This window comes from Streptomyces sp. NPDC014995, assembly GCF_043080745.1.
GTDB lineage: Bacteria > Actinomycetota > Actinomycetes > Streptomycetales > Streptomycetaceae > Streptomyces.
The window spans coordinates 172,434-346,351 of sequence record NZ_JBIBVX010000010.1 but is presented as its reverse complement, the minus strand read 5'-3'; the positions used below and the strand labels follow the sequence as shown (position 1 = coordinate 346,351).

General features: G+C 70.5%; 146 protein-coding genes and 6 pseudogenes (1 of these 152 only partly in view). 68 read left to right on the top strand and 84 right to left on the bottom strand.

Annotation, left to right across the window (positions count from 1 at the left end):
* Positions 1-173 precede the first annotated feature (173 nt).
* The gene (locus ACF1A1_RS22010; protein ID WP_392002004.1) at positions 174-341 is read left to right on the top strand and encodes a hypothetical protein; all 168 of its coding nucleotides are present in this window, start codon (positions 174-176) and stop codon (positions 339-341) included.
* A gap of 358 nt (positions 342-699) precedes the next feature.
* Here the strand turns inward: ACF1A1_RS22010 and ACF1A1_RS22005 are convergent, their stop codons facing one another.
* The 3 genes from ACF1A1_RS22005 to ACF1A1_RS21995 form a co-directional block, all read right to left on the bottom strand.
* Positions 700-1,350: an FMN-dependent NADH-azoreductase gene (locus ACF1A1_RS22005; protein WP_392002003.1), complete on the bottom strand. Its 651-nt coding sequence runs from the start codon at positions 1,348-1,350 to the stop codon at positions 700-702.
* 93 nt (positions 1,351-1,443) lie between these two features.
* Positions 1,444-2,754, bottom strand: a complete 1,311-nt coding sequence (locus ACF1A1_RS22000; RefSeq protein WP_392002001.1) for an FAD-binding oxidoreductase — start codon at positions 2,752-2,754, stop codon at positions 1,444-1,446.
* Positions 2,751-3,656: an LLM class flavin-dependent oxidoreductase gene (locus ACF1A1_RS21995; protein ID WP_392001999.1), complete on the bottom strand. Its 906-nt coding sequence runs from the start codon at positions 3,654-3,656 to the stop codon at positions 2,751-2,753. Before ACF1A1_RS21995 ends, ACF1A1_RS22000 begins: the two co-directional genes overlap by 4 nt.
* Positions 3,657-3,720: 64 nt before the next feature.
* On the opposite strand from ACF1A1_RS21995, the gene ACF1A1_RS21990 reads away from it, so the two are divergent.
* From ACF1A1_RS21990 to ACF1A1_RS21975, 4 genes are all read left to right on the top strand, one after another.
* Positions 3,721-4,071 (top strand): winged helix-turn-helix transcriptional regulator, encoded by a 351-nt coding sequence (locus ACF1A1_RS21990; protein WP_392001998.1) that lies wholly within the window; start codon positions 3,721-3,723, stop codon positions 4,069-4,071.
* Positions 4,072-4,224: 153 nt separating this feature from the next.
* Positions 4,225-6,123, top strand: a complete 1,899-nt coding sequence (locus ACF1A1_RS21985; protein WP_392001997.1) for an SMI1/KNR4 family protein — start codon at positions 4,225-4,227, stop codon at positions 6,121-6,123.
* A 351-nt stretch (positions 6,124-6,474) separates the two neighbouring features.
* On the top strand, positions 6,475-7,047 hold the full coding sequence (locus tag ACF1A1_RS21980; RefSeq protein WP_392001996.1) for a PadR family transcriptional regulator: 573 nt from the start codon (positions 6,475-6,477) through the stop codon (positions 7,045-7,047).
* Positions 7,048-7,057: 10 nt separating this feature from the next.
* The gene (locus ACF1A1_RS21975; RefSeq protein WP_392001994.1) at positions 7,058-7,783 is read left to right on the top strand and encodes a class I SAM-dependent methyltransferase; all 726 of its coding nucleotides are present in this window, start codon (positions 7,058-7,060) and stop codon (positions 7,781-7,783) included.
* Between the two features lie 9 nt (positions 7,784-7,792).
* On the opposite strand, the gene ACF1A1_RS21970 is transcribed toward ACF1A1_RS21975, so the two are convergent.
* The 8 genes from ACF1A1_RS21970 to ACF1A1_RS21935 all read right to left on the bottom strand — a co-directional run bounded on the left by ACF1A1_RS21970 (position 7,793) and on the right by ACF1A1_RS21935 (position 14,594).
* Positions 7,793-8,626 (bottom strand): alpha/beta hydrolase, encoded by an 834-nt coding sequence (locus tag ACF1A1_RS21970; RefSeq protein ID WP_392001992.1) that lies wholly within the window; start codon positions 8,624-8,626, stop codon positions 7,793-7,795.
* Between the two features lie 38 nt (positions 8,627-8,664).
* Positions 8,665-9,447 (bottom strand): GntR family transcriptional regulator, encoded by a 783-nt coding sequence (locus tag ACF1A1_RS21965; protein ID WP_392001991.1) that lies wholly within the window; start codon positions 9,445-9,447, stop codon positions 8,665-8,667.
* A 149-nt stretch (positions 9,448-9,596) separates the two neighbouring features.
* Complete coding sequence (locus ACF1A1_RS21960; protein WP_392001990.1) at positions 9,597-10,763, bottom strand: serine hydrolase domain-containing protein; 1,167 nt, start codon at positions 10,761-10,763, stop codon at positions 9,597-9,599.
* Positions 10,764-10,862: 99 nt separating this feature from the next.
* Positions 10,863-11,831, bottom strand: a complete 969-nt coding sequence (locus ACF1A1_RS21955) for an acetylxylan esterase (protein WP_392001988.1) — start codon at positions 11,829-11,831, stop codon at positions 10,863-10,865.
* Between the two features lie 112 nt (positions 11,832-11,943).
* On the bottom strand, positions 11,944-12,528 hold the full coding sequence (locus tag ACF1A1_RS21950) for a hypothetical protein (protein ID WP_392001986.1): 585 nt from the start codon (positions 12,526-12,528) through the stop codon (positions 11,944-11,946).
* Between the two features lie 94 nt (positions 12,529-12,622).
* Positions 12,623-13,378, bottom strand: coding sequence for a ferredoxin reductase (locus ACF1A1_RS21945; protein WP_392001985.1), 756 nt, complete (start codon positions 13,376-13,378; stop codon positions 12,623-12,625).
* Entirely contained in the window at positions 13,371-13,976 is a 606-nt protein-coding gene (locus ACF1A1_RS21940; protein WP_392001983.1) for a sulfite oxidase-like oxidoreductase, read from the bottom strand. Before ACF1A1_RS21940 ends, ACF1A1_RS21945 begins: the two co-directional genes overlap by 8 nt.
* 174 nt (positions 13,977-14,150) lie before the next feature.
* Positions 14,151-14,594: a MarR family winged helix-turn-helix transcriptional regulator gene (locus ACF1A1_RS21935; protein ID WP_392001982.1), complete on the bottom strand. Its 444-nt coding sequence runs from the start codon at positions 14,592-14,594 to the stop codon at positions 14,151-14,153.
* 250 nt (positions 14,595-14,844) lie between these two features.
* Between ACF1A1_RS21935 and ACF1A1_RS21930 the strand changes: the two genes are divergently transcribed.
* Positions 14,845-15,738 (top strand): putative protein N(5)-glutamine methyltransferase, encoded by an 894-nt coding sequence (locus ACF1A1_RS21930; RefSeq protein ID WP_392001980.1) that lies wholly within the window; start codon positions 14,845-14,847, stop codon positions 15,736-15,738.
* Positions 15,739-15,741: 3 nt separating this feature from the next.
* Here the strand turns inward: ACF1A1_RS21930 and ACF1A1_RS21925 are convergent, their stop codons facing one another.
* Positions 15,742-16,029, bottom strand: a complete 288-nt coding sequence (locus ACF1A1_RS21925; protein WP_392001979.1) for a hypothetical protein — start codon at positions 16,027-16,029, stop codon at positions 15,742-15,744.
* Between the two features lie 23 nt (positions 16,030-16,052).
* The gene (locus ACF1A1_RS21920) at positions 16,053-18,113 is read right to left on the bottom strand and encodes a SpoIIE family protein phosphatase (protein ID WP_392001978.1); all 2,061 of its coding nucleotides are present in this window, start codon (positions 18,111-18,113) and stop codon (positions 16,053-16,055) included.
* A gap of 243 nt (positions 18,114-18,356) precedes the next feature.
* On the opposite strand from ACF1A1_RS21920, the gene ACF1A1_RS21915 reads away from it, so the two are divergent.
* The 4 genes from ACF1A1_RS21915 to ACF1A1_RS21900 all read left to right on the top strand — a co-directional run bounded on the left by ACF1A1_RS21915 (position 18,357) and on the right by ACF1A1_RS21900 (position 22,576).
* The gene (locus tag ACF1A1_RS21915) at positions 18,357-19,250 is read left to right on the top strand and encodes a hypothetical protein (RefSeq protein ID WP_392001977.1); all 894 of its coding nucleotides are present in this window, start codon (positions 18,357-18,359) and stop codon (positions 19,248-19,250) included.
* A gap of 124 nt (positions 19,251-19,374) precedes the next feature.
* Positions 19,375-19,743, top strand: a complete 369-nt coding sequence (locus ACF1A1_RS21910; protein WP_392001975.1) for a hypothetical protein — start codon at positions 19,375-19,377, stop codon at positions 19,741-19,743.
* A gap of 195 nt (positions 19,744-19,938) precedes the next feature.
* Positions 19,939-21,954, top strand: coding sequence for an FAD-dependent oxidoreductase (locus ACF1A1_RS21905; protein WP_392001973.1), 2,016 nt, complete (start codon positions 19,939-19,941; stop codon positions 21,952-21,954).
* 31 nt (positions 21,955-21,985) lie between these two features.
* Complete coding sequence (locus ACF1A1_RS21900) at positions 21,986-22,576, top strand: PadR family transcriptional regulator (RefSeq protein ID WP_392001972.1); 591 nt, start codon at positions 21,986-21,988, stop codon at positions 22,574-22,576.
* Between the two features lie 91 nt (positions 22,577-22,667).
* Here ACF1A1_RS21900 and ACF1A1_RS21895 read toward each other — a convergent pair whose 3' ends face one another.
* The 13 genes from ACF1A1_RS21895 to ACF1A1_RS21835 form a co-directional block, all read right to left on the bottom strand.
* Positions 22,668-23,204 carry a hypothetical protein gene (locus ACF1A1_RS21895; protein ID WP_392001970.1) on the bottom strand — a complete coding sequence of 179 codons (537 nt, stop codon included), beginning with the start codon at positions 23,202-23,204 and terminating at the stop codon, positions 22,668-22,670.
* 154 nt (positions 23,205-23,358) lie between these two features.
* Positions 23,359-24,285 carry a fibronectin type III domain-containing protein gene (locus ACF1A1_RS21890; protein WP_392002024.1) on the bottom strand — a complete coding sequence of 309 codons (927 nt, stop codon included), beginning with the start codon at positions 24,283-24,285 and terminating at the stop codon, positions 23,359-23,361.
* A 502-nt stretch (positions 24,286-24,787) separates the two neighbouring features.
* Positions 24,788-25,198, bottom strand: a complete 411-nt coding sequence (locus tag ACF1A1_RS21885; RefSeq protein WP_392001969.1) for a PTS-dependent dihydroxyacetone kinase phosphotransferase subunit DhaM — start codon at positions 25,196-25,198, stop codon at positions 24,788-24,790.
* Positions 25,191-25,790, bottom strand: coding sequence for a dihydroxyacetone kinase subunit DhaL (gene dhaL / locus ACF1A1_RS21880; RefSeq protein WP_392001967.1), 600 nt, complete (start codon positions 25,788-25,790; stop codon positions 25,191-25,193). The genes ACF1A1_RS21885 and dhaL overlap by 8 nt, the downstream gene beginning before the upstream one ends.
* Positions 25,791-25,844: 54 nt before the next feature.
* The gene (dhaK, locus tag ACF1A1_RS21875; RefSeq protein WP_392001966.1) at positions 25,845-26,837 is read right to left on the bottom strand and encodes a dihydroxyacetone kinase subunit DhaK; all 993 of its coding nucleotides are present in this window, start codon (positions 26,835-26,837) and stop codon (positions 25,845-25,847) included.
* Between the two features lie 382 nt (positions 26,838-27,219).
* Positions 27,220-28,938 (bottom strand): VanW family protein, encoded by a 1,719-nt coding sequence (locus tag ACF1A1_RS21870; RefSeq protein WP_392001965.1) that lies wholly within the window; start codon positions 28,936-28,938, stop codon positions 27,220-27,222.
* 296 nt (positions 28,939-29,234) lie between these two features.
* Positions 29,235-30,281: an NAD(P)/FAD-dependent oxidoreductase gene (locus ACF1A1_RS21865; protein ID WP_392001964.1), complete on the bottom strand. Its 1,047-nt coding sequence runs from the start codon at positions 30,279-30,281 to the stop codon at positions 29,235-29,237.
* 50 nt (positions 30,282-30,331) lie between these two features.
* Positions 30,332-32,299: a DUF2264 domain-containing protein gene (locus ACF1A1_RS21860; protein ID WP_392001962.1), complete on the bottom strand. Its 1,968-nt coding sequence runs from the start codon at positions 32,297-32,299 to the stop codon at positions 30,332-30,334.
* 22 nt (positions 32,300-32,321) lie between these two features.
* The gene (locus tag ACF1A1_RS21855; RefSeq protein ID WP_392001960.1) at positions 32,322-33,374 is read right to left on the bottom strand and encodes a LacI family DNA-binding transcriptional regulator; all 1,053 of its coding nucleotides are present in this window, start codon (positions 33,372-33,374) and stop codon (positions 32,322-32,324) included.
* A gap of 49 nt (positions 33,375-33,423) precedes the next feature.
* Positions 33,424-35,073 (bottom strand): sugar ABC transporter substrate-binding protein, encoded by a 1,650-nt coding sequence (locus tag ACF1A1_RS21850; RefSeq protein ID WP_392001958.1) that lies wholly within the window; start codon positions 35,071-35,073, stop codon positions 33,424-33,426.
* A 39-nt stretch (positions 35,074-35,112) separates the two neighbouring features.
* The gene (locus ACF1A1_RS21845; protein ID WP_392001957.1) at positions 35,113-36,000 is read right to left on the bottom strand and encodes a carbohydrate ABC transporter permease; all 888 of its coding nucleotides are present in this window, start codon (positions 35,998-36,000) and stop codon (positions 35,113-35,115) included.
* Positions 35,997-36,851, bottom strand: a complete 855-nt coding sequence (locus ACF1A1_RS21840; RefSeq protein ID WP_392002022.1) for an ABC transporter permease — start codon at positions 36,849-36,851, stop codon at positions 35,997-35,999. Before ACF1A1_RS21840 ends, ACF1A1_RS21845 begins: the two co-directional genes overlap by 4 nt.
* A 398-nt stretch (positions 36,852-37,249) precedes the next feature.
* Positions 37,250-40,168 (bottom strand): glycosyl hydrolase 115 family protein, encoded by a 2,919-nt coding sequence (locus ACF1A1_RS21835; protein WP_392002020.1) that lies wholly within the window; start codon positions 40,166-40,168, stop codon positions 37,250-37,252.
* A 216-nt stretch (positions 40,169-40,384) separates the two neighbouring features.
* On the opposite strand from ACF1A1_RS21835, the gene ACF1A1_RS21830 reads away from it, so the two are divergent.
* From ACF1A1_RS21830 to ACF1A1_RS21820, 3 genes are all read left to right on the top strand, one after another.
* Positions 40,385-40,840 carry an RpiB/LacA/LacB family sugar-phosphate isomerase gene (locus ACF1A1_RS21830; RefSeq protein WP_392001955.1) on the top strand — a complete coding sequence of 152 codons (456 nt, stop codon included), beginning with the start codon at positions 40,385-40,387 and terminating at the stop codon, positions 40,838-40,840.
* A gap of 143 nt (positions 40,841-40,983) precedes the next feature.
* Positions 40,984-43,368 (top strand): phosphoketolase, encoded by a 2,385-nt coding sequence (locus ACF1A1_RS21825; RefSeq protein ID WP_392001954.1) that lies wholly within the window; start codon positions 40,984-40,986, stop codon positions 43,366-43,368.
* Between the two features lie 351 nt (positions 43,369-43,719).
* Positions 43,720-44,730, top strand: coding sequence for a RimK family alpha-L-glutamate ligase (locus tag ACF1A1_RS21820; RefSeq protein ID WP_392001953.1), 1,011 nt, complete (start codon positions 43,720-43,722; stop codon positions 44,728-44,730).
* 70 nt (positions 44,731-44,800) lie between these two features.
* On the opposite strand, the pseudogene ACF1A1_RS21815 reads toward ACF1A1_RS21820, so the two are convergent.
* Positions 44,801-46,734 (bottom strand): annotated as a pseudogene (locus tag ACF1A1_RS21815) (PAS domain S-box protein).
* 291 nt (positions 46,735-47,025) lie between these two features.
* Between ACF1A1_RS21815 and ACF1A1_RS21810 the strand changes: the two are divergent.
* Positions 47,026-47,886 (top strand): fructosamine kinase family protein, encoded by an 861-nt coding sequence (locus tag ACF1A1_RS21810; RefSeq protein WP_392002019.1) that lies wholly within the window; start codon positions 47,026-47,028, stop codon positions 47,884-47,886.
* A gap of 364 nt (positions 47,887-48,250) precedes the next feature.
* On the opposite strand, the gene ACF1A1_RS21805 is transcribed toward ACF1A1_RS21810, so the two are convergent.
* Both ACF1A1_RS21805 and ACF1A1_RS21800 read right to left on the bottom strand, forming a co-directional pair.
* On the bottom strand, positions 48,251-48,601 hold the full coding sequence (locus tag ACF1A1_RS21805) for a hypothetical protein (RefSeq protein WP_392001951.1): 351 nt from the start codon (positions 48,599-48,601) through the stop codon (positions 48,251-48,253).
* A 64-nt stretch (positions 48,602-48,665) separates the two neighbouring features.
* Positions 48,666-49,031, bottom strand: coding sequence for a DUF6479 family protein (locus ACF1A1_RS21800; protein ID WP_392001949.1), 366 nt, complete (start codon positions 49,029-49,031; stop codon positions 48,666-48,668).
* A 208-nt stretch (positions 49,032-49,239) separates the two neighbouring features.
* Between ACF1A1_RS21800 and ACF1A1_RS21795 the strand changes: the two genes are divergently transcribed.
* The gene (locus ACF1A1_RS21795) at positions 49,240-49,614 is read left to right on the top strand and encodes a ferredoxin (RefSeq protein ID WP_392001948.1); all 375 of its coding nucleotides are present in this window, start codon (positions 49,240-49,242) and stop codon (positions 49,612-49,614) included.
* A 433-nt stretch (positions 49,615-50,047) separates the two neighbouring features.
* Positions 50,048-51,226: an acyl-CoA dehydrogenase family protein gene (locus ACF1A1_RS21790; RefSeq protein WP_392001946.1), complete on the top strand. Its 1,179-nt coding sequence runs from the start codon at positions 50,048-50,050 to the stop codon at positions 51,224-51,226.
* Between the two features lie 213 nt (positions 51,227-51,439).
* Here the strand turns inward: ACF1A1_RS21790 and ACF1A1_RS21785 are convergent.
* From ACF1A1_RS21785 to ACF1A1_RS21770, 4 genes and pseudogenes are all read right to left on the bottom strand, one after another.
* Positions 51,440-51,734 (bottom strand): annotated as a pseudogene (locus ACF1A1_RS21785) (ISAs1 family transposase); the annotation flags it as partial.
* Between the two features lie 115 nt (positions 51,735-51,849).
* Positions 51,850-52,620 carry a hypothetical protein gene (locus ACF1A1_RS21780; RefSeq protein ID WP_392001945.1) on the bottom strand — a complete coding sequence of 257 codons (771 nt, stop codon included), beginning with the start codon at positions 52,618-52,620 and terminating at the stop codon, positions 51,850-51,852.
* Between the two features lie 423 nt (positions 52,621-53,043).
* Complete coding sequence (locus tag ACF1A1_RS21775) at positions 53,044-53,715, bottom strand: DUF6308 family protein (protein WP_392001944.1); 672 nt, start codon at positions 53,713-53,715, stop codon at positions 53,044-53,046.
* Positions 53,712-54,935, bottom strand: a complete 1,224-nt coding sequence (locus tag ACF1A1_RS21770) for a VWA domain-containing protein (protein WP_392001943.1) — start codon at positions 54,933-54,935, stop codon at positions 53,712-53,714. Before ACF1A1_RS21770 ends, ACF1A1_RS21775 begins: the two co-directional genes overlap by 4 nt.
* Positions 54,936-55,224: 289 nt before the next feature.
* Here ACF1A1_RS21770 and ACF1A1_RS21765 point away from each other — a divergent pair, with 289 nt between their 5' ends.
* The gene (locus ACF1A1_RS21765; protein ID WP_392001942.1) at positions 55,225-56,949 is read left to right on the top strand and encodes a TerD family protein; all 1,725 of its coding nucleotides are present in this window, start codon (positions 55,225-55,227) and stop codon (positions 56,947-56,949) included.
* Between the two features lie 168 nt (positions 56,950-57,117).
* Here the strand turns inward: ACF1A1_RS21765 and ACF1A1_RS21760 are convergent, their stop codons facing one another.
* Positions 57,118-59,508 (bottom strand): TniQ family protein, encoded by a 2,391-nt coding sequence (locus tag ACF1A1_RS21760; protein ID WP_392001941.1) that lies wholly within the window; start codon positions 59,506-59,508, stop codon positions 57,118-57,120.
* A gap of 355 nt (positions 59,509-59,863) precedes the next feature.
* On the opposite strand from ACF1A1_RS21760, the gene ACF1A1_RS21755 reads away from it, so the two are divergent.
* The 4 genes from ACF1A1_RS21755 to ACF1A1_RS21740 are packed head-to-tail and all read left to right on the top strand — an operon-like array spanning position 59,864 to position 66,346.
* A complete protein-coding gene (locus tag ACF1A1_RS21755; protein WP_392001939.1) occupies positions 59,864-60,748 on the top strand; it encodes a TnsA-like heteromeric transposase endonuclease subunit in 885 nt (294 codons plus the stop codon).
* A gap of 17 nt (positions 60,749-60,765) precedes the next feature.
* On the top strand, positions 60,766-63,123 hold the full coding sequence (locus tag ACF1A1_RS21750; RefSeq protein WP_392002018.1) for a transposase: 2,358 nt from the start codon (positions 60,766-60,768) through the stop codon (positions 63,121-63,123).
* Entirely contained in the window at positions 63,120-64,370 is a 1,251-nt protein-coding gene (locus ACF1A1_RS21745; protein ID WP_392001938.1) for an AAA family ATPase, read from the top strand. Before ACF1A1_RS21750 ends, ACF1A1_RS21745 begins: the two co-directional genes overlap by 4 nt.
* On the top strand, positions 64,367-66,346 hold the full coding sequence (locus tag ACF1A1_RS21740) for a TniQ family protein (protein WP_392001937.1): 1,980 nt from the start codon (positions 64,367-64,369) through the stop codon (positions 66,344-66,346). The genes ACF1A1_RS21745 and ACF1A1_RS21740 overlap by 4 nt, the downstream gene beginning before the upstream one ends.
* A 12-nt stretch (positions 66,347-66,358) precedes the next feature.
* Here ACF1A1_RS21740 and ACF1A1_RS21735 read toward each other — a convergent pair whose 3' ends face one another.
* The 4 genes from ACF1A1_RS21735 to ACF1A1_RS21720 form a co-directional block, all read right to left on the bottom strand.
* Positions 66,359-67,831, bottom strand: a complete 1,473-nt coding sequence (locus ACF1A1_RS21735; RefSeq protein ID WP_361298766.1) for a UvrD-helicase domain-containing protein — start codon at positions 67,829-67,831, stop codon at positions 66,359-66,361.
* Between the two features lie 81 nt (positions 67,832-67,912).
* Positions 67,913-68,821: a DUF6083 domain-containing protein gene (locus ACF1A1_RS21730; RefSeq protein WP_392001936.1), complete on the bottom strand. Its 909-nt coding sequence runs from the start codon at positions 68,819-68,821 to the stop codon at positions 67,913-67,915.
* A 149-nt stretch (positions 68,822-68,970) separates the two neighbouring features.
* Positions 68,971-69,243 carry a helix-turn-helix transcriptional regulator gene (locus ACF1A1_RS21725; protein ID WP_392001935.1) on the bottom strand — a complete coding sequence of 91 codons (273 nt, stop codon included), beginning with the start codon at positions 69,241-69,243 and terminating at the stop codon, positions 68,971-68,973.
* A 1,704-nt stretch (positions 69,244-70,947) separates the two neighbouring features.
* Complete coding sequence (locus tag ACF1A1_RS21720) at positions 70,948-72,105, bottom strand: acetate/propionate family kinase (protein WP_392001933.1); 1,158 nt, start codon at positions 72,103-72,105, stop codon at positions 70,948-70,950.
* Positions 72,106-72,554: 449 nt separating this feature from the next.
* On the opposite strand from ACF1A1_RS21720, the gene ACF1A1_RS21715 reads away from it, so the two are divergent.
* Positions 72,555-73,091, top strand: a complete 537-nt coding sequence (locus ACF1A1_RS21715; RefSeq protein WP_392001931.1) for a phosphate-starvation-inducible PsiE family protein — start codon at positions 72,555-72,557, stop codon at positions 73,089-73,091.
* Here the strand turns inward: ACF1A1_RS21715 and ACF1A1_RS21710 are convergent.
* Both ACF1A1_RS21710 and ACF1A1_RS21705 read right to left on the bottom strand, forming a co-directional pair.
* Positions 73,065-75,239, bottom strand: coding sequence for an FUSC family protein (locus tag ACF1A1_RS21710; RefSeq protein WP_392001930.1), 2,175 nt, complete (start codon positions 75,237-75,239; stop codon positions 73,065-73,067). The genes ACF1A1_RS21715 and ACF1A1_RS21710 overlap by 27 nt on opposite strands.
* 244 nt (positions 75,240-75,483) lie before the next feature.
* Positions 75,484-76,617: a hypothetical protein gene (locus ACF1A1_RS21705; RefSeq protein ID WP_392001928.1), complete on the bottom strand. Its 1,134-nt coding sequence runs from the start codon at positions 76,615-76,617 to the stop codon at positions 75,484-75,486.
* Positions 76,618-77,157: 540 nt separating this feature from the next.
* On the opposite strand from ACF1A1_RS21705, the gene ACF1A1_RS21700 reads away from it, so the two are divergent.
* Positions 77,158-77,607: a DUF1931 family protein gene (locus tag ACF1A1_RS21700; RefSeq protein ID WP_392001927.1), complete on the top strand. Its 450-nt coding sequence runs from the start codon at positions 77,158-77,160 to the stop codon at positions 77,605-77,607.
* A gap of 148 nt (positions 77,608-77,755) precedes the next feature.
* Entirely contained in the window at positions 77,756-78,949 is a 1,194-nt protein-coding gene (locus tag ACF1A1_RS21695) for a PP2C family protein-serine/threonine phosphatase (RefSeq protein ID WP_392001926.1), read from the top strand.
* A gap of 64 nt (positions 78,950-79,013) precedes the next feature.
* Here ACF1A1_RS21695 and ACF1A1_RS21690 read toward each other — a convergent pair whose 3' ends face one another.
* The 13 genes from ACF1A1_RS21690 to ACF1A1_RS21630 all read right to left on the bottom strand — a co-directional run bounded on the left by ACF1A1_RS21690 (position 79,014) and on the right by ACF1A1_RS21630 (position 92,432).
* Positions 79,014-79,442 carry a DUF2267 domain-containing protein gene (locus ACF1A1_RS21690; RefSeq protein WP_356917601.1) on the bottom strand — a complete coding sequence of 143 codons (429 nt, stop codon included), beginning with the start codon at positions 79,440-79,442 and terminating at the stop codon, positions 79,014-79,016.
* 34 nt (positions 79,443-79,476) lie between these two features.
* A complete protein-coding gene (locus tag ACF1A1_RS21685; protein ID WP_392001925.1) occupies positions 79,477-79,869 on the bottom strand; it encodes a DUF2267 domain-containing protein in 393 nt (130 codons plus the stop codon).
* A 40-nt stretch (positions 79,870-79,909) separates the two neighbouring features.
* The gene (locus ACF1A1_RS21680; protein ID WP_392001923.1) at positions 79,910-81,838 is read right to left on the bottom strand and encodes an MFS transporter; all 1,929 of its coding nucleotides are present in this window, start codon (positions 81,836-81,838) and stop codon (positions 79,910-79,912) included.
* A 474-nt stretch (positions 81,839-82,312) separates the two neighbouring features.
* Positions 82,313-82,810, bottom strand: coding sequence for an Hsp20/alpha crystallin family protein (locus ACF1A1_RS21675; RefSeq protein ID WP_392001921.1), 498 nt, complete (start codon positions 82,808-82,810; stop codon positions 82,313-82,315).
* 47 nt (positions 82,811-82,857) lie between these two features.
* A complete protein-coding gene (locus tag ACF1A1_RS21670; protein ID WP_392001920.1) occupies positions 82,858-84,639 on the bottom strand; it encodes an FAD-dependent oxidoreductase in 1,782 nt (593 codons plus the stop codon).
* A complete protein-coding gene (locus ACF1A1_RS21665) occupies positions 84,639-84,902 on the bottom strand; it encodes a UBP-type zinc finger domain-containing protein (RefSeq protein WP_359636245.1) in 264 nt (87 codons plus the stop codon). The genes ACF1A1_RS21670 and ACF1A1_RS21665 overlap by 1 nt, the downstream gene beginning before the upstream one ends.
* Positions 84,903-84,908: 6 nt before the next feature.
* Positions 84,909-85,367, bottom strand: coding sequence for a thioredoxin (trxA, locus tag ACF1A1_RS21660; RefSeq protein ID WP_392001919.1), 459 nt, complete (start codon positions 85,365-85,367; stop codon positions 84,909-84,911).
* Positions 85,364-88,003, bottom strand: coding sequence for an ATP-dependent chaperone ClpB (gene clpB, locus ACF1A1_RS21655; RefSeq protein WP_392001918.1), 2,640 nt, complete (start codon positions 88,001-88,003; stop codon positions 85,364-85,366). The genes trxA and clpB overlap by 4 nt, the downstream gene beginning before the upstream one ends.
* Positions 87,994-88,401 carry a chaperone modulator CbpM gene (locus ACF1A1_RS21650; RefSeq protein WP_392001916.1) on the bottom strand — a complete coding sequence of 136 codons (408 nt, stop codon included), beginning with the start codon at positions 88,399-88,401 and terminating at the stop codon, positions 87,994-87,996. The genes clpB and ACF1A1_RS21650 overlap by 10 nt, the downstream gene beginning before the upstream one ends.
* Positions 88,401-89,348, bottom strand: a complete 948-nt coding sequence (locus tag ACF1A1_RS21645; protein ID WP_392001915.1) for a DnaJ C-terminal domain-containing protein — start codon at positions 89,346-89,348, stop codon at positions 88,401-88,403. Before ACF1A1_RS21645 ends, ACF1A1_RS21650 begins: the two co-directional genes overlap by 1 nt.
* A gap of 6 nt (positions 89,349-89,354) precedes the next feature.
* Positions 89,355-89,972: a nucleotide exchange factor GrpE gene (gene grpE / locus ACF1A1_RS21640; RefSeq protein ID WP_392001914.1), complete on the bottom strand. Its 618-nt coding sequence runs from the start codon at positions 89,970-89,972 to the stop codon at positions 89,355-89,357.
* Positions 89,973-89,981: 9 nt separating this feature from the next.
* A complete protein-coding gene (gene dnaK, locus ACF1A1_RS21635) occupies positions 89,982-91,892 on the bottom strand; it encodes a molecular chaperone DnaK (RefSeq protein WP_392001912.1) in 1,911 nt (636 codons plus the stop codon).
* Positions 91,893-91,943: 51 nt separating this feature from the next.
* A complete protein-coding gene (locus ACF1A1_RS21630) occupies positions 91,944-92,432 on the bottom strand; it encodes a general stress protein (RefSeq protein ID WP_298552286.1) in 489 nt (162 codons plus the stop codon).
* Positions 92,433-92,655: 223 nt separating this feature from the next.
* On the opposite strand from ACF1A1_RS21630, the gene ACF1A1_RS21625 reads away from it, so the two are divergent.
* On the top strand, positions 92,656-94,428 hold the full coding sequence (locus ACF1A1_RS21625; protein ID WP_392001910.1) for a PucR family transcriptional regulator: 1,773 nt from the start codon (positions 92,656-92,658) through the stop codon (positions 94,426-94,428).
* Positions 94,429-94,842: 414 nt separating this feature from the next.
* Here the strand turns inward: ACF1A1_RS21625 and ACF1A1_RS21620 are convergent, their stop codons facing one another.
* Both ACF1A1_RS21620 and ACF1A1_RS21615 read right to left on the bottom strand, forming a co-directional pair.
* On the bottom strand, positions 94,843-95,397 hold the full coding sequence (locus tag ACF1A1_RS21620) for an ImmA/IrrE family metallo-endopeptidase (protein WP_392001909.1): 555 nt from the start codon (positions 95,395-95,397) through the stop codon (positions 94,843-94,845).
* A gap of 11 nt (positions 95,398-95,408) precedes the next feature.
* On the bottom strand, positions 95,409-95,780 hold the full coding sequence (locus tag ACF1A1_RS21615) for a helix-turn-helix domain-containing protein (protein ID WP_359636231.1): 372 nt from the start codon (positions 95,778-95,780) through the stop codon (positions 95,409-95,411).
* 375 nt (positions 95,781-96,155) lie between these two features.
* Between ACF1A1_RS21615 and ACF1A1_RS21610 the strand changes: the two genes are divergently transcribed.
* Both ACF1A1_RS21610 and ACF1A1_RS21605 read left to right on the top strand, forming a co-directional pair.
* The gene (locus tag ACF1A1_RS21610; RefSeq protein WP_392001907.1) at positions 96,156-97,181 is read left to right on the top strand and encodes a hypothetical protein; all 1,026 of its coding nucleotides are present in this window, start codon (positions 96,156-96,158) and stop codon (positions 97,179-97,181) included.
* Between the two features lie 471 nt (positions 97,182-97,652).
* Positions 97,653-98,159, top strand: coding sequence for a hypothetical protein (locus tag ACF1A1_RS21605; protein ID WP_361298708.1), 507 nt, complete (start codon positions 97,653-97,655; stop codon positions 98,157-98,159).
* A gap of 176 nt (positions 98,160-98,335) precedes the next feature.
* Here ACF1A1_RS21605 and ACF1A1_RS21600 read toward each other — a convergent pair whose 3' ends face one another.
* The 3 genes from ACF1A1_RS21600 to ACF1A1_RS21590 all read right to left on the bottom strand — a co-directional run bounded on the left by ACF1A1_RS21600 (position 98,336) and on the right by ACF1A1_RS21590 (position 100,540).
* On the bottom strand, positions 98,336-98,491 hold the full coding sequence (locus tag ACF1A1_RS21600; protein WP_392001906.1) for a hypothetical protein: 156 nt from the start codon (positions 98,489-98,491) through the stop codon (positions 98,336-98,338).
* 423 nt (positions 98,492-98,914) lie between these two features.
* On the bottom strand, positions 98,915-99,763 hold the full coding sequence (locus ACF1A1_RS21595) for an alpha/beta fold hydrolase (protein WP_392001905.1): 849 nt from the start codon (positions 99,761-99,763) through the stop codon (positions 98,915-98,917).
* Positions 99,764-99,814: 51 nt separating this feature from the next.
* Positions 99,815-100,540 (bottom strand): alpha/beta fold hydrolase, encoded by a 726-nt coding sequence (locus ACF1A1_RS21590; RefSeq protein ID WP_392001903.1) that lies wholly within the window; start codon positions 100,538-100,540, stop codon positions 99,815-99,817.
* Between the two features lie 277 nt (positions 100,541-100,817).
* Between ACF1A1_RS21590 and ACF1A1_RS21585 the strand changes: the two genes are divergently transcribed.
* A complete protein-coding gene (locus ACF1A1_RS21585) occupies positions 100,818-101,654 on the top strand; it encodes an alpha/beta fold hydrolase (RefSeq protein ID WP_392001902.1) in 837 nt (278 codons plus the stop codon).
* An 80-nt stretch (positions 101,655-101,734) separates the two neighbouring features.
* Here ACF1A1_RS21585 and ACF1A1_RS21580 read toward each other — a convergent pair whose 3' ends face one another.
* The 4 genes and pseudogenes from ACF1A1_RS21580 to ACF1A1_RS21565 all read right to left on the bottom strand — a co-directional run bounded on the left by ACF1A1_RS21580 (position 101,735) and on the right by ACF1A1_RS21565 (position 107,781).
* Positions 101,735-103,372, bottom strand: a complete 1,638-nt coding sequence (locus ACF1A1_RS21580; protein ID WP_392001901.1) for an ATP-binding cassette domain-containing protein — start codon at positions 103,370-103,372, stop codon at positions 101,735-101,737.
* Positions 103,369-105,126, bottom strand: a complete 1,758-nt coding sequence (locus ACF1A1_RS21575) for an ABC transporter ATP-binding protein/permease (RefSeq protein ID WP_392001899.1) — start codon at positions 105,124-105,126, stop codon at positions 103,369-103,371. Before ACF1A1_RS21575 ends, ACF1A1_RS21580 begins: the two co-directional genes overlap by 4 nt.
* Positions 105,123-106,421, bottom strand: coding sequence for a cytochrome d ubiquinol oxidase subunit II (locus tag ACF1A1_RS21570; protein WP_392001898.1), 1,299 nt, complete (start codon positions 106,419-106,421; stop codon positions 105,123-105,125). The genes ACF1A1_RS21575 and ACF1A1_RS21570 overlap by 4 nt, the downstream gene beginning before the upstream one ends.
* A pseudogene (locus tag ACF1A1_RS21565) lies at positions 106,414-107,781 on the bottom strand (cytochrome ubiquinol oxidase subunit I). Before ACF1A1_RS21565 ends, ACF1A1_RS21570 begins: the two are co-directional and overlap by 8 nt.
* Positions 107,782-108,180: 399 nt before the next feature.
* Between ACF1A1_RS21565 and ACF1A1_RS21560 the strand changes: the two are divergent.
* Entirely contained in the window at positions 108,181-109,278 is a 1,098-nt protein-coding gene (locus ACF1A1_RS21560; RefSeq protein WP_392001897.1) for an LLM class flavin-dependent oxidoreductase, read from the top strand.
* Positions 109,275-109,889, top strand: coding sequence for an FMN reductase (locus ACF1A1_RS21555; protein WP_392001896.1), 615 nt, complete (start codon positions 109,275-109,277; stop codon positions 109,887-109,889). The genes ACF1A1_RS21560 and ACF1A1_RS21555 overlap by 4 nt, the downstream gene beginning before the upstream one ends.
* A 134-nt stretch (positions 109,890-110,023) precedes the next feature.
* On the opposite strand, the gene ACF1A1_RS21550 is transcribed toward ACF1A1_RS21555, so the two are convergent.
* Positions 110,024-112,777, bottom strand: a complete 2,754-nt coding sequence (locus ACF1A1_RS21550) for a helix-turn-helix transcriptional regulator (RefSeq protein WP_392001895.1) — start codon at positions 112,775-112,777, stop codon at positions 110,024-110,026.
* A 197-nt stretch (positions 112,778-112,974) separates the two neighbouring features.
* On the opposite strand from ACF1A1_RS21550, the gene ACF1A1_RS21545 reads away from it, so the two are divergent.
* Complete coding sequence (locus tag ACF1A1_RS21545) at positions 112,975-113,967, top strand: helix-turn-helix domain-containing protein (RefSeq protein WP_392001893.1); 993 nt, start codon at positions 112,975-112,977, stop codon at positions 113,965-113,967.
* Positions 113,968-114,125: 158 nt separating this feature from the next.
* Complete coding sequence (locus tag ACF1A1_RS21540; protein WP_392001892.1) at positions 114,126-114,569, top strand: SsgA family sporulation/cell division regulator; 444 nt, start codon at positions 114,126-114,128, stop codon at positions 114,567-114,569.
* Between the two features lie 376 nt (positions 114,570-114,945).
* On the opposite strand, the gene ACF1A1_RS21535 is transcribed toward ACF1A1_RS21540, so the two are convergent.
* The 3 genes from ACF1A1_RS21535 to ACF1A1_RS21525 all read right to left on the bottom strand — a co-directional run bounded on the left by ACF1A1_RS21535 (position 114,946) and on the right by ACF1A1_RS21525 (position 117,783).
* Positions 114,946-115,818, bottom strand: coding sequence for a LysR family transcriptional regulator (locus ACF1A1_RS21535; protein WP_392001890.1), 873 nt, complete (start codon positions 115,816-115,818; stop codon positions 114,946-114,948).
* A gap of 252 nt (positions 115,819-116,070) precedes the next feature.
* A complete protein-coding gene (locus ACF1A1_RS21530) occupies positions 116,071-117,237 on the bottom strand; it encodes an MFS transporter (RefSeq protein WP_392002017.1) in 1,167 nt (388 codons plus the stop codon).
* Between the two features lie 270 nt (positions 117,238-117,507).
* Positions 117,508-117,783: a hypothetical protein gene (locus ACF1A1_RS21525; protein WP_392001888.1), complete on the bottom strand. Its 276-nt coding sequence runs from the start codon at positions 117,781-117,783 to the stop codon at positions 117,508-117,510.
* A 505-nt stretch (positions 117,784-118,288) separates the two neighbouring features.
* Between ACF1A1_RS21525 and ACF1A1_RS21520 the strand changes: the two genes are divergently transcribed.
* The 6 genes from ACF1A1_RS21520 (at position 118,289) to ACF1A1_RS21495 (ending at position 126,581) form a co-directional block, all read left to right on the top strand.
* The gene (locus ACF1A1_RS21520) at positions 118,289-119,332 is read left to right on the top strand and encodes a helix-turn-helix domain-containing protein (RefSeq protein WP_392001886.1); all 1,044 of its coding nucleotides are present in this window, start codon (positions 118,289-118,291) and stop codon (positions 119,330-119,332) included.
* A 270-nt stretch (positions 119,333-119,602) separates the two neighbouring features.
* The gene (locus tag ACF1A1_RS21515) at positions 119,603-122,350 is read left to right on the top strand and encodes an AAA family ATPase (protein ID WP_392001884.1); all 2,748 of its coding nucleotides are present in this window, start codon (positions 119,603-119,605) and stop codon (positions 122,348-122,350) included.
* Between the two features lie 112 nt (positions 122,351-122,462).
* A complete protein-coding gene (locus ACF1A1_RS21510; RefSeq protein WP_392002016.1) occupies positions 122,463-123,197 on the top strand; it encodes an alpha/beta hydrolase in 735 nt (244 codons plus the stop codon).
* 427 nt (positions 123,198-123,624) lie between these two features.
* Positions 123,625-124,755, top strand: coding sequence for an ABC transporter substrate-binding protein (locus tag ACF1A1_RS21505; RefSeq protein WP_392001882.1), 1,131 nt, complete (start codon positions 123,625-123,627; stop codon positions 124,753-124,755).
* A gap of 145 nt (positions 124,756-124,900) precedes the next feature.
* Positions 124,901-125,755 (top strand): carbohydrate ABC transporter permease, encoded by an 855-nt coding sequence (locus tag ACF1A1_RS21500; RefSeq protein WP_392002014.1) that lies wholly within the window; start codon positions 124,901-124,903, stop codon positions 125,753-125,755.
* 73 nt (positions 125,756-125,828) lie between these two features.
* Positions 125,829-126,581, top strand: coding sequence for a carbohydrate ABC transporter permease (locus tag ACF1A1_RS21495; RefSeq protein ID WP_392002013.1), 753 nt, complete (start codon positions 125,829-125,831; stop codon positions 126,579-126,581).
* Positions 126,582-126,678: 97 nt separating this feature from the next.
* Here the strand turns inward: ACF1A1_RS21495 and ACF1A1_RS21490 are convergent, their stop codons facing one another.
* On the bottom strand, positions 126,679-127,254 hold the full coding sequence (locus tag ACF1A1_RS21490; protein ID WP_392001881.1) for a Dps family protein: 576 nt from the start codon (positions 127,252-127,254) through the stop codon (positions 126,679-126,681).
* A gap of 204 nt (positions 127,255-127,458) precedes the next feature.
* Between ACF1A1_RS21490 and ACF1A1_RS21485 the strand changes: the two are divergent.
* The 4 genes and pseudogenes from ACF1A1_RS21485 to ACF1A1_RS21470 form a co-directional block, all read left to right on the top strand.
* A pseudogene (locus ACF1A1_RS21485) lies at positions 127,459-127,942 on the top strand (pirin family protein); the annotation flags it as partial.
* Positions 127,943-127,981: 39 nt separating this feature from the next.
* Positions 127,982-128,320, top strand: a complete 339-nt coding sequence (locus tag ACF1A1_RS21480; protein WP_392001880.1) for a GNAT family N-acetyltransferase — start codon at positions 127,982-127,984, stop codon at positions 128,318-128,320.
* A 161-nt stretch (positions 128,321-128,481) separates the two neighbouring features.
* A complete protein-coding gene (locus ACF1A1_RS21475) occupies positions 128,482-130,224 on the top strand; it encodes a pyruvate dehydrogenase (protein ID WP_392001879.1) in 1,743 nt (580 codons plus the stop codon).
* Positions 130,225-130,593: 369 nt separating this feature from the next.
* On the top strand, positions 130,594-131,028 hold the full coding sequence (locus tag ACF1A1_RS21470) for a hypothetical protein (protein WP_392001877.1): 435 nt from the start codon (positions 130,594-130,596) through the stop codon (positions 131,026-131,028).
* Here the strand turns inward: ACF1A1_RS21470 and ACF1A1_RS21465 are convergent.
* The 6 genes from ACF1A1_RS21465 to ACF1A1_RS21440 all read right to left on the bottom strand — a co-directional run bounded on the left by ACF1A1_RS21465 (position 131,010) and on the right by ACF1A1_RS21440 (position 137,799).
* A protein-coding gene (locus tag ACF1A1_RS21465) for an IS5 family transposase (RefSeq protein ID WP_392001876.1) occupies positions 131,010-131,913 on the bottom strand; the annotation gives its coding sequence in 2 pieces (ribosomal slippage) (positions 131,010-131,492 and positions 131,494-131,913; 903 coding nt in all). The genes ACF1A1_RS21470 and ACF1A1_RS21465 overlap by 19 nt on opposite strands.
* Positions 131,914-131,966: 53 nt before the next feature.
* A complete protein-coding gene (locus tag ACF1A1_RS21460) occupies positions 131,967-133,649 on the bottom strand; it encodes an MFS transporter (protein WP_392001874.1) in 1,683 nt (560 codons plus the stop codon).
* Positions 133,650-133,824: 175 nt separating this feature from the next.
* Entirely contained in the window at positions 133,825-134,559 is a 735-nt protein-coding gene (locus ACF1A1_RS21455; RefSeq protein WP_392001873.1) for a YoaK family protein, read from the bottom strand.
* Positions 134,540-135,064 carry a DoxX family protein gene (locus ACF1A1_RS21450; RefSeq protein ID WP_392001872.1) on the bottom strand — a complete coding sequence of 175 codons (525 nt, stop codon included), beginning with the start codon at positions 135,062-135,064 and terminating at the stop codon, positions 134,540-134,542. The genes ACF1A1_RS21455 and ACF1A1_RS21450 overlap by 20 nt, the downstream gene beginning before the upstream one ends.
* Positions 135,065-135,118: 54 nt before the next feature.
* Positions 135,119-135,781, bottom strand: coding sequence for a hydrolase (locus tag ACF1A1_RS21445; protein WP_392001870.1), 663 nt, complete (start codon positions 135,779-135,781; stop codon positions 135,119-135,121).
* Positions 135,782-135,909: 128 nt separating this feature from the next.
* Positions 135,910-137,799, bottom strand: coding sequence for an amidohydrolase (locus ACF1A1_RS21440; protein ID WP_392001869.1), 1,890 nt, complete (start codon positions 137,797-137,799; stop codon positions 135,910-135,912).
* A gap of 457 nt (positions 137,800-138,256) precedes the next feature.
* Here ACF1A1_RS21440 and ACF1A1_RS21435 point away from each other — a divergent pair, with 457 nt between their 5' ends.
* Together ACF1A1_RS21435 and ACF1A1_RS21430 are read left to right on the top strand one after the other, a co-directional pair.
* Positions 138,257-139,228, top strand: coding sequence for an alpha/beta hydrolase (locus ACF1A1_RS21435; protein ID WP_392001868.1), 972 nt, complete (start codon positions 138,257-138,259; stop codon positions 139,226-139,228).
* Between the two features lie 185 nt (positions 139,229-139,413).
* The gene (locus ACF1A1_RS21430) at positions 139,414-139,794 is read left to right on the top strand and encodes an alpha/beta fold hydrolase (RefSeq protein WP_392001867.1); all 381 of its coding nucleotides are present in this window, start codon (positions 139,414-139,416) and stop codon (positions 139,792-139,794) included.
* A 474-nt stretch (positions 139,795-140,268) separates the two neighbouring features.
* On the opposite strand, the gene ACF1A1_RS21425 is transcribed toward ACF1A1_RS21430, so the two are convergent.
* The 5 genes and pseudogenes from ACF1A1_RS21425 to ACF1A1_RS21405 form a co-directional block, all read right to left on the bottom strand.
* Entirely contained in the window at positions 140,269-140,925 is a 657-nt protein-coding gene (locus tag ACF1A1_RS21425) for a DUF4232 domain-containing protein (RefSeq protein WP_392001865.1), read from the bottom strand.
* Between the two features lie 201 nt (positions 140,926-141,126).
* On the bottom strand, positions 141,127-141,636 hold the full coding sequence (locus tag ACF1A1_RS21420) for a MaoC family dehydratase (protein ID WP_392001863.1): 510 nt from the start codon (positions 141,634-141,636) through the stop codon (positions 141,127-141,129).
* A gap of 168 nt (positions 141,637-141,804) precedes the next feature.
* Positions 141,805-142,776, bottom strand: coding sequence for a hypothetical protein (locus ACF1A1_RS21415; protein ID WP_392001861.1), 972 nt, complete (start codon positions 142,774-142,776; stop codon positions 141,805-141,807).
* 120 nt (positions 142,777-142,896) lie between these two features.
* Positions 142,897-143,296 (bottom strand): annotated as a pseudogene (locus ACF1A1_RS21410) (fumarylacetoacetate hydrolase family protein); the annotation flags it as partial.
* A 270-nt stretch (positions 143,297-143,566) separates the two neighbouring features.
* The gene (locus ACF1A1_RS21405) at positions 143,567-144,010 is read right to left on the bottom strand and encodes an SsgA family sporulation/cell division regulator (protein ID WP_392001860.1); all 444 of its coding nucleotides are present in this window, start codon (positions 144,008-144,010) and stop codon (positions 143,567-143,569) included.
* Positions 144,011-144,451: 441 nt separating this feature from the next.
* On the opposite strand from ACF1A1_RS21405, the gene ACF1A1_RS21400 reads away from it, so the two are divergent.
* Positions 144,452-144,901 (top strand): DUF5709 domain-containing protein, encoded by a 450-nt coding sequence (locus ACF1A1_RS21400; protein WP_392002012.1) that lies wholly within the window; start codon positions 144,452-144,454, stop codon positions 144,899-144,901.
* Between the two features lie 103 nt (positions 144,902-145,004).
* Here the strand turns inward: ACF1A1_RS21400 and ACF1A1_RS21395 are convergent, their stop codons facing one another.
* Positions 145,005-145,853 carry an SDR family NAD(P)-dependent oxidoreductase gene (locus tag ACF1A1_RS21395; RefSeq protein WP_392001859.1) on the bottom strand — a complete coding sequence of 283 codons (849 nt, stop codon included), beginning with the start codon at positions 145,851-145,853 and terminating at the stop codon, positions 145,005-145,007.
* The gene (locus ACF1A1_RS21390; RefSeq protein ID WP_392001857.1) at positions 145,850-146,068 is read right to left on the bottom strand and encodes an NAD-binding protein; all 219 of its coding nucleotides are present in this window, start codon (positions 146,066-146,068) and stop codon (positions 145,850-145,852) included. Before ACF1A1_RS21390 ends, ACF1A1_RS21395 begins: the two co-directional genes overlap by 4 nt.
* A 15-nt stretch (positions 146,069-146,083) precedes the next feature.
* Between ACF1A1_RS21390 and ACF1A1_RS21385 the strand changes: the two are divergent.
* The 9 genes and pseudogenes from ACF1A1_RS21385 to ACF1A1_RS21345 all read left to right on the top strand — a co-directional run.
* A pseudogene (locus ACF1A1_RS21385) lies at positions 146,084-146,393 on the top strand (transketolase); the annotation flags it as partial.
* A gap of 238 nt (positions 146,394-146,631) precedes the next feature.
* Positions 146,632-147,330: a FadR/GntR family transcriptional regulator gene (locus tag ACF1A1_RS21380; RefSeq protein ID WP_392001856.1), complete on the top strand. Its 699-nt coding sequence runs from the start codon at positions 146,632-146,634 to the stop codon at positions 147,328-147,330.
* 51 nt (positions 147,331-147,381) lie between these two features.
* Positions 147,382-148,830: a four-carbon acid sugar kinase family protein gene (locus ACF1A1_RS21375; RefSeq protein ID WP_392001854.1), complete on the top strand. Its 1,449-nt coding sequence runs from the start codon at positions 147,382-147,384 to the stop codon at positions 148,828-148,830.
* Positions 148,830-149,693 (top strand): class II fructose-bisphosphate aldolase, encoded by an 864-nt coding sequence (locus ACF1A1_RS21370; RefSeq protein ID WP_392001852.1) that lies wholly within the window; start codon positions 148,830-148,832, stop codon positions 149,691-149,693. The genes ACF1A1_RS21375 and ACF1A1_RS21370 overlap by 1 nt, the downstream gene beginning before the upstream one ends.
* A 218-nt stretch (positions 149,694-149,911) precedes the next feature.
* Positions 149,912-150,829 (top strand): NAD(P)-dependent oxidoreductase, encoded by a 918-nt coding sequence (locus tag ACF1A1_RS21365; RefSeq protein ID WP_392001850.1) that lies wholly within the window; start codon positions 149,912-149,914, stop codon positions 150,827-150,829.
* Complete coding sequence (locus tag ACF1A1_RS21360) at positions 150,826-152,268, top strand: SLC13 family permease (RefSeq protein ID WP_392001849.1); 1,443 nt, start codon at positions 150,826-150,828, stop codon at positions 152,266-152,268. The genes ACF1A1_RS21365 and ACF1A1_RS21360 overlap by 4 nt, the downstream gene beginning before the upstream one ends.
* 248 nt (positions 152,269-152,516) lie before the next feature.
* Positions 152,517-152,717, top strand: coding sequence for a hypothetical protein (locus ACF1A1_RS21355; protein WP_392001848.1), 201 nt, complete (start codon positions 152,517-152,519; stop codon positions 152,715-152,717).
* A gap of 296 nt (positions 152,718-153,013) precedes the next feature.
* Positions 153,014-153,850: an alpha/beta hydrolase gene (locus ACF1A1_RS21350; protein WP_392002010.1), complete on the top strand. Its 837-nt coding sequence runs from the start codon at positions 153,014-153,016 to the stop codon at positions 153,848-153,850.
* Positions 153,851-153,980: 130 nt separating this feature from the next.
* Positions 153,981-154,166 carry an RICIN domain-containing protein gene (locus ACF1A1_RS21345; RefSeq protein WP_392001846.1) on the top strand — a complete coding sequence of 62 codons (186 nt, stop codon included), beginning with the start codon at positions 153,981-153,983 and terminating at the stop codon, positions 154,164-154,166.
* Between the two features lie 152 nt (positions 154,167-154,318).
* Here the strand turns inward: ACF1A1_RS21345 and dgoD are convergent, their stop codons facing one another.
* The 3 genes from dgoD to ACF1A1_RS21330 form a co-directional block, all read right to left on the bottom strand.
* On the bottom strand, positions 154,319-155,464 hold the full coding sequence (gene dgoD / locus ACF1A1_RS21340) for a galactonate dehydratase (RefSeq protein ID WP_392001845.1): 1,146 nt from the start codon (positions 155,462-155,464) through the stop codon (positions 154,319-154,321).
* 137 nt (positions 155,465-155,601) lie between these two features.
* Positions 155,602-156,366 (bottom strand): SDR family NAD(P)-dependent oxidoreductase, encoded by a 765-nt coding sequence (locus tag ACF1A1_RS21335; RefSeq protein ID WP_392001843.1) that lies wholly within the window; start codon positions 156,364-156,366, stop codon positions 155,602-155,604.
* Complete coding sequence (locus ACF1A1_RS21330; protein WP_392001841.1) at positions 156,363-157,403, bottom strand: LacI family DNA-binding transcriptional regulator; 1,041 nt, start codon at positions 157,401-157,403, stop codon at positions 156,363-156,365. The genes ACF1A1_RS21335 and ACF1A1_RS21330 overlap by 4 nt, the downstream gene beginning before the upstream one ends.
* 483 nt (positions 157,404-157,886) lie before the next feature.
* On the opposite strand from ACF1A1_RS21330, the gene ACF1A1_RS21325 reads away from it, so the two are divergent.
* The 9 genes from ACF1A1_RS21325 (at position 157,887) to ACF1A1_RS21285 (ending at position 167,974) form a co-directional block, all read left to right on the top strand.
* Positions 157,887-159,236, top strand: a complete 1,350-nt coding sequence (locus ACF1A1_RS21325) for an extracellular solute-binding protein (RefSeq protein WP_392001840.1) — start codon at positions 157,887-157,889, stop codon at positions 159,234-159,236.
* Entirely contained in the window at positions 159,233-160,264 is a 1,032-nt protein-coding gene (locus ACF1A1_RS21320) for a carbohydrate ABC transporter permease (protein ID WP_392001838.1), read from the top strand. Before ACF1A1_RS21325 ends, ACF1A1_RS21320 begins: the two co-directional genes overlap by 4 nt.
* Positions 160,261-161,085, top strand: coding sequence for a carbohydrate ABC transporter permease (locus ACF1A1_RS21315; RefSeq protein ID WP_392001837.1), 825 nt, complete (start codon positions 160,261-160,263; stop codon positions 161,083-161,085). The genes ACF1A1_RS21320 and ACF1A1_RS21315 overlap by 4 nt, the downstream gene beginning before the upstream one ends.
* A gap of 86 nt (positions 161,086-161,171) precedes the next feature.
* Complete coding sequence (locus ACF1A1_RS21310; RefSeq protein ID WP_392001835.1) at positions 161,172-161,843, top strand: bifunctional 4-hydroxy-2-oxoglutarate aldolase/2-dehydro-3-deoxy-phosphogluconate aldolase; 672 nt, start codon at positions 161,172-161,174, stop codon at positions 161,841-161,843.
* Entirely contained in the window at positions 161,840-162,799 is a 960-nt protein-coding gene (locus ACF1A1_RS21305; protein WP_392001833.1) for a sugar kinase, read from the top strand. Before ACF1A1_RS21310 ends, ACF1A1_RS21305 begins: the two co-directional genes overlap by 4 nt.
* Before the next feature lie 64 nt (positions 162,800-162,863).
* Positions 162,864-163,937, top strand: a complete 1,074-nt coding sequence (locus tag ACF1A1_RS21300) for a lactonase family protein (RefSeq protein ID WP_392001831.1) — start codon at positions 162,864-162,866, stop codon at positions 163,935-163,937.
* A gap of 62 nt (positions 163,938-163,999) precedes the next feature.
* Positions 164,000-165,523, top strand: a complete 1,524-nt coding sequence (locus ACF1A1_RS21295) for an alpha-N-arabinofuranosidase (protein ID WP_392001829.1) — start codon at positions 164,000-164,002, stop codon at positions 165,521-165,523.
* Positions 165,524-165,882: 359 nt separating this feature from the next.
* On the top strand, positions 165,883-166,929 hold the full coding sequence (locus tag ACF1A1_RS21290; RefSeq protein ID WP_392001827.1) for a LacI family DNA-binding transcriptional regulator: 1,047 nt from the start codon (positions 165,883-165,885) through the stop codon (positions 166,927-166,929).
* A gap of 199 nt (positions 166,930-167,128) precedes the next feature.
* Positions 167,129-167,974 (top strand): oxygenase MpaB family protein, encoded by an 846-nt coding sequence (locus tag ACF1A1_RS21285; protein WP_392001826.1) that lies wholly within the window; start codon positions 167,129-167,131, stop codon positions 167,972-167,974.
* Between the two features lie 4 nt (positions 167,975-167,978).
* Here ACF1A1_RS21285 and ACF1A1_RS21280 read toward each other — a convergent pair whose 3' ends face one another.
* On the bottom strand, positions 167,979-168,827 hold the full coding sequence (locus tag ACF1A1_RS21280) for an NUDIX domain-containing protein (protein WP_392001825.1): 849 nt from the start codon (positions 168,825-168,827) through the stop codon (positions 167,979-167,981).
* Between the two features lie 87 nt (positions 168,828-168,914).
* Between ACF1A1_RS21280 and ACF1A1_RS21275 the strand changes: the two genes are divergently transcribed.
* The 5 genes from ACF1A1_RS21275 to ACF1A1_RS21255 form a co-directional block, all read left to right on the top strand.
* Entirely contained in the window at positions 168,915-169,613 is a 699-nt protein-coding gene (locus tag ACF1A1_RS21275) for a class I SAM-dependent methyltransferase (RefSeq protein ID WP_392001824.1), read from the top strand.
* A gap of 65 nt (positions 169,614-169,678) precedes the next feature.
* The gene (locus ACF1A1_RS21270; protein WP_392001822.1) at positions 169,679-171,256 is read left to right on the top strand and encodes a phytoene desaturase family protein; all 1,578 of its coding nucleotides are present in this window, start codon (positions 169,679-169,681) and stop codon (positions 171,254-171,256) included.
* Positions 171,257-171,329: 73 nt separating this feature from the next.
* The gene (locus tag ACF1A1_RS21265; protein ID WP_189942423.1) at positions 171,330-171,521 is read left to right on the top strand and encodes a DUF2795 domain-containing protein; all 192 of its coding nucleotides are present in this window, start codon (positions 171,330-171,332) and stop codon (positions 171,519-171,521) included.
* Positions 171,522-171,740: 219 nt separating this feature from the next.
* On the top strand, positions 171,741-172,850 hold the full coding sequence (locus ACF1A1_RS21260; RefSeq protein WP_392001821.1) for an NAD(P)H-dependent flavin oxidoreductase: 1,110 nt from the start codon (positions 171,741-171,743) through the stop codon (positions 172,848-172,850).
* Positions 172,847-173,918, top strand: partial view of an acyl-CoA synthetase gene (locus ACF1A1_RS21255; RefSeq protein ID WP_392001819.1) — the 5' portion only. The gene runs 482 nt beyond the window's last position; the window shows 1,072 of its 1,554 coding nt (coding positions 1-1,072); its start codon is at positions 172,847-172,849; the stop codon falls past the right edge of the window. Before ACF1A1_RS21260 ends, ACF1A1_RS21255 begins: the two co-directional genes overlap by 4 nt.

The window sequence follows — 173,918 nt, the reverse complement described above, 5'->3', positions numbered from 1 at the left end:
GCTCCAGCACGGCCCACTGCTCGTCCGTGAGATCTCCCTACCGTCCGAACCGCGATCACCCACAGTGCAAGATCCGCTTTCGATACACGGCCTAGTACTCCAGTCTGGTTTCGCGATCTTGTGGCCGTACCCGGCCGGGAACGGGGACGGCCACCGCGTGATCATCGGTTGGTGTGTGGACACTCGACCACTACCAGGTCAGGCACTGGACCTCATGGCACCGGCACATCGCACTCGCCATGCTCGCCCTGGCCTTCCTGACCGCCGTCGCCGCCGGCGCGGCGCCCGAGCGACCCGCCCAGCCGGCCCATCTCACCCGCGGTCACCCCCGGTCAAGCTGACTGCCCCGGAGATCCGCCACCTGGTCGCCGCCGTCTTCAACCCACCAGCAGTGTCAGCGGCCAAGCTGCTGCACTGGTCCGACTGGCGGCGTCAACACCAGGCGACAGCCCGCCGCAGCCACTACCGACGACGCTCCGGCGACGAACCGACTGGACAGATCACGAAACCGCACTGGTTAGAGGCCGACCGGACGTCCCGAGTACCTGCGCAGCAGGCCGAAATGGCCGGGAGTTCGGCCCGGCCCGTCTCGCGACAGTGCGGGGAGCAGCCCTGTGCTCCGGCAGCCGCCGTCGGCGATGACCGTCAGAACGCCGTGCGACGTCCCGGTGACAGGGACGCGCACGGCGTTCTCGTGACTTACGCGGCGAGGCGCTCGGTGAGGGCTTTGGCCTTGGTGGCCGCGTCTTGGAGGGCGCGGTCGCGGGAGGTTTCGAACAGCGGCACCAGTTCGGCCATGGCCGGGTTGTGCGGGGCCATGGTGAGTTCCGGGACGATGAAGTCGAGGTCGAGGGCGAGCATGCCGGCGAGGGTCGCCGTCAGGTAGTTCTGCACGTACTCGTAGGGCTCCTTCGGGGTGCCGGGCGCGTAGGAGCCGCCGCGGCTGGCGACGACGGTGACCGGGGTGCCCTTGGCGGAGGGGTTATCGCCCGAGGTGCGGCCGAAGAGGATCACGTTGTCCAGCCAGGCCTTGAGGGTCGAGGGGATCGTGTAGTTGTACATCGGCGCGCCGATCAGCACCGCGTCTGCCCGCTCCAACTCCTCGATCAGCTGCACGCGTTCGGCGAAGGCGGCGGCCTGCTCGGGTGTGTGGGCGTTCGGATCGGCGAACCCGGCCGTGTGGGCGTGGGCGGTGATGTGCGGGACGGGGTCGACGGAGAGGTCGCGGTAGATCACCGTGCCCTTCGGGTGCTGCTCCTCCCAGGTCGTGCGGAAGGTCTGCGTCACGGCGCGGGAGGCGGAGGCGCCGCCCGGGAACACAGAGGAGTCGATGTGCAGCAACGTGGCCATGAAGTATCTCCAGTACTGGGTGAGAGATGAGCGGTCGCGCGCTCGCGGCGCGTGCCGCGGGCTCGTGGTCGGTGAGATTGAGGCGGCCGGAGTTCAGGCCGGTGACCGGGGGCGCAGGACGCCGTCGGGGTCGTAGCGCTTCCACAGGTCGGTGACGAAAGTGCGGGTCGGTCCGGGGTAGGCGCGGGCGAACGTCGCCTCGTCGGGGGCGCTCTCGAAGTTCACGTAGGCGCCGTCGGTGTGCGGGGCGAGGGGGCGCCAGGCGGCGGCCAGTGTGGCGGGGGCGTCCGGCGGGAACGCCGAGGCGATGACGAGGGTGTTCTGGTGGCGGTGGGCGAACGCGGTGGCCGAGGGGGCAGGGTCGTGGGTCGCGCCGCCGAGTGAACGCAGCTGGATCAGGACAGGGTTGGGGCCGGCCGACGCCGTGACCAGTGCGCGGGCGGCGTCCGGGGGCATGTCGGTGAGCAGCCCGTTGGTCGTGCTGGCGGGCATCTGGCCGGAGTGGGAGTGCAGATGGTGCGGTGGGACCAACTCGGTGTAGGGAACGACGTGGGCCTGCTGGGCCCTCACGTCGCCGATGCCGAGCAGCGGTTCGACGGCGTCGCGGATCACGGGCGGGCTATCCGAGGCCACGACCGCGGTGATGAACGCGGCGGTGGTGGTGCCCTGCGAGGACAGCATCACCGCTGTCGACAGCTCGCGTGGCGCCCGCGCCATGACGTCGGCCCATCGGCGCAGCGTCTCCCCGGCCGGATCCACCGCCGCGACGAGCTGTGCGTGGCCGACGTCACGAAGCTCCATGGCCTCGATCTCGAAGGCCACCGCGATCCCGGCACCCGCGCCGGCCCCGCGCATCACCCACAGCAGGTCGGGCTCGGCCTCCGCGTCGGCGCGTACGTACGTTCCGTCGGGAAGGACGACCTCGACGGCACGGATGTGGTCGATGGTGAGCCCGTACTGCCGTACGAGCCATCCGACGCCGCCCCCGGTGGCGATGCCTCCGACACCGACGTTCCCGTGGTCGCCCGAGCTGATGGCGAGCCCGTGCGGGGCGAGCGCCTGGGCGACCTGGGCCCAGCGGGCGCCCGCCTCTACGCGGACCAGTCGGGAGCCGCGGTCGAGGACGTCGATGCGGTGCAGCGCGCTCAGGTCGATGACGAGCCCGCCGTCGTTGGTGCCACTGCCGGACAGGCCGTGTCCGCCGCTGCGGACGGCCACCCGAAGCCCCGTCTCCCGCGCGAGCCGCAGCGCCGCCGCGACGTCGCCCGCGGACTCGGGCAGGACCACGGCGGCCGGGCGGCCGACGGTGGTGTAGGTGGAGCGGAGAGACCGGTAGCGGTGGTCGTCGGGCGTGACCACCTTGCCCGCGAGCTCGGCCGGCACGGCGGAGAGGGTGCCGTTCATCGCCCGCTCCGGAGGGCGTCGACGCGCTCGCGCACCGCGGGCACGACCTCGCCGGCGAAGAGTGCGAGCTGCTGCTCGGGGTCGGTGGCGGGCCAGAGGACGAAGGTGTCGAAGCCGAGTTCCACGACCCACTCGGTGAGGGTGTCAACCCACCGCCGCACATCGCCGACGAGCCCGGGACCGCTCCCGTGGCCGTGGTCGCCGATCACGCCGATCACGTTGTAGACGCGCCGCAGTGTGCTCGGGTCGCGGCCCGCGTCGGTGGCCGCCTCGTCGATGATCCGCTGGCGCGAGGGCACCTCCCGCGGCGGGAGGTAGATGTTCAGCGGAGCGATCCAGCCGTCGGCCGACCGGCCGGTGACGGCGAGCATCTTGGGCTTCTGGGCGCCGAGCCAGAGCTCGACGGGCTTCGGGGGAACCGGTCCGGCGCGGTAGCCGTCGATGGCGTGGTACGGGCTGTGCAGCTGTACGACGTCTCCGGCCAGGGCCGTGCGCAGCAGCCCCAGGGACTCCTCGGTGAACGCCACCATGTCCTGGCCGCGTCGCGCCGGCCCGCCCATCGAGGCGATGGCGTCGGGGATGCCGCCCCCGCCGACACCGAGCTGGATCCGTCCGTCGGTGAGCACGCTCAGCGACGCGGCGGCCTTGGCGAGCATCACCGGCGGGCGCAGCTGCAGGTCGGCGACGCCGGTGAGGAAGGAGATGCGGTCGGTGACCGCCGACAGGTGCGTGATCAGGGTCCAGGCGTCGAGGTGTCCGGGCTGGTACGGGTGGTCCTGAACGGCGAGGTGGTCCAGGCCCGAGTCCTCCGCCGTGCGCGCGAGGCGCCAGGTCAGTGCCCATGTCCCGGCGGAGGGGTCGAGGCTCACTCCGAAGGAGAGTCGGTGTCCGTAGTCGGTCATGTGTCCAGAGTGGGCCGGATCGCCCCGCTGGCAAAACAAAGGGTAAGGTGCTAATCTTTAGTAAGTGAACTCCATTCATGACGACACCTGCCCGAGCTTCGAGGACACCCTCGAAATGGTCGGACGCCGCTGGACGGGTTCGGTACTGCAGGCCGCCGCCCAGGGCGCCCGGCGCTTCGGCGAGTACCGGGCGATGATCGATGGCATCTCCGACCGGCTGCTCTCTCAGCGCCTGAAGGAACTCGAGGCCGCGGGCCTCATCGAGCGCACCGTCATCCCCACTACGCCCGTACAGATCCGCTATCAACTGGCCCCGGACGGCCAGGCACTGGTGAACGCCCTGCTACCGCTCGCGCAGTGGAGCATGCGCCGCTCGGGCCCCAGGGGAGCGGGGCGGGTTCCGGCGTCGACGTAGTCTCCGGATACGCACGTACAGGAGGCGCGCGCACTCACTCCGCGCGCCCTGCCAGGGGTGACGTGGTCGGCGACGGATGCTGTCGCCACCGCCGAAGGCGCTGTCGCATCGGCTGGGGGCGCCGTTGTCGGTGCCGGATGACACCATCCGGCCATGAGTGGTGAGCCTTTCAACTGGCACGAGTTCCTGGCACGTTGGCAGCAGGAGTGGGTTCCGCGCGCGGACGATTGCGAGGACGAGGACGGCGGGCAGGCCGTCGTTCCCCCGAGCAGGCCAGGGGCGGACGAGGCGGCGATCGCCGCGGCCGAGGAGCGGCTGGGACGGCGGCTGCCGCCCTCGTACCGGGAGTTCCTGGCCGTGAGCGACGGGTGGCACGTGGACGAGACGGCCGGGGTCTACCAGCTCGGTGGCGCCGCGGACATCGACTGGTTCCGGGATCCGCACGACATGACCGCGCTGTACGAGCAGAATCTGGGCGACAACCCGCGCGAGGAGGACGTCCTGCTGGCCGGGATGTGGCAACGGGCGCTACGGCTGGAGACGGACTCCGACATGTCGTACGCCCTGCTCGACCCGGGCGACTGCGACCCGGACGGCGAGTGGGCGCTCTACGTCTACAAGGGCTGGAGCGGTGAACTGCCGGACCGTTACCCGTCGTTCCGCGCGTACATGGAGGCCATGTACCGCGGTTTCCACTCCGACCGGGTGGAGAGACCCGACTTCGTGAACGCGACCACGCGCGCCCAGGACGCCCGTGTGAAGGAGGCCCGCCTGCTGGCCCTGCGCGGACGGTACGAGGAGGCGCTGCCCCTGCTCGAGGAGGCGCTGTCCTTCGGACGGCCGCGGAGCGCCGTCCTGCTGAACCAGCTCCGGCAGCTGCTGGCTCCGCGCAGCTCCCGGGAGTACGGCAACCTGGTGGCCGACCCGCGCTACCTGCCCGAGATTCTGCCCGTGCAGGCCATGACGCCGGCACGCGGCGAATGGCGGCTGGGCGGGGACGACCACTGGCTCGGGATGATGACCGCCCGCGGGGTCGCCCGGGAGACCGCCGAGGCCGTACTGAGCACGATGCGGGACGGCACCCATCGCTACGCGCCCCCCGGTCCGTGGGGCCGGGCCGTCGCCGAGGCCCGGGAGTCGGCCCGCTGGGGGGCGACCGACGCCGCGTGGCGGGTGCTGCGGGACGCGCTCCCGCTGTGGGAGGCCCCAGGGCCCTCGCTGATCGCCCCGGTCGGCCTGCTCGCCGATCCGGTCCTGGGTCCGCTGATCACCCCGGAGCGCGGGCGGGAAATCCTCGCGACACCGCGGGCCGGGGAGACGGGACCCGCTCCGGAGCCGGCGCCCGATCTCGACCCGCCCGGCCTCGCCTGGCTGACGGAGCCCGCGGCGAACCGGCGGCCGGCCGACGGATACCGCTGCGTCTGGGTCGAGGGCATCGACCCCGCCCGCCTGCCCGCCCTGATCGGCGAGGAAGGCGCCGAACTGAGCGCGCCCGCGGATCCGCGCACGGCGTCCTGGCGGGCACCGAAGCCCCACGAGCGGGAGGGCGTGGAACTCTGGGAGGACCGGGCCGTGGTCGCCGTCGGCCGCACCGCCGAAGCGTGGGCCTTCGCCTTCGACGGCCACTTCCACCACCACCTGAACACGCTGTTCCTGTCCCCCGCTCCGGCCGCCTCCTCGTCCGGCCGCGCGGTGGTGGTGTGGCGCGACCCGAGGAACTCGTCCCCGGGTGACCACCCGGCCGCGTTCCACCTGTCGGTGGCCGAACAGGGCCACGAGCTGTACGCGTTCACCGTGCGGGGTACGGAGATCCAGCGCTCCGGCGTGATACCCGAGGCCCTGGACCCCGTACGGCTGTTCCGCCCGGAGGACACCGAACCGGACCGCGAACTGCGGATGCTGGAAGCCCTGCACACCGAACTCGGGCTCTCGCTTCCCCGCTTCGCGCTCACCCAAGGCAGGCTCCGCACCTTCACCACCCGGTCCTGGACCCGGGCGCCGCGCGCGGGCGAGGGGTTCGCCTACGCCGGCTTCGTGCGGCACCGGCCCTGAACCCGGGCGGGCCCGCCGCCCTCGGTGGAAGGCGGGCCCGCAGTCGACGACCGGCCGTGGCTACGGCTCAGGTCCATCGCGCGGGCGCCGGTCGCGCCGATCTCCCGGGCGACCTCCGTGAGGACCGGCCGCGGCGGCGTGCGCCGCCGGCGAAGACACCTCGCCGCCCGGCCCGGCCCCGCGGCCCTCGCCCGGCCCCGCGGCCCTCGCCCGGCCCCCCGGCCCTCGCCCGGGCCGGAGCCGAGCCGCCGACCGCCGTACGGCACGCGCGCGGCGTCGCTCATAGGGGCTTGTAGGCAATTAGTTGAATAATCGCTGACGGGAATAATCACCGGCCCGTACCATGTCCCCATGTCCCTCAAGTACGCCGTGCTGGCCGCCCTGCTGGAGGGCGAGGCCTCGGGTTACGAGCTGTCCAAGGTCTTCGACGTCTCCCTCGCGAACTTCTGGCCCGCGACCCCGCAGCAGCTCTACCGGGAGCTGGAGCGGCTCGCCCAGGACGGTCTGATCCAGGCGCGCGTCGTGCAGCAGGAACGCCGGCCCAACAAGCGGATGTTCACGCTCACCGAGGCCGGCCGCGAGGATCTGCGCGCCTTCGCCGCCGCCCCGCCCCGCAGGCCCACCGCCATCCGCGACGAACTCCTCATCAAGATCCAGGCGATGGACGGCGTGGACCCCGAGGTGACGCGGGCGCAGATCGAGGAACGCATGGCCTGGGCGCGCGGCAAGCTCGCCCGCTACCGGCGCGTGCGCGAAGGGCTCCTCGACGGCCGTACCGAGGACGAGTACCTGCGCGAGGCCGACCGGATCGGCCCCTACCTGACCCTGATGGGCGGCGTCGCCTTCGAGGAGGAGAACCTGCGCTGGTGCGAGCGCGTCCTCGCGCTCCTGGAGCGCCGCGCCCCCGTCACCCGGCGGGGATAGGCTGACCCGGATGTTCAGCCCCGAAGGCCCCACGCTGCGCGAGCTCGCCGTCCAGGCGCTGTCCTCCGTCGAGCACGGCTACGACCTGCTCGCGCCGAAGTTCGACCACACACCCTTCCGCACCCCCGACTCCGTCCTGGACGCGGTGACCTCGGCCCTGCGCCGCACGGGCCCGTACGACGACGGACTCGACCTGTGCTGCGGCACCGGCGCCGGCGTCGACGTGCTGGCGACGGTCTGCCGGCGCAGCGTCACCGGGGTCGACTTCAGCGCGGGCATGCTCGACGTGGCCCGCGAGCGCACCCGCCCGACGGGCCCACGGGTGTCCTGGGTGCGCGCGGACGCCCGCGCCCTGCCGTTCACGGACGCCTTCGACCTCGTCGTCAGCTTCGGCGCGTTCGGGCACTTCCTGCCCCGTGAACTGCCGGGCCTCTTCACGCAGGTGCACGGGGTGCTGCGGCCCGGCGGTCGCTTCGCGTTCCCCGTGCTCGCCCCGCCCCGCCCGTCGTCCCCGGCCTTCTGGATGCTCCTCGGCTTCGACGCCGTGATGCGGGTGCGCAACGCCCTGTGGCGGCCGCCGTTCGTGATGTACTACCGGGCCTTCCGGCTCGGCGAGGTGCGCCGGGAACTGGAGCGGGCCGGGTTCCGCGTGGCCCTCCACACCCTGCCCGAGTTCGGGACCAGGAGTGACGGAAGCCCACGCGTCCGGATGGTCGAGGCGCGCCGCGTGCGCTGACCGAGGGGGTCAGACGAAGCGCTGTACGAACGACAGGGCCGTGTCCGCGACCTCCTGCCAGCCGTGGTCGATGGTGAGAGCGTGCCCGCGGTCCTTGATCTCGACGAACTCCGTGACGCCCGGGTTGTGCTGCTGCTTTGTGAACGAGGCGTGCGAGAGGGCCCAGGGCACGGTGTGGTCCTTCTCGCCCGAGATGATCAGCAGGGGGCCGCGGTCCGGGTTCCCGGTGTCGACCTTCGCCTCCGTCCACGGGTTGATGTTCGCGGTCGCCGCCTGGAACAGCGGGGCGCCCGGCGCGGGCACCGCGAACGTCTCGTACAGCTCCTTGGCCTCCTCTTCGCTCACCGCGTTGGCGAAGGAGTACCGGAACTGGTCGTAGGTGAGCGGCACGGCCCGGTAGCGGTTGGCCGGATTGGTCAGCACGGGCGCCGCCGCACGCAGCGAGGAGACCGGCAGCGGCAGCACCCCCCGGAACGGCGCCGGGTCGATCGCGACCGACGCGGCGGACAGTCCGCGCCCGGCGAGGATCTGCGTGAGGAGCCCGCCGAAGGAGTGGCCGACGATCGCCGGCCTGCGGGTGAGGGAGCCGATCAGCCGCTGGAGGTGGTCGGCGACCTGTCCGACCGTCTTGCCCGCGAAGACCTCGGGATGCTCGTGGGCCTCCGCGACGGTCTCCGGGTCGTCGGGCCAGGACAGGGAGACCGGCGCGTAACCGGCCCGCTCGAAGTGGGTGGCCCAGCGGTCCCAGCTGCTGGGCAGCAGCCACAGGCCGTGCACGAAGACGACCGGGGTGCGGTCGGTGGCGTTGGCCGCCTCGATCTGCTGCGCGTCATGTGTCGTCATGAGGCGATCCTGACAACGAACGCGGCGCGCGAACCGACTCAGAGCGCACGGCTCGGGACCCACCGTGCAGAGTCCTGGACGGTGCACGGGCCGTCCACCGCCGGGAGCGTGAACGCATAGACCAGTTCCTCCTGTCGGGCCTCCATCACCAGGTCGGTGATCTCCAGGGGCCGTGCGTACTGGTCGTGCACGCGCCGCGTCACCCGCAGCGAGCGGGCGTCGTCGTCGAGGGTGAGGGAGTCCCGGTGGTGCAGTGTCATGCCCGCCCGGCGCATCCAGTCGTAGGCGCGGCGCAGTTGGGGGGATCCGCCGGTGGTGCGGGCGCGGTCGCGGTAGCGGGCGAGTTCCGGCACCTCGGCGAGGGCGACCGCGGAGAAGGACGTCACGGCCGTGCGCAGCCCGCGTCCGTCGGCCCCCGCGGACTCGTAGCGGTGCACCAGCGTCGGGCGGTACGGCGCGAGCCCGAGCGCCTCGGCGTGCTCCGGCGGGGGCGGCTCCCAGTCGACCGCGGTCCGGTCCACCGCCGCGGGATCGTCCGCGGCCCGGGCGCCCAGCGGAAAGGCGGGGAAGGACGGGGTGCCGACCGGCGCCCCGGGCAGGGACGCGTGCGTGCCGCGCCGGTCGGTCGCGACCAGTCCGTCCCGGCGCAGCACCTCCAGCGCCTGCCGGACGGTCACCCGGCTGACTCCGAAGTGCTCCGCCAACCGCCGTTCACCGGGCAGGCGTTCGCCGGGCGGGATGGTGCCGTCGCGCAGTTCGCCGAGCAACTCCCTCGCTATCCGCCAGTACATGGGCCGTTCGTCGGGGGTGGTGCGGGCCATGCCGCGCGCCTCCTGGGGGTGCGTGCCGTGCGGGCTTGTGCGCCCCCAGATCTAGCATTGGTCTAAACCACCAGGGAAGAGCGGGCGGCCCGATCGGCCGGAACCCGACCGCCCGCGGCCGCCCGGAACCCGACCGCCCGCAGCCGCCCTCACAGCGCGCTGTACACGGCCTCCACCAGCGCCATCTTCCGGGGGTCGTCCGCGATGCGGGGCCCCATGCGGTTCATGACGTACCCCAGCGACACCCCCGCCTCAGGATCGGCGAGGCCACAGGAGCCACCGAAGCCGTCGTGTCCGAAAGCCCGCGGGTTGGGCCCGTAGGAGCCGTTCGGGCCGCTGAGCCACAGGCCGAGCCCGATCTCCGTGTCGTGCGCCAAGCCGGCACCCAGCACCAGGTCCCGGCAGGCACCCTGGCCCTCGCGCACCCGCTCGGCCGCCTCGGCGGACAGGACGCGGTGCCCGCCGTGGGAGCCCCGGCCGGCGAGGACGCCGTACAGCGCGGCGACGGCCCGTGCCGTGCCGTGCCCGTTCGCGGCCGGGATCTCGGCGGCCCGCCAGCCGGGCGAGTTGGCGTCGTCGGCGCCCACCGGGGGATTGGTCAGCGCGGCGATCGCGGCGGGCGGCAACTGGCCGAAGACCGCGGCCTGTTCACTGCTCGACGCGGCCGGCGGACGCACCAGCTCGGCCGCCCGCCCGGCCTCCTTCCCCGGCAGTCCGATGGTGAAGTCGACACCGAGCGGGCCCGTCACCTCCCGCTCCAGGAAGGCGCCGGGCAAGAGGCCCGAGACGCGCCGCACGACCTCCCCGACGAGGAAGCCGTACGTGAGCGCGTGGTAGCCGGACCGCGTGCCCGGCTCCCACCACGGCTCCGTCGCCGCGAGGCGCGCGGTCGTCAGCTCCCAGTCGCAGAGCTGCTCCAGGGTGTGCGGCTCGCGCAGTCCGGACAGTCCCGCCCGGTGCGACAGCAGGTGCCGGACGAGCACCCGCTCCTTGCCCGCCGCCGCGAACTCGGGCCAGTAGGCGGCCACCGGCGCGTCCAGGTCGAGCAGCCCCCGGTCGGCCAGGATGTGCGCGCACAGCGCCACCGGCCCCTTCGACGTCGACCAGACGTTGACCAGCGTGTCCCGCTCCCACGCGCGTGTGCGCGCCCGGTCGGCCCAGCCGCCCCACAGATCGGCCACGGTCACGCCGTCGACCACGACGGCCACCGCCGCGCCCAGCTCGCCCCGCTCCCGGACGTTCTCCTCGAACGCGGCCCGCACCGCGGCGAACCGCGCGTCGCAGTGGCCGTGAACCTGTGGCACGTGCTCGGACATGGGCCCTCCGTGATCCGCCGGAAGCCCGGACCGCGACGGCGCGGCCCGGACCCCCCGAACGTACCGACCAGTCGGACCGGAGGGAAGGCGGCGGCCGCCTCAGGCGTACGACCTCAGCCAGCGCAGCTTGGCCGCCTGGTGGTACGGGCCGCCGCCCTCGTGGTCGTTGAAGTCGTACACCTCGATCGCCTTCTCCTCGTGCGCCCACGCGTTGAAGGCGGCGAAGACGGTCGAGGGCGGGCAGGTCTGGTCCTCCAGGGCCACGGAGAAGAGCGTGGGAGCCGAGGCGCGCGCCGCGAAGTGCACGCTGTCGAAGTACGACAGGGTGCGCAGCGCGTCCTGCGTGCGGCCGCGGTGCGTCTTCAGGAACAGGCCGATCTCCCGGTACGGGTGACGGTCCGTCAGCGTCGCCGCGCGCGGGAAGTCGCACAGGAACGGCACGTCCGGGGCGACCGCCACCAGGTCCGGCACCAGGCCGCCCACGGCGATGCTGATGCCGCCGCCCTGGCTCGCGCCGGTCACCACCGTGCGCGCCGGGTCCGCCAGGGGATGCGAGCGGGCCGCCTCGACGGCGCGCACCGCGTCGGTGAACACCCGGCGGTAGTAGTAGTTCTCGGGCGCGTCGATACCGCGCGTCATGAAACCCGGGTACGCCGGCCCGCCGCCCACCGGGTCGGCGGTGGCACCCCCGCCGCCCCAGGCGCTGCCCTGGCCACGGGTGTCCATGATGAAGTGCGCGCGGCCCGTCGACGCCCACAGCAGGTGCTCGTGCGGCAGACCGCGGCCACCGCCGTAGCCGACGAACTCCACGACCAGCGGCAGCGGTTCCGCGGCCCCCGCGGGCAGCGTCAGCCAGGCCTTCACGGGCTGACCGTCGAACCCGGAGAACGTCACGTCGTACACCCGGACCGTGGCCAGCCCCGTGTCGACGGGCTCGAAGCGCGCGTCCAGGTCGTGCTCGCGGGCCTCCTGGAGGGTCTTGGACCAGAACGCGTCGAAGTCCTCCGGCTCGGTGGACGCGCTGCGGTACGCGTGGAGCTCCTCGAGGGACAGGTCGAACAGGGCCATGAACAACCGCCTTTTGTAAAGTGGCCGAACGAATGATCACACCGTACGTGGGCGGTGGGAATGCTCGCCAGACCTCACTCCGGCCACGTCCACGCGGGGACGCCCACGGCTCTCACGCGCTGCGCCGGCTCCACTCGGGACCCGTGCGCGCCCACTCCCGTCCCCACTCGTCCAGCCGGTGCCGCATCGCCACCCGTCGTACCACCGCGTGCCCGAGCAGCACCACGGTCGCCGTGCCGCCCGCCGCGGCCACGCCCATGGTGAGGGTGTGCTGCCACACCGCCGTGCCGTCCGCCGGCGGACCGACGCTGCGTCCCCGCGCGTCGAACCACACGTCGACCGCCTCACCCTGCCGCGTGCCCACCGGAACCCGCGCGGTGGCCGTCCGCGTCCCCTGCCCCGGTTCCGTCCAGCGCACCGTCACCCGGTACGAGTCGCCACGGCCGCCCTGCACCGTCGGCAGGGCGCCGGGCGGGCGGCCGACGACCTCGGCCCGCACCCGCTGCCGCTCCGCCCGCTGCTCGGCCGCCGTCGCCCGCGCGTCGTCGTGGGCCCACCGGCCGGCCGCGGCCCCCGCCAGGGGCGCGCCCACCAGCAGCAGCACGGCGACCGCCAGCGCCGTCCACGCCTCCACGACGTCCGACCGGCGCCGCAGCGGATTCGGCCGCCGGCGCCAGCCACGCACCCGGGTTCGCATGTCGACCTCCTCGCCGTCACACGGACGAGTGCCCAAGGGAAGCGCATACCCCGCACGGGCGAGATCGCTCCTCGCGCCGACCGGCGGGAAACCGTCAGCCGAACCGCTCGATCCGGATCCGGTCCACCGGCTGCCCCGCCGCCACCAGCAGCCGCGAGGCGTGCTCGGCGAACCCGTTGGACCCGCACACGTACGCCTCCCAGCCGCCCGCCGGCTCCTCCGCGAGAAGCGGCGCCAGCCGTGCCGCGGTCAGCCGGCCCACGGGCACGCCCTCCGGGGCGCTCCGGGTGAACACGGGCGTCGTCTCCGCTCCGTACTCCCGCGCGTAGATCAGCTCCTCCGGGCTGCGCGCGGACACCAGCAGCCGCAGCGGCACCGCGAGGCCGCGCGCCCGGTGGTGACGGACCATCGACATCAACGGGACGACCCCGGAGCCGGCGCCGATCAGCAGCGCCGGCCGGTCGCCCGGCCAGGCGAAGAAACCGCTGAGCGGGCCGCGCACCTCCACCTCGTCCCCCGGCTTGGCGACGGTGTGGAACCAGCCGGAGACCTCGCCGCCGTCCACGTGGTCCAGGGTCAGCTCGACGTGCCCCGAGTCGTCGGGCGCGGACGCGATCGAGTAGTGCCGCTGGGCCGTGTAGCCGTCCTCGGCGGTCAGCCGCAGCATCAGGTGCTGCCCGGGCAGATGCCCCGTCCACGCGGGCACCGCGAACCGGAACGTGGCCGCCTGCGGCGTCTCGCGGCGGATCTCCGTGAGCGTGGCCGTCTGCCACACCGTCGCCGCCTGCTCGCTCACGGCGATGCGGCCGGGCACGGCGAACCGGGTCGGGGGAGTGAACGCCTCAGTCACCGGAGTACCTCTGCTCCTCCCAGGGGTTGCCGCGCGCGTGGTAGCCGTTCTGCTCCCAGAAGCCCGGCTCGTCGTGGTCGAGGAGGCGCAGGCCCGCGATCCACTTGGCGCTCTTCCAGAAGTACAGGTGGGGCACCAGCAGCCGCGCCGGACCGCCGTGCTCGGCCGCGAGCGGCTCGCCGTCGTACGTGAAGGCGATCCAGGCGCGTCCGCCGGTCAGGTCCGCGAGCGGCAGGTTGGTGGTGTACCCGGTGTGGGAGTAGGCGACGGCATGGGTGGCGGAGCTGTCCGGCCGGACGGCGTCGAGGAAGGCGTCCAGCGACACGCCCCCGAACCGCACCCCGAACTTCGACCAGCTGGTCACGCAGTGGATGTCGCCCTCGTAGGCGGAGGCGGGCAGCGCGTGCGCCTGCTCCCAGGTCCAGGTGCGGGGCGCCTCCACCAGCCCGTCGATCCGGAAGGTCCAGTCGGCGGGCGCGAGGTCGGGCGTGACCTCGGCGGACAGCACGGGCCAGTCGTCGCCCGCGTCGTACTGGCCGGGCGGCAGGCCCGGACGGTGGACGCGCGGGCGTCCGGTGAAGCCTCGGGTGACGTTCATGCGGTTCCAGCGTGACGGTCGGCGATGGTTTGCTGCGTCAACCGTACGCGCAAGCCGGCCGCGCCCCGGGCCCGGGCCGCCCCGAGACCGTCAGGTGTGTGCCGGCTCTCCCGCGACCGAGCGGCCGGGGGAGGGCCGGGAGGCGGTGCCGGTGGGGTGGCGCGGGTCCGCCCCTCAGCCGGAGTCCGAGGCCGGCTCCGTCCCCCACGCGTTGTACCGGACCAGATACTCCGCGAACCGCTCCAGGTCCTCCTGCGGCCACCGCGCGAGCCGCTCCCGGAAGGCGGCGCGGCGGCTCTCGGTGACCTGCGCGAGGACGTGGCGGCCGGCGTCCGTGAGGTGCAGGACCCGGACGCGGTGGTCCTGCGGGTCCTGGCGCCGTTCGATCAGGGCGGCCCGCTGAAGGGCGGCCACCTGCCGGCTGACGGTGGACTTGTCCAGCGCGTAGTACGCGGCCAGGTCCGTCGCCCGGCAGCCGCCGCTCTCCTCGAGATGGCCGAGCAGGGTGTACGACACCAGCGACAGCTCGGGATGCAGCCGGCCCGCCGAGGCGCGGGCGCGCCGGGCGAACGTCGTCATCTCGCGCTGGATGGTCTGCACGGCCTGCGCTGCGTCCACCGAACCTCCTCCGCTCTCCTGGTTGTACGGTACAACCAGCAGGGTGCGGCGCGGCTCGCACGGCTTCCCCGTCCTGCCCTTGGGGTAGGGTGGCCGTCCGGCTGCGGAGGTCCCCAGCCATGAGCGACCGAGGGGGTGAGACCCATTACCGCAGTGTCAGGTCGGGTGCTCTCACCTCGAAACGGCGCGGACCGCCGCAGGTAGGCGACCGCGAGAGCGCCCTTCGGCTCCCGAAAGGCTCTCGGCTTCCATGCCCTCACCGTCCCCCTCCTCGTCTCCTGAGTCCCCGTCATCCCCTGCAGCCCCTTCATGGCCGTGGCCCCCTTCCCGTGACGCCGTCGTGGGAGCGCTGCGCGCCGCGGGGTGCGTCTTCGCCGAGGACGAGGCGGAGTTGATCCTGGCCGCCGCCCGCACACCGGACGAACTCGTCGTCCTGGTGGAGCGCCGTGTCGCCGGCCTTCCCCTGGAACTCGTCGTCGGCTGGGCCGAGTTCCACGGTCTGCGGGTCGCCGTCGAACCGGGCGTCTTCGTGCCCCGCCGCCGCACCGAGTTCCTCGTCACCCAGGCACTGGCCCAGGCCCCGCGCGCGTCCGTCGTGGTGGACCTGTGCTGCGGCTCGGGCGCGGTCGGCGCGGCCCTCGCCGCGGCCCTCGGCCGAGTCGAGCTGCACGCCGCCGACATCGACCCGGCCGCGGTGCGCTGCGCCCGCCGCAACGTCGCCGGCCTCGGCGGACACGTCCACACGGGCGATCTGTTCGAGGCGCTCCCCGGCCATCTGCGCGGCCGCGTCGACATCCTGGCCGCCAACGTGCCGTACGTCCCCACCGGCGAGGTCCCCCTGCTCCCCGCGGAGGCGCGCGACCACGAGCCCCTCACCGCCCTCGACGGTGGCGCCGACGGACTCGACGTACTGCGCCGGGTGGCCGCCGGGGCGACGCGGTGGCTCGCGCCCGGCGGCTGCCTCCTCGTCGAGACGAGCGAACGTCAGGCGCCGGACGCCGTCGAGGCGTTCCGCCGCGGCGGTCTGACGACGCGTCTGGCGGTGGACGAGGAGCTGTACGCCCACGTGGTGGTCGGGACGCGGGGGACGGAGGCGATCACGGAGCTCCGAGAAATCGAGGTGCTCGGAGCAGACACGGAGTAGCGGTCAGGTCGTGGCGCCGCTGCCCGACGGGGCGGGCGAGCGGTCGCCGCGGTCCCTCTCCCCGTGCCCCGGGAAGCCGAAGCGCCGGTCACCCGGGGCCTTGTCGTCGAATGTGCCGGACAGGACACGGGTGGCCGTCCGCGCGTCACCGGAACGGGACCCGGCGACGTACACCGTGTCACGCTTCTTCCCGGCGTCCGCCCCGAGGCCGGAGCCGCCGTCGGTGAGGACGGTCGTGCCGTCGTCCACGGTCCGGGTCCACGAGGTGCCGTCCTCGCTCCTGACGGTCACCCGGTCCCCGTCCACTTTCGGCGTCACGCCCGTGCGCGCGCCACGAGCAGGGCCACGTCGTCGTGGTTGTCGGGGTGGTGCAGCGTGCTCAGGAGCAGGTCGCACATCTCCTCCAGCGGGCGCGCCGGGTCGTCCAGGAGGGCGAGCAGCGCGTCCAGGCGCTCGTCGAGGGAGTGCCGGCGCGTCTCGACCAACCCGTCCGTGTACAGCACGAGTTGGTCGCCGACGGCGAAGTCGACGTCGGTCGAGGAGAACGCCACCCCGCCCACGCCCAGTGGTACCCCGGTGGGCAGGTCGAGCAGCTCCGGCGGACGGCCGGGGCGCACGAGCGCGGGCGGCAGGTGCCCGGCGTTGGCGATCCGGCACCGGCCCAGGTCGGGGTCGTGGACGGCGTACACGCAGGTGGCGATGGAGTGGTCCAGGCCCGACGTGATCCGGTCGAGGTGCTCCAGCAGCACCGCCGGGTCGAGGTCCAGGGAGGCCAGGGTGGTGGTCGCGGTGCGCAGCCGGCCCATGGTGGCGGCGGCGTCGATGCCGCTGCCCATCACGTCGCCCACCACGAGCGCGGTCTTGCCGCCGTCCAGCGGGATGACGTCGAACCAGTCGCCGCCCACCTCGGTGGTGGCCCCGGCGGGCTGGTAGCGGGAGGCCACCTCCAGCCCCCCGGTGACCGGGGGATGGCTCGGCAGCAGGCTGCGCTGGAGGGTGAGCGCGGTGGTGCGGGCGTTCTGGTACCAGCGGGCGTTGTCGATCTGCAACGCCGCACGGGCGGCCAGCTCCCGGGCGAGCAGCAGGTCGTCCCGGCCGAACGGCAGGGGGTTGCGGGTCCGTTTGAGGTCCAGGGCGCCGAGCACCTCGCCCCGGGCGATGAGCGGGACCGCCAGATACGAGTGGACGCCCGCCTGCTCCAGCAGCCCGGCCGCCTCCGACGAGCGGGCGATGCGGGCCAGGTGCTCGTCCTTGACCTGTGTCACCATGACCGGCCGGCCGGTGCGCACGCACTCCGTGACGAGGTGGTCGGGGGCGTAGCGGGTGATCTGCCCGGGCGTGTCGGCCGCCCCGACCGGGTCCGGTCCGTCGGCCGCCCGGACGGCCAGCGCGCGGATCAGGGCCGGTTCGGCGGGCCCGAAGCCGGTGCGCCGGCCCGCGACCACCGCGTCGAGCAGGTCCACGGTGGCGACGTCGGCCAGCTCCGGGACGGCGACGTCGGCCAGCTCGCGGGCGGTCTGCTCCAGATCCAGGGTGGTGCCGATCCGGGTGGAGGCGTCGGCGACCAGGGCCAGGCGGCGGCGTGCGGCCTCGGCCTCGACGGCCGACCGGTACTGGTCGGTGACGTCGACGACCGAGAGGGCCACGCCCAGTACGGTGCCGCGGGTGTCCTCCAGGCGGTACAGCGACACCGACCAGGCGTGATCCTCGTCCGGGTCCGCGGGGGTGCGGCCGATGGTGGACCGGTCGACGAGGGGCACACCGGTCCGCAGCACCTCGCGGGCGGCCGACTCCAGCGCCTCCGTGTCCAGCAGGGGGAGCACCTCGCGGACCGTGCGGCCCACGTGGTCCTCCGCCGGAACGCCGTTGATCCGTTCCAGCGCGGGGTTGACCGTGATGTACCGCAGCCGGGTGTCCAGGACGGCCAGGCCGATGGGGGACTGGGTGACCATCCGCGTCGACAGGGCCACGTCCCGTTCCACCCGGCGCACCGTCGACTGGTCGGCGGCCAGGCCCAGGGCGTAGACGTCGCCGTGGTCGTCCACCAGCCGCATGTTGCGGAACTCCACCAGCCGCGTGCTGCCGTCCTTGCGCCGGATGGGGAAGGCGCCCGCCCAGCTGCGGCCCGTGGACATGACGTCGTTGAACAGCTTCACGACCAGTTCGACGTGGCCCTCGTGCACCATCACGTGCGCCGCGTACCGGCCCAGCGCGTCCTGCGCCGAGTAGCCGAACAGCTCCTCCGCCTGCGGGCTCCACAGGACGATCCGGCCGTCGGTGTCGAGCACCACCGAGGCCACGTTCAGCACGTCCAGCAGCCCGCTCGGGCCGGTCGGGCCGCCTGACTCGGCCGCGGTCGCTCCACCTGCGCTCATGCCACGCATCGCCTCCGAAGGTCGACGCGGCACGTTGTCCCCCGTGCCGACACTCCTTGTTCTACCGCGCACAACTGTTTCTCCCACGCCTGGTGCACCGTCTTCCATGCTCCTCCAGTACGGCGCGGCCCGCCGTTCTCCTCACGGCCCGGACCCGTCCCTTCGGTTGGCCTGTACATGACGATCCAACGCCGCCAGACTGTCGGCCGAGCGCGCACCCACCCCCCGTCCCGGAGGAGACCCATGCCCCTGCGCCCTGCCCGGCGACCCCGTCGCGCGGTCCGTACCGCCCGCGCCGCCCTGGTCGCGCTGGCCACCGCGACGGCCGCGGCCCTCGGTGCCGCCCCGCCCGCCGCGGCCGCCGACACCTGGACCGAGGCCGGCTCCGACCGCGCCGACCCGCTGACCGAGAGCCAGGGCCTGACCTCGGTCGAGGTCCCGGCGGGCAGCGCCAACCGCTACACGGGCATCGGCACCATCCCCATCGGCGTGAGCACCCGCGGCTGGAACCACGTCGGCGACCCGGACGCCTCCTACGACGGCTACTACGTCGAGCCCTACCAGCGGGACTCGGGCACCTCGAAGATGTTCCGGGTGCAGGCGCCCGGCGGCACCTGGTCCGAGTATGTCCACACGCTCGGCTCGGGCGAGGCCCTCAACAACTCCTGGGTGGCGATCGCGCCCGGCGGTCAGTGGATGCTCGCGGGCGAGTGGGGCACCATGACCCGGCTGCTGGTCTTCCCGACCCCCGGTGTCAACCCGGGCACCTCGCCCTCGACGAACCTGCCACAGGTGTCCACCGTCCGCCTCGACCGCGCCGTGCGCGACGTCCAGGGCTGCGACTTCACCGGCCCGACCACCCTCCTGTGCTCCTCCGACGACCCGGCGGGCACCCTCTTCGGCATCACCAAGCCCCTCCTCCGGATCGACCTGTCCGCCGAACCGGGCGGCACTTCCGACGTGACCGGCCGCGTCACGGCCCTGCGCCAGCTCCCGCTGCGCAGCTCCTGCTCGGGCACGTTCGAGACGGAGGGCATCGACTACGACCGCCGTACCGGCACCCTGCGGGTGATCGTGCTCTCGCCGGGCTTCTGCGTGCTGACGGACAGCAAGACGTACCGCTTCACGCGCGGGTGACGTCGTGCCGGGCGGGCGCCCCGCAGGTGGTGCCCGCCAGGGAAAGTGGTGCTTTTCTTGGGATGTGACGCGGTTCGCGGGGAACCCGCGCTACCGCGTCACCGCCATGAGAGGAGCGAACACGATGGACCGTGAGCGACCGCACGAGGAGTCCGTCTCGGTCGAGATCAGTGGATGCAGCAAGGAGGACGCCCGGATCGTGTTCGACGCGCTGTGCGCGTGCTTCGAGTCCGACCGGTGCGCCGAGGACGTGCCCGAGCAGCTCCACGAGACCCGTCCGATGGTGTGGCTCGGCACCTTCGAGGTCACCGACGCCCATGAGCCTCCGGCTCCCGCCCGGCTGTCGTCCTCCGTCGAGGCCGACGCGCAGGGGAGCTATTGGGCGATCGAGCGGCTGCGCACGACTCTGGACTCCCTGTTCACCGTGCGCGACCTCTCCTCGGCCTCCGGCGACCAGGAGAGGGAACTGCACGTCCTGCTCGAAGGCCGGTGACGACGGCGCGAGCCGGTGACCCGTTGAGCCGATGGCGACGGGCGCGAGCCGTGGTGGCGACGGTACGAAGGGATGACGACGGCGCGAGCCGGTGACCTGCGGCACAGACCCGCCGACCCGTTGTGCAACTAGTTGCATAATCCGTGCGCGGTCCTCTAGAACTACTGGGGACGACACCGCGCACGGAGGCCTGCCATGAGCCGTTACCCCCACCTGCTGAGCCCGCTGGACCTGGGCTTCACCACGCTGCCCAACCGCGTCCTGATGGGCTCGATGCACGTCGGCCTCGAGGAGGCCGAGCGCGGCTTCGAGCGGATGGCGGAGTTCTACGCCGCCCGCGCGCGCGGGGGAGTGGGCCTGATCGTCACCGGCGGTATCGCCCCCAACGACGAGGGGCGCCCCTACGAGGGCGGCGCGAAGCTCACCACCGACGCGGAGGCCGAGCAGCACCGGGCGATCACGGAGGCCGTGCACCGCGAGGGCGGCCGGATAGCGATGCAGATCCTGCACTTCGGCCGCTACGCCTACCACCGTGACCTGGTCGCCCCCAGTCCGCTCCAGGCGCCCATCAGCCCCTTCCCGCCCCGCGAGCTGACCGACGCCGACGTCGAGCGCACCATCGACGACTACGCCCGCGCCGCCCGTCTCGCCCGGCGGGCCGGCTACGACGGCGTCGAGATCATGGGCTCCGAGGGCTACCTCATCAACGAGTTCGTCGCCGCGCCGACCAATCGGCGCACCGACCGCTGGGGCGGCTCGTACGAGAACCGGATGCGCTTCCCCGTGGAGATCGTCCGGCGGGTGCGCGAGGCGGTCGGCGAGGACTTCATCGTCATCTACCGGCTGTCGATGCTGGACCTGGTGCCCGGCGGCTCGACCCTCGACGAGGTCGTCACCCTCGCGAAGGCCGTCGAGGAGGCAGGGGCGACGATCATCAACACCGGCATCGGCTGGCACGAGGCCCGCATCCCCACCATCGCCACCTCCGTGCCGCGCGGCGCCTACACCTGGGTGACGAAGAAGCTCATGGGCGCGGTGTCCGTCCCGCTCGTCACCACCAACCGCATCAACACCCCGGAACTCGCCGAGCAGTTGCTCGCCGACGGCTGCGCGGACATGGTGTCGATGGCCCGCCCGATGCTCGCCGACCCCGAGTTCGTCGCCAAGGCCGCGGCCGGCACGCCCGAGGCCATCAACACCTGCATCGGCTGCAACCAGGCCTGCCTCGACCACACCTTCAGCGGACAGATCACCTCCTGCCTGGTCAACCCCCGCGCCTGTCACGAGACCGAGCTGGTCCTCTCCCCGACCCGGCTGCGCAAGCGCGTGGCGGTCGTCGGCGCCGGACCGGCGGGCCTCGCGTGCGCGGTGTCGGCGGCCGAACGCGGCCACGAGGTCACGCTGTTCGACGCCGCGAGCGAGATCGGCGGCCAGCTCAACGTCGCCCGCCGCGTCCCCGGCAAGCAGGAGTTCGACGAGACGCTGCGCTACTTCCGCCACCAGCTCGACGCGCACGGCGTGGACGTACGGCTGAACACGACCGTCCGGGCGGCGGACGTCACCGGATACGACGAGGTCGTCGTCGCCACCGGCGTCACCCCCCGCACCCCCGACATCCCCGGAGTCGACCACCCGAGCGTCGTCGGCTACCTCGACGTCCTGCGCGACGGCGCCCCGGTCGGCGACCGCGTCGCGATCCTCGGCGCGGGCGGCATCGGCTTCGACGTCGCCGAGTTCCTCACCGACGGCGGCGACAAGGCGAGCGAGGACCCGGCGACGTACTTCCGCCACTGGGGCGTCGACATGGACTACGCGGCGCCCGGCGGCCTGGCCGCGCCCGAGCGGCCCGCCCCGCCGCGCAGCGTCCACCTGCTCCAGCGCAAGACCAGCAAGGTGGGCGCGGGTCTCGGCAAGACCACCGGCTGGATCCACCGCACCGAGCTCAAGCACCGGGGCGTGCGCATGGTCCCGGGCGTGCGCTACGACCGTATCGACGACGCCGGACTGCACGTCACCGTCGGCGAGGAGAGCACGGTCCTGGAGGTCGACACCATCGTGCTGTGCACCGGCCAGGACCCGCGCCGGGACCTGTACGAGGAACTGGTCGCGGCGGGTGTCGGCGCGCACCTCATCGGCGGCGCCGACGTGGCCGCCGAACTGGACGCCAAGCGGGCCGTCAAGCAGGGCACGGAGCTGGCGGCGGCGCTGTAGGGCCCGTCGGGCGCGTCCCTAGGATGAGCCCATGTCACTCCCGCACGCGATCCTCACCGCCCTGCTCGAGAAGCCGTCGTCGGGGCTGGATCTGACCCGCCGGTTCGACCGGTCGATCGGCTACTTCTGGTCGGCGACGCACCAGCAGATCTACCGCGAGCTGGGAAAGCTGGAGGCCGAGGGGTACATCCGCGCCCTGCCGTCCGAGCAGCCGGCCCGCGGGCAGAAGAAGGCCTACGAGGTCCTGCCCGCGGGCCGCGCCGAACTGGCGCGGTGGACGGCCGCGGCGCAGGACCCCAAGCCGCACCGGGACGCGCTGCTGCTGCGGCTGCGCGCGGCCGCCGTCGTCGGCACCGCGGGTCTGGAGGCCGACCTGCGCCGCCACCTCGACCTGCACCGGCGGCAGTTGGCCGAGTACGAGGAGATCGAGAAGCGCGATTTCCCGCCGGGCAACGACAGCGCGCAGGCCAGGCTCCAGCACCTCGTCCTGCGCGCGGGCATCGAGCTGGAGACGTTCTGGACGCAGTGGCTGACCGAGGCCCTGGAAGAACTGCCCGGACCGGCCGAGCAGCCGTCCCGGAGGCCGTACGGCTCGGAGGCGGTACGGCCGCAGAACCGGTGAGGCCCAGAACCGGTGAGGCCCAGAGGCGGTGCGGCTCAGCGGCGGTCGCCAGGCACCGAACAGAGTCGCGGCGACGGCCGTCAGCGGCTGATCAGAGGCGGTACGGCTTCGAGCGGCGGCGCAGGAACCAGGCCGCCGCGATGATGCCGGACCCGGCCAGTGCGCCGCCCACCGCCATGGTGACCGTGCCGTACTCCCGGACCGCGCCGCCCATGCCGCCCAGGACGCCCCGCGAGGGCGAGGCCGTGGCGGAGATCGTCGGGGTGGACGGGGCGGACACGATCACCGACTGGCTGCCGGCGGTGGTGCCGTTCGAGCACACGACGACGACCGTGTACGTGCCCGGGCTGACGGACGACCAGGCGGCGGACTGGCTGACGCTCGTGCCCGACAGCGCCACCTGACGCCCCTGGGCGAAGTTCGCCTGGCTGCTGGTGAGCAGCGACGCCGTGCCCCAGCTGCCGCTGATCTGGGTGCACGCGCTGGTCACCACGGACACCGTGGAGCCGGTCGTGCTGACGGAGATGCCGGGGGTCCCGGCGGCCGGCTGGGCGGTCACGGCGAGCGGAAGCGCGGCGGCGGCTGCCACGGTCAGTCCGGAGCCGACGAGAAGACGGGAAGTGCGCATCGGGTGTCCTCCGGCGGCACGGTTGGCGGTACATCCCTTGCGCCGCCGAAGGTCGGGTACGCCCGTGCTGCCACAGGGGCAGCCAACGTCCCCCCGGACCGCCCCGCACTCCGGCCGCCTCCGTCCGGGTGACGCGTTCCTCCGGACGGACGGCTCAACCCCGCCCGGTGCCCGTCGTCACCGTCCGCTCCGCCGAGAACGCGCCCCACGTCCCGTCCGGCAGCCGCGCGCGCAGCCGCACCCGGTGCCCGGCGCCGGTGTCCTGCCCCACGTAGAAGCTGTACGAGGCCCGGTCGCGCGGAGGCGTCCCGCCCCACACGAGCGAGGTGGCCGGCCGCCCGTCGACCTGGATCTGGTACTCCGTGACCACGCCGTCCACCCGGGGCGGCACCCAGGCCAGGTCGAGGTAGTACGCCCCGTCGGCCCGGCGGGCCGTGACCCGGAACTCCGCCGGCGCGGTGTCCTGTCCCTCGTCGGCGCCGGCCGCGGTGGTGAGGCGCACGGGCGCGCCGGCGGGCGAGAGGTTGTCGGCCGCGTCCCGCGCCCGGACGGTGAAGGAGTACCGGGTGCCCGGCCGCAGCCCCGTGACCACCGTCGCCGTCTGGTCCCCGCCGACACTGTGGATCTTCGTCCCGCCCTGGTAGACGTCGTAGGACACCACCTCGCGGTCGTCCGTGGACGCCGACCAGGACAGCTGGGCCGCCCGGCTCCCGGCCGCCCGGCCGACGGTGCCGCCAGGCCGGGTCGGGGCCGTACGGTCCGCCGCGACCGCCGCCGGAGTGGTCGCCCGCACCCGCGGGCTGCGCGGCCCGAGCCGGCCCTCGGCGTCCCGTGCGCGCACGGTGAACACGTAGGTGGTGGACGGTGCGAGGCGGGTGACGTCGAGCATGTGCGCGGAGGCCGGCACGTCCGCGACCTTGGTGGGACCCCGGTACACCTCGTACCCGCTGACCGCGGGGACCGCGTTCCACATCACGTGCACGCTGGTGGCGCTCCCCGCCTCGGCGGTGACCCCGGTGGGAGCACCGGGCGCCCGCCCCTCGTCGCCGCCGCCCGGACCCGCGCACGCGCAGCACGCCATCAGGACCCCTCCGCACAGCACAACGCGTCGCACGGCTTCGCCTCCCGGCCCGGCACGGCGGCAATGGTCCGGACCAATATGGCGTGGTGGCGCGAGCACTTCAAGAGGGCGGCAGGGAGGGCCCGGTGTGGGTGGGCGGTCACGCGGGTTACGTATGCTGAAGTTCCTCACGGCTGAACTCTCCCTGAGGGCTCGGGAGTTCCTGCCGGTGGCGCGGACCGCTGTCGTCGCTGATCCCGCGCCGCGGGGCGGCCGGGCGGCCGGTGCCGAGACGGCGCCGGTCCCCGGCTCCTGTCGCACCGTCAGAAGCCGTGCACCGTACGGCTCCTCGGGGCGGTTCCGGCATGCGACCGGCACCAGAGGGGGCCGGCTCTCGTCACTGTCCGGTCTTCGCGCCGGGCGGCACGCGGCGCGATCGCGCCCGGGCGGTGCTCACACCGTCCCGCGCGCCCGCGCCCGCCCGCGCCGGACAGGGCGCGGGCGGGCGCGGGCCGGGCGGCTGTCAGACCTTCCGGTAGGTGTACGCCTCCGCGGCCGCCGCCTCCACCGCGTCGAGGCCCGCGCCCGCCGCCGCCGTGACGACGGCGGCCACCGCGCCCTCCACGAACGGCGCGTCCACGAGCCGGGTGCCGGTGGGCAGTTCGTCGCCCTCGGCGAGCAGCGTCTTGACGGTGAGCACGGCACTGCCGAGGTCGGTGAGGACCGCGACCCCGGCACCGCGGTCCACCGAGGCGGCAGCGGCGGCGATCAGTTCCGCGCTGGTGCCGAGCCCGCCGTCCTCGGTGCCGCCCGCCGGAGCGACGGGCACGTCGGTCGCGCCGCCCGCGAGCCCCCGCGCCAGCTCGGCCACCGCGGCTGCCACGTCCGCGCTGTGCGACACGAGCACGATCCCGACCCGCTGTTCCTCACTCACCGGCGGCCTCCAGGAGGCTCGCGACGAGCAGCGCGGACGAGGTGGCCCCCGGATCCTGGTGCCCGATGCTGCGCTCGCCCAGATAACTCGCCCTGCCCTTGCGGGCCTGCAGAGGAGTCGTGGCCAGGGCCCCCTGCTCGGCCGCGGCCCGCGCCGCGCCGAAACCCTCACCGAGGGCGTCCACGGCGGGCACCAGGGCGTCGATCATCGTCTTGTCGCCCGGCGCGGCCCCGCCGAGCTGCATCACCGCGTCCACACCCGCGCGCAGCGCCTCGGCGAACTGCTCCTCGCTCACCTCCGCCGCGTCCCCGAGCGCCTTCCCGGTCCGGCGCAGCAGCGTGCCGTACAGCGGCCCCGACGCCCCGCCGACGGTCGAGATGAGCCGCCGTCCGGCGAGGACGAGCACAGCGCCGGGTGTCGCCGGCGCCTCCTCCTCCAGGGCGGCTACGGCGGCGTGGAAACCGCGCTGGAGGTTGCTGCCGTGGTCGGCGTCGCCGATGGGCGAGTCGAGGGCCGTGAGCCGTTCCGCCTCACGGTCGACGGACGCGGTGGCGGCCGTCATCCAACGGCGGAAGAAAGCGGCGTCGAGCACTGGATCTCCTTGCCTGGTAGTCGTCGGGCCGGATGAGACGCGTACACCCTCGGCTCACATGCCCCAGCGCAGCCCCGGCGTCTTCACCGGCGCGTCCCACAGTCGCAGCAGCTCCTCGTCGACCTGGCACAGGGTGACCGAGGCGCCGGCCATGTCGAGGGACGTCACGTAGTTGCCGACGAGCGTACGGGCGACGGGGACCCCGCGCTCGGCCAGCACCCGCTGCACCTCGGCGTTGAAGCCGTACAGCTCCAGCAGCGGTGTCGCGCCCATGCCGTTGACCAGGACGAGGACCGGGCTGCGCGGTGACATGTCCGCCAGGAGGGCGTGGACGGCGAAGTCCGCGATCTCACCGGAGGTCATCATGGGGCGCCGTTCCCGCCCCGGCTCACCGTGGATGCCGATGCCCAGTTCCAGTTCGCCGGCGGGCAGGTCGAAGGTCGGGCTGCCCTTGGCGGGGGTGGTGCACGCGCTCAGCGCCACGCCGAAGCTGCGCGCGTTCTCGTTGACCTGCCGCGCGATCGCCTCGACCCGCTCCAGCGGCTGCCCCTCGTCGGCCGCCGCGCCCGCGATCTTCTCCACGAACAGGGTGGCGCCGGTACCGCGCCGCCCGGCCGTGTAGAGACTGTCGGTCACCGCGACGTCGTCGTTGACCAGCACCTTCGCGATCTGGATGCCCTCGTCCTCGGCGAGTTCGGCCGCCATGTCGAAGTTGAGCACGTCGCCGGTGTAGTTCTTCACCACGAACAGCACCCCGGCCCCGCTGTCCACGGCGGCCGCCGCGCGCGCCATCTGATCGGGCACCGGCGAGGTGAAGACCTCTCCCGGACAGGCCGCCGAGAGCATCCCGGGCCCGACGAACCCCCCGTGCAACGGCTCGTGCCCCGAGCCGCCGCCCGACACCAGCGCCACCTTCCCGGCCACCGGCGCGTCCCGTCGCACGATCACCCGGTTCTCGACGTCGACGGTCAGCTCGGGATGGGCGGCGGCCATTCCCCGCAGCGCGTCCGCGACCACGGTTTCGGGGACGTTGATCAGCATCTTCATGGGAACCTCCTGATGAGCGTGAAGACGGGCGTCCGACCGGTGTTCTCGCTGTTCAGGGCAGGTGCGTAAGGGTTGTCGAGCCTGGCGGGGGCATCAGGTCCCCGGAGTGGTCGGACGCGGGTCGGCGGGAGCGCCTCTGTCGGCAGTATCGACCTTGCGGGAGCGAAGGTCACGTGCGCGCGCGTTCATGGCGTGCCCGGTGCGGCGAGTGTCCGGCACCGCCGCCGACCACCTCCCGCCCCCAGTGCCCCCTGTCCGTCCGGCCAACCGTCCCCGTCCGGACAGGTGAATGCTCACCTGTTTCTCCGCCCGGGCGGGGTGGGGTGAGGAACACCACCGGCGCCCGGATCCCGCTGGACTTCGCCGGCCCTGATCGCAGGTGTCATTCGCAGACGATCTCGTCGCGCGGCGTGTAGTGCGTGCGGAACGGCTCCCGTGCCACTTCCCGGCCCTCGTCGTAGAAGACCCGCTCCACGGTGACGTCGAAGCCCTCGAGCGGCGTCTGCGGCACGCACTCCTTGTCGTCGCTCACCTTGCGCGCGGGCTGCTTCACGTTGGTGCGCGGTCCCTTGACCGACCGGATCTCGTCGTACTTCCTCGTGCCGAGGAAGGTGACGGTCACGGAGGTGTCGGTGGCCTCGGCCTGGATGGCGAGGGCGTGGCCGGAGTCGTTGGTGAACCTCAGGTCGAGGCTGCCCCAGGCGACCGTGGCCTCGCGGCCCTCCGGGTAGCGCTCGATGTAGAAGGAGTGGGCGCCGTACTCGACGGGCTTGACGCCGGCGAAGAACATCGCGTTGAAGACGGTCGTCGCGACGGCGGAGACCCCGCCGCCGGGCGCCTTCGTGAACTGGTCGTCGAGGATCATGATGCCCTCGACGAAGCCGTTGGCCTCGGTGCGTGCGCCGACGGTCCGGTTGAAGCTCCAGGTCTCGTTCGGCAGGACGACGGAGCCGTTGATGAGTTCCGCGGCCCGGCCGATGTTCTTCGTACGGTACGGCGCGGGTTCGAAGGCGACGGTGAAGGAGGACACCTTCTCCGTCAGGCCCAGCCGCGCGGCGTTCTCGCCGGTCACCTCCGGCTGGACGCGCCGTACGGCCACCTCGCCGGCGCGGGCGGCGCCCGACTTCGTCAGCAGCGGCAGCACGGCCTTGCCCAGCGCCTTGTCGGTGACCTGGACGCCGGTCCTGGCCTCCTCGGCCACGACGACCCGGTCGCCGCCGAGCCGCAGCCGGGCGTTCGCCGGGGTGGTGGTGATCTCGGCCAGGGGGCGGGCCACGGCGGGCGCGGCGCGCAGGCCCCCGGCGTCGAGCCGCGGTGCCAGCCGGCCGGAGTCGTCCGGACGCAGGGTGAGGTGGTCGCTCAGGACGGTCCGGTCGATCGTGAACCGCTTGCCGCTCGCGGTGAGGGTGACCGGCGCCGACATGGCCGGCTGCGCGAACTCGCGCACCGCCCGCCGTACCTCGTCCGCCGTGACCTTCGGCGCGGTCGCGCGGGCGGGCAGCGTCGTGACCGAGCCCGCCCGGCCGTGCAGGAAGGCCGCGCGCAGCGGGCCGACCGCGGCGTCCACGTCCAGCGCGTAACCGGTGCGCGGGGCGACCTGCTCGACGCGGCCGTCCGCGAAGGCCACGGAGCCGTCGCGGACCTTCTGGTCGAGGGTCCGCGCCAGCCGTCCGAGGGCGGCGTGGGCCCGGTCCTCGTCGACGCGTACGACCGGCTCGATGGCACCGCCCGAGCGGAAGAAGCCGCCGATCACGCTGAACGGGTCGGCGCCGGTACGTGCCGCCCGCTCGACGGTCCCCTCGGCGTCGAAGGCGAGCCCCGCCTCCCGGGGGTTCACCGTGCCGCTGCGGTCGCCGACCTTCACCGCCAGCTCCCGCGACCCGGCCGCCGCCAGGTGACGCTCCAGCTTCCGGACGGCCTCCTCACGGCTCAGACCGCCGAGGTCCACCCCGCGCACCGTCGTCCCGGTCTCGATCTCGCCGCCCGTGACCAGCAGCCCGGTGAGGTACACCCCGCCGAGGCCGATGGTCAGTGCGCCGCCGGCCAGGGCGAGGCGGGGAACGGAGGTTATTCGCGAGACGAAGGCTGCTCGGGGGCGCATGGGTCTCCTGGTCGGTCGAGAGGGCCGGCTGTACCCGATGACGCGACGCCGGGCGCGGGCAAGCACCTCAAACTATCCACAACCGGGCGGTGAAACCGCTATGTCCCAGACCACGTATGTCCCAGGTCACGTATGTCCCGAGTCACGTCCTGACTGCGGCAGCGGGTCGTCCGGGTGCCGGACGCGGCGCCGCTGGACCGGGTCCGCCGACAGGTCCGCAGGCGCGGTCCGGTGGCCCGCTGACCGGTCCGTCCCGCGCCAATCTGTCCCTTCTGTCCACGTCTGCGCCCGCGCGGTCACCGAGGGCGGCAGCGACGCAGCTCCGCGGCCGGTCTCCCGCTCGTCAGCTCCTCGGCGACCAGGCGCCCGACCGTGGGCGCCAGGGCGACGGCCGAGTGCAGGACGGCGACGTAGAGGGACGGGTCGTGGGGCAGTGGACCCACGATCGGTCCGGGGGCGGGCATCGGTCGCCTGCCGATGCGGTAGCCCGTCAGGCGGCAGGCGTCACCGCCGGTGAACGTGGCGCGCAGCCGCCGCAGGGCGTGCCGGGCGGCCTGATCCAGCCAGGACGCCGACGTGTCCTCGACGTGCGGCAGGGTCATCAGGAGGTGCCCGTCGCGAACCTCCCGGACCTCGAAGTCCGGACCGGCCACGATGGACCTGACGAGTGCGGGAGGTGCCGTCACCCGGAGCAGGCCGGCCGGTGAGGCGGCGACGGGCAGATCGATCCCCAGGGGGCGGCAGAGCTCTGCGACGTTCGTCCCGGCGGCGAGGACGACGGTCGCGGCGGGGTGGAACCCGGCGGAGGACACCACTCCCACGGTGCGTCCGCCCGCCCTCCTGAGGGAGGTCACGACCGTCCCGAGGAGCACCTCCGCCCCGTGCGCGCGAGCGGCGTCCACCAGGGCCCCGGTCAGCGCCGTCGGATCGACACCGCCGTCGCCCGGGGTGTGAACCGCCCGTTCGGGAGGGTCTCGCAGGTTCGGCTCCAGCGCCGCGATGTCGGCTCGCCCGACCCAGGACCGTCCGGGCCCGAGCGGTGCGGCCGGCCCGGGCCGGACCGCCGCGTCCGTCCACACCAGCGAGCCGGTCCAGCGGACGGCTGCCTGCGGCAGTTCGGCTTCCAGCCGCCGGTGGTCCGCCAGGACGACGTCGCGCAGATCCCGCGCTCCGCCCGGCCAGTCCCCTCCCGCGTTCCCGATCCAGGCGAACGAGTCCCCGGTCACGCCCGTGGCCGGTGACGGCCCCCGGTCGAGCAGGGTGACGGACACTCCCCGGCGTGCCAGATGACAGGCCACCGACGCTCCGACGATTCCCGCTCCGACGACGACGACGTCCGACATGGGCTCCTCTCCCGAGCTTTCGGCACCTTGCGAAGGCACGCACCGGCGGGCTACCTCCCGGCCAGGCCGGCCAAGGGGACGCGGTCGGTGGTTCCGTCCGGGAAGACGATCTCGACGTGCCCGTCGGCGGTCACCGTGGCCCGGGTGCCCGTGAGGAGGGCCTGCCGGTCGCGGTGGACGGACGGGTCGGCCGTGAGGACCGTCAGGGTCGCCAGCAGCAGGGTGCCGCCGGGATGGCGCGCGGTCAGCACGGGGGTGGCCGAGTGGTCGCCGTAGGCGTTGTGCTCGCGGGCGTGTTCCACCCCACCGCGGCGGGGCACGCCCGGATCCCGCCGGCCGAGCAGGTCGACGAGCGCGCTGGTCAGGCCGTCCGCCCGGCGGGCCAGGGCCCAGCCGGGGCCGTGCTCCCCGGCCGGCGGCGCGGTGTCGCAGGCGACCGCCCACCCGCCTTCCCGCACGATCGTGCCCGCCGCCGCCTCGACCCGGTGCACCCGTACTTCCCAGGGGCCGTGCACGACGCTCGCCGTGGCGATGCGCGGGGGCACGTCCCCGTCCGGGCCGAGCGGAACGTGCCAGGAGGCCGCGCGGCGGCCGTCGGCGTACAGCGGATGGATGCGGCCGCGACGGGACGGCCCCGACGGTGTGAGCAGCGCGATCTGGTTGTCGGGGCCCGGCGCGCCATCCGGCGGGGTGTCGGGCGCGGTCGCGCTGGAGTACGCGAGCCGGGTGTAGTGCGGGCTGTCGGTGGCGGCGGGCGGCGGCGGGAGCCGGTCGGTGCCGTGGTTGACCAGCCGTGCGATGCCGTCGGCGGCCGTGGTGTGCAGGAGCCAGCCGGGCGCGGGCAGGGCGAGCGTGGCGTCGGCCGTCTCCACCGGGCCGGGTTCTTCCGGCTCGGTCCACACCGGGTGGTCCGCGGGCAGGAGCAGACCGAGGAAGGCCTTGCTCGCCCAGTACGGGGAGGCGGGGCCGGAGTAGGACTGGGTGACCGGGAGGAAGGGGCGGTACCAGCCCAGGCTCAGCAGGCCCCGGGCGTCGGGCACTCCCCGGTCGGCGAAGTGCTTCAGGGCGCCCGAGGCGAGGCGCCGGGTGCGACCGGGCGGCAGGGGAGTGGCGTCGGCGAGGGCACCGGCCCACAGGGGCGCGGCGGTGGCGTACCGGTAGGTGAGGGAACGGCCCTGGTGGACGGGGGCGCCGTCGGAGCCGAAGAAGTACTGGTGGACCTCCAGGAACTCGCGCAGCCGCGCGCGGTGGGTCTCCACCAGGGCCGGATCGGCCCGGGGGCCGGCGATGCGCGCCCACAGCACCGGGTACAGGTGCAGGGCCCAGGCGTTGTAGTAGTCGAACTTCCGGCCGTCGCCGTCCGTGTACCAGCCGCCGCCGCGGTACCAGTCGTCCAGGCGGGCCAGTCCGGCGTCGATCTCCGCGCGGCTGTGCGGGGCGTCGACCGAGGCGAGGAACTCCTCGGTGATGACCTGGAAGAGACGCCAGTTGGAGTCGTTGGCGGTGGCGCCCACGAACCCGCCCAGCCACTCGACGGTCCGCCGGCGCACGGTGTCGTCGAGGCGGTTCCAGAGCCAGGGGCGGGTCTCGTGCAGGGCGATCGCGAGGGAGGCGGCCTCCACCATGGGCTGGGCACGGTCGGTGATCGGCGGCCAGTGCTCGGGGTGGCGGGGGTCGGTTCCGTGGGCGAGGCCGGTGGCGTACCGCTCGACCAGGCCGGCACCGGCCCGCCCGTCGGATCCCGCGATGCGGAAGGCGGCGAGCAGGAAGGACCGGGCGAACCCCTCCACTCCGTCCGACCAGGCACCGGAGTGGCCCGTCCGACCGGGCAGCCGGTACTGGGCGAGCCCCGGTGTGGCGTACGGGCGCAGGGCGGTCAGCAGACGGTCGGCGGCTAACTCCCAGTGGGCGCGGGTGTACCCGGTCAGGGGCGAGCGGACCGGGTCGGCCGGCGGGAGGTGGCCGGCGTCGGAGGGCGGGAGGTGGCCGGCGTCGGCGGAAGGATGCGGCGCGGTCATACGGGGGTGGATCCTCCGTCGGTCAGTGGGCGCGCCCGGGCGGGGGCGCGACGCTGTCGCGTACGACGATGTGGGTGCCGAGGAGGTGGTGGGCGCCGGCGGCGTTCTCGGGGTCGCGCAGGACGATCCGGACGGCGGCGCGGCCGAGTTCCTCGGCGGGGGTGCGGACGGTGGTCAGCGGGGGGTTGAAGTCCTCGGCGAGCGGGATGTCGTTGAAGCCGACGACGGAGATGTCGCCGGGGACGCGCAGGCCGGCGTCCGAGATGGCGCGGATGGCGCCGGCGGCGACCATGTCGTCCCCGGCGAAGACGGCGCTGAACTCCCGCTCGCCCTTGAGCAGTTCGGTCATGGCGCGGTGTCCGTTGGCGCGGCCGAGGCCGCAGTCGACGACGTGCGCGGCCGCCGGGGGCAGGCCGTGTTCGGCGAGGGCCGCCCGGTAGCCGGCGACCCGTGCGTCGAGGGTGGTGTTCCCGGGCAGACCGCCGAGGAAGACGATCCGGCGGTGGCCGGCCGAGAGGAGGTGGCCGGTGACGGCGTGCGCCCCGCTCCGGTTGTCGAACTCGACGACGAGGGCGGGGATGTCGGGGTGCGGAGCGGGGCGCCCGCACAGCACGAGACGGGCGCCGGAGGCGTCCAGGGCCTGGGCGTACTGGGTGATGCGCTCCCGGTAGGCGTCGTCCTCGACGACCCCGCCCACCAGGATGACCAGCCGGGCGCCCTCCTCCCGCATGAGCTGCACGAAGTCCAGCTCGCGCGCCGGGTCGCCGCCGGTGGCGCCGACCACGCACAGCCAGCCGTGGGTGGCCGCCTCGGCCTCCACGCCCTCGGCCACCTGGGCGTAGAAGGGGCTGGTGACCTGGCGCAGGACGACGGCGACCATCTTGCGGCCGCCGGAGACCAGTGCGCGGGCGTGGGCGTTGGCGACGTAGTCGAGGGCGCGGGCGGCGCGCAGGACCCGGGTACGGGTGGCCGGCGGTACCGGGTAGTTGCCGCTGAGCACACGCGAGACCGTCGCCACGGACACGCCCGCGCGCTCCGCGACCTCGCGGATCGTCACACGTTCCCTCGCCGCCATGTGTCTTCCCATCCTGTGTCCCGTCGTGGGCCGGTCCGCCGGTGTCGCCTCACGCGTTGGCGGCGTACTCCTCGGCGTATTCTGCGGCCATTCTGTCGCCGCCCCGGGCCCGCCATTTCTTCACCGCGGCGTCGTACTCGGACATCGGGGAGCGTCCGGCGACGACGGCGGTGACCGTGTCGTCCATCAGGGCCCGGAGCGTGGTGCCCTGAGTGGTGTCCGTGCGGGACCGGAGCCCGTGGGAGGCGTTGCGGATCGCCACCGGGACCACCTTCCGCTGCCAGGCGTGGAGGGCGCGTACGGCTTCCGGCCGCCCCGGCACGAACAGCACCTGGGGTCCCTCGGCCAGGTAGCGGAAGGGCAGGTTGGTGATGTTCTCGACCTCGCCGAGCCTGGTCGCCCGCGGTGAGCCGTCCTTGCCGCGGGTGAAGTGGACGCCCTCCAGGCCGTAGTGGAGCAGCTCCCACTCCTCGGTGCCGAAGGGGGCGGCCAGGTGGTCGAGGATCCGCAGCAGCATCTCCACGCGTTCCTTCCCGGCCTTCTTCAGGATCGTGTAGCCGAAGGAGCGGCGCGCGGCCACGACGCCACCGGGGGTGCCGCCCACGCTGTAGGGCAGCGCGGGCGCCGGGGTCAGCAGTCCCTCGGAGTCGGTGTAGAGGGACTGGTAGGCGCCGAAGCCGTTCTGCAAGGAGCCCACGGTGCCGTTGAGGAACAGGGTGGTCAGGTCGGGTGAGGACAGCGACGTGGCGTCGGGGTGGTAGGAGCCGTTCCTGCGCAACTGGGCCTGGAAGGCGACGGCGGCCTTGTAGCGCTCGTCGGTGTAGTTGGCGTGGAAGACGCCGTCCTTGTCCACCGCCCACCCCTGCGGGGCGTTGAACGCCGCGGAGTGGACGCCGTTGCCGAACAGCGAACCGGCGGCCGCGCCGAGGGCGTACGTCCTGCCCCGGGTACCCTTCTTCGCGACGGCGGCGAAGTCCTCGGACGTCCAGCCCTCCTTCATGCCGGCGTCCGCGAACAGGTTCTGGTTCAGCCAGAGCGTGGAACCGGGCAGGGGGCGTTCGAGCGGGATGCCGTAGAGCTGCCCGCCGACGCGGCCCATGTCGCGCCAGGCGTGGGTGGGGATGTTCGCGAGGTTGGGGTAGTCCCTGATCGCGTCGCCGGACAGGTACGGCGTGAGGTCCTGGGCCCTGCGCTGGACGAACTGGGCCTCGCGGGGCAGGACGAACCCGGAGAAGACGTTGATGATGTCCGGGAGCGCGTCGGGGTCACCGGCCATCACGGTGGCCATCTTCTTCTGGTAGTCGGCCTGCGGTATCACGGTGAACTCGATGGTGACGCCGAGGGCCTTCTCGACGGCCCGCCAGTACTGGTTCTCCGCGGCTCCCTTGGGCGGAACGCCGAAGGTGACCGACATGACCTTCACCGTGGAACCGTCGCCCGGTGTGCGCTCGACCGAGGTGGTGAGGTCGGAGGGGTAGGAGGTGTAGCCGGCCTGGACGCCCGCGTCGGTCGGGGCGAGGTCCGGCTCGGCGCCCGGGGCGGCCACGTACGCGGGCCAGGGGGCGAGCTTCTTCCCCGCGTTGGAGATGTCCCCGCCGTCGGAGCCGGTGGAGCAGGCGGTCAGCAGACCGGGCACGGAGACCGCGGCGCTCCCGGCGGCCAGGGAACGCAGCAGCGTGCGTCGGGACAGTCTGGGCATGGACGAGTGACCTTTCTGGAGGGGTCCCGTGCGGGACGGTCAGCTCTTGACGGCGCCGGTGAGCACGCCCTTGGTGAAGTACTTCTGAAGGAAGGGGTAGACGAGCAGGATCGGCACGGTGGCGATCACGAGGACCGCCATCTGGATCGTCTGCGGCGCGTTGACGGTGGCCTCACCGGTGGTCGTGTCGGTGAGCCCGGTGCCTGTGATGACGTAGGTCCGCAGGACCTGCTGGAGCGGCCAGTGATCGCTCTCCAGGTAGAGGGAGGCGTAGAACCAGGAGTTCCAGTACGCCACGGCGTAGAAGAGCGCGACGACGGCGAGCGCGGCCTTGGACAGCGGCAGCACGATCGACCACAGCACGCGCCAGTCCCCGGCCCCGTCGAGCCGCGCGGCCTCGTACAGCTCCTCGGGGATGCCCTGGAAGAAGCCGCGCAGGACGACGAGGTTGAAGACGTTGACCAGCACCGGGAGGATCAGCGAGGCGTGACTGTCCAGCAGGTCCAGCTCCTTGACCAGCAGGAAGCCAGGGATCATGCCCGGCGGGAAGAGGAAGGTGAACAGGACCAGCAGCAGGACGGGCCTGCCGCCGAAGACGCCGGGGCGGGACAGGGCGTAGGCGAGGGTGACCGTGCAGGCGAGGCTGAGCAGCGTGCCGACGACCGTGACACCCGCGCTGACACCGAGCGCGTGCGTGACGATGCCGCCGTCGAGGATGTCCCGGTACGCCTGGAGGGTCGGGTCCTGCGGCCACAGCACCCAGCCGCCGTTCGCCACGACCTCGCGCTGGGAGGCGAGTGACGTGGAGAGGATGACGAGGAAGGGCACGCACACCAGCAGGACGACCACGACCAGCGCCAGCGCCTTGCCTGCCTGGGTGACGGGCTTCGGCTTCTCCATCCAGCCGGGGCGTGCGGACGCGCTCACCTGTAGACCCCCTGTTCGCCGAGGCGGTGGGCGACCTTGTTGGCCGCGTAGACGAGCAGGGCGCCGACCACGCCCTTGAACAGGCCCGCGGCGGCGGCGAATCCGTAGTCCCCGCCGACGATGCCCCGGTAGTAGACGAAGGTGTCGATGATCTCGGCGGCCTCCGGGCCGACCGCCTCGCGCTGGAGCAGCATCTGCTCGAAGCCGACGGAGAGGATGTCGCCGAGCCGCATGATGAGCAGCAGGACGATGACCGGCCGGATGGCGGGCAGGGTGACGTGCCAGAAACGCCGCCAGGGGCCCGCTCCGTCGATGGCGGCGGCCTCGTACTGCTGCTCGTCCACCTGGGAGAGCGCGGCGAGGAAGATGATCGTGCCCCAGCCGGCGTCCTTCCAGATCACCTGGGCCACGACGAGCGGCTTGAAGGCGTCGGGGTTGCCGACGACGTCGACGGTGTGCAGGCCCGCGTCGCCGAGGTAGCCGTTCACCAGACCGGTGTCGCCCAGGACCTGCTGGAACAGGGCGACGACGATCACCCACGAGATGAAGTGCGGCAGATAGGCGACCGACTGCACGAAGCGGCGCACCGTCGACCAGGTCAGGCTGTGCAGGAGCAGGGCCAGCGCGAGCGGCACCGGGAAGTAGAAGACCAGTTGGAGGACCGCGATCCAGACGGTGTTGAGGACCGCGTCCCAGAACTCGCCGTCCTCGAACATCCGCCGGAAGTTCCCGGCGCCCACCCAGGGGCTGCCCCAGAGTCCGTCGAACGGCACGTACTCCTTGAAGGCGATGACGTTCCCGACCAGCGCCCCGTAGTGGAAGACCAGGAAGTAGACGAGGCCCGGAACCATCAACAGGAACAGGGTCCGGCTTCGACGTGTGTGGAAACCTTTTCGCTTGGCTGAAGCGCCTGACGGGTGACGGGATGGACGGTTCTCCGTCGTTTTCCCAGGGCGCTCGCGTAGCAGCGCTGCCACGGAGCCTCCTCGGCTCGGTAGGGAGTGAAGCGAAGTTAAAACGTTTTCAGAGGCGGGTCAACACCCCTCACAGCTCTTTCGGACGCTCTTCGGACGAGGTGGTTCCGGTGTGACGGCCGGTCAGTCACGTCATCCGGAACGGCACTTGGCGTACCTCACCAGGGAGGACGCCACTGCGCCGTCGAGGGCGGCCCGCACCACCGCTGCCGGAGCCCGTGAGAGCGGTGCGCGCAACGCTCGCGCAGTGAGCCGACCGGTCGTCACGCCCCGCGCTAGAGGCCGGGCGCGTCCAGTCCGCCCCCTCCCGGCGCGGGCTCGGGACGGAACACCGGGTGGTAGCTCTCCGGCGGCGCCAGATACGCCGCCGGCAGGCCACCGGTGTCGATGACGATCTGGTCGACGACGATCGCGGGGTCGACCATGAAGAGCCGCAGGACGTGTTCACCGGGCTCGGTGACGGTCACCGGGGCGGTCAGTCTCTCGACGCCCTCCTCGACGTTGCGGGCCCAGGCGTCACCGCGGTTGCCGGTGGCGACGGCCTGCCCGGACAGCACGGTCACGGGCTGGTCGTCGAGGGCGAGCGCCAGGCGGCGGTGGCCGCGCTCGTCGAGGGAGGGCAGCCGGAACACGGTCACGGGGAAGGTCCCGGTGCCGTCGAACCACACCCGGTACCGCAACTCGGGCGCCCGCGCGGCGATGTCACCGGTGACCGCGGCAGCCGTCGACGGCACCGCCTCCACGGCGGCCGTACGGCGGCCCAGTCCGCGCACGGTCCGCCAGCGGGCCCCGCCGCGCGCCACCCGGCGGTCGGCGTGCACGGCGTCGATCGAGACGTACCCGTGGGCCTCGGCGAACCCCCGGACCCGCCGACGTGCGCGCTCCCCGTCGTGCCGGACCCGCAGCGGCACCTCGACGCGCTGCCCGGCGCCGCTGACGGTGACCGTCGCCTCTCCCACCCCCTCGGGCACCCGCGCCCAGTCGATCTCCACCCACAGCCGGAGCTGCTCGGTCAGTGAGCCGCTCGCCGCGCTCAGCACCACCCAGGGGCGGTCGGCCTCCGCCGCCCAGTCCACCGGCAGGAAGCCCGTGTTGAAGACGTCCACGAACCGGCGGTCGCGGGTGAGGGAGGAGAAGGACAGGGGGCGTGCGCTACCGGTTTCGTTGCCCTCGGCCGCCACGCCCAGCCCCGACGTCTCCTGCCGGGCGAGCCGGGTGACCGTCGGGCGGCCCGGCGCCTTCGGGATCTGGGAAGGGTACGGATTGACGATCCCGTCCCACTTCCCTCCCGCCACCTGGGTGTTGTACCGCTGGGTGAGCGCCACCTCCTCGGCGTGCGCGGCGTGCGCCAGGTCCGCGAAACGGTTCGTGCCCGCCCCTCGGCCCTGTCGCACGGCGAGCGCGTTGCGGTCCGCCCAGTAGTACTTCAGGTTCATCAGGTACGCGCCGTGCACCGGGTATTCGACCAGCTCGAAGAAGGCGTCCCGGTACGCCTCCGGCAGCTTGGCCCCCACGGCCCGCACCCGCTCCAGCAGCCGGTCGTACGCGGCCAGCCGGCGTCCCGCCTCGTCGCCGTGGTGGACGACGGAGAAGATCCCGCGGTCGATGAACTCCGGGCGTCTCTCCGCCGCCAGCCGGTAGTACTCGGTGCGGATCGCGGCGATCTCCCCGGCGTGGCGGCGCCCGAACTGCCGTCCGGCCCACTCGGCGAGGAAGCCCTCGACGGCGTCGGCGTGCCACCGGTCCACGTCCCAGGCCATGTCCATGCAGAAGGACAGACCGGTCTCGATCGACTTGACGTCACCCACGTTGAAGATCCACATGCGGTCGGCGCCGTGCTCGTACACCCGCCGCAACTCGTGCCACACCTTGGCCAGTTGGGTGGTGTCCAGCCACAGGTAGCTGCGCGGCCGGCCCCAGTAGGAGAGGTGGTAGTAGATGCCGTTGCCGCCCGCACGGGCGCGCTCCGCCGCGTCGGGCAGCTGGCGCATGTTGCCGTGGTTGTCGTCGGGCCAGATCAGCGTGACGTCCTCGGGGACCCGGACGCCCGCGTTGTACAGCTCCAGGACCTCCTTGTACGGGATGAAGATCTGCGGCTCGGCCGCGGCGCCGACCTCCTCGCCCAGGATCCGGCGCTGGTCGGCGATGATGTCGTTCATCACCGCGACCTTCTCGGGGACGGTGGTGGCGTACTTCGTCTCCAGCGCGCTGTCGTGCAGCCCGCGCATGCCGAGCGTCCAGCTGCTCTCGTAGACCGCGTTCTCACGGGCCCGGGCTCTCCAGTAGTCGGAGATGACCGCGGGGTTCACCGTGTAGTCGTACACCGGCGCGCTCCCGTCCGTGCCGGGGTGCTCCCGTGCCCAGGGCTCCCACTCGTGGACGCCGTTGCGCAGCAGGGCCTCGGGGTGGCTGGAGCCGACGACGATGCCGTAGCGGTCGGCGAGTTCGGGATTCTCGCGGTGCTTGTTGAAGAAGTCGGAGTACGGGTGCATCGCGGGCCACAGGTAGTTGGCCTTCAGGCGGAGCAGCAGTTCGAAGATCCGCTCGTAGGTCCTGGGGCCGATGTTCTTGTCCGGCTCCTGGGTGCGGTGGGACCAGGTGGTCAGGTTCTGCTCGTCGTTGACGAAGACGCCCCGGTAGCGGACGGACGGCTCGTACCGCTTGAGGGGGCCGGCCGGCACGGTCACGGTGTCGCGGCGCACGACCGGGACGTCTGCCCACCAGTACCAGGGCGACACGCCGATGCGCTCCGAGGTGTCGTAGACGCCGTAGACGGTGCCCCGCCGGTCGCTGCCCGCGATCACCAGGGCGCGGTCCACGCCGGGCAGCGGGCGTTCCACCACCTGGGTCACGGACGCCTCCCAGCGGCCCCGCACCCGCGAGACGTCCAGGCGTCCCTGCGCGACGAGCCGGTCGACGACCGGGCTCGCGCCGAGGGTGCCGATCACGACCAGCGCCGCCGCCCGCTCCGGGACCGTGTGCCGCAGGGCCGGCCGCACGGCGGCGACCCGTTCGACGTCCGCCCGGAGGTCGCCGGCCGCGCGGATCACGGCGGCGTCGTCCGCCGCGTCCACGTACACGTCGACCGCGGCGCCGTCGCGCACCAGCGTGAAGTCCGGCCGGTCCGCCGCCGCGGCCGGGGCGGCGGCGGGACGGACGCCGGGGAGCAGCGGGGCCAGCCCGGCGGCCGTCATTCCCCTCAGGAACGACTTGCGGGTCCACCACTGCGACGGGTCCTGCGGTGCGATCGGGGGCACGGTCGCTTCCCTTCCTGGGGGACAGAGGGCACTGCCGCGGAGGGTGGAGCAGCGGCGCCCGTGGCATGAGCATGCTAGAAAGCGCTTTCCGTCGCACCTTAGGACGGCGGCGTCCGTGGCGTCCATAACCCTGCACTCAGTAGGCTCCGAGACATGCGCATCTCCGTCTCCTCCGACATGGACGAACCCGTGGCCCGCGCCCTCGTCGCGCAACTGCGGAGCCGAGGGCACGACGTCGTGACGCACGGTGCGCTGCGCCCCGGGGCCGACCCGCAGTGGGCGGTGTGCTCCGAGGCGGCAGCCCGGGACGTGGCCGCCGGGATCTCGGAGCAGGCGGTGGTGTGCTGCTGGACCGGCACGGGCGCGTCGATCGCCGCGAACAAGGTGCCCGGTGTCCGCGCGGCCCTGTGCACCGACGCCTACACCGCCGACGGCGCCCGCCGCTGGAACGACGCCAACGTCCTCGCGCTCGGCCTGCGCCTCACGTCCGAGCCGCTGCTCAAGGAGATCCTGGACGCCTGGTTCGCCGCCGAGGCCAGCGAGGACGCCGAGGACCGGGGGAACGTGACCCACATCGACCGGCTGGACCGGGGACGCGCCGGCTCCTGACGGGGCACCCGTCGGCGCGGTTCGTCCGGTTTGGCCCGGATGGGGCGACCGGCCCTGGCGGGTACCCGGCGGCCGGGAGAGGGTGGGGAGGTACGGACCGGCAAGCACCTCCCGCCGAACCCCGATCCGGAAGGGAGCCCGAGATGTCCGTCGACACCCGGCAGGTGTCCGTCCCGCTCACCGAGGACGAGCTGAGGACGCTGGACGCCCACTGGCGCGCCGCGAACTACCTGTCCGTCGGCCAGATCTACCTCATGGCCAACCCCCTGCTCACCGAGCCACTGCGACCGGAGCACGTCAAACCGCGGCTGCTCGGCCACTGGGGCACCTCGCCCGGGCTCAACCTCGTGTACACCCACCTCAACCGCGTCATCCGCACCCGTGACCTCGACGCCCTGTGCGTCTGGGGCCCCGGCCACGGCGGCCCCGCGGTGGTCGCCAACTCCTGGCTGGAGGGCTCGTACACCGAGATTTACCCCGACGTCACCCGGGACGCGGCCGGCATGGCCCGCCTGTTCAGGCAGTTCTCCTTCCCCGGCGGTGTCCCCAGCCACGTCGCCCCCGAGACGCCCGGCTCGATCCACGAGGGCGGCGAACTCGGCTACTCGCTCTCCCACGCCTACGGCGCCGCCTACGACAACCCCGACCTGCTCGTCGCCTGCGTGATCGGCGACGGCGAGGCCGAGACCGGGCCGCTGGCCGCGTCCTGGCACTCCAACAAGTTCCTCGATCCCGTCCACGACGGTGCCGTCCTGCCGATCCTCCACCTCAACGGCTACAAGATCGCCAACCCGGCGGTCCTCGCCCGCCTCCCCGAGCCCGAGCTCGACGAACTGCTGCGGGGCTACGGCCACGACCCGATCCACGTCACCGGCGACGACCCCACCGCCGTCCACCGCGCGATGGCCGAGGCCATGGACACCGCGCTCGACCGCATCGCCGCCCTCCAGCGCGCCGCCCGCGAGGACGGCACCGGCGAGCGCCCGCACTGGCCCGTGATCGTGCTGCGCACCCCGAAGGGCTGGACCGGCCCCGCCCAGGTCGACGGCCTGCCCGTGGAAGGCACCTGGCGCTCCCACCAGGTCCCGCTGGCCGCCGTCCGGGACAACCCCGAGCACCTGCGCCAACTGGAGGCGTGGCTGCGCTCCTACCGGCCCGAGGAGCTCTTCGACGAGAACGGCGGCCCACGGCTCGACGTCCTGGCCTGGATCCCCGACGGCAGCCGCCGCCTCGGCGCCACCCCGCACGCCAACGGCGGACTCCTGCTGCGCGAACTCCCGCTGCCCGACTTGGAGTCGTACGCCGTCCCCGTCGACAGGCCCGGCACGAGCCTGCACGAACCCACCGGTGTGCTGGGCGCGTTGCTGGAGGACGTGATGCGCGCCACCGCCGGGCGGCGCGACTTCCGGCTCGTCGGCCCCGACGAGACCGCCTCCAACCGCCTCCAGGCCGTCTACGGCGCCAGCGGCAAGGCCTGGCAGGCGCAGACCCTCCAGGTCGACGAGCATCTCGACCGGCACGGCCGGGTGATGGAGATCCTCTCCGAACACACCTGCCAGGGCTGGCTGGAGGGCTACCTGCTGACCGGCCGGCACGGGCTGTTCTCCTGCTACGAGGCGTTCGCGCACATCGTCGACTCGATGGTCAACCAGCACATCAAGTGGCTGCGCGTGACGCGACGGCTGCCCTGGCGGGCCCCCGTCGCCTCCCTCAACTACCTGCTCACGTCCCACGTCTGGCGCCAGGACCACAACGGCTTCTCCCACCAGGACCCCGGTTTCGTCGACCACATCCTCAACAAGAGCCCCGAGGTCGTGCGCGTCTACCTGCCGCCGGACGCCAACACCCTCCTGGCGGTGGCCGACCACGTGCTGCGCAGCCGCGACTACGTCAACGTCGTGGTCGCCGGCAAGCAGCCCTGCTTCGACTGGCTGACCCTGGACCAGGCTCGCGTCCACTGCGCGCGCGGCGCCGGTGTGTGGGAGTGGGCCGGCACCGAGGACGGCAGCCGCGAACCGGACGTGGTCCTCGCCTGCGCGGGCGACGTGCCCACCCAGGAGGTGCTGGCCGCGGCCCAGTTGCTCCGCCGCCACCTGCCGGAGCTGTGCGTACGCGTGGTGAACGTCGTCGACATCGCCCGGCTGATGCCGAGCGAGGAACACCCGCACGGGATGGGTGACTTCGAGTACGACGGCCTGTTCACCGCCGACAAGCCGGTCGTCTTCGCCTACCACGGCTATCCCTGGCTGATCCACCGCCTCGCCTACCGCCGCTCCGGCCACGCCCACCTGCACGTGCGCGGCTACAAGGAGATCGGCACCACGACCACGCCGTTCGACATGGTCGTCCGCAACGACCTCGACCGCTACCGCCTGGTCATGGACGTCATCGACCGCGTCCCCGGCCTCGCGGTGCGCGCCGCCGCCGTACGGCAGCGGATGGAGGACGCGCGGCTGCGCCACCACGACTGGATCCGCGTCCACGGCACCGACCTGCCGGAGGTCGCCGACTGGACCTGGGACGGCTGACCCGCCTCCCGGGCAGGGCGCGCGGGCGGGGCGCACGGGCGGGGCGGACGGCGCAGAGGAAGGGGCAGGAGGCAGGCGGCCGTGCGCCCTGTTCCGCGGTCCCGCCGCGTGCCTACAGTGGTCGGCCAGCCCTGCGACGCGGATCCGGCGGGGCGAGCCCCACCACCCCGTGGTCACCGGCCGTACCGGCCCGGCTCTCGTCCGGCGCCGGGACGGCCCGCACACCGGCGCGGCTTCCAGGGCGACGGGTGCGAGGACCACCCGCGCGACAGGCACCATCCCGTGACGCCGTTCGGGCCGCGCAGCCGGGTGCCCGGTCCGGGCGCGCGTCGAGAGCCACTGGAGGCCGCTGTGTCCCGACCGTGCATCGCCCTGATCGCCGACCCGACGTCGCCCGAAGGCTGCCGCGAGTACCTCGCCCAGGCGGTGGAACTGCTCACCGGCACCGCGCCGGTCCGGATCGACTCCCGGCACTTCGCGACCGGCGGAACCGGCCGAGGCGTCCCCGACGGAGACCGGTTACGGCTTCACGTCCCGGAGGCCGGGGTGGACTTCGTCCCCGACATCGTCGTGCTCTACGAGATCCCGCCGCACCGGCGCCGGGCCCTCGCCGCCTTCCAGGAACTCCTGGAGCGGCACGACGTGGTGACCCTCGGCACCGGGCCGGAGGCCTGGCGGACCGCCACGGAGAAGAACCTGACCGTCGAGCGCTTCCGCCGGGACGGCATCGCCCAGATGGAGACCGTCGTGCTGTCCCGGCCCTCCGCGCGGGAGGCGGCGGACGCCTTCGAGCGGCTCGGCCGCGACACCTGGGCCCGCCCCGTCGTCGGCACCGGCGGCAACGACACCTTCCACGTCACCACCCCTGCCGAACTGGAGGACGCCACCGCCTACTACACCAAGCACGGCACCGACTGGATGCTCTCCCGCGACGCGGGCAACATCACCGCCGACGGCCTGCGCCACCAGTTCCGCGTCTTCGTCCTCGGCGGACGTGTCGTCCACGCCCGCGAGCACCTCCAGCCCGCACCCGACACCCCCTGCAACACGTGCCGGGGCGCCACCCCCGTCCCCATCGCCCCACCGGACCTGCCGCCCCGTCTCGCCGAACTCGCCGTCGCCGCCACCGCCTCGGTCGGGCTCCCCTTCGCCGGCGTCGACCTCGCCATCGAGAACGGCGGGGTCGTCTTCGAGGTCAACGTCCAGCCGGCCTTCGTCGACGGGGAACTCGAGCGGGTGGCCGTGCCGTACGTCCAGGCACACCTGGACGCCCACGCCCTGGCCGCCGGGCGCCGTCACCTCGGACCCGTACCAGCGGCGTCCGCCGCCCTCGGCCCCGAGGACCGGCTCACCGCCCGGTGACACCGCTGGGGCGGACCACCCACGGGGTGGGCTCCGCCCCGCGCGCCGACGCTCACAGCGCCAGCGACGCTCACAGCGTCAGCGTGAACCACGTCGTCCTGCCCTCGTCGGTCGGCCGTACACCCCGGCTGTCGGCGAGGGCACGGACCAGGACCGGGCCGCGCCCGGACTCCTCGTCCTCGGCCGTCGGGCGCGGCGGGGGGAGGTGCGGGCTGCGGTCGCCGACCTCGACCGTGAGGGCCGTGGCCGTGGCCGTGCGGTGCAGGTGCAGGGTGATGGGGTCGTCGGCGTGCTGGACGGCGTTGGTCAGTGTCTCCGACAGCAGCAGGAGGGCGTCGTCGGCGCGGTCCCCGCAGTGCCAGGAGGTCAGCGCCTTGTGCAGGAAGGCGCGGCCCTCCGGCACGGAGGCGGGGAGGCCGGGAGGTCGGTGCCGACGGCCGCGAGGGGCGCGGCCGGGAGCTGCGCGAGCAGCAGGGTGACGTCGTCGTTGTGGCTTTCCGGGTTGGGGAGCAGCCCCGTCAGCACCTGGTCGGCCGCGGTCTCCAGGCACGGTGTGCCGGTGAACAGCTCGTCCAGGAGGACGGTGAGTTCGCCGATCCGCGCCTCGATGTCGCTGCCCGGGGTCTCGATCAGGCCGTCCGTGTAGAGCACCAGGGTGGCGCCCGGCGGTATCTCCGAACTGGACTGCTCGTACAGCACGTCGCCCACGCCGAGGGGCGTGTTGACCGGGCCGGCGAGGGAGCGGACACCGTCGCCCGCGCCGGCGACCAGCACCGGCAGATGGCCCGCCGAGCAGACGGTCACCGTGCCCGCGTCGGGGGCGATCACCAGGTAGCAGCAGGTGACGAGCTGGTCGGGCACGTCCAGGTCGGCGACGCAGGTGTCGAGCGCCCGCATCAGCTGCCGCGGCTGCATCCCCGTCTTCGCCAGGGCGTGCGCGGCCGAGCGCAGCTGGCCCATCACCGCCGCGGCCTCGAGTCCGCGGCCCATCACGTCGCCGATGAGCACCCCCACCCGGTCGGCGCCCAGCGGAATCAGGTCGAACCAGTCACCGCCCACACCGGCGCCCTGCGTGGCGGGCCGGTAGCGGCTCGCGGTGGCGAGGCCGGGCAGGGCGGGCGGGGTGCCCATCAGGCTGCGCTGGAGGGTGAGCGCGATGTGCCGCTGCTGCTCGTACAGGGCGGTGAGTTCGGCCTCCGCGCGCTTGCGGTCGCTGATGTCCCGCACGATCGCGCACGCCCCGACGACCGTGCCACGGGTGTCCCGCGTCGGCCACAGCGTGACGTCCACGTCCAGCAGCGCCCCGGCGCGGGGGACCCGCAGCGTCTCGAAGTGCTCGACCTTCCGGCCCCGCCGCAGTCGCTTGAGCAGCGCCTTGACCTCGCCGCGCAGCTCCGGCGGCGACAGCAGGGAGACGTGCCGGCCGATGGCCTCCTCGGCGGTGTAGCCGTACAGGCGCTGCGCGGCGGCGTTCCAGTAGGTGATGTACCCGTCGAGGGTGTGGGCGAGGATCGCGTCCTGCGAGGACTCCACGAGCGCGGCCAGCTCGTTGATGCGGGCCTCGGCCGCCTTGCGGTCGCTGACGTCGCGCACGGCCGCCGACACCAGCAGGCCGTCCGTGGTCTCCAGGGGGCTCAGGCTGATCTCGACGGGGAACTCCGTGCCGTCCTTGCGCAGCCCGTGCAGTTCCAGCCCGGCGCCCATGGGACGGACCTGCCGGTTGGCCGCGTATCCGCCGCGGTGCACGGTGTGCTGGCCGCGGAAGCGGTACGGCATGAGCAACTCCACCGGGTGGCCGAGCAGTTCCTCGCGGCCGTAGCCGAACAGCGCCTCCGTCTGCGCGTTGACGAGCCGGATGGTGCCCGTGTCGTCGACGATCACCATCGCGTCCGGCGCCGCCTCCAGAAGCCCCCGGAACCGCTCCTCGGCCCCGCCCTCGCGCACAGGGGTGCGGCAGCCGCACCGCTGTCGTCCGGCCGGCTCCGCCCGCATCACGTCGGCCATGATCCACCTCACCTTGCGCGACGATTCAGGTCATCACACCGCCTTCACTCCGCCCCCGCTCCGCGATGTCGTTTACTGACCGTTCACGCCCGAACCTGGCCGTAGGGCGCCTGGTCGTCGACCGCGAGGGCGGTGTCCGAGGAGAACCGGGCCCAGGGTCGGGACACCGATGACCGCCCTCCCGGCGGACGACGGAACTCCGGCCGGCCCAACCCCTGCCGCGCACGCCGCCGGCACCTGCTCCGCGTCTCGTCGGGCCCACCCGCGTCGCCTTACCCTGGCGTCGTGTACATGTCTGACGCCCCCGGCGCCGTCGCCACCCGCCTCACCGGAGCTGCCGCGCTCGAGGAACGCCCGCTGTCCGCGATCGTCGCCGAGGTCGACCTCGACGACGGCCGCACGGTGGTGGTCAAGCGCGGCGACGGGCCGGGCGCGGTGCGCGCGGAGGCCGCCGGCCTGCGCTGGCTGGCCGACGCCGGCCCGGTCCGCGTCCCCGCCGTGCACGGGCACGACGAACGGTGGCTGGTGTCCGACCGGGTGCCGGCCGGCCGGCCGAGCCCCGAGGCCGCCCGCCGGTTCGGCCGTGACCTCGCCGCCCTGCACGCCACCGGCGCCCCCGCCTTCGGCGCGCCACCTCCGGGCGGCCCCCGGGACGCCTACATCGGGCTGGCCCCCATGCGCAACGCCGACGGCGACGACTGGCCCGGCTGGTACGCCGAACACCGGGTGCTGCCGTATCTGCGCACGGCGGTCGACGACGGCACCGTGCGCCCCGCCGAGGCGGCCGTCGTCGAGCAGCTCTGCGCACGGCTGCCCGAGCTGGCCGGTCCCGCCGAGCCACCCGCGCGGCTCCACGGCGATCTGTGGAACGGCAACGTGCTGTGGGGCGAGGACGGACACGCGTGGCTCATCGACCCGGCCGCGCACGGCGGACACCGCGAGACCGATCTCGCGATGCTCCAGCTGTTCGGCTGCCCGCACCTGGAGCAGGTGCTGGACGGCTACCAGGAGGCGGCACCGCTCGCCGAGGGCTGGCCCGACCGCGTCGGTCTCCACCAGCTCTTCCCGCTGCTCGTCCACGCGGTCCTGTTCGGCCGGACCTACGCCGAGCAGACGCTGTCGGTGGCCACGCGCGCCCTGCGGGACCAGTGACCGGGTGGGCCTTGCATGACCAGTGACCAGTGACCGGGTGGGCCCTGGTGACCGTTGGCCAGGTGGACCCTGCGCGGGCATCGATCACGTGAGGTCTGCACGACGGAGGTGGCCTGCGGAGGTGGCCTGGTCAGCCCTGCGCGGGCACCGGCCGCGTTGCGTGAGCCCTGCGTGGTCACTGGCCTGGTGAGCCCTGCCCCGGACCAGTGGCCCCGTGTGCCCTGCGCGAGCACGGAAAAGGGCCCGGGCGGTGGCCCGGGCCCTTTCTCTCCGGCGGCAACGGCGCACGGACGACCGCGCGCCCGGCCGGGGGAACCGCTACGTCCGCGGCGGGGGAACTGCTACGTCCGCGGCCGGGGAACCGCTACGTCCGGTCACCCTTCGGCTTGCCCCGCTGGTCCGGGGTGCCGTGCGGCGGCGGGCTGGAGGGCTGCGGTGAGGTCGCCGGCGACACCGGCGAGCCCGTGTGCCCCTGGGACTGCTCCGGACGCAGGGCCCTCGGATCGCCCGAGGTCGGCTCGGCGCCCGCCTCCAACTGCTCCAGACGGGACGTCAGCAGCTCGGTGACCGGAAGCCGGTCGGCGTGCGTCCGTTCGTAGGCGAGCAGCTCCTCCACCTCCCCGGCCGTGAGCGACCGGACGCGGCTCTCCAGGCCGCCGAGGGGCAGGTGGTCGTAGTCGGGCAGGGGCAGAGTGCTGCGGCCGTGCTCGGCCATGGATCTCACTTCCGTTCGCAAGGTCGCTTCGAGCGGCATCCGTGCACGGGACGGGAGGGCCCACTCAGTGGGCGCCCAGACCGCCCCCGCCGAACGAGCCGCTGCTGCCCCGGCCCCAGCGCGGCCGCGTCTTGGAGGTGCTCGACCGCGTCTGCATGTTGGTCAGTTCGTACGGGGTCAGCGGGCGACCGCCTTTGGGGATGTGGGGTACCTCGTCGGGCTCCCGGTTCTCCCGGACCTCGTGGACCGGGCCGTCCGGCGGCAGGTGCGGCTGCTCCTCGGGGCGCGGCCGGGGCGGCTCGCGCAGTTTGATACGCGCGCCCAGCCAGAAGCTGCCGGCCAGCAGGGCCACCAGGACGATGCCGACCATGAACATGCCCAGGCTGAGCAGGCCGCTCGATGCGGCCAGCTGCATGCTTGCGCTACTCATATCAGGCGAATACCCCTGCAACAGGTCATGAACCGCCCCGCTGCACCCCTTGCTCTGTGTGCGTGTCCCGTCGCGTGCGGCACCCGAAGGGGCCGCGGGCGGCGAGCCCGGTCGGCGCCCGGCCGGGTGGTCCTCCTCCAGGGTCCGAACGGGCCGAAGGCGGAGCGTCGGCTGGTTTGGCGCCGCCCGGCCCGGCTACCCGCCGTGTGTGACTTCGACGACATCCCAACAGGAGCTGTTCCGGTTCCTGGAGGATCGCTTCGCCTGCGCCCAGGCGTGCACCGAGTGTGCCCGCGCCTGTGCGGTGCGCGCGAGCCTCGTGGATCCGGACGGAACGGAACTGCAGGAACTCGTACGACGCAAGGGCATCATGTGCGCGGAGGTGTGCGACGCGACCTGCCGTGTGCTGTCCGAGGACAACCGGATGGACGAGACCGGCATCCGCGTCCAGCTGGAGTGGTGCCGGACCGTGTGCCTGGAGTGCGCGCACGTCTTCGACAAGCAGCCGGGCGCGGAGGAGAGCGCGGCGGCGTGCCGCGCGTGCGCCCAGGCCTGCACCGACTTCATGGCCACGCTCGTCTGAGGCGCCTCGACCGGCACCCGTGTTGCCTGGGTGCCCGCCTCGCGCGGCATCGGACGCATGCCCGTGACGCGCGGCGCGGGACAGCCGGTCCGCGTGCCCGGCGGCCTCGGGATCCCGGCGGCCTCGGAATCCCGGGGTCAGCCGCGTCGGCAGCCGTTCCAGGGTGCGGGGACCGGCCCGAGCTGGTCGACCGTCGGCATGGCGGGCGAGCCTGGCGTGGGCGCGGGCGGTCGTGGGGTGTCGTCCCCGCACGGGCAGGCGCGGGGCGTCGACCCCCCGCGCGGGTGGTCGTGAGCGTCGGGCGGGCGAGCCGAGGGCGTTCCCGCCAGACAGGCGCGGCGTCATCCGCCCCGCACTCGCCATTCCCAATTACTGAAACACGTTCTACCGTGTGCGCCGTCAGGACCCCGGCCTTGGGAAGCCAGGAGGCGCCGTGCACCTCGACCACACACCCGAGCAGCTGCGGCTGCGCACCGAACTGCGCGCCTACTTCGCCGAGTTGGTACCGGACAACGCCTACGCCCGGCACGCCGACCCCGTCGCCGCGAAGCGCTTCTACCGCGCGACCATCCGGCGGCTCGGCGCGGACGGCTGGCTCGGCGTCGGCTGGCCGAAGGAGTACGGCGGCCGCGGCCTGACCCCGACCGAGCAGTTCGTCTTCTTCGACGAGGCCGCCCAGGCCGGCGTACCCCTGCCGCTGATGGCGCTCAACACGGTCGGCCCGACGATCATGCGCTACGGCACCGACGAGCAGAAGGCGTACTTCCTGCCCAGGATCCTCTCCGGCGAGATCGACTTCGCCATCGGCTACAGCGAACCCGACGCGGGCACCGACCTCGCCGCGCTGAAGACGCGTGCGGTGCGTGACGGCGACGAGTACGTCGTCAACGGTCAGAAGATCTGGACGACCAACGGCGACACCGCCGACTGGGTCTGGCTCGCGGTGCGCACCGACCCCGGCGCCCCGCCGCACAAGGGCATCACCATGCTGCTGGTGCCGACCACCGACCCCGGCTACTCCTGCACCATGATCCGCACCCTCGCCTCGCACGACACCACCGCCAGCTACTACGAGAACGTCCGCGTCCCCGTCTCCCACCGCGTCGGCGCCGAGAACGACGGCTGGCGGCTGATCACCAACCAGCTCAACCACGAGCGCGTGACCCTCGCCGCCCACGGCACCATGGCCATCCGCGCCCTGCACGACGTGCAGCGCTGGGCGACCGAGACCAAGCTCGCCGACGGCCGCCGGGTGGTCGACCTGCCGTGGGTGCGCCGCCGGCTCGCGCAGACCCATGTGAAGCTCGACGCCCTCAAACTCCTCAACTGGCAGATGGTGGGCGCCCTCCAGAACGGCACCCTCACCCCGCAGGACGCCTCCGCCGTCAAGGTCTACGGCTCCGAGGCGCGCCGCGACGCCTACGCCTGGCTGATGGAGGTCGTCGCGGCCCCCGGCGCCCTCCAGGAGGGCTCGGCGGGCGCCGTCCTGCACGGCGAACTCGAACGCGGCTACCGCTCCGCCGTGATCTTCACCTTCGGCGGCGGCAACAACGAGATCCAGCGGGAGATCATCTCCTGGATCGGCCTGGGGATGCCCCGGGTCCGGCGCTGACCTGCTTGTGACCAGGATCGCTAGTTGGCACTGGACAACCTTCGTGACCTGCACTGATGCCAATTAGGTTCAGCACCTCCAGGTACGGAATCAGAGAGATAGTTGGCACTTTGGTACACCGCAGGTCACAGGGTTTCTCGCCGGGAGCGTGTGGGCATCTGCTCTCCGGGCAGAGAACAGGGCCCCGGGGAGAGTGGCCTTCGTCCGTTTTGATCATGGGATGCCATGGAGGGTGAGAGCTGTTCGGCGGCGGTGTGTGGGCGCGGCGTCCGCTGGCGATGTTGGCCCGTCCGGCGCGGTGGAGGGCAGCTCGGGCCAGATCGCGCAGGGTGGTCATGACAGCGGGGGTGCCGTGGCGGCGGACTTGGCTGGCATCCTCGGCGAAGGTGACGTCTTTGGTCCAGTGGACAGTGTTTTCGATGATCCAGTGTCCGCGGGCCCACGCTGAGATCTCGGCCGGATCGGCCTGGTGGGCGGCGAGATCGGTGACCACGTAGACGGTCTCGGACCATGATCACAAGGGGCCGTACTCGCCTTGCACCCAGGGCTGACACAGCGTCACACACTCAACCGGGCGAACGTGACTCTCCCCGGGGCCTGCAGTTGACCTGCAACGATCGAGGCTAGAAGGCGGCAGCGGCCACTGCCTCGGCTTCCGGCAGCAGGTCCTTGCTCTCCTGGATCACCCTCTCGTACGTGCGCTCGTGGTCCCCGCTTTCGAGAGCGAACCGCAGGAGCGAGCCGGACCAGTTGTCGAAGAGCGAGAACGTGCGGTCCACCACCCGCTTGGCTTCCTCGCGCTGTGCGTCGTCGAGGGACGGCAGGCTCTTCTCTTCCACCTCGGGCGCCTTTATGCTGTGCGACGCCTCCGCCATGTAGTGTTTGGTGCCGAAAAACTCACATTCGCGACCGTCCCGCAGGGCGATTCCCCGGCAGTGGGTGAAGATCGTGATGGAGACAGCCTCGATGGACTCGACCATCGCGAAAACGGCGTACGTGGGGGCGCCCGCGGCGAGCGCGGCCAGTTCCAGGCAGAGACGTCGAGAGTGGCTGAAGTCGGCGCTCCACAGGACCCGCGTGGCGTCCGACAGGGGCATGCTGCTGTCGGCCCCCAGCTTCTCCAGGTCGGTCAGCATCCACTGCCAGTGGAAGTCCTCTTCGTACGTGTGCGCGTTCAGAAGGGCCTGCAGCTGATCGGGCCGGGCGTTGCCTTCGTCTTTGCGGAAGACGTACTTGTTCAGGTCGGAGTAGCCCATGATGAAGGGAACCACGCTGGGCCCCCACGCCAGACGCCTTTCTCCGGGGAGCGACTCGTCGGTGAGCAGGCGAGTGAAGAATGCATGGTTCTCGTACGTTTTCCGATGTTCTTCGATGTAGTCGATGACCTTCTGCATGGAAAACTCCGTTCAAGACGTGTCGGCATCTCCGCAGCGACAGGCGGAGAAGACACCATCGCATATGTCTCCTCAACTCATCGTGTTTCAGGCAGCGTTGACATGGAGTCTGCTCTTCTTTCGCGTCGGGATTGCCCATCCTTCTGGAGCGCACAGCCGCACCGCGACCGGCCCGTGATCCCCGACAGGTGAGGACGCCAACCAGGTTCAGCACCACCGCACCCCCGCCGTCATGACCGCCCTGCGCGACCCGGCACACGCCACTTCTACCGCGTCGGCTGGGCCAACACCGTCAGCGCCCGACGCGCACACGGTCAACCCGAGGCCGTCCTGACCCTCGACGGCGTCCCGTCATCAAACGGGCGAACGTGACTCTCCCCGGGGCCCTGGGCAGAGGGCTCTTTTGTGTGTGGCTGACGGACTTCAGACCCCGATGCAGCTTCTCTGTTGATGGTCCGTACGGTGATGCATCCAGAGCACCACGTCGCACACCCGCAACGCACTGACGGTCGCGGGGAGGTCGGCGGACTGCCGTAGGGCCAACAGTTCGCGGTGCAGCGCGTGATTGTCGGCACTCAGCGCGCCATGCAGGTCGAGCCAGAACGACCTCGGCCGACCAAGAATGCAGCGAACGACCTGATCGTAGACGGGCAGCAGCCGCGGCCGCTTCCGGGCGAGGAGCTTGCCGGCCGTCACCCACCCGATTCCGGTCTGGTTGCAGAGGACGCGCCAGGCGGTGTGGGCCGGCGACCCTTCGGCCAGGTCGGCAGCCTCGGCTTCGGCCATGTCGATGTCGAAGGGAACGCTGCTCAGCAGCTTGGACAACCGAACACCGAGATCGCCTTCAAGGAGGTCGAGGGCGGCCTGTGCGGGAATCCTGACCGACAGGGTCTGCACAGCGATCAGATCATCGGCGGTCACGACGTTCGCGACCGCCTGACGGCCCCCTCCGCCGGCCAGTTGCTCGAAACGACTACCCGTGAACGGTGCTGCTTCAGGGAGCTGGCCGGTGCCGAAGTAGCGCCGGAGATTGGATACGGCCTGATCAGAGGTGATCAGGCTACTCAGTCGGTGAATAAGCGGCGATTGGCTCAATGCCGCAACCAGAGAGCAAAGGCATCGACGAGCCCTGCATAGAACCGCTCGTCGGGCACAGATCCCGGATTCTTGCTCGCGTCGTAGAAGGCGACGTTGGTGAAGGAAGCGGAGACGGATGCGTTGAGGTTCTTGTAGAAGGCGAGCTTGCCGCGCCCGAACCCGACGAACAGCCAGAAGACCCCGAGGGATGCGGTGTTCTGCAACAGGGAACGGACCTCGGCCTTGTCCCAGGGCTCATCACCGACCTGAGTCACGATGAAGGCGGGGTCAGCGGCCCCAGACTCCTGGTAGTGCCCTATTGCACGACGCATGGCGTCGGCGACATTGCCCCACCCCCAGTCGACCTGAGTGTGCAGCTGCCCGATGCGACCGCGGTAGTTGTCGAGGCGGATCTCCTCCAGGAATGGTTCCCGTCCGCTGGAGAAGACCACGGGCACAGTGCCGTCGTCATCGAGGTTGGCCGATAGCGCCAAGACGCGCTCGGCGAAAGCCTGCACTGCGAATGACTCGTACAGCTCTTCCATGTGCCAGTCGTGATCCAGGATCAGGTACACCGCAGCCCGCCGGTTCGTGATGTCCCGGTCCGCAAGGGCCTTGCCGGCCTGTCGTGCTGGAGAAAGCAGTCCGGGGGCCAGCCGTTCGACCTTGGACAGGTCCACCGCAGGCCACGCAGAACTGGAGTGCTGGCGTCCTTGGGCGGGAAGTGGCACAGGGGTTGCGGCTGGCTCGGATTCGACATCGACGCCGTAGTCGGTCGCGAGACCAGCCAGACCAGAGGCGTAGCCCTGTCCCACTGCGCGGATCTTCCATCCGCCATCTCGTCGGTAGAGCTCCGCCAGCACCGCGACCGTCTCCCCGGACGTGAAGTCCGGCGCTGTGAACGACCTGGTCGGCGAGCCTGTCTGGGAGATGGAAAGAATCGGTGCACGGGTGAAGACCGCGCCCGGCTGCAGCGGATCGGCCACGACGACAACCAGTCTGTCCACGTCAGTCGGCACGCGCACAAGATCGGCCGTAACCGCCGAGCCGGTGATTGATACGCCGTCCTGAGCCGGGTGGTTGTAGAAGACCAAGTCGTCGTCGGTCCGAACCCTGCCGTTCGCTCCGAGTAACAGTGCCGAGACATCCGCGGCCAACCCCTGAACCGACACCGTCAGTACCACCGGCGCCGTCAACAGCCCGGTGTTCTCCCCTTTACGCAACGACGTCGTCTGCATCCTCACCCCCTTGATCGCCGAGAGGGAAACGGTAGACCCCTGACGCCCGACCGTCCCGGCTTTGGACAGAATTCGCCCCTGACGAACTTCCCCAGGGGCGGATGAGCCTCGCTCGTACTCCAGAAGCATCTGCTAGTGCCACACTGTGCCCCCGGGAAAGGGGTGGACCATGGGATTCGGATTCCGTGTCGGTGTGCCTGGGATGAGTGTGCGTGTCTCAACACGCGGTGTGCGGACCTCTCTGGGGCCACGTGCGGCGAGGCTCAGTGTGGGCAGCGGCGGAGCGAGGGTGTCGACGGGCCTCGGCCCTTTCTACGCGTCCAGTTCCCTAAGCGGCGGTCGTCGACGTACCACCACACGGCGTACCACGCAGACCCGGTCGGTCACTCCTTCGGCCGCCCAATTGGAGCGAGCGCGCCGCCAGGCAGAAAGAGCACAACAGGAGGCGGAGCGCGACGCCGCCATCGCTCAACTGCAAAAGCTGAGACTGCAGATGACCAGCGTCCACCTGCAGTCCTTCGCCGCCGCGCAACCGCCCCTGATCCCAGCCGCTCCGCATCTCGGTCTGCCATGGGCACTCGCCGAGGCCCAAACCTTCCACCTGCAAGGAGTGGGCCGCCTGGCACGGGCCGAGCGCGCTGCCGCCAAACAGCGCGCCCAGCATGACGCTCCCGAATACCTGGCCACGGAGACGGAACGTCTGCACGTCGTCCGGGAACAGATGATCACGGAGGCCGGACAGTGGTGGCAGGCACTGCTCTCCAACGACGAGGCCACCGTCTGCGAGGCAGTGAACACCGCCTTCTCCGACAACCCTGCCGCCGGCTGCGCAGTCGGCGTGGACGGCTCCGTCCTGTCGGTCGTCATGCGACAGCAGGACCTCGACACGATGCCCACCCAAACCGCCGGCCTCACAACCAGCGGGCGCCCCACCCTGAAGAACCTCACCAAACGCGACCGGATCCTGTGGTGGCTGACGGCCATGGGCTCCAATATCGTCGCCACGCTCAAAGAGGGCTTCGCAACAGCGCCCGGCATCGAAGCCATCGACTTGGCCGTCCTCACTCGTCTGCCCGACACTCAGCGACTCGGCTTTGTCGCCTACGGCCGCTGGACACGGCACGCGATCGACTCGACGCCTTGGCGGGAGCCGGAGGACGCCCTGCGCTTCCTGGACATCGGTCAGGACCTGGCCTGCTCCGTCACCACCACCGCTTCCGGCAACTTCTCGAGCACCCTCAAGCCTCTGGACACCACCCGCGTACCTGGCCTCCAAGACCTGCTGGACGGCGCCCAGGACGCCTCCGACTCCGGCGAGTCCTCCCTCGCCGACCTGGACATCACCCTCGGCGCCAACGCACCCTCCGAGCCCCCGGCCAGGGCCGACGACCCGTACCGGATCAGGTCATTCGCCGAGTGGAAGCAGCAGACTCTCTCCCCGTCCCACCCCACGCCCCGTGTTCCCCCGACGGCGTCCACTGCGCTCATTCCGGGCCAGAACCTCGTCCTGCCCGAGGAAGCCTGGCAGGGACTTCGCGTCTCGTTCAACTTCGCCGGCGCCGACGCCGACCTCACCCTGTTCCTGGTCGGAAACGACGGCCGGGTCTCTGGTGACGAGGACTTCGTCTTCTACAACCAGCCGTCCGCTGCCGACGGTGGCGCACGCCTCCTCGGCAAACAGCAGGAGGGCCACCAGACAGTCGAACGCGCCATCGTCCATCTGTCCGCCCTGCCCGATGGGGTGCAGCGGGTCGCCATCGCCATCAACATGGACGTCGAAACCGGTCTGACCTGCGGATCCCTCACCCACGCAGCCCTGGATCTCGACTGCGCAGGCGGCGTCGGATGGACCTTCAAACCTCCCGCCGACCCTTCCATCCGAGCCATGGTCATCGCCGAGCTCTATCGGCATAGTGTCGACGGCCACCCGCTATGGAAGCTCCGGGCCCTCGGCCAGGGCTGGGCAGACGGGCTTGACGGCCTCGCCCGGGCCTATGGAGTCGACGTCGCTTGATCTTGCGACCGGCGGGCGGGCGGGGCAAGGGAGTCCAGTGCGCCGCCGGGGTGGGCCACCACGCAGAGCACCGTGCTGAGTGGAAGCGCCGACAGCCAGTCAGGACGCCGTTCTCTCGAACACCCAGCGGTGCCAGCCGATCCGATTTCTGGATCATCCCGGCAGAAATTAGACGATTCGGCGCCGTTTGTGCTGTGTCTTGCCTGCTCGCGTGCTGACGGCGTCGATGGCGTGTCGCGACCAGTCCAGGTCACCATGGCTTCCAGCCCCGTCACGGAGTAGTTGACACAGTTCCGTCCACACATGGGCTTCGGTCCACTCAATGAACCTCTGCCGGGCGGTCTGGCCCGACATGCCGAATCCCGATGGGAGTAGTGGCCACGCGCACCCTGAGGTCGAAGCGAACACAATCGCGGCCAGAGCCTCTCGGTTGCCGATGCGTTGAGATGTCGCCTTGCTTGCCCGGTCGGATGGCGTCGGGACTACACGCTGGAACAGCTCCCACAGACCCTCCGGCGCCATCTGCCCTACAGGGTCCTTCAACTCGCGAACCGCGCGGTTCAGGGTTGCAACACGTGACGTCGCATCGAGATTCACCTGTGGCCTCTCCTCCTGGATCAAACCAGCGGCTACAGCTTCTTCGTCACGGATTACCTCACCCACTGAGACCGCCGGTTCACGGTTCTGGTCACAAGAAGACGCGAGGCGTTCGGCATATAAGTGAAGCCGTCGACGCAACCGCAGGCTCGGTCCTCTCGCCCCATTACCCATCCGGTAAAGGAGTGCACAGAGCGCCCGCCGATCCTCGCCAGATTCTAGAAGGTCGAGCACAACCGGACTGCGCATGCGCTCTCCTTCAGTTACTTCAGCCCAGACTAGGGCCGAGCCCATTGCCGGGTCCGCCTGCTCCCTTATTCTCTCCAGTCCAGGAAGCCCGTCAATCATGGTGAGCCAGTCGTCCAGCGGCAGACGCCATAAAGTCAAGCATCTGCGCCTGTTGGCATAGTTGATACGTTGAGATGTCGTGTCCAGGTATCTGGCGATCTGTTCGACAGCCTCTTCGAAAGCTGGCCAAAGGAAGTGCGCCTCCAGTTGGCGCCCGAGGTGCTTAAGGGTACTTCGAGCAAGACCGGGATGAATTCCCAGCGCTGGTGCGCAGTCGTCCCAAGCTGCGCCTGACTTCAGTTCGGCAAGCCGCAGCGGTGCGGCCCGCCGGAGGTGCCGTTCGATCGTGGTGGTAAAGCGCGGAAGGCGCTCAACAAGCTCGGCAAAGTACTGATCGACCAATGCTAGAGGCAGGAATGACGGAATTTCTTCGACTCGGAAGTGGTGTTGAGTCGAGTGCCCGGCCCGCAACTCGACCCGAACAGGCATCCTATGGATGCGCCATGTGGTGGCGCGGGCCAGAGCCGGTGAGATGTCGGTGCTTCTACAGACACCGCCGGCGTAGCTCCTTGCCCTGCGGTATGCCTCCCGAGCCAGGGGCTGTACGCGAGGTCGTAGCGTGAGGAGTTCACGATTTCCCAGCGCCACATCGGCTGCTGCGAGGAGAGCTCCACACAGGGCGGAGTCACTGGGGGCGATTTTCGTTCGTCGATTATCCGCAGCCTTCTGCCGCTGGTTCTGTTGCCGGGCGGTGATCTGCGCAAGCAAAGGTTCCACATAAGCTTGGACGAGGCCTTGCAGACGGGCGAATGGAAGGAATTCAGCACCCAGAGGCCACGTCAGTTTGATCAGATGGGCAGTTGCGATCAAGTCCGAGAAATAGTACCCGTCAGGCCGGACGCCCCCATCCCGGGATTGGGCCTGTGGCGAGAGGTACTCCAAGATGCGCAATTGCAGGGCAAGGAGATGATCCAGATCGTTGTCTGGCAGTGCGCTTTCTGGATCTCGGCTCACGCGGTCAAGTCGCATTCCGCACGGCACACTGTGGGCGGGCTTGGCGCAGTGGAGCGGATTATCCCCCCTACGAGTAAGAGCGTTACGGCACTGCAGGGGGTGTAGTCCGGTCAGTATAGAATTGTTGATCAAGCTGTTCCGCTTACGACCCGCACCCTCGGGCGGTTGACAACAGGCCGGGCAGCGGTGTTCCAGCAGACGCCGATGCTGAACGCAGGCGAAGACAACTGGAAGATGCCACACTAACTGCCAAGCTCCCCCCAAGGCTTCTTCGACGGCTGAGCCGTCACCTCGCAGGCAGTCGGGGCAGTACCGGCCGGAGCCAGCAACAGCCCAATTGACTGCGGCACTGTTACCGATCGTTCTGCTGTCCGTCCGGATCTTTCTGAGCGGCGGATACGTCTGATTGAATCTCCTCAAGGTCAGAGCATCGGCTTCGCGCTCTGCCAGACGCGCATTCAAGGCGAATTCCCGGATCACCTCTTCAGGCATGGCTCGAAGATGCGCGTGGGCGATCCGACGATGTCGCGACGCCAGGCCGACCAGCTCAGCGACCCGGGCGGGAGAGCGCTCAAGCCGGTATGCGGTGCGAAGCAGGAATCCGGGCAGCGACTCCCCTGTAAGTGGCGTGAGACTACGCGAGAGCTGTTGGGGCGCCATGCTGCCATTCCTTCCGTCCTGGGTTGGACAACAGGTCTGCTGATGACTCGACCTCGCTGACATTCCGGCAACGCCCAAGCCCCAGCTTCCTCCGCGGAGCGCCCGCCCGGGCAGTGCCGCAGTGCTGCGGCACATCCTCGATGGCCCAGATCGCGACTTCGTGCCGCGCTAAACGAGTCCAACACTTCAGCTCGCCTGCTGTCACAGAAGGGAAACGGTGAAATATTCACTCAATCGCGTGACTCCCGAAGGAGTGGCTGCCTCAGGTTGCGAGGTACGTCGTACCGTCATGACGCTCTGAGCGCACGGACCAGTGGGGCGATGTCGGTGAAGTCGGTCAGAGGAGTCGCAGCAGGTGAACTCGACAAATCCGGAGCACGGTTGGTCCTGCCGATCGTCGACGCGCACCTCCGACGCCGCATGGTCCGACGCGTGCCGTCTTGAGGATCTTGCAATCCTGGATGCCGGGTTCACGGACCACGTGCAGTCGCTGGATCTCGACGAGAGCTGGCCCGTGCGCTGGACCACGACGTGGAAGCTCGGCCGGGGCACTGTTACTGGCCCAGTGCGCGACCTGGACAAGGTCGACATCGGGCGGAGCATTCCTGTACGCCGTTTCACGTGGCGCACGAACCAGTTCCACCGTCCGGGGCTCGAGTACGTGATGGCGACGGACCGCCACCATGGCTTTGAGAGCCATGAGGAAGAGTGTCTGCTGCTGGTCGCCGACTTCGCCGCCGGGCTGCTGGAGGCCTTGTCTCAGCCGTTCCGGCTGAAGTTCATCGCCGAGGGGAGGAAGATCGAGCACACGCCGGACTTCCTGTTGGTGACTGACTCCGGGCTCTTCCTGATCGACGTACGTCCGGCCGGCCGGATCACGGCGGAAGACGCTTTGAAGTTTGCCGCCTCAGCGGAAGCCGCACTCTCAGCAGGCTGGCGGTACGGCGTCGTGGTGGGGTGGCGCCAGCATGTGCTGGCCAACGTGGACGCGCTGTCGGCGGAGCGGCGCCCCTTGCCAGACGTACTCGGAATCCAGGCGCAATTGCAGGAGACGGCCGCACAAGGGCTCATGTCGTACGGAGAGTTGGTCGAGCGCTGCTGCCTGCCGGCTATCGGCCGGGCGCATGCGATTCATCTGCTGTGGAGTCGGAATCTCGGCGTGGATCTCTCCGTACCGTTCGGGGACGCAAGCCCGATCCGGCTGGCTCCGCGGCAACAACACCGGGGGCTTGAGCGGTGAGCACCGCAGTGGAGGCCATGTGGACCCTGGAACCGGGCGCAGAGCTGATCGTCAGCGACGCCGCCTGGCGGATCCAGTCCTGTCTGCCTCACCTGGGCCGGGTGACGCTCGTCAATGACGATGGCGAGTCGTGGCAGACCTCGGTGAGCGAACTGATCCATCGTCCGGACTGCCGCCCTTCCACTCGGACCCGCACAGACCTGCCGGCCGCTGACCGGGGTCGCCAGCCGAAGTCGATGGACGACCTGGAACCGGCGCAGCGCACCATCGTCCTGCTCCGACTGGAGCACCTGCGCGAGGTCGAAACCGGCTACCGCAGCGGCGACCCGCTTGCCGCGCTGCCTCACGAACCGCGCCAGCAGTACGACCCGGACACCACGACGCTCACCCAGCGTCGGCTCGCGAAAGTACAGGAACTACGCCGAGCCGCCGCTGAAGCACCCACACAGGCGAAGACCAACGGCCTGCACCGAGTGAGTCTGCGCACGCTGGTGCGCTGGGGTACCGGACAAAGTAGGTACGGTCCCGTGGGCGTGGCGGATGACAGGTGGTTGAGGGAGGCGACCGGCCACAAGATCTCGTCCGAACTGCGCGAGGCCCTGTACGCGGTGTACGCCGAGGCGCAGCACCGCTCGAGACTGACCATGCGGGAGAAAGAACGCCTCATTCACCAGTACATGCGCGAGGTCTTCGGCGCTGCGGACGTCAAGTTCGCTGACGCTAAGCACGAGGAGATCCCCGGATACGACACCCTACGGGCCATCTGGAGGGAGTGGTTCGGCTCCAACGGGGCTCGGCAGAGATATGCACGATCGGCGGCGAAAGCGAAGGGGTACGCGACGGGCCGGCACGTCGTCGTGCACCGGCCCGGACAGGTGGTGGCCCTGGACACCACGGTGCTGCCGGTCAAGGTCCTGGAGAACGTGTTCGGCGATCCGGTGTCGGTGTACCTGACGCTGGCTTTGGATGTCTACACGCGCTCGATCGTCGCGTTCCGGCTCAGTCTCGTCTCCGACACCTCAATGGACGTGGCGATGGTGTTACGGGACATGATGATGCCGCTGCCGATGCGTCCGGACTGGGGCCAGGACATGGAATGGGCCTACCCCGGTGTCCCCGGCACTGTGGTCGCGGACTTCGCCGGGCACGAGGTGGCCGGGCTTCCGTTCTTCGCCCCCGAGACCGTCACCACCGACCACGGCGCCGTCTACCGCAACCATCATCTGGTCGAAGTGCAGCGGGTCATCAAAGCGAACATCAAGCCCAGTCGCGTACTGCGGCCCACCGACAAGTGGTCCGTGGAGCGGACGTTCGGCGCCATCCAGTCACTGGTGTTCGGCATCCTGCCCGGCTATCAGGGCGTGGACACCGCCGACCGCGGCGTAGACCCGGAGGGCGACGCCTGCCTGACGATGGCGGAGCTGGAACATCTCATCGCCACGTGGATCGTGAAGGTCTGGCAGAATCGGCGCTTCGACTCGTACGCGCCGAGCTGGGACCCAGGCGGCGCTCACAGTCCCAACAGCCTGTTCGCCGCGGCCATGGCCCAAGGCGGTTTCGCACTGCGGATTCCGTCTGCCGAGCTGTACTACCAGTTGCTGCCGCGGCACAAAGTCATGATCCACGGCAAGCGCGGCGTGAAGATCAAGAACCTCTGGTACGACGGCGACGCCCTGGATCCCTACCGCGGTGAGCTCTCACGTCGCGGTGGGCGGCACAAGAACAGATACATCATCCACCGCGACCCGCGCGATCCGTGCTTCGTGTTCTTCCAGGACCCCCGCACGCACGACTGGCACACTCTGCGCTGGACGGGGCTGCCCGACGAGGGCAAGGTGCCGGCTTTCAGCGACGCCCGGGTACGCGAAGCCATGCGGGAGCTGCGCCGACGGGGCCTCGCGCCCAAGGCGGACACCGAACTACTCCCCGTACTGCTGGAGTTGATTGGGAAGAAAGTCCCGGTCGACCAATGGCCGACGCAGTTGTCGAAGAAAGAGCGCACCGAGCATGCACGTGAGGTGGCTCAGGCGGCCGCGGCAGCAGCCGACCGCCCCACAGGCGCCACAGCCAAGAAGAAAGCCAAGCAAGAAGCAATGCCTTCACCCGTCGTCGCCGTTCCGACAGCTCGAGCCGGCTCCGGCGACGGCAAGGTCGTCCCCCTGCGCTGGAAGGAGCACGCTCAGCAGGGCGAGGATGCGGTGACCCGCGAACGCCGACGCCGCCGGGAGGCCGCTGTGCCCGAGCAGCCCGCTCCGCCCCAGGATCTGTCCGAACGGCTGCGTGCCTCAAGTTTTATGGCCCTGCCTGATGACGACTTCGACGATGAGGAACCTGGCCAGCCGACCGCCAGGACCGAGGAAGAAGCCAGCCAGTGAGCCCCGAATGCAGCAATCCTTCCTTCCTGCCCGGACCCCCGCTGGATCGCACCACCTGGGAAGGCTGGCAGCGCTGGTGCGAGACCCGCAAGGACTTCATTCCCGCTCCCGTGCTCACAGCAGAGGAGTTTGCTCGCATGTCACGACGCCAGCAGCGACTCTACAACCTGTACCGGATCGCCACGCACAGCAGCCTGCCAATCGAGGCCACCCCGATGAGCGAGAGAGTCGCCAACGCGGTACGAGCCAGGGTCGAGGAAGGCGCTTTCAGCCACAAGGCCGGCACGCGCGGCGGGATCATGGTCAATGGGGACGGCGCCCAGGGCAAGACGGAAACAGTGTGCGAGGCGATGGCGCTCTTCATGGAGGAGTGGCTGCACTTGCACAACTACATGAACCCGGATGCGATGCCCGGCACTCGCGATCTGGTCGCACCAGTCGCCTACGTACGCTGCCCGGTGAAGGCCACTCCCATCTCCACCTGTCAGCGCATCCTCGACTTCTACGGCGAGGACTACAAGGGCATGCGGCTTGAGGATCTGATCCGCACCGTCAAAACGGCGATCATCGAGCACGCCACGAAGGCGCTTGTGATCGACGACATCACCCGCCTCAAGCTCCATCGAGAAGCCGATCAGGACGTCCTGGACCTGATCCGCGAGATGATGAGCATGCCCGTCACGCTCGTGCTCGTCGGCGTCGGCATCCCCACTTCAGGGCTGTTGCGTGATGGCAGTCGTGATCCGAAGACGGGTGAGTGGATCTATCCGCCGGTGAGGGACCGCGGCCGCAGCCCCAACGACCACGCCGCCAGTCAGCACGAGCGCCGCTTCCAGGTGGTCGATATGGGTCCTTTTCGGTACGGCACTGCAAAGGAGATGAAGGCCTGGATTACCCATCTGCGCGGATTGGAGGGCCACATGCGGCTCCTGGCGGACACCAAAGGCATGCTCACCGACGGCGACATGCCGGAGTACCTGTTCCGCCGCACCGGGGGCATCGTAGGAGTACTGGAGAAGCTCATCCAGCGCGGACTGCGACTCGCCATTGAGGACGGCAGCGAGCGGCTGACGAAATGCCTTCTCAACCAGTTCACCGTCACCCCCGGCGACATGCCCGACCTCGACGCCGCATCCGGCGAACAGCCCACTATCCCGCCGCACGAAGCAACGGCGAAGAAGAAGCCCAAGGGCCGCAACACCGTGTTTGACGACGTTGGTCCGGAAGCCGCCGGGTCGGCGGGGTGAACCGGCTGGAGAGCCGGGCACTAGCCCGCAGCCTGGCCCCGTTGCCTGAAGAGTCGCTGCCCGGATTCCTGCTCCGACTCGCCTGCCGACTGGAACGGTCGCCTGCCCGCATCGGCAAGTTGTGCGGGCTCAGCACCATGCACCGTCGCCTGCCCGCCGACTATCTGCTCACGTTGCCTCCGCAGCCCGCTGCCACCCTCGGTGAAGCCACACGGCTCTCCTCTGCCGAAGCACAGGGGCTCACCCTCGCTGGGTCGGGGCTCGCCTCGACATACGCGCCGCTCCGCACGACCCGTCTGGACCAAGGTCGTAACCATGCCGCAGCGCGACGGCGCTGGGCGATCAACCTGTCCAGCCGCTTCTGCCCCCAATGCCTGGCCGGCAACGGAAGCCCAGTACAGGATGCACTTGGTGGTGCGTGGAAGCTCCGATGGCACCTCCCCGTCGTGTTCGCCTGTACCAAGCACGCGGCGCTGTTGTCCAGTGCCTGCCCACAGTGCGGCAATCTGGCCAACCGGCCCCCCGGAACGGAACGCTCCGGCCTGCTCATGCAGCGGGCCGCGATCGGGCTCCATCCGGCACAATGCCGTCAGCCGCTGGACAGCGCCCGCTCGGCCACGACCGAGAGCCACCGCTGTTGCGGAGCCTGGCTCGATCGGTCACCCAGCAAGGCACCGATGATGACGCCCGAGGAACTTGATCGCGTTCTCGCTCTCCAGCTCCGCATCGAACGGAACCTGTTCACCGGGCCTTCCCACCGCACAAAGAATGATCCCTACTTCTTCCTCGATCTGGTCGCCGTCGCTCATCTCATCAAATGTAGCTGGCCGTTAGGTGCTCCCCTGGTCGGCTCGGCACGCTTGTGCTCACTGATCGACAGCCATGCAACGGTAATCGCCCGGCAGCTGGATCAGGCGCACGACCGGGGCGAACGGTCATCCAGTCCGTGGCCTGCTCCTGACGATCCAGCTCAATGCGCCGCCCTCCTCGTTGCGGCCGCCCAGGTTCTCAGCCACCGGGATGAAGGCGATGCAGAGTTCCGGGACCGAGTGCACCCGCTGGCGCGCACAGCACTCGAGCGGCTGACGCCGAACCAGGCCGCAGGCTTCCGTCGTATGGATTTCTCACCGGTTCTCGCCCGTGCACTGGCTCGTAAGTTCAACGGCTTTTACCGGGCGGGCGGCCACCGTGGCTCCAGCCTCAGAACACCATCGCGGGAGTGCGTCTTCCGTATCGAGCACGTTTCAGCGTTACTGCCCACAGCAAGTGCGGCCCTTCACTTCACCCCGCTCCAGGAACGCATGGGTCCCCTCACAAACTGGAATATCCGCCATCTGCGCCGGGCCACCTCACTGAAGCTTGCAGAGATGGCGGCAGGTGGCACGTGGTCCGAGTGCGCTGAAGCCCTCGGTATTCCCTGGGCCACAGCACAGCAGAGCCTCAGAGTCCTCAAGCAAGTACTGGATCCGACGAAGTCGCGGGCGGAATTCGACCGATCAGTTGAACGAATCGCCTGTGACCTGGACTCAGATCCACAACGCATCGACTACGCGAAGCGACGTCGCGCTTTGCACTCTTGGCGCCTGTCCGAAGCAGCATGGAGCGAGCTGTCCGATGGACTCAATACGTTCAGTGGCGCACCGACCTCGCCTAGCCCGGCAGCCGCGACCGTCTTGGTTTGGGCTCAAGTCACTCAAGGCGACTACCTGCACAGTCCTGTTCTCCGTGACCTGCGTGCGTCCGGAGGCGACACCAAGTACGTGGTCGCCAGCCTGAACCAGGTCCTGCGAGCTGCCTGCCGGCGTAAGGGGGAGAAAGCACTGCTGGCTGATCGGCTGGGGCATTTCGCAAGTCGTCTGGCACTCGTGTGCGATCAGACGCGCGGCAGCCAGCTCATTACGGACGCTGTCCTTGCTGAGCAACATGTGCAGGGCCGAGAGGAAGAAGGGGCTACCTGGTGGCTCGGGGTTCGCTGACCGCCAGAATCATCAGCCTGCAATCATGCTGGAAACTGTTGGCGGTTCGGCCCAAGACAACCCCCCTAGGTCGAGGCGGCGGCGTGCCCGGGTCACGGCTACGTATGCGAGGCGTGCGTCAGCGTCCTTGATGGGCTCCGGAATTGGGCGGCCCTCGGCGTCGCATTGGTCAGTGTCCTTGGGCGGTGGAAAGTCCTCACCGATGCGGACGGTCTGCCATTCTCGGCCCTTGGCCTTGTGGGCGGTGGACACAATGACGTCAGCACGGTCCTCGCCGGTGAGCTCGTTGACCGCGGTGAGAATGGCGTCCGGACCATGCGTGTTGACGAGGTCGACAAAGGGCTGGAGGTCTCCGCCGGCGGGGTCGTACGCCGCGTAGTCCTGCACATCTCCCCAAGACGCGAAGAGGACGAGCTCCGGATGGCTGGTGCGGCGGCCTTCCTTGAGGTCACGAGCCGCCAGGGCAAGTGCGGCAAGCGTGTGGCCACCGCGGGCCAGAGCGACTCGGCGGCCTGCGGAAAGGAGACGCATGACTTCGGCCATGGCGCCGATGTTGGTGCGGCACAGCACCGCGTGCGGGTGGGTGACGTCGCCGACCTCCGTAGGGATGGATTCGCTGCCGGTGAGACGGATGGGTGCCTCGGCGAGTTCGAGCCAGTGGTTGGCATGCTCGGCGAGACGTGGGCCGAAGCGGAATGAGCAGGTCAGCGTGAGGGCAGTGGCGTCGAAGTCAGTCATCACGTCGCGTGCGCCGCGCCAGCCGTAGATGGCCTGGGCAGAATCGCCGACCATGACGAGTTGGGCATGATCGCGTTGGGCGTTGAAGACATGCTCCAGCACCGGGTTGGTGTCCTGGGCCTCGTCAAGGAAGAGGAAGTCCGCTGCCATCTTGGGCTCAGTCAGGGCCCACATCTTCAGGTAGTGGTCGTGTTCGAAGCGGACCACGCCCTGCTCGGGATCCTGTAGATCGGCCCAGGCCTTGGTCGCGAACGGCATGACGACGTCCGTTAGCTCGGCGTGTTCGTCGTTCGCCGTCAGTCGGCGAAGGCGCGGCACGTGGTGGCGAGCCAGAGCTCGATCGGCGGAGTAGCAGAAGCGTGTCACGGTTCGTAGCGCCGTGTGGGAGAGCGTCTTGTGACTGATCTCGTGATCACCGATGCGGACGGGCCGGGTGATACCGAGGGCCTGGCCGGTCTTCCAGGCTGGTTGGCGTGGGCCGTTGAGTCGACTCACATAGCGGTGCCCGAGCGCCGCATACGCGGTCGCATGGGCCGTTTTGCACATCACCGTGCGGGGGAAGCGTGCGGCGGCGTCACGAGCGATGTCTTTGTTGAAGGCCAGGTAGCGACCGTGGCGTTTTGTACTGGAGGCGAGCATCGCGAGGGTGGTCGTCTTCCCGGTACCGGCTCCCGCTTGCAGGACGAGGTGGTGTCCCGCCCGGAAGGTGTCGGCGGCTCGGACTTGTTCGTCGGTCGGGGTAGGCACAAGGGCTCCTCAGGAAGAGGCGGAGCAGGACGGAGCGCTGAAACGGGCTGTTGTGACGGCTGGGGAAGGTCCTCGAGTTCATCAGCTCCCACGGTGCGGTGCGCGGTCAGCTCGGGGTGCCTTGCTGCCATAGCCAGCAGGCGCCCGGCGTCGGGCGAGCGTCGGGAGCCGGGTGCGGATGTGCTCGTGGTGGAGGAGCGGGTCGAAGGGCTCCCATTCGACCAGCGCCACATCGGCGGCCGTCGGAATGGCGGCGTGCTCAGGGCAGCGTTGAGCCCGCCAGCGAAGTTGCTCTGCGTAGGACAGACCGGTGAGTGAGTAGACGGCCATGAACTCGCCAGGCAAGGGAAGTTGGCCGTGCGATGTGGTGGAGGGCAGGAGAGTCCAGACACCTGCCCGCGTGTCATGGGTGAGGAGTGGGCTGGTGCAGCGGTGACGTCGGCGGGTCTGGGCAACGCACTGGATTTCGTCCACGGGGTGATTGGCGAGGTAGCGGAGATACAGGAGCTGCACGACGGGACGGGCCGGACGGCAGGTAGTGCTCGCTGACGCTTTGGTGTCCGGCAGGGCGGGAGGGGGAACGAATGCGCCACTGTCGATCAGGCGACGGGTGTTGACCGCCAGAGCGCGACGCAGCCCTGTCAGTTCCGGCGCGGCCGGATTGGTGTCGCGAGCCGGACACACCATGGCGTGCGGCAGGCGGAACCAGCCGCTGCCGTCCCCTGCCGGATGTGCGACGCCACCGCTGACGTGCCAGTGGCACGATGGCGGCACTTTCTCAGCAGGCAGCTCGTGAGGATGCAGGCGGACGGGCCGTTCGTTGGTGCTGTGGTACCACTCGATTCGGTTGCCGCAATCCCGGCAGCGGTCACCCTGACCGCATCGCAGCAGACGGCTTGCGCTGCCGCTGCTCAGGCGCAGGGAACGCCTCCTACGGACATGGAAGAGGCTGCCGTCCCAATGGCGTGAAGGAAGGGGTGTTGATCGCATGCGGGCGAACCTGCCAGGCAACACGCCGACCAGCCGGCGTCACACCGCTCATGTCCCCCGGACTGCCGCATCTGATGCCACTGATTTTCGAGCGCCCGAACACCGGTTCGTAGCCAGTCACCGATCTGGGCGGATGGCAACCGCCGCTCTCAATCCCCGTCACCCGTCGGCGTGCTTGGGGGCTGATGCCCATTACACAGGGCGGCGAAGAGTTCATCGAGAGGGGTGTTCAAGGCATGCGCAAGGGCATGCCAGGACTTCAGAGTCCCAATCGTGCGGCCCTGCTCGATCTCGATGAGCGTGCGCCGGGCGAGTCCGCTGCGGGCAGCAAGCTCGTCATAGCTCCATCCGCGGACCGCCCGGAGGCGCGCGAGCTCCAGGCGCAGGGCCTCGAAGTCCGGATCGGGCGGGAAGATCGTCACCTGACCATCCGACGGGGCAGACCACTGCCTTGTCAGTGCAGACCTCTGCCCTATTTCTGCCGGTGAGGATGCGAGCGAGAGGGCAGAGGTCTGCACTACCGTGTGCGGCCGTCGCTCTCACACGAGAGGACGACAGCGCGGGATCGATTGGGAGGAGCGCGCGTTCCATGAGACTCCGTACAACACGCTCAGCGACGCAGCGTGCCTGGACAGTGGAACTGCGGACCGGTTCAGGCGGGCCGCAGCTTGTTTGTCAGCAGTGCGGCCACGGGGGCATGGTGCTCGTGGCCGCCTCCGCGCGCTCAGCGGCGCTCGAGCATCTAGTGGGACATGCCCGGCGTGACGCTCTGCCGTCATACATGCGGATCTGCCAGTGCCGTGAGCGAGGCTGCCGCTGGCACCCACGCCACCGTGGCTGTGCAGGACCTGTCCGTCTACTTCTCACCCGCGAGCGGGGCGGCCGCCTCTGGCGGCTTGCGGATGCATGTACGGCATGCGCGTCGGTGACGGAACAGGCCGCCGTGGTGCCTGAAAGCGTCCCGCGTGTGACCATGACGTCTTCCGGAAGCAGCGTCGCGCGGCGTCGCAACCGGCGGCCCAAGGGTCCGGGTGACCAGATTCGGGTGCGCGAGATGCTCAGCTACCTGGCCGCTGCCCTGCCCAGCCACACCGGTGCTGCGGCCCGGCTGCTCGCCGTGCAGTGCGCCCTACGCATGGATTCAGAGGCGAAAGTCCGGCTGGCGGCCGGCGTGATGCGCAGTCTTCGTCTGGGCCGTGACCCGCTTCCGTGGAGTGAGTTGGAGCAGTCACATTGGCTCCGCAGAACGCTTACTGCGACTGGGGCAGCCGACGGCGTGGTTACCGCCCAGCTCCTAGACGGCGTGTTGTTTACTCAGAGTCCCGCGCGTCCGGACCGCAGGAGCGCCGCTGACTGGGCTCTCCGTATGGCGAGCGGTGGATGTATGGCCGCCGGCAACCTGTCTCTGCGGCTTACCGCTCTCTGCCTTGCGGCGCACACAGATGCCTCCGCTGGTCGAGGATGTGCCGAGTTGGAGCGGATCGCGCGTGAGTGCGGACTCGTTCCCGCGGAGCTCATCCCTGTGCTCGATCGGTTGGCCACATGTCTCATCGGCTGGCACGTTGTCTCCGGCTCGGGAGATCTGCACTGGGAACTGCTGCCGGAGGCATCGGTATCAGCGGACAAGCGGTCGATGTGGCACCAGGGTGAAACCGGAGAGCGAAGGGAAAACAGCCATCTCACGCTCGCCGGCATCGACCTACCGCTGGAAGGGCAGTCACCCCGGTCCGAGCAGGCAATGTAGGGGCGGCGCCAGCCATCCCTCGTGGAGCTCTTCTTTCACGACGGCGGCGCGGGTACTTCTCGTGCCGCGGTGCAAGCTCCGCCAGCTCGCGCTCTCCTCCGCCGTGCACCGGGCACGCGCCTCGGCGTCGGCAAAGCCGTGGGAGAACGGTACCCGCCAGGTGTGTACCGCGCGCAGCTGTGCCCGGCGCAACTGTGGGTGTCGATCTGCCCTCATGCGTGGGGGTCCGTGACGACGCTCGCGGGGCCCACAGCGAGCACGCTTCAGCCCTGGCTCCGAGCCTCGTCCAGGTGGTGGTCCTCGAGGGCGACGTCCGTTATCTGGTAACAACACGACTGGCCACGCACCAGACATGACAACAAACTTGTCCAACTGGTGACAGCTACCGTGTCCGGTCAGCAACGCCGAGCACCCGTCGGGTCTCGACGGCGATCTGCTGTGTCTCGCCGGTTGCGACCACGAGGACCGGGACACTTCTCACCGCCTGATCGATGCGGCGGAGGCCTTCCCGCATCAAATCCTCCAGTTCGGGGACGAGTAGCCCGCCTCGTACACCGAGAACAGTCAGGGCCGAGCAGATCTCCTCGCGAACCTCGGGTTGGTCCTCGCCGATCTCGCCGGTGAAGACCAGCGCGTCCAGCCGGTCCAGCGAGGCGGCCATCGAGGCGATGCCCCTGCGGCAGCTGAGTGTGAACGTCGCCAGCGCCAACGCGGCCGCGGCATCACCCTCCGCGCGGGCGCGCACCAGGTCCCGGGTGTCTCCTGAGGTACCGGAGAGGCCGAGCAGACCGGAATGCCGGTGAAGTGTGTCATCCAATTCGTCCGTGCTCAGACCGTGCCGCCGCTGCAGCCACAGCAGCGCGCCGGGGTCGAGGCTGCCGCTGCGCCGGCTCATCACCAGGCCTTCCAGCGGAGTGAGGCCCATGGTGGTGTCCACGCTGTGTCCGTTCCGGACGGCGCAGGCCGAGCAGCCGCCGCCCATGTGCACGAGCACGACCTGGAGGTTGTCGACGGGTCGGCCCAACGCCTGCGCCGTCCTCTGCAGTGCCCACGCGTAGGAAAGCCCGTGGAAGCCGTACCGGCGCAGCCCGTATTCGGCTCGCCATCGCTCCGGCACCGCGTACGTGCATGCCTGTACCGGCAGATCCTTGTGAAAGACAGTGTCGAAGCAGGCGACATGAGGAACGTCGGGCAGGAGTTCCCGTGCGGCATCGACCACATGCAGGGCAGGGGTCACGTGCAGCGGCGCGAGATCGGCGACGTCCGCCAGCAGAGCCCGTACGGGTGTGTCGATCAGCGTATGTCCAGTCAGGTGCGGACCGCTGTGGACGATGCGGTGACCAACCGCCGCAGGAGCGGGCACCTCGCTGAGGAAGTTCCGCAGTTCCGCCGCCGCAGCAGGCCCCGGAGGCTCCGAGGCGTCTCGCTCCGCCACCCGTTCACCGTCCGCCGCGAACAGAGCGATGTGGAGGCTCGAAGAGCCGGCATCGAGGACCAGTACGTGACCATCACGGCTCTCGTGGGAGCGGTCAGCTCGCATCACACACCTCCAGTGCACCTGCGTCCTCCGGCACGGTGCGCCCGCCACGGAGTGCGCTCTGCCCTCATGGTCGGCCTGGGTCAGGAAGACGCCGATGTCCCAGCCGCCGTCCTCCAGGCGGTGCCGACGTTCCGGCCACGTCGGACACGTCGACCTGCTCGCTCGCCGCAAGGGGGCACCATCGGTGTCCGCCTGGCGGTGCGGCGGCGCGGTTCCTCCCGCAGGCCGGGGCGAGGTCCCGGGCCGAATCGGAGGGCAGACCCCGGGTCGGCGCCAGGACGGGCCGCAGGTTCCTGCCGTTTGTATCCGCGTCGGGTTACCTGGTGGTGCCTGCTGCATGGCAGGCCTGTCGTGCTCCGCCGCTTCCCCAGGCTGCCACGACAGGGAGGGATCCGCCCGTCCACCCGTTCGCCCAGCACGCAGCGCCTGCGGGCCGGGGCACTCCTAACATGCTGACTGTGCGACCCATTCTCCCGAAGATCGAGGGCGGCCGGGTACAGGGCCTCCTACAGCTCATCGAGGACGGCATCCACCTCGTCGTCGCGGCGCTCCTCGTACTGCTCGCGGGGATCCTGACCGTCGGGGTCGTCCATGACGTCATCCGGTCGGTCCAAGGGCCGTACCGCGAGGAGACGGTCGTTCTCTCCGCCCTGGACAGCAGCCTGGTGCTGTTCATCGTGGCCGAGCTGCTCCACACAGTCCGCCTCACCATCAGGAACCGGACCCTCGACGCGGAGCCGTTCCTCGTCGTCGGCCTGATTGCCGGCATCCGCAAGGTGCTCATCGTGACGGCCGAGGCGGAGAAGTCCTTCCGGTGGAACGTCGAGGGGATCGAACTGCTCGTCCTGGCGGGGCTGATTCTCGTGATGGCGACAGCGGTGTACGTGTGGCGGCGCTCGACACGGCCGGGAGACTACGTCCCGCTCCAGGAGGCGCGGCGCTCACGGTCGCCGGAACCGTCACCCACCCCGGTGCGCGGGTCCTGATCCGTCACCTTCCCCAGCCACGGCCGCCCGCACCCGTTGCTCCTCGCGAGCTGAGCTGACGTCCCGTTCCAGGGGTGTGCGGCCCACTGCTGCCGCGAGGTCCTCCAGGGCCCGCTTCTGCAGCTCTGCCCCGCGCCGAAGCACCGGGCTCCGGTCCCCGGCGGCGCCCTCCCACGCGTGGAGCGCCTCCTCCACGCGCCCCCAGTCCGGATTCCTGTGCTCACGCACATCGACCGCCGCCCGCGCGGTATCTGCCTCCAATGCCTCGGCGAACCGCTCCGCCTCGGGGGCGAAACGACTGCCGGCCCGCGGGACGTGGCTCTCCATGAGCATCGCCGCCCGGTCAAGTCCCTGGAGCGCCTCCTGCGCCTCCTCCGCCTCGCGCGATGTCAGACCTCTGGGGCCGACCGGTTCCTGCCTTGCCTGGTCGTAGGCCGCCTGCCAGGCGGCGCGTGCCTCCCTGCTCGCCAGCAAGGCCCTGCGCATGTCGGCGCGATGCTCCCGGGTCGGTTCGGCGTAGCTGCGGAGCACTGCGGCCGCGTAGCGGCCGTCGGCGGCGAGCCAGTCCGCCAGTCGGCCCAGCAGCCGGGGAGTCTCCCATGCGGGGAACACCACGTACGCCAGCATCGCCAGGGCCCCGCCGAGCAGGGTGAGCACCACCCGCTCCGGGACCGTCTGCTCCCATGCCTGGCCGCCCATGCCGAGCAGGAAGACGACGTACGCGGCAGTGAAGCACTGGGAGTAGGCGTAGCCGGTACGGAGCAGCGTGTACGACAGGGCCGCCGAGACCACCGCCAGGGCGCCGAACACAGGGGCGTCCGGGCCCAGGGCCTGCACCATGCCGGTGGCGAGAGCGACCCCCGCCAGGGTCCCGGCGAGACGGCCCACCGCACGCGCGTACGTCTGGTGGAAGTCCGGCCGCATCACCATCACCGAGGCGATGGGCGCCCAGTAGCCGTGCTCCAGTGGCAGCCGGGAAGCGATCAGATAGCCGAGCGTGGCCACTGCCGCCAGGCGGACGGCGTGCCGGAACACGGGCGAGTCCCGGCGGAGCTCCCGGCGGACCGCCCGGACGACGACCGGGAGCAGCCGGAGCATGGTCGGGCGCACCAAGAACTGGGCGCTCGCGGGCCCGGGCGGCGCAGGCGCCTTGTCGCGCGCCCCGCCGCTCCCGGCGATCTCCAACGCCTCGGCGAGCAGTTCCACGAGCCGTTCGGCGGCCTGGCGGGCGGGCCCCTCCAACACCTCGCCCTCCTCGTCGACGCGCAGGACCTCCGCGCCCGCGGGCGGCACCTCGGCGGGAGTGCCGCGGCGGATCGAACGGGCGGCCGCGTCCAGGACGTCGGCGGCCGCATCGAGCAACTCCCGTGCGCGATCCCGCCCGGATCCCTCCGCCGGGGCGCCGACGTCCGGGTCGGCGAGCGCGGCGACGACCGGTAGGATGCGCTCGGCGAGGCCCCGCGGGCCGTGGAGGACGGGGGGCCGGGTGCGGGCCTGTGATGGCGTCACGGCGGCCGCGTCCCGGGCCGTCATCAGCGGCTCCGGGTCGAACGGCGCGGTCGGGTCGTGCCGCAGCCGGCGGGCGTAGTCAGCCACGGCGGCCAGAGCTTCGGCCAGCGCGTCACGATGCGCCCCCCAGCGGCGAATCGGGAACAGCAAGATCAGCGCGGCCTGCGCCACGCCTCCGAGCGCGATGACCCCGGCGTGTTCCAGGGCCCGCCCGACGCTGGTGGGCAGGGTGATGGTCACCAGCATGCTGCCGACCGTCGTCGCTGCGACGATCCCAGCAGTCGATCCGAGGGACCACGCCATCCCCGCGGCAAAGGCCCATACGGCCAGCAGCGGGAGGAGCGTCACGAGTCGTCCCGCCGCCAGGTAGCCCACGAAGGTGCTGAGCGCCAGACCCGCGCCCGCGCCGAGCGCGATCACCTTGCGCGGACGCCAAGTGCGCTGGAAGGTGGCCGCACCCGCGGAGTAGGCACCGAGGGCGGCGGACGCGGCGTACGCAGGGGAGACCAGCCACAGCGCCGACCCGATGACGATCGCCACCCCAGCAGCCGTACGCAGCGCGAGCAGGGGCTCCAGCCGCGCCTCCTCGATCGTGAGCCCGGATCGCACGACCTCCCCGAAGGTCCGCAGCCACCTCACTCATGTGAGCCTAGCCGGAACGCCCTGCCGGGGCGCGTCGGCCGCGCCGCAGCCTCCTGACGGCACCGCGCTCGGCGGACGCGCACCCCCGAGCCGACCTCCCGGCTGTTGTGGAGCGGCCCCAATTCAGCGGGCGTTGATTGGTCCGGATGACCGCCGCAGGCGACCATGAGTCCCGGTACGCGGGACTCGGTGAGCTGCGATGCCGAACACGTGGCCGGGAGCCAGTTGTGCCGGTGTCGGTTCACTTCGAGGGCTGGTCACCGTGCTCGTCTTGGAGCGTGTGGCGACGTTCCTGTTCGCGCTTGGAGTAGGCGGCTGCCCGGATCGCCTCGTCGCTCTCCAAGCCTGATCCCAGCGCGCCACCCACGGTGGCGACCGAAGCGACGAACCAGGCCACCGTCCAGTACTCCGCGGCGTGCAGTGGAGTTCGTGTCACGGCGGTGAAGGCTTGGCCGTTGAGGATGAACAGCGCCCACACCAAGTTGATGACCAGCAACCCCACATAGCAGACGAGCACGCCAATACCCAGGGTCAGGACCGTCGAGGCGTTGTACAGCCGCGCCCTCTGCCTCGCCTCCGGCGAGCTCTCTGTTGATCGATGCCACAGATCCGCGTCTATGATCAGCCAGCCGATCATGATCGCGACAGATCCGACCATGGCTATCACGAGGCGTGGCGTGCTGAGGGACGAGGCCAGGGTCCAGACGGTGGAGTTCACGGTGGCGACCGCTCCCGTGGCGAGTGCGGCCGCCAGGGCTTTCGACAAGCCCGGCACCAGCCGCCACGGCCGGTTGGCGCGGACCATACCGGCGAGCACCCGCAGGTAACCGCGCGGCCCACTGACGACGTACCGAAGATCGTCGGTCTCCTTCTCATCGGTCCTGCCTGGATGAGAAGGGGCGAGGCGATCGACGGAGGGCCCCGGAAGTGGCTGACTTCGCGGAGTTCCTTCAGCCCCATCGGTCTGCGGCCTCGCCATGTCGAGCACGGCTTCTTCGACAGCCCGCCGGGCCCTCGTCTGCAGCCGCAGGCCCCCCAGTGAAGGAAGAGAGAGCAGCGCCAAGCCGTGTTCGTGATTCAGATTCACAGCCAGCTTGCGCCCGTGGGAGTGCAGCGGAAGGTCGGTGAGGGCCACGACGATGTCCCAGTTCTCCGCACTCCCGCGGTCCATGATCCTGCGCATCAAGGTCGGCGGGTCCTCCGTCCCCGAGGTGAAGGGCTCACTGACCACCTCGACGTCGAACCGTCGCCCCCGGTCCGACTTGTCGGTGAGCCGATCAGGAAGCGTCCGGGCCATGCGCTGAGCGATCTCCGTCGGCGCGTCCGGATCCGCAAGGAGAGCCACGACCGTAACGCCCTGAGACGACACCTGCATGGCCGGACCCTCCTCGTCGGCTGCCCCGCCGGTCCCGAGTGCCCGCAGACGCCGCCGCGGTAACGTCCACACCACGTGATACGCCAGCCTCCGCCTGCAGGTGCGGTACGGCCGGATCTCCCGGGCATCGCCCTGGCACCGCACCGCACGCCGCGCCACCCGCCTACCCCGCTTCGGTATCCGCCCGGGAGCCGGAACCCCACAAGGCCCTGCTACGCGGGAGAACTCAGAACGCCTGGGAGGCAGAGCGCTACGTCCTGCCCGGCGCGACTGCTGGTGGGCGGGGTGGGCCGCGGCACCCGGTCCTGGCTGCTGCTCACCGGCTCTCCCGAGCGCTCCCGGGTCTGCCCGGTGGGCCCTGCTGTCGGTCCGCACGCCCCTCCGACAACCCGGGAGTGGGACGCCTGGGCCTGGCAGGGCAATACAGGGAGGCTAATTGGGCCCGACGTGCGCATGCGTTCGCGCGCCCCCGTCGGCCAGGCTGGCTGAGAACCCCAGGCGCCGGGAGCGACCCGGCGCCCGCAGCCGGAGGTTGCCGTCATGACCGTGATGTCCATCGCCAGATTCGAGAGGTTCTTTCGCGCGGCCGCAGGACTCAACGTCGACAAGAACGATCTCAAGCGCCACAGCGATTTCGTCGACGCCAAGCTCTACGATCTGCTCACCGTCGCCCAGGCCACTGCCAAGGCCAACGGGCGCGACATCATCCGGACCAGTGACCTGCCGATCACGAAAGGCCTGCAGGAGAGCATTCACCACTTCCGGAAGATCGACCAGGAAATAGAACTCAAGCCGATCCTGGAACAGCTCGCCGCCCATCCCGCTCTGGACCGCACGCCCGATGGCGAGACCGAGGCGGCCTACCCGGACATCATCGGCGGACTCAGCCTGGCCCTTGCCCAGAGCTTCAAGATCCTCCACCCCGACCTGAAAAACCCCCAGACCCAGCACTGGGACGAGGCTCGAGCCGTCTTCGACCTCCTGCTGTGAGTGGCGACCGGAACAGGCGGTGCAGGCCACGGCCGAGCACCGTCAGCGCGTTCTGCTTCCTCGGCTGCGCAGCGACCTGATCGGCCCCAGCTCGGGCGTCGGAGAGTTCAGATGGTGACGTCGCGTCCTCGAAGGGATCATCGAAGGCATGGACAGGGACATGTCCGTCGGGTCCGGTGAGCGGCTGCTGGAGGAACTGGTCAGAGCAGCCCAGCTGGCATCACCTGCGGAACTGCCCGTGGCCCTGAACCGGTATGCCGAGGCCATGGGTATGGGCAGGGTGGTTATCTACCTGATCGACATCCAGCAGAGACTGCTGTTGCCGCTAGTCGAAGGCGAGCCGGAACTGGAGCTCGACACTTCGCTGGCCGGATGGGCCTACCGCACCGACTCTCTCCGAGTGGAAGAAGTGCCCTCCGGCGGGCTGAAGGTATGGCTGCCCCTGGCCGACGGAGCGGAGCGGCTGGGCGTCGTGGAGCTGAACATGAGCACCCTGGACGGGCTCAAGCTACGGCGCTGCCGAACGGTGGCGCTGCTCCTCGCACTGATCATCACGTCCAAGCGCACCTACAGCGACACCATCGCGCAGCGCATGCGTACCAGGCCGATGCACCTGCCCACGGAGATGGTGAGGGCATTTCTCCCTCCCCGGTCGATCGGCACCGGGCGGGTCGTGTCGACGGCGGTTCTGGAGCCTGCGTACGAACTGGGCGGCGATGCTTTCGACCATGCGTTCACCGAGGACGTTCTGCACGCCACCATCCTTGACGGCATGGGGCACGATCTGGCGTCCGGACTTGCCACCTCTGTCGCCATGGCAGGCTGCCGTAACGCCCGGCGCAGCGGGGCAGAACTGAACGAACTCGTGGGCACCGTGGACGAGGCGCTGGCGAAGTGGCTTCCGGAGCAGTTCTGCACGGGTGTCTTCACACAATTGAACATGCCCACGGGTGTGCTGCGGTGGTGCAACTGCGGTCACCCGCCTCCGTTGCTCATCCGTCACCACCGGCTGCTCCACAAGGCATTGGAGCGGCCACCTGAGCCTCCTTTGGGGCTGCCTGCCAATCTCGCCGGGACCGCCCGTCAGGTGCACGACGTCAGCCTGGAACCCGGTGACCGAATACTGCTCTACTCAGACGGCGTCGTGGAGTCACGTGACGAGGCCGGCGAGGAGTTCGGCCTGGAGCGCTTCACCGACTACATCATCCGGTCGACCGCAGCAGGGCAGAGCGCCCCGGAAGTGCTGCGCCTGCTCATCCGGGCCATCCTCGCGCATCAGCACAACGAACTCAGTGACGACGCCACGATCTTGATGTTCGAGTGGCAGCCCCCTGATCCCTGACCGCAAGAGCCCCAAGGCGCAGCCGTGGCGCCGGACTCCGCGGGCGCAGACGCTGAGTCGGTGGTCACGGCAGGAGCGCGGCAAACGAGTTCGGCACCCGAGATTTGAGGTGCTGCCATTCGCCGGCGCTCACATGGCGCTCCAGAGTTTTCAATACGGTGCGCACCAGCTTCTCGTCGCCGCCTTCGACGGCGTAGGGGAATTCGCTCCGGACCCGTGCGAAGAACTCCTCGTTGCTCATCTTTACGGGCGTGTCGGCAGGCCTCCAGCCGTCGTAGTAGACGCCTCTGACGATGGTCGGCAGTTGGGCGCCGAACTGTACGGCCGTCTCGACCGGGAGACGATCCCGCAGCGGGTGCAGCACGGCCCGCAGTGCCGCGTACGACTGCTTACGCCGTTCTTTGGGCCACTCGAAAGCCTCCTCGACGTCTTTGAGGAGCCGATTGGCCTTGTCCACCATGGTGTCGAACGAGGAGAAACCTGTATCAACCATTTTCGTGGGCCTTTCGTTCTGAACGCCTCACGGCTCAGTCCGCGAGGTCGGCCTTGCCGAACAGGACCGCGTAACTGGAGGGGAGTTGGCTGATGATCTGATTCAGTTCTCCGCCAGTCACAGCGTCGGCAACGGTGGTCAGGACCGCGCTGGCGTCCCACTGCGCCGTACGCGGCCGGGCATCGGTGCGCTCGGCGACCCGGCGGTAGAACTCTTCGATCCCGAAGCTCTGCGCCTGCTGCGGCGTGGCACGGTCCAGAACCTGGCCCAGCGGGCCGGGCAGCTGGGATGCGAGGTCCTTGACCTCTCCCGGGCTGATCCGTTGGGCCAGCACTTCCAGCACGGCCTTGGTGACGTCCGCGGCTTCGCTCTGTTCCTTGTATTCGCCTCGTTCGCGGACGTGGGCGAGGAATCCGTCGTACTTCATCGTTGCCTCCTTCTGCGCCGGCCACCGCTGGTCATAGGGGTCACCGCTGGTCATGGGGGTCGCGTGCGCTGTCGGCCTGGCCGCGTCCGTCCGTCGGCGCGTGGCTGCCGTTGGCAAGGCTCTTGGCCCTGGACTCACGCTCGGACTCACGCAGGGCACGGTGGAAGCGTCCGGGGCCCCAGGAACGGCCGCCCACGGCCTGTTCGAGTTGGTCGCGGCTCGTCGGGCCGGTTTCTCGGAGCGCGTGGGTGATCTGTTCGATCTCGTCGTCGAGGCGTTGTTCGGCCATGGCGGACGTACGGCTTGCCGTGCCCGCGGTGCCGGCCATCCCCGGCGAGTACATCCGGCTGCCCGGTCCGGTGCCCGGGCGGTAGCGGCGGGCTCCGGCGCGCTCCCGCTCCCGGCGGCGGGCAGTGCGGTCGGCGATCCGCCGTTCCCGCTCGTCGGCGGCCTGACGGACGTGCTCGGGCCGGCGGCGGTCTCGTGCGTCCTGTGGCGCGGGCTCGTCGCGCCAAGCTGCCTCGGCTTCCTCAGCGGTGAGCGGCCGGGCGATGTTCTCCAAGGACTGTTGTTCGGCCCGGACACCGAAGAAGACCTCGGCCAGCCCGCCCAGCGCCATGGCAGCCGCTCCGACGAGGAAGCCGATGGCCACCAGGTCCGCATCGCCACTGTGAATCAAGTGGCCGAACAGCAGCGGGCCGGTGATTCCGCCCACGGCCGTGCCGATCGCGAAGAACAGCGAGATGGACAGGGCTCGGGTCTCCATGGGGAAGACCTCGCTCACTGTCAGGTAGGCCGAGCTCGCTCCCGCGGACGCCACGAAGAAGGTCAGCGAGACCAGCAGGAAGAACGGCCACGTCGTCAGGGAGCCGTTGACCAGCAGGACGGCGAGGACGGCTGCCACGACTGCCGAGCCGAAGTAGGTGCCCGCGATCATCGGTTTTCTGCCGACGGTGTCGAACAGTCGGCCGAGAAGGAGCGGCCCGAGGAAGTTGGCGATGGCGAAGAGGGCCAGGAAGTAGGGGATCGAGCCGGAGCCGATGTCGAAGAAGCCGTTCAGGATCGTGCCCAGGTCGAAGACGATCGCGTTGTACAGGAACGCCTGTCCGACGAAGAGCGCCAGACCGAGAACGGCGCGACGGGGGTACCGCCGCAGAGCCGCGCCGGCGATTTCCCTGAACGGGATGACGTCGCGCTGCCGTACGGTGACCGCCTCGCCCGGTTCCGGCAGCTCGCTGCCGGTCTCTTGGCGCACCTCGGCCTCGATCCGGTCGACGATGCGTTCAGCCTCGGCTTGATGCCCGTGGATGAACAGCCAGCGCGGACTCTCCGGCACATGGCGGCGTACCAGCATGATGCCCAGGCCCAGGATGCCGCCCAGGCCGAAGGCCAGCCGCCAGCCGAGGTCAGCTGCCAGCAGACTCTCGTTGAGAAGCAGAACGGCGACCAGGCTGCCGAGCGCCGCACCGACCCAGTAGCTGCCGTTGATGGCCAGATCCACCTGCCCGCGGTTGCGGGCCGGAATCAGCTCGTCGATGGCCGAGTTGATCGCGGCGTACTCTCCGCCGATGCCCATACCCGTGATGAAGCGGGCGAGGTAGAGGTACCAGGCGTCGTGGGCGAACGCGGTCGCGACGGTGGCGAGGATGTAGATGCCGAGCGTGAGCAGGAACAGCTTCTTGCGCCCGTAGCGGTCGGTGAGCCTTCCGAACAGGAGAGCGCCCGCACATGCGCCTGCCACGTAGATGGCGGCAGCAGTGCCTATGTCGGCGCTGGTCAGGTTGATGCCGCTGCCCGGCTCGGTCATACGGGCGGCAACCGCTCCGACGATCGTCACTTCGAGTCCGTCCAGAATCCAGACGGTTCCCAGACCGATGACGATCCGCCAGTGGAATCGGGACCACGGCAGCCGGTCAAGCCGGGCGGGGACCTTGGTGGTGACGACACCGAGTTCGGCGGTGGTGGTCATGCCATGCCTCCTCGTTCAGGGCCGTGGGCCGTTGCCTGGAGGGGGACAGAACAGGCCAGAATGGGCCGATCCGCCTAGGGTGGTCTTCTGTGCTGCGCTGCCACCTTCTGGGACACCGTTTTCGCTTTCGCCATCAGGGCGACACGATGCTCTGGCACTGCGCGCGTGGGTGCGGAGCGGAGGGAAGCAAGCGATATCCGACGGCCCAGGACGCCGAGCGTTACGCAGTGGCATTCGACCGCGAGGACCAGGCGGACATGGGCCGGCGAGCCCCGCTGGGTCTGCTCCCCCTTCGGCTTCTGCGCGCCTGGCGTCTGCGGCGCCGAAAGGGAGCCGGTGGTGAGCCACATGCCTGGCCTCCGCCGCCGTGAGGGGTTGTGATAAGGGACGTCATTCATGAGTCACCCCGGATGTCGAGCCTCGCCGGCCCGGCCGCGGTTCCGGACGGGTGTCCGGAACCGCGGCGTTCGCGTCTCAGCCGCTGCTCCCGGTGCTTTCACTCGTCTCGCTGATCTCGACGTGCCGGGGCTTTGCGACCTCGGCCTTGGGGACGGTGATGGTGAGCAGCCCATCCGACATCTGCGCATTGATCTTTTCGGTGTCGACCTCTCCGGGCAGCCGCAGCCGGTACTCGAAGGCTCCGGTGCGGCGGGTGCTCCGGCGCAGGACGCCTTTGCGTTCCTTCTCCTTGATCTCTCCGGTGACCACCAGCTCCTGGCCGTTCGCTTCGACGTCGATGTCCTTGCTCTTGACGCCGGGGAGTTCGATCTCGATGTGGAAGGCGTCGTCGGCCTCCGTGACATCCGCGAGGGGTGTCCACGCGACTGCGGGCGCCGCGCCTCCCACCGTGGATTCGATCAGTCCGCTCATCTCGCTGAGCAGTTGGTCGAACTCCGTCAGCGGATTGCGTGCCCAGCCAAGGGGCCTGTCCTGCACTGCGCCACCGCGGTGGCGCCGGACGGGCGTGGCCATTCCCATCGCCTCCTTCTCCTTCTCGTGATCTCGTCGCCCGCTGGGTGTCATGCGAGCCAAGCGGACTCCTTTGGACGGGTGTGCGGTGAGCTGTCGGTGGCGCCGGGCGTGGCCGTGTGGCCCAGGTAGCGGTGCACGAAGTGGATGCTCATCGCGCCTTCGCCGACGGCGGAGGCCACGCGTTTCACCGAGCCGCTGCGGACGTCGCCTGCGGCGAAGACGCCAGGCAGGCTGGTCTCCAACGTCAGGCAGTCGCGGCCCTGGCTCTGCCACAGTTCGGGGACGGAGCAGGCCTGCGCCTCCGCGCCGGTGAGCACGAAGCCACGCGCGTCGAGGGCGAGCGCGCCGGACAGCCACTCGGTGTGGGGGTCGGCGCCGGTGAAGACGAACAGGGCGCGCACCGTGAGGTGGCGATGCTCGCCTTTACGGTGGTCGACCACGGTGACCGCCTCCAGCACCTTGTCGCCGAGTGCCTCGGTCATCTCGGTGTGCAGCAGCACGCGCACCCGCGGGTGGCGCTCGACCTGATCGATCAGATAGCGGGACATGTGCGACTCGAGGTTCGGCCCACGGACGAGCAGATACACCTGCGGTGCGTAACCGGCCAGGAAGAGCACGGCCTGGCCTGCGGAGTTGCCTCCACCGACGACGGCCACCGGGTCGGTGCGGCACTGCTGGGCCTCGTAGACGGTCGCCGAGTAGTGGACGCTCGTTCCCTCCAGGCGTTCGATACCGGGCACCTGGAGGCGGCGGTAGCGAGCGCCGGTGGCCAGGACGACTGTGCGGGCGGTGACCTCGCTGCTGTCGGCGAACCCGACGGCGTAGTGCCCGTCCCGCGGTTCGACCTGAGCCGCCTCCGCCGGGACGCTGATCCTGGCGCCGAACTTGTCGGCCTGGAGCACAGCGCGTTCGGTGAGTTCGGCGCCGGAGATGCCGGAGGGGAAGCCGAGCAGATTCTCGATGCGGGACGACGTGGCGGCCTGGCCGCCGCTGGCCATGGCCTCGACCACGGTTGTGTCCAGGCCCTCCGAGGCGGCGTTCACCGCGGCGGCGAGACCAGCGGGTCCGGAGCCGATGATCAGGAGATCGCCGTGATGATTTCGGGCAGGCAGCGAGGGCAGGCCCATGAGCCGGGCCAGTTCCGCGTTGCTGGGGTTGCGCAGCAGAGTGGTGTCCCGCCAGATGACGAGCGGTGTCTCCGCCGGGCCGACGCCGAAGCGGCGCAGCAACTCGTCGGCCTCCTCGTCGGTCTCCAGATCGATCCAGCGGTGCGGCAGCCGGTTGCGGGCGGCGAACTCGCGCAGCCGCCGGGTATCGGGCGAATAGCGCGAGCCGATGATGCGGAAACCGGCGCCCTGCCCGACGAGCAAAGCGCGCCGGCCCAGGCAGGCGCGCAGAACCACATCGCCAAGGACGGAGTCCCGGGTCACCAGGTCACGCAGCTGATCCATGGACAGGGCGAGGACCTCACCGGGGTCCCTGATCACGGCGGTGTAGAGGGCCACCTGCCCGTTCAGGAGACCGAGTTCCCCGATGAAGCGGCCGGGGCCGTGCACACGCAGCAGGTGTTCACCGGTCGTGCCGTAGCCCTCGACGATGGCGACCGAACCACTGAGGACGACGTAGAACGTCTCGCACGGCTCCCCCTCCCGGATCAGCACATCACCGGCGTCAACAGCGCGCCGCCGACCGTGCTGCGCCAAACGGGCCATCTGGTCATCCGGCAGGCGGGGATAGGCGCCGTAGATGTCAGCGGTCTCGAAGGGGACGCTCTCCTCCGCCTCGGCCGGCACAGGCGCTGCGCCCGGCCGCGTCTCGTCGCCGGCCATCACACGAACGCCTCGTGGGCGAAGCACCACCGCCAGTCCTCGCCGGGCTCCAGCGACGCCACGATCGGGTGGCCGTCGGCGGCGGCGTGACGGCGCGCGTGCCGGTTCGGCGAGGAATCGCAGCAGCCGACGTGGCCGCAGGTCAGGCAGAGCCTGAGGTGGACCCACGGGGAGCCGAGCAGCAGACACTCTTGACACCCTTCGGGCGTCAGTGGCTGGACCGGCCGGACAAGCGCGAGGTGGGGGTCGGTTCGTACGGTCATGGCTGATCATCCTTTCCCGGCCGGTTCGCGTCCCGCGATCGACTGCTCCACCCACCGCTGCAGGGCAGGGGCAGGTGCGGCACCCGCCTGCCGTGCGATGGTCTGTCCTTTGTCGAGGACCAACAGCGTCGGTACCGCCTGGACCTCGAACCGCTGCGCCAGCCGCGGGTTCTTGTCGATGTCGACCTTGACCAGCTTGATCTTTCCCGCGAGATCGGCGGCGACCTTCTCCAGCGCGGGGCTCACCATGCGGCAGGGGCCGCACCAGGTGGCCCACAGGTCGACGACGACGGGCACGGTGGCCTGCTCGACGACCTCGGTGAAGTCGTCGTCGCCCGCGTCGGCCATCCACGGCAGCGGCTGTTTGCAGTTGCCGCACGTGGGGCGGCCCTCGGCGGCCACGGGTACCCGGTTGGTGCGCCCGCAGTGCGGGCAGGTGATGTTGGTGGCCTGCACGGTGCTCATGCCGCCCTCGCTCCCTTCTCGTCCTCGGGCTGGTCGTAGGTGACCACCAGCTCGCCGTGCTCGGCGTCGACGCGGACCTTCGCGCCGTCCTGTACGTCGCCGCGCAGCAGGGCGCGCCCGACCAGCGTCTCGACCTCGTGGGAGATGTAACGCCGCAGCGGCCGGGCGCCGTACACCGGGTCGTAGCCCTGGTGGGCGATCAACTCTCGGGCTGTTTCGGTGAGTTCAACGGTGATGCGACGCTCGGCGAGGCGGCGTCGCAGCTCGTCGAACTGCAGCTCCACGATCCGCTCGATCTGCCGCTCGCCGAGCGGCTTGAACAGTACGATGTCGTCGACGCGGTTGAGGAACTCCGGGCGGAAGTGCCCGCGCAGCTCACCCATCACCAGGGCGCGGGCGTCCGGCTTGATCTCACCCTCCGCGGTGGCGCCGTCGAGGAGGTGCTCGGAGCCGATGTTGGACGTCATGATGATCACGCTGTTGCGGAAGTCGACGGTGCGGCCCTGGGCGTCGGTGATGCGGCCGTCGTCGAGGATCTGCAGCAGGGTGTTGAAGACGTCGGTGTGCGCCTTCTCGATCTCGTCGAACAGCACCACCGAGTACGGCTTGCGGCGTACGGCCTCGGTGAGCTGTCCGCCTTCCTCGTAGCCGACGTACCCGGGCGGGGCCCCCATCAGCCGGCTGACGGTGTGCCGCTCCTGGTACTCGCTCATGTCGAGGCGGACCATGTTCTCCTCGGAGTCGAACAGAGCCCGGGCGAGGGTCTTGGCCAGCTCGGTCTTCCCGACGCCGGTGGGGCCGAGGAAGATGAACGAGCCGATGGGGCGGCGAGGGTCGCGGATACCGGAGCGGGCGCGGATGATGGCGTCGGCGACGAGCTGAACGGCCTCGTCCTGGCCGATGACGCGCTCGCGCAGGATCTCGTCGAGGCGCAGCAGCTTCTCACGTTCGCCCTCCTGGAGGCGGGCGACGGGAACGCCGGTCCAGGCGGCGACGATCTCGGCGATCTCCTCCTCGGTGACGACCTCGCGCAGCAGCCGGTTCTCCCCTTGCTTCGCGGCCAGTTGCTCCTCCTCTGCGGCAAGCCGGCGCTCCAGATCCTGGAGGCGGCCGTAGCGCAGTTCGGCGGCGCGGTTGAGGTCGTAGGCGCGTTCTGCCTCCTCCGCCTCGTGGCGGACCTGCTCCAGTTCCTGGCGCAGCTCCTGCACGCGGCGGATCGCCTGCCGTTCGGCCTCCCACTGGGCGTGTTTGGCGTCGGCCTCGCCGCGCAGGTCGGCCAGTTCCCTGCGCAGCTCCTCCAGGCGGGTTTTGCTCGCGGGGTCGGTCTCCTTGGAGAGGGCGGCCTCCTCGATCTCCAGGCGGGTGACGCGGCGGGTGATCTCGTCGAGTTCGGCGGGCATCGAGTCGATCTCGGTACGCAGCCGGGCGCAGGCTTCGTCGACGAGGTCGATGGCCTTGTCGGGCAGGAACCGATCGGTGATGTAGCGGTGGCTGAGGGTGGCCGCGGATACCAGCGCGGTGTCCTGGATTTTCACGCCGTGGAAGATCTCCAGGCGTTCGCGCAGTCCGCGCAGGATGGAGATGGTGTCCTCCACGCTCGGCTCGTCGACCAGGACCTGCTGGAAGCGGCGTTCGAGGGCGGCGTCCTTCTCGATGTGCTTGCGGTACTCGTCGAGGGTGGTGGCACCGATCATGTGGAGTTCGCCGCGGGCGAGCATCGGCTTGAGCATGTTGCCCGCGTCCATGGCTCCTTCGGCGGCGCCCGCGCCGACGACGGTGTGGAGTTCGTCGACGAAGAGCAGGATGTGCCCCTGGGCGGCCTTCACCTCGGACAGCACGGCCTTGAGGCGTTCCTCGAACTCACCCCGGTACTTTGCCCCGGCCACCAGGGAGCCCATGTCGAGTGCGAACACGGTCTTGTCGCGCAGTCCTTCGGGCACGTCGCCGCGGACGATGCGCTGGGCGAGGCCCTCGACGATGGCGGTCTTGCCGACGCCGGGGTCGCCGATGAGGACCGGGTTGTTCTTGGTCTTGCGGCTGAGGATCTGGGTGACGCGGCGGATCTCGGCGTCCCGGCCGATGACCGGGTCGAGTTTGCCGTCCCTGGCCTCGGCGACCAGGTCGCGGCCGTACTTCTCCAGGGCCTCGTACGCCACTTCGGGGTTGGCCGAGGTCACGCGCTGGTTGCCGCGGATCTGGGTGAGCGCGCTCAGGAACGAGTCCCGGGTGATGCCGTGCTCCTTGAGAAGCCGTCCGGCGGCGGTGGACGAGCCCTCCTCGGCCAGGGCGAGCAGGAGGTGCTCCACGGAGACGTACTCGTCCTTGAGTCGTTTGGCCTCCCGCTCAGCCGCGTCGAGCAGCCGGGACAGGCGCTGGGTGACGAACACCTGGCCCGGCGCAGCACCCGGGCCGGTCACCTTGGGCCGGCGGGAAAGCTCTTCCCGCACAGCCGCACTGAGCTCCCCGGGCTCCCTGCCCGCCTGTTGCAGCAGCCGGGGGATCAGGCCGTCCTCCTGGTCGAGGAGCGCGAGCAGCAGGTGCTCACCGTCTACCTCGGTCTGGCCCATGCGGACGGCGGCGGTCTGCGCCTCCTGGAGGGCTTCCTGTGACTTCTGGGTGAGACGGTTCATGTCCATGGGGGTGAGTCACTCCTCCTGCCGCGGTCGCGCAGTGCGGCTTCGAGCAGGCTGATGCGGTCGAGCAGGTCGAGCACCAGACCGATGGATGCGTAGTTGAGGCAGAGTCCGGAGCGCAGCCGCTGGACGCGGGCGAGGACCGCCGGGGCCGCGGGGTCGAACACGAGGTGCCCCGCGGCGTCGCGTTCGGCGTCGACCAGTCCGAGGGCGACGAACCGGCGGACCATGTCGGGATGGAGGCCCGAGCGGCGGGCCACGGTGTCCAGGGAGAGCCTGGGGGCGGGGACGAGCGCGTACCGCACGGCCGTTGACCCGGCGCTCGTCCGTGCGGGACGCCCGCCCGCGTCGGCCCGGGCGGTCCGACCGCCGGTCGCCGCCCATGAGGGTCGGTCGCTCATCACGTCCTCCTGGGGTCGTACGAAGAGGTGGCGGCGAGCTCCTCGAACAGCTCGCGCTCCCGGTCGCCGAGGGCGGGCGGCACCATGACACGGAGTTCGGCGTACAGGTCACCGCTCGCGCCACGCGGGTTCGGCATGCCCTCGCCGCGCAGCCGCAGTCGCCGGCCGCTGGACGAGCCCGCGGGCACCGTGACCTTGGCCGTGCCGCCGCCGGGGGTGGGCACCGGCACGGTCGCACCCAGGGCCGCCTCCCAGGGGGTGACGGGGACCTGTACGTGGACGTCGCGGCCGTCCAGCCGGAACCGGGGGTGGGGCTGGATACGCGCCCGCAGGTACAGGTCGCCCGCGGGCGCGTCACCACTGCCCCGGCCGCCCTCGCCCGCCAGACGGATGCGCTGCCCATCGGTGACGCCGGGCGGTACGTCGACCTCGTACCGCCGCGGCTGCCCGGTGGGACCGGCGAGCGTGAGGGTGCGGCGGCCGCCCCTGTACGCCTCCTCGACGGTGAGCGGCAGCTCGGCCTCCTGGTCGGCCCCTGGTACACCGCCGGGGGCGGCGCCTGCTCCGAAGAGCGAGCCGAGCAGGTCCTCGATGTCGACGCCCTCCGCTGCGAAGTCGTCGCCGAAGCCGGTGTACCGGACGCGGGGGCCGCCCGCACCAGCGGTCCTCCGAGCGCGGAAGCCGCCGCCCGCTCCGGCCGCGACCCGTTCGTCGAAGTCCTCGGGGATCTTGCGGAAGTCCTCACCGAAGCGGTCGTAACGGGCCCGTGTCTTGGGGTCCGAAAGGACGCTGTACGCCTCGTTGAGGTCCTTGAAGCGTTCCTCCGCCCCCGGGTCCTTGTTGACGTCCGGGTGGTACTTGCGGGCGAGTTGGCGATATGCCTGCTGGATCTCGTCCTGGCTCGAGGTCCGTGACACGCCCAGCACCTCGTAGAAGTCCCGTGTCATGACCGGTCACTCCCGCTTCGCGACAGTCACGGCGACGGGCCTGAGCTGCCGTTCCCCGTCCCCGTAGCCCGGGCGCAGCACCTCGACGACCGTGCCCGGTGGGGCGTCGGGGTCCTGGACGACGCCGACCACCTCGTGCCGGGCGGGGTCGAAAGCGACGCCGGTTTCCGCGTGCCTCGGGTAGCCGAGCAGTTCGAGGACGTTCACCGCCTGGTCTCGGACCGCCCGGACGCCCTCCACGATCGCGCCGGGGTCGGATCCCGCATGGGTCAGGGCGAGTTCGAGGTTGTCCAGGACGGGCAGGAAGGCGGCGGCCGTGCGGGACCGCTCGGCCGTCCGCTCCCGCTCCAGTTCCCTGGTGTGGCGCTTGCGGAGGTTGTCGAGGTCGGCGAGCGCGCGCCGCCAGCGGTCCTCGAGTTCCTTGAGCTCGGCCGTGGGCTCGTCCTCGGACGGTGCGGGGCCGCCGGCCGCGTCGGGGCCGGGTTCCTCGTCCGTGTCAGACCCCGGCCCGGTCGGCGGGCCCGAGCGCGGAAGATCCCCTCGGGGAGGGCGTACGGCGCCCTCCGGAGTCGGGTCGGCCGGGTCCGGCACGGCCGGGTCGGATTCCCTGGGGTGGATCGGCATGGCGGTTCCTCAGTCCTTGTCGAACTCGGCATCGATGACGTCGTCGTCACCGCCACCGCCGCTCGGGCCGCCACCGGTCGCACCACCCCCGGTGGCGTCCTGGCCGGGACCGCCCGTGGTGGCGCCGGCCTGATGCGCCGTCAGCCCCGCCAGCACCTGCTGGAGTTCGGAGGTCAGGGGCCGCACCCGCTCCACGCCTGCCTCCTCCTTGACCGCCGCCCGGGCATCCGACACCAGCATCTCGGCGCGTGACTTCTCGTGCGCGGGTGCGGCGTCGCCGAGCTCGGCGAGGCGCTTTTCGACCTGGTATGCGACGGCGTCGAGCTCGTTGCGGGCGTCGACGGCCTCGCGCAGGGCCTTGTCCTCGCCCTGGTTGCGCTCGGCCTCCTGGACCATGCGCTCGACCTCGCTCCGGTCGAGGTTGGAGCTCTCGGTGATGGTGATGCCCTGTTCCTTGCCGGTGTCCCGGTCTCGGGCCTTGACGTTGAGAATGCCGTTGGCGTCGATGTCGAAGGTGACCTCGATCTGCGCTTCGCCGCGCGGCGCCGGGCGTATGTCGGTGAGCTGGAAGCGGCCGAGCACCCGGTTGTCGGCGGCCCGTTCGCGCTCGCCCTGCAGGACGACGATGTCGACGGCGGGCTGGTTGTCCTCGGCGGTGGAGAAGGTCTCGGTGCGGCGCACGGGGATGGTGGTGTTCCGCTCGATGATCTTCGTCATCACGCCGCCGCGTGTCTCGACACCCAAAGACAGAGGCGTGACGTCGAGCAGCAGGACGTCCTTGACCTCGCCCTTCAGCACCCCGGCCTGGATCGCGGCACCCAGGGCCACGACCTCGTCGGGGTTGACGCTCATGTTGGGTTCCTTGCCGCCGGTCAGCCGGCGCACGAGGGCCTGGACGGCGGGGATACGGGTGGAACCCCCGACGAGGATGACCTCGTCGATGTCGCTCTCGCCCACCTTGGCGTCGGCCATGGCCTGCTGGACCGGCCCCAGGCACCGCTCCACGAGGTCGCTGGTGATCTGCTCGAACGTGGACCGCATGACCGAGTCGGTGAGGTGCTTGGGCCCCGAGGCATCGGCCGTGATGAACGGCAGGCTGACCTGTGTCTGCGTCACCGAGCTCAGCTCGGTCTTGGCCTTCTCCGCCGCTTCGAACAGGCGTTGCAGGGCCTGCGGATCCTTGCGGAGATCGATGCCGTTCTCCTTCTGGAAGTCGTCCGCGAGGTAATCCACCAGACGCCGGTCGAAGTCGTCACCGCCCAGGTGGCTGTCGCCCGCCGTGGAACGCACCTCCACCACGCCGTCGCCCACGTCGAGGATGCTCACATCGAACGTGCCGCCGCCGAGGTCGAAGACCAGCACCGTCTCGTGCTGCTTCTTGTCCATGCCGTAGGCCAGGGCGGCGGCGGTCGGCTCGTTGATGATCCGCAGCACTTCCAGTCCCGCGATCCGCCCGGCGTCCTTGGTGGCGGTGCGCTGGGCGTCGTTGAAGTAGGCGGGCACGGTGATGACCGCCTCCGTGACCCGTTCCCCGAGCTGCTTGGACGCGTCGTCGGCAAGTTTGCGCAGCACCTGGGCGCTGATCTCCTCGGGCGCATGGAGCTTGTCGCGCACCTTGAAGCGGGCGACGCCGCCCGGGCCCTCGACGACGTCGTACGCCACCGCTCTGGCCTCGTCCGGGATCTCGTCGAAGTGCCGGCCGATGAACCGCTTGGCCGAGTAGATGGTGCCCTTGGGATTGAGGATCGCCTGGCGCCGGGCCAGTTGGCCCACCAGCCGTTCCCCGGTGTCGGTGAAGGCCACCACGGACGGCGTCGTACGGTTGCCCTCGGTGTTGGGCACGACGGAAGCTTCGCCGCCCTCCCACACGGCGATCACCGAGTTCGTGGTGCCCAGGTCGATGCCCACTGCCTTGGCCATGAGGAACTCCTCCCGTGCGGCGGCAAGCGCCGGCACTGCGGATCCGATCGTTCAGGTAGGGGCGGGACGTCCACCGGCACCGGCGGTCCGCAACCCGCCGAGCAGCCGTACCGCCTCGTCGGCGACCGCTTCGTCCACGACGACGTCGTACCGGCTGGGCTGCATCGAGCGGACGGAGGCGAAGTCCCGTCGGCCGCCCTGCAGGGCGTACAGCAGCAGGCCGAACAGCGCGCCCACGATCGCTCCGAAAATCAGGCCATAGAGGGCGACGAGCAGGGCGGATACGAGCGGGTCCACCCAGTCGACCAGGCCGAAGAGCCAGCCGATCAGCGCTCCGGGAAGGGCCCCGCTCGCCGCTCCGTGCAGGGCGGCCCTGCCGTAGTCCATACGGCCGACGACCTGCTCGACGAGCCTGACGTCCTGTCCGATGATGGCCACCCGCTGTACGGGAAACCCCTGGTCCGAGAGGTGGTCGACGGCACGTTCGGCTTCCTGGTACGTCTCGTACGTGGCAACGGGCCTACGAGGCTGCTCGCTCATCGCCCAGTCCTTCCTGCCCGTGTGCACGGCGGCCCCGGCACGCCCCCAGACTCGCGAACCGAGCAGCTCTGCGCCTGCGCCCGGCAGGTCAAAGAACAACGGAGCCCGTCCCCCCGCGAGCACGAGAGCGGACACGCCGGACATCTCGGGTACCTTGGTCGGGGAAGGCGTAGAGGAAGAGGCGCTGTCACCTCTCTGGGGGCTCAGGGAAGGGAGTAATCCCATGGCCGGCTCCAGGGGCCGGAGCGTGTACCGACGCCGCCCGGACCGGGAAGGCGGCCTTCCGCCGGGCCGTCTGGGACAGCACCCCACGATCTCGCGGCGCGGGTCTCGCCCGCCCCTTTCCACCCTGGCATCCCACAATTGGCCGGCAGTCTCTCGCGCTCTGTTCGACACTCGGGACGAAAGCGAGATCGTGCGCCTGGCCATGAACCACGTGTCGGCTGTCGGCCCGTACAGAGCCGAGGCCGGCTACCTCAGGGTGCACGGCCATATGGTGCCCAGCCCGCAGGTCGGGCCGGGTCATGCGTCGGTCGTCGACCGGACGGTGCGAGAGCTGACAGGGCGGGACGTCCCCGTAACCGTTCCCGGCCGGTCCAGGGGCAGGGCCTTCGCCCTGCACGGACCCGGTGGACTGCACGGCTACCTCGTGGTGACGTCTCGGTCCCGGCCCACCGAAGCCCAGCACGTCCTGCTCGCCACGCTCGTACGCCTCACCGCCGCGGCCCTCTCCGTCGCCGTCGCGCACCGCCGCCAGCGGGAAGACGCCCTGGAGCTGCACCGACTGCGACGGGAACGGGCAGCCTTCCAGCGGCGGCTGATCTCTCTCGTGGTCGAGCTGGGATATCAGCGGGCCGTGCACGAGGCCCTCGCAGAGGTCGCGGCCTCGGGCGGCGGCGAGGAGGCCATCACCAGCGCACTGCATGAGCTCACCGGATTTCCCGTGCTGGTGGAGGACCGCTTCGGACGACTGCGGTCCTGGACCGGTCCCGGCCGGCCCGACCCCTATCCGGAACCGGACCCCGCACGTCATGAGGAGATGCTCCAGGGGGTCGCCCGGAGAGGCGGGTCCGTGCGCATCAACGACCGGCTGATTTCCCTGGTACGCCCCCGCGGTGAGGTCCTCGGAGTACTGGCCCTGGTCGATCCCGAGGACGACGCCGACGATTACACCGTGTTCGCGCTGGAGCACGCCGCCACGTCACTCGCCGTGGAACTGTCGCACCTGCGCCGTCTGGCGGAGGTCGAGCTGCGACTGCGCCGCGAACTGGTCGACGATCTCCTGGGGGGCACGGACGAGGCGAGCGCCTACGCCCGGTCCGAGGCGTTCGGACACGACCTGCACCGCATCCAGTACGTGGTCGTCGTGCAGTGGAGGAACCAGGTCGCGGACGACGCTTTCGCGCGGACCGTGGGCCGGGCGGCTTCGGCCGTGGGCATGCCGTCGCTGGTGACTCGGCGTTCCGACCACGTGGTCCTGGTCGCCGAGGGCAGCCCCCACGACCACGCCTTGTACGAGACGATCGCCCGGGAGACCGGAACACCGGACGGGACGATCGGGGTGAGTGCCCGCTGCGACACCCCGGACGGTATCCCCGGCCGCTACCAGGAAGCACTGCGCGCCCTGGAGGTACGCCGCCGGTCCCGAAGGCGATACGGCACGACGTTCTTCGACGATCTGGGCCTCTACCGCATCCTGGGGCCTGGAAACGAATACCAGGAGCTGGAGGCGTTCGTTCGGGAATGGCTCGGACCCCTCGTCGACTACGACGGCCGGCACCGTACGGCTCTCGTGGAGACCCTGTCCCGGTACTTCGACTGCGGTGGCAACTACGCCGAGACCGCCGAATCCCTGGCGATCCACCGCAGCACGCTGCGCTACCGGCTCCAGCGCATCCGTGAGATCAGCGGCCATGACCTCACGAGCGTGGAGGACCGCCTCAACCTGCAGGTCGCCACCCGGGTGTGGAAGATCATGCTGGGCGGACCGGGTTGAGGAGCCCACGCACCGCGGGCCGCTCCACTGTCCCCATCGCCGTAGGAGCAGGCTGGCCCTCCGCCGAAGGCTCGTCAGCTATCACCAGACGGTCGGCAGCGGCTCGAATGCGACCTTGCCGTATACACACTGCGAAATATCCCGCTCCGAGCGGTTACTCCGCGCCGCGGAACTCGAGTAGCTGCAGGGATTGCGATCACAGCGGGGGTTGAGCATGCGGGGCCGGTTCCGTCGGCCGCCACCGAAAGGCCCGCCGCCCCGGTTTCCAGGGAAACCTCATCGTCTGGTCGAGAACGATCCCACTGTGGTGGGGTCGGCGAGACCCAGTTCGGCTGAGTCATGGCCGGTGATGCCCGCCCCAGTAACCCAGGTCATGGCGGGTTGGCGCGCTCGTCGGCACAGCCAGGCACCAATTCAACTCGCGGACCGATCACGCCGAGCGCTCGCGCCGCTCATGTTCATGCGCCACGTCAGCATCCGCCTGCTGACCCCGAACCGGAACATCGCTGCCTCAGGGCTGAGCGCGCTTCTGGCGATCGACCACGCAGCTTCATTCGTGATCAATAGGCTGCCGGCCAGCCAGTCCGCTTCTTCTTCGATGTCCCCGTCCCAGTGCCTGCAGCCGCGCACATCGAGCGCCGGGCCGGGTGGATGGATCAGGAGGGCATGGGCGATCTCATGGCTGGCCGAGCTGTTCTGCCGCCCCATGTCGTGCGAGTCGTTCACCCAGATCTGTCGCCGGGAACCAGCGTGCACGGTGAGAGCACTCACGGCTTCCCGTTCGGTAGTGAGAAGTCGCTCAATGCGAGGGTCATCCGCTATGGCCGAGCTGAACATCCGGACAGGGATCATCAAATGCTTGGCAAGCCGCGAAGGCGCGAGCGGTGAGGCGGGGCCGAGCCCCAACTCTCTGCGCATCTGCACTGCCAGGCGGTTGGCTTCAGCCTTGAAGCCATGACGCAACGCCATAGGGAGCTCCCCTACTCTGGCCGATCAGACACCAACTGCTTGTAGGCAACGGTGATCAGAGCTTCGAGGGCCTCCGCAGCCTCGGGCGTGAGATTTCGGTCGCCCCGCAGGTGCGTAGCCACCTTTGTCAGAGTGTCCGGGCTGCGCGGCTCGTCGCTCCGGCGGACAAAGTCATCCGCGCTCAGATTCGCCCACGTGACGAGGGCCGCGAGCCCGTCGACATCGGGTCGTCGCCCCTGCGCCAACCGCGTCAACGTCGAAGCGCTCACGCCAGCCTGCTGAGCCACGTCCTTCCAGAGAAGCCCGCGGTCCTGACGCGTGCGATCCAGGGCCGTGTGAAACGCGACCGCGTCAAACCGTCCTGCAGCGTTCCGCTCGCTCACGATCTCCTCCCTTCGACCCCATCCTTGCATATCAGGAAACGCTTGCGAAAGTCGAAGCGCACCCCTTACCCTCCAGATTGCAAGATCGGAATCAATGCCGATCTCGCAAGCGAACGGATGGTCCGACACGAAGGGTGGTGGAGGCGTGGCCACGAACACCGGCAAAGGCTCCCGTCGTGGCAGCGTCTCTCAGCGGAGCCAGGTCTGGAATTCACAGACGTGCAAATGGACGAAGCGGGGCGAGAACGGCAGGTTCACGGACGGCAAGACAGGCGGCCGGCCGTGCAAGGGCGTCCGCCGCGAGAGGTAGCACGCCAAGTACAGGGGCGTGAGTCGCAACTCGCGTCTTCCGCCAGCCGCATACCGGAGGTACCGATGGCTAGTAACAACTCCCTGGCGTCACTTCTCGACGAAGGACGCCGCAAGATCCAGGTAACCGCCGAGGAAGTCGACGAGGCGAGGCGCCGCCGCCGACTCCTGGCTGCGTCTGCGCGCCGGGCGTTCCCCGGCTCGACCACGTATTTCAACGGGAGCGTCGCACACGGCGACGCCAACACGCCCCTCACCGACGTCGACCTGGGCGTCGTGCTCAGCAAGACGGACGCCAAGCCGTACGGCCCGGGCAAGAAGAGCGCCCTGTCCCTGATGGAGAAAGTGCGCCATGTGGTGCACGAGGATCTCGACGACGAGTTCCCGAAACTCACCATCGAAGTCGCCGGCCGGCGCCGCGCCGTCCTCGTGCGCTTCGGCGACCCGGTGACGTACGGACAGCCAGACTTCACGGCGGACATCATGACCGCGATCCCGCATCCTTCCGGCTGCGGGCTGTACATCCCGAACACGAAAATCGCGGACCAGTGGGACCGTGCTGACCCGGTCACCCACACCCGGATGGTGCTCGAAGCGATTGCCGGCACGAAGGTCGCGTTCGCTCGTACAGTCCGGCTGCTCAAGCACTGGAACGCGAAGCACAGCAAGCCCATGTGCTCCTGGAACATCAAGGCGCTTGCGCTAGGGTGCCTCGACCAGCCGATGCCACTCATCGACGCACTCCGGATCTTCTTCACCTACGCGGCGGACGAGATCGACAAGGGACCGACGCCAGACCCGGCCGGTGTGGCCGGCGCCATTCCTCTGAACATGCCGCGCCGCGAGGTACACAAGCGGCTGTGCGCTGCCCGCGACTACATCGACCTCGCGATCGAGCATGAGAGGGACGGACGCCCACTCAGCGCTCAGCACGCCCTGCATCAGGTCCTCCCGGACCTCATCCCGGACGCGGACCCCACGGAGGAAGAGGCCGCTCGTCTCCCCATGGCCGTAGGCGCGGGCGGGACGGCCGCCACTGGTCTGGGCCTCGCCGTCGGACTCGTCACTCCGACCCGCGCCTGGGGAATCTGACGCCGTGCCGGTCTGGTACGGGGTCCAGCCTGCCTGGTGGGCCCCGCTCGAACGAGACGCCCGCCGACGATTCGGCTCCGCTCTCCGTCACACGTACCATCGGGGCTCCTTGACGTACGAACTGTCCGGACTCGACGTCATAGGTGAACCCGCCCCGGTCAGCGTCAAGGTGCGCTTCTACGAGGACCCGCCTTATGCGACCTACGGCCAAGATCCCCGGGACTTCCCGCGGGTGCACGCCAAACCGGGAGCTCCGTCGAAGCACCGCTATTCCCACGACGGCGCACTCTGCCTCTGGCACCCGCTCGACCCTCAAGAGCGACGCTGGACCAGCGCCAAGGGCCTTCTGGACCTCATCGAGATAGTCCGCACACACTTGTTCCTCGAACACTACTGGCGGCTCACCGGCGGTGAGCACGGCGGCCGGTGGTTGGTGGAGGATGCGCCTCACGGCATGCCGGGGAGTGATGTGTGGAGGTCTTCGCGGCGGGACAGGCGACGGGCGACGAATGGACCTGGGCGGAGACAGCAGCACTGATCGTCCCTTGCATCGCCCTCTTCGGCGCCTTCCTGACCTACGCCCTCAACCAGCGGGCCGTGCGAAGGGAACGCCGGGCCAAGACCTTCGCCGAGGCGCTGACGGCGGTCGAGGAGTACCTGGAAATGCCGTACCGCATACGGCGCCGCGCCGAGTCCTCGTCCGCCGTACGACAGCAGCTCACCGACGAGGTCAGCAGTCTGCTGGCGCGAATGGCCTTCCACCAAGCGTGGCTCCAGATCGAGGCCCCAACCGTCGCGGGCCCCTACGCGACCCTCGTGGCCACGGCGCGAGCGGAAGCCGGCGCGCAGATGAGCCTCGCCTGGCAGCACCCACCGATCACCACCGACAGCGGCATGAACCTCCGAATCCCGTACCCCCGGGACCGATCGAACGCGGCCCGAGCCACATGCATAGAGGTGATGCGCCAACACCTCTGACAGGCTGGTGATCTTGGTGCCAACTACCCCTCTTTTGTGCCAACTAAAAATCCTCGTCACACTGCTGTGACGAGGCTTTTTAGTTGGCACAAAAGCGGGATGGTTGGCACTGAGCGGAGCGCTTGGCCTGACGCGCGATGGGCTTGGCCTGTTGGCGTCCTGGGCCCGCTGACCTGCTAATTCCTCAGGGCCAGCGCAACACACAGGAGGTGATCGGTCTGGGTGGCTTCGGCCCACGTCAGCATCGTGCCGAGGTCCGCACCGTACTGGGCGGTCAGCCGCTCTGCCTGGCGCAGACCAGAGCAGAGCGTCGCCTGCAGCGCCACGGTCACGATTCCGGCACTGGCCGAGGGGGTGGGCGTCAGCCCCGGTCGCTTGATCGAGCCCGCCGCAGCCCGGACGAACTCGGAGACCTGATCTACCCCGGCGCTCCGCCGACACCGGACGTGACAAGCGGGACACGAGACCGTGCGAGGACGTGATCGCCGTTCGCCTCGGGGCGTCGGCGGATGACCTGTCACCGAACCCCGACGTACGAGTCCCGTCCTACGGGGACGCTGGTCTCCGTACATGTTCCGAGACGGGCTTCCACAGCGGGACGCCCCACGTCGCGCTGCCGGGAGAGCCGCGTCCGGCCTCCCACCGGCGACCACCGCGCTCGGCCAGCGGCGCCATGCGAGGCCGAGTGTCAGGTGGGGATTTTGCTGTTCAGGTCAGGCCACCTGTATCAGCGATCGCCTGCAAGGGTGGCCTGTTCAGCAGGCCGAGCGGGCGGCGCGGAGGATCAGTTCGGTGACGGGGGCCGGGTCGCTCACGGCGACCGCGTGGGGTGCGCGGACCCTGACAGTGTGGGCGTGGGCGCGTTCGGCCATCCACTGCTCGGCGGCCGGAGGGATGTTGCGGTCCTCGGTGGCGACGAGGTACCAACTGGGGAGCTTCTTCCATGCTGCCGCGGTGGCCTTCTCCTGCAGCGCGGCCAGGGCGATCGGACGCTGCCCCACCGCCATCACCTGAGCGGTCGTGGCAGGCACGCCGGCCGCGAACTGCTCCCGGAACAGCTCCTGCTTGATGATCAGTTCCTCGCCCTCGCCGCCTCCGGGCAGCGGGTAGTACTGGGTGCTTGTGGCCTGCGCCAGGGTGCTTCCGGGGTACTTGCCGGTGAGATCCAGGGCGCTTTCGCCGATGTCCGGTACGAAGGCGGCTATGTAGACGAGCGCTTTGACCCGAGGTGCGTCTGCAGCCGCAGCGCTGATGACCGCTCCGCCGTAGGAGTGACCCACGAGCACGATCGGTCCCGGAATGCTCTCCAGCACGCTGCGGATGTAGGCGGCGTCACTGGCCAGCCCGCGGAGGGGAAGGGCCGGCGCGAGGGCATGGTGGCCCTGCCGCTGGAGCCGTTCGACGACGGCGCTCCAGCTGGAGGCGTCGGCGAACGCGCCGTGGATCAGGACGATGGTGGGCTGCTCATGCCGGTGTCGGTGGGACGGCAGGTCCTCTGTCGGTGACGGTGAGGGAGTGGCGAACGCGGCGCCCGCAGTTCCCAGGGCGGCGGCGCCTGCCAGAAGTGAAACGGTGACGGTGCGGCGTGAGATCGGTGAGTTCATCGTTCGCTTTCTACGGTCGTGTCAAGGGGCTCGTGCTGGGCGTGGGACGGTTCACCGGGCGGTGGCCCGGACCACCTCGTGGATCAGTTCGGCGACCCGCTCGGGGTGCGCGAGCATCACCAGGTGCGAGGAGTCGACCTCGACGGTGGTCATTCCGGCTCGCTGGTAGCCGTAGCGCTCCACATCGGGGTTGATGGTGCGGTCGGCCGAGGCGACCAGACCCCAGGAGGGCTTGGTCTTCCACGCCGCGACCGGGGCCTTTTCGGCGAATGCCTCTGCGGCCAGCGGGCGTTGGGAGACGGCAAGCACGGAGGCGAGACGGGGCTCGACGTCGGCGGCGAAAATCGACGGGAACTTGTCGATCCGGACGGACACATCGGTGCCGGGCGTGGTCGAGCCCTCGATCGGGAAGGGCGTGAAGACGAGCGCGTCTGCGAGGCCGGAATCCGGGAAGCGGCCCTGCAGTTCACCGAGGCTTTCGCCCTCCTCCAGGGCGTACCCGGCCAGGTAGACCAGCGCTGCGACGTTGTCCTCCGCGCCCGCGACGGTGATGACGGCACCGCCGTAGGAGTGGCCCACCAGGACGACCGGGCCGGGAATCCGGCGGACGAGCGAGGCGATGTAGGCGGCGTCACCGAGCAGGCTGCGGTTGGGTACGGCCGGGGCCACCACGTCCAGGCCGCGGGCGATCAGCTCGGGGATGACACGGGAGAAGCTGGAGGCGTCGGCGAAGGCACCGTGAACAAGGACGACTGTCGGGCTACCGGAACGGGACATGCACAACTCCTTGTGGAGAGGGGTAGGGGGAAGCGCGCCGAGAGGCGATCCACGCATGACGTCCGGTCAGGGGCGGAACACCACAGGCACGAACGAAACCGTAAGGAGGAATGGCGAAGACGCTTTGCCTGTGAGCGCCCGAACGCTGTTCTGTACGCGCCCGTGATCGCTGCGCCTGCGGGCAAGGAGTGGTGCGCTGTGCGACCACTGGCGGCGCGGCGTCCGGCCTAGCGTGACCGAGTTACCTGCCAATCACCCGGAAACGAGGAAGCAACGCATGCCGTACATCACCGTGGGCCAGGAGAACTCCACCGCCATCGACCTCTATTACGAGGACCACGGATCCGGGCAGCCGGTCGTCCTCATCCACGGCTTCCCGCTCGACGGCCACTCCTGGGAGCGGCAGAGTGCCGTGCTGCTCGCCGCCGGCTACCGCGTGATCACCTACGACCGCCGCGGGTTCGGGCAGTCCAGCCAGCCGACGACCGGCTACGACTACGACACGTTCGCGGCCGACCTGAACGCCGTGATGGAGACCCTCGACCTGCGGGACGCCGTCCTCGTCGGGTTCTCGATGGGCACCGGTGAGGTCGCCCGATACGTGTCCACTTACGGCTCTGCCCGGGTCGCCAAGGTCGCCTTCCTGTCCTCGCTGGAGCCCTGCCTGCTCAAGACCGACGACAACCCGGACGGGGTCGCCCCGAAGGAGTTCTTCGACGGTGTCGTCGCGGCCGTCAAGGCGGACCGCTACGCGTACTACACGGCCTTCTACCAGGACTTCTACAACCTCGACGAGAACCTTGGCACCAGGATCAGCGAGGAGGCCGTCCGCAACAGCTGGAACGTCGCCGCGGGCGCCGGCTTCTTCGCCGCGGCCGCCGCGCCGTCGACCTGGTACACCGACTTTCGGGCCGACATACCGGCCATCGACGTGCCGGCCCTGATCCTGCACGGCACGGGCGACCGCATCCTGCCCGTCGAGGGCACCGCGAGGCCGTTCCACAAGGCCCTCCCGTCCGCCGATTACGCGGAGATCGAGGGCGCCCCGCACGGCCTGCTGTGGACCCACGCGGAGGAGGTCAACGCGGCACTCCTCACCTTCCTGGGGAAGTGACCGCACGGAAGCCGGGCCGCCCGTCGAAGGTGGCCCGGCTTCGGTATGTCTGCGGCTGTTGTCCCCGCTGGTAGGTCCTGCTAGGCCACCTTCTCAGGCCGGAGCGGTCGATCGGCGGCCTGGCCGAGCCGCACGACCACGGTCGGTGTCCGCTTGAGCATGGCAAGGTCCTGCTCCTGCAGGGCGATCACCAGTGCGGTCTCGGGCAGTGCCTCGGGCAGTGCGGCCAGGAGTGCCTCGGCTGTGGGGCGGTCCAGGCCGGCCACTGGCTCGTCGAGCATCAGGATCGGTGGATGTCCCAGTACGGCGCGCGCCGTGGCAAGCCGCCGGCGCTGACCTTGCGACAGCAGGCGTCCGCCGGGGCCCACCGGTCTGTCGAGCGACAAGGCCGACAGGCCGACCACTCTCAGTGCGGTCCGCAGAGCGGTGGTGTCGGCCGATGGTGCCGCCTGACGCAGATTGGCCGCGACCGTGTCGTCGGCCAGCCAGTCGTCGGCCTCGACGAGGGTGACCGTCGCGGCGATGTCCGAGGCAGGCAACTCGTGCACGGGCGTGCCGTCGAGGAGGACCGTGCCGGCAGGGGCGGGTACGCGCCCGGCCAGTTGGCCGAGCAGCGTCGACTTCCCGCTGCCGTTGGGACCGGTGACCAGGACCAGTCCGGGGCCTCGCACGGTCATCGCGAGTTCGGCGGGCGAACCGAGGAGCGGGAGGCCATCCGTCTCGACGGAGCGGACGGCCTCCCGCCGTCGGCCCGCCGGGTGCGCCTCGGCGGAGAGAGCGGCGAGGCGCCCGGCTGCGTCCCCGGCCTGAGCCAGGTGCTGCATCAGCCGGGGAAGTCTCTCCAGGAGCTCCCACCCGGCGGCCACCAACAGCACCTCGCCCACGGCGACGGCGATCGGCTGGGCCGGGGCGGCGCGCAGGACGATGACCAACACCGCCGCTTGCCCCAGGGCGGCAAGGAGACGCAGCGCCAGTCGCCCGTGCCGCTCGGCTCGGGCAGCGGCCCACTCGGCGGACTCGACGTCGGCCATGGCGCTCGTCGCCGTCCGCTGAGCCTGCGGCAGGGCGTCCAGGCACCGCAGTTCGTTGAAGGCCGCCCGGCTGCCGAGCAGCACAGAACGGAGTGCGGCCCTGGCCTCCGCGGCCTCGGCGAGGTGGGTTCGCGCACGGTGGTCGGCGTGCCGGACACAGGCGAAGCCGACAGCCAGGACGACCAGTTCGGCCACGCCCAGTACCGGCATGGCCCATAGCAGCAGTGTCACGACCAGGCACGAGGTGGTGACCGCTGCCGCCAGCGGTGCGATGACGTTCGCGGGCAGGCTGGCGACGGTCTCCACATCGGCGGTGAGCCGGGTGAGCAATGTCCCGTCGCGTTGTCCGCGCAACTCGCGAGGGGTGAGGCGGGCAGCGCCGCGGGCCAGCCGAGCTCGCAGGGCCACCTGGGTGGCCAGCAGTGTCCGGTGGTTGTCCAGGCGTTCGAGGTAGCGCAGACCGGTGCGGGTGAGGGCCAGTGCCCGGACGGCGCCCGAGGGGTACATCCAGGACCAGGTGGTGTTGGCCTGGAGGGTGACCACGGCACAGGTCGTCAGGAACCAGCCGGACACACCGAGCAGTGCTGCGCCGCTGAGTTCTGCCGCCGCGGCGAACAGCATGCCGGTCAGGAGGGCGCGGCGCGGAGCCGCTGTACGCAGCAGCCGCCAGGCGCTGATCCGGTTCATCGGGCCCTCCCGTGGTCCAGCGTGATGACGTGGTCCGCCAGCGGCAACAGCGCGGGACTGTGGGTGGCGAGCAGGACCGTACGGTCGCGGGCCAGCGTGCGCAGCGCGGACAGGACGCGCCGCTCCGCCTCCGGGTCGAGGTGGACGGTGGGTTCGTCCAGGCACAGCACAGGTGCGTCCCGCAGCAACGCCCGGACGAGAGCCAGCTGTTGGGACTGGCCGGAGGAGAGGCCGGTGCCGCGTTCGCCGAGCGGTGTGTCCAGCCCCTGCGGCAGCGCGGCCAGGAGGTCCTCGAAGCCGAGGGAGGCGACGGCGTCCAGCAGGTCATGGTCGCTCGCGGTGGGCCGGGCGAGGAGAAGGTTCTCGCGCAGGGTGCCGGGCAGCAGGTGCGCGGGCTGGCCCACCCAGGCGACCCGGCTGGGGTCGGCGGAAACCGGAAGGCGGTTCAGCAGGTGGAGGGCGCGTCCACCGTGCGGGGCGTACAGCCCGGCCGCGACGGCGAGCAGGGTGGACTTGCCGGCCCCGCTGGGGCCGGTGACGGCGAGGCACCGCCCCGGTGCGAGGTACACGCTGACACGGTCCAGCGCGGGTGCGTCCTGTCCGGGGTGATGGACCGTGACGGCTTCCAGGCACACCCCGGGTGGCGCCGCGGCAGGTCGGGCACGTCGGGCATGCCGGGCATGCCGGGCGGGTGGCAGCACGGTTTCGCGATCCGCGTCCGCGTCCAGGACCTGGGCCAGCAAGCCGGCGGCGGCGGTCGCCCGGGCGCGGGCGTGGTAGCCGGCGGCCAGGTCCCGGGTCGGCGCGAAGTAGGCGGGCACCAGGACCAGGACGAACAGCGCGGCGGACAGGCTCATGTGGTCCGGTACGACGGGCAGGTCCAGGTAGTCGAGCAGGACCAGTCCGCAGTAGGTCGCCACCACGGCGAGGGTGCCGGTGATGAGCAGTTCGACCCACGCGGTCGACAGGAAGGCGATCCGCAGTACTTTCTCGGTGCGGCCGGCGACCTCCCGGTCGTGCCGGGCCAGCGCGTCCGCCGCCTGGTCGTGTGCCCCGAGCCCGACCAGGGTGGGCAGCCCGCGCAGGTGGTCCAGCAGCCGGGCCTGGTGGGTGCGGATCGCCGTCAGTTGGGCTCGTACAGCGGTCTGCGTGCCCAGGCCGATGACCTTCACATTGGCCGGCAGCAGCGGGGTGGCGGCCAGTACGAGTAGGGCGACGAACCAGCTGCGGGAGGCGATCGCGGCCAGGGTGAGGCCGCTGCCGAGCAGCATGGTGGTCCGCGCGGGCAGGTAGTCGGTGAGCCAGTCGGTCAGCTGGCCGACCTCGCCGTCGACGGCCTGGACCAGCGCCGCGTCGTCCAGGTCGGTGCGGGCCGGGCCGCGGGCGGGCAGCGCCGTCTCGATGAGCCGGCCGCGCAGGGTCTCGCGTACGGTGCGGGAGCCGCGCGCGGCCGCCGCGTCGCCCGCGGCCAGCAGTACGGCGCGCAGCGCGACGCCGACTGCTATGAGCAGGGCGGGAAGGAGTACGGCCGCCGCGGGGTAGGGGGCGCCTTGGAACGCGGACAGGCCGCGCTGGGCGCCCCAGGAGAGCCCACCCGCCCAGATGACCGTGCCCAGCGGGGCCGCGCCGCGCAGCAGGCCCGCGCGACGCAGCTCCCGCCCGCCGACGGCCGCCCATTCCTGCAACCTGGCGGGCACCGGGTCCGCGGCCCGGTCCGCGGCGAGTTCGTCCAGGAGCACGGCGGTGGTGCTCACGAGGTGGTCTCCGCCTCGAAGCCATCAATGTCCGCGATGTCGGCGACATTCGCGAGGTCCGGGTGAAAGTACCCGGCGCGCCGGTCCCGGCGGTCGCCGACGATCCAGGCGGCCAGCGCCGTGCAGCCCAGGACGGTGACGCCGACGGGGCCGATCCAGTCGGCGACACCGCCGAACACGTCCTGGGACAGGGCCGTTGCGAGGATGCCGAGCATCACCAGCAGGGTCCGCCGCACGACCGTCCGCGCGGTACCGGAGGGCGCGAGAGAGACCGCCAAGGGGTACGTGCGGGCGTGCAGCGGCGGGATCGGACGCTCCACCGGATCGGTGTACTTGCCGCGGAAGCTCCGCCAGGCGTAGATGTTGTAGGCCAGTACGAACGGCATACACAGCCCGACGCCCAGGACCAGGAAGAGCTGGGAGGAGTGCGGGCTCGCCGCCTGATGGACAGTGAGCCCGGGCGGTACGACGACCGGTACGGAGACCACCGCCAAGCCCAGCAGCCCACACGTCATCAGCGTGGCCACGGCCGCGAACGGCCGCCAGTCGGGGCGCCGGCCGAAGCCGTACCAGGCGACCGCACCGGCCACGACGGCGGCGACGACCGCGAGCCAGAACAACACGGCCCGCCCGGGCTGGCCCAGCTGCAACTGCTGCGGGTCGGCGCTCGGCAGCACCAGGCCGAGTACGACCGCCATGACGGCGGTGAGCATCAGCAGCGACCGTCCGGTGCGGCGGACGCCCGACCGCGACCAGCCCTCGGTCTTGTCCTGCAGCCAGGCGGCCCCGGCCAGCAGGTAGACGGCGACCAGGCCGAGCGCGCACAGCACGCTGTAGAGGCTGAGCCAGTCGAAGGCCCCGCCCTGGAAGGTGCCGTTGCGTTGGTGCGGGCCGGTGAGCACGGCGCCGAGGACGAGACCTTGGCACACGGCCGCAGCGAGCGACGCCCCGCCGAACAGCAGCGCCCATCCTCGCCGGTAGCCGCCGGCCGCGCTCTGCATCTCCAGGCCCAGCCCGCGCAGGATGACGGCGATCAGCATGCCGATCAACGGCAGGTAGACGCTGGGCAGAATCACGGCGTAGGCGCCCGGCAGGCCGGCCCAGAGGACGACGCCGGCCAGGATGATCCAGCTCTCGTTGGCGTCCCAGGCGGTGGCGACGATCTCGCCGTACTCCCGTCGGCGCTCCGGCCGGGCCGCCAGGCTGAGCATGCCCACCCCGAGGTCGTAACCGTCGAGTACGACATACATGGCGAGGGAGAAGAGGACCAGGGCGTAACTGGCGTACTCAAGCAACGAGGGCCTCCGATGCGTCGGGCGAGGCGGGCCCGGTGGCCAGTGCCTCGGGGCCGGCCTTGACCGTGCGGACGATGTAGCGGGCCCAGATGGCCAGCAGAGTGACGTAGAGCAGGACGAAACCGATCAAGCTAGCGGCGACTTCGAACGTGGTCAGGTGGGAGACCGCGTCGGCGGTGCGCAGTTGGCCGTAGACCACCCAGGGCTGGCGGCCCGTCTCCGCGACGATCCAGCCGCCGGTGATGGCGATGATCCCGGCCGGGGTCATCCACACCATCCACCGCAGGAAGCGTGGGGAGTCGAACAGGCGGCGCCGCATGCGCAGGACGACGCCCGCGAAGGCGGTGGCGAACATGAGCAGCGCGGTGAAGTACATGGCGCGGAAGCCGTAGAAGGTGGTCCACATGTTGGGGCGCTCGTCGGGCGGGGTCTGCAGCAGTCCGGGCGTCGTCGTCTTGCCGCTGAGGTCCTGGGCGATGACCGAACCGAGATAGGGAATGCCGAGCTGCAGCCGGTTCTCGCCCTTGTCGGTGTCAGGGACGATCAGCACGTTGTAGCCGTTGTTGTCGCTCTTCCAGTTGCCCTCGAAAGCCTCCAGCTTGGGGAGTTGGTGCTGGCCCATGAAGACCGCCGTGCCGTCTCCCACGTACAGCTGCACCGGCATCAGAACGCCCAGCACGCCGAGCGCGATCGACAGGCAGCGGCGGGCCATGGGCTGGGCCTGGACCCGGTTCTTCACCAGGTACCAGGCGGAGATTCCGCCGACGAACCAGGCGGCGCTGATCAGCACGGCCAGCAGCATGTGCGGGAAGCGGTGGGCGAAGGCGGGGTTGAACAGGATGCTGATCCAGTCCCTGGCGTGGAACTGGCCGGCGACCTTCTGGTAGCCGACCGGGTCCTGCATCCAGCTGTTGGCCGACAGGATCCAGGTGGTGGACAGCAGCGTTCCGAAGGCGACCATCCAGCTGGCCAGGGCCATGGTGCGCGGGCGGATCCGCCCGTCCCCGTAGAGCATCAGGCCGATGAACCCCGCCTCCAGGAAGAAGGCGGTGATCACTTCCATGCCGATGGTGACTCCGATGATCGGCCCGACCGCGTGGGCCTACATGCCCCAGTTGAGGCCGAACTCGAACGTCATCACCGTGCCCGCGACCACGCCCAGGCCGAAGCCGACGGCGAAGATCTTCTTCCAGAACCGGAAGATCTGCAGGTACAGGGGGTTCCCCGTGCGCACGTAGACCGTGTACACGACGGCGAGGAGCACGGACAGGCCGACGGTGAGCGCGGGGAAGGTCATATGGAAGATCGCGGTGATCGCGAACTGCCATCGGGACAGCTCGACGACGGTTGACGAGTCCATGGGTACTCCAGGGGAGGCGGCGGTTCTTGGCGGGGCTCGCGCGTGTTCACGGCCCGCGCTGGGCGAGGCATCAGGCACGGGGCGCCCTGGTGGGCCTTCGCCGGGGGCCGCTGTCGCGTACCGGGTCCGTCGCGGCGGCCGAGTCGGCCAGGGGGAGAGGACGCGGTCGCCGCCCCGTGGCACTGACACGCTAGACGGCTGAGCGGCTACGACGATTGCCTGCGAGCGCCGGGCACTTGCCCACCGCTGCACACTTCCGGTCAGACAGGCAGCGGCCCACCACACGGACCGAGACAGGGCGCTGACGGGCAAGCTCCGCTGCACGCACAGGCATGACGGCCGTCCGGCCGGTGCCTACATTTCGGGCACCCACACAGCTGCCGGAACGAAGAGGCCCCCATGCAGTTCGGAATTTTCTCGGTGGGGGACGTGACCCCCGACCCGACCAACGCCCGTACCCCGTCGGAGCACGAGCGCATCAAGGCGATGGTCGCCATCGCGTTGAAAGCGGAAGAGGTCGGCCTGGACGTCTTCGCGACCGGTGAGCACCACAACCCGCCGTTCGTGCCGTCGTCGCCGACCACGATGCTCGGCTACATCGCCGCCCGTACCGAGAAGTTGATCCTTTCCACCGCCACGACGCTGATCACCACCAACGACCCGGTGAAGATCGCCGAGGATTACGCGATGCTCCAGCACCTGGCCGACGGCCGGGTCGACTTGATGATGGGGCGCGGCAACACCGGCCCGGTGTATCCGTGGTTCGGCCAGGACATACGGCAGGGCCTCAACCTTGCCAAGGAGAACTACGCGCTGCTGCGCCGGCTGTGGCGCGAGGACGTCGTGAACTGGGAGGGCAAGTTCCGCACGCCCCTGCAGGGGTTCACGTCCACGCCCCGTCCGGTGGATGGCGTACCGCCGTTCGTGTGGCACGGATCGATCCGCTCCCCGGAGATCGCCGACCTGGCGGCTTTCCACGGCGACGGCTTCTTTCACAACAACATTTTCTGGCCGGCCGACCACACGAGGCAGATGGTCCAGCTGTACCGGCGACGGTATGCGCACTACGGGCACGGCACGCCCAAACAGGCGATCGTCGGACTGGGGGGCCAGGTGTTCATGCGCAAGAACTCCCAGGACGCCGTACGGGAGTTCCGCCCCTACTTCGACAACGCGCCCGTGTACGGGCACGGGCCGTCGCTGGAGGAGTTCACCGAGCAGACGCCGCTGACGGTGGGTTCTCCCCAGGAGGTCATCGAGCGGACGCTGTCCTTCCGTCAGGTCGTCGGCGACTACCAGCGGCAGTTGTTCCTGATGGACCACGCGGGTCTGCCCCTGAAGACCGTTCTGGAACAGCTCGACATCCTTGGCGAGGAGGTGGTGCCCGTGCTGCGGAAGGAGTTCGCGATCGGCCGCTCGGCCGACGTGCCGGACGCGCCGACACACGCGTCCCTTGTGGCCACCGCAGCGCCCTCGAAGGGAGACACGGCCGCATGAAGCTGGTAGTCGTGTCCGCCGGCCTGAGCACCCCGTCCTCCACGCGCCTGCTCGCGGACCGTCTCGCCGAGTCGGCCCGCGGTGAACTCGCCGCTCAGGGCCACGACGTGGAGACCGACGTCATCGAGCTGCGGGAACTGGCCGTCGCCGTCGCCAACAACTTCGTGACTGGCTTCCCGGTGCCCCAACTGGCCACCGCGATCGACGCGGTGACGGGCGCGCACGGCCTGATCACAGTGACCCCCGTGTTCACCGCCTCCTACAGCGGGCTGTTCAAGTCCTTCTTCGACCTGATCGACCCGGACGCCCTCACCGGGACGCCGGTCCTCGTCGCGGCGACGGGAGGAACAGCCCGCCACTCCCTGGTCCTGGAACACGCCCTCCGCCCGCTCTTCGCCTACCTGCGTGCCGTCGTCGTACCCACCGCGGTCTACGCGGCGTCCGAGGACTGGGGATCCGGCGGTGACGAGTACACCGCGGGCCTACCCGCGCGCATACGGCGGGCGGGTGGCGATCTGGCCGCGCTTATGGCCGCCCGCCCGGCCGAGGAGGCGCCCGAGGACGACATCACCGCGCTCGAACGGCAGCTCTCCGATCTGCGCTTCGACTGAGGCCGACCCCGCAGGCCACAGAACGGGGACGCGGATTCACCGACCGAGCCGGGGCCTGCCGCGCTCGGGCTGGAGGAAGCCGAAGGTGGAAGCTGGTGAAAGCAGGGGCGCGGTCCGCGGCCGTCGGAATCCAGTTACCATCCGCCCAGCTGGAGCTTGTCCCGCAACTGGCCACGGGAGGAGATCCCCAGCTTCGGATAGATCCGGTACAGGTGTGCTCCGATGGTGCGGTGTGAGAGGTAGAGCTGCTGGCCTATCTCCCGGTTGGAGAGCCCCGTCGCGGCCAGCTGCGCGATCTGCAGTTCCTGCGGTGTGAGCAGATCCCAGTCCGCGGGCATGCTCTGCGTGCCACCCTCGCCCGCGGAGCGGAGCTCTTGGCACGCGCGCTCGTGCCAGGGGCGAGTCCCCAGCGAGGCGAAGGACTCCCTGGCGATGCGCAAGGGCACCCGGGACTCCATCACCCGGCGTCTACGCCGCAGCCATGCGCCGTAGGCGAGCAGGAGGCGCGCCCGCGTGAAGGGATCCCGGGACAGGTCCAGATCGAGCGCCGACCGGAACGGTGCCTCGGCGTCCTCGTCGTCTGCCAGGAGGGCGTGCGCGAACCCCAGGTTCGCCCTGATCAGCCGGGCCGTTGTGGTCGCGGCCGATGCGTCGAGCCGGCTGAGGGCGTCGCGCGCCACGGCGCGTTCCTCGTCGCTCACTGCGGCCTCGGCGAGCGTCGTGATCGCGATGGTCTGGAGATAGGGATGGTGCGCGGGGTCCGCGGGGTCGAAGACCCGCCACACGCAGGCGAACGCCTCGGCGTGACGGCCGGCCGCGAGTCCGATCATGCCTCGCGTGATCTGGATGAAGGCGAGGTGGCCGGCATTCGCCCTGGCGAGTCCCTGGCGTTCAGCCTGTGCGTTGGTGGCCTGCGCCGTTTCCAGGTCCCCGAGTACCGCCGAGAACTGGGCCTTCGCGATGAGCGCACCGGTGAGCCAGCGAGGCCGGGCGTTCTCCTCCGAGAGCCGGATGGCCTCCGCCACGCTCGGCAGGCCCGATTCCCAGTCCACGATGTGCGCCGAGGTGTACGACAAGGACACCAAGGTCTGGGCGAGGAGTCCCAGCCGTCCCTGGGCCCGCAGACCGGCCGCCCCCTGACGGAGGAAGCCCGCCGCGTGGTCGTAGCCACCGACCATCGTGGCCACCGTACCGAGCGTGGTGGCGGCGGAGGCGTCGTAGCCGCCCTCCCTCTCCAGGCGCTCGAGCCGCTCGATCACCGTCGCGCCGCGCTCGAGCGGAGTCGCGCCGGCCAGGACGAACAACAGATCTGGGTGCAGCTCCGGCACAGGCAGCCGCTCAGCCGCGGCCACCACACGCTCGCACAGAGCGCGCCCCGGGTTGTCCCACCAGCATCGTGTCGCTGCCGCTCGGAGAAGCCGCAGCGCGAGTTCGGGATCACCGGCGGTCGCCGCCTCCTCCGCCGTGGTGAGGAGGAGGTGCAGCCGAGGGATGCTTTTCGACACATCGATTTCGAGTCCCTCGCCCAGCAGCACCGTGTGTGCCCGCTCCAGCACGTCTGCCGCCAGCGGTGCCGCCAACTGCAGAAGGGCCGCGGCCTGATCCGTCCTGCCGAGGTCGAGGGCCAATTCTGCCGCTTTGAGCAGGCGTTTTACCTTGTGTGAAGGGATTTCGCTGAGTGCGATCGACCGTTCCAGGGCCGCCAGGGCCACGGCCGGCGCGCCTCGCGTCTCTGCTCTGGCGGCTGTCTCGTCCAGTTCCGCGGCGACGGATTCGTCGTGCCGACCGCTGGCCGCGGCCCTGTGCCAGGTCTGACGGTCGGACTGACCGTCCAGGACCGTGGCCAGCGCGCCGTGCGCGGCGAGTCGCTCGGCAAGCGAAGCGGTCTGGAGGACCGCCGACCGCACGAGAGGGTGGCAGAACCGGATCCGGTATTCGTCCGCGGTGACCAGGCCGATCGCCAGCGCGGGGGACAAGGATTCCGGCGAGACGTCGGTGCCCGCCAGTACCGAAGCGGCCGCGAGCACCTCTCCCAGCGCCCCTTCGTCGTCGGAGGCCGTGACGAGCAGCATGCTCCTTGTGTCGGACGGCAGGTCGAGCAGCCTGGATGTGAATGCTTGTTCGAGTCTTGCGGTGAGAGGGATGGCTGAGGAGGTCAGTGCCTCGGCCGGTGCTCCCTGCTCACGTAGCGCGGCAGGCAGTTCGATGAGGGCCAGGGGGTTGCCCGCGGCCGCGTCGAGCACCCGGTGCCGGAGCGGCGGTTCCAGCTGCGGCTCCACGGCATTCAGAAGGGCCCCGGCATCGGTCGTGGTCAGGGGGCGGAGCCGGAGCTCGCGCAGTGCGAGGGCATCCAGGCACGTGGTGTGCCCGTCGCGGATGCCGAAGAGCATCCCCAAGGGTTCGGGCCCGAGCCGTCGGGCGATGAACGCGAGAACGTCCAGGGTCGGCGAGTCGAGCCACTGCGCGTCGTCGATGATCAGCAGCATGGGTGCTTGGCCGGCGGCTTCGCCGAGCAGGTCGAGCGTGGCCAGAGCGATCATGAAGAGCTGCGGTGCACTCCCCGTAGGGGATGGCTCGGCCATTCCAAAGGCCCCCAGCAGCGCTTCCGCCTGAACCGGCGGCAGACCTGGGACTCGGTCCAGCATCGTTCGCGTCAGCTGGTACAGCCCGGCGAAGGGCAGATGGCTTTCGGCCTCCACGCCGGTCGCGGTGAGCACGGTGACTCCCGAGCGCTCGGCCTGGCGCGCGGCCCGTGCAAGGAGCGCGGACTTACCGATGCCGGCAGCACCGCGGACCACGAGCGCCCCGCCTGTCTTGGGCAGTCCATCAATGAGGGCGTCGAGAGCGGTGAACTCCTCGTCTCTGCCGAATAGCTCGTGGTCCGACACCCGATGCCCTCCAGACCCAGTGCATTGATCAGCAAAAAGCATTGTATGTGCGTCAGGGGTGCGGGGGGCCCGAGCGAGAGTGCGGCGTACGCAGAGCCCCCGGCCACAGTCACTTCGCAGTCATCGTGCCGATGCCCCGGGCGCGGACCGGCCCCAGGCTCGGTGGTGAAGTCATTGAAGTTTGAAAGGTAAGAAATATGACGCCAGGCGCACCGCGACTCGATGAACACAGCTTCGCCGGCAACCTCCTCACCACAGACACGGTGCCTGCCCACCGACGACGGGAGTACTGGCGTGATGCCCTGTCCCGGACCTTCGGCGCGGTGGACATGTCCGTCCCCGAAGAGGTGAACTCCGGAACGATCCGCACGGCACCGCTGGGCGGGCTCCAGGTCACCACGGTGGACGGCGATCCCCTCGAAGCCCGGCGCACGCCGCGGCTCATCGCACAGGGCGACGAGGACGAGTACGTGGTCGTGAAGCTTCTGAGCAAGGGTGTTGCCAGACTTGAGCAGGATGCCCGCGACGTGGGCGTACGGCCCGGGGAAGTCTTCATCTACGACATGGCACGGCCGGTTCGGCTGATCCTTCCCGAGTGCTTCCAGACGAAAGCCCTTGTTCTGCCACGGCAGGTTCTGGGGCTGAGCGAATCGGACCTGCGCCAGATCACAGCATCTCCCCTTCGCTCCGACATGGCACTCGGCGGACTGCTGTCCGTCCTTCTGTCCCGGCTCGCGGACACCGCGGGATCGTATCGACCGCACACAGGTGAGCTGCTCGCCCGCAATGTCGTGGACCTGCTGACCGTCCTGGCCGATGAACAACTCGGCAGGATCTCCGAGGGGACACCGAGCGGTGATGCGGCGGTGCTGCTGCGGATCCGGTCGTTCATCGCCCGGCACCTGGCCGATCCCGACCTGACCCCGGAGGTCATCGCCCGGGCCCACCACATCTCCGTGCGCTACCTGCACAAGATCTTTGAGGGCGCGGACACCACGGTCAGTCGCTGGATCCAGAGCCGCCGCCTGGAAGAGTGCCGACGGGATCTGCTTCATCGCGAGGCCGCGAATCGCACCATCGCCGCGGTGGCGCACCGGTGGGGTTTCACCAGTGCCGCCCACTTCAGCCGGGTGTTCCGGGCCGCCTATGGGATGTCCCCCAGCGAGTGGCGCGACACCCACAGACCATAGCCGTGCCCGTCTGGGAATCACCGATCGTGGAAGTCCGCGCCCGGGGCTCTCACGGGCAATACGTCGTACGTTCTACGACAAGCTACTTCCATTGGCGACTTTAGGGTCATTTGCGTAGGCGCTGCCCCCCAAAGAACAGTCGCTGATCGAGGTAAGAAATGACTCAGCCGTTTCCCGGTGCCGCCGATGGCACCTCGGTCACTCACGACGTCGTCGTGCATGTCGTCGTCGCGGAGGAACCGCCGATATCCCTGCCCGCCGAGCTGCGCTACGACAGGACAGACCCCTACGCCGTGTGCCTCTCCCTCGGGGGGACGTCGACCGGCACGGTCGACTGGGTCTTCGCCCGCAGTCTCCTGTCGGAGGGATGGAGCCGACCGGTGGGTGTCGGCGACGTCCTGGTGATACCCCGGCACTGCCGCCATCGGCACTCGGTGCGCATAGTCGTGAGGTCCGCCGCGGGTGCCGCCTTGCTGGACATCGCGGCTTCGGCGGTAGCGGCGTTCTTGGCGCACACCGACAGGGTGGTGCCACCGGGTACGGAGGGACTCCACATCGACCTGGACCGTGTCGTGGCCGAACTCATGGCGGGAAGTGAGTGACGGCCGGCTCGGGGACAACATGCCGCCCCTCGCTGTCGCGAACATGGCGGCAGCGATGCACACTCGGCACGGTCGGCGATACGCGCACCGGTGTCCCTGCGGGGCTGTCCGGATGAACCATGGGCTGCGGTACGCGGGGATGCTGATGGCTTGCGTGCCAGAGGATGGCCGGCGTGTTGTGGCGGCGACGCGGGTCCAGCCGCGGCTGGAGCACGTCACCGGCCCTACGGCCGGTCAAGATGGTCACGGCCGCCGCGCGGACCGTGCGGGCGCTGCTGCAGATCGGGCCGACCGGGTGCGCGTCCCCGCGGCTGTCCGCATCGACTCGTCGTGCCTGCCGCGTCGCATAGGGGGAGCGCCGCCGGGGGACCGGGGGTCACCTGATGTGCCGCCACAGTGCGGCTACGGCTGCGGGTGGCTCGCCGGGTGGGCGTACCACCATCACCTTCCAGCTCGGTGCATGCCGGGCGAACCGGTATGTCGTCAGGTCGGGGAAGCGGGTCGCGATGGACCGGGGCATGATGCAGACGCCCAGGTCGTTGCGGACCAGCTCGGACGCGGCCACGATGTCGTTGACCTCGAACGTGGTTTTGCGGTCGACGCCGGCGGCGCGGAACGCCCGGTCGACCGCGTGGCGGATCGCCCAGCCGGGGCTGAAGTCCACCAAGGGCAGCTCGGCGACGGCATCCGGTTCAATGGTGCCCTCCGGAGTTCTCGCGGCGAGGTCCCGCTGGGGTGAGGCCACCAGCACCATCTCCTCACGGGAGAGCAGGCGGGTCACCAGTCCGCGCTGCTGCTGGCGGTCGAGTGCTACCACCGCCAAGTCCACCGTGCCCTCGCGCAGAGCCTGCCGGATGTCGGCCACCGCCGCCTGACGCAGGTGGACCACCACTGCGGGGTGTTCCGCCCGCAGCGCGGCCAGCGCGTGGTGGAGTCCCGCCCAGACGCCCTGCATCGTGCCGACCGTCACCCGGCCACGCAGCTCACCCGTGGCCGCGGCGACCACCTCGCGCGCCAGTTCGGCAGCGCGCAGCGCTGCTCGTGCGGCAGGTACGAACGCCTCGCCGGCCGGAGTGAGCGCCACACGATGCGTGGTCCGGGTGAACAGGGGGGTTCCAAGCTCACGTTCCAGGGCGCGCACCGTCCCGGAGACTGCGGACTGGACTACGTGCAGACGCTTCGCCGCCGCGGTGAATCCACCCGCGTCCGCCACCGCGACGACGACTTCCATCTGCCGGAGATCCATCATCCGCCTCCTGGTGACGCAGCGCTCCTCCGACCAGGGCACGAGCTTCGTGCATGGTATGTCCACCCTCCAGCTCGGCAAGCGTCTCGGCGTCGCCGTCGATGGCCCGTAGCGTGGTGGGCATCGCTCGGGCCATGTCGGCGTTGCTGAACGGTCCTTCGCGTCCCTCTTGGCCTCACCTGGGTGAAGGTCGGCGATCTGCCGCATCGAAGGCGGATCGCCGACCTCTTGCTCAAAGGCACGCGTTACTCGAAGTCACCGCAGGTGGCCGTCGGCGTCACGGCGTTCGGTGGTCCAGTAGAGGAGTGCCAGGAGGGGCAGGGCTGCGCCCAGGGCGGTGACGGCGTTCCAGCCCTCGGCGTTGTAGATGAGGGAGCCGAGTTGGGAGCCGAGGGCGCCGCCGAGGAAGAAGGTGGCGATGAAGGCGCTGTTGAGGCGGGCTCGGGCGGTGTGGTCGAGCTGGTAAATGGTGTGCTGGCCGAGGATGAGGGTGGCCTGTACGGCCATGTCGATCAGGATCGCGGCCAGGGCGATCAGGACGATGCTGTGCTGGCCGAAGCCGGCGAGCGAGAACGCCACGGCGGCGAGGGCGAGTGCGGCACCGGTCGCGGGCCGTGTCAGCTTGCGGTCGGCCCAGTGCCCGGCGGCCGGGGCGATGGCGGCTCCGGCCGCTCCGACGAGGGCGAAGATGCCGACCCCCACCTCGGAGTAGTGGAACCGGGGCCCGGTGAGGACGTACGAGATGGTCGTCCAGAAAGCGCTGAACGAACCGAACATCGCCGCCTGGTACAGCCCGCGCCGCAGCAGCTCTGGATGGGTGCGCACCAGCTGGACGGTGGAGCGCAGCACGTGGGCATAGGGGATGTTCGTGGTGGGCGCGTGCTGCGGCAGAGCAGCGTGCAGGGCCAGGGCGAGGAGAGCCATGAGCGCGGCGGAGCCGAGGTAGACGACGCGCCAGCCGGCGAGATCGGAGACCAGGCTGCTGAGGGTCCGGGAGAGCAGGATGCCGGTGAGCAGGCCACTCATCACGCGTCCGACGATGCGGCCGCGGGCGTGGTCGGGGGCGAGGCTCGCGGCGAAGGGCACGAGGATCTGCGCGACGACCGACGTTGCGCCGCTGATCAGGGAGGCGGTCAGCAGCAGGGGGAAGTTCGTGGCGAGTCCGGCCGTGACGAGGGCGACCGTGGTGACCGCCAGCAGCACGGTGATCAGGCGGCGCTTCTCCAACCGGTCGCCGAGCGGGACCAGGAAGAGCATGCCGACCACGTAGCCGACCTGGGTGAGGGTGATCAGCCAACCCGCGCCCGTCGTGCTGACGTGGAAGGCGTCACGCAGTGAGGAGAGCAGCGGCTGGGCGTAGTACAGGTTGGCGACGGTCATGCCGGAGGCGACGGCCAGCAGCGCTACCAACCAGCCCGGCACACCATGTGCGGGCTCGGCGCTCGTCCCGTCTCGACGGGAGCTGTGGAGATCGGATGACTGGGACACTGGGACCTTCTTCAGGACGGGGAGCCGGGTCGGGCCGGCTCGGGAGGATGCCTTCGGCGGTCGAGCAGCTCCTGCGCTGCTGTCAGGCGGAACAGCGCTCGGTCAGACTCCCCGGCTTCCCCGTTCCAAGCGATGATCCAAGATGTTGTTTATCTTGATCAGAGATGGACTTGGGACCACGGAATCCGGGGCAGGAATTCGATGTCAGTGAGGAGCGATGGTCCGTCCCCGCCCGTCAGCGCCCTCACCCGGGTCGACCGCCGGCGCCTCGCCCGGGTACCGCACCCGGTCCTTCACCAGCGCCGGCCACTCCCGGCCCGCGACGGCCTCCTGCGTGGAGAGCCCGGCCGGCAGGGTGTACGGAACCGCGGGCAGGTCCGGCAGGTCAGCGGCCGACCAGGCGCCCACGACATCCGGAAACTCCCGGGCCGCCGAGCAGTCCACCCCGCGCAGCACGCCGTGAGCGGCCTCGCTTCTCACACATGCGGCGTCCAGACACCCCGGCACCTTGATGTCCGCGACAAAGCGGCTTCTTCCGTGAGGAGCCGTTCGTCCTCACGCCTCGTCCATTTCGCCAACGATCACACCTCTATGCATCGTGGTTTGCGGGAGTCGACCTTGCGAGAGCCGCACCCACACGTCACGTAGCGCACGCGGGTTCTGTGGCTCATCGCCGTGTTGTCTTTGGGGAACGGCAACGCTGCTCAGTCCAGCTACCGCGACGGTAACCACATGAAGAAGCGACGTAGAAGGGCTGTGCGCGGTCAGGACAGGACCGTGCACTGTCGCACATGCCGGCCCCTGTCAGAGGGCGCAGCCCGGCACGTCGGCGTCGTCGGCCTCCGTACTGCGCTGTGCTGCGGGCAGCGCAGCCGCCTCCCGGCCAGCCCGTCTCACGTCCCTGATCTAGCGGATTCACGCGATGTGCCGACACACGCCCGTTGGCACGGTGTCCAGAAAGCACACCGGCTGAAGGGCGGAGATCATGTCGCCGGAATCATCGACACCGGAACCCGGGAGGCAGCTCTCGGACACCCTCTACACCACGGATTCGGTGCCCCCCGACCAAAGACTGACGTACTGGCGCGCAGCCCTGTCCCAGACGTTCGCCGCAATGGACATTGCCGTCCCGGACGAGATCTGCTCGGGCACCATCCGAACGTCCCGGCTGGGCCATCTGCAGGTCGCCACGGTGCAGGGCGATTCCTTGCGGGCGCGGCGGACTCCGCAGCTGATCGCGCGGAGCAAAGACCAGCACCTGGTCGTAAAGCTTTTGGTCAAAGGCGTCGCCAGAGTCGAGCAGGACGCCCGCGAGGTCCACCTGCATCCCGGGGAGATCGTCTTCTGTGACATGGCACGCCCGCTGCGGATGGAATTCCCCCATCCGTTCCAGACGAAATCCCTTGTCCTACCGCAGTGGCTCCTGGGCCTGGGAGAGTCCGACCTGCAACGGCTCACAGCGACACCCGTCCGCCCCGACACGACGTTGGGCTCACTGCTGTCACCGTTTCTGACCCAGCTCGTGGACACGGCGGCAACGTACCCGTCGGCCACCGGTGAAGTATTGGACCGCCACGTCGTCGACCTCCTCACCGTCCTGGTCGGAGAGCGACTTCACCAGGAGGTAGGTGACACGCCGAGCGGAACCCGGGTACTGCTGCCGCGGATCCAGGTGTTCATCGACCGGCACCTCGCCGATCCGGACCTGACGCCGGACGCCATAGCCCGCGCACACCAGATTTCCGTACGCTACTTGCACAAGCTCTTCCAGACCGAGGACGTCACCGTCAGCCGATGGATCCAGCGCCGTCGGCTGCAGGAGTGCCGACGTGAGCTTGCCCGCCGGGAGGCCGCAGGCCGGACCATCGCCGCAGTGGCTCGCCGGTGGGGTTTCACAAGCGCCGCCCACTTCAGCCGGGTATTCCGGGACGCTTATGGGCTGTCCCCCGCCGAGTGGCGGGACTCTGCGGCGCGAGCGCTTCGTATTCCTCCGTCGCCGAGTTGCGTGTCGGAGGCCGCGGTGGCCTGAGGCGAGGAAGTGTCCGTAGCCAGGTAACGGGGCCCGCAACGTCATCCCGCCCAGCCATGCCAGGGCTCCGCCGGCGGCATGGCTGTCTCACCCTATGTACCGAGTTGTGCACTGAGCTGCCGCTCTTGCCATAGTGGACCCCCGGCTCGTCGTCGGCACCTGCCGGAGCCGTCTTCCGGCACCAGCAGCCGACGCCGAAGGGGCGGAGGTAGCCGTCGGCATGGGATGAGCCCGGCTCCGGCCGGCGAGTGCGGACTGGGAGTGGCACGAGTGGCGAGGTCAGGCGGATCGCTGTCCCGAAGCGGTCTGCGCGGCCGAGAGGTCGAGCTCGAAGAGCTGCAGACGCTGATCGCCTCGGTGGTCCGCACCGGAAGCGGCGCGCTGACCCTGATCCGGGGCGAACCGGGCATCGGCAAGACCACGCTGCTCGCCGAGGCCGTCACCAGAGCCAGGTCAGCGGGATTCTCGGTCGGCCTCGGCAAGGCCGATGAGCTGCATCACATCGTGCCGCTCTCATCGCTGGCGGCCTGCGTCCTGCACGGTGATCAGCCACTGCTGTCCGGCGATGCCTTTGCCGATCTCGCGCGCAATCATGATCAGCGGATCTGGCTGGTGGAGCGCCTCGCGGAAGCGATCGAAGCCAGATCAGGCAGCGTGCCGGTGCTGATCGCCCTGGACGACGTGCAATGGGCCGATTCGCTGAGCATGTTCGCCCTGAAGCAGCTGCCGACCCGCTTGCGGACTTCGCCGGTGCTGTGGATGCTGACCGGGCGACAGGGCCTCCCTGGGCCGGCGGAGGAGATCGTCGCGGCTGCGCAGGACGAACTCCCCACGGTCACCGTGCCCTTGGGCCCACTGTCCGGCGCGGCCATCGGCCAAGTGGTCGGCGACACACTGGGGGCGGCCGTCGACGAGCGGGTACGGGAACTGCTCGAAGGAGCCGGCGGGAACCCGTTCCTGGCAGTCGAGATGCTCGCCGGGCTACGGACTGCCGGCGGCTCGGGTGAGTCCGTTCCTCCGGGGCTCGTGGTGGGTGTGCGCGGCAGACTCAGGTCCCTGCGGACGGACACATTGCGCTTCCTTCAGATGGGAGCGGTGTTCGGACGCAGGTTCGGCTTCCACGACGCCGCCGCGCTCTGCGGCCAACCGTCCGCCACGTTGATCGAGGCGCTCGACGAGGCGGTGCGCGCCGGACTCCTGGACGACGACGGCGACCATCTTGTCTTCCGGCACGATCTGCTGCGCCAGGCGGTCTATGTGGACATCCCGCCTTCGGCCCGGAAAGCTCTGCACCGAGAGGCTGCCAACCACCTTGTGGCCGCGGGCCATCAGCCGATCGACGCGGTGTCGCACATCCTCAGGGGCGCCCTGCCGGGGGACGAGGAAGCGGTGGCCCTGTTGCGGCGAGCCGCTGACGACGTACTGCCGGTCACGCCGGGCCTCGCGGCCGACCTCATGACGCGCGCCCTGGAGTTGGTGCCGGCCACGCGGCCGTTGAGGTTCGACGTGGGGGAGCAGGCGATCGTCTGCCTGACGCGGACCGGCAGGAATCGAGACGCGCTGTCGGTCGGCGACCAACTGCTGGCCGGCCGACCGCCCCTGGAGGCGTTCGGCCGGCTGCAGGCCGTCCTCGGAGGGCCGCTGTGGAACCTGGATCTCGCCGACGAGTTGCGCCGCCGGGCCGAAACGGCCCTCTCGATCGGGGGCGCCGCCCGGGAGGTCGAGGCGCGGCTGGCCGCCCTGCGCGCACTGGCCCTGTCCCGGAGCCACGATCTGGTCGCTGCGAGTGAGGCGGGCGAGAACGCGCTGCGTGCCGCCATCGCGGTCGGCGACCGGGAGGCGCACGTCCTTTCCCTGTTCGGGCTCGGCGAGATCGCGCTCAACGCGGGTGAGAACGCCACCGCGCTGGAGCGCTTCACCGCGCTCAGCGCGGTCGATTCCGCTTTCCTTCCCGAGGAGATCGTCGCGTACCAGCACTTGGACGACTTCGAGTCCGGCGAACGGCTGCTCCTGAGGGCGGCAGACGATGCCGGATCGCACCGTGAGGCGATGCTGCTGTGGGCGCAGGGTCAGCAGCATCTGGGGCTGGGCAGGCTCGACGACGCCGAAGCGGCCTTCGTGACCATGGAGCGCCTGGAAGACGACGTACAGGTACCCGTCCAGCAGCTGAACGCTCGCGTGATCCGCTCCCGGATCGCCCTTCTGCGCGGCGACCGGGAAGCGGCGTGGCAGCACCTGGCCGCAGCGCAGGAAAGACTGGTGAACAAACCGAACCCGGGCAACACGGCCGCGGTCCGCTTTCTGGAAGCGGTGCTCGCCGAGGGCGACGGGGACATCGGGCTTGCCGTCGAGAAGATCCGGCAGGTGCAGCAGGAAGGTTCCTTCATGCGCTGGCGGCTGCTGCGCACCTGGGTCGATTCCGCGATACGTATGGCCCTGCGCGGCGAGGACCACGGGCTCGCCGAGGACCTGGCCGCACAGGCCGAAGCCCACGCCGCCCGCAACCCGGCCGTACCCACCGCCACGGGTATCGCGGCGCAGGCCCTCGGGCTCGTGAAGAACGATCTCGCCCTACTGGAACGCTCCGTCGCCCTGCTCGAGGCAAGCCCTCGCCCGCTGGTCAGGGCCGCCGCCGGCGCCGACTTCGGGCAGGCACTCCTTGCAGCGGGCCGGAAACCTCAGGCAGTGGCCGCCCTGACCGATGCCCATGCCATGTTCGCCGCGTCAGGCGCGCACGCCGCAGCGGCACGCATACAGCGCGATCTGAACGGTGCGGGGGCCGGCAGCCGAAAGGCAGCGAGAAGACAACGCCCCGTCCAGGGATGGGAGGCGCTGACGACCTCGGAGAAGAAGGTCGCGCGCCTCATCGCCGCGGGCCACACCAACCGGTCGGCCGCCGACTTGCTCGTCGTCTCCCCGCATACGGTCAACACTCACCTGACGTCCGCCTTCCGGAAACTGTCGATCAACTCCCGCGTGCAGCTTGCCCACATGGTGATGGCCTTGCGCGACGACTGAGCGGACTTGTTGGTGCATTCACGCGATGCGAGTCGTTCCGGAGTGAGCTTGGCTGGGGGGCCAAGCTCACTCGGAGGCCACCAGCATGCACGGACCTACCCCCGTACCGGTGATGATCGTGCTCGTTCACGGAGCGTTCGCCGGCACCTCGTCCTGGGCGGGGGTCATCAGCCTCCTTCACGCCGCCGGACTGACGGTGCGCGCCCTGGCGAACCCGTTACGCGGCCTGGCGCACGACGCCGCCTTCATCCGGAGCGTGGTGCGCCAGATCGAGGTCCCGGTCGTGCTCGTCGGCCACGGCTACGGTGGCGCGGTCATCACCCATGCCGCCACCGACGCCGACAACGTCGTGGCGTTGTGCTACGTCGCGGCGTTCGGCCTGGATGCCGGAGAGTGCGTCCTGGACATCACGAGCCGCTTCGCCCCCATGCCGGTGACCGACGCGACCTTGACCGCCGCTTTACCCACCCGGTTTTCCGCCGGCTCGGAAAGCGAGCTGTACATCCGTAAGGAACGGTTCCCGCAGGTGTACGGCGCGGACCTGCCGCCGCACATGAACCATGTGTTGGCCGTGACGCAACGCCCGATCGCCCGGAGCGCGCTGACCGGTAGATCGGGCCGGCCGGCATGGGCCTCCAAGCCGTCCTGGTATGGCATCGCGGCGGCCGACCGGATGCTCAACCCCACCGCTCAGCGCTTCATGGCACAGCGCATGGCGGCCATCGAATACCTGCTGGACGGTTCGCACGCCGTTGTGCTGTCGCAGCCCGGCGCGGTGGCAGCGATGATCCGGGAAGCCGCCGAACAGAGCACGGGGCGCGGCGACGGGCTTCGAGAATCCTCGTGAGCGGATGAGGGGGCAACCGCGGAGTCTCTCCGGGGACTGCGTCCTCCCCGAGTCGCTGTGCGGCGGGACGGCCACCGTCGAGCAGCGCAATGGCCGCAGCAGCCCTGTCCTCGCACCTCACCTGGGTAAACGCTGGGCTTGACGTTCACCGGCAGACGCTGCTGTAGACCGTTTTGTAACCAGCCCGGACGCTTTGGTCCTCTTCCATGCGCTTACTCTGACCGAGTCGTCACGGGACCTCGGATTCGTCCCTCACCTCCCGAGATGGACATTCAGTCACAGACGCCAATCGGGAACAGGCACCACCATGATCTCTCCGGTCAGACCGCCGGCGCGGCGGATCGCCGCCCTCTTCGGATCCGTCGCTCTGGCACTGGCTGCCACCGGGTGCGATAGCGGAACCGGCAACGGATCCGCCACAGGCAAGGTGACCTCCATCACCGCGCTCGACTATTACACCGACACAGCCGAACACGCCCAATGGGGTGAGCGGCTCACCGCCTGCGGCAAGACCGCCGGCGTAAAGGTCGAGCACAGAAGCGTTCCGGGGGCGTCGCTCGTCCCCAAGGTCCTGCAGCAGGCATCGTCGCGAACCCTTCCCGACCTGTTGATGCTGGACAACCCCGACATGCAGCAGATCGCACAGACCGGCGCGCTGACCCCGCTGGACCAGTACGGCATCGACTCCGGCGGCTTCGCCAAGGGCATCCTGTCGGCCGGCACCTACAAGGGGAAGGTGTACGGACTGGCGCCCACCGTCAGCACGATCGCCCTCACCTACAACAAGGACATGCTCGCCGAGGCCGGTGTCGCCGTGCCGAGGACCTGGGACGAGCTGAAGGCGGCGGCGGCCAAGCTGACCCGCCCGGGGCGCTACGGCATGGCGGTCGACGCAAACGCCACGTTCGAGGGCACTTGGCAGTTCCTGCCGTTCCTGTGGTCCAACGGCGGGGACGAGAAGCAGCTGGACACCCCGCAGGCCGCGCAGGCACTCCAGCTGTGGGTCGACCTGGTCAAGAGCGGATCCATGTCGAAGTCGGTACTGAACTGGACCCAGGCCGATGTCCACGACCAGTTCGTCGCCGGCAAGGCAGCCATGATGGTCAACGGTCCCTGGCGGATCTCCGACCTGAACAAGGACAAGAACCTGCACTGGGGTGTGGCCCCCATCCCCGTCCGTCAGGAGGGGCAGACCCTTGTCACACCGCTCGGCGGTGAGGTGTGGACGGTTCCGCAGACCGCTTCCAAGGCTCGGCAGAAGAAGGCCGCCGAGGTACTCGCCTGCCTGAACAACCCCACGAACATGCTCGCCGTGGCCAAGCAGTACTTCACCGTGCCGTCCCGCGCCGCGGTCGCGTCCCGGTATGCCGAGCAGGTCCCCTCGATGGCTGCCTTCATCAAAAGCGTTGGGAGCGCCCGAGCCCGTACCGGCGAACTCGGCGTCAAGTGGCCCAAAGCGGCGACCGGGATATACACCGCCATCCAGGCCGCGCTGACGGGCGAGCAGACACCGGAGGAAGCACTCAAGCATGCGCAGCAGATCGCGACCGGTTCCTGACCGGTCCCCGATCCTCCGGAGCAGCGGACAGGAAGACGGTGCCGTCGCCGCGGGGACATCCGCCAACGGTTCGGCGCAAAAGGAGGAGGGCGAGGCCGCTCACCGCAGGGACCGGGCCCGCTTCTGGGAGCCGATCGCCCAGTGGATGTTCATCGTGCCCGCCGTGGCGTACCTGCTGCTGTTCTTCGGTTACCCGATCGTCGAGAACGTCGTGATGAGCTTCCAGCAGTACACGACCACGACGTTCTACACCGGTGCCGCGCGCTTCGTGGGGCTGCAGAACTACGCGAAGATCCTGTCGTCGGACCTGTTCTCCAAGGCCCTGCTGACGACGGTCCTGTTCACCGCTGGTTCGATCATCGGGCAGTTCGTGCTCGGCTTGGCCTTTGCCCTTTTCTTCCAACGCCGCTTCCCGCTCGGCGGCGTTCTGCGGTCGCTCCTGTTGCTGCCGTGGCTGCTGCCGCTGGTCGTCTCCGCGACGACGTGGAGGTGGATGCTCGACACCGACACCGGAGTCGTCAATGACGCGCTGCGCGGCCTCCACCTCCTGTCGTCCGGCATTCCCTGGCTCACCGGCACCTCAGAGGCGCTCGTGTCGGTGATCCTCATCAACATCTGGGTGGGCATCCCCTTCAACACCACGATTCTGTACGCCGGCCTGCAGGACATCCCGGTCCATCTGTACGAGGCGGCGAAGCTGGACGGCGCCGGCCCGGTGGCCTTGTTCCGCCATGTCACCTGGCCGCTGCTGCGCCCCGTGGTGAACGTCGTGCTGGTGCTGGGGGTGGTCTACACGGTCAAAGTGCTGGACCTCATCCTCGTAGTGACGGGCGGAGGACCGGCCAACGCCACGGAGACCCTCGCCACCCAGTCCTACGAGCTGTCCTTTCAGCAGTTCGAGTTCGGGCGCGGCGCCGCGATGAGCAACGTACTCATCGCCATCTCGCTCGCTTTCGCCTTCGTCTATCTGCGCGCCCACCGGCGCGCCCAGCACACCTGAGGGGGATCCCGTGAAGTGCGCACCGAACCGTCGCTGGCCGTCCACGATCGTCGGGATCGTCCTGCTCGCGGTGATGCTGTTTCCCGTCTACTGGATGGTGAACGCCTCCCTGCAGCCGGCGGGCAACACACTGCAGGGGGGCTGGTTCCCCTTCCACCCGGACTTCAGCGGTTACGCCACGGCACTGCGCGACCAGGGACGCAACCTCGTCACCAGTCTCCTCGTGGCCCTCGGCAGCGTCGCGCTCAGCCTCGGGCTTGCCGCGCCGGCGGCCTACGCGCTGGCCCACCTCCCCATCCGGGGAACCAGCTTCGTGCTCTTCGGCGTCCTGATCACCCAGATGGTGCCGGGAATTGTCGTGGCCAACGCGCTCTACAGCGCCTACAACGACCTGGGACTGCTGAACTCCTACGTCGGACTGATCCTCGCCGACTCCACCGCCGGGGTCCCCTTCGCCATCATCATCCTGCGGTCGTTCATGCAGGGCATTCCCAGGGAGATCATCGAGGCCGCACGCATGGACGGCGCCGGGAGGCTGCGCACGTTCCGCTCCGTAGTGCTCCCGGTGAGCGCGAACTCGTTGATCACTGCCGCCCTCTTCACCTTCCTCTTCACCTGGAGCGACTTCCTCTTCGCCCTCACGCTGACCACAACGGAGAACGTCCAGCCGATCACCCTCGGCATTTACGAATACATCGGCGCTCACACCAACCAGTGGAACGCCATCATGGCCACCGCGGTTCTGGCGTCCGCCCCGGCGGCTGTGCTGCTCGTGGTCGCTCAGCGCCACGTCGCCGCCGGGGCCACCAGTGGTGCCATCAAGTGAGGGGCGGCGGCCCCGTATCCGGCAGCCTGTCGAAGACCGCATCGGCTGCATCATCGACGGTCGGCCGGTCCAGCGGCGCCGCCCCGGAGAATGGTGCTCAGGTGCGGACCAGGGGAGTGTCCACCAGGTGTTCGGCCAGGAACCAGGCTTGCAGCTCGCCGGTGCGGATCACCTGTGAGACCAGGAGGTCGTTGGTGCCGTCGTCGCCCAGCTCGGCGGTCCGTGAAGCCGCGTCATGGGCCTGCGTCAGGATGGTCTCGTGGGCCTCGAGCAACCGCGAGAGCATGGCCGGGACTTCCTCCACGCCGTCGGGCGGGCGCGGAATCGACGTGATCTCCGCGACGTGCCGGGGATCCCCCACGGCGACCCCGCCCAGGGTCTGGACCCGCTCGGCGATCGTGTCGACGAGTTCCAGCTGTTCTCCCGCGTGCTTGTCCAGGAGGAGATGTAGTTGGTAGAAGGTCGCGCCACGCAGGAGCCAGTGGTGCTTCTTGTACAGGCCGTAGAGGATCTGGGTGTCCGCGAGGACCTTGTTCAGGCGCTGGCAGGAGTACATGCGCGCGTCGTGCGACAGCCCGAGCGGGAACTGCTTGACGGTCCCGAACTCCTGGATGATCGCGCCCTTCTGATGCAGCCAGGGTTGGCTGCTCGTGGGCTTGGAACTGGTGGTCATGGCGCGCCTCCTGGTGCCGTGCTGTGGGTACGTCGGCGACGCTAGGCCCCGGAGCCGAAGGAGAGTTGCCCACCAGCGCATGCGGCGGTGCCCGTGAGTGCACCGACAGCACGGTCCGTCCCAGGTGTTCACTCTCGGGCCTACAGCCGTGCGCTCAGGGACTCGGGACGCCGTCCCACAGCCTTAACGTCGGTGCCGGCGGTCGGGGCCGAGATCAGGGTCTTCCTGGGTGCCCTCGCCGGAGCCGCCTCGCCGGTGCGGACCTTCACGCCCCTGCTCGGCGCCGAAGTCGTCCTCGAGCCGCATGCGGCGCTCACGCTGTCCGTGGACCCCCCGCTTCGAGCATGGCGTCCTCGTCGACCACGGGCGCATCCGCGTGGCCGACGCCCCGTTGAGTCCGGGGGAGTTGGGCTATGTCCACCCCGGGACCGGCGCGCTGACGCTGTCGAACGAGTCCGACTACGCGGCTCGGGCGGTCCTGCCCGGCGGAACCCCGTTCGAGGAGGAGATCGTGATGTGGTGGAACTTCATCGGCCGCAGCCACGAGGACATCGTCCAGGCCCGCGAGGCCTGGCAGAACTCCTCCGATCGCTTCGGAGCGGTCGACGGATACCCGGGGGAGCGTCTTGCCGCGCCGGTCCTGCCGAACGCCGTCATCACGCCGCGCAGGAACCCACCGCGGCACTGAATCTTCCCTGAAAGTCACACCGCTCCTGAAAGGCACCCAATGAGCCAGTCCTCCACCGCTCCGATCGTCGAGCGGGTAGACGCAAGGCACCGTTACGAAATCCTCGTCGACGGCGAGCGCGCGGGCCTGACCGCGTACCGCGACCACGATGACCAGCGGGTCTTCTACCACACGGAAATCGACGAGGCCCATGCCGGGCAGGGCCTGGCCGCGCAGCTGGTCCAGCAGGCGCTCACCGATGTCCGCGACCTGGGGAAGCGGATCGTCCCCGTGTGCCCTTACGTGGCCAAGTACCTGAAGAAACATGACGAGTTCGCCGACATCACCGACCCGGTGACGCCCGACATACTGCGGTGGCTGGACGCGGAACTGGGCTGACAGCGCCATCGGCGGCGGGCCGGTGCGCTGCCGGACCGATCTCGTGCGCGGACGGTCAATCGCCCCCTCTGCCTCCTCACTAGCGTGATCGGGACGAACCGCGGTCCGCTCGTGCCACCGCACGACCGAGGCCGCCGCGGTGCTGGGATCCGAGGAGTGCCATGGCCAAGCAGACCATCGCGGAACAGTACGTCGACCTCATGGCCCGCGCCGGCGTGCGCCGCATGTACGGCGTGGTCGGGGACAGCCTGAACCCGGTCGTCGACGCGGTCAGACGACACGACGCCGTGGAGTGGATCCAGGTCCGCCACGAGGAGGTCGCGGCCTTCGCCGCCGGTGCCGAAGCTCAGCTCACCGGCCGGCTCGCCGCCTGCGCCGGCTCCTGCGGACCGGGCAACCTCCACCTGATCAACGGTCTGTACGACGCCCACCGCTCCATGGCGCCGGTGGTGGCGCTGGCCGCCCAGATACCCAGCGGAGAGATCGGCACCGGATACTTCCAGGAGACCCACCCCGACCGGCTGTTCGCGGAATGCAGCCACTACTCGGAACTGATCTCCTCGCCCCGTCAGATGCCACGCGTGGTGCAGACCGCGATCCAGCACGCCGTCGGCCGGCGCGGCGTGTCCGTCGTGTCCCTCTCCGGCGACACCGCCGCCCAGGACTCTCCCGACGCGGCCGCCGAACTCGCCATGCCGATGGACCTCCCCGCCATCCGCCCCAGCGACCAGGAAATCGCCCGGCTGACGCGGCTGGTGGACTCCGCCGAACGCGTCATGGTGTTCTGCGGCCGAGGCGTCGCCGGCGCCCACGCCGAGGTGATGGCCTTCGCCGAGAAGGTCAAGGCACCGGTCGGACACGCGCTGCGGGGCAAGGAACACATCCAGTACGACAATCCGTACGACGTCGGCATGTCCGGCCTGCTCGGCTATGGGGCGGCGTACGAGGCCATGCACGAGTGCGACCTGCTTCTGCTTCTCGGAACGGACTTCCCGTACACGGACTTCCTGCCGCAGCATGTGCGGACGGTGCAGGTCGACGTCCAGCCCGAGCGGCTCGGGCGGCGTACTCGACTCGACCTCGCCGTCTGGGGAGACGTGCGCGAGACACTGAGGTGCCTCACCCCGGCGGTGCGGGAGAAGTCGACGCGTCGGTTCCTCGACCGCATGCTGGAGCGGCACGCCCACGTACTCGAAGGCACCGTGAGCGCCTACACGCGCAACGTCGAGAAGCACACTCCGATCCACCCCGAGTACGTGGCCTCGGTTCTCGACGAAGAAGCCGCCGACGACGCGGTCTTCACCGTCGACACCGGGATGTGCTGTGTGTGGGCGGCCCGCTACCTGACGCCGAACGGCCGGCGCCGCATCCTCGGCTCGTTCGTGCACGGCTCGATGGCCAACGCGCTGCCGCAGGCCATCGGCGCGCAGTTCCTCGACCGCGGGCGGCAGGTCGTCTCCCTCTCCGGCGACGGCGGATTCTCCATGCTCATGGGCGACTTCCTCACGCTCGTCCAGTACGACCTGCCGGTGAAAGTGGTGGTCTTCAACAACTCCTCGCTGGGCATGGTCGACCTGGAGATGCTGGTCGACGGCCTGCCCCCGCACGGCACGACCTACGCGCACACCGACTACGCCGCCATCGCCGCGGCGGCGGGCGCACGCGGCATCCGGGTGGAGAAGCCCACCGAGGTACGCGACGCGCTGCGCGAGGCCTTCGCCCATGACGGGCCCGCGCTGGTCGACGTCGTCACCGACCCCGCCGCGCTGGCTGTTCCGCCGAAGATCACGGCCGATCAGATCAGCGGCTTCGCCCTGTCGGCGAGCAGGACAATCCTGACCGGCGGCGTCGGACGCATGGTTCATCTGGCACGGGCCAACCTGCGCAACATTCCGCGACCCTGAGCGCGACACAGCCTTTCGCACATCGCGGGACTTCTCACCGGAGTGCTGTCGCTGTGGCGAGGACCGGTCGCCGCAGGGACCGCTCCGGAAGTACGAAACACACGGCGTTCGGAGCGCTGGGCTCTGGAAAGCCGCTGAGCCGGTGCGGCGCGTTCGATGCTCGCCGCGAACAGCGGTGTCTCGCGCCCGCTGCGGTTGCCGGATGCCGTGGTGGGCGGCGGCACGCAAGCGATGCCAGGCGCGGTCCCGCCCGGCTGCTCGCCAAGAAGCGCATGCGGTGCTGTCCAGTGGCGCACGGCTGGTGCCGCCTAGGGCCTGTCCGGCGGATCTTACTGGTCACGTGGCCTGGATGCCGGGCATGATGCTGGAGTGGATGAGTGGGCAGATTTCTTTATCGCGCCCGATGACGAGTCGGCGGCTGCGGTCAAGGGCTTCAGCCCGCGCAGAGCGTTCGAGATCGTTCCTGTGGATATCTACGATCCCTCGGACGCCGTAGTCGAGTGGGAGAGCCTCTTCACTGGAGACAGTCCGCAAGAGCTCATGCGGGCCGGCGAGCCGCAGGTACTGACTGAGATCACGAACGATGGCTGCTACGTCTTCGTGATCTCGGAGCGGCTCCAGGCCTTGCTCGCGACTGAGGATCCGCTGCGACTTGAAGAAGTAGCTCGCAAGTGGTCGCACCTGCGGCAGGCTGATGGGGAGTTGGTCGAGGAAGGCGAGGCCGTCAGCCACCTTGCTGAGCTGGCATCTCTGGCCCGCACTGCCACTGGCCAGGGAGCTCGGCTCTACTGCTCCGTGCGGTAGCGGTCTGGGAGGCACCACAGCCTGATCGAGGCGAGGGTGATCGTGCCGTGGAACACGTATGCGCGCTTGTCGTAACGCGTGGCAACGGCTCGGGACTGCTTGAGCCGATTGATCGTCTGCTCGACTTCGTTGCGGCGCTTGTACATCTCCTTGTCGAAGCCGGCGGGTCGGCCTCCCCGGCTGCCGCGCCGCCGGCGGTTGGCACGCTGGTCCCTCGGCTCGGGGATGGTGTGCTTGATCTGGCGTCGACGCAGGTAGCGGCGATTGCGGCGAGAGCTGTACGCCTTATCACCACCCAAGTGGTTGGGTCGCGTGCGCGGGTGCCCTCCGCGGGGGCGCTTGACCCGGATACGCTCAAGGACGGGGATCATCTGCGGGCTGTCGCCCCACTGGCCGGGGGTAACCAGCAGGGCCAGCGGCCGGCAACCGCCCTCCCCGGCGAGGTGGATCTTGCAGGTCAGGCCCGCCCCGGGAACGGCCGAGTCCTTCGTCGGAGCGGTGCTGCCGAGGTAATGACCTCCTCTTTGGGATCCGTGGTGCTCTGCGCGGCGCCCCGGCCGCGTGCTGGTGGGCCCGGCACGAGGTCGAGTCCACGCTCACCATGCTCCAATCGATCCGGCCCTGGGCGTCGGCATCGGTCTGGACGGCCTGGAGGATCCGGTCCCAGGTGCCGTCTGCGGACCACCGGCGATGGCGCTCATAGACGGTCTTCCAGTTCCCGAATCGCGCGGGCAGGTCCCGCCAGGGGACGCCCGTGCGAATCCGGAACAAGATCCCGTTGATCACCGTTCGGTGATCACACCAGCGCCCGCCCCGATGCCCGGACTTCGGCAGATGCGGCGCAAGTCGCGCCCACTCGTCGCCTGTCAGGTCACCCCGCCCCACGACCAGAACAATGGCCCCAACACGAGGCAGTCACATGATCCGCCGGACAGACCCTACTCCTTCGGCAAGCGGGCGAGCCGTGGAGCCGAGACGGCGTTGCCCGCATCCGGTACGACGGGTCCCGACGCGGTGTCGAAGGCATGGGTCACCTCCGGCGCGGTGCCCGGGACGAGGAGTCGGCGAGCCTGCTCCTCGTAGCGGCGGTCGGTGGCGGTGAGCCGGCTGTGGTGCTGGGCGAGATGCTCCGACCAGGACGCGACCAGGTAGTTCTCGACGAACCGTTCCGGATCGTTGCCGTCCTGGTAGAGACCCCAGGTGAAAGCACCTGTGCGCCGTCGTGAACGGGCGACCTGGTCCATGCGCTGAGTGAAAGCGGCGTGGCTCTCGGGGGCGACCCGGTAGGTGACGGAGACCAGCACGGGGCCGTCGGTGGGTCCGGGCTCGAACGCCAAAGGGGGAGCGGGCCAGTGGTCGGACGGCGACGGGTCGATGTGGGCGGCGTCATGCAGCGGCCACCGGCGCACGCTGACCGCACTGACCAGCATCAGGACGCTGCCGACCAGGAGGGAGGCGGCAAGCCCCAGCCAGTCGGCCAGGCCACCCCACAGTGGTGCCGTCAGGGCCTGACCGCCCTGGAAGACCAGGAGATAGACGCCGAGTCCGCGAGCCCTGACCCAGCCCGGAAGACGTGTCTGCATGGCCGCGTTGAGGGTGGACAGGACGCCGATCCAGGCGAGACCGGCGGGCAGCAGTACGACCACCACCAGCCATGGAATCCGGACCGTTGCCAGCACCGCCAGGACGCAGGCGAAGACCAGGGCGCCGGCGCCGAGCATGCCGTTGGCACCGAGGACGCGACGCAGCCGCGGCAACACGAAGGCGCCCGCCACGGCGCCCACGCCGACCGCGCCCAGCATCAGCCCGTATCCGTCCGAGCCGAGGCCGAGAGAGCGGCTCGCGATCACCGGGAGAAGTGACCACAGGGCGGCGCCGCCGGGGATGAACAGGGCCGTGCGCAGGAGGACTCGGCGGACGCCCGGCGCGTGCCACACATAGCGGCGACCGGCGTACAGGGCGGCCAGTAGCTTCTCGTCCCCGCCGGCGGAAGAGGCCGTCGCGGGTCGCCGCCACAGCATGAGGACGGCCGCGATGCCGAGGTAGGAGGCGGCGTTGAAGGCGAAGACCCACCCCGCGCCCGCCGCCGCGACCACCACGCCACCGAGCACGGGTCCGAGGGCGCGGGCCAGGTTCATGTTCACGGCGCCGAGCGCGGCCGCCTCTGGGAGCTGTCGGCGTTCCACCAGCTCCGGCTGGATCGCCTGCCAGGCCGGGCCCATCAGGGCGGTGCCGCAGCCCAGAAGGAAGGTGAGCGCGAGCAGCGGAACCGGAGTGAGGGCGTCCATGAAGGCCAGCGCCGCCAGTACACAGGAGACCGCGAGCATGGCGAACTGCGCGGTCAGCAGCACCGTACGACGGTTGAAACGGTCGGCGATCACACCGGAGGGCAGGGCCAGCAGCACGATGGGAAGGCTGGAGGCCGTCTGAACGAGCGTCACCAGAGCCGCGTTGTCCCCGATCAGCAGCCACTGGGCGCCCACCGTCTGCATCCAGCTGCCGATGTTGGAGACCAGTTGGGCGATCCACAGCGCCCGGAAGACGCGCGCCGCGAGCGGTGCCCAGGGCGAATCCGGCGTTGAGGGCTTTGAGAGCTCTGGTGGCGATGGTACGACGCTCATGGTGGTCCATGCCTGTGCAGGGGGCGGATGCAAGTGCCCGGGCGATGCCGATTGTGGCCGGCGGGTGCAGTCGGCCTTCGAGCGTAGGAACCGCTGAGCGGAGGCCGTTGACTGAGACTGCATCGGTTGTGGTCCCGTAGCGCAGTGGCCCGGGGTGGTTCTCTCCCCCTCGCTCTTACGCCGGCCGGGCCCAGGCGGCGTCGGCGGTCGAGAGGCGGTGAATGGTCACGGAGGTGACCGCGAGGAGCAGCAGAGCGAGGCCCAGGGTGAGGACGAGGTGGCCGTGCCGGAGGAGTTCGGCGCCGATGAGGGCTCCGAGGAACATGGCCAGTACGGACAGGATCCGGCGGCCGGGCCGCGGTGCGGCGCCGCCGGCCGGGGTGGAGTCCGCGGCCAGCCCCGTCAGGGTCAGGGTCAGCACGGTGGTGGTGAGGTCCGGGACGCCGAGGCGCCGGGCGACCGCGTTCTGCAGGCCCATGGCGAGCCCCAGGAACACGATCAGGGTGTACTGGACGCCGGTGGTGACCCGGCCGTCCGCCACCGCGGCGACCGCTACGGTGACCGCGACCAGGACCGTCTGCACGGCCGTCGACGTCCTCAGCAGGTACCCGCGGTGCGCGGCGAATCGGGTGCCGAGCCTGCCCCCTGCGAGGGCGCCGACGAGGAACGCGACCATCGACACCACGGAGGCGAGCGCGGACAGGCCCTGGGCGCCCGCGAGCGCGAACCCCAGGAAGACCACGTTGCCGGTCATGTTGGCGACGAAGACATGGCCCAGGGCCAGATAGCTCACGGCGTCGACCAGGCCGGTGACCACGGTAAGGATCAGCAAGAGGGGAGGCAGGGGACCGTGACGGTCCTCTCCGGCCGGTTTGAGGGTACGGACCGCGTCACTCAGCAGCCTGTGCATACGACTTCCCTTCCACTGCGAGGGGCGGGCGGTGCAGCACCGCGCGGGTGAGCAGTCCGCTTGCCGGGCCGATCACGATCGCTGCGAGGGCGACCCACACCGGCCACGGCGTGATTCCCAGTGCTTGGTCGAGGGACCAACGCCCGGGCCCGGTGAGGGCCAAGGCGGCGCAGACGGCTACGAGGACCAACGGGTACTCGTAGCCGTCGTGCTGCACCCACAATCCCTTGGACCACTTGACGGTGCCCGCGACCGTCATCACACCCATCGCGGCCATGGCGGCCGACGGGGTGAGCAGTCCGACGGTCAGGAGCAGGCCGGCACCGATCTGACTGCCTCCCGCGGCGAGCGCGGTCAGACGACCGCCGCGGAAGCCGTCACGGCGGAACTCCTCGGTCCCGCCCGCCAATCCGTTGCCTCCGAGCCGGAAGCTCACCTTCTGCACCCCGTGTCCGGCGATGAGCAACCCCACCACCAGCCGGAGGATCAACAGTCCAGCGTCCATCGTGTTCCTGCCTGTTCCTGACTCACGTCGTCACTGCGGGGTGAACCGGCGCGATCAGCCGGCGGCGTGAGCGCCGATGACGGCCTGCGCGTAGACCATCCCGAGGCCGTAGGCGCCGCCGTGCTCCTTGACCACGTCGCCCACGGCGGCGTACGTCTCGGTGCGGGCCCAGTCGCGCTGGAGCTCCAGGAGCACCTGCACCCAGGTCACCGGGACCGCTCCGCCCTGCACCATGCGCTGGATCGCGTGCTCGTGGGCCTGCGGGCTGACACCACCGGACGCATCGGTGACCACGTAGACCTCGTAGCCCTGGGCGATGGCGGAGAGCGCGGGCAGGACGACGCAGACCTCGGTCCACAGACCCGCGATGACGAGCTTCTTGCGGCCGGTGGCCTTGACCGCCTCGACGAAGGCGAGGTCCTCCCAGGCGTTCATCGTGCTGCGGTCGATGATCTTCTGCTCGGGGAAGACCGCCGCCAGCTGCGGCATGATCGGGCCGGAGAACGACTCGGCGGCCACGGTGCTCAGGACGACCGGGACGTCGAACGCCTTGGCGGACTTGGCCAGGCCCACGGTGGAGTTGATGATCGCGGTGCGGTCGCCGCTGCCGGTGCCGAAGAACATCTGCGGCTGGTGGTCCACGAACAGGACCGCGCAGTTGTCGGGGGTGAGCAGGTCGGGGCTGGGGGCCGCGGTGACCTCGGCGATGTTGACCATGAGGGTGAGCCTTTCTCGGTAAGGGGCGGCGCGGACTGCTGTCCGTGCCGTGGGAAGAACCGTCCGGTGGACGGAGCTCGTGGGTGTCCCGGAAGGGGCGGCGCAAGGGCCCAACCCCTTCCGGGAGTTCAGAGGACGAAGCAGGGATCGAAGGGGGTGCTCACGGCGTCCGGGGTGAGGCCGCGCGCGATGCGCCACTGCCGGTGCTGCTCCGACTCGGCGATGGCCTGGCCGAGCAACTCCGCTTGGTGAGCGCCGGGAAGGGCCGCCCGGCGGGACACCTGGTAGCCGCCGAAGTGCGCCACAGGGCTCCAGGCCGGGCTGACGGGGGGAAGCTCCTCGTCGAGCCCCTCGTATTCGGCGGTGGCGTAGACGATCCGGCCACCGGTCACCGTCAGCAGCGACTCGATGTGTGCGATGTCCGGCTCGGGGACGGCGAAGTAGTCCTCGGACAGCACCGCCAGGTCCGCGTAACATCCCGGCCGGAGCACGCCCTTGACCTCGTCCTCGCCGGTCAGTGCAGCGCCGGCGCGCGTGAACATCGCCAGCGCCGTCTGCCGGTCGACGCGGTTCGTCGGCGGGCGGAGCGCCAGATCGCCGACAGTGCGGCCACTGACGAGCCAGTGCAGGGCGACCCAGGGATTGTAGGTGGAGACCCGGGTGGCATCGGTGCCGGCGCCCACGGTCAGGCCGCGGTCCAGCATGGCCCGGATGGGCGGGGCGTCCGCGGCGGCGCCGGGGCCGTAACGGCGTACGAACGCCTCGCCCTGGAAGGACAGGCGGTTCTGCACGGACATCGCGCCGCCGAGGGCGGCGACGCGGTCGAGGCTGTCCGGAGAGGCGGTCTCCGCGTGATCGAACAGCCATCGGTTTCCGGCAGGAAAGAGCCCTTCCGCGGCGAGCTTCTCGAATACCGCGAGATCGCGGCGGATGGTCTCGTCATACGTGGCGTGCAGCCGGAAGCCCCACCCGTTCTCCATGAGCAGACGGACCGCCTTCTCGAACTCCGCCTCGAAATCAGGCGTGTGTTCCGGACGCGGTTGGGCGAAGTTCTCGAAATCCGCCGCCGCCCAGGTGAGGTTCTCGCCCGCGCCGTTGAGGCGCAGCCATTCGTCCCCGTCTTCGGGGCGGGCTATTTCGATCCAGCGGGCGAGGTCGTCGATCTCCTGACCCGCTGTCTGCGGAAACAGGTGATAGGCGATACGCAGCGACAACTGTCCGGCCTTGGCCAACTCGATGACGGTGCTGTAGTTGTCGGGGAAGTTCTGGAAGCCGCCGGCGGCGTCGATCGCCGAGGTCAGCCCGAATCTGTTCAACTCGCGCAGGAAATGACGGGTCGAGGTCTTCTTGTCCTCGCCCTCCAGCACCGGCGCCTTGGCCAGGGTCGAATAAAGGATGAGAGCGCTGGGAGCGGCCAGCAGCATGCCCGTCGGTTCCCCGTCCCGGCCCCGGACGATCTGGCCGCCCTTGGGGTCGGGTGTGTCCCGGGTGTATCCGGCGGCCTTGAGGGCCGCCCGGTTCAGCACCGCCGACTGGTACAGGTGCAGGACGAACACCGGGGTGTCGGGGGCGGCGGCGTTCAGTTCGGCAACAGTCGGCAGCCGACGTTCGGCGAACTGCTCGGCCGACCAGCCCCCGACCACCCGTACCCACTGGCCCTTGGGGGTACGAGCGGCCTGCTCACGCAGCATCGCCAGGCCCTGACGCAGGCTGCGCACGCCGTCCCAGCGCAGCTCCAGTACGTAGTTGAGGCCCCCGCGAATCACGTGCAGGTGGGCGTCGTTGAGGCCGGGGATCATCCGTCGCCCGAGCGCGTCGACCACCTTCGTGCCCGCTCCGATGTGGGGAGCGACGTCCTTGTCGTCACCGACGACCGTGATGACGCCGTCCTGGATGGCGAGCGCCTCCGCATGTGGGCGGCTCGGGTCGCCGGTGTGGATCTTCGCGTTACGGACGATGAGGTCCGCGGCATCGTCGATGGCATGCGGAACCAGTCCGCCGACGGGCATGGTTGACATCTCTTGAAACCCCCTCCGGGAAAGCGACTTCGATTCAAGTCATGGCCGGTAGCGGCGGACTTTGGCGATTCAGTCATGCTCGAATGCCCGTTTGCTCGAATCGAACCGAGTGAATTCCACCGACACTCGTCGTGCCCTGAGAACAAGGGCAGGCCCTGTGGATGAGGGGCCGCGGTTGCATGGTCATCACCATAGACGCGACCGATGTGCCCATCATGTCCTGCCAGTGCACAGGACTTGGCCTCACAGTGCACTAACTCATCCATGTTCTGAAAGTCATTCGAGAGGCCCGAAGCCGGCTGTGCACTGTGAGGACAGCGGGGGTGCACCCACGGGCAATGGCCGCACGGCCCGGCGGTTTAGCGTGGCGAACAGCGGCTCCGGGAACGTCCTTCGCTGGATCCTGGCCGTATTGCCGGAAGGGCCGGCGTCCCCATGACCAATTCAGGAGATTCACATGCCCGACACCGTCAAGCCGGTTCAGCCGGTGCTGGAGCCCGCAGCGGCCGCGTTCGCGGAGGCGACCGCCAATCCGCCGTACCTGTTCGACCTGCCCCCGGCGGAAGGGCGCAAGGCCGTCGACGAGGTGCAGTCCGGCGAGATCGAGAAGCCGCAGGTCGACGAGGAGTGGATCACCGTCTCGGGCGGTCCGACGGGCAGCGTACGGGCGCGCATCGTCAAGCCTGCGGGTGCCGAGGGAACCCTGCCGGTGATCCTCTACATCCACGGTGCCGGCTGGGTGTTCGGCAACGCCCACACCCACGACCGTCTGGTGCGGGAACTCGCTGTCGGTGCGGGCGCCGCCGTGGTCTTCCCCGAGTACGACCTGTCGCCCGAGGCCCGTTACCCGGTCGCCATCGAGCAGAACTACGCGGTCGCCCAGTGGGTCGTCCAGCAGGGCGCCTTCAAGGGCCTGGACGGTACGCGGCTGGCCGTCGCCGGAGACTCGGTCGGCGGCAACATGAGCGCCGCCCTGACCCTGATGGCCAAGGAGCGCGGCGACGTCCCCCTGGTCCAGCAAATCCTCTTCTACCCGGTCACCGACGCGAGCTTCGACACCGGTTCCTACCACCAGTTCGCCACCGGCTACTTCCTGCGCCGCGACGGCATGCAGTGGTTCTGGGACCAGTACACGACCGACGAGGCCGAACGCGCCCAGATCACCGCGTCGCCGCTGCGTGCCACCACCGAGCAGCTCACGGGCCTTCCCCCGGCCCTGGTCATCACCGGCGAGGCCGACGTGCTGCGCGACGAGGGCGAGGCGTACGCCAACAAGCTGCGCGAGGCGGGTGTCCCGGTGACCGCCGTGCGTTTCCAGGGCATCATCCACGACTTCGTGATGCTCAACGCCCTGCGCGGGACCCACGCCGCCGAGGCAGCGATCACGCTGGCCGTCGGCACCCTGCGCGCCGCCCTGAACAACGCCTGAACCCGAAGAGACAACCCTGACGTGACTACCTCCACTCCCACCGTCGTTCTCGTTCACGGCGCCTTCGCCGACGCGGCCAGCTGGTCCGGGGTCATCGCCGAGTTGCAGAGTCACGGCATCCCGGGATTAACGCCGCCCAGCCCGGTTCGTGCGTCACCGCCGACCCGTCGACGTTCCTGAACCTGGTGCCCTACCCGGGCTCGCCCGAGGGCGACTACGACGCCTACCTCAAGACCGCACCCAACGGTGCCTACAAGGGATTCGCGGACTGCTTCGCCAACGGCGTCCCCAGCGCCCAGGCCAAGCTCCTGGCGGTCGGCCAGCGCCCCTTCGCCGTCAGCGCCGGATCTGAACCGTCCGGTACGCCCGCCTGGCAGACCATCCCCTCCTGGGCCGTGGTCGGCACCGCCGACCACGTCATCCCGCCGGCCGAGCAGCTGGCTATGGCCACCCGTGCGGGCGCTCACATCACCGAGGTCAACGCCGGCCACCTGTCACTGATCACCCGGCCCGACGCGGTGACCGACGTCATCCTCGACGCTGCCCGAGCGGCCGGCCGCTCCTGACGCGGTCGCCTCCGACCTGTGTGACGCAGCCGCCGCAAGCGCCCCCAGCGCTGTTCCCACGTTTCGGGGTCGGGGCACCCGTACAGCCGTCCCCGACCCCGAAACCCCCGAGGATTCACACAGCTGTCGCGGGCGAATCAGCTTCTCCACCCTGGGCCCACCACACCTCGGCCCCTCCGCAACGCCCCGTCGTCCCCGAGCAATGAAGTCGCCCATGAGGACCCGTGGCCTTGTCCCCCTTCTGGATTCCTGGCAGTGGCACGCCGACGCGGCCTGCCGAGGCATGGCTTCGACCGTGTTCGTCTCGCCCACCGGCGAACGTGGCCGCGCCCGGCGCCACCGCGAGTAGCGGGCCCTGCGTATCTGCCGGTCCTGCCCGGTGCTCGACCAGTGCGCGGCCTTCGCCCAGAGGTGGGCTCCCTGGCGAGCGGCGGTTGACGGCGCAGCCGACGCCAGGGTGTGGCCGGATGGGAGTCAGCCGCCGTCGCCCGGCCTGACGGGACTCACTTGGGGAACCGACGCCTTACCCGTGTTGGACACCTTTCCGCCGGTCCAGCGGACTCTGATCGACTCCGTCTCGTCGGGCGGGGTGACGAGTACGGCCGCGGGTGTCACGGTGGTGACCCCGGAGATCGCCGGATTGGTGAAGACCAGCGCCGACCACGCGCTCGCTCCCGGGGCAAGCGTCACGATCCGTTGCTCCTGCCCGGTGGTCCGCTCGGGGTCCGGTGTGACGGCCTCGCCGGCACTGTTGACGAACGCCACACCGGGGAATCCGTACACGGTGCAGGTGCGGTGGGAGCCATTGACCAGGATGACGGCGAAGTTCTGTTGCCCGGCTCCCGGGTGGTTCGGGCCGATGGATGCCCGCAGCTCGGAGCTATGGCATCGGGTTGCAGGCGGTGCCTGAGCGGCGGACGCGGTCGGCGTCGGCGTTGGTCCGTCCGACGAGTCGGCGGTGCCGCCGTTGGCGGACCCCGAGCCGGTGGCCGACGACGGGTTTCCGGAGTTGCTCGGAGCCGGGCTGCCGCCTGCGGCGCTGCCCGTGCCTGTGCTCGTACAACCAGTCAGTGCGGCTGCCAGCGCTGCGCAGCAGGCGAGTGCGGCGGGCACAGCTCTACGGTGCGTCATCTTCTACCTTCTTCGGTGTGCAGGACGGGCCGTCATGCGTGTCCCCCGGTAATGGCCCGCATGGTCCTTACCAGGGGGGCGGGGTGGCGTGGATCAGGTTCTCGCCGTCGCCCGGCAGGAGCGGGGGTGAGCAGGTTGGGATCGACGTAACGCGACCTGTCGCGCGCACGAACGTCGGGCAGTTCGGTCGTTCTCCACGGCCTACTGACGCCGCAGCAGGTACTTGTGCTGCCCGGACAGCACGAGTTGGCCGTGCTGGTTGTGGATGGTGGCCGCTGTGACCACGATGCCGTTGTCGCCCTTGGGCTCCAGGCCGGTGATGGTGAGCGCCGGGTACAGGGTGTCGCCGGAGTGCACCTCGGCCAGGAAGGTGCAGGACACTTCGAGGAAGCTGATGAACACCTCACCGATGAGGTGCGGGAACAAGGTGGCCCCCGGTGCGGTGAAGGCGAGCACTTGGAGGCCGTGTACCACCGGTGCGGAGTGTCCGTGCTTGCGCGCCCACTCGGCGTCGTAGTGCACCGGGTGATTGTCCGCGGACACCGTCTGGAAAGCCGCGGTGTGCGCGTCCGTCAGGGTGCGGCTGGGAGCCCGGAAGACCTCGCCGATGCGCAGGTCCTCGAACGTCCTGGCCGGGACGACCAAGAACGCGTCGGGGTCGAACTCGGCCGGTGTGGCGGCTGCCTGTGGCTCTGTGTTCTGCTTCCCCATCACATGGTCCTGTTGCTCGGTGATTCTTTGTGCATTCGGCTCTCCAGCGACGTGCCCCTCCGTGACCTCGACGGCATTGGGGGCCGTCGACCGCAGGCGGCGCACGTCCGATGGCCGACCCGGACGGTCTCGGCGGGCACCGCCCCGGGTCGGCCCTACTCGCCGGCCCTACTCGCCGGCCCTGATCCGGGCGGCGAGGAGGTTGGGGTCGTTGTTGGTGAAGTAGGCGCCGTTGGCGATGTAGGCCGTGGTGCCCCGTACGGCGAGTGAAGTCGGGTTCTCGAGCCCGTCGGCGGCGGTCAGCACTGTGGTGTGGCTGCCGTCCGGCCTGACCAGGGCGACCTCGTTGTCCGCGTTGATCGCGGCCAGCAGGGTGTCACCGGCGCCGGTGAACGCGATGTCGTCGATGTTGACGAGGCCGGTGGCCCGGGTCTCGACGGGACCGGCGGTGCCGTGGCGGGTGATCGGGATGCGCAGCACGGTGCCCTTGTCCAGGTTGGACACCCAGGCCGCACCCTTGTGGATCTTGATGCCGTTGGCTCCCAGGAAGCCGGCGGCTTCCAGCTCGGGCGCGGTGGCCCACTTGGTGGGCACGCCCCCGGTGGTCGGCACCCGCCAGACTGTGCCAAGGACCGAGTCGGCCACGTACAGCAGGCCGCTCTGCTTGTCGAGGGCAAGACCGTTGGGCAGGCTGTCGGCCGGGAGCGCGGCGATGCGCTCCGGGGTACCGCCCGGGCGTAGGCGCCACAGGCCGGTCAGGTCGCTGCTGCCGGTGGCGTACAGGAAGTACAGCGTTCCGTCGTGTGCGCGGACGATCCCGCCGAGGAACGGTGAGGAGAGGGCAGGGGTGTCGGCGCCGGCCGGGGGCACCGGCAGGGCCGCGAGGACATGCACCTGGCCATCGGGGCCGACCCGGGCGACCTGGCGGCTGAAGGCGAAGGTGACATCGGCGCCGCCGCCGGGTTCCAGGGTTATGTTCTCCGGCCGCTGTCCCTCGGCCATGTTCAGATGCGACACGAAATGGACGTGCGATACGGGGGCGGTGGCCGCGGTCGCGGGGCCTGCGGCAGTTATGGCGAGGGCCGTCGCCACGGCAACGGCCAGGAGGCCGGTCCGCGTACCCTTCAGGGTTCTTGGCATGTGCTTCTCTTCCGTTCTGTTGCTTCGAGCTCGGCGATACGTCTGCTGATCCCTGGTTGCAGGGGGCGCGGCGCCAGGCGGGCGTTGATCGAATGCACGTCGGGATGCGCTCGTGTGTGGTCAGCCGACGAACCGTTGACGCAGTTCGCCGATGCCCTGGATGGCGCTGACCAGTTCGTCGTCGGCGGCCAGCCAGCGCTGCGGCGAGCGGCCGAGACCGACACCGGCCGGAGTGCCGGTGAAGATGACGTCTCCCGGAAGCCGTGGGAGCACCCCGGACAGCTTGGCGATGAGGGCCGGGATGGAGAAGACGCTCTGCCGGGTGCGTCCGCGCTGCACCTCCTCACCATTGATGGCGCAGGTCAGCTCCAGATCGTCGGGCTTCTCGAACCCGTCCGGGGTGACCAGCCCGAGGCCCCGTGGGTGCGAAGCCCGGATAGGACTTGCCGAGGCTGATCTGGGGAGTCGGCCCGGCCATCTGGACAACCGGCTCGGAGATGTCCTGGCCGACCGTCAGGCCACCAGGTCGGCGAGCGCGTGCCACAACCTCGCGGGGCCCCAGCAGACGGACCAGATCCTCAATCAGGGCGCCTGGCGCGCCGGACGCCCGGTAGTCAGTCACTCGGTCGACGGCCGGGCCCTCGCTTTTCCGCGGTCGCAGTTTTCCCGGTTCCGGCTCGAACAGTGCCACGTGACTCTCCATCTCGCTGCGTAAATCCGGGCCGGCGTCGCGCTCCATATCGAGCCTTTCGTTTTTGCTTCTCGTGGCCCGCTGGTTGCCGTTGGTTCCTCACTCACTCCCCGCCGTGAGCTCGGCGACGACGCGGTCCAGGTCTATGTGGAGTTCCTCCGTGCCGGGTGGCACCACCCGGTGGGTCGCCTCCAGAAAGGCGGTGACCGCCGACACCGCGATCTCCAGCAGCGCCGCCCCCGCGGGGGACCTCACGACGATGCGCACCGAGCCCGGATGGCAGCGATGTCGGGGGATCACCAGTACATCTCCGGCACCCCCCGGCCGGCGCAGGCCCTCCGACAGGAGGCTGCGGGCGAAGACCCGGTCGACCGTGCGGGTCGACGGCGCGCCGAGGGACAGACACACGGCGTAGGGGTCGGTGCTGTCGTAGCGCAGCGTCGACGGCAGCGGCACCGGTCGCTGGTCCGGGGCGCTGGCGCGCACCATCACCTCGTGGACGACCGAGAACCCGGCCGCTGCACCCGAAGAAGGGTGACTCATTACGTCCCCCGATCGCTGGTTTCCTAAGGGCGGATGCTGTCTGAATGACCGTAAATCCTGCAAATAGGAGCAGCGTGCCGAGAAATGCACGAGATGTTGCCCGAGAGAGCACTGCGCCCGGATCTCTCGGGATGGACAAGACTCGATCGCGGCCGCCTCAGTCGAAGCGCAGATCGGACGAACGAGCCCCCAGCGCCCAACTCGCGGCGCCCCCGGGAACGGCCACCCGGCGGGCGGCGTCCTCCGCGCGCTCACTTCTTGCTCAGGAGCGCACGGTTGCGACTTCGGGGGAGGTGGCGAGGGAGCCAGGGCGGGACACTTGTGTCCCGTTCACCGTCTTCGCCGGGACGGCGCGGTGCACTAGACGGGCTTGGTGAGGGGTGGCTACCCCCAGCCCTCCAGCCCCCGAACAACGATGGAGCGCAAGTGGCCGACGAAGCGATGGGTGACGATGTCTACCAGCCGGACGGTTCCGAGGTGCAGGACGACGTCGGGCTGCTCGACGCGTCGGACACCCTGGACTACCGGAGCGGCGACCAGGCCCTGGATGAGGGCTACTCGCCCCCGGAGAGGCCCTGGGGAGTGGAGCACACCGGTGTCACGGCGTCGGAGCAGCGGCGGGGGGAGAGTCTGGACGAGCGTCTTTCCGAGGAGTTGCCGGACATCGGTGTCCCGGAGGGCGACGGTATCGGCGACACCTGGGACACAGACGGTGAGCTCATCGACTACGAGGTCGGCGACCAGCGCGCCGGACGGCTGGTCGCGCCGGACGAGGGCAGCCATGAGAACACCGAATCCGACCTGATCGCTTCTGACATGGGTCTGGACGGCGCCGGGGCATCGGCCGAGGAGGCCGCGATACATCTGATCCCCGACTCCGAGACCTACTGAGGGGACGGCGAGCGCAGGACGAGGACCGGTGCCCGCTCGGACCCGACCCCGATCCTGCGTCGCCCCCGTCCTGCGCTCGCCGCGCCCAGGTGGACCGGTCGGATCATCCGTCCCGGCCCGTCAGGAAGTCGAGGAGTTCTCCGTTGACGACGTCGGGGCGTTCCTCCTGGCAGAGGTGTCCGCGCTGAGGAATGGGCACACCGCGGACGTTCCGGGCCAGCCCCTTCCAGACGTCCAGGAAGCCGTAGAGCTGTCCGACGGCGCTGAGGTCCTCGCCCCACATGGTCAGTACCGGGCAGTCGATGAGTTGGTCGGCGTCCTCGCGGTCCTGGGCGGCGTCCTGGGGCGCCGCACGGTAGTCCATGGAGGATCCCCGCACTGCCCCCGGCTGCTGGTAGGCGCCCATATAGACCGCGATCTCGTCCGGCGTGAGCAGGTCCGGGTAGGCCGCGATGCCGGGACGGGCCAGCCAGGTCTGCACGGAGCAGATGTTCACGATCTTTCCGTGGCCGCGCTCCACCATGCCCGTCGCCACCGCGCGTCCGACCATGAAGGCGCTGGTGAGGTTGGTGTTCACGACCCGTTCGAAGGTTTCCGCCGACACCTGGAGCAGCGGTTCGCGGTGCTGCACGCCGGTGTTGTTGACGAGTGCGTCCAGCGTGCCGATCCGGTCCTCGATCTCGCGTAGGGCCTGCCGGACGGCGGGCTCGTCGGTGACGTCGAAGGCCACGGCGTGCACCTTCGTGCCGGTGCGTGCCGCGAGTTCCCCGCGGGCGCGCTCCAGGGCCGCGGTGTCCCGGCCGTTGAGGACCACTTCGGCGCCGGCCTCGGCCAGCCCGGTGGCGAGGGCCAGGCCGATGCCCTTGCTGGAGCCGGTGACCAGGGCCCGGCGGCCGGTGAGGTCGAAGAGGGCGGGGCCTCGCACGACGGTTGCTCCGGAGGAAGTGCTCATGAGCACACCGCCGGGGTGCCGTAGTAGTGCATGAGCGCCGCGTTGTCGGCGTCACCGTGGCCCGTGGCGGCCAGCCAGCGGTGCAGCTCCGAGACCGCGGTGGTGACCGGAAGCGGTACCCCGGCCGTGCGCGCGTAGTCGCGGGCGGCGTCCAGGTCCTTGACCATGTTGCTGATCCGGCCCGTCGGAGTGAGGTCGAACTCGGCGAACTTCACGAAGAACTCCTGTGCTACGAGCGCGGTCTGTTCGCCCCGGAGACCCCCGAGGACGAGTCCCCCTTCGACCCCTTCGTCCACTGCATCGCCGGTCCCACGGCCGGTATGTGCGGCGGGTGGAGCCGCAGGAGAACGGCGACCTGGACCCGGCCGCGCTCCACGAGGCCGTCCAGGCCGCGAAGGCCGTGACCGACGGCCGTCGTGCAGCGCGATCGCGATGCGCTCGATCGTCGCCCGGCCCGCGCCGCACGCGCGGAACACCGAGGCCGCGCACGGCTCGGCGCCGGGCGCGGACGAGGTCGCGAGGTCGCCGCGACCAAGCGGGTGCTGGGCTGCTTCCTCCTCCTGGAACGGTGCGGTGGTCCGGCCCCTGGCGGACATGGGTTGCCCTGGCGGTGGCGGCCCTCGGGGTACCCGACGGGCGGGCCGGCGTGCTCTCCACGGCATGGGACCGGGGTATTGACGCACCCTCCCTCCGGTGCCATCGTTACGGCCACATAGACATCAGATGTCTGACGTCAGATGTGAACATCGAACGCGTCACGAACGAAGAGGTTCTCGCCATGTCGCTCTCGGACGACCTCGCCGAGCAGTTGCTCACCGCGATCATCGACGGCCAGTACCCGCCGGACTCCGCCCTCCCGCCCGAGGGAGAGCTCTCGGAGCAGGGCGGGGTCAGTCGGCTGACCGTGCGCGAGGCGGTCAAGCACCTGCGCGCGCAGAACGTCGTCAGGGTGGTGCGCGGCCGGGGCACCTACGTCAATCCGCCGGACCGCTGGACCGCGCTGGAACCGGTGGTGCGGGCGGCGTCGCGCGGCGCGAGCGGCGCCCTGTCGGAACGGCTGATCGAGGCACGCCGGCTCATCGAGAACGGCGCGTGCGAACTGGCCGCCTCCCGTCGCACCGAGGAGGACCTGGAGGTGCTGCGCCAGCACCTGGCGCTCATGCGGGAGGCCGCCGACGCGGGCGACACCGAGCAGTTCGTGCAGGCCGACATCGACTTCCACGACACGGTGATGCGGGCGACGGGCAACCTGTTCGTCCCGCTGCTGTTCGAGCCGTTCGGCCCGCTGCTCGTCGAGGGGCGCCGGGAGACGTCGGCCGTCCCCGAGATCCGGACCCACGCCATCGCGCACCACGAGGCGGTGCTCGCCGCGTTGGAGTCCGGCAGCCCCGAGGCCGCACGAGCCGCCATGGACGGCCACATGAACCAGACCGCCGACGACCTGCGCACCCACGTGATCAAACGCGACCTCGACTGACGTTCCCTCCGACACTCCGCTCAACTCCCCGTCACAGACCAGGAATTCGCCATGTCCCTACCCGTCCGTGCCCAGACGCGGCCCGTCCCCGAGGCCGCGGTGCTGGAAGGGCTCCCGCCGGTCCGCGAGGTGAGCGCCGCCGACGTGGCCGCCCGCATATCCGGCGGCCCCCGTCTCGTCGTCCTCGACGACGACCCGACCGGAACCCAGACGGTCGCCGACGTCCCGGTGCTGACCTCCTGGTCGGTGGACGACCTTCGCTGGGCGCTCAGCCAGGACAGCACCGCCGCCTTCATCCTGACCAACACCCGGAGCCTGTCGCCCGAGGACGCCGCCGCCCGCACCCGCGAAGTGGTCCGCGCCCTGCACGAGGCGTCGGCGGCCGAGGACACCCGCTACGTGCTGGCCAGCCGCGGCGACTCGACTCTGCGCGGCCACTTCCCACTGGAGACCGACGTCCTCGCCGAGGAGCTCACCTCGCTGGGCGTCGGCGCACCGGACGGCGTGGTGCTGGTGCCCGCCTACATCGAGGCGGGCCGGCTGACCGTCGGCTCCCGCCACTGGATGCGCACGGCGGACGGGTTGCTGCCGGTCGGTGAGAGCGAGTTCGCCCGCGATGCCACCTTCGGCTACCGCAGTTCCTCGCTGCCCGAGTGGGTCGACGAGAAGACCGGCGGACGCGTGCCCGCTGACGAGGTCCTGCGCATCACCCTCGACGACCTGCGCGGCGGCGGTCCCACGCACACCGCGCGGCTGCTCTCCTCGCTCCGCGGCGGGCGGACGGCGGTGGTCGACGCGGTGTGCGACGACGATCTGCGCGTGCTGTCCCTGGCCCTCGCGCAGGCGGAAGAGAGCGGGACGCGATTGCTGTACCGGGTCGGGCCGTCCTTCGTCAGGGCCCGCGCCGGACAGGCCGGACGACCACCGCTCACCCCCGCTGAACTGGGCCGGCCGCGCGGGGACGCGCCGCACGGGCTGATCGCCGTCGGCTCCCACGTCTCCCTGACGACACGGCAGTTGGACCGGCTTCGGGAGCGCGGCGGGATCGCCGAGTACGAACTCGACGTGGCCCTCCTGCTCGACGAAGAGCGGCGCGATGCCCACATCGCCGAGGTGGCGGCCGCAGCCGCCGGCGCGCTGGAATCGGCCGACGCCGTGATCCGCACCTCCCGCACGCTGGTGAAGGGTGCCGACGCGGGTGACAGCCTGGCGATCTCCCGCAAGGTTTCCGCAGCGCTCGTCGATGCCGTGCGCCGGGTCAACGCCACCCGACGGCCCGCCTTCGTCATCGCCAAGGGCGGCATCACCTCCAGCGACACCGCCACCCACGGCCTGGGGATCCGCCGCGCCTGGGCCAGGGGCACGCTGCTGCCCGGCATCGTCTCCCTCTGGGAGCCCGTGGACGGCCCCGCCGCCGGCATCCCCTACATCGTCTTCGCCGGCAACGTCGGCGGTGACGACGCCCTCGCCGACGCCCTCGACCTGCTCAGGAGCGCCTGATGCTGCTGCACGGAGCAGACGCGCTCAAGCAGGCCGCGCACGCCGGTCGCGCCCTGCCCGGGTTCGTCGCCTACAACCTGGAAACGGTCCAGGGCATCACGGCCGCCGCCGAGGCCACCGGACGGCCCGTCCTGATCCAGGCAGGCTCCAGCCCCTTCCGGCACGCCGGCCGCGAGGCCCTGATGAGGCTGGCGCTGGACGCCGCCGAGGACTCCGCCGCCCACCTCGGGGTGCACCTCGACCACAGCCGGGACCTGGACGAGATCACGGCCTGCCTGGAGGCCGGCTACACCTCCGTCATGGTCGACGGCTCCCACCTGCCCTTCGCCGAGAACATCGCTCTCACCGAAGAGGCGGTACGGCGGGCCCGTGACCACGGCGCCTGGGCGGAGGCCGAGCTCGGTGCGCTGCCGGGCGGCGAGGACGTCTCCACCGACGCCGTCGCACAGGCCGCGACGATGACCGGTCCGCGGCAGGCGGCCGAGTTCGTGGCCGCGACGGGCGTGGACGCGCTCGCCGTCGCCGTCGGCAATGTCCACGGCTTCACCAAGGACCCGGTCCGCCTCGACCTGGAGCGGCTGGCCGCGATCCACGAGGCAGTACCGGTCCCGCTCGTCCTGCACGGCGCCAGCGGTCTGCCCGTCGAAGAGCTTCACGGTGCCCTCGCGCGGGGCGTCGCCAAGGTCAACGTCAACGCCGAACTGCGCCGCGCCTACCTGGACGCCGTCCGCGCGGCCCTCCCGTCCGCGCTGCCCGGCTCCGACGTCGTCTCCCTGTGGGCGGCGGGCCGGGACGCGGTCCGGGACGCCGCCCTGGAGGTCATCGGCCGCCTGAACCCCCGAGCCGAAGGAGGGATCGCCTGACCCCGGACCAGCCCCGCTGACCACCAACCGCACCCCGGTGCCGTACGGCACCGGACCGTCGTACGACCCCCGCCGCATCGCACCACCCAGCGAGCCGCCCCGAGTGCCGCCGCTGCCTGCGCCACCCCCTCGCCCGAGCCGCGCGCATCTCCCCACGCCAGGGCCCTCCCCACCCCCGGCGCTTCTTCCGCTCCTCTCCTCTGTCCCCAGGAGGACACATGTCTGCCCCACCCCGTCCCCACACCGCCGTCATAGGTCTCGGTGCCATGGGACTTCCCATGGCACGCCGCTTGGCCGGCGAACTGCCCGTATCCGTCTTCGACATCGCCGCCGACCGGCGGTCCGTCCTGGCCGCCGAGGGTGCCCGCGACGCCGGGTCACCGGCCGAGGCCGCCCGTGACGCCGACGTGGTCGTGCTCGCCGTACGCGACCAGGCGCAGGTCGAGGGCGCGCTGTTCGGTGAGAACGGCGCCGCCGAAGCCCTCCGCCCCGGAGCGGTGGTGATCCTCACCAGCACGGTCGGCCCCGACGCGGCACGCGCCACGGCCAGGCGGCTCGCCGATCGGGGTGTGCTGACCGTGGACGCGCCGGTCAGCGGCGGCCCGGTGCGGGCCGGCAACGGCGACCTGCTGATCGTCGTAGGCGCCGAGGACGTGGCGCTGAAGACGGCTCGGCCGGTTCTCGACCTGCTGGCCTCGACGCTCACGGTCGTCGGCCCGCGTCCCGGCGACGGTCAGGCGATGAAGGCCGTCAACCAGTTGCTGGCCGGCGTGCACATCGCCGCCGCGGCAGAGGCGATCGCGCTCGCCCGGGGGCTCGGGCTCGACCCGGGCACGGTCGTGGACAGCCTGAAGCACGGCGCCGCCGGTTCCTTCATGTTCGCCGACCGCGGGCCGCGCATGGTCCAGGCGTACGACGACGGCCCCGATCCCGAGGTGAGGTCGCGGCTCGACATCTTCGTCAAGGACATGGGCATCGTCACCGGCATCGCCAAGGACGCCCACGTCCCCGTGCCCCTGGCCGCCGCGGCCGAACAGCTCTACCTGCTCGGCGAGCGCGCCGGACTCGGCGCCCGCGACGACTCCTCCGTCGTCACCGTCCTGTCGCCCAACCACCGGGAAGGGGAGGGACGATGAGCCACACCACCCTTCTGGCCATCGCGGTCGCCGGAGTCGCGACCCTGCTCCTGCTGATCCTCAGAGCCAAGGTCCAGCCGTTCGTCGCCCTCGTGGTCGTCAGTATCGGCGTCGCGCTGGCCGCGGGCGTGCCCGCCGCCGACCTGGTGAAGACCATCGAGGACGGCATGGGCGCCACCCTGGGCCACATCGCCACGATCATCGCGCTGGGCGCGATGATCGGCCGGATCATCGAACTCTCCGGTGGCGCCCACGCGTTCGCGCACTCCCTCATCGAGAAGTTCGGCTCCCGCCGCACACCCCTCGCCCTGACCGTCGCCGGGTTCGTCCTGGGCATCCCGGTCTTCTTCGAGGTCGGCCTGATCATCCTCATGCCGATCGCCTACGGAGTCGCCCGTGCCTCCCGCAGGCCCCTGCTGATCTACGCGCTGCCGATGGGCGCCGCGATGCTCACCGTGCATGCCTTCCTGCCCCCGCATCCCGGTGCCGTCGCGGCCACCGAGGCCATCGGCGCCAGCCAGGGCCTGGTGCTGCTGATGGGCATCCCGGTCACCGCCGTCGTCGTCCTGCTCGGCTACCTCGTCTCCCGTCGCCTCACCCGCCGCGAGTACCCGATGGACCCGGCCGTGCACGCCGAGGTGTACGGCGAACCGGAGACCGCAGGCGGCAGGCCGCCGACCACCGCGCAGCCGGGCCCCGGCCCCTCGGACGGCGGGCGGGCCACCGCCGTACTGACCAAGCCCGCACCCTCGGGCACCGACGTCCGGCCGCCGTCCTTCGGCATGGTCCTGGCACTGATCGTCACGCCCATCCTGCTGATCCTCCTCGGCACCATCGGCCAGAACACGCTCGCCGAGGGTTCCACCCCGCGTGCCGTGCTCACCGTCCTCGGCGCCCCGATGGTGGCCCTGCTCATCGACGTCGCCCTGTGCGGCTACTTCCTGGGCGCCCGCCGCGGCTGGAACCGCGCCCGCATCGCCGAGGTCATGGGCTCCGCACTGCCGCCCGTCGCCATGGTGATCCTCGTCGCCGGCGCGGGCGGTGTCTTCGGCAAGGTCCTGGTCGCCAGCGGCATCGGCGACGCGATCGCCGACGTCCTGGAACGCACCGGCCTGCCCGCGCTGCTCCTGGCCTTCCTGACGTCCCTCGCCCTGCGCGCGGCTCAGGGATCGGCGACCGTCGCCCTCATCACCACCGCCGGCATCCTCACCCCCCTGCTGCACCGCGCCGACCTGTCCACCGGTCAACTGTCGCTGGTGGCCCTGGCGATGGGCGCGGGCGCCCTCGCGCTGTCCCACATCAACGACGCCGGGTACTGGATGTTCACCAAGCTCGCCGGCCTCGACGTGGCGACGGGCCTGCGCACATGGACGGTCCTGACGACCGTCATGGGATGCGCGGGCTTCGTCCTCACCACAGCTCTCTGGCCGCTGGTCTGACCGGCCCGCAACCGTACGGAGCTGTCCGCCCGGGCCCGAGTGGTGTGAGCGGACAGCTCCGGCACGCCGTTGGGCCACTGCGTCGAGCGGGCTGTTCAGCAGGTTCAATGGAGGTGTGGATGACGTGTTGTGGAGCAGGCTGTCGGCCGAGACGCGAGCGGAGGTTGACGGTCTCATCGCCGCTGGACGCACTATCCAGGCCATCGTGGTGATGCGGGAACACGCCGGTCCGCCGCAGCCTGATCTTCGTGAGTGCGTCGATCTTCTGGCACGGCGGTTCGAGATACTGCGGGAGTAGGCAGGTCGCGTCGGCCGACCTCGACGTCGATCCGGAGGCGGGCAAGCGGTTGATCGCCTCCGCGGCCGGGCGCCAGCCCTCGGGCTCGCTCGGGGTCGACGACTTCCTCGTCGCCCTTCATCAACTCCCGGTGGGTGCGGCCGCGTTGTGAGGCCCCACCCACCGGGCCTCCGCACGGCCCCCGCCGTCCACCGCCCCCCCGAGGGCGCGGTGCCGCGGTCCTGCTGGTCGCGCTTCTTCGGCGACAGCCAGGTCCGGCAGTCCACTGTCGGGACGCCGTCATGCGTCACGGGGCGGCAGCCGGCTCCTGCTGCCCCCCTTGCGCGATCAGCGGCGAACACCCATCATCAGGAATCCTGATACTTGAACCTTGTACTGATGGGGTGAGCCGTGCCATTCACGCCCAGAATCCAGGCCAGAGGGGTCCAGCTGTTGCTCGGCCGAATGATGAGCCGCGTGCACAAGGACCTGCGCTTCACTGACATCCCCAAGCGCACGGAATCCCTTCGGGTGGAGACCGGCGCCGGACCGGTGACCTGCACCGTCTACCGCCCGTCGGTAGTCGCCGCAGCCCCTGCCCCCGTGTACGTCAACTTCCACGGCGGCGGTTTCGTGGTCGCCCGCCCCGAGCAGGACGACCACATCTGCCGCTACATAGCCGCCACGGCCGGCTGCGTCGTGATCAACGTCGACTACGCCGTCGCCCCGCAGCGGCCGTACCCCGTACCCGTCACCCAGGCATACGACGTCACCGCCTGGGTGGCCGAGAACGGCCCGGCCAACAACTGGGACGGCTCGCGACTCGCCGTCGGCGGACACAGCGCCGGGGCCAACCTGACCGCCGCGGTCTGCCGCACGGCCCGGGACCGCGGCACCTTCACGCCCCGCCTCCAGCTCATCGACTCGGCACCGCTCGACCAGCTCGCCGACCCGGCCACCAAGCAGTCACCCATCGCCAAGCCCCTGCTCACCCCTCAACTCATGCGGATCTTCACCGCCGCCTACGTCCCGGATCCCGCCGACCTCGCCCATCCGCTGGTGTCGCCCGGACTGGCCGACGACCTCGCCGGACTGCCGCCCGCCCTCGTCATCACCGCGGAGCACGACCGCCTGCGCGACGAGGGCGACGCCTACGCCAAGGCCCTGGAGGCTGCCGGTGTTCCGGTCACCCACCGTTGCTTCGAGGGTGTCGACCACTACTTCACCCACACCGGCCCGGTACCGGCCGGGAAGGAAGCCATCGATCTGATGGCCACCACCCTGCGCACGGCACTCAGCGCCTGACGCTGCCGGGCTGGTCGTCGAGAGCCGGCCGGCATGAAACGTGGTGCCACGCCCATGCGTTCCGCCGCGGCGTGAGGGGTTACGGGCGCTGTGGTCAAGTGGTCGGCGGGGTTCCGCCCCGCCCGGCCGCGTGGCGGAAGCCCGCGGCGGCGCCCGCACCTGCGGGGGCAGGGGAGACAGGCGCTGGTCCGTATCACTCGGTGGGCGCTCCAACGGTCTCGCCGTCGACGTCACCAACCGGGTGACGGCCAACGGGTCGAAAGTGCGGCTGTGGACCGCGCTGGGCAACGCCCACCAGCAGTGGAGCCGCGCCTAGGGGAACGAACCGACGGGGTGCGGCGCCGACGCGCGGCCGCACCCCGAAGGCCCGGCAGCACAGATTCGCCACACGTGACGACTCGCCGGCCCGACAGGACTTCTCTGAAGGGCTGCACGGATCCAGGCGCGCGCACAGAGCAGGCCGGGCCGCTACCAGGAGGCCAGCGAGCCGTCCGCGTTGCGCCACACGGGGTTGCGCCAGTGGTGGCCGCGTTCGGCGGCGGCGCGGACCGCGTCCTCGTCGATCGTGATGCCCAGGCCCGGGGCGGTCGGGCGTTCGATGTAGCCGTCGCGGAAGGCGAAGGCCTCCGGGTCCACGAGGTAGTCCAGCAGTCCGCTGCTGTCCCCGTAGCCGATGCCGAGCGCCTGTTCCTGGATGAGGAAGTTGGGGATGGCGAAGTCGAGTTGCAGGCTCGCGGCCAGTGCGATGGGCCCGAGCGGGCAGTGCGGAGCCACCAGGATGTCGTACGCCTCGGCCATCGAGGCGATGCGCCGGGTCTCGGAGATGCCTCCGGCGTGGCTGATGTCCGGCTGGGCCACGGCGATGCCGTCCGACAGCACGGAGCGGAAGTCCCAGCGGGAGTAGAGCCGTTCACCGGTCGCGATGGGGATCGAGGTGGAGCGCACCACGGCGCCGAGGTCCCGGGAGAACTCGGGCAGGACCGGCTCCTCCACGAACATCGGCAGCAGCGGCTCCAGGAACGGCAGGACCCGGCGGGACATCGCCCCGCTGAACCGGCCGTGGAAGTCCAGCGCCAGGTCGCGGTCCGGACCGATGGCCTCGCGCACCGTGCTCACGCAGTCGACGATGGCGTTGATGGCACCGGCCGTGGCGAGCGGCTCCAGCTGGCCGCAGGGGTTGAGCTTGACCGCGGTCAAGCCCTTGGCGACCTGCTCGGCCGCCGACTCGCCCAACTGCTCGAGCGTCTCCCCGCCGACCCAGCCGTAGACCCGCACCCGGTCGCGCACATGGCCGCCGAGCAGTTGGTACACCGGCACACCGTGGGTCTTGCCCGCGATGTCCCACAGGGCCTGGTCGATGCCGGCCAGGGCGCTGTTGAGGACGACGCCGCCGCGGTAGAAGCCGCCCTTGGCGAGCAGCTGCCAGTGCTCCTCGATGCGGGCCGGGTCCTGCCCCACGAGGTGGTCGAACATCTCCTCGACGCACTTCGCGACGGTGTGCGCCCTGCCCTCGACGATGGGTTCGCCCCAGCCGGAGATGCCCTCGTCGGTGTCGACCCGCAGGAAGAGCCAGCGTGGTTCGACGAGGAAGAGTTCGTATCCAGTGATCTTCATGGTGCGGACCTCCGGGTCCTGGTGCACGGCCCGAGGGGCCGATGGGTGCGGGCAGGGGTGTCGCGGGTGTACGGGATGAAGGACGGCCGGGGAGGAGCGGTCGCGCGGGGTGTTGCCGGACAGCCGGCCGCCCCGGGCTACTCCTGTGAGGTGATGCTGCGGCCGCCGTCCACGAGCAGGTTCTGGCCGGTGACGAACGAGGCGTCGTCGGAGGCGAAGAAGGCCACGGCGGCGGCGATGTCCTCGGGGGTGCCGAGCCGGCCGACCGGGGTGCGCGCGGCGGCCCGGGCCTTGTACTCCTCGGGCGTCCGCGCCCACAGGGCCGTGACCACGGACCCGGGGAGGACGGAGTTGAACCTGATCTCCCCGCCGTACTCGACGGCGAGCTGGCGTACCAGGGCGTCGATGCCGCCCTTGGCCGCCGCGTACGCGGGGAAGCCCTTGAAACCGAGGGCCGCGTGGATGGACGAGGTGATGACCACCGCGCCACGGGCGGCCCGCAGCAGGGGAACCGTGGCCCGGACGCCGTAGAACACCGAGTCGAGGCAGAGACGCAGCTGGTCGTGCCAGCCGGCGTCGTCCAGCTCGTGCGCCGCCCCGGGGAGGTTCCGGCCGGCGTTGAGGTGCAGCACGTCGAGGTGACCTGTCCAGGACGCCACCGCCTCGACGGCCTCGGTCCAGGCGTCGCCCGAGGTGACGTCGAGCCCGCGGTGCCTGGCCCGTCCTCCCTCGGCGGTGATCTTGTCGGCGACCCGGCGGGCGCCCTCGGCGTCCACGTCGGTGACGAGGACCGACGCCCCTTCGGCGGCCAGGCGGTGGGCGGTGGCCTCGCCGATGCCGGAGGCGGCCGCGGTGAGCAGGGCCGTGCGGCCCGTGAAGCGGGTGAGACCTGCCCGGCTCATGGGGCTTCTCCCGGTCTCGCTGTTGAGCCTCGCAGCACCATGCGCGGTTCCGTGGGGACGACGACGTCTCCCACGGGCGCCCCCTCGATGTCGGCCACCAGGGCCTCCACGGCGGCGGTGCCCAGCTCGTACAGGGGCATCGCCACGGTGGTCAGCGGCGGGGAGAGGTGGCCGGCGACCGGCAGGTCGTCGTTCCCGACCACGGAGACGTCCTCGGGGATCCGCAGGCCGAGGTCCCGGACCGCCGACATGGCGCCGATGGCCTGGGCGAGGGAGCTGGTGTAGAGCGCGGTGACCGGCGGGCGGGTACCGCCGTCGGCCGGACGCAGCAGTTCCCGTGCCGCGGACACACCGCCGTCCTCGGTGAAGTCACCGGACGCGACAGGAGCGGCGGACAGGCCGAGTTCCTCGGCGTGCCGCAGGAACGCCTCCTTGCGGACCTCACTGGGGGAGATGCCCGGCGGACCCGCGATGTGGCCGACCGCGCGGTGACCGAGGGAGTGCAGGTGGTCGAGGGCGGTGACGCTGGAACGGGCCACGTCCATGGTGACGTTCCGGCCGGAGCCCTCCACCGAGCGGTTGAGGAAGACGTGCGGGACCGGGCTGCGGCTCAGGGTGTCCAGCAGGGGGTGGCCGGGGCGCGCGGAGGCGATGAGCAGTCCGTCGACCCGGCCTTCCTGCACCAGGTCGTTGAACGACTCGTCGGCTTCCTGCCCGTCGAAGTCCTCGGCCAGCAGGGAGAGATAGCCCAGCTCACGGGCGCGCTGGTAGGCGCCGCGGGCGATGGTGACGTACGTGGGGTTGGCGAGGGCGGGGACGAGCAGGGCCAGGGCATGCGTGCTGGCGCCGGCCAGGGCCCGGGCCCCGGAGTGGGGGCGGTAGCCCAGCGCTTCGGCGGCCTCGTGGACGCGGCGCCGGGTCTCCGGCCGGACGGACAGGTCCTCCCGGCCGTTGAGCACCTTCGACACGGTGGCCTTGGAAACCCCGGCCCTCTCCGCGACATCCACCAGCCTGGCCCTCACGGGCTGTTCCGGCATGTGGGTCTCCCTTTCCGCTGTGTGCCTCGGGCCACTCGAGTGTGTTGTCGATGGCTTGTTATGACCTCTTGACGATCCCCTTGACACCTTCTGGCGCCGCAACCTAACGTTCGCCGCACCTTCAGTCAACCGGTTTCCTCAGACGGAAATAAGCGATACATCTGGGCAGAGCCACAGAAACCGGTCAGCCCGTCCACGGCAACATCTCAGCCATCCCGTCCATGGGTGGGGTGTGCCCTGAGGTGCCCCGCAGGCTCACCGCGGACGCGACCACCGTCGCCTCGCGGTCGGCCGAGACCGACGCCGCCACACGTGTACGACGACGTGTGCGCGTCCGGCCCGGGACGTTCCCCACCGCCGACGAGCGTGCCGGGCGCTGCCTTCCCGGCTCGCTTCCGCGGCCCACCCATGCCTCTGTCCGCTCCTCGCGGCAGCTCCGCATGCACCGCACGCGCCGTACTCCCCGCAGAAAGGCTCATCAGCATGCCCGTCCCGACCACTGGGTCCCTCGACAGACGCCGTTTCCTCACCTTCTCCGGTGCCGCGCTCGGCGCGGCCGCGCTGTCCGGCTGTGCCGCCTCCGTCGACGACGGATCGGGCGGCGGCGGTTCGAAGAGCGGCAGTACGACGCTCACCGTCATGTCCACCGAGGATGAGAAGAAGGTCATCCAGGCGGCCGGGACGGCGCTGGGCATAAAGATCAACTTCGTCGTCCGGGACGAGACCAAGCTCAACGCCATGCTGGCGGCGAAGAACCCGCCGGACGTGGTGCGCGGCCTGGGTGCGGTGGAGACGCCGTACTTCGCCGCACGCGGGCTGATGGCCGACCTGGACCCGTACTTCGCCGACAGCTCGGTGCTCAAGGCGTCCGACCTCGACCCGGTCAACGACGTCTGGCGCTATGACGGCCGGAAACAGGGCGCGGGGCCCCGCTACGGCATCGCCAAGGACTACTCGCAGGACCAGATGTTCTGGTACCGCACGGACATGTTCGAGGCGGCGAAGCTGGATCTGCCCAGCGAGACCGAGCCGCTGTCGTACGACGAGTGGCTCGACCTGGGCAAGCAGCTGACCAAGCGCAGGCTCGGCAAGGTCAAGGTCTACGGGCTGAGCGCCGCGGGACTCGGAACCTTCTCCATGCTCATGGGCATGACGGCCTCGGCCGGCGGGAGCCTGTTCGCCGAGGACCTGGCGTCGGTCGACCTGTCCTCGCCCGAGGCGCTCAAGGCACTGACGTGGTACCTGGAGTACGCGCGGGCCGACATCGGCCCGAACGTCGCCAATCCGAACCCGGACGGCTGGGACTGGCCGACCTACCAGGCCGGGCGGATGGCGATGGCCTGCGACGGCTACTGGTTCAGCGGCGCGATCGGCGGCGACCCCAAGGTCGCCGAGGTGTCGCGCTTCGCACCCGCTCCGCAGCTCGGCGGCAACCGCGTCAGCTCCTGCTTCGCCGCCACCGGCTACTGGATCCCCAAGGCGGCGAAGAACAAGGACGCGGCCTGGAAGTTCTTCGAGTACTACTTCGCGGGCAAGCCCGGCGAGGAGCGGGCCGCGAGCGGCTGGGGCATCCCCAGCCTGACGTCGCTGCGCTCGAGGATGCCGCAGGGCACGGAGTTCCAGAAGCAGGCCTTCAAGGTGCAGGAGCAGGAGCTGGCGCACTTCTCCGTACTGTCGTTCACCCCGTACGCCCAGCTGACCGCCCTGGAGGGGGTCATCAACAAGGTGCTGCCGAAGGCCATCAAGGCCAAGACGTCCGCGGGCAAGGTCGCCGACGAGCTCAACAGGCTCATGAACGAGCAGATCGCCCAGGGCAAGGAGCTGGTGGGGTGAGCACCGGCCAGCTCGTCGATCAGGCCGCCGGGCCGGGGGCGGCGTCGTCCCCGGCCCGCCGGCCGGCCGGCTCGCCGCGCAGACCGGCCTCGCTGCGGACCCGCCGGGCGCGGGCGTTCTATGTGTTCACCGGGCCCTGGGTCCTGGGCTTCCTGGCCCTGACGGCCTTCCCGCTGGGCTACGCGCTGTGGCTGAGCTTCACCAACGCCGACGGGTTGTCGAACAACTCGCGCTTCGTGGGGCTGGACAACTACCGGGAGGTCTTCTCCGACCCGGACACGATGAACGCCCTGTGGCGCACCGGGGTGTTCACCGCGATCACGGTGCCGCTGACGATCGCGGCGGGACTGCTGCTGGCGGTGCTGGTGAACCAGCCCATCCGGGCCCGCGGGTTGTTCCGCACCCTGCTGTACCTGCCGGCGGTGGTGCCGCCGGTGGGCGCCGCTCTCACCTTCAAGCTGATCTTCGACCGTGACTCGGGCGCTGCGAACGGCGCCCTGGACATGGCCGGTATCAACGGCGTCACCTGGCTGGTCGACCCGTACGCCCGGTGGGTGCTGATCGTGCTGACGATGTGGGCCGCGGGCAACGGCATGATCATCTCGCTGGCGGGGCTGCAGGACATCCCCAAGGAGCTGAACGAAGCGGCCAGGATGGACGGCGCCAGTCCCTGGCAGTCCTTCACCCGCATCACCCTGCCGCTGCTGTCCCCGGTGATCTTCTTCCAGGTCGTCACCGGCATCATCGGCGCGCTCCAGTCCTTCATGCCGCTGCTCATCGCGCTCGACCCCACGCCCAGGGGCGTCACGTCCGTGCCCGAGAGCAACTACTTCTACATGATCCACGTCTTCGCCCAGTACTTCGCCAACGGCCGCTACGGTTACGCCTCCGCCCTGCTGTGGGTGCTCTTCGCGATCATCTGCGTCGTCACCTTCCTCATCTTCAGGCTCAGCAAGGGCGCGGTCTTCTACTCCGTGGAGCCGGAGCCGGCGAAGCCCAAGGCCCGCACGATGGGAGGCGGCCGATGAGCGTGCTCTCCCGGCGCACCACCGTCTACATGATCCTGATCGCCATCCTGGTGCTGATGCTCAGCCCCTTCGGCTGGCTCGCGATCACCGCGCTCAAGGACGCGTCCGAGCTGCGCGCCTTCCCCATCCACTGGTGGCCGCACGATCCCAGCTTCGGCAACTTCCGCGAGGCGCTGACCCTCTTCGACTACCTCGGCTACGCCCGCAACTCGCTGACGATCGCCGTCGTCTACGCGGTGCTCGTCACCCTCGCCTCGGCCTGGGCGGGCTTCGGCTTCGCCCGGCTGGAGGCCCCGGGCAAGAAGGCCATCTTCGGCGTGCTGCTGTCGACGATGATGCTGCCGGGCGTGATCACGCTCATCCCGACCTATCTGATGTTCGCCAAGCTCCACCTGATCAACACCTACATGCCGTGGGTGCTGTGGGGTCTGTGCGGTGCGCCGTATCTCATCTTCCTGTTCCGGCAGTTCTTCACCAACATGCCGAAGGAACTGGAGGAGGCGGCGATCGTCGACGGCTGCGGGCAGATCCGCGTCTTCTGGCGGATCTTCCTGCCGCAGTCCTGGCCGGTCATCGCCACCAGCCTGATCCTGTCCTTCTCCTGGACCTGGGGCGACTACATCGCGCCGGCCCTGCTGCTGGACGACGCCCGCACCACCCTCGCGGTCAAGCTCGCCACCGGCTACGTCAACCAGCACGGGGCCCAACTCCACAACGTGGTCGCCGCCGGTGCGGTGATGTACGTCGTACCCGTGCTCGCGCTGTTCCTGATCATGCAGCGCGGCTTCATCTCCGGGATCTCCACCTCCGGGCTCAAGTGACGCTGTTCACCGACGCACCATCTCGCAAAGGAACTTCTCATGACCGACACCCTGGGCACCGGCAACTCCCCGGCGGCGGTGGGTTCATGACGGAGCGTCCCGCCCTCACCCCGCAGCTGGACCGGACCCGGGTCATGGCCATCCTGCGGTCGGCCGACGCGAGCGGACTGCCCGCCGTGGCCCGGGCCCTCGCGGAGGGCGGCATCACCTGCCTGGAAATCACCCTCACCACCTCGGGCGCCCTCGACGCACTGGCCGCCATCCGGGACGAACTCGGGCCGGGGGTGGCGGTCGGCGCCGGCACGGTGATCACCACCCGGGACGCGCGGAACGCGCTCGCGGCCGGGGCCGGGTTCCTGGTGGCCCCCGTCGTGGACACCGAGGTGATCCGCGGCGCCGCCGACGGCGGCATTCCGTGCTACCCGGGCGCCTGGACACCCACCGAGGTGTCCACCGCCTGGCGGGCGGGCGCCGCCGCCGTCAAGCTCTTCCCGGCGAGCACCGGCGGCCCCGCCCATCTGCGACAGCTGCGGGCCCCGCTGCCGCACGTCCCGCTCGTCGCCGTCGGCGGAGTCGGCGTCGACCGGGCGCGCGACTACCTCGACGCGGGCGCCCACGCCGTGGGCATCGGCTCCCCGCTGCTGCGCGGCGCCGACCGGGACCCGGCACCGGAGGCCCTGGGCGCCGTCACCGCGAGGGCCCGCACCCTGCTGGACGCCATCCGGGCCACGCCCGCTGTTCAGGAGGCGCGCAGGTGAACCACCCGACCCCGCAACGTCACTTGGTGACCGTCGGCGAGGCCCTCGCGGTCCTCGCCGCGCCCGAAACCGGCCCGCTCGCCCTGGGATCCGGTCTGCGCCTCGGACTCGCCGGAGCGGAGTCGAACGTCGCCGTCGCGGTCAGCCGCCTCGGCGGATCCGCCACCTGGATCGGCCGCGTCAGCGACGATTCTCTCGGTGACCTCATTCTCCGCGAGCTCCGCGCGGAGGGCGTCACCACGGTCGTCGCACGCGACCCCGCCCCCACCTCGCTGCTGCTGCGGGAACGCCGTACGGCCACACACAGCCGTACGCGCTACTACCGCACCCACACGGCGGGCTCCCGGTTGTCCGCCGAGGACATCCCCGAGGACCTCGTCGCCGGAGCGGCGGTCCTGCACATCACCGGAATCACCCCGGCGCTGGGCGAAGGGCCGTCCCAGGCCGTCACCCGCGCCGTGGACATCGCCGTCGACGCGGGAGTCCCGGTCTCCCTGGACATCAACTACCGCTCCCTGCTGTGGAGCGAGGCCGACGCCAGGCGCACGCTTCTGCCTCTGCTGCGCAGGAGCGACCTGGTCTTCGCGGGACCGCACGAGGCCCGGCTCGTGGTGCCCGGCGCCGACACCCCGGAGGAACTCGCCCGGGGCATCTGCGACCTCGGACCCGCCGGAGCCGTGGTCAAGCTCGGCGCCGAGGGCGCGTACGCCCTCCTCGACGGCCGGGAGTACCGGGAGCCCGCCGTGCCCGTCACCGTGCACGACTCCGTGGGAGCGGGAGACGCGTTCGCGGCCGGGTACCTCGCGGAACTGCTCGCCGGCCAGCCGCCGGAACACCGGCTGCGGACGGCGGCGGTGCTCGGCGCCTTCGCCGTCAGCACCACGGGCGACTGGGAGGGCCTGCCCAGGCGCCACGAACTGGACCTGCTCGACCACCACGACGACATCGTCCGCTGAACGCCGACCGGGCGCGGACTGTGCCACACCCATGCCCCGATCCAAGGAACCACCGGGAAGCCCCATGCCAACGCCCGCCTCGCACCAAGCTGTTCACGTCCTCACCGGCTCCTACACCCCCGACACCGGCGGTGCCGGAACCGGGCTCGCCGCCCTGCGGCTCGATCCGTCGACCGGCCGACTGTCGTACGACGACGAGGTGGCGCCCCTGGCCGTCAGCGGAGCCTCCTTCCTGGCCGCGCACCCCTCCCTCGACGTCGTCTACAGCACGAACGAGACCGACCCCGGAACCGTCAGCGCCGTCGCCCGGCAGCGCGACGGTTCACCGACCCCGCTGGGCGCCCCGCTCGACAGCGGCGGCGCCAACCCCTGCCACCTCACCGTCCACCCGGACGGGGGCTGGCTGCTGACCGCGAACTACGGCAGCGACACAGCTCCCGGCAGCGTCGGCGTGCTCCGCCTCGACGCGGACGGACGCCCGCTGGAGCTGACCGACGTCGCCGTCCACGAGGGGTCGGGCCCGGTCGCCGGACGGCAGGAGGGCAGCCACGCCCACCAGGTGCTCGTCGACCCGGCGGGCCGTCACGTCCTCGCCACCGACCTGGGCGCGGACGCGGTCTTCACCTACCGGCTGGACACCCGCACGGGCACCCTCCACCGGACGGCGGTGAACCGGCTGCGCCCCGGCTCCGGCCCCCGCCACCTCGCCTTCGCCCCCGGCGGTGAGCTGGTGTTCAGCGCGGACGAACTGTCCTCCACCGTCACCTGCCACCGCTACGACCCCGACACGGGCACCCTCACGGAGATCGCGCACGTCGCCGCCACGACCGCCGAGGACGTCACCAACCAGCCAGGCGGAATCGTCGCCTCGCCCTGCGGGCGCCACGTGTGGGTGACCAACCGCGGCGCGGACACGGTGGCCGCCTTCAGGGTCACCGACACCGGCCTCACCCCGATCGGCGAGGTCCCCACCGACGGTGCCTGGCCCCGCGGTCTGACCTGGGCCGCCGCACATCTGCTCGTCGCCAACCAGCACGGCGGAACGCTCGCCGTGCTGCGGGTCCTGGACTCGGGCGACCTCCAGCCGGCCGGCCCGGCGGTCCCCGTCCCCTCGGTGGTGTGCGCACTCGCGCTCTGACCGCTCCTCCTGTTCGTCCAGTACGGCGCGAGAGACCGCCGTACGCCCCGAAAGGCAATCCCTTGTCCCACGCCGGCTCCACCCCCGCCCGCTTCACCCTCGACTCGGCCTTCGGCATCGGTGCCGTCCATCCCCGTCTGTACGGTTCCTTCGTCGAACACCTCGGCCGCTGCGTCTACACCGGCCTCTACGAGCCCGGCCACCCGGCCGCCGACGCCGACGGCCTGCGCCAGGACGTCCTGGAGCTGATCCGGGAACTCGGCGTCACCACCGTGCGCTACCCGGGCGGCAACTTCGTCTCCGGCTACCGCTGGGAGGACAGCGTCGGCCCGCGCGAGGAGCGGCCGGTCCGGCTGGACCTCGCCTGGAAGACCACCGAGACCAACGAGTTCGGCCTGGGCGAGTTCATGGACTTCTGCGCCAAGACCGGTACGGAACCGATGATGGCCGTCAACCTCGGCACCCGCGGGGTGGAGGACGCCGTCCGTCTGCTGGAGTACTGCAACCACCCGGGCGGCACCGAGCTGTCCGACCAGCGCATCGCCCACGGCGGCAAGGAGCCGTACGGCATCAGCATGTGGTGCCTGGGCAACGAGATGGACGGCCCCTGGCAGATCGGCCACAAGACGGCCGAGGAGTACGGGCGGCTCGCCGCCGAGACGGCCCGCGCCATGAGGATGATCCAGCCCGGTCTGGAGCTGGTGGCCTGCGGCAGCTCGGCCTCCGGCATGGAGACCTTCGCCGCGTGGGAGGCCACCGTCCTGGAAGCCGCCTACGACCTGGTGGACCACGTCTCCCTGCACGCCTACTACTACGAGGGGGACGACGGCGACCGGGATTCCTTCCTCGCGTCGGCCGTCGACATGGAGCACTTCATCGAGTCCGTCGTCGCCACCTGCGACCACGTCCGCGCCCGCCTGAAGGCGAAGAAGCGGATCAACCTCTCCTTCGACGAGTGGAACGTCTGGTACCAGGAGCGGCCCAACCCGCACGCGGTGGAGGACTGGCAGCAGGCCCCGCGCCTGCTGGAGGACGTCTACACCGTCACCGACGCCGTGGTCTTCGGCTCGCTGCTCATCGCGCTGCTGCGGCACGCCGACCGGGTCACCGCCGCCTCACTGGCCCAGCTCGTCAACGTCATCGCGCCGATCATGACCGAGCCGGGCGGCCCGGCCTGGCGGCAGACCACCTTCTTCCCCTTCGCCCAGGCGTCGGCGCACGGGCGTGGCCGGGTGCTGCGCGTCGAGGTGGACAGCCCGACCTACCCCACCGCCCGGTTCGGCGAGGTGCCGCTGCTCCACGCCACCGCCGTGACCGACGACGAGAGCGGCGCGGTCACCGTCTTCGCCGTCAACCGCGGGCAGAGCACCGCCCTGCCACTGGAGATCGACCTGCGCGGCGTCGAGGCCCACACCGTGGCCGAGCACCTGGTCCTGGCCGACACCGACCCGGAGGCACGCAACACCATGGACCAGCCGGACCGCGTCGCCCCGCACCCCGCGACCGGCACCACCGTCACCGACGGCGTGCTGCGGGCCGAACTCGAGCCCATGTCCTGGAACATGATCCGCCTGGTACGCGCCTGACCGACCCGCCCCCGGGGCTCTCCCGCAAGGACCATGACCTCGGCCCGCGCGGGCGCACCGCGCGGGTCCTGGCCGGTCTTTCGCGGCCGATCCAGTCGTTCCACTCCTTGGCGAGCCGCTCCATGGGTGGGAGGTGACGCCGTCAGGGGTGCGGTAGGTACCGGCCGGCGGGAAACGGCCGTCCCGGTCCGCTCCACGTCGGGGGCGAGGGTCGCGCGCAGGGCTTCCAGGCCGTCGTCGGCGGAGGCCCGGGCGTGGCTGCGCGGTCAGGACAGCACGGCCGCACAGCCGACCAGCCGGGGGTGGGCCGAGGGCTCTGACTGGCTAGGATTCGGACCGTCGGACATCGGGAGACACCAATGACGCGAGTGGGAGGACGGGGCACCGGCCCCGCGGCGCCGCGCAGTGTGGACGTGGCCCGGTTGGCCGGCGTCTCGCAGAAGACGGTGTCGAGGGTCTTCAACGGGGAGCGCTACGTCTCCGCCGAGGTGCGTCGGCGTGTGCTCGAAGCCGCCGAGGAACTCGGCTACCGGTTGAACAGCGCGGCCCGCGCTCTGGCCTCCGGGCGGACCCGCTCGATCGGCGTCGTCACGCTGGGGACCGCCTTGTACGGGCCCGCCTCGCTGCTCATCGGCATCGAGCGGGCCGCCCGGGACGCGGGGTACGCGCTCCGGGTGGTCAACACGCTCGAAGGTGACCCCGCAGGTGTGGCCGGCGCCGTGGAGTCGCTCCTGGAACAGGGCGTCGACGGCATCGTCGTATCGGAACCGATCGACGAGGGAGCCGTCTTGCGCAGCGTCGACGTCCCCGTCCTCGTGTTCGGCGCGCCGGTCGCGTTCGGCGGCCCCCGGGTGGTGGCCGTGGGGGTCGGCGCCGAGCAGCTGGCGCGGACGGCCACCGAACACCTTCTGGACCTGGGACATGTGACGGTCCATCACCTCGCCGGTCCGCAGCAGTGGTTCGCCGCCCGGGACCGCCTCGACGGCTGGCGCGCGGCCCTCGCAGCGCGCGGCAGGGAGCAGCCGCCCGTGATCGAGGGCGACTGGTCGGCCGCGTCGGGGTACGCGGCGGGCCGTGAACTCGCCCTCGACAGCGGCCTGACCGCGGTGTTCGCGGCCAACGACGACATGGCCATCGGCCTGATCCGCGCGCTGTCGGACGCCGGCCTGCGCGTGCCGGACGATGTCAGTGTCGTCGGCTTCGACGACATCCCCGTGTCCGCCTACGTGACTCCTCCGCTGACCACGGTGCGTCAGCCGTTCGACGCCGTGGCGCGGGAGGGGCTCCGGCTGCTGGTGCGGGCCGTCGAGAAGCCGGACGTGGAGCTGCCGCCGGCGAACGATCCGCCGGTCGAACTCGTCCTCCGTGCCTCGACCGCGCCCCCGTCGACCCGCAGGACCCGGTGACGCACGCGGCGTACGGCCTCTCGGCCGCGGGACGGGGGCGCACGCACCTCCGGGTGCCGACGGACCGCAGCGGCTGACCAGCCGGAGCCCGGTGGCGGGATCGTGACGCACCCGCGCCTCGGCAGGCAGCGCCGTAGGCCGGGGCACGGATCGTGAACGAAGCCGTCGCCGTACAGAGAATCCTGGTCATACTGCCGGTATGAGCGGCGACCCGGGGCTGTTCGGCCCAGACTCCGTGACATGGCAGGCGCACGGCGACCCCATGATGTGGGTCGCCGGAATCCGCGCGCTCTACCTCCAGGCGCTGCACCCGCGCGCGGTGCGCGGCGTCATGCAGAACTCCGACTTCCGGCGCGACGCCTGGGGCCGCCTCATGCGGACCGCCGCCTTCGTCGGCACCACGACGTACGGCACCACCGAGGCCGCCGAGAAGGCCGGCGCCCGGGTGCGGAAGATCCACCGCATGCTGTCGGCGACCGACCCGGACACGGGGGAGCGGTACGGCGTCGACGAGCCGGAACTGCTGCTGTGGGTGCACTGCGCCGAGATCGACTCCTACCTGCACGTCCTGCGCCGCTCCGGCTACCCCCTCACCGACGCGGCGGCCGACCGCTACCTCGCCGAACACCGCGTCAGCGCCCGCCTGGTGGGCCTCGACCCCGACGCCGTGCCCGCCGACAGGGCCGAGATGGACGCCTACTTCGACAAGGTGCGCCCCGAACTCGCCGCCGGGGACGACGCACGCGCGGTGGACGACTTCCTGCTCCGTCCGCCGACGCACCCCCTGCTCGTCCCGGCACGCGCCCTGCTCTGGCGGCACGTGGCACACCTGGCGTACGGCTCCCTGCCGCCGTACGCGCACGAGCTGTACGGCAGACGGGCCCCGCAGCCCGCCACCGTCACCCGGGGGTTGCGGGCCACGGGCGCCCTCCTGCGCGCCGTACCCGCGCGTCTGCGGTGGCAGCTGCCGCCCAGGCACATCCTCCGGGCCATGGCACGGCTCGGTCCCGGGGCGCGTCCGGCACCGCGCAGAGCCGTGCGGTGAGCGCTCAGTCCCAGCCCAGCTCCGTGTACGACCGCCCGTCGCGGATCCCTTCGAGGGCCGCTCGCGCGTAGGGGACCATCGGGTCGGGCAGCGCGTCGAGGGGCCACCACCCCCAGCCGAGGCACTTGTCCGGCTCCAGCAGCCGGGGCTCACCGCGCCAGCGCCGGGCGCGGAAGACGAGCTGGAGGCGCGGCTGCCCGCCGGGCGCGTCCACGACGTGGACGGTGTGCGCCAGTTCGACGTCCTGGGCCTCGATCACGAGACCCGCCTCCTCGCGGGCCTCCCGGATCAGGCAGGCGACGGCGGACTCCTGCTCGCAGTGGCCGGCCAGGAAGTGGTGGTGCAGCGGCGCGAAGGGCGAGTCGGGGTGGCGCAGGCCGAGCAGGACCCGGCCGTCGTCCTCCAGGTGGAGGTGCACCCCGACGACGTTCCGGACGGCCTGCCGCCCGTGCGCCTGCGGCGTCGGCGTGGTGCCGTCGGCCCGGTGGCGGGCGAGGACCTCCGCCGCCCACGGCGCCATCGTCAGCCGCGCGGTGGTCGCGGCGTCGAAGAAGGCGAACATGACGCCCTCGGTGACCGGCAGAAGCGCGGGATCGCCGTCCCAACCACCCAGGAACACCTGGATGTCGTCGATGACGGTGAAGCGGGTCAGGCCGTCGAGCACGAGTCCCGTCTCCTCCAGCAGTTCGCGTGCGACGGCCTCCTCGGCCGTCTCGTCCCCCTCCCGGGCCCCTCCGGGCAGGGACCAGGTGCCCGGATCGCAGATCGGCCTGTGCGCGTCGCGCAGATGGAGCAGGTACTGGCCGCGCCGGTTGACCAGGAGGACGGCGGCCTGGCGGGGCTCGGTGGTCACGGGACTCCTTCCGGTACGACGCGCTGCCGGCGCGAACCTCCTGTGCCTGCCCAACCGGCCCGCCGTCCAAGCTGGTTGGATGAGCGGATGACAGCGCAGACCGCGTACCACGGCGAGATGGGCGAGCAGTTCGCCGCCCGCGCGACGACGAGCGTCTACAACGCCTACACCGACCGCCCGGCCATGCTCCGGCTCGCCGGTGACGTCGGCGGGCTGCACGTGCTGGACCTCGGCTGCGGGGCCGGGCACTACGCCGCCGAACTGCTGCGGAGGGGCGCCGCGCGGGTCGTCGGCGTGGACGGCAGCGAGAGCCTGCTGCGCGCGGCGCGCGCCCGGCTCGGCGACCGCGCCGCCGCCCTCCACCATCACGACCTGGAGCAACCGCTGACGTTCCTGGCGGACGGGTCGTTCGACCTGGCCGTGATGGCGCTCGTCCACCACCACGTCGAGGCGCGCGCCCGGCTCCTCTCGGAGATCCGCCGCGTCCTGCGGCCCGGCGGCGCCCTCCTCGTCTCCACCACCCACCCCACCGCCGACTGGATGTACTTCGGCGGCTCCTACTTCGCCGACGACCGGGTCACCCTGCCGTTCGGCGCGGGGCACGCCATCAGCTACCGGCGGATGACGGTGGAGACGTTCCTGGGCGAGCTCCTCGGCGCCGGATACGTCCTCGAGGAGCTGGTGGAGCCGCGGGCCACGGAGGACGCCCGGCCGGTCGATCCCGGCCGGTACGAGAAGACGCACCGCGCGCCGACCTTCCTGGCCGTGCGGGTGCGCCGCCCCTGACCCGCCGCCGGGCCGGCGCGGGCGCACCCCTGGCCGACCTTGATCGCCCCGTGTTACGAAGAACCATGCCTGCACACGAGGGACACCGGGGACACCACGCCTACGACGCCGTAATCGTCGGCGGCGGCCACAACGGGCTGGTCGCCGCCGCCTACCTGGCCCGGGCCGGACGGTCCGTGCTGGTGCTGGAGCGGCTGGACCACACCGGGGGCGCCGCCGTGTCCACCCGCCCGTTCGCCGGGGTGGACGCCCGGCTGTCCCGCTACTCGTACCTGGTCAGCCTGTTGCCGCACAAGATCGTGCGGGACCTGGGCCTGGACTTCCGCGTCCAGAGCCGCACCATCTCCTCGTACACGCCCGTCGAGCGCGGCGGGCGGCCGACCGGGCTGCTCGTGGGCGGGGGCGAGGAGCGCACCCGGGAGGCCTTCGCCCGGCTCACGGGCGGCGAGCGCGAGTACGCGGCCTGGCAGCGCTTCTACGGCATGACCGGGCGCGTCGCCCAGCGGGTCTTCCCGACGCTCACCGAGCCGCTGCCCACCCGCGAGGAACTGCGCCGCCGCGTCGACGACGAGGACGCCTGGCGGACCCTCTTCGAGGAGCCGATCGGCGTCGCCGTCGAGGAGCACTTCGCGGACGACCTGGTGCGGGGTGTGGTCCTCACCGACGCGCTCATCGGCACCTTCGCCGACGCCCACGACCCCTCCCTCCAGCAGAACCGCTGCTTCCTCTACCACGTCATCGGCGGCGGCACCGGCGCCTGGGACGTCCCGGTCGGCGGCATGGGCGCCCTCACCGACGCCCTGGCCGCCGCCGCCCGGGAGGCGGGCGCCGTCCTCGCCACCGGCCACGAGGCGGTACGGATAGCCACCGACGGCCGTACCGCCGAGGTCACCTACCGCACCGCCGACGGCGAGGGCGTCGCCGCCGCCCGGCACGTGCTGGTGAACGCCTCCCCGCAGGCGCTCGCCGCCCTCACCGGCGACGAGCCGCCCCCGCCCGCCGAGGGCGCCCAGCTCAAGGTGAACATGCTGCTCGAGCGGCTGCCCCGGCTGCGGGACGGCTCCGTCGATCCGCGCGAGGCCTTCGCCGGCACGTTCCACATTGCCGAGGGGTACGAGCAGCTGGCCACCGCCCACGCCCAGGCCGCGGCCGGAGAGCTGCCCACCGCCCCGCCCTCGGAGATCTACTGTCACTCCCTGACCGACCCGAGCATCCTCGGCCCGGACCTGGCCGCGCGGGGTTACCAGACGCTGACGCTGTTCGGGCTGCACACACCGGCCCGGCTCTTCGCACGGGACAACGACGCCGTCCGCGAGGAACTGCTGACGTCGACCCTCGCGCAGCTCGACGCCCATCTGGCCGAACCGCTCGCCGACTGCCTGGCCATCGACGCCGACGGCCGCCCCTGCATCGAGGCGAAGACCCCGCTGGACCTGGAGCGCGACCTCGGTCTGCCCGGCGGGAACATCTTCCACCGCGGCCTCGCCTGGCCCCACGCCCAGGAGGGCACCGGCCGCTGGGGCGTGGAGACCCGGCACGCCAACGTGCTGCTGTGCGGGGCCGGCGCGGTGCGTGGAGGAGGGGTGAGCGGGGTGCCGGGGCACAACGCGGCGATGGCGGTGCTGGAGGCAGGAGAAGGCTGAGGAGGTGCATGGGGCGGGCGGGGATGGGTACCGCGGCATATCGGAAAGACCGCACCTATGACAGGAGGCTGTCATGGCGGAACTCAGCCCCATCGACCTGCAGAAAGCCCTCAGCGGCATGGACTACCCCACGGACAAGCAGCACCTGGTGGAGCGTGCCCGCAAGAACAAGGCCGACGACAAGGTCGTCAGCCGCCTCAACGGCCTGAAGCAGGACCACTTCGACGGGCCGAACGAGGTGCAGAAGGCCGTCTTCAACGAGTAGCCGGCCTTCCGTCGGCGATCGACCTGCCACGAGTGGTCGACCTGCCACGAGTGGTCGCCACGAGTGGTCGCACGGTAGCGAGTGGTCGACCTCCCACGAGTACGCGACAGGAGTGGAGCGCTTCCTCGGCCGGCCGACGGGCCGGTCGAGGAGCATGAAATCTGACGGGGTATCAGAAAACCTCTTCCGTCGTCCGGGCGGCTGCGGCATCCTGCGCCCATGCAGACGGAGCTGAGCAACCACCTGGGAGTCGAGCACGCCGTCTTCGGCTTCACGCCGTTCCCCGCCGTCGCCGCGGCCATCAGTCGCGCCGGCGGTTTCGGCGTGCTCGGCGCGGTCCGCTACACCGCCCCCGACGACCTCAAACGCGACCTCGACTGGATCGAGGCCCATGTCGACGGCCGCCCGTACGGCCTGGACGTCGTCATGCCCGCGAAGAAGGTCGAGGACGTCACCGAGGCCGACGTCGAGGCGATGATCCCGGAGGGGCACCGGCGGTTCGTACGGGAGACGCTCGCCAAGTACGGGGTGCCCGACCTGCCCGAGGGGGAGGCGTCCGGGTGGCGCATCACCGGGTGGATGGAGCAGGTCGCCCGCAGCCAGCTCGACGTCGCCTTCGACTACCCGATCCGGCTGCTCGCCAACGCCCTCGGCTCGCCGCCCGCCGACGTCGTGGCCCGCGCCCACGAGCGGGACGTGCTGGTCGCCGCGCTCGCGGGCAGCGCCCGGCACGCGCTGAAGCACAAGGAGGCGGGCATCGACATCGTCGTCGCCCAGGGCTACGAGGCCGGCGGGCACACCGGTGAGATCGCCTCCATGGTGCTCACCCCCGAGGCCGTCGACGCCGTGGCCCCGCTGCCCGTGCTGGCCGCCGGCGGCATCGGCAGCGGACGGCAGATCGCCGCCGCCCTCGCCCTGGGCGCCCAGGGCGTCTGGCTCGGCTCCCTCTGGCTGACCACCGTCGAGGCGGACCTGCACTCGCCCGCCCTCACCCGCAAGCTCCTCGCGGCCGGCTCCGGCGACACCGTCCGCTCCCGCGCCCTCACCGGGAAACCCGCACGCCAGCTCCGTACCGAGTGGACCGACGCCTGGGACGACCCGGACGGACCCGGCACCCTCCCGATGCCCCTCCAGGGACTGCTCGTCGCCGAGGCCGTCTCCCGCATCCAGAAGTACGAGGTCGACCCCCTGCTCGGTACACCCGTCGGACAGATCGTCGGCCGGATGAACGACGTCCGCACCGTCCAGGCCGTCTTCGACGACCTCACCCGCGGCTTCGAGCAGGCCGTGGACCGCGTCCACCGCATCGCCGGAAGGAGCGCCCGGTGACGAGCACACCCCCCGCCGGCTTCTGGGCCCAGGCCACCCAGGACCCCGACCGCACCGTCCTCGTCGCGCCCGACGGCGAGGCGTGGACCGCCGGGCGCCTGCACGCCGCCGCCAACCGCCTCGTGCACGGACTGCGCGCGGCCGGCCTCGACCGCGGTGACGCCTTCGGGGTCGTCCTGCCCAACTCGGCCGAGTTCCTCACCGCGTACCTGGCCGCCACCCAGGCCGGTTTCTACCTCGTCCCCGTCAACCACCACCTCGTCGGCCCCGAGATCGCCTGGATCGTCTCCGACTCCGGCGCCAAGGTCCTCCTCGCCCACGAACGCTTCGCCGGACAGGCCCGCGCCGCCGCCGACGAGGCCGGCCTCCCGGCCACCCACCGGTACGCCGTCGGCGAGGCCGAGGGCTTCCGCCCGTACGCCGAACTCCTCGACGGCCGACCGGAGTCGGCGCCCGCCGACCGCACCCTCGGCTGGGTCATGAACTACACCTCCGGGACGACGGGCCGCCCGCGCGGCATCCGGCGCCCCCTGCCCGGCAAGCTCCCCGAGGAGGCGTACCTCGGCGGCTTCCTCGGCATCTTCGGCATCCGGCCCTTCGACGACAACGCGCACCTCGTCTGCTCGCCGCTCTACCACACCGCCGTACTCCAGTTCGCGGGCGCGTCCCTGCACATCGGCCACCGCCTGGTTGTCATGGACAAGTGGACGCCCGAGGAGATGCTCCGCCTCATCGACGTCCACCGGTGCACGCACACCCATATGGTCCCGACCCAGTTCCACCGCCTGCTCGCCCTGCCCGAGCCCGTCCGGCAGGCGTACGACGTCTCGTCCATGCGGCACGCCATCCACGGCGCCGCGCCCTGCCCCGACCACGTCAAACGGGCGATGATCGACTGGTGGGGCGACTGCGTGGAGGAGTACTACGCGGCCAGCGAGGGCGGCGGCGCCTTCGCCACGGCCGAGGACTGGCTGAAGAAGCCCGGCACGGTCGGCAAGGCGTGGCCCATCAGCGAACTCGCGATCTTCGACGACGACGGCAACCGGCTCCCGCCCGGTGAACTCGGCA

Bases quoted from the DNA above. Each gene is read 5' to 3' on its own strand.
- ACF1A1_RS22005 (WP_392002003.1), bottom strand. From the start codon at position 1,350: ATGGCCACGTTGCTGCACATCGACTCCTCTGTGTTCCCGGGCGGCGCC.
- ACF1A1_RS22000 (WP_392002001.1), bottom strand. From the start codon at position 2,754: ATGAACGGCACCCTCTCCGCCGTGCCGGCCGAGCTCGCGGGCAAGGTG.
- ACF1A1_RS21995 (WP_392001999.1), bottom strand. From the start codon at position 3,656: ATGACCGACTACGGACACCGACTCTCCTTCGGAGTGAGCCTCGACCCC.
- ACF1A1_RS21985 (WP_392001997.1), top strand. From the start codon at position 4,225: ATGAGTGGTGAGCCTTTCAACTGGCACGAGTTCCTGGCACGTTGGCAG.
- ACF1A1_RS21980 (WP_392001996.1), top strand. From the start codon at position 6,475: ATGTCCCTCAAGTACGCCGTGCTGGCCGCCCTGCTGGAGGGCGAGGCC.
- ACF1A1_RS21975 (WP_392001994.1), top strand. From the start codon at position 7,058: ATGTTCAGCCCCGAAGGCCCCACGCTGCGCGAGCTCGCCGTCCAGGCG.
- ACF1A1_RS21970 (WP_392001992.1), bottom strand. From the start codon at position 8,626: ATGACGACACATGACGCGCAGCAGATCGAGGCGGCCAACGCCACCGAC.
- ACF1A1_RS21965 (WP_392001991.1), bottom strand. From the start codon at position 9,447: ATGGCCCGCACCACCCCCGACGAACGGCCCATGTACTGGCGGATAGCG.
- ACF1A1_RS21960 (WP_392001990.1), bottom strand. From the start codon at position 10,763: ATGTCCGAGCACGTGCCACAGGTTCACGGCCACTGCGACGCGCGGTTC.
- ACF1A1_RS21955 (WP_392001988.1), bottom strand. From the start codon at position 11,831: ATGGCCCTGTTCGACCTGTCCCTCGAGGAGCTCCACGCGTACCGCAGC.
- ACF1A1_RS21950 (WP_392001986.1), bottom strand. From the start codon at position 12,528: ATGCGAACCCGGGTGCGTGGCTGGCGCCGGCGGCCGAATCCGCTGCGG.
- ACF1A1_RS21940 (WP_392001983.1), bottom strand. From the start codon at position 13,976: ATGAACGTCACCCGAGGCTTCACCGGACGCCCGCGCGTCCACCGTCCG.
- ACF1A1_RS21930 (WP_392001980.1), top strand. From the start codon at position 14,845: ATGCCCTCACCGTCCCCCTCCTCGTCTCCTGAGTCCCCGTCATCCCCT.
- ACF1A1_RS21920 (WP_392001978.1), bottom strand. From the start codon at position 18,113: ATGAGCGCAGGTGGAGCGACCGCGGCCGAGTCAGGCGGCCCGACCGGC.
- ACF1A1_RS21915 (WP_392001977.1), top strand. From the start codon at position 18,357: ATGCCCCTGCGCCCTGCCCGGCGACCCCGTCGCGCGGTCCGTACCGCC.
- ACF1A1_RS21910 (WP_392001975.1), top strand. From the start codon at position 19,375: ATGGACCGTGAGCGACCGCACGAGGAGTCCGTCTCGGTCGAGATCAGT.
- ACF1A1_RS21905 (WP_392001973.1), top strand. From the start codon at position 19,939: ATGAGCCGTTACCCCCACCTGCTGAGCCCGCTGGACCTGGGCTTCACC.
- ACF1A1_RS21900 (WP_392001972.1), top strand. From the start codon at position 21,986: ATGTCACTCCCGCACGCGATCCTCACCGCCCTGCTCGAGAAGCCGTCG.
- ACF1A1_RS21895 (WP_392001970.1), bottom strand. From the start codon at position 23,204: ATGCGCACTTCCCGTCTTCTCGTCGGCTCCGGACTGACCGTGGCAGCC.
- ACF1A1_RS21890 (WP_392002024.1), bottom strand. From the start codon at position 24,285: ATGGCGTGCTGCGCGTGCGCGGGTCCGGGCGGCGGCGACGAGGGGCGG.
- dhaK (WP_392001966.1), bottom strand. From the start codon at position 26,837: ATGAAGATGCTGATCAACGTCCCCGAAACCGTGGTCGCGGACGCGCTG.
- ACF1A1_RS21870 (WP_392001965.1), bottom strand. From the start codon at position 28,938: ATGCGCCCCCGAGCAGCCTTCGTCTCGCGAATAACCTCCGTTCCCCGC.
- ACF1A1_RS21865 (WP_392001964.1), bottom strand. From the start codon at position 30,281: ATGTCGGACGTCGTCGTCGTCGGAGCGGGAATCGTCGGAGCGTCGGTG.
- ACF1A1_RS21860 (WP_392001962.1), bottom strand. From the start codon at position 32,299: ATGACCGCGCCGCATCCTTCCGCCGACGCCGGCCACCTCCCGCCCTCC.
- ACF1A1_RS21855 (WP_392001960.1), bottom strand. From the start codon at position 33,374: ATGGCGGCGAGGGAACGTGTGACGATCCGCGAGGTCGCGGAGCGCGCG.
- ACF1A1_RS21850 (WP_392001958.1), bottom strand. From the start codon at position 35,073: ATGCCCAGACTGTCCCGACGCACGCTGCTGCGTTCCCTGGCCGCCGGG.
- ACF1A1_RS21840 (WP_392002022.1), bottom strand. From the start codon at position 36,851: ATGGTTCCGGGCCTCGTCTACTTCCTGGTCTTCCACTACGGGGCGCTG.
- ACF1A1_RS21835 (WP_392002020.1), bottom strand. From the start codon at position 40,168: ATGACGGCCGCCGGGCTGGCCCCGCTGCTCCCCGGCGTCCGTCCCGCC.
- ACF1A1_RS21830 (WP_392001955.1), top strand. From the start codon at position 40,385: ATGCGCATCTCCGTCTCCTCCGACATGGACGAACCCGTGGCCCGCGCC.
- ACF1A1_RS21825 (WP_392001954.1), top strand. From the start codon at position 40,984: ATGTCCGTCGACACCCGGCAGGTGTCCGTCCCGCTCACCGAGGACGAG.
- ACF1A1_RS21810 (WP_392002019.1), top strand. From the start codon at position 47,026: ATGTCTGACGCCCCCGGCGCCGTCGCCACCCGCCTCACCGGAGCTGCC.
- ACF1A1_RS21805 (WP_392001951.1), bottom strand. From the start codon at position 48,601: ATGGCCGAGCACGGCCGCAGCACTCTGCCCCTGCCCGACTACGACCAC.
- ACF1A1_RS21800 (WP_392001949.1), bottom strand. From the start codon at position 49,031: ATGAGTAGCGCAAGCATGCAGCTGGCCGCATCGAGCGGCCTGCTCAGC.
- ACF1A1_RS21780 (WP_392001945.1), bottom strand. From the start codon at position 52,620: ATGCAGAAGGTCATCGACTACATCGAAGAACATCGGAAAACGTACGAG.
- ACF1A1_RS21770 (WP_392001943.1), bottom strand. From the start codon at position 54,935: ATGCAGACGACGTCGTTGCGTAAAGGGGAGAACACCGGGCTGTTGACG.
- ACF1A1_RS21760 (WP_392001941.1), bottom strand. From the start codon at position 59,508: ATGGCGCCCCAACAGCTCTCGCGTAGTCTCACGCCACTTACAGGGGAG.
- ACF1A1_RS21750 (WP_392002018.1), top strand. From the start codon at position 60,766: ATGTGGACCCTGGAACCGGGCGCAGAGCTGATCGTCAGCGACGCCGCC.
- ACF1A1_RS21730 (WP_392001936.1), bottom strand. From the start codon at position 68,821: ATGCGATCAACACCCCTTCCTTCACGCCATTGGGACGGCAGCCTCTTC.
- ACF1A1_RS21720 (WP_392001933.1), bottom strand. From the start codon at position 72,105: ATGCGAGCTGACCGCTCCCACGAGAGCCGTGATGGTCACGTACTGGTC.
- ACF1A1_RS21715 (WP_392001931.1), top strand. From the start codon at position 72,555: ATGCTGACTGTGCGACCCATTCTCCCGAAGATCGAGGGCGGCCGGGTA.
- ACF1A1_RS21705 (WP_392001928.1), bottom strand. From the start codon at position 76,617: ATGCAGGTGTCGTCTCAGGGCGTTACGGTCGTGGCTCTCCTTGCGGAT.
- ACF1A1_RS21700 (WP_392001927.1), top strand. From the start codon at position 77,158: ATGACCGTGATGTCCATCGCCAGATTCGAGAGGTTCTTTCGCGCGGCC.
- ACF1A1_RS21695 (WP_392001926.1), top strand. From the start codon at position 77,756: ATGGACAGGGACATGTCCGTCGGGTCCGGTGAGCGGCTGCTGGAGGAA.
- ACF1A1_RS21690 (WP_356917601.1), bottom strand. From the start codon at position 79,442: ATGGTTGATACAGGTTTCTCCTCGTTCGACACCATGGTGGACAAGGCC.
- ACF1A1_RS21685 (WP_392001925.1), bottom strand. From the start codon at position 79,869: ATGAAGTACGACGGATTCCTCGCCCACGTCCGCGAACGAGGCGAATAC.
- ACF1A1_RS21680 (WP_392001923.1), bottom strand. From the start codon at position 81,838: ATGACCACCACCGCCGAACTCGGTGTCGTCACCACCAAGGTCCCCGCC.
- ACF1A1_RS21675 (WP_392001921.1), bottom strand. From the start codon at position 82,810: ATGGCCACGCCCGTCCGGCGCCACCGCGGTGGCGCAGTGCAGGACAGG.
- ACF1A1_RS21670 (WP_392001920.1), bottom strand. From the start codon at position 84,639: ATGGCCGGCGACGAGACGCGGCCGGGCGCAGCGCCTGTGCCGGCCGAG.
- ACF1A1_RS21665 (WP_359636245.1), bottom strand. From the start codon at position 84,902: ATGACCGTACGAACCGACCCCCACCTCGCGCTTGTCCGGCCGGTCCAG.
- trxA (WP_392001919.1), bottom strand. From the start codon at position 85,367: ATGAGCACCGTGCAGGCCACCAACATCACCTGCCCGCACTGCGGGCGC.
- clpB (WP_392001918.1), bottom strand. From the start codon at position 88,003: ATGGACATGAACCGTCTCACCCAGAAGTCACAGGAAGCCCTCCAGGAG.
- ACF1A1_RS21650 (WP_392001916.1), bottom strand. From the start codon at position 88,401: ATGAGCGACCGACCCTCATGGGCGGCGACCGGCGGTCGGACCGCCCGG.
- ACF1A1_RS21645 (WP_392001915.1), bottom strand. From the start codon at position 89,348: ATGACACGGGACTTCTACGAGGTGCTGGGCGTGTCACGGACCTCGAGC.
- grpE (WP_392001914.1), bottom strand. From the start codon at position 89,972: ATGCCGATCCACCCCAGGGAATCCGACCCGGCCGTGCCGGACCCGGCC.
- dnaK (WP_392001912.1), bottom strand. From the start codon at position 91,892: ATGGCCAAGGCAGTGGGCATCGACCTGGGCACCACGAACTCGGTGATC.
- ACF1A1_RS21630 (WP_298552286.1), bottom strand. From the start codon at position 92,432: ATGAGCGAGCAGCCTCGTAGGCCCGTTGCCACGTACGAGACGTACCAG.
- ACF1A1_RS21625 (WP_392001910.1), top strand. From the start codon at position 92,656: ATGGCCGGCTCCAGGGGCCGGAGCGTGTACCGACGCCGCCCGGACCGG.
- ACF1A1_RS21620 (WP_392001909.1), bottom strand. From the start codon at position 95,397: ATGGCGTTGCGTCATGGCTTCAAGGCTGAAGCCAACCGCCTGGCAGTG.
- ACF1A1_RS21610 (WP_392001907.1), top strand. From the start codon at position 96,156: ATGGCTAGTAACAACTCCCTGGCGTCACTTCTCGACGAAGGACGCCGC.
- ACF1A1_RS21595 (WP_392001905.1), bottom strand. From the start codon at position 99,763: ATGAACTCACCGATCTCACGCCGCACCGTCACCGTTTCACTTCTGGCA.
- ACF1A1_RS21590 (WP_392001903.1), bottom strand. From the start codon at position 100,540: ATGTCCCGTTCCGGTAGCCCGACAGTCGTCCTTGTTCACGGTGCCTTC.
- ACF1A1_RS21585 (WP_392001902.1), top strand. From the start codon at position 100,818: ATGCCGTACATCACCGTGGGCCAGGAGAACTCCACCGCCATCGACCTC.
- ACF1A1_RS21580 (WP_392001901.1), bottom strand. From the start codon at position 103,372: ATGAACCGGATCAGCGCCTGGCGGCTGCTGCGTACAGCGGCTCCGCGC.
- ACF1A1_RS21560 (WP_392001897.1), top strand. From the start codon at position 108,181: ATGCAGTTCGGAATTTTCTCGGTGGGGGACGTGACCCCCGACCCGACC.
- ACF1A1_RS21555 (WP_392001896.1), top strand. From the start codon at position 109,275: ATGAAGCTGGTAGTCGTGTCCGCCGGCCTGAGCACCCCGTCCTCCACG.
- ACF1A1_RS21545 (WP_392001893.1), top strand. From the start codon at position 112,975: ATGACGCCAGGCGCACCGCGACTCGATGAACACAGCTTCGCCGGCAAC.
- ACF1A1_RS21540 (WP_392001892.1), top strand. From the start codon at position 114,126: ATGACTCAGCCGTTTCCCGGTGCCGCCGATGGCACCTCGGTCACTCAC.
- ACF1A1_RS21535 (WP_392001890.1), bottom strand. From the start codon at position 115,818: ATGATGGATCTCCGGCAGATGGAAGTCGTCGTCGCGGTGGCGGACGCG.
- ACF1A1_RS21520 (WP_392001886.1), top strand. From the start codon at position 118,289: ATGTCGCCGGAATCATCGACACCGGAACCCGGGAGGCAGCTCTCGGAC.
- ACF1A1_RS21510 (WP_392002016.1), top strand. From the start codon at position 122,463: ATGATCGTGCTCGTTCACGGAGCGTTCGCCGGCACCTCGTCCTGGGCG.
- ACF1A1_RS21500 (WP_392002014.1), top strand. From the start codon at position 124,901: ATGTTCATCGTGCCCGCCGTGGCGTACCTGCTGCTGTTCTTCGGTTAC.
- ACF1A1_RS21495 (WP_392002013.1), top strand. From the start codon at position 125,829: ATGCTGTTTCCCGTCTACTGGATGGTGAACGCCTCCCTGCAGCCGGCG.
- ACF1A1_RS21490 (WP_392001881.1), bottom strand. From the start codon at position 127,254: ATGACCACCAGTTCCAAGCCCACGAGCAGCCAACCCTGGCTGCATCAG.
- ACF1A1_RS21480 (WP_392001880.1), top strand. From the start codon at position 127,982: ATGAGCCAGTCCTCCACCGCTCCGATCGTCGAGCGGGTAGACGCAAGG.
- ACF1A1_RS21475 (WP_392001879.1), top strand. From the start codon at position 128,482: ATGGCCAAGCAGACCATCGCGGAACAGTACGTCGACCTCATGGCCCGC.
- ACF1A1_RS21460 (WP_392001874.1), bottom strand. From the start codon at position 133,649: ATGAGCGTCGTACCATCGCCACCAGAGCTCTCAAAGCCCTCAACGCCG.
- ACF1A1_RS21455 (WP_392001873.1), bottom strand. From the start codon at position 134,559: ATGCACAGGCTGCTGAGTGACGCGGTCCGTACCCTCAAACCGGCCGGA.
- ACF1A1_RS21450 (WP_392001872.1), bottom strand. From the start codon at position 135,064: ATGGACGCTGGACTGTTGATCCTCCGGCTGGTGGTGGGGTTGCTCATC.
- ACF1A1_RS21445 (WP_392001870.1), bottom strand. From the start codon at position 135,781: ATGGTCAACATCGCCGAGGTCACCGCGGCCCCCAGCCCCGACCTGCTC.
- ACF1A1_RS21440 (WP_392001869.1), bottom strand. From the start codon at position 137,799: ATGTCAACCATGCCCGTCGGCGGACTGGTTCCGCATGCCATCGACGAT.
- ACF1A1_RS21435 (WP_392001868.1), top strand. From the start codon at position 138,257: ATGCCCGACACCGTCAAGCCGGTTCAGCCGGTGCTGGAGCCCGCAGCG.
- ACF1A1_RS21425 (WP_392001865.1), bottom strand. From the start codon at position 140,925: ATGACGCACCGTAGAGCTGTGCCCGCCGCACTCGCCTGCTGCGCAGCG.
- ACF1A1_RS21420 (WP_392001863.1), bottom strand. From the start codon at position 141,636: ATGGGGAAGCAGAACACAGAGCCACAGGCAGCCGCCACACCGGCCGAG.
- ACF1A1_RS21415 (WP_392001861.1), bottom strand. From the start codon at position 142,776: ATGCCAAGAACCCTGAAGGGTACGCGGACCGGCCTCCTGGCCGTTGCC.
- ACF1A1_RS21405 (WP_392001860.1), bottom strand. From the start codon at position 144,010: ATGAGTCACCCTTCTTCGGGTGCAGCGGCCGGGTTCTCGGTCGTCCAC.
- ACF1A1_RS21400 (WP_392002012.1), top strand. From the start codon at position 144,452: ATGGGTGACGATGTCTACCAGCCGGACGGTTCCGAGGTGCAGGACGAC.
- ACF1A1_RS21395 (WP_392001859.1), bottom strand. From the start codon at position 145,853: ATGAGCACTTCCTCCGGAGCAACCGTCGTGCGAGGCCCCGCCCTCTTC.
- ACF1A1_RS21380 (WP_392001856.1), top strand. From the start codon at position 146,632: ATGTCGCTCTCGGACGACCTCGCCGAGCAGTTGCTCACCGCGATCATC.
- ACF1A1_RS21375 (WP_392001854.1), top strand. From the start codon at position 147,382: ATGTCCCTACCCGTCCGTGCCCAGACGCGGCCCGTCCCCGAGGCCGCG.
- ACF1A1_RS21370 (WP_392001852.1), top strand. From the start codon at position 148,830: ATGCTGCTGCACGGAGCAGACGCGCTCAAGCAGGCCGCGCACGCCGGT.
- ACF1A1_RS21365 (WP_392001850.1), top strand. From the start codon at position 149,912: ATGTCTGCCCCACCCCGTCCCCACACCGCCGTCATAGGTCTCGGTGCC.
- ACF1A1_RS21360 (WP_392001849.1), top strand. From the start codon at position 150,826: ATGAGCCACACCACCCTTCTGGCCATCGCGGTCGCCGGAGTCGCGACC.
- ACF1A1_RS21350 (WP_392002010.1), top strand. From the start codon at position 153,014: ATGAGCCGCGTGCACAAGGACCTGCGCTTCACTGACATCCCCAAGCGC.
- dgoD (WP_392001845.1), bottom strand. From the start codon at position 155,464: ATGAAGATCACTGGATACGAACTCTTCCTCGTCGAACCACGCTGGCTC.
- ACF1A1_RS21335 (WP_392001843.1), bottom strand. From the start codon at position 156,366: ATGAGCCGGGCAGGTCTCACCCGCTTCACGGGCCGCACGGCCCTGCTC.
- ACF1A1_RS21330 (WP_392001841.1), bottom strand. From the start codon at position 157,403: ATGCCGGAACAGCCCGTGAGGGCCAGGCTGGTGGATGTCGCGGAGAGG.
- ACF1A1_RS21325 (WP_392001840.1), top strand. From the start codon at position 157,887: ATGCCCGTCCCGACCACTGGGTCCCTCGACAGACGCCGTTTCCTCACC.
- ACF1A1_RS21315 (WP_392001837.1), top strand. From the start codon at position 160,261: ATGAGCGTGCTCTCCCGGCGCACCACCGTCTACATGATCCTGATCGCC.
- ACF1A1_RS21310 (WP_392001835.1), top strand. From the start codon at position 161,172: ATGACGGAGCGTCCCGCCCTCACCCCGCAGCTGGACCGGACCCGGGTC.
- ACF1A1_RS21300 (WP_392001831.1), top strand. From the start codon at position 162,864: ATGCCAACGCCCGCCTCGCACCAAGCTGTTCACGTCCTCACCGGCTCC.
- ACF1A1_RS21290 (WP_392001827.1), top strand. From the start codon at position 165,883: ATGACGCGAGTGGGAGGACGGGGCACCGGCCCCGCGGCGCCGCGCAGT.
- ACF1A1_RS21285 (WP_392001826.1), top strand. From the start codon at position 167,129: ATGAGCGGCGACCCGGGGCTGTTCGGCCCAGACTCCGTGACATGGCAG.
- ACF1A1_RS21275 (WP_392001824.1), top strand. From the start codon at position 168,915: ATGACAGCGCAGACCGCGTACCACGGCGAGATGGGCGAGCAGTTCGCC.
- ACF1A1_RS21270 (WP_392001822.1), top strand. From the start codon at position 169,679: ATGCCTGCACACGAGGGACACCGGGGACACCACGCCTACGACGCCGTA.
- ACF1A1_RS21265 (WP_189942423.1), top strand. From the start codon at position 171,330: ATGGCGGAACTCAGCCCCATCGACCTGCAGAAAGCCCTCAGCGGCATG.
- ACF1A1_RS21260 (WP_392001821.1), top strand. From the start codon at position 171,741: ATGCAGACGGAGCTGAGCAACCACCTGGGAGTCGAGCACGCCGTCTTC.